This window comes from Variovorax sp. V213 (assembly GCF_041154455.1).
Taxonomy (GTDB): Bacteria; Pseudomonadota; Gammaproteobacteria; order Burkholderiales; family Burkholderiaceae_C; genus Variovorax.
Genome location: NZ_AP028665.1, coordinates 395,492 through 620,182 on the forward strand (window position 1 = coordinate 395,492; position 224,691 = coordinate 620,182).

The following is a 224,691-nucleotide window of genomic DNA, read 5'->3' on the forward strand; positions in this document are numbered from 1 at the left end:
GGTCCTCCTGCATGCGGCGCGCCACCTCGGCCTGCCATTGCGCGCGGCTCATGAACCTGGGAAAGCGCTTGGCGATGGCTTCGGCCCGGGCCAGGACCACCTCATCGGGTTGCGACAGGTCCACGGGCTCGCGCAGCGGCTGCTCGCAGTACCACGGCGTGTCCATGAACAGTTCCAGCCGGTTGCCTTCGGGATCGCGGCAATACACCGACACCGCATTGCCATGCGTGATCGCAAGCATGTCGTGCGCGCCCTCCTCCAGCAGCCGGTCGCGAAACTGGCGCAGCGTGCCGATGTCGGGCACGCGAAAGGAAATCTGGTTGACCACGTTGAAGCCCAGGTCCGCCGGACGGCCGGTGGCCAGCACCAGCTGGTGATGCTCGCGCGGGTCGCGGCTCAGGAACACCAGCTGCACCGCACCCAGGTCGCCCGCGTCGGTCTGCGTGAAACGCAACGCCTGCTTGTAGAAGCGCGCCATCCGCGGCAGGTCGGTCACGTAGAGGCCGATGTGGCTGAACTGCAGGGACGAGGGGGTGTCTTCAATCATTTCAGTGTCTCCTGAAGAGAAAGTCATCAGTCTCTTTGGTCTTTGTTCGATGAAATCGTATCTAGATTATCTTATTTTGACAATATCCATCGTTTTACTATCATTCAGGCATGTACAGACGGCACATATTCCCAACAGGAGACAAATCGATGAGAGTTCTGAACATGCCGGTGCGCCGATGGCTCGCCCTTGCCGCGATGGCTGTTGCGGCGACTGGCGCCGCAGCCCAGTCCGACTACCCTGCCAAGGCGGTGCGCATCATTGCCCCGTTCCCCGCCGGCAGCGGCCCCGATGCGAACGCCCGCGAAATCGCCGCCGAGCTCAGCAAGATCCTGGGCCAGACCTTCTTCGTGGAGAACCGCCCGGGCGCGTCGAACATCATTGGCACCGAGGTGGCCGCGAAGGCGCCTGCGGACGGCTACTCGCTGTACATCGGCACCACCAGTTCCCTCTCGGTCGTGCCGCACCTGTATTCGAAGCTGCCCTTCAACGCCGAAAAGGACTTCGCACCGGTCAGCCTGCTGGGCGTGCTGAACACCGGCCTGATCGCCACGCCGGGCGTCCAGGCGAAGGACGCCCGCGAACTCATCGCCGCGCTCAAGGTCAAGCCCGACTCGGTCGCGGTCGGGACGGCGGGCATCGGCAGCTACTCGCACCTGTCGGGCGTGTGGTTCAACAACGCCGCGGGCGTCAAGACCAACCTCGTGCCCTACAACAGCAGCAGTCCCTACACCGACCTGCTCGCAGGCCAGGTGCAGTTGATGTTCGACGGCCTTCCGGCCGCCGCAAGCCACGTCCGCGCAGGCAAGCTCAAGTTGCTGGCGATCACCGGCAAGGAACGGCATCCGAGCTTTCCCGATGTGCCCACCTTCGCCGAATCGGGGTTGGCCGATTACGCGCCGATCGCGTGGCAGGGCATCCTCGCGCCCGCCGGAACGCCCAAGGAGGTGCTGGAAAAACTGAGTGCCGCGATGCACAAGGCCTGCCAGTCGCCCGAGCTTGCGAAGAAGTGGCGCGACTACGGCGGCGAGCTGCGGTGCAACACGCCGGCGGAGTTCACGGCCTTCATCAACGCGGACCGTGCGATGTGGGGCAAGGTGATCCGCGAAGCCAAGGTCAGGCTGGACTGAGGGAAGATGGACGGCCGTGGCCAGGCCGGCCGAGCTGGCGGGTATTCTTGCGCCCTCGAATCTGCGACGGAGGCAGTGGCCATGTACACGGAACAAGGCGGCGAAGGTCCCGACCTGCTTCTCATGCTGCACGGCATGGGCGCGACGGGGGCGGTGTGGTCGCCCATGTGCGCCGAGGCCGGTGCTCGCTGGCACGGCCGCTGGCTCGTGCTCGACCTGCCCGGCCACGGCCGATCCGGCCGGCAGGACGCCTATGCCATCGGCCAATACGCCGCCAGCGTCGCACGCGCCGCGCTGCCGCACATCCAACCCGCGGGCCGGCTCGTGGTGCTCGGACATTCGCTGGGTGGGGTGATCGGCCTCGCGCTGGCCACGGGCTGGTTCGGGGTCACGCCGCACCGGGTGCTTGCAGCCGGCATCAAGATCGCGTGGAGCGATGAAGAGCTGCGCCGCATGGAGGCGCTGGCATCGCAGCCCGCCAAGAGGTTCTCCACCGAAGAAGAAGCGCGGGACCGATACCTGAAGGTCTCGGGTCTGGCCGGCATCGCCGATGCGGCGGCACCCGTCGTCGCGCGGGGCATTGCGCACGATGCCGATGGCTGGCGCCTTGCGATGGATCCTCGCGCCAACGGCGTGGGCAAGCCCCCGCTGGCCGAACTGATGGCTCTGGCGCGCTGCCCCGTGCACCTCGGCCGCGGAGGCCATGACGCGCTGGTGACCCTGGAGCAGACCCGCTCGCTCGATCGCGAGGCACGGGACCTGGGGGTGCATGGCCACAACGTGATGGTCGAGGCGCCCGGGCTGGTCTGGGACTGGGTGGCCTCGTTCACATGAGACGAGGCCACTGAGCGGCCGGCCTCAGGCCCTTCGAATCGGCACCACCCGTACTTCGGCGGCGCGCGCCCTCAACTGGCCGCACCCGCCGTCGACATCCTGGCCGGCCGAATGGCGCAGCTTCGTCAGGACGCCGCGCTCGTGCAGCGTGCGGGCGATCTGTTCGCAGCGCTCCCACGACGGGCGGCTGAACGCCACGCCGTCCACCGCGTTGAACGGGATCATGTTCAGCACGCCGTATTTGCCGGAGAGCAGCCTGACGATGCCTTCGATCTCCTCCGGCCCGTCGTTGATGCCTTCAAGCAGCGTCCACTGGTACTGAATGGGGTAGCCGGTGGCCCGCGCATAGCGCTCGCCTGCGGCGACCAGTTCCTCGGGCGTCATGTTCGGCGCGCGCGGAAGGAGATTCCTGCGCAGCTCGGCCTTGGTCGTGTGCAGCGAGAGCGCCAGCGCGGGCCTCACGCGGGCCTGGCTCAGCCGCTCGAACGCGCGCGGATCGCCCACGGTGGAGAACACCAGGTTCTTGTGGCCGATGTTGCCAACGGTGCCGAGCAGTTCGATCGCCTCGATCACGTTGTCCAGGTTGTGGGCCGGCTCACCCATGCCCATGAACACCACCTGCGCACCGGCCGGCGCATGCGCGCGAGAGCCACCTGGGCAATGATCTCGGCGCTCCCCACCTGGCGGAGCAAGCCGTCCCGGCCCGTCATGCAGAACTGGCAACCGACGGCGCACCCCACCTGTGAAGAGACGCACAGGCCGTCCCGAGGCAGCAACACGCTCTCCACGGTCTGGCCGTCTGCCAGGGCGACGAGCAGCCGCTCGGAACCATCGGCGCCAGGATGCACCGCATGGATGCGCGCGAGCCCCGCAAGCTCGGCCTCGATGGACGGCAGGGCCTCCAGCAGCGACGACGGAAAGAAGCTCGCCGGCAGCCGCCTGCCGCTGTTGCGCGGCAGCGCATGGGACCATAGGCGCAAGATCCGCTGCTCGTGGCTGGGGCCCGCGCCGGCTTCCCGGAGTCGTCGTTTCAGTTCGTGGATTCGCATGCGCTGCTTGGGGCAAAGGGGATCTTGGGCTTGGCGGAGGTGGCGTGAGGTGCCCTGCGCGTGACTGGGTACTATCGCCATGCTTCGGTCGAAGTTTCCGTGTCTGCGGCCGCCGGTTCCAGACCAGGACCCGCGCCCCGCTTTTGCGATTATCCCGCCACTTGGGGTGCGCAGGCCGCACGCCCCGACCGACGCTACAGGTCGGGCCGATCCATATTCGCTGAACCGCCATTCATGCCAGACGAACCCCTCACCCCGATCGGATTGGCCGACGCCACCCGAGCGGACACACGCTCGGAGACGCCCAAACCACGCTGGCCGTCCGTTGCGGCCACGTTCATGCTTCACGCGTGCATCTTGCTCTGCGTTGTCTTGCTGCCTCCCATCGTTTACGACGCCGTTCGAACTTCGACCTACCAAGGCATCGAGTGGCTGCATTTTTCAGGCGGTGTCACCTATCCCCTGTACGCCATCTACTGGATTTCGAAGCTCAAGAATTTTCGCGCCAGGTTCGTACTGCTTCATCTCACTGTCGTTCTGATGGTCGCAGTGGCCACGGCCTTCGCGAGCAACCGACACACCCCCATGTTCGTGGCGTTTGTGCCGACCGCGGCTTCCGCCCTTCCGCTTCTCGGTGCATTGGCCTCATGGCTGCACGGCAGCCGCAAGCTGGCTGTGACCTACCTTGTCGGGAGCTTGCTCGCACTCCTGATTGCCATACCCTCTTCCTTGCTGATCATCTACGGCATGGCGATGTCGTCCGTAGGCTCCATGCGCTATTAGGTCATCAAGAAAATCGATGAACTGAGCGAGAAACTTTTTGTTGGCGTTTGCGGGCGCGGATTCGCACAATCGGGCGCATCAGATCAAGGCGATGCATCGCAGGCCCGAACGAACATGTCTCGCATCCAGAACGTCGTCACCGCCTACCTTCGCGCGAAGGACCACAACCGGCCGCATCTCATGCGGCAGGCTTTCGCCCCCGATGCTCGTCTGGAGATGGTCGTCAATGCCGGGACCATCTCGTTCCCGCCATTGGCGCAAGGCATCGAAGCGATCACCGAAGTGCTGGTGCGCCAGTTCTCCCGCTCCTTCGAGAACGTGCACACGCTGTGCATCGGCGCGCCGCCCACGGAAGACTTGCCGCGGTACGGCTGCCAATGGCTGGTCGGCATGTCCGAGAAGGACAGCCGTGCCGTGCGCGTCGGCTGCGGGCGCTACGACTGGGTCTTCGAGTCCGCGCCCCCGCGGTTGGCAAGCCGGCTCACGATCACCATCGAACAGATGCTCAGCCTTGCGCCCGAACATCTGGCGCCCTTGATGGCTTGGATCTCGAACCTGTCCGCCCCCTGGTGCGCGGCGTCCGAACTGACGACAGGCGCACCCGCCATCGCGGAGCTTCAAACGGTCATTGACTACTTCGCCTGATATTCACGTCGTGCCCCCGGCCATCCTGGCGCGCCGGGCCAGTTCTTTCGCGCTGGGCGCGGCCTCCTCGCCGAGCGAGCCAAGCTGGATGTCTCCAGCTGGAACGTAGGTGCTCATCACGACGCCGGTCGTCGAAACCTTCGAGGCCACGAGCCGCAGTGCGCACGGCCTTGCCCCGTTTTCGAACAACCGTTTTCCATGGCCAAGAACCACGGGGTACGTCCACACGTTGTATTCGTCGATGAGCGATGCGGCCTGCAGCGTCTGGATCAGGTTGCCGCTGCCGATGATCTGAAGGTGGAGTCCGGGCTGATCCTTGAGCGCGGTGATGGCTGCAACGATGTCGCCGCCAAGCCATGAAGAATTGTTCCATTGCAATGACTTCGGGGTGCGGGACGCCACATGCTTCTTTGCCGCATTGAGCGTCCTTGCAATCGGATCATGCGCCGGCTGGTAGGGCCAATAGGCCTCGAAGATTTCGTAGGTTCTGCGGCCGAGCACGAGCTCCCGATCCTTGCCGTCGAAACCCGCCGCCGAAAGATCCATTCCTGCGCCTCCGAAAGCGAACAGCCAGCCACCCAAGCTGAAGTTTCCGGTGGGGTCTTCGGTCGGTCCGCCTGGTGCCTGCATGACACCATCCAGCGACGTGAACGTGGACGCGATGAGTTTCCTCATGTCACTCTCCCGAGAGTGCACGACGTTGTGCGCTTGTGCGCGGTTCTGGCCGATTGTCGTCATCGCATGCGAAGCGCGCCGGTCCCTCCACCGCCCACCCGCTGTCGCCGGCCGGATCGAGGTCGCGATGGCACCGCGTGAGCCCGTCGTCCAGGTCGAGGGTGACGCCGATGCGCCAATGGCCGCCGGCGCCGAGCTCCACCTGCAGCATGGCGAAGCCGCTGCCGGTGCCCACGGCCGCCGTCACCATGGTGGCGACGAAGGCCCCGGGCACGCGGCCGAGTTCGACCTGGCCATCGAGCCAGAACGCGTCGGGACGCGCATTGACGAAGATCCAGGGTGCATACAGGCCCGAGGACACGACCGAGATCACCTCCACCGGCCCGCCCGCCGCCTGCAGCCAGAGGCTCGACACGCTCGACATGTGCCGGTCGCCAGACAGCACCACCACGTGGCGCGCGCTGGTGTCGCGCAGCAGCTCGAGCAGCGCGCGCTGGGAGGCCGGGTACCCGCTCCAGTCGTCCAGCCCCAGGCGCTCGGCCGGGTCGCCGAAGACGGCGGCGCGCGGCATCGGGAACAGCGCCACCGGCGACACGATGAACTTGGGCACCGCGGCGGGCGCGGCCTCCAGCCACTTTTTCAGGTCGCCCAGGCCGGCCTCGGCGCGGATCGCTGCGTGGTCCAGGGGCGCGGCTTGCGCGTCCGTGCGCAGCGCCCGCCGCTGGCGCGTGCTGCGCGTGTCGAGCATGTAGAACGGAAAGCCGGCCGGCGCGATGCGGTAGTCGAAGGGACGCTGGTCGCGATGCGGGCCGATGCCCTTCACCAGCTTGTGCTGCTGCGCGAAGTAGCCGTCGAGCGCGGCGCGCACGGCCGGCGTTCCATAGGGGTCGGGGCCCGGCTCCCAGTCGTCCATCACCTCGTGATCGTCGAGCAGCGGATAGGTCGGCAGCGAGGCCATCACCTGCCGCAGCGCCTCCAGCCTGAAGCTGAGCGCATAGGCCTGGCCGACGTCGTCGCCGCCCGCCGGTACGAAGAGCCCCGCGGTCTGGTCGACATACACCTGGTCGCCGGCCAGCACCAGCAGCTGCGGCTTGTGCGGTGGCGCGAGCAGCTCGAGCCGCTGCGCGAGCCGCCGATACGACGCCTGTGCGGGCACCCGGTCGACCAGGCCCGGCACGTACTGGCAACTGGCGAGCGCGAAGCACAGCGAGGCCTGCGCGGGCTCGCCCTCGCGCTGCACGGCGCCGGTCCATGCCGGGTCGAGGCGCACCACGGCGCGCTCGCGCTGCGCGTCGGTGGCCGCGTCCAGCGTCCGCATCACCTGCGTGCGGATGGGCTCGATGGGTGCGTCCTGCGGCTCTGCGAACAGCCCGGGCGCCATCCGCGGGCCCAGCACGTCGATGGGGCCGCGCGCCATGGGCAGGTCGTCGTGCGCCGTCAGCACCGCGAAGCCCTGGTACTCGGCGAGCCGCTCGTCGAAGAGGTCGACCTCCACCGCCTCCTGCAGCAGCTTCTCGCGCGTGGTCGGGAGCGCCACCATCCACTCGAAGTCGAAGCACCACCGCCCGTCGCGGCGCCGCGCGGGCACGAAGACCACGGCGCGCGCCGACACATGCGCGGGCGGCGGACGCAGCGCCAGCCGGCAATGCAGCCGGCCCGCGTGGCCCGCCGCGCGGCTCGCATGGCCCAGCCACGGGCCGGTCCACGGCAGGCGGGCCACCCAGTCGGGCGGCACCGGCTCGCCGGGGCCGGGCTTCTTGTCGAAGGCCTCGAGGAACCGTACGATGTGCGGGAACACGTCGGTGCAGGCCTTCTCGCCGATCAGCGTGTCCTGGTGACCGTAGGCGCCGAGCACCAGCAGCTGGTGCGGCGTGCCTTCGCCGAGGAACAGGTCGCCCCCGGAAGGCTTCGACGGGTCCGGCAGCTCCGGTGGCTCCCGCGGCAGCCCGCCGTCCTTGCCGAACACGCGCTTGAGCAGCCAGAAGCTCTCGTACGAGCCGCGCCAGTCGAACACCGCGTTGCGTTGGCCATGCAGCATGAACACTGGAAAGCCGAAGCGCTGGCCGACCTGCTCGAAGCCGACCGCGTGGCCCTGCCCGCCGGCGTCGGTCAGCACCTCCTCGCGGGCGTAGTTGCCGACCTGGGCAAGGCCCCGCAGCTTCACGAAACCGTAGATCGAATCGAGCGCATCGAGCGTGTCCTTGCCGATGTTGTGCAGCCGCATGGTCTGGCCGAAGATGGCGTCGGCCCGGTGCCGCACGGCCGCAAAGCCCGGCGCCTTGCGCAGGCGCTCGGCCTCGCCGTCGTCGTCGGGATAGGGAAAGGTCGCCAGCAGGCCGTCGACGAGCAGGCGCTTCATGGTCGTGAGCGCGGGGCGCGTGTCGAACTCGTCGGTGCCGATGAACTGCTGCAGGTAGCCCGCCACATAGCCCCGGAAGCGGTTGAAGGCCGTGGCGCGCAGCAGCGGCCCTACCTGCGACAGCACCACCGCGCCGATGGACGCATGCAGCCCCGGCAGGCGCAGCACCGCCACGCTGAACATGGCGGCACCGATGCAGTGCGCCACCACGTCGACCTGTACCGGCGCCGCATCGTCGGGCGTCCCGTACGCTGCCTGCACGGTGCGCAAGGCATCCGGGATATCGGCCTCGGCCACCTCGTCGAACGACCAGTAGGCCCGCGGCAGGTGCGGAAAGCCGATGCTGGTGCGCAGGTCGAGCACCCAGACCTCGCGCCCGGCCTCGAGCAGGCTGTGCACCAGGTTGCCGGGAATGCTCTTGTGCGCGAAGGTGGAACCGCTCGCGCCATAGCCGTGGATCAGCATCACGGGCCGCGTGCCTGCGCGGCGCATCGGCGGGCGGTAGCGCGACAGCAGCCGCGGCGGCGCGCTGCCCGGGCCGGCCGCGGTGGCGAGCTCGACCGGCTCGGGCCGCACGCCGTGCACCTCGCCCGGCAGGCGCTCCCAGTCGTGCCGCGGCGAATCGGGCGGCGGCACGAAGTGCAGCAGGTGAACGTGCAGCACGATGCGCAGCACCCACAGCGCCAGTTCGGCCAGGTCCCCCAGCTGGTTGGGCATGTCCTGCTGGTGCTCGACGCGCAGCAGGGGTTGCAGCTGCTCGACGAAGTAGGAAGGGTCCAGCACCATCCGGCCCAGCGGCTTCGCCCCCTCGGGGCCGACGCGCTGCAGTTCGCCCTCGCTCAATTGCCGCCACGGGTTGCCGCCCTCGACGAAGGCGATGCGCTTGGTGAGCCGCAGCCGGTCGCCCACCTTCAGCGGCGGGTCGTGCTCGACCCGCTCCACCGTCCAGTCGTATTCGATGAGGCGCACCTGCCCGAGGTGGGAACACAGCGCCATCAGGTCGGCCATGGCGGCGCCTTCGAAGCTCACGCTCTCGTCGCCGTCGTCGCCGTCGTTGCCGCTCGGACCCGCCATGGACGCGCGCACAGACAGCAGCACCTGCGCCAGCGCCAGCAGCTTCTTGCGCGCCAGCGCGTGGCTGCGCAGGATGCGCTCGATGCTGTCGCTCTTCTCGCGCACCAGCATCGATGCGGTGCCGGCGCAATGCGCGACCGGCGCGTTGTCGCCCTTGCCGAAGCGCAGGACCACCACCGGCTGGGCCAGCGCGCGAGGCGTCGCGCGCAGGGCCGGCACGTCGATGGGCTCGAACTCCACCTCGGCACTCAGCGCGAAGGCCTGGCCGTCGATGTGCACGCGGCCCGTCATGCGCTCGCGCAACGAAACGCGCGTGGGTGCGGGCGCGCGGGGACGGGTCAGGTCGCGGCGCAACGGGCGCTGCGACGCCGGCGGCTGCGGCGAACCGGCCAGCGCCAGGCTCCAGTCCGCGGCCAGTACCGGCACTGCGCGCTCGGCCAGCGCGGCGATGGTGAGCGAAGGGTTGATGCCGAGCGACACCGGCACGATCGAGCCGTCGAGCACCGCCAGGCCCGGCAGCAGCGACGGCGTGGCCGCCGCGCGGTCGTAGACGCGGCCCCAGCTGTCGACCACGCCATACTCGCGCGAGTCGGCCATGCGGCAGCCGCCCAGCGGGTGCACCGTCAACACGGAGCCCACCGGATCCAGGCGGCCCTCCAGGCTGCGCAACGGTGGCAGCGGGTTCCACAGCGGGTTGGGCAGCACGCGCCCGCCAAGCCCGCCCGCGCCGTCGTGGGCCGCATGCAGCGCACGCATCTGCGCCGCGAACACCGGCAGGGCCGCGACCTTGTCCCACATGACGCGCACCTGCGCATCGGCCAGCACGGCATCGCTGCCGCCACAGCCGACCAGTTCGATGGTGCCGGCGGCGCCGTCGTCGCCCATCATTCCGTAGACCGGCGTGCGGCGCAGCATGTCGTCGTCCACGGCCAGCGGATCGCGCCCCTCGTCCGGCGCGTGGAGGTCGAGGTCCATCTGCGCGAGCGCCTGCAGGGCGTCGGTGGTGGTCACGACTTCGGCCAGCAGGCGGCGCAGCGGCGCGGGAATGGCGAACTCCTCGATCACCAGCGGGCGCTCGCCTTTTTTTGCGCAGGTGCGAAGCAGGCCGGTGATGGTCGGCCCGATGCCGCGCTGCGCCGGTGCGTCGCCTTCGGGTGCGCTGGACAGCGCTTCGTCGTTCTGCGCGGCCGCCACCGCGATCATGTCCGCGTTGGCCGAGAAGCCCTCGCCCAGCGCCTGCGAGATGGGCAGGCCCGCGGCCTCGGAGCGCTTGAGCAGCTCGGTGGAACCCAGCGTGCCGGCCGCCACCACCACCCGCCGCGCGCGCACCACGTAGGGCCGGGCGTTGTCGGTGCGTGCCTTGCGCCGATCGGTGAAGAAGAACTCGACCGCATAGCCGCGCCCTTCCGGCAAGGCCGCGATGCGGTACGCGGTGCCACCGGTGAAGAGGCGCGCGCCGCGTGCACGGGCCAGCGCCAGGTAGTTGGTGTCCAGCGATTTCTTGGCGCGGTGGTTGCAGCCGCTCACGCAGTCGCCGCAGCGCAGGCAGCGGTGCATCGCCACCTGGGCGGGCGTGCGCGTGCCGTCGGCAAAAGCGATGGCGACGTGGGCCTTGCCGCACGATGCCGCATGCAGGCGCGTACCGGCCTTCAGCAGGGAGTCGAGCTTGGAGACACTCTCGGGGATCTGCTCCAGCGCCAGCATGGCCTCGGCCTTGTCGTAGCCCTGCGCCAGCGCGGCAAGGTCGAGGCCCGCGGGCCACGCGCCGCCCTCGAAGGCGTCGGACGTGGCGCGCTCCATCACCGCCGCGTTGATGAGCGACCCGCCGCCCAGACCGTTGCCCAGCAGCGCGTTCACATCGCCGCCCAGGCGCAGGTCGAACAGCCCCGAGGCGTTGCCGCGCGCGGGCCTGCCGTCCTGCATGCTGAAGCGCACGTGCCCCGGCAGCTCGGCGAAGGTGGCCGGAAATTCACCCGGCAGGTATTCGCTGCCGCGCTCCAGCAGGTAGACCTTGATCGGCACCGCGCCGGGCGCGATGCCGGGCGCTGCGTCCACGGCCAGCGCGCCCGCCAGCCTTGCCGCCGCCACCGCGCCGCCGTAGCCGCTGCCGATGACCAGCACGTCGCAGTGCAGAGCGTCGGGCGGCGCCGCGAGGATCTCGCGTACCAGCACCTCGGCACCCTGCGAGAGCAGGCGGTCGCCCGGTGCATCGTCGTCGTGGCGGCGGCCTTCGTTCATGTTCGGCTCCTCGCGGGATGGGTGGCGGATTCAGGGACCTTCGATGGCCGCGGCCAGCGCGCGGCCGAGCCTCCGGTCGTCGACGGGCTTGCGCAGCAGCGGCAACGCCCGACGCCGCGCCGCCTCGACCACCGCCGGGTCGGTGTCGGCCGTGACCATGACGATGGGAAGCGCAGGGTGTGCCGGCTGTGCGCAGCGCTGCGCACGCAGGCGCTCGGCGGCATCGAAGCCCGAGATGCCGCCGCCGAGCCGGCAGTCGAGCACCACCGCATCGGTCTCGCCGACCTGACCCAGTGCCTCGTCGAGCGTGGCGGCGGACAGCACGCGGCAGCCCATCGCGCCCAGCGCGTTGAGGTAGGCGCCGCGCACCATCGGGTCGTCCTCCAGCACCAGCACGCAGCGCCCGGCCAGGCTCCACGGCGCGTCGGCGCCGTCACCCTCGGGCCCGTCGGCGCCGACGGGCGCGGCGCGCGGCAGCCGCAGCCGGAAGCAGGCGCCCGCGCCGAGGCTGGACTCGAGCTCGACCGGCACGCCCAGCAACTCGGCCATGCGCCGCACGATGCCCAGGCCCAGTCCATGCCCTGCGGCGGGTGCGGCGCCGGAGCCCGGCGCCTGGAGCTGCACCAGGTCCTCGAACACGAGCCGGTGGTTCTCGGGCGCAATGCCGGGGCCGCTGTCCTGCACCGTCAGCTCGACCTCGGCGTTCGATGCGTCCGATGCATCCCGCGCGCGGACCCGCACCTGGACCTGCCCGCCCGCGGGCGAGAACTTGATCGCGTTGTCCACGAGGTTGGCCAGCATGCGGCGCAGCAGGTCGGGGTCGGTGCGAACCTCCAGGCCCGGCGGGCAGTCCGTGCGCAGCGCGACCTGGCGCGCAGCCGCTGCGGCACCGAAGCTGGCCATCACGGCGGTCAGCAGCCGGTCGACCCGCACGCGCTGGGGCTGCGCCACCACCACGCCGGCGTCGAGTTTCGACACGTCGAGCAGGGCGTCGAGCATGGCACGCAGCTGCTCCAGGCTGCTGTCGACCACCTCGACGATCGCGCGCGCATCGGGCGCCATCGCCACGTGCCGCAATGCCCCCACGTTGAGCGCCATGGCCTGCAGGGGCTGGCGCAGGTCGTGGCTGGCACCGGCCAGGAAGCGGCTCTTGTCATTGTTGGCGCGCACCGCCTGGTCGCGGGCGATGGCCAGCTGCGCGCGCTCGAACTCCAGCGAGGTGGCCAGCGCCAGGTTCTCGGCGCGGATGCCGAACGACTCCTCGAAGGTCTGCAGGTTGCGCCGGGCAAAGCGCGTCTGCACGCCGAAGAACATCAGCACCAGCGCGGCCACGCCCCAGCCGAGCCAGCCGCCGGCCACCAGCCACATGGCGGCCGTGGGCACGAAGAGCAGCCCCGCGTAGGCCAGGAAGGCGGGCATCACGGTGGCGCTGGTGGACACGGCGCCCGCGCCCCACGACACCAGGATCATCGTGAGGACCGCGTCCAGCGTCGGGTCGAGCCGGGCCATGAACAGCGCCGCGGAGCCATTGCACGCGCCGATCAGCACGTTCCAGCGCACGGTGGCACGCAGCCGCGCTTCGATCGGGCGGGCGCGGTCGGCGGCCATGCGCGCGAGCGCGGCGGCGCGCCACTCGCGGCTGGCGATCACCGCCGCCAACCAGCCGAGCACCCAGGGCGCCGGAACGTCGCGCCAGACGATGGCCGCCACGACGGCGGCGGTGAGCAGGATCTGCCAGCGCAGCCCCCGGGCCTGTTCGGCGACCACCTGCAGGCGCCGTTCGTCCAGCTCGTCCAGCGCCGCCGGCATGCTCACGTGGCCTCGAGCGCCCAGGCCGCCTGCGCGTCGAAGACGCGGCACATGGCATCGGTGCGGTTGCGCGCGCCAAGCGCCCGGTAGACCATCGACAGGTGCACTTTCACGGTGCCCTCGGCAATCTGCAGCTGGCGCGCGATCAGCTTGACCGGCATGCCCCGGATCGCGAGCGCCAGCACCTGGCGCTGGCGCGGCGACAGCTCCACGCGCAGGAAGCCGGCAAGGTCTTCGCGCGGCAGCTCGTCGGGATCGCGCGCGCGGGTCACGTCGTCGGCCAGCACGAACTCGGCCGGCAGGTAGATGCGGTGGCGCAGCACCACGCGCAGGGCGGCCTCCATGTCCTCGAGCCGGTACGACTTGGGGATGAAGCCGGCCGCGCCGGCCTCGATGACCTCGCGCACGCGCTGGGGCGAGCTTTCTGCCGACTGCATGCACACGGGGGTGGCCTCGAAGTGCGCCTTCACGGCCTTGAGCGCGGCCACGCCGGAGAGCTGGGGCAGGTGGTAGTCGAGCAGCAGCAGGTCGACGCCGGTCGGGTCCAGCTGGCAGGCCTGCTCGGCGTCCCGCACGGCCTCGAAGTGGAAGGGGCGGCCGGGTTCGATCTCGGCGGCCATGCGCTCCAGCAGGAGGCGCGTGCCGTTCCAGACGATCTCGTGGTCATCGACCAGCAGAACCTTCATACAGGCCTCTCGTCTACGGTGACCTCCCCGTCCTGATTGCAGGTTAGCGCAAAGCATCCCAATAAGCGAGCGCACGCACCTACACCAAAGGCCTAGTCGGATGGCCACGCCACCCCTGCGCGGCGGGACTAGGCCGCCGCCCGAAACGCGCCCCGCCAGCGCCTAGGCGCTGCGTTCAATTGTTGCGGCGGGGCCCGCGCGGAAGACTGTCTGCATCGATCGCCACTTTGCATCCGATGCACCGAGGACCGCCATGAACACCCCAAAGTCTCTTGCCGCGTTGCGTGCCGCATGGGAACCCCTTGCGTGCCGGTTCTGCATCATGGCGCTCCACCACCTGGAGCTCGCGCGCTGGCTGTGCGCCGCGGCCATGGTCGCGGTCTCGCTGCTGGCGGGCTGCGCCGCATTGCCCGGCGACGTGCATCGCGTCGCGTCGCAGGCGCGCACCGACGTCGGGGACAGCGCCCTCGCGCGCATCGCCGCCGCGTCGCTGCCTGTCCCGGACGGCACGATGTCCGAGGCAGCCGGCATCTCCGGCGTGCGCCTGCTGCCGGGCGGCGACCAGGCCTTCGACGCGCGCATCGCACTCGCGCAGGCCGCGCGGCACACCGTCGACGCGCAGTACTACGTGGTGGCCGACGACAGCTCGGGGCGGCAATTCCTGCGCGAGCTGCGCGACGCGGCGCAGCGCGGCGTGCGCGTGCGCCTGCTGGTCGACGACCTGTACTCGGGCGGAGACGACGAGATGCTGGGTGGGCTGGCCGCCCACGCCAACGTGGAGGTGCGTGTCTTCAACCCGCTGCCGGTGCGCAGCGGCGGCCTGCGCACGCGCGTGCTGCTGTCGCTGCATGAACTCGGCCGCGTGAACCGCCGCATGCACAACAAGCTGTTCATTGCCGACAACAGCTTCGCCATCACCGGCGGGCGCAACATCGCCGACGAGTACTTCGGGCGCAGCAAGCCGGCGAACTTCATCGACATGGACGCGCTGCTGGCCGGCCCGGCGGTGCGCGCACTGTCGGCGAGCTTCGATGCCTTCTGGAACGGACCGCTGTCATACCCCTTCGAGGCCATCGCGGCCGGCGGCCACCCGGCGCCGGCCGCTGCGCGCGACCGCTTCGCCGCGCTGGCGCGCGGTCTCGGGCGTTTCATGCCTCCTGCCGACGAGCCCGATGCGCTGGGCCGCCGCCCCGTCGGCGCGCAGCTGGCGCAGGGGCGCATCGAGCTGGCGCCCGCGAAGGTGCGCGTGGTGGCGGACGCGGTGGTGCAAGGCCCCTCCGCGGGGGACGCGGGGGACGCCGGCGGGAGCGTCGAGGAAACCGCGGGGCCGCAAGGCCGCGAGGGCGCGGTCATGGCCGCGAACCTCGACCTTTTCCGGACCGCACGCTCCGAGGTGCTCGTCGTCTCGCCCTACTTCGTGCCCATGCCCCGCATGATCGAGGCGCTCGCCCATGCGAGCCGCGGGGGCGCGCGCGTGTCGGTGATGACCAATTCGCTCGCCACCACCGACGAGCCGCTGGTGCACTTTGGCTACGCGCGCTACCGCGGCGCGCTCCTGCAGATGGGCGCCGTGCTGTATGAGCTGATGCCGGCGAGCGAACCGCATCCGGCCTGGAGCGACACCGAAGGCGGCCGCGGCTCGCTCGGGCGCCTGCACGCCAAGCTCGCGGTGGTGGACCGGCGCTGGTTCTACGTGGGGTCGATGAACATGGACCGGCGCTCGGCGCACTGCAACACCGAACTGGGCCTGATCGTCGACAGCCCCGCGCTGGCCGGCGAGCTGGCGGACCTGATCCAGCGCGTGCGCATGCCCGCGAGCTTCACAGTGAGCGAGGCCGCGCGGCGCGGCGGCCTGCAATGGAGCTTCCTGCGCGACGGCCGCCGCTGGGTGCTGCACCGGGAGCCGGAATCGAACTGGGCCCAGCGGCTGCGCTGGTCGGTGCTGTCGCTGGTGGTGAACGAGGATTTCCTGTGATGCGGCCGTGCCCTGCCCTGCCCTTTCCGCCGGCGCGCCCTTCATCCATGCGCCAGCAGCATCTTCATGAACGTGATGCCATTGCGCTGCCCTTTGTCCTCGTCGCAGTTGTTGAAGATGATGTGCGTGTTGCGCACCTTGTAGGCCAGGCGCACCACCTGCGCCATGATCTCGCGCAGCTCATGGTCGGGATAGTCGTAGTCGAAGCGCTCGGCCGCCGAGGCCGCGCCCTTGATGTTGTAGGTGTCGACATTGCGCCCGTGCAGGCGCACCAACGCAAAGTCGGCGTTGGTGGTCTCCGCCAGCAGCGGCACGCTGTTGGCAAAGCCCTGCGGGCCGTCGACGACGGTGTGCACGGCGCCGAGATTGCGCAGGAACTCGATCGTGCCGGCGCGATGCGCTTCGTCCCACCATGACCGGTGCCGGAACTCGATGCTCACCGTGTGGCCGGCCATCTGCTCGGCGCAATGCGCCACATGCGCATGTCCCTCGCGGTTGCAGACGAGCCAGGGCGGAAACTGGAAGTGCACCAGCCCGAGCTTGCCCGCCTGCCTGAGCGGTGCGATGGCCTCGCGGAAGCGCCGCCACAACTCGACGCTGATCTCGGGCGGCATGCCGCGGTAGTAGAGGCTCTTGGAGTTGGTCGTGGCCAGGGCTTGCTGGATGTCCTTGTGCAGCACCTTGGGATCGGTCTGGTGGCCCGTGAACAGCCGGAAGGCCTTCACGTTGAAGGTGAAGGCCTCGGGGGTGCGCTCGGCCCACAGCGTTGCATTGGCCGGCGCCGGAATGCCATAGAAGCTCGAGTCGACTTCGACCAGCGGAAAGATCGACGCGTAGTAGCGCAGGCGCGCCTCGGCGGTCTTCACCTCCTTCGGGTAGAAGCGACCGCACGCGAGCAGCGTCTTGTCAGTCCATGAAGCCGTGCCGACCAGAATGCCCATAGGCGCAGGCTACCGGTTGGAGCCACTCGACCGCCGCCTCCGTGGGCGACATTGTGCGTAGGCGAGGATCGCGCCAAAGCTCGCGCGCGACCTCCTCCAGTTCCAGCGGATCGACGGTGTGCCACCGCTGCTGCAGCCGGTGCGCGCAAGCGGCGATCCAGAAGGGTGCAGGAATGGGGTCCATGCCCGGATGATACTGTATTTTTAAACAGTACTAATAAGGTTTTCAAAATATGTCGGGGAGGTCGCTGTCGGTACTAACATCCAAACGGTCGACGCGCGGTTCGGCACGAGGCTGCCGTCGACGATCTGCTCGCTCGTGCAAGGAGAGTCGCGATGGCAAGTCCCATGAATGTCAACAAGCTCCAGACGAAATCCCATGACGCACCGGATGAGGTTCGGGAGCCCGAAAAGACCCGGGTCGAAGTGGTCCGCCTCGAGGGGTACACGCTCGGACGCTTCAAACTCGAGCCCGGGTGGCGCTGGTCGAAGTGCATCAAGCCGGTTGTGGGCACGGACAGCTGCCAGGTGGCTCACGTCGGGTACGCGGTTTCCGGACGCATCACCGTGCAAATGAATGACGGCTCGAAGACCGTCATCGAGGAAGGCATGTCGTACACCATTCCACCCGGCCACGATGCGTGGGTCGAAGGCGACGACCGGTTCGTCGCCCTCGAGATGATGAGCGCAGAGGAATTCGCCAAGCCCAAGAGCTGACCAGGTGGGAGGCCAGGGGCAGATTTCTGCGGGATGGTCGAACGGGGATGCGGTCCGGCGGACTGATCACAATCGCCTGCAACGGCAGCGCTTCCTGCGGCCGCGAAACCGTTCGATTCTTCCTCCCTCAGCGATACATGTTTGCCCTGACCCGCCTGACGATCGACCGCGCCCGGAAAGAGCGCCTGCCCCAAGTCGCCGGAAGCCTGGCGTTCACGACCTTGCTGTCCATCGTGCCCCTGCTGGCCGTGAGCTTTGCGCTGCTCACGCGATTCCCGGTCTTCGCGCGGTTCAAGGATGCGCTTCAGGAGTTCTTGCTGAGCCGGCTGCTTCCGCCTGACATTGCACGCACGGTGCTGAAGTACCTGAACCAGTTCGCCGCCAACGCCAGCGGCCTGACCTGGGTCGGTTCGCTCTTTTTGCTGAGCGCAGCCATCGCGTTGCTGCTCACCGTGGAGAACGCACTGAACCAGATGTGGAAGGTGCGCAAGAATCGGCCGTTCCTCAAGAGGGTCGGCCTGTACCTGCTGATGCTGGCCGTCGGGCCACCCGTGCTGGGGCTGAGCCTGTGGGCCACGTCGTATCTGCTGGGCATTTCCATGGGCCTGATCGGGGCGCTGCCGCACGCGCTCGCATTCGTGCTCGACCTCGGGCCGCTGATGCTCGGCCTGGCCGTACTCACGAGCATGTTCTACCTCGTTCCGAACACCAAGGTGCGGCTGCGCGACGCCTTTGCGGGCGGCTTGATCGCCAGCGTGGCTTTCGAACTCGGCAAGCGCGGCTTCACCAACTACCTCGTGAAGGTGCCGACGTACAAGGCGCTGTACGGAGCGTTCGCGGCTCTCCCCATGTTCTTGCTCTGGGTCTACTTCTCGTGGCTGGTCACGCTGGTCGCGGCCATGATGACCGCCAACCTGGCGCTCACGCGCCGGCGCCCGGCCGGCAAGCCCGCCCGGGCCTAGCAGCCAGCCTTGGCTGGCGTGCCGACCGCCAGCGGGTAATCTCCGTCTCGATGAGCCCACCGCAACCCCGCCCCGCATCCGTCTGGCATCGCTTCTGGTCTCCGAGAAGTCTTCTTGAGCAGATTCCGCCGGAGGCGTCCGCGGACGAGGCCAAAGCCATCGAGCACAGAAACAACATCTGGCTCAGGACCTACATGGACATGTACATCCTGAGGTGGGGCGGGCTTTGGGCGGCTTCGTCGGCAGCAGCTGTTCTGATGACGGATGCGTCGCCTTTGCTGTTCGCACTCGCCCTGGTGTCGAACCTGGCGGCTCTTGCCGGCCTGGTGCTCATGATCCTGGCCTATCGCCGCGCGTCCAGGGCTGTTCAAGCGGACGCTCAAAAAGACCGGCACTGATAACTGGACGCCTGCGCGCGGTCACCGCCGATGTAGTGCGGGTAGCCGGGATGGCGGCACATGGGACGCGAGGCCTGCGCCGCAAACGGCGGCAGCGGCGCCTTGACAACCTGCACCAGGGCATTCGCGGGTGGGTCGCCAGCGTTCACCCATCGGTCCAGCGGATCCAGCAGGTCCACCATCGTCGGCACTGCCGGCCCGCCCGCGACCGCGCGCGAGTTGCCCGAATGCGTGGAGCCGGGCGAGACGTAAAGCCGCACCGACCTTTCGGCCGCCGCGGCGCCCAGTCGCGCCACGACGGCCTCGTGATATTGAATGCCCATGAGCGCACTCTGTGCGCGGTCCGCGGCGTTCTCGCGCAGGATCAGCTTGCCGCCGCGCGCGAAGAACGCCGACAGATCGGGGTTCGTGGCGTCCATCAGCGCCGAGGTTTTCTGCACCCGGTCGCGGAAATCCTCGGGCCGATAGCCGCGTACGTCATGGTTCCTGTCACGCGCAATCGCATAGCGGATCCAGTTGCTTCCATAGATCCACTGGGTGGCATTGCGCGCGGCGTCCGGCGGCGCGGCGGGTGCCGCGGTGCCGGAGACCCAACGCACCATGTTGAGGGCGGAGGGGCCGTCCAGGCTGTCCTCGTGGCCGTAGAGCCATGGCGGATACGCCGTGAGGCCGTTGGCGATGGGGAAGGGAAACACATAAGGCGAGTGGATGCCACGCATGAGACGCAGCTCGGCATCGGACAGGCAGTGCACGCCGGCGTCGCCACCACCGGGGCAGCGCAAGGGCTGCAGGTCCACGCGCGCCTGGCACCCCATGTAGTTGTTCACGACGCCATCGGCCAATCCATCGAGCGCGTCGCACGCGTCGGCGGTGGCTTTGGCAATGAGCGCGGTTTTTTCGGCCTGCAGCCAGTCCTCGTGCTGCGGTACCTGGTTGCGCACGAAGGCATGGAACAGGCCGGTCCAGTTGATCACGGGCACGACGCTCACGATGCCGTCGTAGTCGGCCGGAAAGCGCTGCGCCATCGTCAGCCCTTCGCGGCCCCCTTCGGAGCCGCCGAAGTAATACATGCGCTGCGGCTGGCGTGCGTAGTACGCGCGCATGATGTCCACGGCCGCGTCCTTCACCTTCTTGTAGGAAGCGAAAGCGAAGTTCTCGAGCATCTCGTCGTTCAGCGCGAAGGCGCCGGGCTCGCCGGCCGGAAACGCGGAGGCCTGATGGCCGGAGTCCTGGCCAAAGGTCGCATAGCCCCGCGCGATGGGGAGGGGATCGTCCGGCGCTGCGTCGCGCAGCGGCGTCAACCCGGTGACCAGCACCCCGTTGAAACCCCCGCCACCGTATTGCAGGGCCTTGCCGTTCCAGCGAGTCGGCAGGTTCAACTGGAAGTGGATGGCCTGGGCCGCGGGGTCGCGTGATGCGATGGTGCCGCTGACCTTGCAGAACTGCGGAAGGGCCGGCACGAACGCGCTGCCATTGACCGTCGCAGCGGAGGCCGGCGTGAGCACAGCCGAAGCGACCGAGGCCTTGCCGCTGGGCAATCCCATCGCGCCGGGCGCGATGACATGGCCTGCAAGGCTGGCGCAGGACGTTGCGAGCTGGTCGGCATTCGGGGCCGTGGTGCACGCCGACAAGGACAAGGCAAGCAGCGCGAAAGCGGTGCGGGGAATTGCGCGACAAGCGAAATGATTCATGGTGTCTCCAGACTCTTTTGATACCTCGGCCGGCCATGCCATGGACTCTGGTGCCGCCGTGCGGTTGAAGATTCTTACCGGCTTTCGATGCTGCGGCACGATCCACCGCCGGAAGCTCGCAATCACACATTTCCCGCTTTTCCAGGCACATGGTTCGGCATCAACCTGGCCGTGCGTTCTTTAGCATTGGCCCATCATCCGACCGACGCGAACAGGGCTTCACATGTCCAGGCTTCTTGTCCCATCCAACTTCGACAAACTCGGCGAGCCGCGTGAAGATCGCCCGCCGGCGGAACGCGTCATCGAGGGCGATGTCGTATGCCGCACCTCGGACATCGACATATCAACTGCCTTTTCGCGTTCAAGCCTGCCCGCGCCCTGCACGCACCGGTGGACGAAATGGCGCAGCACCTGACCGCGCTGCGCGCCGATCACCTGCCGGACGCGGTCAGGCAATCCGCCGCACTTGGATGGCCCTACCGGGAGGCCGACTGGCGCTTCGCCTTCGATCTCGGCAGCGGCTTCGCGGTGGAAGCTGATGGCCGCCTGGTGGGCACGGCGATGTGGTGGCCCTATGGCGAGACCCATGCCTCGGTGGGCATGATCATCGTCGACCCGGGCATGCAGGGGCGGGGCCTGGGGCGTGCCTTGATGGGAAAGCTGCTCCACGAGGCGCGCAGCCGCACGGTTTTCCTGAACGCCACCCAGGAAGGGCTCCCGCTCTACACGCAGCTCGGGTTCGTCGCCCGCGGACAGGTGTTCCAGCATCAGGCCATATGGCCCGCGGAAACCGTTCTAGCCAACGCACCGGCGGGCGTACGTCCCATGCAGGCAGCAGATGACCAGAGGGTGCGCCGGTTGGACCTGGCCGCCACGAAGATGGACCGGACAGCATTGCTGGATGCCTTGTTTGCAGCCGGGACGGCGATGGTCATCGATCGCGGCGCCGGTGTGTCGGCCTACGCCTGCGCGCGGGAATTTGGACATGGCGTGGTGATCGGTCCGGTGGTCGCCACGGGAGCAGATGGTGCTGCCGATGCGATGGACCTCATCGCCGCACTCGCCGACCGAGCCCGCGGCCGGTTCGTTCGCATCGACGTGACCGAGAGCAGTGGTCTGTCTGCGTGGCTGACCGAAACAGGGCTGCCCTGCGTCGGACATGCAGTGTCCATGGTGCGCGACATCCAGGCTCGCGCGATGGATGCCGATGCGGACGTGCGCCTGTTCGCCCTTTCCAACCAGTCGTTCGGCTGACTCGCCGGCTCGTTCCCCCAATGCATCCCCCGAGATGATGAAAGTTTGTTCATGAAACTGATGCCCTACTGGCTCGATACCTCGCCCAAATTCGCCGGTGGCCAGACCGAGGCGCCCAGCGGCGACGTCGATGTGGCGGTGGTGGGTGCGGGCTTTACCGGTTTGTCCGCGGCAATCGCACTGGCGAAGAAAGGCGCAAGCGTCGCAGTGTTCGACGCGGGAGCTGTGGGCCATGCCGCTTCCGGCCGCAACGGCGGCATGTGCAACAACGGCTTCGCGCAGGACTATTGCGCTTTGTCGAACAGACTCGGGCGAGAGCGCGCCAACATGCTCTATCGCGCTTTCGACGCGGGTGTTTGCAAAGTGGAGTCGCTGATCGCGGAAGAAGGCATCGACTGTGATTTCAAGCGTGTCGGCAAGCTCAAGCTCGCTGCCAAGCCAGAGCACTACGACAAGCTGGCCCGCTCGCAGGCACTGATGGAGAAGGAATGCGATCCCGATACCCATATGGTGACCCGGGCAGAACTGCGCAGCGAGATCGGGTCGGATCAGTATTTCGGTGGTCTGGTCTTCGGCAAGAGCGCAGGCATGCACGTGGGCCGCTATGGTCACGGCCTTGCCGTGGCGGCAGCGAAGCGCGGCGTGCGCATCTATGAGAACGCGCCGGTCGTCGGCCTCAAACGCCAGACCGGTTCGGTGCATCGAGTCGAAACACCCCATGGCAGCATCCGCGCCAAGCAGGTGCTGCTTGCGACCGGTACGTCGGCCGTGGGGCCATTGGCATGGTTCCGCCGTCGCATCGTGCCCGTGGGTGCATTCATCATCGTGACCGAACCGCTGTCGGTCGAAGTGCTCGATCGGCTGACGCCGAGGCGCCGAATGACGACGGACACGAAGAACTTCGTCAACTACTTCCGTGTGACGCCAGACAACCGCCTGCTGTTCGGTGGCCGCGCGCGTTTCGCGGCGACCAACCCCAAGTCGGACATCAAAAGCGGCGCCATCCTGCAACGATCACTCGTGGAAGTCTTCCCCGAGCTGAGAGATACCCGTATCGACTACTGCTGGGGCGGCATGGTCGACATGACGCGCGACCGCTTGCCGCGCGCCGGAGAGCGCAACGGCCTCTTCTATTCCATGGGCTACAGCGGGCACGGAACCCACATGTCGACCTACATGGGCGCGATCATGGCCGAGGTGCTGGATGGCCGCGCCGACCTGAACCCATGGCGGGATTTCGACTGGCCGGCGATCCCCGGCCATTTCGGCAAGCCATGGTTTCTTCCCATCGTCGGCGCTTACTACCGCTTTCAGGATCTGGTGCGCTGAGAGAAGGAACAGGTGGCAAGGACCGCTCCCGACCCCTCCCGGGATCGGAGCGGCGGGCCCTGGCCGCGTCCTGCCCTCCTCAGCCCGCCACGGCAGCCAGCGCCGCGTTGAACGTGGCGCTCGGCCGCATCACTGCATCGGTCTTGCGCACGTCCGGCAGGTAGTAGCCGCCGATGTCGGCCGGCTTGCCTTGCACGGCGGCGAGCTCGTCCACGACCTTCTGCTCGTTGGCGGCCAGGGCATCGGCGAGCGGCTTGAAGTGGGCAGCCAGTTCCTTGTCTTCGGTCTGCTCGGTCAGGGCCTGGGCCCAGTAGAGCGCCAGGTAGAAGTGGCTGCCGCGATTGTCGAGCTGGCCGGTCTTGGGCGAGGGGCCCTTGTTGTTGTCCAGCAGCGTGCCGGTGGCGGTGTCGAGTGCCTTGGCCAGCACCTTGGCCTTGGCGTTGTGGGTCTTGATGCCCAGATCCTCCAGGCTCACGGCCAGCGCGAGGAACTCGCCCAGCGAATCCCAGCGCAGGTGGTTCTCTTCCACCAGCTGCTGCACGTGCTTGGGTGCCGAGCCGCCGGCGCCCGTTTCGTACATGCCGCCGCCGGCCATCAGGGGGACGATGGACAGCATCTTGGCCGAGGTACCCAGCTCCATGATGGGGAACAGGTCGGTCAGGTAGTCGCGCAGGATGTTGCCGGTGGCGCTGATGGTGTCCAGTCCGCGGATCACGCGCTCCAGCGTGTAGCGCATGGCGCGCACCTGGCTCATGATCTGGATGTCCAGCCCGGTGGTGTCGTGCTCGTGCAGGTACATCTTGACCTTGGTGATGAGCTGCGCCTCATGCGGGCGGTAGGCGTCGAGCCAGAACACCACCGGCATGCCCGAGTTGCGCGCGCGGGTGACGGCGAGCTTGACCCAGTCGCGGATGGCGGCGTCCTTGACCTGGCACATGCGCCAGATGTCGCCCGCTTCCACGTTCTGGCTGAGCAGCACCTCGCCCGTGTCGAGATCGGTGATGTTGGCCACGCCGTCCTCGGGAATCTCGAAGGTCTTGTCGTGCGAGCCGTATTCCTCGGCCTGCTGCGCCATCAGGCCCACATTGGGCACGGTGCCCATGGTCTTGGGGTCGAAGGCGCCGTGCCACTTGCAGAAGTTGATGATCTCCTGGTAGATGCGGGCAAAGGTGCTCTCGGGCATCACGGCCTTCACGTCCTTCAGCCGGCCGTCGGCGCCGTACATCTTGCCGCCGTTGCGGATCATGGCGGGCATGGAGGCGTCCACGATCACGTCGTTGGGCGAGTGGAAGTTGGTGATGCCCTTGGCGGAATCCACCATCGCCAGCTCAGGGCGATGCTCGTGGCAGGCGTGCAGGTCGCGCCGGATCTCGTCCTGCGTGCTCTGGGGCAAGGTGGCGATCTTGTTGTACAGGTCGACCATGCCGTTGTTGACGTTCACGCCCAGCTCCTCGAACAGCTTGGCGTGCTTTTCGAAGGCCTCGCGGTAGAAGATCTTCACGCAGTGGCCGAACACGATCGGGTGCGACACCTTCATCATGGTGGCCTTCACATGCAGCGAGAACATCACGCCGGTCTTGTGCGCGTCCTGGATCTGCTGCTCGTAGAAATCGAGCAGGGCCTTCTTGCTCATGAACATGGAGTCGATCACCTCGCGCTCGAGCAGCGAAACCTTCGGCTTGAGCACGATGGCCTTGCCGCTCTTGGTGATCAGCTCCATCTTCACGTCGCGCGCCTTGTTCAGCGTCATCGACTTCTCGCCGTGATAGAAGTCGCCGTGGTGCATGTGCGAAACGTGCGAGCGCGACGCCTGGCTCCATTCGGCCATGCTGTGCGGGTTCTTGCGCGCGAATTCCTTCACTGCCTTGGGCGCGCGGCGATCGGAGTTGCCTTCCCGCAGCACCGGGTTCACCGCGCTGCCGATGCACTTGTTGTAGCGCGCGCGGATATTCTTCTCCTCGTCCGTCTTCGGGCTCTCGGGGTAGTCGGGGATCTTGTAGCCCTTGTCCTGCAGCTCCTTGATGGCGGCCTTCAGCTGGGCCACCGAGGCGCTGATGTTGGGCAGCTTGATGATGTTGGCTGTGGGCCGCAGCGTCAGCTTGCCCAGCTCGGCCAGGTTGTCCGGCATTTGCTGCGTTTCGGTCAGCGCCTCAGGAAACTGACCCAGGATGCGGGCGGCCACCGAGATGTCGCTGGTGGCGACGGCGATGCCCGCCGGCGCGGCGAATGCCTGGATGATGGGCAGCAGCGAGGCCGTGGCCAGGCGCGGTGCCTCGTCGGTGAGGGTGTAGATGATTTGGGAGTTTTCGGCGGTCATGGTGGCTTTCGGGCGGGCTGAACAACAACGCAATGTCACGAGATGGACGGCGGGCGAACGGGCGCAAACTCTAACAAAGTTGAGGCCCGGCGTGCACGGCGTGGGGACTTGGGCCGTGGATCGCAGCCGATGAGCGCGCCAATTTCCCCGATCCCACAACGATATTGCGCATCAAGAAACGCAGGCAATGGCCAGATGCGCCTGGCGCTCTGCGGGCAGCGTCCGCATCTGAGCGTCGGCCCGAACTGGGCCCGTAGCGGCGGCGGGATCTCGCTCACGCTGCGACGCGTTGCGTCCAGCGCAGCGACACCCAGGTGCCTTCGCCGCGGCGGCTCTCGATGCGAAGCCGCGCGCCGATCGCATCGGCCTGCTCACGCAGTCCCACGATTCCGTAGTGCCCTGCTGCGCCCGCGCTCGGCTCGAAGCCGATGCCGTCGTCGCCGATCTCCAATTCCACGTCGTCGTTCGCAACACGCTGCAGGCGGATCAGGAGTCGCCGCGCGCCCGCGTGGCGTTCGACGTTGCGCAGCACTTCCTCGCACATGTGGAACACGGTCTCCGCCGGCTCGGCCGCCAGGGCAGACAAAGCGGGTTCGATCTGGCAGTCGAGCTCGATGCCGGAGCGCTCGCTCAGGTTCCTGGCCAACTCGGCCAGCGCCGCACCCAGCCCGATGTCGCGCACCGGGTTGCTGCGCAGCTGGTCGATCGCGCGGCGTGCCTCGTCCAGCCCGTCGCGCGCCGCGCGCTCGGCCCGGACGAGCTCGTCCGGCAGCGCATCGGGCCGGCTGGATGCCAGGCGTTTGAGCACACGGATCTCGGTGAGCATCGCCATCATGGAATGCGCCAGCGTGTCGTGCAGCCCGCGCGCCAAGCGCAGGCGCTCGCGCACCACTGCGGCATCGCGCGACTCCTGCGCCAGCCGGCTGATCTCCTCGGTGCGCTGCCGCACGCGTTCGTCCAGCTCGGCATTGAGCCGGCGCAACTCGTCGCGTTCGCGCTGCAGCGTGTCCAGCAATCGGTCGAGCGCGCTGCCCAGCCGCGCGGCCTCGTCGGCACCTTGCGGAACCTCGATGCGCGTCGCGTTCCCGGCCAGCACTGCGTCGGCCGAATGGGCGATCACGCTCACGCGCCGCGTGAGGCGGCGCGCCATGATGATGCCGGCGACGGCGGCGGCCAGTCCCAGCAGGCTCAGCACGATCGAGATGCGCCATTCGATGGCGGTCGCGAAGGCCGCGACCGATTCGACCGGCTGGATCACCACGGCCTGCCAGCCGAGCCGGCGCAGCGTTCCGTCGCGGGCGTTGGGTGGAGACGCGATCAGGTAGGGCCGGTTGTCCAGGAGCCGCCTTGTCCGGATGCGCGTGGGCAGATCGGATCCGTCGTTCCCCAGGCCGGCGACGACGGGATCGAAGGGCGTCACCGGATCGCCGACATCCTGCCAGCGCTTCTCCAGAAGGGCACTCGGCCCGTGGCGCACGATGCCGTCGCGGTCGATCAGCAGCCATTCGCCCGGCGAGGCGCGGATCTCGGCCACCATCTTCTGCACCCAGCTCCAGCTCAGGTTCGCGGCGACGACGCCGATGATCGCCCCGTCGGCATTGCGCACCGGCGCGGTGAGCTTCAGGAAGCGTTCGCGCGGCGAGCGGCCTTCCTCGATCCATGCGGCGTCCAGGCCTTGCGAGATCCATGCGTGCTGATTGACGTTCTGGCCGACCACCTGCTCGTCGGTCGCTGCGACGATGAAGCCATCGGCATCGGTCACCGCCAGCCAGATCAGGTCTGGAACGCCGCGGCGTACCGCTTCGAGCGATCGCTTCAGGCGTGCGCCTTCGCTGTGCTGCACGTCCTCCGACAGCATGGATGCCACCACGCTGACCGCCTGCAGGCGCAGCAGCAGTGCGGTGTCGAGCTCGGCATTGACATGTTCGGCCGCGGCTTCCAGGCGCTGGCCGTGCTGCTCGAGCAGCGTCGCACGCACGAAGCCGCGCAGCCACAGGTTGGCCACGAGCGCCAGGCACAAGGTGAGCGCAATCAGCAGCCAGCCGATCGCGGCGGCCATGGAGCGCCGTGGATCGATGCGGCGTGCGAGGTTCATTGGCAGCGCATTCTCGCAAACGGCAGCCATGACTTTCGGCATGGGGAGTTCCCCTGAGCTCTCGGGGTTTGTCTCGATCCGCCGCGTGACTTCCGGCAGGCGCGCCGGCGGCGGTTTGCGGCAACAGTTGCACCCATCGCGATCCGTGCCCGCAGCGCGACCGATTCCCAACCCTGAACGTGCCGCGACGCGATCGGCGCGACAACGAAATGGAGACGAAGCGAATGAACCCCACTTCCCTGACCCAGACCGCATCCGGCGCGCCGCCGCGCTTGTTCGACAACCGCTGGCTGCAGCTGGCTGTCGGCATCGTCTGCATGATCGCCACTGCCAACATCCAGTACGCATGGACCTTGTTCGTGCCGGAAATCCAGGGCAAGTTCGGCTGGGAGCGCGCGTCGATCCAGATCGCCTTCACCATCTTCGTGCTGGTGCAGACCTGGCTCGCGCCGATCGAGGGCTATTTCATCGACAAGTTCGGACCGCGCCTCATCGTGGCCTTCGGCGCGCTGTTCATCGGCGCGGCCTGGGTCGTCAATTCGCAGGCGACGACGCTGATGGGCTTCTACATCGGCGCGGCCATCGGCGGCATCGGCGTGGGATCGATCTACGCCACCTGCATCAACAACGCGCTCAAATGGTTCCCCGACCGGCGCGGCCTGGCGGTGGGCCTGACGGCAGGCGGCTATGGCGCCGGCTCGGCCGCCACCATCCTGCCGATCGCCGCGATGATCGAATCCTCGGGCTTCCAGCAGGCCTTCCTGTTCTTCGGCCTGCTGCAGGGCACGCTGGCCTTCCTCGCGGCCTGGTTCCTGCGCGCGCCCAAGGGCGACGAAGTGCGTGCCTCGACCAAGGTCATGCAGAGCCGGCGCGACTACACGCTGGGCGAAGCGCTTCGCACGCCGCTGTTCTGGCTGATGATCGTGATGTTCTCCTGCGTCGTCACCGGCGGCATGATGGCCGTGGCCCAACTGGGCGTGATCGCACAGGACCTGGGCGTGAAGAACTTCAAGGTGGACCTGTACTTCGTCACCATGGCCGCACTGCCGCTGGCCCTGATGCTCGACCGCGTCATGAATGGCATCTCGCGCCCGCTGTTCGGCTGGGTGTCCGACCACATCGGCCGCGAGAAGACGATGGTGATCGCCTTCACGCTGGAAGGCCTGGGCATCATTGCGCTGGGCTACTTCGGCCACAACCCGTGGGCCTTCCTGATCCTGTCGGGCGTGGTCTTCCTGGCCTGGGGCGAGGTGTATTCGCTGTTCTCCGCACTGGCGGGCGACGCCTTCGGCACCAAGCACATCGGCAAGATCTATGGTGTGCTGTACTGCGCCAAGGGCGTTGGCGCGCTGTTCGTGCCGCTCGGCAACCTGATGATGGAGGCCACCGGCACCTGGTCGACCGTGCTCTACACGGTGGCGGGCCTGGACTTGTTCGCCGCGTTCCTGGCAATCGTCGCTCTGCGGCCGGTGCTGGCCAGGCACACGGCCGGCAACGCTGCCGCGTCGCATGCGCCTTCGCCAGCGCCTGAGCTCGCAATGCCTGGGCTCTCGCCCGCAGGCCGCACGGCCTGACCAGCGCCGCTGCCAAATCCAGCGCACCCGTGGAACCGGCTTTGCCGGGCCACGGGTGCGCCCCCTTGAGGGGGGAAGAGCTACACGAAGTGAGCGAGATCGGGGGTGGGACATGCCCCCGTGGAACCGGCTTTGCCGGGCCACCGGGTGCGCTCCCTTTGGGGGAGGCGCGGGGGGCGCTTCGGGGGTTACTTCTTCAACACCAGCACCGCCAGTTCGGTGCGGGTGTTCGCGTGAAGCTTTTGCATGATCCGGCTGACGTGGTTCTTCGCCGTTCCCTCGGCCACGTTGAGCGTCGTGGCGATCTGGCGATTGCCATAGCCCTTGGCGATCAGTTCGAGCACGGCGGCCTCGCGTTCGGTCAGCCGTTTGGTCGCATCGGGCTGCAATGGCTCGCCGGATGCGGCGGCCTGCGGCGGCGCGGTACGGACATCGGGCACCGGCGCAGGTTGCGGCTCCTGCGCGACGCGATCGGCCAGCAGCCGGAACTGGTCCATCACCTTGCGCGCGATCTGCGGCGTCAGCCGCGATTCGCCGCGATGCACCGCCCGGACGGTGTCCATCACCTCTTCTTCCGAAGCGTCCTTGAGCAGGTAGGCCTGCGCGCCGGCACGCACCGCGTCGAAGACCAGATCGTCGCGGTCGAAGGTGGTCAGCACCATCACGCGCGTGTGCGGCAAGGCGGCCGAGATCTCGCGCGTCGCGAGCACGCCGCCCTTGCGCGGCATGTGCAGATCCATCAGCACCACGTCGGGCAGCAGGCGGCGGGCCAACTCCACGGCTTCCACGCCGTCGGCCGCCTGGCCGACGACCTCGATGTCCGGCGCGGCGTCCAGCAGCATGGCCATGCCGCGGCGGATCAGCGCCTGGTCGTCGGCGATCAGCACGCGGATCCGCGGCGCGGCATGCGGGATGGGGAACGACGGTTCGGCAATGGTGCTCATGGCAAGGCCGATTGTGCTCCGAGGCGGCTCGAACGCAGCGACATCGGGACCCTCTCCGGCCCGACCAGGTAGTTGCCCGGCGTCACGCCAAAGCAGCGGCGAAACCATCTGGAGAAATGGGCTTGGTCCGCGAAACCGCATTGCGCCGCCACCTCGGCGGGCGAGTTGCCCTCGCGCAGCATGGCCTTGGCGCGGCCGATGCGCGCGAGCCGCGCATAGTGGGCCGGTGTCATGCCGACGGCCGAGCGGAACAGACGATGGAAGTGTTCGCGCGACACGCCCAATCGTTGAGCGAGCGAAGCGGGGGCCATGCGGCAGGCGTCCTCCGTCGCCAGGGCCTCGCAGACGGATTCGACGCGGGCGTCGCCCGGCAGGCGCTTGAGCGGCACGCGCTCTGTCCCGGTCTGCGAGCGCAGGATCTGTTCGAGAAGACTGGCGACTTCCGCCCCGTCTTTCGATTGCGCCGCCGCAGCCAATGCACGGGCTGCGCGTTCGTTCTTCCAGACCCGCTCACGCAGCACGCCGCGCTCGGCGGGTGGCCATGCAAGGCGCGCACCGACCCAGGCATGCGGCACATACAGCATCACCATCCGAAAGCCCTGCGCGCTGACACCCGCCGTGTGCAGCATGAACGGCGCCATCAGCACGAGGTCGCCGGCTTGCGCCACATGCCATTCACCGGCGCACGTGAACTCGCAGCGGCCCTCGAGAACGGCGCCCACGCTCCACTCGGCATGCCAGTGCAGCTCGAAGTGCGCCCTGGGATCGGACGCGAACATCGCCTCGACTTGCACGCCGTCTTCCATCGGCAGGCCGATCACGTGCGAGGGGGTGGAGAAGTTCATTCTCCGAAGGGTAGCGCCGTCGGCGCCCTCACGCGGCCAGCGCACCGCGAACCGTGATGCCCATCCAACCCGCGCTGGCCTGCGTCGCTTCCACCCGTCCGAGCAGTGAGAGTTCTTCCACCGGGTGTTCGTGAAACTGCAGCGTCGCCCTGCCCTGCGTCCAGCCCGATTCGACGCGGTCCACGATGTCGGCGCGCAGGTAGCGCGCAGCCGCGGGGATCCCGGGCTGGGTCAGGTCGGGCCAGCCCACCGCGCCGATCGTCGGCGCGCCGAGAAAGCCCAGGCGCCCGGTTGTCTCGCCGGTCAGCGTGACCGCGGCATCGACCAGCCGGCGCTCCTTCACGCTGAGGCTCGCACCGAGCCGGCTGCCTTCGGACAACGGCGCGGCCGCCGGGTGCACCAGGGGCAGGCTGCGGGTCAACCAGGTCTGCCCGATCTTCTTGGGCCAGCCCTGAAGCCAGCCGCGCAGCAATGAAATGTCCTGGTCGACGTAGATCAGGGGACAGTAAAAGCGCGCATCGGCGCCTTGCCTTGGCGCGATCTCGAGCACCACGATGGTCTCGCGGTACTGCGCATAGACGGGGTCGAGCAGTTCCTGCCCGTCGCTGCCGCAGGCCTGCCAGTCGGCGAAATGAACGCAGCCCTTGCCGGTGGGCACGCCAAGGTCAGGCGGCACCAGCGCCGCGCCAAGCGCGGCGTCGAAGGCGAATTCCACGTTGACGAGCCAGCCGGCGTAGTACCAGGGCGGTGCTTGCACAAGGGCGCTGCGGCCGGAGGAAGTGAAAGGCGGTGTGAAGGACGGCGGCATCGGTTTTGTGCGAGTTGGAGAAGTCAACGCCGCACGATAGGACCGCGAAGTCCGCCCGTCTTGTACGCCAGTGATCTGCACCCGCGACGGGGGGCGGGGCGGCACGCGCGGGCACCATTCCGAGAAGTGATCGCAAACTTACACAACAGGCTTAGATGCCGGCCACGCCACGCTGCAGCGCGAAATCCAGCAGCACCCGGTCGGTCGGCTCCTCCGGCCAGGTGTCTTGCGCCAGCCAGCGGTAGAAGGTGGTGGCGGCCACGCGGCTCGCCGGACCGTCCCGCCGCCAGGCGCGCGCGATGGGCGCTGCCATCTGCTCGAGCCGCTCGGCCTCGAAGCGTGTGCATACTTCGGCTTGCATGGGCTGGGGCATCTCGGCGAACACGGCGCGCGCCTGCCCCATGCGGTCGTTTTCCCAGAGCTCTCGGATGCGCCGCAGCCGGTCGGCCTCCGACAGCGCAGCCACAGGGGGCGCGAGCGCGGGCGGCTGCCCGTTGCCGCCGGACGCCGGCTCCATTGCGGTCACGCCGGCATAGCCCTTCTTCAGCGCGTCCTTGAAATAGGCGGCCGGCGACTTGAGCTCCGGCATGGCCGCGTTGCGCAGCCGCTGGTCCACGTGGTCCAGCGTGGCGCGGATCTGTCCTTCATCGGTCGTGGCATAGAGGTCTTGTGCTTCGTCCTGCTTGAGGCCCAGCGCAATCAGGCGCGCGACCAGCTCCAGGTCGAAGACATTCCGGTTCGATGCGCTGATGTCCCCCAGGCGCTGCTGGATCTTGGGAACGACCCTGAACTGGATCTCCTCGATCTTGCGGCCGCGCTTGTGCTCGATCAGCTCGAGCCCGAAGTCTTCGCACAGCGCGTCGATCTCGGCCAGCGCCTTGCTGATGACGTCGCGCTTGAGAAAGCGGTAGTCGACTTCCTTGATGTCGCTGCGGCCCGTCAGCACCGCGGCCCACCAGACGACGTCCTCGCGCATCGACAGGCGCCCGGGCGAGGTGAGATAGCGCGCGCCGATCTCGTACAGCACGGCGGCGGAATAGCTGCGCATCTGGCTGCTCATCTCGAGAAGCACGCGCGTGTACTGGTGCGGCTTGACCAGCCGCTCCTTGATCTCGTCCGGATAGCGCCAGGTCACCATGCAGGGCCGCCCCCTGCCCTGCTCCTCGATGGTGACGGTGCCGAGCAGCTGCGACGACACCCACCGCTTGAGGGAGCTGCTGCTGGTCGACCACTCGATGGTCGTGGCCTGCATGTCGCGCAGGTGCGATTTCAGCAGCTCGGTGTTGTTCGAATTGAAGCGGGCGTCGCCGATCAGTTCGCTGAGCGTCAGCTTGTAGACCGGCTCGTCCACGCCCTGGCGCTGCGAGTGGTAGAGCAGCGCGTTGTAGATGCGCCGCGAGAGCAGGGTGAGCCGCCCGCGCTTGGGGCGGATGGCGATGGCCTCGTTGGCCTTGGCCACGCTCTGTTCTTCGGCCGTGGGCGATTGCCGGGGCGGAGACCGTGACTGTGAATTTTCTTCCTCGACCATGGTCTGCAGCGGCAATAAAGTGGTTTCACATCATGCCTTTGCATTGTGATTCAGTCAATTCACATTAGGCGCATAACGGTGCCTTGGTATGTTTGCAGATAAACACTTGGGATATTGAAGAGTTGAGGATGCGTTTTCCTGTGGTGTGACAGGTACTTACGCCCGCGGCTGTGAGATCGGTTGGGATTGAATGTGAGATCGATTGGGGTTTGAAGTGAGCCTTGTTGGGAGACTGGCGCGGCTTTTGTGAGGTCGGATGGGTTCCAATGTGAGTGGATATGGGTTGCCGCCCTGTATGGAGCCTGCAATCAGGCGCAAAGCGCGCGATGAACCGGGCTTAGGGGGTGCTGGAGGCACTCCGGTCCGGGTTGTGGCCGCATCCGGTAGCGTGTTCGCTGGCCTCGGAGGTCGCGGTCCCCAATGCTCCTCACAATACTTGGCGGTGCTGAGGCGGGCTTGTCGGTAAAACTTGTCCATTCGACAGATTCTCATAGAATTGCCAGATTCCGTCGAATAAGGCCATACAAAATGTCAGTTCCCGTGCCGCCGGTCAGTGGAAACCTGGTTTCCACCGAGCTTCAGGTCCCACCCCGCCAAACCATCAACATGCAGAAGATCGCGGCGCTTGCCACGCGCGCCGGATCGATGGTGGAGCAGATCCGCGGCATGCTGCTGGCACCCGAGGCCCGCAAGATCCCGCCGACCTACTCCACCGCCCAGCTGGCCGCGCTCTGCGGCGTCGACAAGGCCCACGTCGCCTATCGCATCACCAAGGAGGATCTTCCGGCCGGCCGGCTGACGCCTTCGGGCGGCAAGCGAACCTTCGAGCTCGACGAACTGCGTCGCTGGACCAGGACCTACCGTGCGGAAAAGATGCGGCCGGCGGGCCGCAAGGCCATCACCATCGCTGTCGGCAACTTCAAGGGTGGCGTCGCCAAGACCACCACGGCCATGGTGTTGGCGCAGGGGCTGAGCCTCCGCGGCCACCGCGTGCTGGCCATCGACACCGATCCGCAGGGTTCGCTGACGACGCTGCACGGCCTGCTGCCCGAGGCCGAGGTCACCGAAGACATGACCATCGGGCCGCTGTGCGACGGCAGCGAGAACGACATCCGCTACGCGATCCGGTCTACCTACTGGGATGGGATCGACCTGGTCGCGGCCGCGCCCTTTCTCTTTTCCGCCGAGTTCGCCCTCCCCGCCCGCCAGATGCAACAACCTGGCGCCAAGTTCTGGGACGTGCTGAATGAGGGCCTGGAGTCGGTGCGGGACCTGTACGACGTGATCGTGATCGACACGCCCCCTTCCCTGTCGTACGTCACCATCAACGCGCTGTGGGCCGCGAACGGCATCGTCGTGCCGGTACCGCCATCGGGCCTCGACTTTGCGTCGTCCGCCCAGTTCTGGTCGCTGCTCGCCGATTTGGGCGGCAACCTCGACGGCCAGAGCAAGGACCGCGAAGGCAAGGCCTTCGACTTTCTCCACGTGCTGCTGAGCCGCGTGGACGCGGCCGATCCGGCCATGCCGGCCGTGCGGCAGTGGATCCAGGCGACCTACGGCGAGTACACGCTGCCGGTCGAAATCCCCAAGACGAGCGTGACCAGCAACAAGGCTGCCGAATTCGCCACGGTCTACGACGTGCAGAAATACGAAGGTGCCGCCAAGACCTACAAGCGGGCGGTCGACGCCTACGATTCGTTCGTCGAACTGGTCGAGCAATCGGTGATCGGCGCGTGGACTGCGCAAGGGAGGGCTCTGCAATGACCGTCGTGCCAACGCACGCCACCCAGCAGTCCGGTGGAAACCTGGTTTCCACGCCACCGTTCCTTCTGTATGTTCCGGCCACGCTGGAGATCCACGAAACCGTGGAAACCTGGTTTCCACGGCAGGTCGCCCAGCGCTCCGAATGCGGGGTGGCAATGCCGCAAGGTCCGCGCAAGGGCGCGTGCCGCGGGCACTGGAAATCCCGTTTCCCGACGTTGAGCACTGCGCACGCCGCGCCAAGGAGTGTCCATCATGGCTAGCACCCGCAAGCGGCTGGAGGCATTGACCGCCGGCCTGATGCTTCCCCAGGCCGCCAAGGAGCCGAGCGCCGCACCCGCCTCGGAGGCGGCGTCCGTGGTGCCGCCGTCGGCATCGAACGTCGTGGAAACCAGGTTTCCACCGGCCGTCGGCGGAAGCCTCGCACCCCGGACGGGCCCGGGCCAGATGATGGCTTTCCGCGGCCAGATTCAGCAGGTCGAAGGCGAGATGGCGGCGCTGCGCGAAAAGCTCAGCCAGTACGAAGGCTCGCTTCCGACGCGGAAGATCGACCCCAAGACGATCCGTCCGAGCCGCTGGGCCAACCGGCACGACGCTTCGTTCTCGAGCAGTGCCTTCGCCGGCCTCAAGGCGGACATCGAACACGCGGGCGGCAATGTCCAGCCGATCCTGGTGCGGCCGATCAAGGAAGAGCCTGGCCAGTTCGAAATTGTCTTCGGCCATCGCCGGCACCGCGCCGCGCTGGAACTCGGCATCCCGGTGCTGGCGTCCATCTGGGTCGACGAACTGGGCGATGCGGCGCTCTTCGCCGCGATGGATCGGGAGAATCGCGAACGTGCGGATCTGTCCAACTATGAGCAGGGCCTGATGTACCAGCGCGCGCTCGAGGAGCAACTGTTCCCGACCCAGCGCCAGCTCGCCGAGGCACTGGGCGTGAGCCACACCTGGGTGCGCAAGGCATTGATGGTCGCGCAGCTGCCGCCGGCGGTGGTGGAGTGCTTCCGCAGTCCGCTCGAGATCAGCTTCCGCCATGCCGAGCAGATCAATGCCGCCATGGAGAAGGATCGGCGCGGTGTCCTGAAACGCGTGGAGAGGCTGCGGGGCCACAGCCTTGCCCCCGCGATGGTGGTCGCGCGGCTGCTCGACGCGAAACCGGGATTCGAACGTTCGGAAAAGCTCGACATCGTTTCGGGAGGCCAGAAGCTCGGGACCCTGGTTCGCGCCAAGAGCGGCGAAATCACCATCACCCTCAGTCCTGAAGCTGCGACCGATGCCAGCCCCGAGGCGCTCGAGGCCGGCATTGCGGAGGCTCTGCGCAAGGCACGCACCTTGTGACTTGAGTCGCCCCGGCGGGGGCGGTACAGTGAATGTGAGAACGGTTGGGATTCTCGCGCCGGGCCCGACTCGGCAGATTTCGCTGCGCCGCATGCCGTGTGCGCAAGCCCCGGCGGGCAATCCGCACTGAAAAAGGAAGAGGGGCAGGGCAGGGCGCCTCCCCAAGCTTCATGAGGCCCGCATCGTTTTCCCGGTCCAGCTTCAAGCGCCTGCAGCGCCCTGCCTGCCGGGCACGTCGTTTGCGGGCACCTGGCCTGCACATTGGCCCCTTTCACCACAGGCCGTGGCCCCGAGCCCCAAGGCCGCACGGATTGCCGGCCTTCTTCCCAGCGCCGCGGCCGGCCCGGCATTGTGTGGCTGCCTGCCTGGAAGTGGCGCGGCACCTGCCGCCGGCAACCCTCTGTAAGAAGGCAAGAAACTCGACCGAGGCCGATGCGCGAACATGGCGGTCAGCGCCGCCATCGTCTCTCCCATCGCAACGGGCGGGCGCAACGCGGTGCACTGGACATCCGCCGCGAAGCCGATAAACTCCTTATGAATCAACAACTTAGACGCGACACCTTAAGGAAGTGCGTTCTTGCAACACAAAATGTGTATTGATGATTACTTCAGTTATCATCAAACAATTCATGACACAGACCACCGCTCCAGCGCCCGGCAAGCAGCCGTCCCACGCCATGTTCCGCCTCGCTGCGACGAGTCGGCCGATCCTCGCCTAGATCGGAAAGACATGGCTTCCGTCCCCACACCTTCCCAGTTGGCCCATATCGACGACGACGAACTCGCGAGGCTCGCAGTGAGCTGGCGCGCGCTCGCGGGCCGCGGCGACCGCGAAGCGTTCGGGATCGCGCATGCACTCGAGGTCGAGCAGCGCCGGCGCACGCGCGAGAGCCAGCTGCAGCAGCTGCCGCCAGAGGCCCCCCCGGAACCGCGGCCGTGGTGGAAGTTCTGGCAATCGACCGGCGACCGGAACCCGACATCGGCCTCATGAAGACCGGCACCGCGCGCAAGCTGCACCGGGGGCACTTTGCATTCATGCGGGCGCTGGCCCAGGGCCTGGACGAAAGGGCCAGCTGGGACCGCTACCTGCGGCTCGAAGGCGAACACACCGACCTTCGCACGGTGCGCCGCACCATCGCCTGGATCCGCGACGAGTTCGCGGCGGCGGCGCGGCGCGAGCGCAGGCCCGGCACCGCGCGCCTGATCCTGCTCGATCCGGACCGCTTTCCGGCGGCGCCGGCACTGCCGAGCCTTGCCGAATTCGCCGCGGCTCAGGGCCTCGAAGACTTCTCCGAGACCGAGCAGATCGAGGCTTACGAAGCAGCCTATCCGGCCATGGGCGGGGCAGGGCAGGGCGCTCGCCCCTCGCGTCGCGCCCAGGTGATCGAGCGCCAGCTCGAAGCATTGCGCTGGCTCGAGAACCTGGTCGCGCAGGATCCGCGGCCGGGCGACAGCGTATTGGCCTGGCTCAATCCTTCGGTGGCGGCGCGCCTCGAGCGCGCCGGTGTACCAACACTTTCCGCGCTGGTCGACCGTGTCAACGGCATCGGCGCACGCTGGTGGGCGCACGTGCCCGGCGTGGGTGAACTCAAGGCGGCGCGGATCCTCGACTGGCTGTGCGCAAACCAGCAGGCGCTCGGGTTGCGCATCGGTTCCCACGCCTTGAAGCCCAGGGCGCAGCTCGCGCCGCTGGCGCTGGCCGCAGTAGTGCCGACCGGAACCGCGCTCGTGCCCTACGAAAAGTTCGTCCTGCCTGCCGAACTCGACGGCAGCGCAGGCAGCAACCGCGCGCCTCGCGAACGCTGTCTTCTGATGGCCGCGAACGACCACGAAGCGATCGGCGCGTGGCTCAGCGCCAAGCGCCCGGGCGATGCGACCGGCGAGCTGTCGGCCACCCAGCGCTCATACCGCAAGGAAGCCGAGCGCCTGCTGCTGTGGGCCGTGCTGGAGCGGCGCAAGGCGCTGTCGTCGCTCACCGTCGAGGACGCCATCGACTACCGGGATTTCCTGCTCGATCCGCCCGGCCGCTGGTGCGGCGCGCGCCACCACCAACGCTGGTCGCCGCTGTGGCGGCCGATGGAAGGGCCGCTCGCGCAGTCGGGACTGCGCCAGGCGATCGCGATCCTGCGAAGCCTCTGCGCCTTCCTCGTGAACCAGAACTACCTGGTCGGCAATCCGTTCGCAACCCTTGCGCCGCCATCGAGCCTGCAGCAGCCGCTCGATTCGCGCCGCGCGCTGAGCTTTGCGCAGTGGGACCACGTCGACACGCTGCTCCAGGCGCATGCCGACACCGAAGCCCGGCGCCGCCTGCGCCGCGGCATGCGCTGGCTCTATGCGACCGGACTGCGGCTGGCCGAGATCACGGGCGCGAAATGCGAGGACCTCGAACAGGTCGAGGTCCGCACCGCCGACGGCGTGGCCGCGGCCGGCTGGCAACTGGCAGTGGCCGGCAAGGGCGGGCGCCGCCGGCAGGTGCCCGTGCCGTCCGCGCTCGTGGCCGAGCTGGAGGACGAGCTCGCGCGGCATGGCTTCGAGCGGCAGGTCGGCGCCGTGAGCAACCGCGGCATTCATGTGCTGGCGCGCTTCGACACCGAATCGCGGCGTCCGATGGCCTGGTCGGCCTCGGGCCTGTACCAGGCGATCAAGGCCTTTGTCGCGCAGGCCTCCGCGGGCCTGGAGGGCGCCGAAGCGCAGCAGCTGAAGAAAGCAAGCACTCACTGGCTGCGCCACTCGCATGGCGCCCATGCCCTGCGGGGCCGAAACGGCCAGGTGCCCGTGCCGATCCAGGTGGTGCAGAACAATCTCGGGCATGCCTCCGTGGGAACGACGGCCATCTACCTCACCACTGATCGCATGCCGACCCTGGCACCGGTGCGCACCGCCAGCTGAAGGCAGGCCCGCGGCTTCCGAACGCGCGTCGCACCGCATGCACTGGCGGGTGCGTCGAGCCATACCGAAACTCGCTAGCTGCTAGCGCGTTTGCATGCTCGCTCGCCGCCGCAGATCCGCGCAAGATGCACGGCATGCACACAGTGGTCTTCTGCACGCCGGTGCGCGGTATCCCGCCGCGCAACCCGCTCTTCTTCAACCAACTGGCGGATCGCCATGCCGGCTAGCACCATGGACAAGGACTGGCTCTGTTTCCATCCCGCCCCGACGAAGCCGCGCTTCACGCCGCCGCCCGGTGCCGTGGATGCGCACTGCCACGTGTTCGGGCCCGCCGCGCCGTTCCCGTTTGCGCCCGGGCGCAAGTACACGCCCTGCGACGCTTCGAAGGACCAGCTCTTTGCGCTGCGCGATCTGCTGGGCTTCGAGCGGAACGTGATCGTTCAGGCGACCTGCCATGGCAACGACAACCGCGCGTTGCTCGACGCGCTGGCGCATTCGAACGGACGCGCACGGGGCGTGGCCTCGGTGGCCCCGGAGGTCGGCGACGCCGAACTCCGACGGCTGCATGAAGCCGGCGTGCGCGGTGTGCGCTTCAACTTCCTCAAGCGCCTGGCCGACTTCACGCCGCGCGAGGTGCTGATGAGCATTGCGCAACGCATTGCCCCGCTGGGCTGGCACGTGGTCGTCTACTTCGAGGCGCAGGACCTGCCCGAACTGTGGGACTTCTTCACGCGGCTGCCGACCATCGTGGTGGTCGACCACATGGGGCGTCCCGATGTGGGCCAGCCGGTCGACGGGCCGCAGTTCGAGCGCTTCGTGCAGCTGCTGCGCGAGCATCCGAACATCTGGTCGAAGGTGAGCTGTCCCGAGCGCCTGTCGCTGTCCGGTCCGCCGACCTACGACGACGTGGTTCCCTTCGCGCGGCGCCTGGTCGAGACCTTCCCCGACCGCGTGCTGTGGGGCACCGACTGGCCGCATCCCAATCTCAAGACCCACATGCCCGACGACGGCACGCTGGTCGACATGATTCCGCGCATCGCGCCGACGGCGCGGCTGCAGCGCCAGTTGCTGGTGGACAACCCGATGCGCCTCTACTGGGCCTGAGACGGCCGCGGCGGTCGCATGGAACGACCGGCCAATGGCCGCGCCTGCGCGGGGGCGCGCAGCCCTAGACTACGCTTCATGGACCTCAAGCAGCTGGAGTACTTTGTCCGCGTGGCGGAGCTCGGCAGCTTCACGCGCGCATCGATCGTGATCGATGTCGCGCAGCCCGCGCTCAGCCGGCAGGTGCGCCAGCTCGAAGTGGAGCTGCGGCAGAACCTTCTCACGCGCAATGGCCGGGGCGTCACCGTCACCGATGCGGGCAAGCTGCTGCTGGAGCACGCCAGGGGCATCCTTCACCAGATCGAACGCGCGAAGGAAGACCTCGGCCGCATGCGTGGCGCACTCGCCGGCCGTGTCGCGGTGGGCCTGCCGCCCAGCATCGCGAAGCGCATCGCCGTGCCCCTGACCCGCGCCTTCCGCCAGCAGCTGCCCGATGCGCGCCTTTCCATCACCGAGGCGCTCTCGAGCGCCATGCAGGAGTCGGTGACTGCGGGCCGCCTCGACCTGGCGCTGCTCTACAACCCCGCACCGTCGGCCGACATCGACAGCGTGGTCATCCTCGAAGAAGACCTGTACCTGGTGGGCCCGGCGCAGCCCGGTGGCACGGCCGATGGCGAGGTCTCGCTGCGCGAGGTGGCGTCGCAACCGCTCGTGATTCCGACCAAGCCCAATTCGATCCGCATGCTGGTGGAGGCGGAGATGGCGAACATCGGATGCCGGCCGACGATCGCGATGGAGATCGACGGCGTGGCCGCGATCCTCGACCTCGTCATCGATGGCTTGGGGCTGGCCGTGCTGTCCTCGAATGCGGTGCTCACCGCGCCACGCCCGGAGGCCTTTGCGACCCGCCGGATCGCGAATCCGTCGCTGCGCAGCCGGCTGGCCCTGGCCGTCAGTTCCCAGCGGCCCGCCACGCTGACGCAGCAGGCCGTCCTGAAGCTGGTGCGCGAGGTGGTGAGCCAGACGATGAACGGGCAGGCGCCGCCCGCGTGAGCATGGGTCGCGGACCCCTCGAGGCTCACTGCTTCGGAATGCCGGCGAGGCGGATGACCTCCGACCAGCGCTGAATCTCGTTCTTCAAGAGTTCCGCCTGCTGTTGCGGCGTGCTGCCCTGCGCCTCCACGCCGATCTGGCGCAGCCGCTCCTTGACCTCGGGTGCGGCCAGCGCTGCGTTCACTTCCTTGTTGAGCCGTTCGACGACCGCCTGCGGCGTCTTCGCGGGCACCGCAAAGGCGTTCCACGACGCCACGTTGAACTTGGGCGCGCCGCTCTCGGCGACGGTCGGCGTCTCGGGCAGCGCGAACGAGCGCTTCGTGCCCATGACTGCGATCGGATGCAGCGACTTGCCGCTGATCTGCCCGAGGATGGGCGCGAGGATCTCGACGCCGGCGTCGATCTGTCCGCCGCGCAGGGCCGTGATCATGGCCGGGGAGCCGTTGAACGGGATCACCTGCGCGTCGATGCCGGTGCTGCGCTTGAGCAGCTCGGCCGCCAGGTGCTGCGTGCTGCCCACGTTGATCGTTCCGATGTTGACGGTGCCCGGATGCGCCTTCGCATGGGCCAGGAGCTCCTGCATGGTCTTGAACTTCGAGTTCGCCGCCGTCACGACGGCCAGGTCGAAATAGCCGATCGTCGAAACCGGCGCAAAGTCCTTCACGGTGTCGAACGGCAGGCGCTTGAAGAGGCCCACGCTCACGGCATTGCCGTTGGACATCAGCAGCACCGTGAGTCCGTCGGGCGGCGCCTTGGCCACGGTGTCGGCGGCGACCACGCCGCCCGCGCCGGGCTTGTTGTCCACGATGATGCTTTGCCCCATCGATTCCGACATCTTCTGCGCGACGACGCGCGCCGTGAGGTCGGCCACGCCGCCGGGCCCGAAGGGCACCACGAGGCGGATCGGCTTCGTGCTGGAGGGCTGCGCGTTCGCGCCCATGGCGATGGTGGCCGCGGCCAGCACGAGTGCCGACCGCCGCGAGATCTTGATGAGGGTGTTCATGGGGTTCTATTCACTGTGGAACAAGCTTGCACAAGGTTTCAGAAGCGGTGCCGCATGCCGAGCGCGAGGCTTCCCCGTCGCTCGTATCCGGTGAGCCGGTCCGAGAGGTAGACCGCGTAGAGGTCGGTGCGTTTGGAAAGATAGTGGTCATAGCCGAGCGCTGCCGTCGTGCGGCTCGAATCCGTGATGGGCATGTCCCTGCGCGTGTGCGCGACGGACGCCATGATGCGGCCGGCGCCCACGGGCATCGCCACGCCGAGCTGCGTGGTCCGGGTCGTGGTGCGGATGTCGGGCGTGTCGGTATGAAAGTGCTGGCCGTAGAGCTTCACCGCCTCGAAGTCGTACGAGAGGCCGGCCATCTGGGCCTTCTGGCTCGAGATCGGCGCCGCCAGGCCCGGACCCGCCTTGACCTGCTGGGCCGAGACCACCGCGGCGAACGGGCCCTTCGCATAGTTGACGGTCAGGTTGACGTTGCGCACGCCGCCGCGGTTGGCCACCTCGCCCAGCCCGTACGCCGCGGACACCCGAAACCCCGCCATGTCGGGCGATGCGTACTGGAGGGTGTTGTCCCAGACGCTGTCGCCCAGCACCGCGCGGTTGTAGCCCGTGCTCCAGACCTGCAGCATCACCGGGCTCAGGTTGGCCGATGCGAGAAACGGATTGAAGTTGCCGGTGGCCGCATAGAGCGCATTGGTCTGCCGGCCCGCGCTCACCAGGCCGTAGGCACCGCCGAGCCCGACATAGGCGTTGCGCGAGAAGGAGGGGTCGGCCGTCGTCCTGCCGAAGGTGCCGCTGTCGGCCTGGAAGAAACTCTCCAGCGCGAAGAACGATCGCAGGCCGCCGCCCAGGTCTTCGTTGCCCTGCACGCCCCAATAGGAGGTCGTCATGCCGCCGCTGTTCAATACCTTGGTACGGCCGGGCTGGTCGCTGCGGCGCAGCGAACCCACATACTCGTCGACGACACCATAGATGCTCACGCTGTCCACCGGCGGCGTTCCTTGCGCAAAGGCCGGAAGCGATCCGAGCGAAGCAGTCGTGAGGCCCGCCGCAAGGCAGGCGCGGGTGCGCATATCCATCTTCTTGTCTCCGTGTTTTTTGAAGCGCCGAAGGGTGTCTTTGGTCCTGACCCCTGGCGTGATGGACTATCGCCAGTGCGCGGGCGCGCCGCTATCCCGCCCGTCCACTTCGAGATATGTCGCGGCGGCATGGCTGGGCGAAGGCCGCCCGGGATGCGCGTCAGCGCGCCGGCCGCGCCACCCCTTGCAGGCTGCTTCGCAGCGCGAGCTTGCGCACGATGGTCGAGAACGCCCGCGTGGCCGCGGCATCGCGCGCCACCGGCGACCACAGCATGCCGGGGGTGCGCACAGGCGTCGGGCTTTCGAGCCGGACCACGACGAGGCCCGAGAGTGCCGTCACCACGTTCGCGGCCATGATGGACGCGAGCTGCGTCTTGGCGACCAGGTCCATCATCGGTGCGAGCGTGTTGATCTCGGCCACCACGTGCGGCTGCGCGCCGCAGGAACGGAAGCATTCGTCGAGCATCTGGCGCGTGGCGAAGCTCGCCGGCAGCAGCACCATCGGCAGCCGGTGCAGCTCCACCATGCGCACGCGCTTGCGGCGCGCGAGCGGATGCTTCTTCGCCACCACCAGCACCATCTCCTCGTTGTAGAGCGGCTCGAACTGCAGTGGCCCCGGCGCGGCCGGCCGGTAGGCGATGCCCAGGTCCAGCGTGCCCTGCTGCAGCCGCGCGGCGATCTGGTCGGCCGAGAGCTCCTCGACCACCACCTTCACGCGCGGGTGCTTGCCATGGAAGCTCGCGATGCAATCCGGAATGAAGCCCAGGTTGAAGGTGTGCGTGGAGCCGACGCGCAGCTCGCCCGCCACGTCCGAGCTCTCCTGTCGCAGTGCGCCCAGCCCAAGGTCGATCTCGTGCAGGGCCTTGGTGCAGTAGTGCAGGAACTCGTCGCCCGCCTCGGTCAGGCTCACGCGCTTGCCGACGCGGTCGAACAGCGCGATGCCGATCTCTTCCTCCAGCTGCTTGATCTGGTGCGACAGCGTCGACTGCGTCACATGCAGGCGCTCGGCCGCGCGCGTGAAGTTCAGCGAGCCCGACAGGGCAATGAAGTAGCGAAGGTGCCGGAGTTCCATGGCGTTCCTTGGGACCGATGATCGATGGCATCGATGCTAACGATGAAAAACAATCATTTTCCGCATCCGCGGGCGCCACCTACAGTTTCTCCAACCCCGAACAACAACCCCAGGAGACCTCCCCGGTGCAAAAAGTCCTCAGCGGCATCAAGGTGCTCGAACAAGGCACGTTCATCACCGGCCCGGCGGCGGGCATGTTCCTCGCGGACCTCGGCGCCGAGGTGGTCAAGATCGAGCAGCCCGGCGCGGGCGATCCGTTCCGTGCCTTTCGCGGCGGCCTCTACAGCCCGCACTTCCAGACCTACAACCGCAACAAGCGCAGCATCACGCTGAACCCGAAGCTGCCCGAAGACGCGGCGGTGTTCGACGAACTGGTCAAGGACGCCGACGTCTACATCCAGAATTTCCGCCCCGGTGCGGCGGAGCGGCTCGGTGCCGGCGAGGCCCGGCTGCGCGACCTCAATCCGCGGCTCGTGTATTGCGCGATCAGCGGCTTCGGCCAGACAGGCCCTGCAGCTGCCCGGCCGGCCTACGACACGGTCGCGCAGGCCGCGAGCGGCTTTCTCAAGCTGCTGGTGAACCCGGCCAACCCGCGCGTAGTGGGCCCGGCGCTCGCCGACGCCATGACGGGCTTCTACGCCGCCTACGGCGTGCTCGGCGCACTGGTCGAACGCGGCCGCACCGGCCAGGGCCGCGCGGTCGAGGTGTCGATGCTCGAAGCCATGTGCCACTTCAACCTCGACGCGTTCACGCACCTCTTTTCCGAGAGCGAGGTCATGGGTCCGTTCAGCCGCCCGAGCGTGTCGCAGTCCTATGTGCTGGAGTGCGCGGACGGGCTGTGGATTGCGCTGCACATGTCCTCGCCGGAGAAGTTCTGGCAGGGGCTCGCCAACGCGATCGAGCGGCCGCGGCTCTTCGCGGACCCGCGCTTTGCCTCGCGCGAAGCCCGCATCGCGCACCAGGAAGACCTGATCGCGCTGCTCGGCGGCCTGTTCCGCCAGCACAGCCGCGCCGCATGGTGCGCGCGCCTCGAGGCCGAGGACGTGCCGCATGCGCCGATGTACGACACCCGCGAGGCGATGGAAGACCCGCAGGCGCGGCACCTGCAGCTGCAGGTGAGCGCACCGCATCCCGAAGGCGGCGAGTGGCACACGATCCGTTCGCCCGTGAGCTTCGACGGCGAGCGCCCGCTGGAGGTCAGTGCGCCGCCGATGCTCGGCGCCGACAACGCGGCCATCGTCACGCCCATCCGAAAGCGCCTGGGGCAGCCGGCCACCGCATAGCCGGGCCGCCCGAAGCCTTGAACAAAAAGCAGGAGACAAGCAAGCCATGACCCCATCGAACGAAAGCGAGCTGACGCAGACCGTGCTGCAGAGCCTGGAGGGCGCGCGTGACGCACGCTTCGCCCAGGTCATGCAGTCGCTGATCACGCACCTGCATGCCTTCATCCGCGAGGTGGACCTGACGCCCGCGGAGTGGATGCAGGGCATCGAGTTCCTGACCGCCACCGGCCAGACCTGCACCGACAAGCGCCAGGAGTTCATCCTGCTGTCCGACACGCTGGGCGCGTCGATGATGGTGGTGATCCTCGACCAGCTGCGCGCCGCAGCGGGCAAGCGCGGCCGAGCGGGCGCCGAGGCCACGCAGGCCACCGAGATCACCGAAGCCACGCACGCGACGGTGCAGGGCCCCTTCTACTGGGAGGGCGCGCCCGACCTGCCGCTCGGCGCCGACGTGGCGCAGGGCGCGCGCGGCGAGCCGACCTTCTACAGCGGCCGCATCACCGACACCGAGGGCCGGCCGCTCGCGGGCGCGCTGCTCGACATCTGGTCCGGCGACGGCGAGGGCGTGTACGACATGCAGGTCGAAGGTGCCGCCATGGCGGCGCGCGGACGCATCCGCACCGACAGCGAGGGCCGCTACTGGTTCTGGTCGATCCGGCCGAGCTTCTATCCGATCCCGACCGACGGCCCGGTAGGACGCATGCTGGAAGCCATGGGCCGCCATCCGAACCGGCCCGGCCACATCCACATGATGGTCTCGGCGCCGGGCCACGTGCCCGTGACCACGCATCTCTTCGTGGCCGGCAGCCCGTACATCGAGTCCGACGCCGTGTTCGGCGTGCGTCCAAGGCTCATCGTCGATTTCGAATCGCATCCCGCGGGCCGCGCGCCCGACGGCCGGACGCTGCAGACGCCGTACTGGTCCGCGCACTACGACTTCCGCCTTGAACCCCGCATGCCTGAACGCCAGAAAGACGCCACATGAAAATCGGAAAGTCCACCGTCCCGAGCACCGCCATCTGCACCTCGGACGAACACACCATCGTCGTGCGCGGCCAAGACCTGTGCCAAGAGCTCATCGGCCACCTGTCCTTCACGGATTATTTCTTCCTGCTGCTCACCGGCCGCCGCCCCGATGCGGCCTGCAGCGTGGTGCTCGATGCCACGCTGGTCGCCATTGCCGAACACGGCCTCGTGCCGAGCGTGCAGGCCAGCCGCATGACCTTCGCGGCGGCGCCCGATGCGCTGCAGGGCGCGGTGGCGGCGGGGATCCTGGGCTGCGGCTCGGTCATCCTCGGTGCGTCTGAAACGGCCGGCCGCCTGTTCATGGACGTGGCGGCACGCGTCGACGCGGGTGCCGGGCTGCACGACGCGGCCACGGCGGCCATCACCGAGCTGAAAGCCGCGCGCGCGCCGATCCCGGGCTATGGCCATCCGCTGCACAAGTCGCGCGATCCCCGGGTCGAGCGCTTGATCGACGTGGCGGCGCAGGCGGGCGCCGACCTGCGCTACGTGCGCATCGCGCAGGCGCTGGAGGAGGTGATTCCGGACATTGTCGGCAAGGCGCTGCGCATGAATGTCTCGGCGGCGATTCCAGCGGTGCTGCTGGGCGTCGGGTTTCCTGTCGCGTCGCTGCGCGGCGTGCCCATCCTGGCGCGCACGGCGGGCCTGATCGCCCACCTGGGGGAAGAGGCTGAGACGCCGAGCGGCTTCGCGCTGTCCTACCAGGCCACGCGCGAGCTGCGATACGACGGCAGCGTGCCGGCGGGCTTCGGAGCGGCCTCATGAAGTGTCGCCCATGGCTGGCCGCCGCGGGCCTGGCCGCGGCAACGCTCTGGACGGCCGGCGCCTGGGCCCAGGCCGGCGACGGCCGTGCCATCAAGCTGGTCGTGCCGTTCGCGGCCGGCACCTCGACCGACATCGTGGCGCGCGTGCTGGCCGACGCGCTGGGGCGCCAGCTCTCGCAGCCAGTGATCGTCGACAACAAGCCTGGCGCGGGCGGCGCCATCGGCAGCGAGCTGGCCGCGCGCTCGGGCGCCGACGGACACACCGTACTGCTCGGCACCGTCGGCACGCATGCGATCAACGCCTCGCTCTACAAGCGGCTCCCCTACCAGCCGCAACGGGACTTCGTGCCGCTCGGATTCATCGGCGCCACGCCCACGCTGCTGGTGGTGTCGGCCGCGGCGCCATGGAAGAGCGTGGCCGACCTGCGGGGCGCCAGCGGCAAGTCGATGAGCTTTGCCTCCGCGGGCAACGGCACCTCGGGCCATCTGGCGGGCGAGACGCTGAACCTGCGGCTCGGCAAGGACTTCGTGCACGTGCCGTACCGCGACGGCGCGCAGGCACTCACCGAAGTGATGGCGGGCAACGTGCAGTTCATGTTCTATCACCCGGCCGCCGTGTTGCCGCAGATCCGCGCCGGCAAGCTGCGCGCGCTCGGCGTGTCGAGCGCGAAGCGGAGCCTGGCTGCACCCGAGGTTCCCACACTCGCGGAGCAGGGCATCGCCAACTTCGATCTCGTGGCCTGGTTCATGTTGTATGCACCGGTCGACATGCCCGCCGCGCAGCGCGATCGCCTGCGCGATGCCACGCAGGCGGTGCTCGTACAGGCGGCGGTGCGCGACAAGCTCGCGGCTCAGGGCATCGAACCGATGGCCATGACCGCGGCCGAGATGGCGGCGTTCGGCGCGGCCGAGATCGCGAAGTGGGGCGAGGCGGTGCGGCGCTCGGGCGCGCAGGTGGATTGAAGAGAAAGAGAAGAAGAGAAGAAGAGCCAAACGCCCGGCCATATCGGGCGGCAAGCGGAATGTTCAAAAAAACGGGCACAGCGTTGCCCAAGGAGACAAGAAATGCGTTCGACTACCCTCAAGAAAATGCTTGGCCTGGTGCTGGGCCTTGCGGCCGGGCTGGCATCGACCCTGTCGACTGCGCAGACGGCGGAATGGCCGAGCAAGCCCATCAGGATCGTGGTCGGGTTCGCGCCCGGCACGCCGCCCGACATCTTCGCGCGCATGTACGGCGACTACGCGAGCCGCAAGCTCGGTGTGCCGGTGCTCATCGACAACAAGCCCGGCACCGCGGGCAACCTCGCGTCCGACACGGTGGCCAAGGCGCCGGCCGACGGCTACACCTTTCTCTACAACCTCTCCACGGCGTTCACGATCAACCCGTACATCTACAGCAAGCTGCCGTTCGATCCGGACAAGGACCTGGTGCCCGTCGCCACGACGATGCGCCAGGGCCTCGTGCTGATCGCGAATGCGAAGTTCCCGGCCAAGACCATCAAGGACCTCGTGGCCGCGGCCAAGGAGAAGCCCGGCGTCTACTCGCATGCCTCCTACGGCGCGGGCAGCCCGTCGCAGCTGATCGTCGAGTCGCTTAAGGACGAGGTCGGCATCACCATGCTGCACGTGCCGTACCGCGCGAGCCCAATCGCCGACCTGGTGGGCGGACAGGTCGATACGCTGATGGAGCCCATCGCCACGGGCTATCCGCTCATCAGCAGCGGCCGCGTCCATGCGCTGGCCTATTCGGGGCCCACACGCCACCCCGCCCTGCCCGAAGTGCCCACGCTGTCCGAGGTGATGCCGGGCTTTTCGATGATGTCGTGGCACGGCATCTGGGCACCCGCGAACACGCCGGCCGCGGTGCTCGAACGGTTCAATGCGGTGTTCGTCGAGGCCAGCAAGGACCCCGACCTCGCCAAGCGCATCAAGGACCTCAACAGCGAGCCGCTCGGCGTGTCACGCACCGAAATGACCGCCATGGTGCGCCGCGATGCCGAGATCTACAGCCGTGTCGTGAAGGCCCGCAACATCCGCGTGGACTGACCGGGAAGCCCCCGGCGGATCGCCGCCTCCCCTCGAAGCATTGCGGTTAGCATATTCCGCTGCACAAGGGCGGGGTGCCAACCAATGCGGATATTGCTTGTAGAGGACGACAAGGTACTGGCGGACGCGCTCTCGCGTGCGCTGGTGCAGTCCGCCCACGCCGTGGACATCGTCTCCACCGGCGAAGAGGCCGACCATGCGCTCGCCCTCGGCATCTACGATCTCGCGATCCTCGACATCGGCTTGCCAAAGCTCAGCGGCCTGGACGTGCTGCGCCGGCTGCGTGCGCGCAAGTCCACCATGCCGGTGCTGATGCTGACTGCGTTCGACACGCTGCAGGACCGCGTGCGCGGGCTCGACCTGGGCGCCGACGACTACCTGGCCAAGCCCTTCGACCTGCCGGAGCTCGAAGCGCGCGTGCGTGCGCTGCTGCGCCGCAGTACCAACTCCACGCCGTTTCTGGAACACGGCCGGCTGCGCTTCGACACCGTGGGCCGGCGCGTGTTCTACGACAAGCGACCTCTGGATTTGTCGCCGCGCGAGCTCGCCGTGCTCGAGCTGCTGATGATGCGCGAGGGTCGCGTCGTGGGCAAAGAGCAGATGGTCAACCATCTCTACGGCTGGGGCGACGAGGTCGGCGAGAACGCGATCGAGGTCAACGTCTACCGGCTGCGCAAGAAGCTGGAGCCGCTCGGGTGCGAGATCCGCACGGTGCGCGGCATGGGCTACCTGATGGACCGCAGTGATGCGGAAACCTGAGCCGAGGCTGCGGCGCAAGCTGCTGGCCTGGTTGCTCGGACCGCTCGTGGTGCTGCTGGTGCTGGACACCGCGGCGGCCTACTGGAACTCGCTGCGTTTTTCCCACCTGGCCTACGACCGCGCGCTGTACGAGATCGGACGCGAGATCGTGCTGCACGTGAAGCTCGACGGCACCCGCCCGCGGCTCGATCTCTCCGAGGCCGCGAGCAACATCCTGCTGCTGGACCAGGAAGACCTGCTCTTCTACCGCGTCGTGGGCGAAGACGGCACGACGCTCGGCGGCGATGCGGAATTGCCGCCGCCACTGCGCGGCGCTGAGCCCGGCAAGCCGCGCGTCTACCGCGACACCATGCGCGGCGAACCGGTGCGGATGCTGGTGGCCTGGATGCCCGTCGGCGCCGACCCCGCGACGCCGAAGGTCCTGGTCCAGGTCGCCGAGACCCTGCACAAGCGCACGCGCCTCGCCTGGGAGATGGTGGCCAACGTGGTGGTGCCGCAGCTGCTGCTGATCGTGATGGCCACGGCCGTGGTCTGGTTCGGCGTCTCGCGCGGGCTCGAGCCGCTGCAGCGGCTGCGGCGCGCAGTGTCGGACCGCTCGCACCTGGACCTGAGCCCCATCGATACCCACGACGTTCCGGGCGAGGTGCGGCCGCTCGTCGACGAAGTCAACGAGCTGATGGCACGCCTCGGGCGGACCTTCGATTTCCAGAGCCGCTTCGTGGCCGACGCCGCCCATCAGCTGAAGACACCCGTCAGCGGCCTGAAGGCCCAGATCGAGCTGGCGCTCAGGGAGAACGACGCGGAGCGGGTGCGCCACTCGCTCGCTCAGCTGTACATCAGCGCCGACCGGCTCTCGCGCCTGGTGCGGCAGCTGCTCTCGCTGGCCCGCAACGAGCCCGGCGCGCTCGACGCCATGCAGCTCTCGCCGCTCGACCTGAATGCCTACGCGCTCGAGGTCAGCATGGACTGGGTGCCGCAGGCGCTCAAGCGCGGCATCGACCTGGGCTTCGAAGGCGTCGAGCATCCGTTGGTGATCAACGCCGACCGGGACCGGCTGCGCGAGCTGATCAACAACCTGATCGACAACGCGATCCGCTACAGCCAGGCGAGCGGCCGCGTGACCGTGCGGGTGAGCCGCAGCGACAACGACCAGTGCCGCCTGGCCATCAGCGATGACGGCCCGAGCGTGCCGGTGGAGGAGCGCGCGCGCATCTTCGAGCGCTTTCACCGCCTGCTCGGCACGCAGGAGGATGGCAGCGGCCTGGGCCTGGCCATCGTCAGCGAGATCGCCACGCTGCACGGCGCGCGCATCACGCTGGAGGAAGACATCGACGGCGTGGGCAACACCTTCAGCGTCTTCTTCCCGTTGCGGGCCGCCTGAGCGGCCGGCTGTAAGCTGGCTGACAGCTGGCAGACAAGTGGCTGACAGCCTACCGGCAGAAAGGTGACAGCGCAGGCCCGTAGCCTCGGACACGACGGAACCGACCTGGTTCCGCGTCCACTTCGAGGAGACACCATGTCGTTTTTGTCCAGTCCGGATTTCTGGATTGCCCTGTCGCAGATCATCCTGATCAACATCGTCCTGAGCGGCGACAACGCGGTCGTCATTGCGATGGCCTCCCGCTCGCTGCCGCCCGCGCAGCAGAAGAAAGCAATCCTGTTCGGGAGCATGGGCGCCATCGTGCTGCGCGTGGTGCTGACGTTCTTCGCGGTCTACCTGCTGACGCTGCCGTACCTCAAGCTGGTGGGCGCCGCGCTGCTGTTCTGGATCGGCGTTGGCCTGCTCAAGGGCGATGAAGGCGAAGAGAACCTGGACGGCCACTCGAGCCTGGCCGCGGCCATCAAGACCATCGTCGTCGCCGACCTGGTCATGAGCCTGGACAACGTCGTCGGTGTCGCCGCCGCCGCCAAGGGCAACGTGCCGCTGCTGGTGTTCGGCCTCGTGATCAGCATCCCGCTGATCATCTTCGGCAGCACCCTGATCCTGAAGCTGATGGACCGCTTCCCGATCATCATCACCCTCGGTGCCGGCCTGCTCGGCTGGGTGGCCGGCGAAATGGCGATGTCGGATCCGGCCATCGCCGGCTGGGCCGCCAACCAGCATGCGCTGCACAAGATCGTTCCCGCGCTCGGTGCCATTTCCGTGGTGGTCGTCGGCAAGTGGCTGACCAGCCGCCGGAAACAAGAGCCGGAGCAAGAGCCGGAACCCGCCAACCAGTCCGCCTGAAGGTGTCGGCGTGAGACGGCGCATTCTGGTCCCCATCGACCCGACCGAGCCGGCACGCACGCGCTCTGCCATCGAGCAGGTCGTGCGCATCTGCCGGCAGGAGCCGGTGGCAGTCCGGCTGCTGCGGGTGCAGCCCGTGGTCTCCGGCCACGTCGCGATGTTCTTCGACGCGCAGGAGCTGCGCGAGCTGCAGCAAAGCGCGGGCGCCGAGGAACTGCAGTTAGCACAGAACCTGCTCGCGATGGCGGGCGTGTCCTGCAACAGCACCGTGGTGGTCGGGCGCAGCGCCGAGACCATCGTTGCCGCAGCGCGCGACTTCGGCTGCGACCGCATCGTCTTCGGCCGCGAAGAGCCCAGCCTGGCCGGACGGATATTCGGCTCGCTGGCGCAGCAGGTGCGCCAGCTGCTGGGCGCGAGCGGCGACCTGCAGGTCATCGGCTCCTGATATCGGAACCGGCCTTGGCCGGTCTCGCATTCCGCCCGAATGCGCACAGTACTGAAAAAGGCGTCATCCAATCGATGGCGCTTTTTTTTTGCCCGCAGGCTTCTGGAGGGGACGCTGCGGAGCCCGTTGCTATCATCGAAAAATGCAGTTCCGAACCACTGCCGTGCCGGTGAAGGAAACCCCGTGCGGCTCAAGCTGAGAACGAAGACAGCGCTGCTGATCACCCTGCTCGTGCTCGCCCTGGTGGGTGCAACCGGCGGGTGGCAGTACCGGAGCGTATCCAGCGAGTACGTCGACCTGATGCGCGAGCAGCAGCAGGCACTGACCGACAGCGCCGCGGCCGATCTCGACTACAAGCTGGGCGTTCATCTGGCGGCCCTGTCGCGTGCAGCCCGCGAACTTGGCGAACGCGGCTTCGCCGATCCCGCGGCGCAGCAGCGTTTCCTTGCGGACAAGGACCTGCGCGCGATGTTCGACAACGCCGCGGTCGCGACGCTGGACGGCGCCATCGTCGCCATCAACCCACCCGCGGGGCGGCCGCCGAACGTGGCCGACCGCGACTACTTCAAGCGCGTGCGCGACCTGCGCCAGCCGGCCATCTCGGCGCCCTTGCTCACCAAGGGCAGCCAGAAGCCCGCCGTGGTCATGGCCGTGCCCGTCGAAGGACCGGACGGCCGCCTCATCGGCGTGCTGGGCGCGGCGCTGGACCTGCAGCGCGCCAACGTGCTCGGCGATCTGAGCCGCGCCACCGTCGGCCGCGGCGGCTACTACGAGATCGTCACGCGCGGCGAGTCGCCCCGGATCGTCATGCACCCCGACGCGAAGCTGCTGCTCAAGCCTGCCGACGCAGCCGCCGATGCCTTCGCCAGCAATCCGGAGCGCGACCTGGCAACGCGCGCCACCGTACGCAGCGCCGACTGGGATCTGCGCTTGATCGTGCCGGCGCGCGCGGCCTACGCGCCGCTGGAACAGGCGAGGCGAAACCTGCTGCTGCAGTTGCTCTGGCTGGGCCTGGGCTGCGCATTCCTGGTCTGGCTGGGCACGGCCTGGTTCATGCGTCCCCTGGAAGCGCTCAGCAAGGCGATCCGTACCCTGCGCCATTCACCGGACAGCCAGGTCAGGCTCGATGTCGTCGCCAACGACGAGCGCGGCGACCTGGCACGCGAGTTCGACGCGTTGATGGCCGAGCTGCGCGAGCAACGTCTGGAGGTGGCCGCGGTCACCGACGCGTCGCCCGTGGGATTGTTCCGTTGCGACAGCAGCGGCCGCATGACCTATGTGAACGACGAGTACCTGGCGATTCACGGGCTCGAGCGGGAGGACGCGGAAGAGGGCTGGCTCACGCTCGTGCGCGAGGAGATCCGTGAGAAGGTCCGCCAGGATTGGATTCGCATCGTCAGCGCGGACGCACCGCTGAACGCCACGCGCCGGCTTCACCGCAAGGACGGCACGCAGGTGCTGGTGGCATTGCGAAGCCGACCCGTGGTCGCAGGAGGCCGCGTGCTCGGACACGTGGGAACGGTGACTGACATCACCGAGCGCACGCGGGCCGAACGGGCCCTTCGGACGCTCACGGCCATTTTCGACATGACGACCGACTACATCATCCAGAACGATGCGAAGGGGCGGCTCATCTACATGAATCCGGCCGCGCGCCGCCGCACGGGTGTGGACCTCGATGCCCCGATAGAGACGCTCAAAGTGTCGGACTTCAATCCACCGCAAACGCTCGAGAGATTCCGGTCCGAGGTGGTGCCGACCGCGCTCGCCACCGGCGTGTGGGTGGGAGAGTCGATGGTGTGGGACACCCGGCGGCGCGAGTTCCCGGTCAGCCACATGGTGATCGCGCACCGCGACAAGCACGGCAAGGTGGAATACTTCTCCGGATTGATGCGCGACATCTCGGCGGCCAAGGCCGCGGAACAGGCACTGCGCGAGAGCGAGCACCGGTTGCGCATGGTGACGGACCACCTGCCGGCACTGATCTCCTATCTCGACGGCGACCTGCGATTCCGGTTCGTCAACAAGGCCTACCAGGACTGGTTCGGGGTCGAACCCCGGCAACTGATCGGCCGCAGCCTGCAGGAGTTCTACGGCGACGAGGCGTGGGCGCAGATGGAGCCGTACATCCGGGCGGCCCTGGGCGGGCGCCAGGTCACCTACGAGCGGCGGGTGATGGGGCCCGGCGGGCGTCGCGACATCCAGGCCACGCTGGTTCCGGAGCGCAACGAGCAGGGCGAGGTGATGGGCCTCTATACGCTGGACAGCGACATCACCGCGCATCACGAGGCGGAGGAGGCCCTGCAGGAAAGCGAGGCCCGCCTGCGCACGGTGGCCGACGCGCTGCCGATGCGCGTGGCCTACATCGATGCGGACGAGCGCTACCGCTTCAACAACCTGGCCTACGAGCGCGAATTCGGGCTCTCCCGGGACCAGATCCAGGGGCACACCGTGCAAGAGCTCCTGGGCGAGCCCGCCTACCAGAGCGTGAAGCCTCACATCCGCGCCGCATTGGCCGGCGAGGTCGTCACCTTCCAGAGCGAGGTCAGCCAGAGCGACAGCTACAACTGCTACGAGGCCCAGTACATCCCCCAGCCCGCGGCCAACACCGAAGCCATCGTCGGCTTCCACGCCGTGATCACCGACATCACGCGGCAAAAGCTCGAGGAGAAGCGCCTGGTGAACCTGGCGCAGATCGATCCGCTCACCGGTCTTGCCAATCGCGCGGGTTTCGAAGCGCGCCTGCGCGAGGCCATGGACCGCAGCCGCAGCGCAGGCGCCCTGATGGCGCTGATGTACCTGGACATCGATGGCTTCAAGCAGATCAACGACCAGTTCGGGCATCAGACCGGCGATGAGCTGCTCAAGGCGTTCTCGAGCAGGTTGTCGCAAGGCCTGCGCTCCGGCGATGTCCGCGCGCGCCTGGGCGGCGACGAGTTCACCGTGATCATGGAGGGGCTGCCCAACGCCGACATTGCGGCTTCCGCCGCCACCAAGCTCGTCATGGCCATGCAGGCGCCATTCGCCATCGAGCAGCAGTGGACGATCAGCGTCACCGCCAGCATCGGCCTGGCGTTCTACCAGGGCGGCAACGCGACGGCCGCCGCACTGGTCAAGCGGGCAGACGAGATGCTCTACAGCGCCAAGCGGGCGGGCCGCAACAACGTCCAGGCAGCGACGCTGCCGATCGAAGGCGACCCGTCCTAGTCTTTACAAGCGCGGCCGGCGGCCGGTAGAAATTTCATCGAAATTCGCTGCAGCCTTACCGGCCCTTCACATGGCGCCGGCAGGATGGAACTCCTGAAAACAACGACTCGAAGGAGTTGCAATGAAGAAGTTATCCCTTGCATTGGGCGCAGCCGCTCTGGTTTCATTGGCCGCGCTGAGCGCGCCTGCGCAAGCGCAGCCGCACCATGGAGACGGCGGCTACCGTCCTCACGTGGTCGTTGTTCCGCCGCCACCGCCGCGCCACGTCGTGCGGCATGGCTATGACCACCGCTATGACCGCTATGACCGCCGTGCCGACTATCGCCATGGCCACCGCTACGCACGCCGGGACAGCGACCGCGACGGCGTGCCCGACCGCTACGACCGCCGTCCCCACAATCCATATCGGCGTTGAGCGAGGGTCACCCGAAGAGGGGAGTTCGGTCCGCTTGCAGGAGCCAGCTTCGTCAAGATCTGAGGCACAGCTCTACGCTGCCACCGCGGCCGTCGATACGGCTCGGTGTGCACGGTCAAGGGCTTGTTGGACCGTCGCCTGGGGCCGCAGTAGCGGCGCTACGGTTCAAACCAAAACGACAACTGCTTGTGATGCTTGATCGCCAACAAATGAACGATCGGAGATTGGTCTGGCCGGCTGTCGTGCACGGAATACAGCACCAAGTAATCGTCCATCACGTACTCACGAACGTTTGGAGTCGGCTTATGCGATGCCAGTAGACGCTGCAGTCGCTCGAACACCATTTGCGCCTCTACCGATTCAGGCTGACGACTCATGAACGGCCGACCCATCCGCGGATGCCGCTCCAGATGCGTCAGCACTACGTCGGTGAGTTCGTCAAGCAATCGGTCATAGCCCTGGGGAAATTCGCTCTCGTCCCAGAAAGCTGCGATGCCTTCCAAATTGGCTGCGAAGTTCGCTGTGTAACGGATCTCCGCCAGTGGCTTGTTTTCGTCGCTCGCCATCGTCAGCGAGTGGTCCGATGGGCCTTCAATGCAGCCAGCCCTTCGCGTGCACTGGTCGACCGACCTGCCTCCACATCCGCCAGCCCCTTCTCGATTTCGCCGAGCAGCAGAAGATGAATGCTCGCGCGCTCCAGCCGGTGATAGTGATCAAGCCGCTTCGCGTCGATCATCGCCACGGCAGGCTCGCCGTTCTTCGTGATGATCTTCTCGGCGCCGTTTTGCACCTGCTCAACCAATTCGGACAGGTGCGTGCGTGCGCTCGAAAACGGGATGATGTCGCGGACTGCGATGGACATTGGCTTCTCCAGAGCACGAAATTTCGCTCTTAATTTTGTGCATTGTATGCTCTTCCTGGCGGAGCGGAGGACGGCTGGAATTTCTGAAGGAAGCGTTGCAGAGGCGGCGGAATCCTGCGAAACCATGGCCGGCGTACAGCCCTTCAGCGGGGCGCGTGGACGGCGAGCGCCGCACGCAACTGCTCGACCGCAACCACCGGCCCGCCCTGCAGCTGCCAGACATGCGCCATGCGGGCCGAGGCCGCATGGTGGTCGCGCACGACGTCCAGGTGGCTGCGCGTGCTCACCACTTCATTTCGCCCTTATTCACCTTGGCGCCGATGTCCAGCGCCACGCCAAGGCCCGCGTCCGGATAGGCCTGCTTCATGGCGCCGATGAGCGCGCCGCTGTTGGCCGCCTTCGGCAGCTCCTGCTCGTAGCGCGCGAGGTAGGCCTGGCTCCAGGCGATCTGCGATGCGTCCTGCCTGGCGCCAACGGCGCTGTGGCCCGGGATGACCCGGGTCGGCTGCAGGGCGGCCATGGTGCCGAGCTTCGTGGCCCAGTCGGCGCGCTCCTGCGGCGTCTGCGCATCGGCCGTCCAGAGATGCAGGCCGGCGTACACGTTCACGCCGCCGGCAATGGTCTTGAGCGAGGGGATCCACACGTAGCTGCGATGCGGCAGGCTGTCGTCGAGGCCGCGCACCTCGATCGACTGGCCTTCCAGCGCAATGGTGTTGCCCGCCAGCACCTCGGGCAGCGGCACGCTCCTGGGCGCGTTGGCGCCCATGCGCGGGCCCCACACCTGCAGCTTGGTGGCCAGCGTGGCCTGGATCTTCTTCAGCGTGGGCGCCGTGGTCACGACCTTGGCGTCGGGGAAGTACTGCTTGAGCACCTCGATGCCGAAGTAGTAGTCAGGATCGGCCTGGCTGATGAAGATGGTCTTGAGCGTCTTCTTGCTGTCGAGCACCATGGCCGCGATGCGCAGCGCGTCGGCGCGCGTGAAGCCGGTGTCCAGCAGCACGGCGTCGGTCTGCCCGGCCACCAGCACCGAGTTGACGTGGAAGCTGTTGGCGTCGGCGTTGTAGACCTGAAGGGTCAGCGGCGAGGCCGGCTGTGCCGACGCGTCGGTCGAGACGATGCCGAGCGACATGGCGGCCGGCAGCAGGGCAAGGGAAAAGAACTTGATCGTTTTCATGAGGGACTCCATCGAAGCCGAGAGGTTGCGGATGGGCCCATCGTATTGATTCGGTTATCGAAGATAAACTTCGATTCGATCAAATGATTGTCAACTGATTCGAGTCAATCCCATGGACCACCTCAGCGCCATCCGGACCTTCATCGAGATTGCCGACCAGGGGAGCCTGACCCGCGCGGCCGAAGTACTCGACCTTTCTCGCGCCATGGTCAGCCGCCATCTCGAAGGCCTGGAGCAGTGGCTCGGCGCGCGCCTGCTGCATCGCACGACCCGCCGCGTGAGCCTGAGCGATGCGGGGCAGGAGGCGCTGCCCCGGCTGCGCCAGATGCTCGAGCTGGCCTCGGACGTGCAGGCCGTCACCGGCGCGCGGCGCACGGAGCCCGCGGGCAAGCTGCGGCTCACCACCAGCCTGTCGTTCGCCCTCTCGAGCCTCACGCGTGCCATCGTGGAGTTTCAGGGCCGCTATCCGCGCATCGAGGTCGAACTGCTCACGGTGGACCGCGCGATCGATCTTGTCGATGAACGCATCGACCTCGCCATCCGCATCACCAACCGACTGGACGAAGGCGTGGTGGCGCGCCAGATCGCCACCTGCCACTCGGTGCTGTGCGCATCGCCCGCCTACCTGGAGCGGCGCGGCGTGCCCAAGCGGCCGGAGGATCTTGCGGCGCACGAATGCATCACCCACGCCTTCGGTAGCCGCGCCGAGTACCGGCTGCACAAGGCGGGCCGGCCGGTCAGCGTCGCGGTGAGGGGCGGACTCTCGAGCAACGAGACATCGGTGCTGCGCGAGGCCGCGCTGGCGGGCGCGGGCATCGCGATGCTGCCCACCTACTTCGTCGTGGGCGAGCTTGCGCGGGGCGCGCTGGTGCGCTTGCTGCCGGACCACGAGCCCGAAGTGCTCGGCATCCATGCCGTCATCCTGTCACGCCAGCATCAGCCGCGGCCGCTCAAGCTGCTGATCGATTTCCTGGCGGAGCACTTTGGCGGGGACCTAGCGCCCTGGGATCGGAAGCCATCGGCGCCCTCGCGTCGCAAGACGCGCATCGATACAAAGCGCCGGCCCTGAAAGGACATCGCGGCAAGTGTCGCACCTCAGGCAGCCAGCACCGTTTCGCCGAGGCGCCGCAGCGCCGCGACATATTCGCGGCGGAGGCGGTCGACCAGCGCGCCGGCCGGCATCACCTCGGTCACCGCCGCGATGCCTTGGCCGCAGCCCCAGATGTCTTTCCAGGGCTTCTTGCGGTCGCTTCCGAAATTCATCATGCGCACCTCGCCGTGCGGCAGCGCGTCGGGGTCGAGCCCCGCCGCCGCGATGGAGCCGCGCAGGTAGTTGCCGTGCACGCCCGTGAACAGGTTGGAATAGACGATGTCGCGGCTGCTGCTCTCGACGATCATCTTCTTGTAGGCGGCGTCGGCGTGTGCTTCCTCGGTGGCGATGAAGGCGGAGCCGATGTAGCCGAAGTCGGCGCCGGCCGCCAGCGCGGCGAGGAGCGCGTCGCCGGTGGCGATGGCGCCGCTCAGGGCGAGCGGTCCGCGGAACCAGCGGCGAATCTCGTGCACCAGCGCGAAGGGGCTGACGGTGCCGGCATGGCCGCCGGCGCCAGCGGCCACGGCCACCAGTCCGTCGGCGCCTTTCTCCACCGCCTTGCGCGCGAAGACGTCGTCGATCACGTCGTGGAGCACAACACCGCCCCACGCGTGCACGGCGTCGTTGATCTCGGGCCGCGCGCCTAGCGAGGTGATCACGATCGGTACCCTGTAGCGCTCGCAGGCCGCCATGTCCTGCTCGAGCCGGTCGTTGCTCCGGTGCACGATCTGGTTGATGGCGAACGGCGCCGAAGGTGCTTCGGGATGCCGGCGGTCGTGCGCCGCGAGTTCCTCGGTGATTTCGGCCAGCCAGTCGGTAAAGAGGGCGGCAGGCCGGGCATTGAGCGCCGGCATCGAGCCGACGATGCCGGCTTTGCACTGGGCGATGACCAGTTGCGGCGTGCTGATGATGAACAGCGGCGCGGCCACGACGGGGAGCCGCAGCTTGCGGAATGCTTGGTGCATGGGCATGGAGATCAGAAGATGGAAACGAATTCGCCGAGGCGGTTCCAGCGCTTGCCGTCGAACACGACCGGCTGGAGAGACTTGATGAGCCGGTAGTCGTCAGGGCTGCTGCTCACCACAACGCCGGGCAGGAACATGGGAAGCTGCACGGCCTTGATCGACGAGGCTTGCCGCAGCACGTTCTCGCGGGTGAGGTTGTCGCCTGAGGCGCGCAGGATGTCGACCATGAGCCGCGCGCTGGAGTACGCGTACACATGGGAGCCCAGGCGCAGGTCGGCTTCCGGCCGGTATTTCTTCATGAAGGCCAGCCACTCGCGGAACGCAGGATCGTTCTCCCACTGCGTGTCGTTGGGGTCCTTGGAATACGCGGTGGAGATCACGCCGACGGCCTTCTCCGGACCGGCCGGATTGAACACCGCGCCGATCAGCGCGGCGCCCTGGGCCAGGTAGTGCGTCGGCTTCCAGCCGGTGTCGTGAACCCGGCGCAGCGTCTGGATCGCCGCCTTGGCGGTGCTGAAGCTCACCAGCACGTCCGCACCCGCGCCGCGCAACTGCACGATCTGCGAATCCACCGTGGGGTCGCTCACTTCGTACGAAGCCTCTGCGACGATCATCGACTTGGCGCGCGCACCCAGCCCTTCCTTGAAGCCGCGCAGATAGTCGCGTCCGTAGTCGTCGTTCTGGTACAGGATGCCGATCTTCGCGTTGGGCTTTTGCTCCAGGATGTGCCGCGCGTAAACGCGCGCTTCGGACGCATAGTCCGGATAGAAGCTCATGCTCCAGGGATTGCGCTGCGGGTCGTTCCACTTCGAAGCGCCGGTCAGCAGCAGAAGGTGCGGAATCTTCTTGGCGTTCACATAGCGGTGCACTGCGGAATTGGTGGCAGTGCCGAACATGCCGTAGAGCAGCAGTACCTGATCCTGCTCCACCAGGCGCCGCACGCCCTCCACTGTTTTGGGCGGCGAGTATCCGTCGTCCAGGCTGATGAAGTTGAGCTTGCGGCCGTTCACGCCGCCTTGGTCGTTGACCATGCGGAAGTAGGCCGCCTGCGTCTTGCCGACCTCGCCATAGATCGACGCGGCGCCGCTGTACGCCATCGTCTGTCCGATGCGGATCTCGGTGTCCGACGCGCCCGGATCGTATTTCTTCTGCGCGGCAGCGCTGCCGCATGCCAATGCCAGCACGACTGTTGCCAGTCCCAGGGCCAATGTCTTCATGGCTTGCTCCTCGCAAGAAAGCGGTGTTTCAAATGACGGATGCCGCCGGCCGCACCCGTGGGCCAGAGCAGCACCAGCACGATCAGGATGGCGCCGTAGACGGCCCAGGGTGCGGACTTGGAGACCTGCTCCGCCACGCGCGGCACGAACTGGATGAACAGCGCGCCGTAGACCGCGCCCTGAAGCGACGACAAGCCGCCGACCACGGCACCGACCAGCAACGTGATCGACAGGAAGATCGAGAAGCTGTCGGGCGCAACAAACTGCACCACGATGGCCGACAGGGCGCCGCCGACGCTGGTGCACAGCGCCGATACGCCGAACGCCAGCGTCTTGATGCGTGCGTTGTCCACGCCCATGGCCTGTGCCGCAATCGGGTGGTCGCGCACGGCGACGATGTTCAGCCCGACGCTGCCGCGCAGCAGGTTGTGCACGGCGGCGAACAGCGCGGCCGCCACGGCCAGGCAGAAGAAGTAGAGCCACTGGTCCGCATCCAGCGGCAGGCCGAACGGCGCCTCGGGCTTCATCAGCACGATGCCCTGGGAGCCGCCGGTCCAAGTCTCCAGCCCTTTGTACTTCAGCAACTGCGGCGTCGCCACGCCCAGCGCGAAAGTCGCCAAGGCCAGGTAGACCCCATCGAGCTTGAGGGCCGGCCTGCCGAACAGCCAGCCGAGCGTTCCACCCAGCAGCGCGGCGGCCGGCAGTGTCGCCCAGTAGGGCCAACCGGCATGCTCCATCAACACCGCGGCTGTATAGGCGCCCAGCGCGAAGAACGCGCCGTGACCGAGCGAGATCTGACCGTTGAATCCCGTGAGCAGGTTCAGGCCGAGCAGGGCCACCGCATACGTGATCACGAGGGTGGCCTCGAACACCGCATAACTCGGCAGCGCAAACGGCAGGGCGCAGGCGATCGCGACAAGAAGGACGACAGTAAACAGGTGGCGCTGCATGTCAGACCCTCACCACGACGGCTTTGCCGAACAGGCCGTTCGGCCGGGCCACCAGCACCGCGATGATCAGCACCAGGGCGACGGTGAGCTTGAGTTCGGCACCCACCACGTAGGTGCCGACCAGGTTTTCGAGCACGCCGACAATGAACCCGCCGACGACGGCGCCCGGTGCGCTGCCGATGCCGCCGAGCACCGCCGCGGCGAAGGCATACACCAGCACGCCCGACATCATGTGGACGTCGAGGAAGACGACCGGGGCGATCATCATCCCGGCGACGGCGCCGATGGCGCCGGCGAGCCCCCAGCCGAGTGCCAGCATACGATCGACGCGTACCCCGACAAGTCGGCTCGACACCGGGTTCTCCGCGGTCGCGCGCATCTGCAGCCCGAGTGGCGAATAGCGAAAGAACAGGTACACCACCAGGAGCATGGCGAGCGTCATGCCCACCGCGCCGAGCTGATGGGCGGAGACGAGTCCGCCGGCCGCGCCGGCTTGCGGAAACGGGCTGGGAAAAGATCGGATCGCATAGCCGAACAGCCAGCCGGCAATGCTGTGCAAGATGACCAGCAGTGCGACGAACACCACCACGATCGACAGCACCGGTGCATGGCGCAGCCGCCGGATCAGCACGGCTTCGATCGCGACGCCCAGGGCGAACGCGATCGCGACCGTGGCGGCAAAGGCCGCCCAGTAGGGCCATCCGGCCTCGATCAGGAGCGACGCGATGAAGGTGCAGAACATCGCCATCTCGCCCTGCGCGAAGTTCACGTGGTGGGTGCTGCGGTACACCATCACCAGCGCCAGTGCCAGGCTGGCGTAGATCCCGCCGGTCGCCAGGCCCGCCGCGAGCTGCGGCAGCAATGTGTTCATGCGATGTCTCCTCCCAGGTAGGCCGCGTGCACGGCCTCGTGGTTGCGCACGGCCGCCGCCGGCCCATGCAGGACGATGCGGCCGGTTTCGAGCAGGTAGGCTGTGTCGGCCAGGTCCAGCGCGAGGCCGGCGTTCTGTTCGACCAGCAGGATCGCGACGCGCTGTTCGTCGCGAACGCGCCGCATGATGCGGAAGATGTCTTGCACCACGTTCGGCGCGAGGCCGAACGACGGTTCATCCATCAGCAGCAGCCGGGGCCGCAGCATCAGGGCGCGCGCGATGGCGAGCATCTGCTGCTCGCCGCCGGACAGCGTGCCCGCCTGCTGGTGGCGGCGCTCCTTCAGCCGGGGGAAATACTCGTAGAGGCGCTCGAAGTCCTCGCGCACGCCGGCCTTGTCGGTCCGCGTGCATGCGCCCATGCGCAGGTTCTCCTCCGTGCTGAGGCCCGCGAACGTGCCGCGTCCATCCGGCACGTGGGCGACGCCCAGGCGCACGATGTCTTCCGTGGCGAAGGTCTCGATGCGCTGGCCGCCGAACATGACCTGACCCTGCCGTCGCACCAGGCCGCACAGGGCGCGCAGCGTTGTTGTCTTGCCGGCACCGTTGGCGCCGAGCAGCGCGGTCACGCCCGCGGCAGGCACCTGCAGGTCGATGCCGAAGAGCACGCGGCTGTTGCCATAGCTGGCCTCCAGCGCTCGCACGTCGAGCAGGACGTCGCTCATTGCACGATCCTCTGTTCCGCCGGCTCGCCCAGGTAGGCTTTCAACAGCTCGGGATCGCGCCGCACTTCGGCCGGTGGGCCCTCGGCTAGCTTGCGTCCGAAGTTCAGTGCCACGATGTTGTCCGACAAAGCCATCACGAGTCCCATGTGGTGTTCCACGAGCAGCACCGTCAGCGCGAAGCGCCGGCGCAGCATGCGGATCAGGACGGCGAGCTCGTCGACCTCCTGGTGGTTGAGGCCGCACGCCGGTTCGTCCAGCAGCAGCAGGCTCGGCGACGAGGCCAGTGCCCGCGCAAGCTCCACGCGCTTCTGCGTGCCGAAAGGCAATTCGCCGGCGGGCACGTCGGCCACCTTGCCGAGGTGCAGCAGCTCGATCAGCTCGTCGACGCGCGCCGCCTGAGCCAGTTCTTCGCGGGCGACCGCAGGCAGGCGCAGCGCATGCGCAAGCCAACCGGTGCCGCGGCGGCAGGTGGTGCCGACCGCGATGTTCTGCCGCACCGTCAACGTCCTGAACAGCGCAAGGTTCTGGAAGGTGCGCCCGATGCCCAGGCCCGCCATCCGGTGCTGCGGCAGCGCACCGAGCGCCTGCCCCGCGAAACGGATCTCGCCCGAATGGTTTGCGTACAGGCGCGACAGGCAATTGAACAGAGTGGTCTTGCCCGCGCCGTTGGGCCCGATCAGCCCGCAGATCTCACCGGTCGCGACATCGAAGGACACGTGGTCCAGGGCCACCACGCCGCCGAAGCGCACCGTGACGTCCCGCACCTCGAGCAACGGTTTGGGCTGCCGCCGGCCGCCGGAGATGCCGTAGATGCCGTACTTCATCGGTTCGCCTTCATCCACGGACCTGCGCGCGCAGCACGTTCTTGAGCACCTTGCCGGCACCCGACAGCGGCAGCTCGGGCACGAAGCTGAAGGCGCGCGGGCACTTGTAGCCGGCCAGCCGTTGGCGGCACCACTCGCGCAGCACCTCGCCCTCGATCGGGGCTGAGCCTTGCCGCAGTACCAATACCGCGTGCACGGCCTCGCCCCAGCGGACGTCGGGCACGCCGACCACCGCCGCATGAGCCACTGCCGGGTGGCCGCGCAGCACGGTCTCGACCTCGCCGCCGTACACGTTCTCGCCACCGCTGATGATCATGTCCTTGAGGCGATCGACGATGAAGAGATGGCCGCTTTCATCCATGCGGCCGGCGTCGCCCGTGCGCAGCCATCCGTTGCGGAACACGGCTTGCGTCGCCTCCGGCTGGCGCCAGTAGCCGCGCATCACCATGGGTCCGCGCAGCACCACCTCGCCCACGTCACCGCGCGGCAGCTCGCGGCCTTCTTCGTCGGCGACGAGGATCTCGGCGCCCAGGCCGGCGCGGCCCACGGAATGGACCAGCCCGCTCTCGCGAGGCCCTGCGCGGTGGTTGGCCGGCGGGTTCATGCACACGGCGCCCGCGGTCTCCGTCATGCCGTAGGCCTGAAAGAATTCGGCCTGCGGCAACGCATCCAATGCGCGGGCCAGCAGGTCCGGCGGCATGGGCGCCGCGCCGAAGGCGACCCGCGTGAGGCCCTGCACCCGCTCACGGCGGAACTCGGGCGCGTCGAGCAGCGACTGCAGCATCGTCGGTACCGCGACGATGTCGCTCACGGCGTGGCGCTCGATTGCGTCCAGCACGCGATCGGGCTGGAAACGGGCCAGCGTGTTGCAAGTGCCGCCCACGACGATCTGCCCGAGCAGCCGGCCCAGGCCGGCGACGTGGAACAGCGGCGCGACGAGCAGCGCCACCGAGTCCGGCGAATTCGGCAATTCCGCCCCGCGCGCGACCGAGGCAGCCCAGAAGTTGGCGTGCGACAGCATCACCCCCTTGGCGCGGCCGGTCGTACCGCCGGTGTAGAGGATGGCGGCGAGCGCGTCGCCGCCCGTGCGCGTATCGGGTAGCTCCGCGCATCCGCGCGCTTGCGCCGCGAAGGCGTCCAGCGTGAGCACCTGCGTCGCGCCCTGCGGCACGAGATGCATGAGCGATTCGTCGGCCAGCATCAGTGCCGCGGCGCTGTCGGAGAGCGCATCGGCCAGTTCGTGCGCGCTCCAGCGAATGTTGAGCGGGCAGGCGACGGCCCCGAGCCACCAGCAGGCCAGGAGCGCCTGGACCAAGCGATCGTCGTTGGGCGCGAGCAGTGCGACGCGGTCGCCCGCGCCAACGCCGTGGCCCGACAGCGCGGCCGCCTGCCGCGCCGTGCTTTGCAGCAGCTCGGCGAAAGCCAGGCGCCGCGGAGCGCCGTCTCCGAGATGGACCAATGCGTCCTTGCCGGGGTGGCGCTGGAGCGAGCGGTGCAATCCTTGGGTGAGGTACATGGGGGTCGGGTTTCAGAAGATGCCTGCAGCTTCGCGCCGAACCGCACGCACGAATATCGGAAAGGTGCAGGCCGGAGGATTGCGTGCAGGAACTGCGGTTTCCCCCATTGCCCATTCCTGCCATCGGTCCGAGAGTGCGGCCATGCGCGTTCCCTCCCTGCCTTCCCGGATCGAATATGCCGGCCATCGCATTGCCGGCTTGCGCCTGGCGGACTCCCGTGACGTCGACCAGTCCAACGAACTTTCCGCCCGCCTGTTCGGCTCTGCACGCATGCGCCGGCTGCGCGCCGGTGGTGCGTTCCATTTCACGCACGACCACGTGCCCTTCGGTGCGGTGTCTTTCGACCGCATGAGCTGGGGTGCCCATACCGCGCTCGTGCCCAAGGCCGAAGCGCTGCCGGGCTATTACCTCGTCAACTTGCCCATTCGCGGCACGGCGCGGGTGCGGCAGGATTCGCACGTGCAGCCGCTGGCGCACGGCATGTGCGGCGTGTTCAGCCCCTTGCGCAGCTTCGAGATCGAGGCTTACGAGGGATTCGACCACCTCCTGGTGCGCATCGATGCCGCGTTCCTTGCGCGTGCATGGCAGGGGATTTCGGGCCGGCCGCTCACTGCGCCCCTGTTCTTCGACCCCGCCATGCCGGATTCACCGACGCTCGCGGCCAGCTGGATGTCCTTGGTGACCTTGGGCGAGAGCGTGGCAAGACTGCCCTTGGGCACCGCGGCGCGCGAGTATGCGCAATCGGCCTTGTCCGCCAGCGTGGCTTCGGTGCTGCTGACGCAGCACCCCCACAACCATCGCTTTCTGCTGGAGTCCGACGCCAAGGCGGCTGCGCCCCGCGTGGTCCATCTGGCCGAGGAATTCATGCTGCAGCGGTTGCGTGAACCGGTGACGGCGGAAGAGGTCAGCACTGCCTGCGGCGTGTCGCGCCGCTCGCTGTTTGCCGCATTTCAGGCGCATCACGCCACAGGCCCAATTGCATGGCTGCGGCAGCGCCGTTTGGAAGCCGCACGCGCGTTGCTCGAGAAGCCCGCGCGCGGCGACTTGCGCGTGGCGGACGTGGCCCTGGAGCTGGGCTTCTTCCATGTGGGCGAATTCGCGGCGGCCTACGGACGCGCTTTCGGCGAATCGCCGTCCGTCACATTGCGGCGGGCCCGCCTGGGCTAGCGCAATCGCGGCGCGAAGCCGGTTGAGACACCGCGCCGGCCAAAGATGCTCGACCATCGGCCCATGCCATCGCTTCGAAGCATCGCCGTGACCGTTATCGAAGACAAGGAGGGCGCCTACCGTTGGGGCCTTGTCGAACTCGAAGACGAGCCCGAACCGGAGCCAGAGCCCGAAGAAGACTAGAAGAAAAGCGGCGCGGCCTTCGGGTTTGGTTTCGGGCTGCCGAAGATCGGCTAACTCAGCAAGACACGGGCACCCGCGCGACAGCGATATCTACCGGCGACCGCCCTCAACTGCCTTTGGCTTTGCGCCCGCGCGAGCTCGGCTTGAGCGGCACGCTTTTTCCGTATTCGTTCCACCAGGCCGTGAGCGCCTCCATCGTCGGACCGAGCGCGCGCGCCTTTGTCGTGATCTCGTATTCGACGCGCGGCGGGACTTCCGCGAACACCGTGCGCGACACCAGGCCGTCCTTCTCGAGTTCGCGAAGTTGCGCCGTCAGCATGTGCTGGGTGATGGCGGGAATTGCCTTTCTCAGCTCGCCGAAGCGGTAGATGCGCTGATTCAGCAGCCACATGATTTCAAGCTTCCATTTGCCCGACAGCAGTGCGAATGCGCGGCGCATTTCCTCATGCATGTTGATCTGGCTGTCGCCACTGGTCTGATTTTTCATACTAAGCGTCGTTTTTTCATCCTACTTGCTGGATTTCATCTTAGACGACATCCTTACTGCATCTCAACGCAATCCACGCGCCCAGCAAGAACCCATGACTCAAAACTACCCCTACTGGGTCAGCACGACGCTGCTGTCCCTGCTCTACCTGGCTTCCGCCGTCACCTACATCGCCAAGAGGGACTGGGTCCGCCAGGCCCTCGCCGACCTGGGCTATCCCGCCTACCTGGTGCCGATCCTCACCGCCGTGAAGTTCCTGGCCGTTGCCGCCATCCTGTCGCGCGCGAGCGTGGCTCTGAGCGACCTGGCCTATGCGGGCATGTTCTTTCATCTGCTGCTTTCCGCGTCGGCGCACATCGGCGTTCGCAAGCCCGGCGGGGCGCTGCCGGCGGCGGTGGGCCTCGTGCTGCTCGTCGCCTCGTTCGTGACGCAGAACACCGCCCGCGACATTCCGTCGCCCTACGTGCGGGCCGCAGCGGACCACCGTGTATCCCTCAACCCATGGAAATCATCATGACTCGACTCAATGGAAAAGTGGCTGTTGTCACCGGCGCCGGCCGCGGCATCGGCCGCGCCACCGCAAAGCTGTTTGCAGCGGAAGGCGCGAAGGTCGCCGTAGTTTCACGCACCGCCGAAAACGTCGATCGCGTCGTCGCCGACATTCGGGCTGCCGGCGGTATTGCGCTCGGCGTGGTCTGCGACATCGCCGATCCCGGTCAGATCAAGGCGTCGGTCGACAAGGTGGTGGCCGCTTACGGGCGGATCGACATCCTCGTCAACAATGCCTTCGATCCGACGTCGGTCTCGTCGTCCATCATCGATCTGCCGATCGAGCAATTGCAGCGCAATTTCGAGATGGGCCCGATCGCCTACCTGCGGATGATGCAGGCCTGCCATCCCCACCTCAAGGCCAGCGGCGAGGGGCGCGTCATCAACTTCGCATCGCTGGCCGGCGTCCTCGGCATGGCGGGCTATGGCCCCTACAACATGGCGAAGGAAGCGGTGCGCGCACTGACCCGGTCCGCCGCGCGCGAGTGGGGCGCCGACAGGATCACCGTCAACAACCTGCTGCCGGTGGCGAACACCTGGGGCGGGGCCGACGCTCCCGCGCCTGCCAACGCACTCGTGCGCCATGGATCGCCGCAGGAAGATATCGCGCCGGTCGCCCTGTTCCTCGCCAGCAAGGATGCGCAGTTCCTGACGGGCTACAGCCTGACGCCTGACGGCGGCATGATCATCGACAGCGCACGCTGAGCCGCAAGGAAGGACGCGCGAGGAAGAGAGCACGCGGACCCCGGGGGAATTGGATGTCCACGCAAAATCGATTGCGCACTTCGCTGGATTTCTTGCCTGATCCTATGGCGCCGGTCGTGTTTTGTAGATGGAGATTGGCCCGCGAGTTAGAGTCTTCGGCGGAGGCTCCAAGCAACATGGCACCCAGACACCCCGATGCGGCAGCGCAGTGCAGATCGCTGCAGGAAGCGATGGCGCACGTCATCGGCGCACGGACCCCGGAGCCGGGCGACTTCGCGACCCCCATCCCCGGCCTCGGCTTCTTCCGGCGCGAATCCCCCGCGCCGCCTGCCGCGTGCATGGTCGAGCCGAGCATCGTGCTCGTTGCCCAAGGCGCCAAGCAGATGTGGATCGGCGGCGAGGCCTACCCCTACGACACCTCGCAATTCCTCATCACCTCGTTGAACCTGCCCGCCAATTCGGAGGTGAGGGTGGCAAGCCCAAAGCAGCCTTGCCTCGGGCTGGTCTTGAAGCTCGACATCCGCGTGCTGGCCGAACTGATCGCGCAGGGCAACTTTCCGTCGCGTGGCGATCGCTCGGTCGGGGCGAGTGTGGGAATCGGTACGGCAACGCCCGCCCTGTTGGCGCCGATCGGGCGCCTGCTGGCGCTGTTGGACGAGCCCGAAGCCATCCCGGTTCTCGCACCGATGATCCATCGGGAGATTCACTACCGGCTTCTTGGCAGCGATCAGGCGGCCAAGCTGCGGCAGATCGCCTCCGTGGACGGGCAGGGCCACCGGATTGCAAGAGCGATCGACTGGCTGACGTTGAACTATGCCCTGCCGCTTCGTGTCGATGAGCTCGCGGACCGCGTGCAGATGAGCACGCCCACGTTCCATCACCACTTTCGACAGCTCACGGCCATGAGCCCGCTGCAGTACCAGAAGTGGCTGCGATTGAACGAATCGAAGCGATTGATGCTGAACGAGCACCTGGATGCGGCAAGTGCGGCCTTCAGGGTCGGCTACGAAAGTCCCTCGCAGTTCAGCCGCGAATACAGCCGATTGTTCGGAGCCCCTCCCAAGCGGGACATCGAGGTGTTGCGCGGGGCAGCCAAGGGCGTCGAGGCGCGCAAGCAGGGGCTGGCGGATCCGGCGTGAGAACTTAGGTCCGCAGGACGTTGCGACCTCATAGGATCAGGCAAGAAAAGCAGCGAATTGCTCTACCAATCGCCGCGCAGCTTGAGAAGAATGGTGGCCAGGGCGCCCGCCTCCCGGCGGGGCTTGCCCGCACGGCTTGCCCGAACTTCGAACCACAGGAGCTGACATGGACAGTCCCACGACGACCCCCTTGATCTCGCGACGCGGCGCCCTCATCGTCGGCGCCGCCACCGCCGCGGCGGTTTCGTCTTCCGCGCCCGCCGCGGTGGCGCAGGCTGCGCCTTCGGCATCGGCGGCACCCCGTGCAAAGCTGTCGCTGAACGTCAACGGCCAGGTCCGTTCGCTCGAACTCGACACGCGAACGACCTTGCTCGATGCGCTGCGTGAACACCTGCACCTGACCGGCACCAAGAAGGGCTGCGACCACGGCCAGTGCGGCGCCTGCACGGTCATTGCCGACGGAAGGCGGATCAATTCCTGCCTGACGCTCGCCGTCATGCATGACGGCGGGCAGATCACCACCGTCGAAGGACTGGGCACGCCGCAGAACATGCACCCGATGCAGGCCGCCTTCGTCAAGCATGACGGCTACCAGTGCGGCTACTGCACGCCCGGCCAGATCTGCTCGGCGGTGGCCGTGCTCGACGAGATCAAGCGCGGGGTCCCGAGCCACGTGAGCACGGATCTCACCGCGCGTCCTCTGCTGTCGGCCGAAGAGCTGCGCGAGCGCATGAGCGGCAACATCTGCCGCTGCGGCGCCTACTCCAACATCGTCGATGCCATCACCGAAGTGGCCGGGAGCAGAGCATGAAGCCGTTTACCTATGAGCGCGCGCATTCCCCGGCGCAGGCCGCGGCGGCCGTCGCGCGCAGCCGCGGTGCCAAGTTCATCGCCGGCGGCACCAACCTGCTGGACCTGATGAAGCTGCAGATCGAGGCGCCGACGCACCTGGTCGACGTGAACGGTCTTGCCCTCGACAAGATCGAACCGACGCCCGAAGGCGGCCTGCGCATCGGCGCCCTGGTGCGCAACACCGACCTGGCCGCCGACGATCGCGTGCGCCGCGACTACGGCGTGCTGTCCCGCGCGCTGCTGGCCGGCGCCTCGGGCCAGCTGCGCAACAAGGCCACGACGGCGGGCAACCTGTTGCAGCGCACGCGCTGCCCCTACTTCTATGACACCGACCAGCCGTGCAACAAGCGCCAGCCCGGGAGCGGCTGCAGCGCCATCGGCGGCGTCACCCGCCAGCACGCGGTGGTGGGCGCGAGCAAGGCCTGCATCGCGACGCATCCGAGCGACATGGCGGTGGCGATGCGCGTGCTCGACGCGGCGGTCGAGACGGTGCGCCCCGATGGCCGCACGCGCGTGATCCCGATTGCCGATTTCCATCGCCTGCCGGGCGACACCCCGCACATCGAAACGGCGCTTGAGCGGGACGAACTGATCACCAGCGTGACGCTGCCGAAGCCCATCGGCGGCACGCAGATCTACCGCAAGGTCCGAGACCGCGCCTCCTACGCCTTCGCGCTCGTTTCCGTCGCGGCGATCGTGCAGCGCGATGGGACGGGCCGCGTGGCACTGGGTGGCGTGGCGCACAAGCCATGGCGCCTCGAGGCTGCAGAGGCGGCAATGCCGCAGGGCGCCAGGGCCGTGACCGCGCAGTTGCTGGCCGGCGCACAGCCGACCCACGAGAACGCATTCAAGTTGCCCCTGGCCGAGCGCGCGCTGGCCGCGGCCCTGGTGCAAGCGAGGAGCTGACCATGAAATTCGACACGCCTGCCACGACCAATCCCATCGACCAGCTCAAAATCATCGGCAAGCCGACGGACCGGATCGACGGACCCGCGAAGACCACGGGCTCTGCGCGCTACGCCTATGAACGCAACACCGAGGTACCCAACGCCGCCTACGGCTATGTGGTGGGCGCCGGCATCGCGAAGGGCCGCATCGCCTCGATGGACCTGGGTGCCGCGCGCGCGGCACCGGGCGTCCTGGCCATCGTCACGGCGCGCAACGCCGGCAAGCTGGGCAAGGGCGACTTCAATACCGCCAAGCTCCTGGGCGGGCCCGAGATCGACCACTACCACCAGGCGGTCGCGCTCGTCGTGGCCAACAGCTTCGAACAGGCGCGTGCCGCGGCGCAGCTGGTGCGCATCGAGTACACGCGCGCACCGGGGCGCTTCGACCTGAGCGCGGAAATGGGTGCGGCGAAGATGCCTGCATCCAGCCCGTTCTCGGGCGAGCCGGAAACGAAAACAGGAGATTTCCCCGGCGCGTTCGCCGCGGCCGCCGTGCAGCTCGATGCGAGCTACACGACGCCCGACGAGTCGCACGCCATGATGGAGCCGCACGCTTCCATCGCGCAATGGAAGGGCGACAAGCTCACCCTCTGGACATCGAACCAGATGATCGCCTGGGGCGTCGGCGACGTGGCCAAGACGCTGGGCATCCCCAAGGCGAACGTCCGCCTGGTCTCGCCCTTCATCGGCGGCGGCTTTGGCGGCAAGCTGTTCGTGCGGGCGGACGCGGTGCTTGCCGCGCTGGGCGCGCGGGCGGCAAAACGACCCGTGAAAGTGGCGCTGCAGCGGCCCTTGATGATGAACAACACCACGCATCGGCCGGCGACGATCCAGCGCATCCGCATCGGCGCCGCGAGGGACGGCAAGATCGCTGCCATCGCCCACGAAGGCTGGTCCGGCGACCTGCCGGGCGGACAGGCGGAGACGGCGGTCAACCAGACCCGGCTGCTGTACGCCGGTGCCAACCGCCTGACCACCACGCGGCTGGCCGTGCTGGACCTGCCCGAGGGCAATGCGATGCGCGCGCCCGGCGAGGCGCCGGGCCTGATGGCGCTGGAGATCGCCATGGACGAGATGGCGGAGAAGCTGGGGCTCGACCCGATCGAGTTTCGCGTGCTCAACGACACGCAGGTCGATCCCGAGAAGCCGGAGCGCCCCTATTCCCAGCGCAAGTTGATCGAATGCCTGCGCACGGGGGCCGAGCGCTTCGGCTGGAGCAAGCGCAACGCGGCACCGGCACAGCAGCGCGATGGACGCTGGCTCGTGGGGATGGGCGTTGCCGCTGCATTCCGCAACAACCTCTTGACGAAGTCGGCCGCGCGCGTGCGCCTGGACAACCGGGGCATGGTCACTGTGGAAACCGACATGACCGATATCGGGACCGGGTCGTACACCATCATTGCGCAGACCGCTGCCGAAACCATGGGGCTGCCGCTCGACAGGGTGCTCGTGCGCCTGGGCGATTCGGCGTATCCCGTTTCGGCCGGCTCGGGCGGGCAGTGGGGCGCCAACAATTCGACCTCGGGCGTCTTTGCGGCGTGCATGAAGCTGCGCGAGGCCGTGGCCAGCAAGCTGGGCTTCGCCGCGGCCGAGGCGGAGTTCTCGGACGGCATGGTGCGCGCCGGCGAGCGCGTGGTGCCGCTCGCGCAAGCGGCGGGCGCGAACGGCCTGGTGGCCGAGGACGGCATCGAGTACGGCGACCTCGACAAGAAGTACCAGCAGTCCACCTTCGGCGCGCACTTCGTGGAGGTCGGCGTCGACGCCGCCACCGGCGAGATCCGCGTGCGGCGCATGCTTGCGGTGTGCGCCGCCGGCCGCATCCTGAATCCCAAGTCGGCCCGCAGCCAGGTGATCGGCGCCATGACGATGGGTGTCGGCGGGGCGCTGATGGAAGAGCTGGCGCTCGACAAGCGGCATGGCTTCTTCGTCAACCACGACCTGGCGGGCTACGAGGTGCCGGTGCACGCCGACATCCCGCACCAGGACGTGATCTTCCTGGACGAGACGGACCCGATCTCTTCGCCGATGAAGGCCAAGGGTGTGGGCGAGCTCGGCATGTGCGGCGTCGCGGCCGCGGTGGCCAACGCCGTCTACAACGCGACCGGCGTTCGGGTGCGCAACTATCCGATCACGCTCGACAAGCTGCTCGATCGCCTGCCGCCGGTGGTGTAAGTCACCGTACCCTGCGCCGCCATCAAGCGTGCGATGCAGAAGGCAGCTGCGGCTGGCCGGTTCGGCGGCGGGTCCTCGCGATCAGGGCCGCGCCGGCAAGGCAAAGGGCCGCGAGCACGGCCAGCGCCGCACTGGCGCCGCGGCCAAAGGCGGCCGCATCCACGCTTGAAAGTGCCGGGCCGCCGCCGTTTCCAAGAATCATGCGTTGCGCGCCCGAAGGAAGCCCCGCCATCGCCACGCTCAGCGTCAGCGCGGTTCCCACCATGATGCCGGTGTTCTGCAGCGTCGACCGGACGCCGTTGGCAATGCCCCGGCGCTGGGGCACCACGCTCTGGAGGATCGATGCGTTGTTCGGCGTCACGAAACTCCCGATGCCCAGGCCCAGCACCCAGAGGCACAGCGCCAGCTGCACGGCACCGATCGTGGGCTGCAGCAGCGCCGCCAGCAGCGCCAATGCGCAGGCCGCGAGCAGCATGCCGCCCACGCAGATGGATTCGGGCCTGAAGCGCCGAAGCAGGATGCCCGCCACCGGTGCGGCCATCAGCATGCCGAATGCGACCGGTGCGATGCGCAGGCCCGCCTGCGAGGGTTGCAGGCCCGCGCAAGCCTGGAGATACAAGGCCACGAGCAGCAGGGGCGCGGCCTGCGTCATCGACAGGAGCAGGATGCCCGCGTAGGCGGTCCGGCGACCCGGGTCCCGGAACAGAGACGGGTCGACCAACGGACTGGCCGCGCGCATCTGGATGCCGGAGAAAAGCCCGATGGCGCAAAGCCCCGCGAGCATGAACGTCCACACCGGCGTGCTCGTCCATCCGCGGCTGCCCGCCATCGAGAGTGCATAGGTTACGCATCCGATGCCGACAAGGGAAAGCGCCGCGCCCGCCAGGTCGAAGCGCTCGGGCGGGGCGGCCGCACTTCGGGGCAGGACCTTCCATGCCCACGCCAGCACGCCAAGCCCGATGGGCACGTTGAGCATGAAGAGCGCGCGCCAGCCCCACCACGACACGACGAAGCCGCCCGCCAGCGGACCCACGACCTGGGCCAGGGCCGCGACCATGGCGAGTACGCCGAGTGCCAGCCCCATCTTGCGGCGGCCGAACGCATCGCTCACCAATGCGCTGGCGTTGGCCATGACACCGGCCGCGCCGATGGCCTGGCCTGTGCGGCTCGCGAGCATCAGCTCCGCAGTGGGTGCCAGGGCGCATGCCGCGCAGGCGATCACGAAAAGCCCCAGTCCCGCGAGGAACAGTTGGCGCCGTCCCCAGAGATCGGCCAAGCGCCCAAAGCTCAGGATGCAGACGGTGCTGACCAGCATGTAGGACAGCAGGATCCAGCTCGCCTGCGTGGGCGACGCATGCAGGCTCCGCGCCACGGCAGGCAGCGCGACATTGAGTGCGCTGAGATTGAGGAAACACAGCAGCGCGCCCAGGCTGGCGGCGACGAGCACCGCCCAGCCCACCCTGTCTGCGTCATCGGTCATCGATTTCAGTCTTCGCTCTTGAACCCCGATGCCTGGACGATGGGGCGCCAGTACACCCGATCCTCGGCCATGATGCGCTTCAGTTCCGCGCCCGGGAGCCCGGTCGGCTCGAGGCCCATGCGATCGACTTGTCCGCGCACTTGCGGATTGCGCATTGCGGCAAGAAGGGCCGTCTCCAGCTTCGCGACCACCTCCTTCGGCGTCCCCGCCGGCACGAATGCGGCATAGGCGGCATTGGCGCGGTCGAAGGCGTCATAGCCCGACTCCTTGATCGTCGGAACGTCGGGCAGCCAACTCAAGCGCTTGGTGCCTGCGACGCCCAGGATCCGCAACTTGCCCGCGCGGTGGAGTTCGAGCTGGCTGGCCAGCGCGTCGGTGCCCATCGGCACATGGTTTCCGATGATGTCTGTCGCGAGCGGCGCACCCCCTTTGTAAGTGACCGGCGTGAGCGGTACACCGACGGCCTTGGACAACTGCAGCACGCTGAAGTGCAGCCCGCCTCCGAGGTTGGTCAGTCCCACGCTTGCGTTGGCAGGATTCTTCTTGATCCAGGCCACGTACTCGGGAATCGTCTTGAACGGCTGATCTGCGCCGGCGGAAACGACGCAGGGCACATTCGCCAGGTGCGCGACAGGTATGAAATCCTTGTCGACGTCATAGTTCAGCCGCGCATAGGTCATCGGAAAGAGGACGAAAGGCGGTGTGGCGCCGATCAGGATCGTGCGGCCATCGGGCCGTGCGGTCTTGACGGCCTCGATGGAAATCCGGGTCGAGGCGCCGGGCCGGCTCTCCACCAGCACGGGCTCCTTGAGCGTGGTGCGCAAATCCTCGGCCAGCGAGCGCGCCAGGTTGTCGAGGGCGCCACCCGGCGGAACGCCGATGATCAGCCGGATGGGCGCGTTGTTGTCGGCATGCGCGGCGGCGCCGATCAAGGCGATCGACGCACCGAGGAAAAGTGTCTTGAGGAACGAGGCCATGGTGGGAGTACCTTCAAAGTTGAGATGGAAGGGAAGGGGCGAACTCAGAAGGCGAGGGCGGGCAGCGCGTGAGCGGGCCGGTGCGTGGCTTCGAAAGACGCCGCGGCCTGCAGCAGCTCCAGATCCTCGCGAAAGCGGCCGACCAGCTGCATGCCGATGGGCAGGCCATCACGGCCTGCGCCGCACGGCAGGCTGATGGCGGGGTGGCCCGTGAGGTTGAAGGGCATCGTCCACGGAAACCAGTTCGGCCGCACCTCGGCATACGCTTCGCCATCGATCTCGATGCTGCCGAACAGGTCCTGGTCGATCGGCAGGGCGGTGCGCGAGAGGGTGGGCGTGAAGATGAAGTCGTGGGTCTCCAACTGGGCCTGGATCTTGCGAAAGAGCGCGGTCCTGGCAAACATGGCCTGCTGGAAGGCGACCCCGTCGACGTGCTCCGCGAGCGCGAGCTGCTGCAGCAGCGACGGGCTCAACTCGCTGGCATGTGCTTCGGCCAGCGGCGCGAAGCGGCCGCGCCAGCTGGTGTGGTTGATGACCCGCCACACCGGCTCCACGTCATAGCCCTCACCCGACATCTCTTCGAGTTGCGCGCCCATCGAACGCAGCGTGGCAAGCGCGGCTTCGAAGGCTGCGGCAACGTCGGCGGAGATCGGTCGCCCCTCGAGCCTCGCGGAATACAGAATCCGCTTTCCGCGAAGATCGCCGGCGGGCTGCAGCGCGTCGAAGTAGCGCTGCGCCGGCACGCCCAGCGACCACGGGTCGGACCCATGGGCACCCGTCATGGCCTGCAGCATGAGCGCCGTGTCGGCCACGTTGCGCGTGGTGGGCGTCACGTAGGTGTAGTTGCCGAAGGCATCCTGTACCTGGCTGTGGGGCACCACGCCCAGGCTCTGCTTCAAGCCGACGACGCCGTTGCATGCGGCGGGAATGCGCGTCGAGCCGCCGCCGTCGGTGGCGATGGCCAGGGGCGCGACACCGGCCGCGATGGACGAGGCCGCACCGCCGCTCGAGCCGCCACTGGTGCGCGTTGCATCCCATGCGTTGCGCGTGTTTCCGAAGAGTGGCGCATCGGTCAGGCACTTGGCGCCAAATTCGGACGTGGTCGTCTTGCCGATCAGGATGCCGCCCGCCTCGCGCATGCGCGCCACGGCCACCGCGTCCTGCGTGGGCACGTGGTCGCGATGCAGCACCGAGCCGTAGGTCGTCCTCACGTTCGCCGTGTCGACGATGTCTTTTACCGTGAAGGGCAGTCCGTGCAGCAGGCCGAACGCCTCGCCCTTCATCAGCGCGGCTTCGGCGGCCCTGGCCTCTGCCATCGCCTGTTCGTGGCAAAGCGTGATGAAGCAGTTCAGGTGCGGCTGGACCGCGTCGGCGCGGCGCAGTACTTCTTCGACGATCTCCACCGGCGAGAGCTTCCGCTGGGCGACGAGGGTGCGCATCGCCGCGGCGGACATCTCGCAGATTTCGGATGGCGGAAGACGAGGAAAGTTTTTCATGGTGCAAATGATTGATGCGCTACAACATCGAGTCCAATACTGTTTTCTCGAAAAGGCATATGCACAGCGTATGGCAGCACCAGACTTCAGAACGCTCCGCTACTTCGTGGCTGTCGCCGAGGAACGCAGCGTCGGCAAGGCGGCGCGCCGGCTCAACATGGCCCAGCCGCCGCTGTCGGTTCACATCAAGAATCTGGAGGCGGCGGTGGGCACGCCGCTGTTTCGCAGGGCGGCGCGCGGCATGGAAATCACCGACGCCGGCAATGCGCTCTTCCAGCGTGCGAAGGAAGCGCTGCTGCTTGCCAATGAAGGATTCGACGCCGCGCGCGCCATCGGCTCGGGCAGCCGGGGACGGCTCACGGTCGGCACCATGGTCGTGCTTTCCTACCTGGTGCTGCCGCGCCTGGAGAACGCGCTGCGCGCGAAGCTGCCGGACGTGGAGATCCAGTACCTGGAGCTCAATGCCGCCAACAACGTCTCGGCCATCACCGATTCGCAAGTGTCCGTGGCCATCTGCATTCCGCCCATCGCCCATGCAGGCATCGCGGTCGAGCGCATCGGCACCCAGCCCTTGATGCTGGCCGTGCGCGCGGATTCGCCCTTGGCCCGGATGGCCAGCATTCCACTGGCGCGGCTGTCAGGCATGCCCCTCATCGGGCTCCCCGTGCCCGATGGCGACGTCGACAAATCCATCATCGCTTCGATGCTCAGGCGGCACGATGTGAGCATGCCGATCGCGCAGCGCGTGGAAACCATGGTGTCGGCGCTGGCGCTCGTGCTGGCGGGCAGGGGCGTGGCCATCTTGCCCGCCTGCGCGCGCATCGGCCGGCCGCCGGGCGTGGTGTTCAGGCCCTTGCGCAACGTCGACGCAAAGATGGACATCGCCGCCTGCTGGCGCAGCGACTGGCAGAGCCCCTTGATCGAGCCGTTCCTGGCGTGTGCGCGGGCGTCCCTGCGGCAGGCGGCCTAACCGACAGGGCGTGCGCTCATCGCTGCAGCAAGCCGTTCGACGGCAGCGTCTCGTCCAGCAGCTTGCGCGCCGTCTCGATGCCGGCCACCGGCAGCAGTTTCGGATCGAGCAGGCCCACCTGCACCAGCACGCTGGCCTGGTCCCAGTAGATGTGCTCGTGGTAGAGCTTGTCGCCGCGGAACTTGACCACCGCCAGCAACGGAATTTCCACCCGCTTTCCGGTCGGAGGAACGCCCGGCAGCATCCACGGAATTTCCGTGGTGTGCGTGAAGCAGAACAGCATCTCGTCGACCACTTGCGTGGCGCCGACGGTGCGCGAGACCGGCACCAGGGAGGTATCGGGCGGATTGCTGTTGACGAAGTGATTCGTGTAGAAGTGGTGCAGCGCCTTGTAGCCCACGCCGCCGGTCATGGTCGGAATGTGGTTGACATAGGGTTCGGGCACCATCGTTTGCATGGTGTCGTCGACATTGCGCGTGCCGAACTCGTATTCGCAGTGCTTGTCCCAGAGCGCGGCCAGGTCGTGGTGCGGGCCGATGGCCGACTTGAGCGCGGCGATGCTGCGCTCGTGGGCCATGAGCGCCGAAGGGCGGTGGTAGTGCTCGCCGCCCGTCCGTGCAAAGGCATGGTCGACACCCGGGTACACATGCACCTCGACGTTCGGCCGGCCGCGCAGCGTCTGCACGATGCGTTCGCGCGCCTCGGGCGGGCAGAAGCCGTCGAGCTCGGCCAGATGCAGGGCGAGCCGGCAGCGGATGTTGTCGGCCTCGTCCAGCGCCGCATCGATGCCCACGCCGTAGTAGCCGACGGCGACGTCCGCATCGGTGCGGCACGCCGCCAGGTAGGCCAGCTTGCCGCCCAGGCAGAAACCGAGCACGCCGACTTTGGCGTCCCGGACTTCGGGCCGCTGGCGCAACGCGTTGATGGACGCCTGGATGTCTTCCATGCCTCGTGCCTCGTCAAAGCCCTGGTACAGCGCGAATGCGCGCTGCCAGTCGTCCGGCGAGTAGCCGAGTTCGACGTCGGGCTGCTGGCGCCAGAACAGGTCGGGCACCAGCACCACGTAGCCTTCCTCGGCGTAGTAGTCGGCCACCTCGCGCATCGTTGCGTTCACGCCGAAGATCTCCTGCGCGAGCACCAGGCCCGGGCCGCTGCCCGAGCGCGGCACGGCAAGGTAGCCGCTGAAACTGCCGCTGCCGTCGGTGGCCGGGATGCGGATTCGGGGCGTGGCGCCGGGTGCTTTTTCCTGCATGTGAAGTGCTCCGTTCGAGGGTTGTATGGTGCGGGCCACGCGCTCATTGCGCACACTCCGGGTGCCGCGTCGTGACTTGGTAGTAGCCCGAATGAAAGACCAGCGGCTCGCCGTCGAAGCGGTCGTAGCGCTCGACCTCGCCGATGAAGATCAGATGGTCGCCGCCATCGTACTGCTTCACGTTGCGGCAGACGAACCGGGCGATGGCGCCATCCAGCAGCGGCACGCCGCCCGTGCCATCGCAGCATTCCACGCCGCAGAACTTGTCCGCCTGCGGTGTGGAGAACTGCCGCGACAGGTGATGCTGGTGCGCCGCGAGCACGTTGATCGCGAAATGGCTGGCGCCGGTGAAGTCGGCCACGCTCGGTGCCTGCCGGGCCAGGCTCCACAGCACCAGCGGCGGATCCAGCGAGACCGACGAGAACGAATTGGCGGTCATGCCCACGCGGCGCCCGTCGATGGAACGGGTGGTGATGACGGTCACGCCGGTGGTGAACTGTCCGAGCGCCTTGCGGAAGTCGCGCCGGTCGAAGCGGTCGCAGGCCGCCTCGCGCGCCCGGGTTTCCAGGAAGCGGTCTGCCTCGGCGGCATCGAACCACCACGGTGCGAAAACGCGCGGGTCATCGAAGCCGTTGGCGATGGTGCTCGCCACCGCGGGTACGTGGGTGGCGCTTTGCAGCAGCTTGTGCAGGTGCGGCTTTGGCGGCGCGAGCAGGCTGTGGGTCCAGGAGGTGGCCCAGCGGGCATAGCCTTCCCAGTAGCGGTCGAAGGTCTCCTGCATCCACGCCGCGTCGAACGGTGCATCGCCGTGTTCGAGGATCCGTTTCAGGTAGATGTCGGCGCACTTGGCTGCATTGTTGGCGCCCTGGCCGGTGATCGGGTCGTTGAGCACCACCGCGTCCGCCAGGCCCAGCACATGGCGCCCCGAAGGCAGCGTGGCCACCGGCTTGCGCACCGTGGGCGCGAAGCGGCCCGCGAGGACACCGTTGTCGTCGGTCAGTTCGATGTCCGTGCAGCGCTCGGCTTCCCAGGGCAGGAAGGTGTCGAGGATCCGCTTGCTGCGCGCGAGATGCTCCTGCGGCGTCTTCACGTCCGCCCAGCAATCCATCGGGCCGCCCGGCACACCCTCGAACACCATGATCTCGCAAGGCCCCGTCGTGGTCAGCGCCGGGAACACGAAGTATTCGCCCACGCCCGGAATCAGGTTGAAGCACACGCGCGCATGGGGCAGGGCGGGCTTCATTCCCTTCACATAGGTGAGCGCCAACGCGCGCTGGGGCTGGTCGAATGGCGAGCGCCCGGTGTCGCGCTCGAACAGTTGCGAAATCTCGCCCTTGCCACTGGCGACGACGACGAGATCGTGCGCCGCGGCGCAGGCTTCGAGCGCGTCGAGCCCGACGTCCTGCAGCACCAGCCGACCGCCGCGCTTCTCGAACTCGGCCATCCAGGCTGGGATCTTGAGGCGCTGGTCGACCGACCGCGCGGGCCCGTCGAGCTTCGCGCTCCACTCGATGGACTTGCCGCCTTCCGGGTTGCGCACCGCGATGCCGATGCCTTCCACGGCGGGGCATTCGTCCGCCCACCAGTCCAGTTCCAGCTCGCGCTCGGTCTGCAGTGCGGTCTCGAACATGCACTGGCTGGACATCACCGGCCCTTCGAAGATCTCCTTCGCCGTGCGGTTCGAAAAAACCGTCACCTCGTACCCCGCGCGCTGCAGGCCGAGCGCGAGCTGCATGCCGGACTGTCCGGCGCCGACGATGGCCACGCGTTGCGTCATGCGTTCACTCCGGGCTACGCGACGGCCGCGCAGGTTTCGATGTAGCGGTCCGCTTCCGCGGCATCCGCGAACCACGGGAAGAAAGTGCGCGGATCGTCGAAGCCGTTGGCGAAGGCGCTGGCCAGCGGCGGCATGGCGCCGGCGCTGCCGAGCAGCTTGAGCACATGGGGCGGCGGTGGCGCCAGCAGCATGTTGGTCCACTGCGTGACCCATTGCGCATAGCCGAACCAGTAGCGGTCGAAGGTCTGCTGCATCCACGCCGCATCGGCCGCGCCGTTGCCGCGCGCGAGGATGCTCTTCAGATAGGTGTCGGCGCACTTGGCTGCATTGTTGGAGCCCTGGCCGGTGATCGGATCGTTGAGCACCACCACATCGGCCAGCCCCAGGACGCGGCGCCCCGAGGGCAACGTGGCGACCGGCTTGCGCACCGTCGGCGCGAAGCGGCCCGCGAGGATGCCGTTGTCGTCGGTCAGCTCGATGTCCGTACAGCGCTCTGCTTCCCATGGGGTGAAGGTGCCCAGAATCCATTGGCTGCGCGCGAGATGCTCCTGCGGCGTCTTCACGTCCGCCCAGCAATCCATCGGGCCGCCCGGCACACCCTCGAACACCATGATCTCGCAAGGCCCGGTCGTGGTCAGCGCCGGGAACACGAAATATTCGCCCACGCCCGGAATGAGGTTGAAAGACACCGCGGAGAAAGGCTCGCGTGGCGCCATGCCCTTCACATAGGTCAGTGCCAATGCGCGCTGCGGCTTGTCGAAGCTGGATTTGTGGGCGTCGCGCTCGAAGAGCTTCGAGATCTCGCCCTTGCCGCTGGCAACCAGCGTGAGGTCGTGGCTTTGGGTGCAGGCCTCGAGTTCGTCGATGCCCACGTCCTTGAAGACGAGTTCGCCGCCCTTCTTCTGGAACAGGTCCATCCAGGCCGGAATCTTCACGCGCTGGTCGACCGACTGCGCGCTCGAATTCAGCCGCGCGGTCCAATCGATGGCCCTGGCGCCCTTTTGCTCGGGGTGCGGCACGGCCAGCCCGATGCCGTCCACTGTGGGGCAGTCCTGCGCCCAGAGGTCCAGGCCCAGGTCGCGCTCGATCTGCAGCGAGGTGTGGAACATGCACTGGCTGGACATGACCTTGCCGCGACGGATGTCCTCGCCCGTGCGGTTGCTGAACATCGTGACCTCGTAGCCTGCGGCGAGCAGTCCGAGACCCAGTTGCAGGCCCGACTGGCCCGCGCCGACGATGGCGATACGCTTCATTGCTTGCTCCTTGATGCTCCGTTCGGAGCTAGTCCATCAACTTGGGAATGGCGGGCACGGCCTGCTCGGGCCCCATGGCGGCATAGCCGCCGTCCACCGCGTAATCGGAACCGGTCACGAAGCTCGCATGGTCCGAGCACAGGAACAGCACCACCTGCGCCACCTCGTCCGGATCGCCGACGCGGCCGAGCAGATGGAAGGGCGCGGCCACGCGATCGGTCTTGGCGCGGTCGCCGCCGCTGAGGCGGTCCATCACGGCCGACCATGTCCAGCCTGGCGACACGCTGTTCACGCGGATGCGGTCCGGCGCCAGGTCCATCGCCATGCTGCGGGTGAGCTGCGCCATGGCGGCCTTGCTCACCGGATAGAGCCAGCGCCCCGTCTGCGCCACGCGCGAGGAGATGCTCGTGAAATTGACCACCGCCCCGCCGCCCGCCGCCACCATGTGCGGGTGCACCGCCTGCAGCATGGCCACGGCGCTCGCCACGTTCACGTTGAACGAAGCAAGCCAGTCGGCGCGCGGCGACTTGAAGCCGTCGTCCAGGTAGGAGCACGCCAGGTTGACGAGAAAGTGCACGTCGCCGTGCCGCGTGGCCGCCTGCGCCACGCATGCCTGCACCTGCGCGTCGTCGGTGATGTCGGTGCGCACGAAGTGCACGCCGGCGCCGAGCGAATCCGCCAGCGCCTGGCCGTTGGCGGCGTCGATGTCGGCAATGACGACCTTCACGCCGGCCGCGTGCATCGCGCGCACCACGCCGGCGCCTATCAGCGTGGAGCCACCGGTGACGATGGCGCTCCTGCCTTCGAGTCCCTTGAACATGACGCTTGCTCTCCTCGGTTGATCGGGCAGGCCGGGTCGGCCTGTGGAGCGAACGTTATGAGGGAGCACGCCTTCGGCGAATCCCGCAAACGCAAGGCCGTGTCCCTGGCGCGCAGGTTTTTGTCGAGGGCTGGTCCGAATTGTGGCCGGGGATGGTTTTTGCTAGGGTGCCTTGGCCCCATGGAAACCGCCACGACTCCACCGCTGCCGCTGCAGCGTTACCGGCTTTTCGAGAGCCACGACATGGACGAGGCCCGCGAAAGCGTGGCGCGCGTGTTCTGCCCGCACGGGCTGGTCATGCTGCGGCCCCGCACCGAGCTCGATGCCTGCCATCACAGCGCGCGCCTCCATCGAGACGTGAGCCTCAACTATGTGCAGTACGGCCCCGGCGTGCAGATCGACCCCGGATACCTGCAGGATTTCTTCCTGTTGCAAATTCCGTTGCGCGGCGGTGCCGAGATCCGCTGCGGCGCGCAGCATGTGGACGCGACGCCTCGCCTTGCCTCGCTGCCTTCACCGACCGAGCCGCTGTCGATGCGCTGGGCCGACGACAGCCCGCACCTGATCGTGCGGCTGGCGCGCTCCGCGCTGCTCTCCCGGCTCGAAGCCTTGCTCCAGGCGCCCGTCAGGCAGCCGCTGGTGTTCGACCTCGGGGTGCCGCTCGACAACCCCGCCCTCGCGCCGATGGTGCACTTCATCGACTATCTGCGGCTCACGCTCGACGCCGGCACCGCACTGCAGGCCGGCAGTCGCCTGGCCGAGCATGCCGAGGAGTACCTGATGGCCAGCCTCTTGATGTCGGCGGGGCACAACCACTCGCGCGCCCTGGCCGGCGACGCCCAGCGCAGCCTGCTGCCGCGCGTGGTCCGCAGGGCACAGGAATACATGGCGGCGCATGTCGAGCAACCCTTGTCGCTGGCCGACGTGTGCCGCGAAGCCGGTTGCAGCGCGCGTGCGCTACAGCTGGCGTTTCGCCAGCATGCGGGCCTGGGCCCGATGGAATTCCTGCGCGAGCTGCGCCTGGACAAGGTGCGCGCCGAGTTGCGGGTGCCGGGCCATGGCGGCGTGCGCGACGTTGCGCAAAAATATGGCTTTCTTCACATGGGCCACTTTGCGGCGCAGTACCGAACCCGCTTTGGCGAGCGGCCCTCGGAAACCCGAGCGCTGCGAGCCTTCTGACACATGGCCGTTGCAGGTCTGATTGAAAACGCGAGCCCGCGCGAGCCCGCATGAGTGCGAGCCCTGCCACTCAGGACCCCGATCTGCTGCGCCGGCTGCTGCGCGCCAAGGACTGGATGGACGCCGCATCGCACGAGGAGTGGCCCGTCGGGCGGCTGGCGCAGGTGAGCGGCGTGTCCGAGGCTCACTTTGCACGGTCGTTCAAGCAGGCCTTTGGCATCCCGCCGCACCGCTACCTGCTCACGCGGCGCATCGAGCGCGCGATGGCGCTGCTGCGCGAAACCGACCTGCCCATCACCGACATCGCCTTCGACACCGGCTGGGCGAGCCTGGGCACCTTCGGGCGCACCTTCCGCGACATCACCGGCAACAGCCCGAGCGCGGTCCGCTCGCACGGGAAGCTGGCGGCGCACGAGATCGGCCGCGTGCCCGTCTGCATCGCCAACGCCGCGCGCCGGCCCGACCTCACGACCGCAGTTTCGGAGAAGCGGCGCCAGGCGGCAGACGGTACAAACGGGCTCGAACAACAGGAGAGTCCATGAAAGAGGGCATTGAAGTCGTCGGTTTGTATGTGCGCGATCAAGACGAGGCGCTGGCGTTTTATGTGGAGAAGCTCGGTTTCCGCGTCCATACGGACGTGAAGAACGGCGACTATCGCTGGCTCACGGTGCAGCACCCGGAGCAGCCGTCGTTCCAGCTCGGCCTTTTCACGCCCGGGCCGCCGGTGCTCGACGCGGCGACGGCGCAGGCGCTGCGCGCCCTCGTGGCCAAGGGCGCGATGCCGCCGCTCGTGCTGACGGTGGCCGATTGCCGCGCTGCCTACGAGCGCATGCTTGCCGCGGGGGTGGAGTTCACGCAGGAGCCGGTGGACCGCTTCGGTACCGTGGACGCCGGCTTTCGCGATCCGTCGGGAAACGGCTGGAAGATGATCCAGGGGCGCGGCTGAGGAGATCGCCTTGAACTGGAACAACAACTGGGTCCGGCAGACCCACCGCTGGCTGTCCATGGCCTTCACGCTCACCGTGCTCGCCAACTTCGCCGTCCGCGCCTGGGGAGAGCCGCCCCCTTGGGTCACCTATTCGCCGTTGCTGCCGCTCTTCTTGCTGCTGTTCAGCGGCTTGTACTTGTTCGCGCTGCCGTATGTCGGCCGGCGTTGATCCACCGGGACATGCACGTCCCATGTCTTCGGAGGACTCACGGCTTGGGCGCACACCACCGCAATCACCCGGCGGCTGCGTCGCACCAGTTCGCCGCCCCTGACAACATCGAACCAGATTTCATGCCACCGCGCCTTCAGGGGCACGGCACATCTGGGAACGAGTACTTTCAGGTTCGGGTCGCCGGCCTCCCATTCGCTGCCCGGATGCGTCGAGTTCTCCTGCACCATGAACCGGCGGGCTTCCTCCCGGATCTCATACAAGCCATGCACCGCATCGTTGGAACGCATGTCCTCGATGCCCGAAGAAGAAAAGCAATGTGTGGCCCAGATGAGCAGCCAGAAGGGCAGGAGGTGGCGATGGATGTGCATGAAGTTCGGAGCAGAGGGTAGCTGGAGGCGCCCACATAAGCCCTTCGGAATGTATTCCGCTCGGTTGTTTAGGGCTCCTCTACTTCATGGCTTCTGCGACGGCCGCGGTGTCGTAGTACTCCATGAATTCGACGATCTTTCCGTCACGAAAACGCAAGACGTCCACCTTTGGGGAATGCACCTTTTTCCCGGTCTGCCGGTGCTCCCATTCGCAACTACCAAGCATCACCACGCGGTCGCCTTGGGCGACGAACTCGTCCGCTGAGTAATTGAGCAGCTTCCACTGTTCGCCCATCCGTTCGAAGTAGCGCTGGACTTCGCCCTTGGAAGAGCATTCTTCCGTGAACTCAGCACCTGCTGCGCCAGCGCCCAGCGAGCGCCAACGTACGTCGTCAGAAATCAAACTCATCCAGTACTGCGCACTCGTGGCTTTGGAACCGTTCCAGAGGGCGTAACCCTCGCGCAGAACTTGTACATTGGCTTCTTGTTCGGTCATGCGTGTCTCCTTGGAGTAGCTTTCAGAGAACTATCCCACGGCGATTTGGCGAGTCGCGCATGGTCGCCTCATGATGCTCCACGCAGATTGCGCCATCAACTCTTATCCCTGTCTCTCTGGCGAAGCCCGTTCTTGTCCGACTGACGCCGTTCGGAGCACGGACGCGTTGCGGAGCTCTCACCCTGCCTGTGGTCGCCAAGCGATGACGCCCTGCGTCCGCGCCCGCACTTCAGGGGATGCGAGGCAGGTTGCGACGGCCTCGTATCCGGGAGCGCCTGGGTGGGGGGCGACTCGAATGGGTGGGCTGTGATTGGCGGGGCAGAGGATGATCGACTCGTCAGTTCCTACGGCGGCCAAGTCCAGGATCACACGTGAGCGCGTGAGTAGGAAGAGTGGGCGAGCATGAGACCCACGACGGCGCAGATGAGTGATGACAGCCTGCTGCGTGGCATGGTCCAGGCCCTGCTCGACCATGTCGACGATCAGGATAGCCGGGCCTTCGGCTTCCAGTGCCGCCATCAAAGCGATCAATGCATCGGAACCCGTCGCGCCATCGTCAATCAGCCATGCCATTGCTTGAGCGAGCCGTGACTTCAGGGCCGGGTTGCCATCCATCCGCGCCGCCGTGTCAACGTTGTCCGACCGTTCCAGCCCCAAGAATGCAGCGCCCGGCAGAATTTCGGCCAAGCGCAAGGCCAGACGGGTCTTGCCGCTGCCCAGCGGGCCGACGATGTAGTTCAGCGGCCGCATGTCGTGCAACTCGAACAGTTCACCACCCCACGGCCAGGGAAGTTCGAATTCGATGCTGAATCCCGCAGCTGGTTCCAGCAGGCGTGTCAGCTCGCCGACCGTCGGCGTCTGTCCCCGGGCGAGATCGGCTCGGACACCACGGATCTTCTCAACAGTGTCCACAAGCTGACGCACGCGACCTTCGAGTGTTGTTTGATGCGCAGCCAAAGCAGTTTCCAGTCCCTCGGCGTCGCCTTCCAGCACGCACGCAACTTGAGCAAGGCTGAGGCCAAGCTCGCGCAAAGCCACGATCTCTGCACCACGGGCCATTTCTTGGGGACCGTAGGATCGCCAACCGATGGCGTTCCGAGTTGGGGTCAACAAACCGCGCTGCTCATAAAGGCGCAGGGCCTTGGTGGAGACGCCGAGCCGCTTGGCTGCCTCAGAAGGATTCAGGAATGGGGCGGAAGAGCTCAAAGATCACCTCATGATTTGACCGATACTGCCTTTATCAAGGCGGCCGCAGGGGCCAGGTCAAGCAAATTTTGAGTTTGTTCTCATTCGACCCGAGAGCGGGGGCTGAGCATGCCCTTTGCCACCCTTCGACCTGATCACGATCCATTCATGGTCGGAATAGGGGACGACTAGAGACAACTGCGGCGTCGGATATCGCGATCACAAGGAGACAGCCCCATCCACCTGCGTCTGGATGACCGCAAGGGCGTCGGACGGATTCGGCGAGCGAGAGATGGAACGTCCGATGACGATGTGACTCGCTCCCCAACGTATCGCGTCGAACGGCGTAGCCACTCTTGCCTGGTCATTCGCCGCATCGGTTTGCAGCTGCGTGCCCGGGGTAACGATGAGCATTTCAGGCGGAAGGAGGTCGCGAAGCAGCCGCGCCTCCTGGGCTGAGGCGACCACGCCATGGCAGCCGGCCGCAGCGGCCAGCTTGGCCAGTCGTACGACCTGCTCTGGGACCGTCGCGTCCAAGCCCAATTCCCTGAGATCATCATCTCGCAGGCTCGTGATCACCGTCAGCGCCAGCACATTCAATTGGGGGTATGCGCGAGCAGCCTCCACTGCGGCACGCAGCACCGCAGAGCCTCCGGATGCATGAACGGTGACCATCGAAGCCCCCAAGGCACCTGCTACCCGCACTGCAGCGGCCACCGACGTGGGTATCTCGTGAAGCTTCAGGTCGAGAAAGACTTCCTTGCCGTCCGAAATCAGCTTTTGCACCACGGCCGGGCCGGCCGCAGTCAACAGCTGAAGGCCGATCTTGTAGAACCGCGCCGACGGTCCGAGTTGCGCCACCAGTTCGAATGCCCCACTGGCCGAGTCGAAGTCGAGAGACACGATGATGTTGTTCTTCTGTGTCATCGCGGTGCAAGGTGAAAGGGTTGTTTGGAGGATCGGTGCTGGCTGCATCGGGCCGTGCGACAGCGCGCCGCTCTTGCTTTGCTAGCGGAGATGCTGACCGACCTTCTGCTGAAGCAGCGCGATGAGCTCGGGCTGCATGAACTCATAGCGATCAGGAACATCGAGGCACACGATCCTTTTTCCTTGCAGCGACGCCGCGAACCGCTGCTTGAGCTTTGTCCGGTGCTGCTTTTCCATCACGAAGATCAGGTCGGCCCATTCCACCTGTTCGGCGCTCAGTACGCAGTCTGCGTCGGGCGCGAGGCCGGCAGAATCCGTCTCGATGCCCGGCCCTGCGAACACGCTCTCGGCGGTGGGGCTGCGAAGCCTGTTCCTGCTGCAGATAAAGAGCACGCGGCGCATCGGTGGTGTCGGGATCGGATGGTGGGGCTGGATTCTGGCAGACGCCCGACGGAGGTTCTCCTCACGCCTGCTCGCCGGCCAGCTCAGTCCACCTGGGCCTCGGGGAGCTTTGCGATCACCTTGATCTCGAAGTCGAAGCCATAGAGCCACGTCACGCCGACGCCAGTCAGCGTCGGGTGCGGCGCGTTGCCCCAAAACTCCGGCACCAGCTTCCAGATTTTCTCGAACTTCGATTCGGGATCGACGATGAAGACGGTCACGTCGATCACGTCGTCGAACGTGCAGCCTGCGGCCGCAAGGACCTCGTTCAGATTGCCGAACGCGAGCCGCACCTGCGTTTCCAGGTCGGGCTCGGGCGAACCGTCCTCGCGGCTGCCGACCTGCCCCGAGACGAACAGGAAGCCATTGGACCGGATCGCCGGCGAATAGCGATTTCTTTCATAGAGCGCTTGGCGCCCCGGCGGAAAAACGACGTCACGTAGAGCCATGGATGGACCTTCTCGAAGGGGTCGAAGCCGACCCTGTGGTTGCGATGGAGGGACTCTAGGCATTCGGGCCTCGCGGATAAACGGCCAAAGCCAATAATCACTGTTTGCAGATACCAAACAAACTGCGAGGCACCAGGAGCAGAGATGGACCGTTTCGATGCGATGCAGGCATTTGCCCGCGTGGTGGAAGCAGGCAGCTTCACCAAGGCGGCCGAGACACTTCACATGAGCAAGACCAGCGTGACGCAACTGGTGCAGCAGCTGGAAGCGCGGCTGCGCGTCAAGCTGCTCAACCGCACCACGCGCAAGGTCAACGTCACGGCCGACGGCGCGGCCTACTACGAGCGCGTGGTGCGCCTGCTGGGCGACATGGACGATGCCGAGACCAGCCTGTCTGATGCGTCGGCATCGCCGAGAGGGCGGCTGCGGGTGGATGTGCCCAGTCCGCTCGCGCGCCTGATCCTGGTGCCGGCCTTGCCGGCATTCCACGCGCGCTACCCCGACATCCAGTTCGACATGGGCGTGAGCGATCGCATGGTGGACCTGATCGGCGAGAACGTGGACTGCGTGGTGCGCGGCGGCGAGCTCGCCGATCAGTCGCTGATGGCGCGCCACGTGGGCGACCTGCAGCTGGGGGTTTACGCGGCGCCAAGCTATCTTGAACGCGCCGGCTTGCCCTCGCACCCGCGGGAGCTCGAAAACTCGCACCACCGCGTCGTGGGCTTCCACTGGCCGCGCACCGGCAAGGTCTTACCGTACACCCTGCGCCGCCAGGGCGGCGAGAGCATCCAGGTGCAAGGCCGCTATGTGCTGGCGGTCGACGACGGCAATGCCTACCTCGCAGCCGGCCTGGCGGGCCTGGGCGTCCTCTGGCTGCCAGACTACATGTCCGATGCGCACGTGGCGCGCGGCGAGCTGGTGCCGCTGTTCGAAGGCTGGCACCTCGATCCGATGCCCATCTACGTGGCGTTTCCGCCGAACCGGCATGTCAGCGCCAAGCTGCGCGTGTTCATCGATTGGGTCGCGGCGCTGATGGCGCAACATGCGCCTGTCCAGCGCCCGGCGACGCAGAGGTGAAGAGGACCTGACCTCTACGGTTCGGAACGCTGACCGCGGTCAGTACACGTCGCGGCGGTAGCGTCCTTGCGCAATCAGCGCGTCGAGCCCGGCAGCGCCCAGCACTTCGCTCAATGCCGCATCCACGCCGGGCGCCAGGCCTTCGCGGCTGCCGCAGACATAGACCAGTGCGCCATCGGCGATCCAGCGGCGGAGCTCGTCGGCCGCTTCGCGCAAGCAGTGCTGCACGTACCTGCGCTCGGGCTGGTCGCGCGAGTAGACGAGGTCGGCGCGCGCCAGCATGCCGAGCGCCTGCCACCGCGCGGTGTCCGCGGCGCAGAAGGCATCGTGCGCGGCCTGGCGTTCGCCGTATACCAGCCAGTTGCGCGCGTGGCCCCGCCGCACCCGTTCTCGCAGGTGCGAGCGCAGCCCGGCATATCCGGAGCCGTTGCCGATGAAGATGCAGGGCAAGTCCTCGTCCGCCAGCGCGAAGGCCGGATTCGCGACAAGCCGCATCTGGATCGCATCGCCGATCTGCGCGCCGGCGGTCAGCCAGCCGGAGGCGAGACCCAGCCCACCTTCATGCCGCATCTGGCGCACCAGCAGCTGCACACAGTCGTCTGCCGGCATCGAGGCCACCGAATAGCTGCGCGGCGCTGGCCGCGGGTGCGCATCGGCGGCGGCTGGCGCGCCCTGCAACAGCACCTCGACCAGCGCACCCGGCTGCCACGCCGGCGCGCCCGCGCGATGCAGCTCGATCTCGAACAGCGGATGGCCCAGGCTGCCCGGATTGAGCAATTGGCGGCGCACCAGCCGCCAGGATTCGAAGGCCCGCTCGGCCGGCGAGGCCGCATGCGACGGCCACGCGGCGCGCACATCGAAGGCCTCGGCGATCGAGCGCTGCCAGCGACCGATGGCTTCGGGATTGCCGTTGTCGACCTCGACCATCGGGAACAGTGCCTGCGCGCCCTGGTTGCGCAGGTCGCGGTCGAGCTTGCGGCCGAAGCCGCAGAAGGTGGCGTAGTGCCAGTCGCCGAGTGCGAGCATGCCGTAGTGAATGTGCTGCAACTGCGAACCCGCCTGCTGCGCGAACTTGCGCGCGAAGGCGCGTGCGCTGTCGGGCGGCTCGCCGTCGCCGGAGGTGCTGACGACCCACAGCACCTTGCGGAAATGCAGCAGCGCATCGACGCTGAGTTCGGCCAGGGTCTTGACCACGATGCCGAGGCCTGCGGATTGCAGCGCGGCCGCGGTCTGCAGGGCAACGCGTTCGGCATGGCCGGTCTGCGTGGCGAAGGCGATCAGCACCTGCTCCGGGCCCTGCCCAGCGCTGCCGCGGGCAAGGTCGAGCTGCGCGCGCTCGGCGCGCAGTGCCTTGCGGGTTCGGCGGCGGCCGAGGTACAGCATCCAGCCGGTGATGGCGAACAGCGCCAGGCCCAGGCTGGCAAGCATCATCAGGATGCGGCCCGGAAGGCCCCAGTAGGTGCCCATGTGCAGCGGATAGATGCTGTTCACCAGGCGGCCGGCCATGGGCTTGTCGGCATAGCGCTCGTGCTGCGTCGCCTCGCCCGTGGCCGCCTGCAGATAGAGCCGGTTGCGCGCGCGCTCGTGCTCGGGTGCCGCGCGCAGGTAGGTGGCTTCGACCTGCGAGGCATTGCGCGTGGGCAGGCGCAGGGTGACCTGGCTCCAGTCCCCCAGGGTCGTCTGCTGGAAGGAGCGCCACACGCGCTGCAGGTCGAGCCGGGCCGGTGCGCCACCGGCGGCTGCGTCGGCGGGCCGGGCGCCCTGCATGCGCTGCATGCGAACGGCGCGGCCTTCTCCGGCCGCATCGTCGATCACGGTGCGCACCGCGTCGAAGCCCCAGTAGAGCCCGGTGAAGCCGGAGACCAGGTAGGCGAGCAGGGCGATGGTCCCGGCGACAGCGTGCAGGTTCCACAGGAAGGCGCGGCCGCTGAGCGCAAAGTCGAGCCGCAGCCAGCTGCGCCACGCGAGCGGCTTTCGCGGCCAGCGCAGGTACAGGCCCGACAGTGCGAGCACCAGCAGTCCTGCGGCCAGGGTGCCCGTCACGGGCTTGCCGGTGTCGCGCGGCATGAGCAGCCAGCGATGCAGGCTTTCGACGAACTCGAAGAACGCTTCGGCGCGCGGCTCCGGCAGCAGGCCAGCGGTGTAAGGATCGATCAGGCGCGTCTCCCCGCGCCGCTCGCCGGGCGGCGGCGCGAAGTTCACGCGCACCGGACGGCCTGCCTCGGCGAACAGCGTCAGCGTTGCCACGCGCCGCCCCGGCTGCGCGGCCTGTAGCCGGTCCAGCAGCTCGGCCGGGGCCAGTGGCTGGGCGTCGGCCGCATGCGGCAGGCGATGAAGGGCCGGATCGATCAGGTCGGTGATTTCGGCGCGAAAGGAAAGGACCGCGCCGCTCAGTCCGATGACCAGCAGCACCGATCCCGCCGTGATGCCGATGAACCAGTGGATCTGGAACCAGGCGCGTCGCCAAAGAGCCATGCTTCGCCCGTCCTCAGAGATCGATCTTGACCGTTGCCTTGATGGTGCGCGGAACGCCCACCGCCAGCCGCGTGCCCGCCGCCGACCAGTAGCGCTTGTCGCCGAGGTTGTCGACGTTGATCTGCCACAGCGTGCGCTTGCCGAAGAGCTGCGTCACGTAGCGCGCGCCGGCCGCGAAGATCGTGTAGCCGCCGATGAAGCCTTGATTCAGGTCGTCGATCGGCCGCTTGCCGGTGTAGTAGGCGCCGCCGTTGACCGACAGGCCCGGCACCGCCGCGATGTCGTAGGAGAAGAAGGCGCTGGCCGTGTGCCGGGCGGTGTTCTCCGGCATCTTGCCGTTGTACTGGGCGTTGATGCCGCGGAACTCGGCATCCAGCGTCTGCGCCGAGAGCTGCCAGGCCAGCTGCCGCGCCAACTTGCCCTGCGCCGAGAGTTCCAGGCCGCGATAGCGCTGGCGGCCGTCGGCCACGAAGGTGTTGGCGCTGTTGGTGTAGGCGCCCGGGCGTTCGATGTCGAACAGCGCGGTCGACAGCAGCGTGCCCGAGCCGGTGAGCCAACGCAGCCCGGCTTCCTTCTGCTTGCTCACGCCAGGCGGCATGCGGTTGTTCTGGTTCGCGGTGCCGGCGGGCGCGACTTCGCCTTCCTCGACGCCTTCGGCATAGGAGACATAGGCCATGAGGTCGGGCGTGAACTTGTAGCTCAACGCGGCCAGCGGCGTGGTCTTCTTCACGTCGTAATCGATTTTCGGCAACGTCGAGCTGGCGAACTGCGTGCTTTCGAAGCGCGTATGGCGCACGCCCGCCACCAGCTGCCATGCCGGCGAGAAGCTGATGCGGTCGAGCGCGTACAGGCCCAGCTCCCGGCTGTCCTGCGCGCCCGTGGTGGGCTGCGTGGGCAGCGCGGTGAGCGGCAGGTAGCCGATGGCGCGCGGAAAGTACAGGTTCTGCGTCGTGGTGGCACCGCCGTAGTTGCGCTGGAAGATCGGATCCTGGCTCTTGTCGCTCTGCGCAGCGCCCAGCGTGAGCTCATGCTGCACGCCGCCGGTCGCGAAGGTTCCGAACAGCTCGGTGCGCAGCAGGTCGGAACTCTGCTCCAGGTGCTGCACGTTGCCGGTGATGCGGCCGGCGCCGGTGCGCGCGTCGTAGTTGCTGAAGGTCGCCAGGCGCCGGTCGCGCTGGGCCTCGGAGTGGCCGGCCTCCACCATCAACGCCCAGTTGTCGCTCAGGGAGTAGTCGGCCCGCAGCTGCGCGTTCTTGACCTCGGCCTCGAAGACGGCCCACGGCGGGCCGATGAGCTTGTGCGGATCGGGCAGCGCCGGTAGCGCGATCCGTCCGTTGACAGCCGCCAGGCGCGAGATGCCGGCCTGCTCGGTGATGCTCTTGCGGTAGTACTCCAGGTCGGCCTTGAGCGTGAGCCTGTTGTTGACGCGCCAGTCGAAAGCGGCCGACAGGAACTTGCGGTTGCCGTCCACGCCGTCGATGGTCGAGCCGAGCTGCCCGCCCGCCGCGTTGATGCGCAGGCCGTACTGGTTCTGATCACCGAACTGGCGGCCGAAGTCGACAAAGCCCTGCATCGTGCCCTGGTCGTCGAAGCTGGTGCCCACCGAAGTGACGGGCGTGCTGCCCGCGCGCTTGGTCACCAGGTTGATCACGCCGGCGGGCGAGGTGAAGCCGTAGTAGAGCGCCGAGGCACCCTTGAGCACCTCGACCCGCTCCTTGTTCTCCATCGGGATCTCGGACACGTTGGGAATCGCGAGCGAGCCGTTGAGCCGGTAGTTGGTGCGGTTTTCGACGGCAATCCCGCGGATCACGAGCTGGTCGAAGGTATCGCCGCCGTTCTGCTGGCGCGTGACGCCCGCCGTGTTGCGCAGCACGTCGTAGATACCGGCCGAGCCCTGCAGCTCGATGACCTCGCGCGTCACCGTGTTGACCGTGGCTGGCACCTCCATGATGCCGGCCCCGCGGAAGGTGCCGGCCTCGACGGTGTTGGCCACGAAGCCGCTGTCGCGGTCGGATCGGACGGTGACCGCGTCGAGCTCGCCGCCCGCGGCGACGGTGGAGGAAGCGGCCTGCGCGCAGGCCAGCTGGGCCGCCAACGCGAGCGGCAGAAAGACAAAGAGATTGCGCATGGAATCGCCCGTCGACGGGGCTTGATCCCGGCGACGACATCTGAAAGAGAGCTGGAGAGCGGCCGATTGTAAGACAAACGAATGAGAATTATTCGCATGACGGACCGTTTGCAGGCCGTTGTCGGCACGGTCGACGCCTGCCGCATCCGCGAAGCTCAGCCAGAGCCCGTAGCGCCCGCGCGCGCGCGGGCCGAACGCTCTCCGTACCTCGTCAGCGCCGCCGCTCGATCGCGCTCTCGCGGTAGTGGCGGGCTTTCTCCTCGTACATCGCGCGATCCGCGCGCTGCAGCGCCGCGTCGAGATGGTCGCCGGCATCGCAGGTCGCCACGCCGATCGCAAGGTTCAGCATCCGTCCGCTCTGCCCCGCATAGAACTGGTTGTTCAGCTCGAGCATGGAGGCGATGCGGTCGCGCATCGCCTCCGCCCCGCGCTCATCCGTCTTGGGCAGCACAACGGCAAACTCGTCGCCGCCGATGCGCGCGGGCCAGCCGGGCTCGTCGACCGCCTTGCTCAGCACCTCGCCCACGCGCCGCAGCAGCGCATCGCCGGCGGCATGTCCTTCCTCGTCATTGACGGGCTTCAGGCCGTTCATGTCGATCACCAGCACCGACACCGGCCAGGGGCCCTTGCGCGACAGCCGGTTCAGTTCTTCCGAGAAGAAGGCGCGTTGCGAAGCTGCGTCAGCACGTCGTGCTTGCCCAGGTACTCGAGATAGGCCTCGGCCTTCTTCCTGGCCGTGATGTCGATCAGCGACACCAGCACGAGGTCCCAGGTGGCGAGCCGGTCTTCGAGCACGGCAAACTGCATGTGGATGTTCAGCAGGTCGCCCGTCAGTGCGTAGTTGACGACCTCGCGCTGCTGCAGCATCTTGCCGTTCCATAGGTCCAGCAGCTGCTCGGCAAAGGAGTCGTGCATCTCGTCGCGAAAGATGCCGGAGAGGTTGTCCAGCAGCTCGCTCTTGTCGGCTGCGCCGAACATGCGCAGCGTCTCGCGGTTGACGTCGATCACGCGGATCTCCCGCATGCATCGCGTGATGAACTCGGGGTGCACCTTGATGAAGGTCGTGAAGTCGCTGATGCCCCGCTTGCGGATGTCGTCGAGCAGGATCTTGACCCCGCTGAAGTCTTCCACCCACAGCGACACGGGAGAGCGCTCGAACAGCTCGCGCGCGTAGCGCTCGCTCTCCAGGCGCAGCCGCTCGGCCCGCACGCGCTCGGTGATGTCGTCGAGCGACACCAGCACGCGATCCCATGACGCCTCGTGGCCGGGCAGCACCTGCACGCGCACGTGCACATCGAGCCTGCGGCCGTCCAGCGCATAGTTGACTGTCTGGTTGTCGAAGCAGAGTTTTCCGCGCCAGAGCTGGTCCAGCTCGTAGATCACGGGCGCGGTCATGTCGTCGCGAAAGATGCTGTCGAGCCGCGACAGCAGGTCGGCCTGGCTTTGCGCACCGAAGAGGGTGAGCGTGCTCTGGTTGACGCTCAGCACCCGCAGCTGCGCCATGCATTCGCGCACATGCCGCGGCTCGGCATTCAGGTGGGCCACCAGGTCCACCACACCGGCGCTGCGCCACGAATCGAACAGCTGGCGCAGCCCGCTGTAGTCTTCGAGCCAGAGCGACATCGGCGCAAACTCGAACATCGATTCGTAGTCGGTCGTGGACGGCATGGATTTCTTCCTTTGCGCGAGGGGGTCGTGTCCGCAATGATGCACCCTCGGCGGACCGCGGCAATGCGCTGCCCATGCCTTTCAACGCCTTCTGGCGCGGTGCCGTGGCGGTGGCGTACCGCCGCGCGGATTCAGCTTGTGAAGTAGAGGCCGCTGTACACGGGCACGCAATGCTCGGGAAACCCGGGCAGGTCGATCGAGCGCTCGGGCACCTGCCACTGCTCCCGCAGCGTGTAGCCCAGCGCCTCGACTTCCTTGACGAAGCGGCGGCGGTTGTAGACGTGCATCGGCGCGAAGCAGCCGGCGCCGATGTTCTGCGTCGTCACGTAGTCCTCGCCGCCATAGAGCGGAACCTTGTTCAGGAGAATGTGCCGGGGGCGCTGCCCGCACTGCTGGAGCAGTTGCGCGGGGCGCGCATTGTCGAGATAGTGCAGGGCGCCGGCAGAGATCCAGATGTCGTTGCCGGGCAGGGCCTGCGCCAGGTCTTCGGCAAAGCTCAATGCGCCGGCCCCGGCATCCGGCTTGCTGGCCATTTCTCGGCCGATGGCAGCGATCGCGGGCACTTCGACCACGCGCCAGGACAGATCCTTCGGCATCTCGAAATAGCGGCGGTAGGCATAGAAGTGGACGCCCACCGAGCCGCCGATGTCCAGCACCTTGGTGGCGCCATCGCGGAATGCGCGTTCGAGCCACCACATCACCGGATAGTCGTAGGCAAAGATCTTCTTCGTGCGGACGTCCACGTATTCGGCCGCCAGTGCGGCGTGGTCGAACTCAGGACTGGGGGGCAGCGAACTCCGCGCCTCGGCAAAGCTTTTGAACAGGCCGAAGCAACCGGCGAAACCGGCCTCGGAAAAAAACCGCCGGCGCCGCCAACGCTGCAGCGCCGGCCGGGCGACCGGCCCCTCCAGGATCTGCCTGACGATTTGCGGAGCACCGGTGTAAGCCATGTTTACCTCCATCCTCTTGACGATCGCCGCCTGCCGCGGTTCTGAGGTGCGGTGGGCTGATTCGAAGAATGGCCGGCAATGATCTTCCCCATGATCTGCCGCTCCGCGTGGAAGCGAACGCATTGCCAGCCCGGAATGCCGCCAGCATACGACAAAAGTATTAAATGTGTTTACTTTCTTGCGATGAAGTCGGGATGGCGCGCGCAGATTTCCGGCAGCGAACTCAGCGTGCCGGAGAGGTGTTCGCGCAGCGCCTTCTGTGCCGCGGCGCCGTCGCCCTTGGCAATGGCGCGCACGATGGCGCGGTGGTCGCGCAGGATCGCCTCGGTCTTGCCGGCCGTGGGCAGGTGCAGGCGCCGCAGGCGGTCCACATGGCCCGAGACGCGGCTCACCAGGTCCCAGAGGCTTGGCACATTCGCGGCTTCGTACATCAGGTGATGAAACTTGCGGTCGGCACCGACGAACTCGCCGTACTGCCGCGCCGCCGCCAGCGTGGCCTGCAGCGCGACCTGTGCTTCGAGCTGCGCGACCAACCCGGGCGGGGCCTCCTCGGCCAGCTGGTGCACGATCTCGAGCTCGATGGAGCGGCGCAGAAAGTGCGCCTGCCGCGCCGCGTCGATGTCGATGCGGCTGACCAGGGTGGCGTGCTGGGGAAACACGTCCACCAGGCCTTCCTCGCTGAGGCGCAGCAAGGCCTCGCGCACCGGCGTCTGGCTCACGCCGAAGCGGTCGGCCAGCTCTTGCCGCACCAGCACCGTGCCGGGCACGAGGTCGAGGGAGAGGATGGCATCGCGCAGTTTTTCGAGCACCTGCGGTGCGGCCAGGCGGGTGCGGTCGAGTCGGATCCGGGGGAGGGCAGTCATTCGCTGGAATTCTCGCTTTGACGTAGTGATATATTAGTGTTTTAATGTAGTTGATCCCACCCGAAGACTTGTTTCTTCAGCCCTCGATGCCACGCTCCTACGACACCCTGCGCAGCGCCCGCTGGTTCGCGCCCGACGACTTCCGCTCCTTCGGCCACCGCTCGCGGGTGATGCAGATGGGCTACGCGCCACCGACTGGGTGGGCAAGCCCATCATCGCCATCGTCAACACGTGGAGCGACGCCAACCAGTGCCATTCGCACTTCAAGCAGCGCGTCGACGACGTCAAGCGCGGCATCTTCCAGGCGGGCGGCTTTCCGCTCGAACTGCCGGCCATCTCGCTGTCCGAGAGCATGGTCAAGCCGACCACCATGCTCTACCGCAACTTCCTGGCGATGGAAACCGAGGAGCTGCTGCGCAGCCATCCGGTGGACGGCGCGGTGCTGATGGGCGGCTGCGACAAGACCACGCCGGGCCTCACGATGGGCGCGCTGAGCATGGGCCTGCCGTTCATCTACCTGCCGGCCGGGCCGATGCTGCGCGGCAACTGGCGGGGAAAGGTGCTCGGCTCGGGCTCGGACGCCTTCAAGTACTGGGACCAGCGCCGCGCCGGCCAGCTCAGCGACCAGGCCTGGCAGGAGATGGAGGCCGGCATTGCGCGCAGCCATGGCACCTGCATGACCATGGGCACCGCGGCCACCATGATGGGCATTGCCGAGGCCGTGGGCTTCACGCTGTCGGGCGCCTCGAGCATTCCCGCGGCCGACGCCAACCACGTGCGCATGAGCGCCGAATGCGGCCGCCGCATCGTCGAGATGGTGTGGGACGACCTGACGCCGGCGAAGATGCTCACGCGCGACAACTTCGAGAACGGCATCGCCTGCGCCATGGCGATGGGATGCAGCACCAACGCGATCGTGCACCTGATCGCCATGTCGCGCCGCGCCGGCCATCCGGTCACGCTGGACGACTTCGATGCCGCGAGCCGCCGCGTGCCGGTCGTCGCCAACATCCGGCCGAGCGGCGACACCTACCTGATGGAAGACTTCTTCTATGCGGGCGGCCTGCCCGCGATGCTGGAGCGCATCCGCGGCCACCTGAAGACCGAGGCGCGCACGGTCAATGGCCGCACCATCGGGCAGAACATCGGGGGCGCGGAAGTCTTCAACGACGACGTGATCCGCCCGCTCGACAACCCCATCTATGCCGAAGGCGCGCTGGCCGTGCTGCGCGGCAACCTCGCACCCGACGGCGTGGTGATCAAGCCCAGCGCCTGCGCGCCGCATCTGCTGCAGCACACCGGGCGCGCGCTGGTGTTCGACGACTATCCCAGCCTGAAAGAAGCGGTGGACGACCCCTCGCTCGACGTGACCGGCGACGACATCCTGGTGCTGCGCAATGCCGGGCCGCGCGGCGCCGGCATGCCCGAGTGGGGCATGCTGCCGATCCCGACCAAGCTGCTGAAGCAGGGCGTGAAGGACATGCTGCGCCTGTCGGACGCGCGCATGAGCGGCACCAGCTACGGCGGCTGCCTGCTGCACTGCTCGCCCGAGTCGGCCGTCGGCGGGCCGCTGGCACTGGTCCGCACAGGCGACCGCATCCGCGTCGATGTGCCGCAGCGGCTCATTCACCTGGAAGTGAGCGACCAAGAACTGGCGCGCCGCAAGGCCGCGTGGACGCCGCCCGCGCCGCGCTACGAGCGCGGCTACGGCTGGATGTTCGGCCGCCACATCCTGCAGGCCAACGAGGGCTGCGACTTCGACTTTCTCGAAACCGAATTCGGCCGGCCGGTGCCCGAGCCGGACATCTTCTGAAGACCATTTGTTCGAACGAACGATCCAACCCACGGAGACCCATGTGAATCCCCAGACCCGCGAGAAGCTGATGAAAGTCAGCACCGCCACGCTGTGCACGGCGCTGTTCAAGCGCGGACTGCGCAACCAGTTCATCCAGAACGTGCACCCGCTCAACCCCGCGCTGCCCAACATGGTGGGCGAGGCCTTCACGCTGCGCTACATGCCCGCGCGAGAGGACCTGAACCCCATCACCGTGTTCAACGACCGCAACCATCCGCAGCGCCAGGCCGTGGAGCAGTGCCCCGTGGGCGCGGTGCTGCTGATGGACAGCCGCAAGGACGCCCGCGCCGCATCGGCCGGCGGCATCCTGGTGAGCCGTCTCATGAAGCGCGGCGCGGCCGGCGTGGTCACCGACGGCGGCTTTCGCGACAGCCCCGACATCGCCAAGCTCGGCTTTCCGGCGTACCACCAGCGCCCGAGCGCGCCGACCAACCTGACCTTGCACCAGGCCATCGACATCAACGTGCCCATCGGCTGCGGCGACGTGGCCGTATGGCCGGGCGACGTGGTGGTGGGCGACGCCGAGGGCGTCATCGTGATTCCGGCGGACATTGCCGACGAGATCGCGGCCGAGGCCACCGAGATGACCGTGTTCGAAGACTTCGTGCAGGAGAAGGTGCTCGAAGGCCGCTCCATCCTCGGCCTCTATCCCCCGACCGAAGAGCAGAGCCGCACCGAGTTCGCCGCCTGGCGGCAGGCCCACGGCCGCTGAGAGCCCGCCTTTACCCGACACCGACAAAGAGAGACAACACCATGCCCTTCATCCAGCGCGCCGCGCGGCTGCTGTTCGCCGCATCCGCCTTCGCACTTGCACCCGCCGTGGCGCTGGCACAGGCCGAATGGCCCGCCGCCAAGACCATCACCTACGTCGTGCCCTTCACGGCCGGCGGCTCGACCGACATCGTCGGCCGCATCCTGGCCAACAAGCTGCAGGAGAGTCTTCACCAGTCGGTGGTGGTGGACAACAAGCCCGGGCAGGCCGGCGGCATCGGCGCCGCCTACGTCGCCAAGGCCGCGCCCGACGGCTACACGCTGTTCGGCGGCACCATCAGCACGCACGCCATCAATGCCAGCCTCTACAAGAAGCTGCCCTACGACCCGATGAAGGACTTCGAGCCCGTGTCGCTGGTCGGGCGGCTGCCCAACGTGCTGATCGTCAACAGCCAGCTCGGCGTGAACTCGGTGGCCGAGCTGATCGCGCTGCTGAAGAAGGACGAATCCAAGCGCACCTTCGCTTCGTCAGGTGCCGGCACCTCGACGCACCTGGCGGGCGAAATGTTCGCCGACATGATCGGCGTGAAGCTCACGCACGTGCCGTACAAGGGCACGCCGCCCGCCATGACCGATGTCGCCTCGGGCCTGGTGCCCTTCATGTTCGACCAGGTGACCGCCGCGCTGCCGCTGGTCAAGAGCGGCAAGCTGAAGCTGCTGGCCGTCACCACCGGCAAGCGCATTGCGCTGGTGCCCGAGTTGCCGACCATGATCGAATCCGGCGTGCCCGGTTTCGAGATGTCGTCATGGCAGGCGGTCTATGCGCCCAAGGGTACGCCCAAGCCCATCATCCAGCGCCTGAATGCCGAGATCGTGAAAGCCCTCAAGCAGCCCGACGTGCAGGCCAAGCTCTCCGGCCAGCTGGCCATGGACATCGCCGCCAGCACGCCCGAGGAACTGCGCGACCACATGGCCCGCGAGATTCCGCGCTGGGCCGAGCTGGTGAAGAAGTCGGGCGCGACCGCGGATTGACGGGGCGTTGCCGGTCTTCTAGCCGTTCAGTACGAGAGACCCCTGCGGATATTGCGCGCACATGAATTCGACGAACGCCCGAACCTTTGGCGCGGGAAGTCGCCTCGATGTGTGCAGGACCCAGAGCGCGGCCTCCACGCCCGACACCACGCCCCACTGAACCAGCTCTCCGCGCGTCAACTGGTTCCACGCGATGGACTGCGGTATCAGGGCGGCGCCGGCGCCAGCGACCGCAGCGTCGCGAATCATCAGGAACGAGGAAAGCCTGAGCCTGGGGATCGGCTCCACGACCAGGCGTCCATCGTCGAGCGTCCAATTGCCGGTTTGGAAGTTTGTTGAGACGATGCCCGGAACCGGGCTGACCTTGCCCTTGCCTGGCTTTGGCACGGGCACGGAGGGCGCGGCCACGACCACGAGCCGGTCCTTGGCGAAGCACCGGCCCACAAGGCTGCTGTCCGGGGCTGGATTGATCCGGATCGCGGCATCGAACTGCTCCTCGACGAGGTCGACCAGGCGATCGTCCGCCACCACCTCGCACGTGACCTCGGGGTAAGCCGCGCAGAACCCGGCGCAGATGCGGCCCATCGCCAGCTGCGAGAACAGCACCGGGGAAGCGACACGCAAACGCCCGCGCGGAACCGACAAGCCCTCGCGCGCGGAAGTCATCGCATCAGCCACCTCGTGCATGGGCCCTTCGGTGCGATCCATCAGCATCTGGCCGGCTTCCGTGAGCTTGAGCCCGCGGGCGCTGCGCTCGATGAGCCGCACGCCGAGCTGCTCTTCCAGCTCTGCAATGCGCCGGGACAGGGTCGCCTTCGATCTCCCGCTCGCGCGGCTTGCCTTTCCGAGGCCGCCATGGGTTGCGACCAGTGCGAAGTCATTCAATGCGTTCAGGTCCATGTGTTCCGTATTTGAAACGATGTGTCTTAATTTTTGCATCTTCGTTTTACTGATGCAACGGCCTATCTTCTCCTCATCGCAACTTCGACAAGAGGAATTGAAATGACCACCACGCAACGCGCCGTGCTGATCCGCGCCTATGGCGGTGTGGCCGCCGCCGAGGTCGCGCAGATCGCAAGGCCCGCAGCCGGACGGGGCCAGGTCCTGGTCCGCGTTCGGGCCGCCGGTGTGAACGGCATCGACTGGAAAGTCCGCGAAGGCTTCGTCCGGGAGGCTTTCCCGCTTCAACTGCCCGCCGTGCTGGGGATCGAGCTTGCGGGTGTCGTCGAGGCACTCGGCCCCGGCGCCTCGCGCTTTCGCGTGGGCGATCGCGTCATGGGGCCGCTCGGCGGGCTGGGTGCCTATGCCGACTTCGTGGCAGTCGACGAGGCCAACCTGGTGCGCACGCCGCAAGGCCTGGACGATGTGCACGCGGCCGCCGTGCCTGTAGCGGCCGTGGCAGGCTGGCACAGCTTGCACCACGCGGGTCCGATCGCCGCAGGTCAGCGAATCCTGATTCACGGCGCAGCGGGAGGCCTGGGCGGCTATGCGGTGCAGTACGCCAAGCGGGCAGGCGCCGTGGTCTTCGCCACGGCGTCGACCGCGCACGTCGAGTACGTGCGCAGCCTGGGCGCGGACCACGTGATCGACTACCGGACCGAACGCTTCGAATCGGTCGCGCGGGACATCGACCTGGTGCTCGACTACGTCGGCGGCGAAGTGCTCGATCGCTCGTGGCAGGTGCTGACGAAGGACGGTGCGATCGTCGGCACGTCCTCGCCCGACATCCTTGCCCGCACGCCCCCCGGCCGTCGCGGACTGTGGTTCATGAACAAGCCGGACGCAGCCCTGCTGGAACGGCTGGCGGAGGAGATCGCCCAAGGCACGCTGATCTCGAAGCTCGGCGAAGTCGTGGGTTTCGACGACATCCCCGCGGCCATCGAACGCAATCGCACAGACCCTCGCATCGGCAAGGTCGTCGCGGACTTCTCGCGCTGATCGATCTCGCTACCCCTTTGCCCCCCTTCAACCCGTTTTCCCTCAACCACCTGGAGATTTCCATGAGCATTCTCGTCACCGGTGCCACCGGCACCATCGGTTCCCTCGTCGTCCAAGGCCTGGCCAGCGCCGGCGCCGAAGTCAGCGCCTTCGTTCGCACCCCCGGAAAGCAAAGTTTTCCGGCCGGCGTCAAGGAGGTCGTCGGCGACCTGACCGACGTGCCCTCATTGCGCGCGGCACTGTCGTCGGTGCGCACGCTGTTCCTGCTGAACGCCGTCACGCCCGACGAAGTGACCCAAGCCCTTGTCGCGCTGAACCTGGCGCGCGAGGCTGGCATCGAGCGCATCGTCTATCTGTCGGTCATCCATGCGGACAAGTTCACCGATGTGCCGCATTTCACGGGCAAGCACACGGTCGAGCGAATGATCGAGAGCCTCGACATCCCGGCGACCATCCTTCGGCCGGCCTACTTCATGCAGAACGAGCGCATGGTGCAGCAGGTGATCCAGGGCTACGGCGTCTACCCGATGCCGATCGGTTCCACGGGCGTGGCGATGATCGATGCGCGAGACATCGCCGACACCGCCGTCGCCGAACTGTTGCGCCGCGACCGCGCGTCCGCGCCGTCACCGCGCGTGACGCTGGAGCTGGTCGGGCCCGAGCCGCTGACCGGAGTGTCGGTGGCCAGGATCTGGAGTGCCGCGCTCGGCCGCGAAGTGGCTTACGGCGGAGACGACGTGGCGGCCTTCGAAACACAGATGGCCGCGTTGGGACCGTCCTGGCTGGCCTACGACATGCGCCTGATGATGGCCGGGATTCAGAAGTTCGGCATGCACGGTGCGGACGGCGCAGCGGATCGCCTGCAGGCCATGCTCGGGCGTCCTCTGCGCACGTACAGCGACTTCGTCAAGGAGGCCGTTGCCGCGTCGTAGGCGGCGCGGGGCTCCATCGCCGCCGCCATCCGCCTCGACAGGGTCGAGCGTCGGAGGAACTCTATCTGCACTCGCTGGGCGCGGCGGAGATCATCGACCTTTGTATACGGCCAGAAACGCATCGGAAGACACCTGATCGGCCAAGGCTCTCAATTTCGCAGCCGAGTCGGGACCTAGCACGGCCTCCACCCGGTCGTTGGCTGCGGCCCAGTGCACCACGGCTTCTGAAAGCCGGGTCTTGCCCAGCGGGGTGAGAACGCCGTGCTTGGTCCGCCGGTCCTTGGCGTCCTGACGCAATTCGACCATGCCATCACGCACCAGCGGCCGCAGCGCATGGGTGAGGGCCGAAAGCTGGATCGCGAGCCGGCTCGCCAGATCCTGCAGCGTGGGTCCTTGTTGATCAGGACCCGTGAGCTTGTGTATTTCTGCCATGAGCCCGAGCTGCGTGGCCTTGAGGTCCAGCGGCGCCAGCGCTTCGTCGTACAGCTGGCCGAGCCGGCGGGCCGCAAGGCGCAGTGCCGTGTTCGTGCAGACGCGTCCGCCCAGGATGTCCTGCTCATGCTCGGCCAGCCCGTCAAGGCTGTTTTTCGCATCGGCAGGATTGGTGGTGATTCCCATGATTCGAAAATGGTTGAGTGCCGCACTATCGGCAAGCGGCGTTTGATCAAACCTACATTTGAGCCCTCAACTTTTTTAGTTGAGCCCTCAATTTTATTCGAAAGCCGTCAATGACAATTCCCAGCTCCAAGAAAGTCGCCCTTGTCACCGGGGCTTCCTCCGGCATCGGCGCCGTCTATGCGGATCGCCTCGCGGCGCGCGGATACGACCTGATTCTGGTCGCCCGGCGCGCCGACCGCCTGGAAGCGCTTTGCGCGCAGGTCTCGAAGGCGCACGGTATCAAAGCCGAAGCGATCGTGGCCGATCTGACCCAGGACGAGGACCTGGCGCGGATCGAGACGATTCTGTCCACCAACGCCGACGTGCGCGTCCTGGTGAACAACGCCGGCATCGCGCGGCTCGGACCGGTGGCCCAGAGGTCCGCAGGCGACGCGCTGTCCCAGATCGCGCTCAACATCACGGCACTGACGCGCCTGACCCAAGCGGTCGTGCCGGCCTTCATCGCGCGAAAAGAGGGGGTGATCATCAACATCGCTTCCGTGCTGGCCATCCATTCGCTGCCCATCAGCGCCGTCTACAGCGGCACCAAGGCCTTCGTGCTGCAGTACAGCCGAGGCCTGCAGGAAGAGCTGGTCGGCACCGGCGTGAAGGTCCAGCTGGTCCTGCCGGCCTCGACAGCCACCGAGATCTGGGATCTGTCGGGCGTTCCGCTGGCTGCCCTCAACAAGGACGCCTTGATGACGACCGAGCACATGGTCGATGCGGCGCTTGCGGGATGGGACCAGGGCGAAGCGATCACGTGGCCCTCGGTCGCCGATGCGGCGCTGTGGGGAAAGTACGAGGCAGCCCGCTCCGAACTTTTCGCGGCCACCCAGGTTGGAACGCCGGCCCCGCGCTACCGGATCGGCTGAGCCTGCCAGGCCGAGGCCACGCCATCACTTTTCTCTCTTTTTCCATCCGATTTTTTCAGGACAGCCCATGCTTTTCGACGCCTTCTCCCTGCGCGCCATTCCGCTCAAGAACCGTGCCGTGATGTCGCCGCTCACCCGCAGCCGCGCGGTGGACAACAACACGCCCAACAGCCTGATGGCCACGTACTACGCGCAGCGCGCGAGCGCCGGCCTCATCATCACGGAAGGCACCTCGCCGTCGCCCAACGGCCTCGGCTACGCCCGGATTCCCGGGCTGTTCAACGACGCCCAGGTGCAAGGCTGGAAGCTGGTGACCGACGCAGTCCATGCCAAGGGCGGCAAGATCGTGGTGCAGCTCATGCACACCGGCCGCGTGACCCACCAGGCCAACCTGCCGGCCGGCGCCGAAGTGCTCAGCGCTTCAGCGGAAACCTGCCCGGGCCAGATGTGGACCGACACGCAAGGCAGCCAGCCGCACACGCCGCCGCGCGCCATGACCGAGGCCGACATCCAGGCCGCGGTCGGCGAGTATGCGACTGCCGCGCGCCTGGCCATCGAAGCCGGCTTCGACGGCATCGAACTGCACGCGGCCAACGGCTACCTGCTCGAGCAATTCCTGAACGCCAACATCAACCGCCGCACCGATGGCTACGGCGGCACGGCCGAAGGGCGCAACCGGCTGGTGCTCGAGGTCGCCCGTGCGGCGGCGAAGGAGATCGGCGCGGAGCGCGTGGGCATCCGCCTGTCGCCGCACGGCGTGTTCAACGGCGCCGGCGCCTTCGAAGGCGTGGACGAACAGTACCTCGCGCTGGTGAAGGAGCTCTCCGCGCTCGGCCTCATGTACGTTCACGTGCTGGACCATTCGGCAATTGGGGCTCCACCGGTTCCGGCGAAGCTGAAGGTCGACCTGAGGACGGCGTTCGACGGCCCCTTCATCCTCGCCGGCGGTCTCGACAAGGCCAGCGCACAAACGGCGCTGCGCGAAGGCCGCGCGGACCTGGCGGCCATGGGCAGGGCTTTCCTCGCCAACCCCGACCTCGTCGACCGCATGCGTCAGGACGCGCCGTTGAACGCGCCCGTCCCGGACACGTTCTACACGCCCGGTGCCAAGGGCTACACCGACTATCCGGCGCTTGCCGCTTGAGCGCCGAAGCGCGCCCCGAGGAGGCTCAGAGCCCGCCCTGGCAGAGGTACTTGGTGTGCATGTAGTCGTCGAGCCCGTGCACCGAGCCTTCGCGGCCGTAGCCTGATTCCTTCACGCCGCCAAAGGGCGCCGCCTCGGCGGCCAGGGCGCCTTCATTGATGCCGACGATGCCCGATTCGAGCGCGTCCGCCACGCGCCAGATGCGGCGCACGTCGGTCGAATAGAAATAGGCGGCCAGGCCGAAGGGCGTGTCGTTGGCAGCCGCGATCACCTCAGCTTCGGTGTCGAAGCGCGTCACCGGCACCACGGGTCCGAAAGTTTCTTCGCAGCTGCATTCCATGGTCGCATCGGCGTTCACCAGCACTGTCGGTGCGTAGTAGTTGGGCCCGTCGCAGCGCGCGGAGCGCAGCCGTTCGCCGCCCACCACGACGCGTGCGCCCCGTGCCACGGCGTCGCGCACATGGCGTTCGATCTTGTCGACCGCGCGCGCATTGATCATCGGGCCGATCTGCGAATCGGGTTCGGTGGCAGGGCCGACCTTGAGCGCCCCCACCCGTGCCGCGAGCTTGTCGACGAAGGCGTCGTGCACCCTGGCCTGCACGAACACGCGGTTCGGGCACACGCAGGTCTGGCCGCCGTTGCGGAACTTGGCGGCCATCAGGCCTTCGACGGCGGCGTCGATGTCCGCATCCTCGAACACGATGAAGGGCGCATTGCCGCCCAGCTCGAGCGACAGCTTCTTGAGCGTGTCGGCCGAGGCCCGCGCCAAGTGCTTGCCGACCGGCGTGGAGCCGGTGAAGCTGATCTTGCGCACCCGCGCGTCGGCCAGCCACACGTCGACCACTTCGGGCGTGCGCTCGCGCGAGGCGGTCACGATGTTGAGCACGCCCGCCGGCACGCCGGCTTCCTGGGCCAGCTTCACGAGCGCGAGCGAAGTCAGCGGCGTGTCCTCGGCCGGTTTGCAGACCACGGTGCAGCCCGCGGCCAGCGCAGGCGCGATCTTGCGCGCGATCATCGCGGCCGGAAAGTTCCACGGCGTGATCGCGGCGACCACGCCGACCGGCTCCTTCACCGCCAGCATGCGGCGGCCCGTGACGGGCGCGGGAATCACGTCGCCGTTGGCGCGCGTGGCTTCTTCGCCGAACCACTCGACGTAGCTCGCCGCGTAGGCCACTTCGCCGCGGCCTTCGGCCAGCGGCTTGCCCTGTTCGCGCGAGATAAGGCGGCCCAGGTCTTCCTGGTGCGCCAGCATGAGGTCGTTCCAGCGCTTGAGGATCTGCGCGCGCTGCTTGGCCGGCACGGCGCGCCAGGCGGGGAAGGCGGCGTGAGCGGCAGCGACCGCGGCGCGCGCGTCGGCGGCCGTGCCGTCGGGCACGCTCGCGAAGACGCCATCGGTGGCGGGGTCGGTCACGTCGAGGCGGCGGCCGTCGCTGGCGTCGCGCCATTCGGCGCCGATGAGCTGGCGGCCGGGCAGCAGGTCCTGGCGTTCAAGGGTCAGTGTCATGTTTGAAAGCGTCTTGAATGAATTTGGAGGTCAGGCGGCGGCGACGCGTTCGGCAATCGCCATTCCAAGCTCGGTGGTCGAAGCCGTGCCGCCCAGGTCGCGCGTGCGCGGCCCATCGCGCAGCACCGCCTCGATCGCGCCGAGGATGGCATCGTGCGCCGCGCGGCCCGCGCCCTGTCCCTGCGTGAGGAAGTCCAGCATCAGCGCGCCCGACCAGATCATGGCGATCGGGTTGGCGATGTTCTGGCCGTAGATGTCGGGCGCCGAGCCGTGCACCGGCTCGAACAGCGACGGAAACTTGCGGTCGGGGTTCAGGTTGGCCGAAGGCGCGAGGCCGATGGTGCCGGTGGTGGCCGGCCCCAGGTCGGAGAGGATGTCGCCGAACAGGTTGCTCGCCACCACCACGTCGAAGCGCGTGGGCTGCAGCACGAAGCGCGCGGACAGGATGTCGATGTGCTGCTTGTCGACCTTCACCTCGGGGTAGTCGCGGCCGATGGCGTCGGCGCGGCCGTCCCACCACGGCATGCTGATCGCGATGCCGTTGCTCTTGGTGGCCACCGTGAGGTGCTTGCGCGCGCGGCTGTTCGCCAGTTCGTACGCGTAGCGCAGCACGCGGTCGGTGCCGTGGCGCGAGAAGACCGATTCCTGGATCACGATCTCGCGCTCGGTGCCCTCGTACATCACGCCGCCGAGCGAGGTGTATTCGCCTTCGGTGTTCTCGCGCACCACCAGGTAGTCGATGTCGCCCGGCTTGCGGCCGGCCAGCGGGCAGGGCACGCCTTCGAACAGCCGCACCGGGCGCAGGTTGATGTACTGGTCGAACTCGCGGCGAAACTTGAGCAGCGAGCCCCAGAGCGAGACATGGTCGGGCACGGTCTCGGGCCAGCCGACAGCACCGAAGTAGAGTGCGTCGACGCCGCGCAGCTGTTCCTTCCAGTCGTCCGGCATCATCTGGCCATGCTCGGCGTAGTAGTCGCAGCTGGCCCAGTCGATGGTGCGGCAGTCGAGCTCGAAGCCGAAGCGTTCCGCGGCGGCCAGCACCACGCGCAGTCCCTCGGGCATCACTTCCTTGCCGATGCCGTCGCCGGCAATCAGCGCAATCCGGAATGTGGGGATCATGCGTGTATCTCCCTGGTGGAGTGGGCTGCTGTCGCGGCCGCGCGGTCCATGTCGTCGAGCCAGCCGCGGCGCAGCTCGGGCACCGAGCGGGCGAGCAGCTGGTAGTAGGGGTGGTGCGGCCCGCGGTCGTAGTCGGCCCGCGCCACCTGCGAGAGCTTGCGCCCGTGCTGCATCACCACGATCTCGTCGCACACCGAGCGCACCGTGTGCAGGTCGTGGCTGATGAAGAGGTAAGACACGCCGAGCTCGCGCCGCAGCTCGGCCATGAGGTCGAGCACCGCAGCGGCCACCACGGTGTCGAGCGCCGAGGTCACCTCGTCGCACAGGATCAGGTCGGGCTCGGCCGCCAGCGCACGCGCCAGGTTGACGCGCTGCTTCTGCCCGCCCGAGAGCCCGCCCGGCAAGCGGTCGGCCACCGTGCGCGGCAGCTTCACCAGGTCGAGCAGCTCGAAGATGCGTTGCTTGAGCGGCTCGCCGCGCAAGCCCTTGTAGAACTGCAGCGGCCGCGCCAGGATGCGCCAGATGGTCTGCGACGGGTTCAAGGCCGTGTCGGCCATCTGGAACACGATCTGGATGCGGCGCAGCTCGTCGGGGCTGCGCTGCTGCAGCGTGGGCTTGAGTTCGTGCCCGTCGAACATGACGCTGCCGTGGCAGGGCTTGAGCAGGCCCGCAACGGCCCGCGCCAGCGTGGTCTTGCCCGAGCCCGATTCGCCGATCACGCCGATGGCCTGGCCGCGGTAGAGCTTCAGGTTGATGTCCTCGAGGATCAGCTTGGCCGGCTGGCCCTTGGCGTCCACCGGGCCGTAGCCGCACGAAAGCTCATTCACGTGAAGCAGCAGCGCGGAATCGCCCGAGGCCTGGCCCGAGGCGCGCACCGCCGGCCGCGCGGCCGCCAGCAGGCACTTGGTGTAGTCGTCCACCGGGGCCGAGAGGATCTGCTCGGTCGCGTTCAGCTCGCTCATCTTGCCGTTGCGCAGCACCAGGATGTGGTCGGCCATCTGCGCCACCACGGCCAGGTCGTGGCTCACATACACGGCGGTGGCACGGCGCTCGCGCACCACGCGGCGGAAGGCGCGCAGCACCTCGATCTGCGTGGTCACGTCCAGCGCGGTGGTCGGCTCGTCGAGGATCACGAGGTCGGGGTCGCCGATCAGTGCCATCGCCGCCATCAGCCGCTGCAGCTGGCCGCCGGAGACCTGGTGCGGATAGCGCGAGCCGATGTTGTCGGGATCGGGCAGCGCCAGTTCGCGAAACAGCTGCACCGCCTTCGCCTCGGCCTCGGCCCGTTTGCACAGGCCGTGGATGACGGTGGGTTCGACCACCTGGTCCATGATCGTGCGGGAGGGATTGAAGGAGGCGGCCGCGCTCTGCGCGATGTAGGAGACCGTGCGGCCGCGCAGCGAGCGCTGCCGCGCCGCATCGAGTGCCAGCACGTCGGTGTCGCCGATCTGCACCTTGCCCGCCGAGATGCGGCAGCCGCTGCGCGCATAGCCCATCAGCGCCAGCGCGGTGGTCGTCTTGCCGGAACCGGATTCGCCGATCAGCGCCAGCACTTCGCCGGGCTGCACGGAAAAGCTCAAGTCATCGACCAGCGTGATGTCGCCGGCCACGATGCGGAGCCCCTGGACAGTGAGTGGTGCGCCCATCAACGGACTCCTCGTTCGCGCGCGGCACGGCCGGGCAGGTTGTCGATGACGAGATTGACCGCGATGGTCAGGCTCGCGATGGCCAGCGCCGGCACGATCACCGAGGCGCCGCCCATGGCCAGCGCACCGATGTTTTCGCGCACCAGCGAGCCCCAGTCGGCCGCGGGCGGCTGGATGCCGAGCCCGAGGAAGCTCAGGCTCGCCAGCAGCAGCACGACGTAGACGAAGCGCAGCCCCAGGTCGGCCAGCATCGGGCCCAGGATGTTGGGCAGGATCTCTCGCAGCATGATGTAGAGCGTGCCTTCGCCGCGCGTGCGCGCCACGGTAACGTAGTCGAGTGCGTTGATGTTGACGGCCAGCGAGCGTGCCATGCGGTAGGCGCCCGGCACGTAGATGATGGCCGCCGTGACCACCAGCATCGGCACCGAGGTGCCGAAGCCCGCCACCATGATGAGCGCGAACATCTTGCTCGGGATTGCCGTGAGTGTGTCCAGGCCGCGGCTGAGCACCGCGTCGATCCAGCGGCCGCTGGCGGCGGCCAGGAGCGCCAGCACGGTGCCGGTTCCGCTGGCCAGCAGCGTGGCCAGCAGAGCGACGCCGATCGTGTAGCGCGCCCCCTCGATGATGAGTGCCAGCATGTCGCGGCCGAGGTAGTCGGTGCCCAGCCAGTGCGTCGCGCTGATCGGGGCGAAGACGTTCGAGGTGCCCGCGGCCGCCGTGCCGTGCGACAGCAGCCACGGCCCGAGCAGCGCCGCAAGCAGCCAGAACAGCAGCACCGCGAGGCCGAGCAGGCCGGATGGGCCGAACCCCCCGAGCCACGGCAGCGGGCCGCCTCGGCGTTCTTGCGGCACTGGCGCCAGGGAAGCCGTGGCGCTCACGACCGTTGAAGATGTGGACGTTTCCATGAGCTTCCTTCAGCGGTGCCGCAGCCGCGGATTGGCGAGAATGCCGAAGATGTCGGCCGTCGTCACCAGGATCAGGTAGGCGCAGCAGAAGATCATGGCGCAGGTCTGCACCAGCGGCATGTCGCGCTGCGAGACGCCGTCCACCATCAGCTTGGCGATGCCCGGATAGTTGAAGATGGTCTCGACGATGATCACACCGCCCAGCAGGTATGACAGGCTCAGTGCCACCGCATTGGCGATCGGCCCCACCGCATTGGGCAGTGCGTGCGCCAGCACCATGCGCATCGGCGAGGCGCCCTTGAGCCGCACCATTTCGATATACGGCGCCTCGAGCTGGTCGATCACCGCGGCGCGCGTCATGCGCATCATCTGGGCGACGATCACGCAGCACAGCACCAGCACCGGCATCGCGAAGGCGCGCAGCAGCTGGCCCAGCGACTCGATGTCGTTGACAAAGGAGAGCGCAGGCAGCCAGCGCAGCTGGACCGCGAACACCAGCACCGCCAGCGTCGCGACCAGGAACTCCGGCACCGACACCACGCCGACCGCTGTCGTCGAGGCGGCGCGGTCGAACCACGAGCCGCGCCACACCGCCGAAGCGATGCCGAGCGCGAGTGCGATCGGCACCGAGAACAGCGCCGTGACGGCGGCCAGCAGAAGCGAATTGGGCAGGCGGCTGGCGACCAGCTCCGACACCGGCATCTGCGTGGTCGCGGAGCGGCCGAGGTCGCCCTTGAGCATGCCGAGCAGCCACTTCGCGTAGCGTTCGGGCGCCGGCACGTCCAGTCCCATCTGCGCGCGCAGTGCCGCCACCGCCTCGGGCGTGGCGTCCTGGCCGAGTTGCTCCTGCGCGGCATCGCCGGGCAGCACAGCGGTGATCGAGAACACGATCACCGAGACCGCCAGCAGCGACAGAAGCGCCAGCGCGATGCGCTGGGCCAGAAGCTTCAGGATCACATGGTTCATGTCGGTGCTCCGTGTACCGAGACGAGCGGCTGAGGGCGCGTCACGCCTCCAGCCATACGTTCTCGGCGAAGTTGTAGCCCATGAGGCCGCCCAGCGGGATGGGCGACAGGCCCTTGAGCTTGGAGGTGTGGCCGTCGATGCTCGCGAGGAACAGCGGGATGCCGATGCCTGCCTCCTGGTGGATCATGGTCTGCATGTCGGCATACATCTGCTTGCGCTTGGCCAGGTCGGTCTCGGCGCGCGAAGCCAGCAGCAGCTGGTCGAACTTGTCGCTCTTCCAGCGCGACTCGTTCCACGCCGCACCCGACTGGAAGAACTGCGTCAGCAGCACGTCGGCGCTCGGGCGCGGATTGACGTTGCCGAAGCCCACATGGCTGTTGAGCCAGTGGTTGGACCAGTAGCCGTCGGCCGGCATGCGCTTGATGTCGATCTCCAGTCCCGCGCGCTGCGCCGTCTGCTGCAGCAGCAGCGCCATCTCCACCGAGTAGAGCGCCGCGGGCGAAGCCACCATCGGCACCTTGCCGGTGATACCGGACTTCTGCAGGTGGAACTTCGCCTTGTCGAGGTCGAAGGGACGCTGCGGCAGGTCCTTGAAGTAGAAACGGTTCGTCGGATCGATCGGCTGGTCGTTGGCGACCACGGCGTAGTCGAGTGCGATGGTCTTCTTCATCTGCTCGCGGTCGAACAGGTGCTTCATGCCGAGCACGAAGTCCGGGTTGGCACCGGGGCCCACGTCCTTGCGCATCACGAGGTCGGAGTACTGGCCCGACTGGGTGACGAAGATGCCGAAGCCGGGGGTTCCCTTCACGCGCTCGACCGAGCGCGGGTTGACCGAGCCGACCAGGTCCATGCCGCCCGACAGCAGCGCGTTGACGCGCGCACTCTCGTCGCCGATGCCCACGAACTCGATCTCGTCGAGGTAGGGCTTGCCGGGCTTCCAGTAGGCGTCGTTGCGCACCATCAGCGAGCGCACGCCGGGCTTGAATTCCTTGAGCTTGTAGGGGCCGGTGCCGATGCCGGCGTTGAAGTCGGTCGTGCCTTCCTTGACGATCTGGAAGTGGAAGGTGCCCAGGATCACCGGCAGGTCGGCGTTCGGCGCGCTGAGCACGAAGGTCACTTCGTTGGCGCCGGTGGCTTTGACGCTCTCGATCTGGTCGGCGAGCACCTTGGCCTTGGAAGCGGTGGCGGGATCCTTGTGGCGCATGACCGAGAACACGACGTCGGCCGGCGCGAGCGCCTTGCCGTCATGGAAGGTCACGCCCTTGCGCAGCGTGAAGACCCAGGTCTTGGCGTCCTTGGTGGTGAACGATTCGGCCAGTGCGGGCTGCGGCGTGAGGCTGCCGTCCAGCGTGGTCAGGCCGTTGTAGATCATGTTGCAGCGCGAGTAGTCGGTCTGGTTCGACTGCTTGGCCGGATCGAGCGTGTCGGTGGCGGCCGCCGTGGCGCCTGCCACCCGGAGGCGTCCGCCCTTTCGGGGCGTCTGCGCATGGGCGGATACCGCCATGCCGGCGAGGCTGCCGGCCAGGGTGGCCTGCATGCCACCGGCCATCAGCATCGCCAGGATGTCGCGCCTGGAGGCGCCTCGTTTCAGCGAATCCATCACGCGAAGGCTTTCGCCGGGACCGACGAGGTTTTCGAACCTCTTGTTGCTGCTGTCGCTCATGGTGGGGTACTCCTGTGGGGCCGATGACTGAGGGTTGAAGAACAAACAAACACGGAACGAAAACGATGGACTCGCGCGGCGCTCAGGCCAGCTTGTCCTTGAGCGAGTAGTAAAGCCCGATCGCCGGCAGGAACCAGGGCGGGCCGAAGTGACCGGGGATGGCGGGCCAGTCGCGGCCCAGCCAGGGGTTGGCGCCGGCGTCGCCGTTCATCACGGCGGCCATGCGCTCGCCCATGTGAACCGACATCTGCGTGCCGTGGCCGCTGTAGCCCATGGCGTAGTAGAGGCCGTCGCGCTCGCCGGCGTGGGGCAGGCGGTCTTGCGTCATGTCGACCAGTCCGCCCCAGCAGTAGTCCAGCCGCACGGCGCCGAGTTGCGGGAAGGTCTCGGCCAGTCCGGCGCGCAGGATCTCGCCGCTCGCGGCATCGGCCTGCGGGCTGGAAACCGAGAAGCGCGCGCGGCCGCCGAACACCAGCCGGTGGTCGGCCGTGAGCCGGAAGTAGTGATGGATGTTCGCGACCGTGGTGTAGGTACGCCGGGCCGCGAGCAGCGCCTGCGCGCGCTCCGCGCCCAGCGGCTCGGTCACGACGATGAAACTGCCGATCGGCACGATGCGCCGGCGCAGCCAGCCGAAGCTGCCGTAGCCGCCGTGCCGCGTGGCACCGGTGGCCAGCAGCACCTGCTGCGCGGTGACGGTGCCGCCGGCGGTGTGCAGCCGGTGCGCATGGCTCTGGCCCACGCGTTCGATGCGGTTGACCATGGTGCCGGTGTGGATCTGCGCGCCGTGGCGCTGCGCGGCTTCGGCCAGGCCCTGGGCGAAGCGGCCCATGTGCATCTGGCCGCTGCGCCTGTAGAGCAGGCCGCCATGGAAGCGTTCGCTCTGCACCTCGCTGCGAACCTGCGCCGCATCGAGGATCTCGACGTCGGTGTCCACGCCATCGGCGACCAGGCGCTGCGCGCTGCGTTCGAGCGCGGCCATCTGGTTGGCGCGCGTGGCGAGCTTGAGCTTGCCATGGCGCATGAAGTCGCAGTCGATGGCCTCGTCGCGCACCAGCCGCGCCACGGTGTCCACCGCATCGTCGTAGGCGCGGTACCAGGCGCGCGCCTTGTCGATGCCGACCTTGGCCGCCACGTCGGCATAGTCCACGGCCAGCCCGTTGTTGACGTGCCCGCCGTTGCGGCCCGAGGCCTCGGCCGCCACGCGGGTGCCGGCTTCCAGCACCGCCACGCGGGCGCCACGCCGGGCCAACGCCCGCGCCGCCGACAGGCCCGTGAAGCCGCCGCCCACGATCGCGACGTCGACCTGCGCCGGCAGCGCATGCGCCGCCGGGGAGAAGGCCGGTGCGGAATCGGTCCAGTAGGAGTCGAGCTTCATGGCGTGGTGCGGGTCAACGTACGAAGAAGATCAGAGGCCGACGACGCCGGGCAGGCCGCCGATGTCCTGGATCTCGGTGTAGCGGTAGGCCGGGTTGCCCGGGCCGTGGCCGCGATTGACGAACACCTTGTTGACGATGCCGATGTCGTCCGCCGACATCAGGTCGTAGCGAAGGCTGGACGACACGTGCAGCACGTCTTCGGGGTTGCAGCCCAGCGAGTCGAGCATGTATTCGAAGGCCTGCAGGCGCGGCTTGTAGGCCTGGGCCTGCTGCGCGGTGTAGACACGGTGGAACGGCGCGCCGAGCATGGCCACGTTCTTCTGGATCTGGTCGTCCGAGGCGTTCGACAGGATGACCAGCGGGATTTCCTTGGCCACCTTGGCGAGGCCCTCGGCCACGTCGTCGTGCGGGCCCCAGGTGGGCACGGCGTCGTAGTACTTCTGGCCGTCGCTGTCGAAGTACTGGATCTTCCACTTCTTGCACAGGCGACGCACCGCGTTCTTCAGCACCACCTCGTAGGGCTGCCAGGCGCCCAGCACCTCGTCGAAGCGGTAAGCGGTGAAGTCGGCGACGAACTGCTCCATCTGCTCGGGCCGGATGCGATCGGCAAAGAGGTCGAGGGTCAGTTCCTTCATGCGGAACCGGGTGAGGGTGCCGTAGCAGTCGAAGGTCACGTACTTGGGACGAAAAGTCATGGTCTCTGTTCCTGTTTAGAAGGTGGCAAATGCGACAAGCTCATTACGAAGTCATTACGAAGCGATTGCAGCACGCCCTCGCTCGAGGTATGTAGGGAAAAACGGTGCTTGCCGAAGCGAAGCTGCGGTTTGCGGGGGTGGCGACGGCATGCCGTGCGGTGTGCCCAGCGGGTGTGCGGCCATGCACCTCGGTGCGTCGCCGCAAAGTTGCTGGGCACGCTTTTGAAGCGCGAATCGGCGTCGAGCGCCTGACGTCCCCGGTCCTTGCCGGTGGACGTTTCGCGGATCGAAGGCTTGCATGGCGGTGGGTCATAGGAAGTGGCCGTCGATCCTAGGCAGGATGCCTCAGCATTTGTGTGCGTATGCGGACACGCCGCAGCAGCGAATTGCGAAACCGGGCCGCGCGGCAACCGAAGCTTGCAAGTTGCAAATGTGGCTGAATTCGGTCTGGTGCAGCGCCGCAATGTCGTCCAAGATGGATGCGCCATTCCTTCGCAACAGAGAGTTTTCCCCATGCCCGAACCCACTTTGAACGCACCCGCCATGGATGGCGTGGTGCTCAGACCGATGACGGCCGCCGACCTTCCGCATGCGCATGCGCTGTCCGCCGAACTGCGCTGGCCGCATCGCCCCGCAGACTGGGAACAGATGTTCGCGCATGCCGACGGCATCGCGGCCGAGCGCGACGGCGAGCTCATCGCCACCGGCCTGCGCTGGCTCTGGGGCAAGAGCCACGCCACCATCGGCCTGGTGATCGTCTCGCCCGCCTGCCAGGGCCGCCGCATCGGCCACCGGCTCATGAGTGCGCTGCTCGACGGGCTCGAGGATCGCACGGTGCTGCTGCATGCCACTTCGGAAGGGCGGGGACTCTACGAGCGGCTGGGGTTCGTGCGCACCGGCGAGATGCGCCAGCACCAGGGCATCGCGCTGCCGGCGCCGCTGGTCGCGCTGCAGCCCGGCTGGCGCCTGCGGCCCGCCGGCCTCAACGAACTGCCCGCGCTGCAGGCGCTCGACGCGGCGGCGCGAGGCATGCCGCGCGATGCACTCATTGCCGAGCTGCTGCAAAGCGCCGATGCCTGCGTGGTGCTCGACCACGACAACGCGCCGAAGGGCTTCGCCATGCTGCGGCGCTTCGGCCGCGGCCATTCCATCGGGCCCGTGGTTGCGCCCGATGCCGAGGGCGCGAAGGCGCTGATCGCGCATCTTGCGGGCCTGAACGCCGGCAACTTCACGCGCATCGACATCGACTTCGACAGCGGCCTGGCCGAATGGCTCGAGAGCATCGGCCTGCTGCGCGTGGACGCGCCGACGACGATGGTGCGCGGTGAGCCGCTTGCGGTGCCGGCGCAAGGGCCGGCGCTGTTCGCGATCGTGACGCAGGCCGTGGGTTGAAGGGGCAGTCCGTGGGAGCCTTCACCTTTCTCTACAAGTCCGACCCCGTGCGCGGGCGCCAGTGGGCCGAGGTGTTCGGCCGCCGCCGGCCCGACATCGACTTTCGCATCTGGCCCGACGTCGGCGACGCGGCGCAGGTGCGCTTTCTCGCCGCGTGGGAGCCGCCGGAGGACATCGCCGAGCGCTTCCCGAATCTCGAGGTGCTGTTCTCCTCGGGCGCCGGCGTGGACCAGTTCGACTTTGCGGCGCTGCCACCCGAATTGCCCGTGGTGCGCATGGTCGAGCCCGGCATCGTGCGCGGCATGGTCGAGTACGCGACGCACGCGGTGCTCGGCCTGCATCGGGACATGCCGCAGTACCGGCGCCAGCAGCAGGAGGGACAGTGGAAGCCGCTGCCCGTGCGGCCCGCCAGCGAGCGGCGCGTGGGCGTGCTGGGGCTGGGCTCGCTCGGCCAGGCGGTGCTGGCTCAGCTGGTCTCACTGGGCTTCGACTGCGCGGGATGGAGCCGCTCGCAGCATGAAGTCGTTGGTGTGCAGTGCCATGCGGGCGCCGACGAGCTGCCTGCCTTTCTTGCGCGCACCGACATCCTCGTGTGCCTGCTGCCGCTCACCGATTCGACGCGCGGCTTTCTCGATGCGAAGCTGTTCTCGATGCTGCCCAAGGGCGCGGGGCTGGTGCACGTGGGCCGCGGGCCGCACCTGGTGGAGCGCGACTTTCTGGATGCGCTCGCCAGCGGGCAGATCGGCGATGCGGTGCTCGACGTGACCGACCCCGAACCGCTGCCGCCCACGCATGCCTTCTGGCGCCATCCGCGGATCGAACTCACGCCGCACATCGCGAGCATGACGCAGCCGCTGAGCGCCGCCGAAGCCTTGCTCGACAACCTGCGCCGCTTCGAAGCCGGCGAGCCGATGGTCGGGCTTGTGGATCGCACGCGAGGCTATTGAATTGCTCTGGCTGCGGCGGGGAAGGGCGGCCCCGAGGGTATGATCCCGGCCCTCCGACCCCCGCCATGTTCCTGCGCCGCGTACTGACCCGACTCCTGCTGCTGGCCGTGTTCTTCAACACGGTCATCGGCATGCCTGCGCACGAAGCCGTGCACCTGAAGGCCGAGGCCGCGGTGGCCGCGCTGTCGGTTCCGCAGGCGAACGACGATGCCGATGCCGCGGAGCATGACCAGGAAGCCGATGGCGCGTGTGCGTGGTGCCTGGCCTACGCGCATCTGGGTACGGCGCTGAGCTCGCCACCGGCGGCGCATGCGCCGCCGGTGCACGCGGGTCTTCCACGGCCGCAAGCACTGCTGGCCTTCGTCCCCAGCCCGGGCCATTGGCCTTTCGCCTCGCGCGACCCGCCTCGCCCCGTCGCCTGAACGCCGCCGTTGCGGCGGCAACTTCGCTCGCCCTGCAGTCCCGTCGCCCGGCGTGAAGTCACGCGCCACGGGCGGCGCGTGTCCGGCCCTTGCCGGGCTCGCCGCTGCGCCCCTCGTTTTGACTTGCCGAGTCTCCTTCCATGATTTCCATTCGACGCCCGGGGCCCAGCGCGCCCCTTCCTCTGGCCTTCGCGGTCGCGGCCCTGTTCGCCGGCCCTGCGGTCGCCCAGTCTTCCGGTGCCGGCCCTGAGGCCGCCCAGCTGTCCACCGTCGAAGTGGTCGGCCGAACCGAGTCTGGCGCCTATCACGCCGACGAAGCCGCCGGCGCGAAGACCGATTTGCCGCTGCGCGAGCTGCCCCAATCGGTACGCGTCGTCTCGCGCCAGGCCATCGACGACTTGGGCGCGACCAGGCTCGACGACGTGCTCGACTACGTGGGCGGCGTCTCGCGCCAGAACAATTTCGGCGGACTCTGGGACAACTTCGCCATCCGCGGCCTGCCCGGCAACGAGAACACCGGCATGGCCACGCTGCTGAATGGCTTTTCCTCCAACCGCGGCTTCAATGCCCCGCGCGATCTGGCAGGCGTCGAACGCATCGAATTCCTCAAGGGAACGGCGGCCGCTCTCTACGGCAGCAGCGAGCCGGGCGGAACGCTCAATATCGTGTCCAAGCGGCCGCTCTGGAAAGCAGCCCATTCCGTCGAAGGCTATCTGGGCAGCCACGGCCTCAAGCGTGGTGCGTTCGACAGCACCGGGCCGATCGGCGAGAACTTCGCTTACCGGCTCAACGTCGCCGTGGAAGACCGCGAGAGCTTCCGCGACCATGTGAGCGCCCGGCGAGAAGTGATCGCTCCGGCTTTCACGTGGAAGCTTGGCCGCGACACCGTGCTGGAGTATTCGGGGGAATTCTTGCGGCACGCCACCCCGCTGGACCGCGGCGTGGTCGCGGTCGGCAACCGTCTGGGCGCCATCCCGCGCAGCCGCTTCCTCGGCGAGCCCGCGGATGGCGACGTGACGGTGGAGAACCAGACCCACCAATTCATCCTGTCGCACGAATGGAACTCCGCGTGGCGCAGTCGGCTGGGCCTGTCCTACCGCAACACTTCGCTGAACGGGTTCTCGACCGAAGCGAGCGCGCTGGGCGCCAACAACGCGACACTCACACGCCAGCGGCGCTTCCGCGACTTCGACTCGAACGACATTGCATTGCAGGCCGAGCTGCAAGGCACCATCCGGACTGGTGCCGTCGAACACGAACTTCTGTTCGGCCTGGAGAGCTTCCGCTTCAGCATGGACTCCATCATGCTGCGCGCCAACCCGACGGCCGCACGGCCCTATGCGATCGACATCTACAACCCGGTCTACGGCCAGTTGCAACCGGTTCCGGGCCGCAACACCGACACCCTCGAACACCAGCGCAACACCGCGTTCTACATGCAGGACGCCATCAAGCTCGCGCCCGAATGGCGCCTGGTTGCCGGTGTGCGCGTGGACAACTACCGCCAGTCGCTCGAGAACCGCATCGCCGGCACCACGGCGCGCCAGGATCCGTCATCGACCTCGCCGCGCATTGGCCTGAGCTGGCTGCCGACGCCGCAATGGACCTTCTACGCGAACGCCGGCCGCTCCTTCCGTCCCAACGTCGGCTCGGACGTTGCCGCCCAGGGCTTCGAACCGGAAACCGGACGCGCGCTCGAACTTGGCGCCAAGTGGGAAAGCACGGACCGGCGCATGGGCGCGACCGCCGCGCTGTTCGACATCCGCAAGCGCAACGTGCTGACGTCCGACCCGGTCAACGCCGGCTACTCGACCGCCGCTGGCGAGATCCTCAGCCGCGGTTTCGAATTCGATTTTGCCGGCCAGCTCACCACGAACTGGCGCCTCAACGCCAGCCTGGTGCTCAACGACGTGGAGATCACGAAGGACAACACGCTGGCAATCGGCGGCCGCCTGCTGAACGTTCCCAGGGCCAACGGCAGCGTGCTCGCGGTCTACGAGAACGCCTTCGCCAACGGGCAGCGCTACGGCATCGGCGGGGGCGTCACGCATGTGGGCAAGCGCCTGGGCCAGGCCCGCACGCAGGCCGACGCCAAAGCCGCAACGCCGTCTTTCGAGCTGCCGAGCTACACCACCGCCAAGCTGGTCGCCTACTGGCGCATCAACTCCGCGCTGCGCGTGACGCTGGACGTCGACAACCTGTTCGATTCCACCTACTACGCCAGCTCCTACAGCCGCCTCTGGGTCACGCCGGGTACGGCGCGCACCATCACCGTCGGCTTGCAAGCCAAGTTCTGAGCGCGGGCGAAAGCAGTCATGAATTTGACCAACCTTCCATCGGCGCGCGCCACGGCCGCGCCTCATCCTGCCCTCGAAGCCGCCGGCGTGGTCGCCGGCTACGGCGGGCACACCATCCTGAACGGGCTGGACCTCAGGGTCGAAGCCGGTGAAATCTACGCGCTGCTGGGCGCCAACGGCGCCGGCAAGACCACCACGCTGAGCCTGTTCCTGGGCTTCGTGCAGCCCGCGCGTGGTCGCGTGCGTGTGAACGGCACCGACCCTGTGGCCGACCCGACGTCCGCACGGCGCCAGCTCGCATACATCCCCGAGAACGTGGCGCTCTACGAGCACCTGAGCGCGCGCGAGAACGTGTCCTACCTGCTCGATCTCGCGGGCCAGCCCGCCAATGCGCAGGCGATCGACGAGGCCCTCGCATCCGCTGGCCTGGACGCTGCGGCGCACGGGCGGCGCGTTGCGGGGTTTTCCAAAGGCATGCGCCAGAAAGTGTCGATCGCGCTGGCGCTGGCACGCAAGGTGCCGGCGCTGCTGCTCGACGAACCCACCTCCGGCCTCGACCCGCTGGCCACGGCCGAGTTCAACAGCCTGCTGGAACTGCTGCGTGCGCAGGGGGTGGCCATCCTCATGGTCACGCACGACCTGCTCAGCGCCGCCGACGTCGCCGATCGCATCGGCTTCATCGACGGCGGGCGGCTGGTCGAGGAAGTCGCAGCGTCGGGCCCGGAGCGCTTCGACGTACGCGCATTGCACCGGCGCTACGCAGGCCAGGAGGCGCACCGATGAGCGCGGTACTGCGCATCGCGCGCGAGGAATGGCGCCTGCTGCAGCGCGACCGCATCGCCGTGCTCGGGTTGACGCTGCTGCTGCTGTTGTCGGCCGCGGCTGCATTCACGGCCTGGGAACAGCGCCGCACCACGGACGCCGAGCGCGCGGGCCACCAGGCACGGGTGGACCACGAGTTCGAGGGCCAGCCCGACCGGCACCCGCACCGCATGGTGCACTACGGTCACTTCGTGTTCCGGCCGCTGAATCCGCTGGCGGCTTTCGATTCCGGAGTGGATGCCTATACGGGCCACACGCTCTTCCTCGAAGGCCATCGGCAGAACAGCGCCAATTTTGGCGACGTACGGCAGTCGTCGCTGCTGCTGCGCTTCGGCCAGCTCACGCCGGCATTCGTGCTGCAGGTGCTGGCACCACTGCTGCTCGTCTTCGTGGGCCATGCGGTCCTGGCGCGCGAGCGCGAGTCGGGCACGTTGCGCATCCTGTTGGCCCAGGGTGTTCGAGCGCGAGAAATCGTGGCGGGAAAGCTGCTGGCCCTGAGCGGCGTGGCCGCGTTGCTGATGCTGCCGGCGCTGCTGGCGCTGACCTGGATCGGTGTCGCAACACAGGCACCCGCCAGCCTGGCAATCGCGCTGGCGGCGGGCTACGGGTTGTGGCTGCTGATCTGGGCCGTCGGCATCATCGGCCTGTCGGCATGGTTCGTGCGCGGGCGCGACGCGCTGGTGGCATTGCTGGCGGTCTGGGCCGTCAGTGTCGTGCTCGTGCCGCGCCTGGCGCCCGAACTCGTGGCCTCGACGCTCGCCCTGCCCATGCGCTTCGAGACCGACATGGCGGTGGCGCGCGACCTGGCGGCACTCGGCGACAGCCACGACCCCGACGACCCTTACTTCGCCGGCTTCAGGAAGCAGGTGCTCGCGCAGTACGGCGTCTCGAAAGTGGAAGACCTTCCCGTCAACTACAAGGGCCTGCTGGGCATGGAGGGCGAGCGGCTGACCAGTGCGCTCTTCGAGCGCTATGCCAACGCCAGCTTCGAGCGACAGGACGCTCAGTTGCGCCGGATCGACCGCTTTGCACTGTTGAGCCCGGTGATCGCATTGCGCCGTTTCTCGATGGCGGCCGCAGGCACCGACCTGCAGAACTACCGTCGCTTCGTCGAGCAGGCCGAGCACCATCGCTATCGACTGGTGCAGGAACTCAACCGGCTGCAGGCCGAAAAGCTCAGCTACGCCGGCGACCGTTCCAGCCGCGACAGCCGCATCAGCCAAGCACACTGGCACGATTTTGCCGACTTTCACTACGAAGCCGCGCGGCCCAGCGAGGCCCTGCGTCAGGCGGCGCCGGCCGCGGGTGCGCTGCTGCTTTGGCTGGCCGCGCTCGCCGGCCTGTTGGCGCCGGCCACGCGCCGTCTGGGGAGGATCGCGCGATGAGCTGGCTTGCCCACGAATGGCGCCTGCTGGTGCGGTCGCGACTGGTTCTGGTTGCGCTGGCATTGCTGTCGGTACTGACGGCCCTGGCTGTGCTGTCGGGCACGCGCGAGCTTGCGCGCCAGCAGCAGGCGATTGCGCGCCTGGCCGAGCTGCAGCAGCACGATCTGGCGGCGCAAGCGCGCAAGTACACCCACGGCGGTGATGCCGGCTCCGCCGCCTACTACACCTTCCACGGCACCTGGGATGCTCCGTCTCCCACAGCCTTCCTCGCGCTCGGGCTGCGCGATGCCGCACCCTACGTGTTGCGCGTGCGCGCACTGGCGCTGCAGGCTCAACTGCACGAGGGCGAGAGTTTCAATCCCGAGCTGGCGGTGGCCGGACGCTTCGACTTCGCTTTCGTGCTGGTGTACCTGTCGCCGCTGTTTCTGATCGCCTTGTTGTACGACCTGGTTTCGGGCGAGCGGCGCTCGGGCCGGCTGGGTACGCTCCTGGCCATGCCGGGCGCCGGCCGCCGCCTGTGGCTTCGTCGTGCCGGCCTGCGCGCGGCGCTGGTTTTCACCTGCCTCGTGCTGCCAGTGCTGGCCGGCGGCCTCTGCAGCGGCACCCCGATGACGGCCCTGACCACCGCGCTGCTGGTCACGGCGGCGTACCTGGCGGTCTGGAGCGGGGTGGTGCTGATCGTGGCAACGCGAAGCGGAAGTTCTGCCGCCAACGCAACGGCACTCATGGGCTGCTGGGCGGTGCTGACCCTCGTCCTGCCCACCATCGCCAACGCCGTGCTTGCGCGCGCGGTGCCTGTCCACCAGGGCGTGGAGCTGATGCTGGCGCAGCGCCAGGCCGTGCACGGCGCGTGGGATCTGCCACCAGAGGCCACGATGGAGAAGTTCTTCCGCGCGCACCCCGAATGGAAGCACACCGCGCCACTGCCTTCGGGCTTTCACTGGAAGTGGTACTACGCCTTTCAGCAGCTTGGCGATGAGAGCGTCGCGCCGCAGGTGGCGGCTTACCGCGAAGGCTTGCTCGCGCGCCAGCGCTGGACCGCACGCCTGGGTTGGCTGCTGCCGGGCGTCGGCGCGCAAGCCGCGCTGCATCGCCAAGCCGATACCGATCTGCAGGCGCAGCTCGCATACCAGGACCGCATCGCAGAATTCCATGCGCGGTTGCGGACCTACTACTACCCGTACTTGTTCAACGACGTGCGCTTCGGATTCCGCGACTTCGTCGCCCAGCCGCGCTTCAGCCCGACGGCCAGGTCCGCGCAAACACCTGCGGGTCAGTTGCTGGGGCTCGGGCTGATTGGCATATTGGCCCTGGCGCTGGGTGTGGCCGCCACCGGGCGGGTGCGGCCGGTGTGAAGGCGCCCATGACCAATGCACGACGGCAGGATCTGCTGTAGCGACCCGCACAACCGCAGTCTGCTTTGTGCAAGGCCCTCAAAGCAGCACCCGTGCGAGGGGCATGCGGCCTAAGCTTTTGGACATCCAAAGGCCCGACCTCAGCCCACCATGACGCACCCCACCGCATTGCCGCACCTTGCCACGCTCGACGCGATCGACCGTGCCCACCTCATTCATCCCGTCTCGCCCTGGCGCACGCACGAGCAGCGCGGCCCCACCGTGCTGGCCTCGGCCCGCGGTGCTTGGCTGACGGATGCGAACGGCCACGAGCTGCTCGACGCCTTCGCGGGCCTCTGGTGCGTGAACGTGGGCTACGGCCAGGAGAGCGTGGTGCAGGCCGCGGCCGACCAGATGCGGCGGCTGCCCTACGCCACCGGCTACTTTCATTTCAGCAGCGAGCCGGCCATCCGCCTCGCGGAAAAGCTGGTGCAGATCACGCCCGCATCGCTGACCCGCGTCTACATGACGCTCGGCGGCTCGGAAGCGGTCGACGCCGCCGTGCGCTTCATCGTGCAGTACTACAACGCGATCGGCAAACCGTCGAAGAAGCAGTTCATCGCGCTGGAGCGCGGCTACCACGGCTCCTCGTCGACCGGCGCGGGCCTCACGGCTCTGCCCGCTTTCCACCGCGGCTTCGATTTGCCGCTGCCCACGCAGCACTACATCCCGTCGCCCAACCCGTACCGCCACCCGGAAGGTGCCGATCCGCAGGCGCTGATCGCCGCGTCGGTGGCCTCGCTGCGCGCCAAGGTGGCCGAGCTCGGCGCCGACAACGTGGCCGCTTTCTTCTGCGAGCCGATCCAGGGCTCGGGCGGCGTCATCGTGCCGCCCAAGGGCTGGCTCAAGGCGATGCGCGATGCGGCGCGCGAGCTCGACATCCTTTTCGTCGTGGACGAGGTCATCACCGGCTTCGGCCGCACCGGCCCCATGTTCGCCTGCGAGGCCGAAGGCGTGGAACCCGACCTGATGACCATGGCCAAGGGCCTGACCTCGGGCTACGTGCCGATGGGCGCGACGATGCTCTCGGAGAAGGTCTATGCCGGCATCGCCGACGGCGCGCCCGCGGGCGTCTCGGTCGGCCACGGCGCGACCTACTCGGCGCACCCGGTGAGCGCCGCGGTCGCGCTCGAGGTGCTGCGCCTCTACGAAGAGGGTGGGGTGCTCGCCAACGGCCAGCGCGGCGCGGCCCATTTCGCGGCGGGGCTCGATGCGCTGCGCGCGCATCCGCTGGTGGGCGATTCGCGCCATCGCGGCCTGTTGGGCGCGCTGGAGCTGGTGAGCGACAAGCAAAGCAAGCGCGGCTTCGATGCGGCGCTCGGCCTGTCGGACCGCATCTTTGCCGCGGGCTACCGCAACGGGCTGGTGTTCCGCGCCTTCGGCGACAACATCCTCGGCTTTGCGCCGGCGCTCACCTTCACCGAGGACGAGTTCGCGCAGATGTTCGCGCGCCTGAAGAAAATACTCGACGAGGTGCTGGACGCCGCGGACGTGCGCGCGGCGCTGGCCGCCTGAGCGGGAAAGCACTGTTCCGGAGTTCCGCCGGCGAAGCAGAATCGGACTCTCTCCGTCACTCAGGACCGCCATGTCTGAAGCCTTCAAGATCGACCGACTCGACCTGCGTATCCTGGCGCAGCTGCAGCAGAACGGGCGCATGACCAACGTCGACCTCGCGGATGCGGTCGGCCTTTCGCCCAGCCCCTGCCTCATCCGCGTGAAGCGGCTCGAACAGGCGGGCTACATCGCCGGCTACGGCGCGCACCTGCGGCTCGAGAAGCTCGGCGACACGCTCACCGTGTTCACCGAGGTCACGCTGCAAGACCATCACCGCGAAGACTTCGTGCGTTTCGAGGCCGCGATCCGCGAGGTGGACGAGGTGCTCGAATGCCATCTGGTGAGCGGCGGCTACGACTACCTGCTGCGCTTTCTGACGCGCGGCGTGAACCACTACCAGGAAGTGATCGAGGAGCTGCTCGAACGCAACATCGGCATCTCGAAGTACTTCAGCTACATCGTCATCAAGTCGCCGTTCATCAAGACGCATTGCCCGATCGAACGGCTGTTTCCCCACCCGCGCTGACCGGCGCTTTCGCGTGCCCATGCCCGAACCCACGTCCAACTCCTCTCGCCCGCCCGCGCGCTTCGTGCGGCTTGCGGAAACCGACCGGCCTGCGCTGGCCTTCCAGGTCGACGGTCAGGCGGCCACCGCGCTGGCCGGCGACACGCTGCTGGTGGCGTTGCTGAGCCAGGGCCGCCGGGTGCGCGACAGTGAGTTCGGCGACGGTGCGCGAGCCGGCTTCTGCCTGATGGGCGCCTGCCAGGACTGTTGGGTGTGGGCTGCGTCCGGCGAGCGGTTGCGCGCCTGCTCGACGACGGTGGAGGCGGGCATGTCGGTGCTCACGCGCCCGCCCGCGGGCCAGTGGCCCGTGACGCCCGACCTGAAGCAGTTGCTGGCCCGTCGAGCCGCGGAGACTGGCGCATGAGCGGCGCCTCCGGCGGCGCGCCGCGCGTGGTCGTGGTGGGTGCCGGGCCCGCGGGCGTGCGCGCCGCGCAGGCGCTGGTGCAGGCGGGCCTGCGGCCCGTCGTGATCGACGAAGGCCGTCGCGACGGCGGCCAGATCTACCGCCGCCAGCCCGAAGGATTCAAGCGCCCTTATGCCAAGCTCTACGGCACCGAGGCCGACAAGGCACGGGCGCTGCACCGCGACTTCGATGCGCTTCGCGACCAGGTCGACTACCGAGGCGACGCGCTGGCCTGGAACCTCAGCGAAGGCGCGCTGCACGTCGTGCGCGGCGGCGAGCCGCAGGTGCTGCCGTTCGATGCGCTGATCGTGTGCTCCGGGGCGACCGACCGGCTGATGCCCGTGCCGGGTTGGCACCGCGCCGGCTGCTACAGCCTGGGTGCCTCGCAGATCGCGCTGAAGGCACAGGCCTGTGCCATCGGTGCGCGCACCGTCTTTCTCGGCAGCGGGCCGCTGCTGTACCTGGTCGCATCGCAGTATGTGCAGGCTGGCGCGCAGGTGATGGCCGTGCTCGACACATCGCCTTCGTCCAAGAGCTGGCGTGCCATGGCCGGGTTGCTTGCGCGGCCGCAGCTGGCGCTGCGCGGGCTGGCGCTGATTCGCGGCCTGCGCCGCGCCGGCGTGAAGGTGCTGCAGGGCGTGACGCCGCTGCGCATCGACGGCGACGACAGCGCGGGCGTGCAGGCCGTGGCCGTGCGCGACGCCCAGGGGCAGGAGAAGCGCTTCGAGTGCGATGCGGTCGGCCTCGGCTGGCATTTGCGCGCGGAGACGCAGCTGGCCGACCTGGCGCGCTGCGAGTTCGACTTCGAACCGGTGAGCCGGCAGTGGCTGCCGCGCATCGATGCCGATGGACGCAGCAGCACGCGCGGCGTGTACCTGGCGGGCGACGGTGCCTGCATCCTCGGCGCCGACGGCGCGGAGGCTGCCGGCCGTCTCGCCGCGCTCGCGGCATTGGCCGACCTGGGCCACGCCGAGGGGCGGGCGCTCTACGACGCGGAAGCCAGCGCGCTGCGGCGCACGCTGGCGCAGATGAACCGCTTCCGCGAAGGCCTGGCGCGCGCCTTTCCATGGCCGCATGCGCAGGCTGCCGCGCTGCCTGACGATGCGGTGGTGTGCCGCTGCGAGACCGTCACCGCCGGCGAACTGCGGCGCTGCGTCAACGAAATGGACAGCCACGAGGTCAACCGCGCCAAGGCCTTCAGCCGTGTGGGGATGGGCCGCTGCCAGGGCCGCTTCTGCGGCCATGCCTCGGCCGAGATCGTGGCGCAGGCCAGCGGCGTGCCCATTGAACTGGTGGGCCGCCTTCGTTCGCAGGCACCGGTCAAGCCGCTCGCCATGAGCACGCGCGAGGTGCAGGCATGAGTGAGAAGACCAGCGACACCGACGTGCTGATCCTCGGTGGCGGCCTCATGGGCACCACCGCCGCTTTCTTCCTGCGCCAGCAGCACGGCCTGTCGGTCACGCTGCTCGAGCGCGAACTGGTGGGGCGCCAGGCCAGCGGCACCAACTTCGGCAACGTGCGCCGCCAGGGCCGCGTGCTGGCGCAGATGCCGCTCGCCAACCGTGCGCGCGCCGTCTGGGGCCGGGTGAAGGAGCTGCTGGGCGAAGACCTTGAATTCGTGCCCTACGGGCACCTGCGCGTCTGCTACACCGAGCAGCAGGCCGCCGTGCTCGAGCAGCACGCCAAGGACGTGAAGCCACTGGGGCTCGACCTCGAACTCTTCAACGCCGATCAGCTGCGCAAGCGCTGGGGCATCTTCGCGCCCGAGGTGGTGAGCGGTTCGCTCTCGCCGAATGACGGCCATGCCAATCCGCGCCTGGCCGGCCCGGCCTTTGCGAGGGCGGCGCGGCGCGCCGGCGCCAACATCGTCGAGCATGCCGAGGTGATGCATGTCGAGCGCGCCGGCGCGGGCTTCATCGCCCACACCGCCGACGGCAGGCGCTTTCGTGGGCAGCAACTGCTGGTGGCCTGCGGCGCCTGGTCGAACCGCATGGCCGAACAGTTCGGCGAGGCCGTGCCGATGGAAGCGCGCGGTCCGCAGATGGGCGTGACCGAGCCGCTGCCCTATGCCATCGGTCCGTCGATCGGTTTGTCTTCGCCGGTCGAACATGAGGGCCTGTACTTTCGCCAGATCGCGCGCGGCAACATTGTCTTTGGCGGCGGGCTCAAGGGCCCGGCGCATGCTGAGCAGATCCGCGCCTACGTGAAGCCTGACAACGTGCTGCGGCAGCTGCGCGAACTGCGCCGCTTCGTGCCGGCCTTCGAGCATGTGCAGCTGATTCGCGTCTGGAGCGGCATCGAGGGCTACACCGCCGATTGGCAGCCCGTGATGGGACCGAGCGCGCGCGTGCCGGGTCTGCACTATGCTTTCGGCTTCAACGGCGAAGGCTTTGCGATCAGCCCCGGTGTGGGCGAGACGATGGCGGAGCTGATCGCGACCGGACGCACTTTGACGCCGATCGAGAGTTTTTCGATCGGCCGCTTCGCATCCGAGTTGACGAAGCAGGCGGCCTGAAGCGCGCAGGTTCTCGCGGCGCTCTCACGGCCGAAAGTTTCTGCGCGCGGCTACAGTTCGGCCAGAACCAACTCTTCTGGAGCAGGTATGCAAATCCGCAGCGCGACCGCTTCCGATGCCGAGGCGGTTCATCGCCTCCTTTCGACCTACGGATGGGCGCACCGGATCGGTAGCGTCGAGCGACTCGGCCAGCTCATCTCGGCGTCGCAGCAGGCGGTGATTGCGGTGGCAGATGGCGAGATCGTCGGCTTTGCGCGCGCCATCGGCGATGGCATCTCCAACGGATACCTGTCCATGGTCGTGGTCGCCGAGCCCTTTCGTCGGCGAGGCATCGGGCAGGCACTCGTCGAACACATCGCAGGGTCGAGCCCGGATGTCACGTGGGTGCTGCGGGCGGAAAGACCGGGTGCCGCCGAGTTCTTCGCCAAGCTGGGCTTCCGAACCTCGCCGGTGGCGATGGAGCGCCCACGGTCGCGGCCGTCCGCGGATTGAAGCGGCAGGCAAAAGGCAAAGGCAGAATGCGGCAGATCGCCCCGTGTCGATCTTCGGCGGGCTCGTTCGTCGTGTCAGTTGAGGGTCATCCTCTGCACTTCAGGAGAACACCACCATGGCTACCAACACTGTCCGCCTGCACCGCGTGCTGCGCGCTCCGCCGGAGCGGGTCTACCGTGCCTTCGTCGAACCCGGCGCGTTCGAGCGCTGGCTGCCGCCCTTCGGATTCACCGGCAAAGTCCACAGCATGGAGCCCGTGGTCGGCGGTGCCTGGCGCATGTCCTTCACCGCCTTTGGTACCGGCCACAGCCACTCGTTCGGCGGGAAGTACCTGGAACTCGTTCCCGGCCAGCGCATTGCATACGACGCGGCGTTCGACGACCCGAACCTGTCGGGCACCATGAAGACCACCGTGACGCTGACCGCGGTGTCCTGCGGCACCGACATGTCCGTCGTGCAGGAAGGCATTCCCGACGTGATTCCTGTGGAGATGTGCTACCTGGGCTGGCAGGAGTCGCTTGTGGCGCTGGCCCAGCTGGTCGAGCCGAATATTCCGGGTTGAGCGGCAGCGCACAGCCAACGCCGTGGCTTCCGGTATCGGCGAAGTACCCGCCAAAGTTCGGCCGACACATCGACGTTCAGAACGTCGCCGACCCGGATGAAGGCATGAGCGATCGGGGTGGCCGCGGCGCGCGGTCCGTGCGAACATCCGCGCCCATGAGCGACATTCATTTCGGTATCGACCGCTTTTCGCACTTTCAAGGCGTGCTGCGCCTGGCGGGCCATGCCTTCTCGCGCAGCGCCGAGGTGCAGGCCATCGAATTGCTTCTGGGCGACGGGCAGGTGGCGGTCCTCGCGCGCATCCGGCTGCCGAGCGTGGACCTGGCAGGGCGCCACGGCCGGGTCGCGGTGGCCTGCCGCTTCGACGAGGCGCTGGTGGTGGGCGAGGACATTGCGCCGTTGCTGTCCGCGCGCCTGCGCATCCGTCTGAGCGACGGGCGCGAGCACGTGGTTGACGCACCCGGCTCGCTCGGGCGCGAGAACCGGGTCGAGGCCCTGTTCGATCGCTTCAAGTCGATGGTGTGCACGCGGCCGCCCGGGCATCTGCTGGAGGTGGGCTCGCGTGCGCGAATGGGCGTGACGCGGCGCGATTGGCTGCCGGAGGGTTGGCACTACACGGGAATGGACGTGGTACCGGGGCCGAACGTGGACGTGGTGGGCGACATCCACCTGGCCAGCAGCTTCCTGCCGGCCGAAGGCTTCGACGCGGTGATGTCGCACGTGGTGTTCGAGCACCTGATGATGCCCTGGAAGGCGGCGGTCGAGATCAACCGCGTGATGCGCACCGGCGGCGTCGGCGCGATCCTCGCGCCGCAGACCTGGAGCCTGCACGAGGAGCCGTGCGACTACTTCCGCTTTTCGCGCCATGCGTGGCAGGCGCTCTTCAATGCCGCCACAGGTTTCGAGATCATCGAAGCGCAGCACGACATGCCGGCCTACATCGTCGCGCAGCACCTGATGGCGGAGACGGCCTTTCGCGAACTGCCGGGCATGCTGAGCTCGGGCGTGCTCTTTCGCAAGACCGGGCCCAGTACGGTCGACTGGCCGGTGGATCCGCGCCAGATCAGCGACGACCGCTACCCGGTGGTCTGAGCCGCGACGCTGCGCCGCGCGAGGATCGACAGCGCGGGCCCGGCCGGGTGGTCGGGCTCGTCATTGGCGATGCGCAGGTCGTCGAAGCCGAGCGTGGCCAGCACCTGCAGCAGCGCGTCGCGTTCCATCCAGGCCGGTGCGTGCACGAGCCCGCCGCAGAAGATCGGGTCCTGCTGCTGCCCCGGGCCGTAGGGCAGGCGCCGGTGGTAGCGCACGGTGCGGCCGCGCCAGGCGATGTTCTCCACGCCGGCGATCAGGTCGCGGCGGGCGTCGCCCTGCGGCATTGCGGCGTCGTCGATCACGTGTGTCCAAAGAAACAGGGTGTCCGTGCGCTCGGCCAGCGCCTGCAGCAGCTGGAGCGGATTGGCCATGTGGTAGAGCACGCCGCTCGCGACGATGAGAGGCCAGCGGCGCTCATCGGTCGCGAAGAAGCCCATGAAGTCGCCCAGCACGAACGAGGCGTCCCGCAAGCCGCACAGTTCCTTGACGATCAGGCACTTGAGAAAGGCCTGCCTGTTGGCCTCGATCGCAAGCACCGAGCGTGCGCCAGCCTGCAGCAGCGCTGCGGTGTGTGCGGCCTCCAGCGGGCCCAGCTCCAGCACGTCGCGACCCTGCAGCCCGCCGAGCGATTCGGCCAGCCAGCGCATGCGCACGTCGTCCCAGAGGTCGCTGCGCGTGCCGGCGCTCAGGCCGAGCGCAGGCGGCAGGCTGCCGACCCAGCTGCCTCGCATCAGGTCCAGCGCGTTCTGCGGGTGAGGCGAGCGCAGTTCGTAGGCGGCCTGTTCGGGCGCGCCGCCGTCATGCTCGATGTTCTCGCGCATCGCCTGTTGTGCCAGGGCCAGCCGGTCCAGGCCGCTGCCGTGCGCCCCGCGCTGCAGCACCATCAGGAACTCGCAACCCAGGCAGTCATGGAAGAAGGTCTCGCCCAGCGAGATCAGGCCGAGCTCGCGCAGCTCCTGCATGATCAACCGGAAGCTGGAGGCCGTGAACACCCAGGCATGGCAATCGCGGTAGGTGGCAGGGTCGGCGCCCAGCGCGTTGTCGTAGCCCGCATGCGCCACGCCGGGCATGCCGAAGGGGCCCGGCGAGCCTGGCCCCCACACGGCTGCGCCGCCGCGCGTGGCGCTGTAGGCCGCCTGGTCGTAGAGCGCGCCTACGTTGTGCCGGCGGCGTCCGTCGACGAAGGCCTGCAGCACCTGGCCGGTGGTCGAGACCGGGCGGAAGTAGTCGAAGGTGTAGCGGCGATCGGGGATCAGCAGGTACAGGCGGCCGGTGTCCGACAGCGCGCGCTCGCAGCGCTGCAGGAAATGGATTGGATCGGTCAGGTGCTCGAACACGTGGCTGGCAACGATGTGCGCGAAGCGCTCGCCGGGCGGCAGCAGCACATCGAGCTCGGCGCCGTCGTCGATGGCGTCCACCTCCTCGATCATCGCGACGTCCACGTTCGGATCGTCCGCGTACTTGCGCCGCAGCTCGTCCGCGCTTGCGTGGTCGACCACCGACACGTTGAAGCCGGCGGACTTGCGCAGGATGGGCGAGTAAGAGGCCCCGAACTCGAGGGCCCGTTCACCGGGCGCGATGTGGGAACGGATGTGGTCGCGGAAGTTCATGGGTGAAGCACGGCTGTGCGCGGGGCATTTCAAGATGTATAAGACCCGCAGTGTGGCCCAGAAGGGCCGGCTTTGACTAACCGGTGTGCGGAGACCTCATGCGATTGATCCATTCCCTCCTGTCCTTCGCGCGTCGCCGCACCGTCCAGATGGTTCTTGGCTGTTACACCGTGGGTTCGAAGCTGCTGCAGCAGCCGGCCGTGCGCCGCGAGCGCCGGCCGCGCTTCGAATCCGACAAGGTCGTGGTGCCGCCGCACGGCGAGGTGTATGCGATCGTGGTCAAGTACGCCGGCCATGGCGAATCGGCCAACCTGCATGTGCTGCTGGACGCACTGCGGCGCGCCAAGGTGAACACGGTGCTCGTGTGCAACGGCGAGGTGCCCGCGGAAGAGCTGGGCGCGCTCTCGCAGCGGGTCCACCGGGTGATGGTCCGGCGCAACGTGGGGCGCGACTTTGGCGCTTACCGCGCCGCCACGCTGAGCCTGCTGTCGCAGGGCGTGAAGCCGGAACGCATGCTGTACTTCAACGACAGCCTGCTCTACATCGAGGGCACCGAGCTGGACCGCCTGGTGGCCGAGTTCATCTTCAGCGAGTTCGATGTGGTCGGCCTGGGCGAGAACCAGTACCAGCATCACGTCGGCTCTTTTGCGCTGTCAGTGAGCGGCGCCGCATTCGTGCATCCAGAGTTCCGCCGGTTCTGGCAGGACTACACGCCCTACGACTTGCGCAAGCACACGATTCATGCCGGCGAATTGGGCTTGACTGCCATGCTCAAGAGGCTGGCCTGCTCGATCGACGTGATCTACGACGCGACGCGGCTCGCCCGCAAGCTGCGCGATATGCCCCTGCACGAAGTGGTGGACGCCACGCGATGGCTGCCGTACGGCTTTCGCCGGCATGTGCTGATGACCGTGCTGGGCCAGTCCTTCAGTGCGCGCGAACTGATCCTCAACGCCGACGTGCCGAGCGGTGGCGTTGCCGCAAGCGACGCGGCGATGGCCGCTCCGGGGCCCGCCGGCACGCCGACGCTCGGTGCATTGCGCAGCTTGCGCGAAGCGGACGGACGCGTCGCCTTGCTGAGCCGGGATGCGCCCGCGCACGCGGCGCCGAAGACGAGCGAAGCGCACGCCATGGCACAAAGCGCGCAGCGGCTGTCGCGCCAGCTGCTGATCGATCACATCCTGGAGCACGTGACCAACGGCAGCCAGCTGCATTTCGGCTTCGGCCTCTTCTATCGCCTGCTGGGCTGCCCGGTGGTCAAGCGCGACCTGTTCTCGCGCGGGCTGTATCGCGAGCACGACTGCGCGGACATCCTGGACAACGTGCCCGCACCGACCCGCCAGCGCCTGCTGCGGGACCTCATCAACCGGGGCCGCCTCGACATGCAGTTGGGCTTCTGGCGCGGGCTGCTCTTTCGCAACGGCATGCTCTGAGCCCGCGCAGCGGTCCTCGAAGCCGCAACCGGTCGCCGCAAAAAAAGCTACATCGCCATCACGACGAAGACCTTGCGCAGGGTCTCGTGCACGTGCCACTCGCCGGTGGTGTTGGCCGGAAAGAACAGCGTGTCGCCGGCTCGGATCCGAAGCGGTTCGCCGCCGGTCGGCGTGAAGCTGCAGGCGCCCGTGAGGATGTGCATGACCTCGGCGTTGGGCAGCTGGCGCTCGAAGCGGCCGGGCTCGCACTCCCAGATGCCGCTGTCGTTGCCGCCGGCACCCGCCAGCTCGACGTCGATGCCGCGCAGTTGGCAGGGCGGCTGGCTCAGCGGGCGCGCGGGCGTGCCCTGGTCTTGCAGGCCGCCGATGGTGGCGGACTGCTGCAGAACGGTGATGCTCATGGTCAGCGCCCTGCCTCGACGGCGTCGGCCAGCTCGGTCAACGTGTGGAAGTGGTAGTCGGGTTCGGTGCGCTTCGACTCGATGGTGCCGCCCGATCCCTTCTGCGCATGGCGACGCTCGATCCAGCAGGTGGTGATGCCCAGTTGCTTGGAGATGCCGATGTCGTGGTACTGGCTTTGCGCCACGTGCAGGTTGTCGGCCTGTTTGTAGCCCCATGCGCCCTCGAAGCGGCCGCGCGCATAGGCGAAGTAGCGCGCGTCGGGTTTCTCGCACAGCGCGTCGTCGCAGCTCAGGAGCATGTCGAAGGGCGAGCCCAGGGTCTTGTCGAAATGGGCCAGCGCCCAGTGCTGGGCGTTGGTCATCGTTACCAGCTTGAAGCGCTTGTGCAGCCGCTGGAGCGCTTCCACCGAGTCCGGAAACGCGGGCCACTGCGCCACCGAATCGCGCAGGCCTTTTGCCAGCGCATCGGTGTCTGGCAGGCCCAGTGCGGGTGAGATGGCGTGCCAGCAGCGCTCCAGGTCATCGGGGTACCAGCCCGCGTTGCCGTCGGCGCGGGCGGCCCGGTAGGCGGCCAGAAAGTCGTCGTCGCTCACGGCGGCATCGGGCACCGCCGAGCGCAGGTAGGCGAGCATGCCGCCTTCGAAATCGATAAGCGTTCCGACCACGTCGAAGGTGAGGACCTTGAAATCTTGCAGGGACATACGAGAGAAGCTCCAGTGGAAAGGGGAGGAAGGCGCCGCCGCGGCGACAGGCGAGGGGTGCCGTGCGCTACAAGCATAGGAGCCATCGTGTTCCCGTTCACATCGAATTGGGCTCGCGATCCAGCACAGGATTTCGCAGTCATGCCGATGTCAGCATCTTCTTCGGCGCGACGCCTTCGCGGCGCGGCACTGCCTGGAGCATGAACGGAGGGGTGTGCACTGTCCCTTTTCGTGACAGGTGCTCACCGCGGCACACGCCCCTGTTGCAGTCTGGCGCAAAAAGCCGACCCGTTTCGTGCGCCAGATCGGGCCAATGGTGTTCGAGCCCAGGTGGCACGGCGCGTGCAATGCAGCACCCCAGGAGACCGCGCAGCATCCGGTTTGCGCGGTCGCCTTCCACCCCTACCCAACGGAGACGAGAACACCATGCAATACGCCAGCCCCAACACCCCCGGCGCGAAGATCGAGTTCAAGCCGGCCTACGACAACTTCATCAACGGCAAGTTCGTGCCGCCGGTGAAGGGCCAGTACTTCGATGTGATCACGCCAATCACCGGCCAGCCCTACACCCGCGCGGCCCGCTCGGGCGCGGAAGACATCGAGCTTGCCCTCGACGCGGCCCACGCGGCCAAGGGCCAATGGGGCCGCACCTCGCCGGCCGAGCGCGCCGGCGTGCTGCTGAAGATCGCGGACCGCCTGGAGCAGAACCTCGAGCTGCTTGCCTACGCGGAAACCGTGGACAACGGCAAGCCGATCCGCGAGACGCTCAATGCCGACATTCCGCTGACCATCGACCACTTCCGCTATTTCGCCGGCTGCCTGCGCGCGCAGGAGGGCGCGCTGAGCGAGATCGACGAGAACACCATCGCCTATCACTTCCATGAACCGCTGGGCGTGGTGGGGCTGATCATCCCGTGGAACTTCCCGATCCTGATGGCCGCGTGGAAGCTCGCGCCCGCCATTGCCGCGGGCAACTGCGTGGTGCTCAAGCCGGCCGAATCGACGCCCGTGAGCATCATGGTGATGGCCGAACTGCTGGCCGACCTGCTGCCGCCCGGCGTGCTCAACATCGTCAACGGCTACGGCCGCGAAGCCGGCATGGCGCTGGCGGGCAGCAAGCGCATCGCGAAGATCGCATTCACGGGCTCCACGGCCACGGGCCGGGTCATCGCGCAGGCCGCGGCCGGCAACCTCATTCCTGCCACGCTGGAGCTGGGCGGCAAGAGCCCCAACATCTTCTTCGAGGACATCGCCGATGCGGACGACGACTTCTTCGACAAGGCCATCGAAGGCCTGGTGCTGTTCGCCTTCAACCAGGGCGAGGTCTGCACCTGCCCGTCGCGCGCGTTGATCCAGGAGTCGATCTACGACAAGTTCATGGCGCGCGCGCTGGAGCGCATCAAGGCCATCAAGCAGGGCCACCCGCTGGACACCGACACCATGATGGGCGCCCAGGCGTCGGCCATGCAGATGGACAAGATCATGAGTTACCTTGCGCTGGGCAGGGAAGAGGGCGCGCAGTGCCTGACCGGCGGCGGCCGCGCGCAGCTCGGCGGCGAGCTGGCCGGCGGCTACTACATCCAGCCCACGCTGTTCAAGGGCCACAACAAGATGCGCATCTTCCAGGAAGAAATCTTCGGCCCGGTGCTCGCCATCGCCACCTTCAAGACCGAAGCCGAGGCACTGGAGATTGCCAACGACACGCCCTACGGCCTGGGCGCCGGCGTGTGGACGCGCGACGGAAGCACGGCCTACCGCATGGGCCGCGCGATCCAGGCCGGCCGCGTGTGGACCAACTGCTACCACGCCTATCCGGCGCATGCCACGTTCGGGGGCTACAAGGAGTCGGGCATCGGCCGCGAAACCCACAAGATGATGCTCGACCACTACCAGCAGACCAAGAACCTGCTCGTGAGCTATTCGCCGAAGAAGCTCGGGTTCTTCTGAGCGCGCAGCGGCCACGCGCGCATCCGGCGCGCGGCTTGCTGCACGAGGAACGCCGCTACTTGCCGGCGGCGGCGTGCGGCTTGCGCAAGGAACTGGAGGCGTTCACGCCGGCATCCTCGTCGACGCCGACCGCGAGCCGGTCCACCAGCTCACCGCCGAGCCAGGCCGTGACCAGCGCGATGGCCGCACCCGCGAAGGCCCAGACCATCTGGCTTGGCACCGGGGCGTAGTCCCGGTCACGCAGCAAGAAGCTCGAGGCGAAGAGAAGCAGCACCACCACGTTGCCGGCTCCGTGCATGGCGCCGATGCGCTTGGCGCGCGTTCCCGCCGGAATGCTCAGCCAGTCGAGGGTGCCGAAGGGCGCAGCGAGAACACCGCCCACCAGGCCGGCCGCGATCATCCAATAAGACACGGCCGCCATGACCTGGCTCCTGCCCGCCAGGTAGATGAGGTCGAAGACCACTGCGGTGGCCAGCAGCCCCAGCGGAAAGACCACCAGCATCTGGTGCACCGAGTGGCCGAGGAAACGAACTCTTGCATGCATGGGATTACCTCCGTTGCCTGACTGAGTCCTCATCTGAGCCACAACCGCCGACAGCCCGCGCGGGCCGGGGCCGCCAGTGCGGGTCGGTACTTTCCTACTAGTTGTGGCGCTGGATGCCGACTGGATAGACCCACAGCGTAGACGGATGCCCCGCCTTGTCTACAATCCGACCCATGCACCGGGTTCGCCTTTTCGTCCTTTGGATCATGATGTTTGCCGTGCCTTTCCAGGCCTACGCGGCGGCAGCCATGGTCTTTTGCGGACCGGGCCATGAGCGTGCGGTGGCCGCGGCGTCGGTCGGGCCGGCGGTGCACGGCGATGGACATGCGGACCATCGTCACCACGAAGCGGCTGCGCAAGATGCCAGGCAGCCCGCGCACGACAACGCCGACACAACCGCCCATGCAGCGCCCGATGCCATGCACAAGTGCGGCACCTGCGGCGCCTGCCATGCCACTGCCCTCACCAGCACGCTGGAACTCGCGGTGTTCCAGGGCCTTCCCCGCGCCGACCTGACCGAGCCCGCCAGCACGGTGGCCACGGTCCCGCCGCGCCTTCTCGACAAACCTCCTCGCGCCTGAAGCGTTCGTGCGCCTGCGTGCGGCCCGGTCACGGGCTGCAGCGAGCGCGCATGCATCGCCTGCGTCATGCCTGCCCCGGGGGCAGCTTCGACGCACCCGTTCATGAACTCGCGAGGACGCCATGTTCCATTCATCGCCAGCCGGTTGGCTGGTTCTACTTTCCGCTTTCGGGGCGCTCTCTGCCGCGGCGCAACCCGCGCCCACCGTCCCGGACTACAAGTCCGCGCTGGAGGGTTACCGGCCCTTTGCCGACGTAAAGCCGATCCCGTGGAAGGAGGCCAACGAGACGGTCTACCGCCGCGGCGGCTGGCAGGCCTACGCCAAGGAGGCCGCCGAGAGCACTCCGCCCGCGGCCGAGCCGCCCAAGGGCGCACCCGCTGAACCTCAGGCGCAGCCAGGCCATGCGATGCCGATGCCCGCGGCCAAGGAGAAGCCATGAAGCGCGCCTTGCGCCTTTCGGCCGTTGCCGTGGCGGCCGCCTTCCTGGCCGGCTGCGCCTCGGTGGGCATCGACGACGCGCTGCAGGACACGAACACCCAGGCCCAGCAGTTCACCGGCGGCAAGCTCGAACTCAGCCGCACGCAGGAACAGCGGGACCGCCGCGCGGCGCTGACGCAGGAGCTGCTGTCCGGGCCGCTCTCGCAGAGCGACGCGGTGCAGCTCGCGCTGGCCAACAGCCCGGCCGTGCAGGCGCTGGTCGCCCAGAGCTGGGGCGACATGGCCGCGGCCGACCAGACGGGGCGGCTGCCCAATCCGGTCTTCACCTTCGAGCGGATGCGTCTGAACAGCGAGCTCGAGATCGGGCGGCTGCTGTCCTTCGGCCTCGTCGACCTCATCCTGCTGCCGCAGCGCCTGTCCATTTCGCGCAGCCAGTCCGCCCAGGCCAAGGTGCAGCTCACCGGCGCCGTGGTCGACCAGGTCACGCAGGTGAGGCAGGCTTGGGTCCGCGCCGTCGCCACGCAGCAGATGCTGCAGTACGCGGAGCAGGTCAACCGCTCGGCGCAGGCCAGCGCGGAACTCGCGCGGCGCATGCAGCAGATCGGCAACTTCAGCAAGCTGCAGCGCGCGCGCCAGCAGGTCTTCTATGCCGACGCGACTACGCAGCTGGCGTCGGCGCGGCACGCCGCCACCGCCGCGCGCGAGGAGCTGGTGCGCGCACTCGGCCTCGACGATGCGCAGGCCGTCCAACTGACCCTGCCGCAGCGGCTGCCCGACCTGCCGAAAGCGCCGCGCGAAGCCCGGGAAGTGGCCGCCACTGCGACCGAGCAGCGCCTGGACGTGCAGCTCGCGCGCGCGCAGCTGGACGTGGCGGGCAAGTCGCAGGGCATCAACCTGCTGTCGACCTTCATCGACGTGGAGGTGGGCGGCCGGCGCGACACGGTGTTCGACAACGCCGAGGGCACGAAGAGCACGCGGCGCGGCTTCGAGCTCGGCATGCGGCTGCCGCTGTTCGACTGGGGCTCGGCGCGGCGCGATGCATTGAACGCGCAATCGCTGGCCGCGGCCAACCGCTACGACGCCACGGTGCGCGGCGCTTCGTCGCAGCTGCGCGAGGGCTATTCAGCCTACCGCACGGCCTACGACATTGCGCGGCACTACCGTGACGAGATCGTGCCGCTGCGCCAGGCCATGGCCGACGAGAACGTGCTTCGCTACAACGGCATGCTGATCGGCGTCTTCGAGCTGCTGGCCGAGGCGCGCGACCAGATTTCGAGCGTGACCAACGCCATCAATGCCCAGCAGCAGTTCTGGCTGGCCGACGCCGCGCTGGCGGCCTCGGTGATCGGAAAGCCCACGGCCATGGGCGCATCCACCGCCAGCGTGGGGGGCGAAGCCGCCTCCGCCAGTGCGGCCCACTGAGTGCAGAACGTGCGCTCACCAACGATTCGAACGACATGACCAACAGACGCAATTTTCTGAGCGGCGCGGGTGCCATCACCGGCGCCATCGCCGCCGCGAGCGTGACCAAGGTGGCGATGGCCGCCTTGCCCGAGCCCGTGCTCCAGACCAAGCCCGACACCATGCCGCCGCTCATGCCAACCGGCGGGCGGCCGTACAACCCCGTGGTCACGCTCAACGGCTGGACCCTGCCCTGGCGCATGAACAACGGCGTGAAGGAGTTCCACCTCGTGGCCGAGCCCGTGGTGCGCGAAATGGCTCCCGGCTTCAAGGCCAACCTCTGGGGCTACAACGGCCAGTCGCCCGGCCCGACCATCGAGGTGGTGGAAGGTGACCGGGTGCGGATCTTCGTGACCAACAAGCTGCCCGAGCACACCAGCGTGCACTGGCATGGGCAGCGCCTGCCCAACGGCATGGACGGGGTCACGGGTCTCACGCAGCCGCCGATCCGTCCCGGCAAGACCTTCGTCTACGAGTTCGTCGCGCGCCGGCCCGGCACCTTCATGTACCACCCGCATGCGGACGAGATGACGCAGATGGCCATGGGGATGATGGGCTTCTGGGTGACGCACCCGAAGGCCGAGCATCCGCTGATCGAGAAAGTCGACCGCGACTTCGTATTCCTGCTCAACGCCTACGACGTGGAACCCGGCAGCGCCACGCCCAAGATCATGACGATGCTGGACTTCAACCTCTGGTCCTGGAACAGCCGGATCTTTCCCGGCATCGATTCGCTCAACGTCAGGCAGGGCGACAAGGTGCGCATCCGCATCGGCAACCTGACGATGACGAACCACCCGATGCACCTGCACGGGCACGAATTCCTCGTCACGGGCACCGACGGGGGACCGACGCCCAGGAGCACGCGCCAGTACGAGGTGACCACCGACGTGGCGGTCGGCCAGATGCGCCAGATCGAGTTCCTGGCCGACGAGGAAGGCGACTGGGCCTTTCATTGCCACAAGAGCCATCACACGATGAACGCGATGGGCCACGACGTGCCCACGCTGATCGGCCTGGACCACAAGGACATGGTCAAGCAGATCACGAACCTGGTGCCCGACTACATGGTGATGGGCGAGCGCGGCATGGCCGACATGGGCGAGATGGAAATGCCCATTCCCGACAACACCGCGCGAATGATGACCGGCGAAGGACCGTTCGGCTCGGTCGAGATGGGCGGCATGTTCAGCGTGGTGAAGGTGCGCAAGCACCAGAAGGCAGGGGACTATTCGAACCCCGGCTGGTTCAGGCATCCCAAGGGCACCGTGGCCTACGAGCTCGACGGCCCGCCGCCCGAAACCGCGCGCCAGCGCGAAGCCGGCGAGGCCGCCATGCCGACGCAGAACATGCCCGCAAAGAACATCGAAGTCCAGGTTCGCAAGCCCGGCAGCGGCCACTCCGGCCATTGATTTTTCATCCCCTCTTTCTTCCAACCTCCGACCCTCAGAAGGAAACCATGAAACACACCCTCCGCAACACCGCCTTCGCCGCGCTCCTCGCCCTTGCGGCCGCCGCCGCCTCTGCCACCGGCAATCACGCCGGCGGCCATGGCGACGGCGACGAGGCCATCGGCCAACCCGGCGTGGCCGCCAAGGCCACGCGAACCATCCACGTCGACATGACCGACGGCATGCGCTTCACGCCCGCCGACATCCGCGTGAAGCAGGGCGAGACCGTTCGCTTCGTCGTCAAGAACTCGGGACAGCTGAAGCACGAGCTCGTGCTCGGCACAGAGAAGGAACTCAAGGAGCACTACGAAGCCATGAAGAAGAACCCCGAGATGGAACACGCCGACCCGAACATGGTGACCCTGGCCGCCGGCAAGAGCGGCGAGATCGTGTGGCAGTTCACCAAGGCCGGCAAGGTCGATTTCGCATGCCTGCAGCCGGGCCACTACGACGCCGGCATGAAGGGCGCCGTGACGGTCGCCAAGACCGCGGCCAAGTAAACCCAACAGACTTCCAGGAGATACACACCATGTCGAGGATTCGCATTTCACTCATGGCGGCCATGGCCGCATTGACCTTCGCAGGCGCAGCCCATGCGCAGGCGCCCAAGCCCGATGCGCCCGGCACCGCGGAGGCCGCAGCCCCGGAACTCACCGACGGCGAGATCCGCAAAGTCGACAAGGACAACAAGAAGCTCACGATCAAGCACGGCCCGTTGAAGAGCCTGGACATGCCGGGCATGACCATGGTCTTTGCGGTCAGCGACGAGAGCGTGCTCGACAAGTTCCAGGCCGGAGACAAGGTGCGATTCGATGCCGGAAAGATGGGCGGCAAGATCGTCGTCACGCGCATCGAACCCGCGCGCTGAGCTTCGGCAGCCGCGCCCGGCAGATGCCGATGAGTCGAGGGCAGGGCGATTGGCGGCCCGTCCCTTGATCCTGCGCAAGCCCGCGCGCACCGGGCGCCGTCAAGATGGGCCATCGGCACAACAGATCCTGAAGGCACTCGATCATGGGCAACGACTTCACCTTCCCATTGGCACTTTGCAAGGCGCAGTGGAGCATCGGGCTGCACGCCCTGGCAATGCTCGAGACCTGCGGCGCGCAGAGCCTGGCGCTCGGAGCGCAGTTGCTGGAGGACGCCAGCGCCAGCCGCCGCGCCGATGCCGACGCGGCATCGCGCGCGGCGGATTGGCGGGCACTGGGAGTGCTGCCGGCGAGCATGTTCTGGCGTGCCGTGGCGGACTGTGTACCGCCTCTCGCGCACGCGCCGGATCGTCGCGATGACGCGATCGTTCAGGCCGTTCGCACGACCAGCACCGAGCCGCCGCGGCAGGCGGTGGTCCGCGATGCCTTGCGCACGCTGGATGATGTGCTGAACGGGCCGCCCGTGGTGAGCGTGAAGAAGCACGCGAGCGTGCGTGCGCGCTCGCACGCGTGAACGCATTGGGGAACGCGTAGCGCTCCGAGCAGACGCGTCTTCGGGGGAAGGCCGCTTCGCACACGAAATCCTCCCGCCGTGAAGAATTGCGGGACCTCACGTTATTTGGCGTCCCGTTGGGTTGTCGCCAACTACGGCCATGAACGGGATGAGCTGCTGGGCTCTGACTCGCTGTATTTCAAGTTGTCCGGCGGCATCCTCTGCGGCTACCGCGGGCGCTTCAAGGACAAGGTGCCGTTCAACGTCGGGGGTTTCTCGCCGGCCATCATTCCGGCCATCGGCTGGCGCCTGACGCCCAGGGACGCGATCCAGGCCGCGGTTCTTGGCAAGGCGGGGGTGACCTTCTCCTACAACCGCCGCTTCTGACGGACCGGTGCCCGACCGGGCATCGCACGCTACCCCGCCAATGCGCGCATCTCGGCAATGAGATCGGCCTTGCCTTCGAAGCCGATGCCCGGCAGCGGCGGCAGCGTGACGTAGCCGTTCTGCACCTTCACGCCATCAGGGAAGCCGCCATAAGGCTGGAACAGGTCGGGGTAGCTCTCGTTGCCGCCGAGGCCCAGGCCCGCGGCAATGGCGAGCGACATCTGGTGGCCGCCGTGCGGGATGCAGCGCGAGGGCGACCAGCCGTTGGCCTTCAGCATGTCGAGCGTGCGCAGGTACTCGACGAGGCCATAGCTCAATGCGCAGTCGAACTGCAGCCAGTCGCGGTCGGGCCTCATGCCGCCGTGGCGGATGAGGTTGCGCGCGTCCTGCATCGAGAACAGGTTCTCGCCCGTGGCCATGGGGCCGGCGTACATCTCGCCGAGCTTCGCCTGAAGTTCGTAGTCGAGCGGGTCGCCGGCTTCCTCGTACCAGAAGAGCGGGTACTGCGACAGCGCGCGGCCGTAGTCGATGGCGGTGGGCAGGTCGAAGCGGCCGTTGGCGTCCACGGCCAGCTGCTGGCCGGGGCCGAGGATCTTGAGCACCGACTCGATGCGTTCGCAGTCTTGCGCGAGCGTGGCGCCGCCGATCTTCATCTTCACGACCGAGTAGCCGCGCTCGAGATAGCTGGTCATCTCGCGCTGCAGGCCTTCGAGGCCCTTGCCGGGGTAGTAGTAGCCGCCCGCGGCATAAACGAAAACGCGCGGATCGGGCGTACCGCTGCCGTAGCGTTCGGCCAGCAGCTGGTACAGCGGCTTGCCGGCGATCTTGGCGACCGCGTCCCACACGGCCATGTCGATGGTGCCCACGGCCACCGAGCGCTCGCCGTGGCCGCCAGGCTTCTCGTTGATCATCATGCGGGCCCAGATCTTGTGCGGATCGAGGTTGTCGCCGGTCTCGTCGACGAGCGAGGCCGGCTCGGCCTCGAGCAGGCGCGGCAGGAAGCGCTCGCGGATCAGGCCGCCCTGGCCGTAGCGGCCGTTGGAGTTGAAGCCGTAGCCCACCACCGGCCGGCCATCGCGGATCACGTCCGTGACCACCGCCACGAGGCTCAGGGTCATCTTCGAGAAATCGATGTAGGCGTTGCGGATGTCCGACTTGATGGGGCGCGTGGACTCGAGGACGTTGACGATTTTCATGGTCTGTTGCGTAAGAAGAAAACGAAGAGAGCTCAGCGGTGCAGCGACGCACCGCCGCAGATGGCGATGTCCTGGCCCGTGATGGCCGCGGCCGGCGGGGAAAGAAGAAAGGCGACGAGCGCGGCGATCTCCGCGGGCTCGATCAGCCGACCGATGGGCGGCAGCCGTGGCGCGCTGCCTGCGCGCGCCGGGTCCTGCAGCATCGCGGTCTGCGTCGCGCCGGGCGACACGACGTTGATGGTCACGCCGCTTGCGGCCACCTCGGCCGCCCAGCTGCGCGCGAGCGCGATCAGCGCCGCCTTGGTCGCGGCATACTGCCCGCGGCCCGGCAGGCCTTGCGCCACGCGGCTGCCGATGAACACCACGCGGCCGCGGCCGCGCGCGGCCATCGTGGGCACGAGCGCATCGGCCAGCCGTGTGGCGGCGTCCACATGCAGGCGCCACATCAGTTCGCCGCCCGCATGGTCGAGCTGGCCGAGCGGGCCCACGCGCAGCACGCCGGCCGCGTGCACCAGCGCGTCGGCGTTTTGCAGCGCGGCCACCGCACGCGCGATGGCGCCGGCATCCGACAGGTCGATGGCCGCATGCGCGAAACCTGCGTGCGACAGCGTGGGCGCCGCAAGGTCGAGCCCGCTCACGCGCCAGCCCTGCTCCAGCAGATGCGACGCAATGGCGCGGCCGATGCCGCTGCTGCTGCCCGTCACGACGGCGAGCGGGGCGCTTTCATTCGACACGGATGTTGCCCTCGACGATGATCTTCTTCGAGCGCTCCATGTCGGCCTGCTGGAACCGGGCGAAATCGTCGACGCTGCCCGGCGTCAGCAGCAGCCCCTGTGCGTTCAGCGTTTCGCGCATGTCTGTGCCCAGCGCCTTGTTCACTTCGGCATTGAGCCGCTGCGTGATCGCGGGCGGCAGCTTGGCCGGGCCCCACAGGCCGTACCAGCTGTAGAACTCGTAGCCCGGAATGCTTTCGGCTACCGTGGGCACATTCGGCAGGCTGGTGGCGCGGGCGGCCGAGGTGACGGCGACGACGCGCAGCATGCCGCTCTTGTGGTACTGCAGCGACCCCAGGATCGGATCGATGAAGCCGTCGATCTGGCCGCCGATCAGGTCCTGGAAAGCCGGCGCCGTACCCTTGTACGGCACGATCAGGTAGTCGAGCCCGCCCGCGCGCTTGAGCAGTTCCGTCGACAGGTGCCCCGCCGAGCCGATCGACCCGACCGCGAAGGTCATCTTGCCGGGGTTCGCCCTGGCGTAGGCGATGAGCGACTTGACGTCGGTGATCGGCAGGTTCTTGTTGATGGCCACCGACAGCGGCGCCTTGGCGACGAGCGCCACCGGCGTGAAGTCCCTGACGACCTCGTAGGGCACCGACTTCATCGTCATGGGCGCGGTGGTGAAGGTCGAGGCGTTGAACAGCAGCGTGTAGCCGTCGGCGGGTGCCTTCGACACCACGTCGGCGCCGATCACGCCGTTGCCGCCGGGCCGGTTCTCGACGATGAAGGGTTGGCCCGTCTGGTCGCCGAGCTTCTGCGCGAGCAGGCGGCCGACCGTGTCGAGCGTGCCGCCCGGCGGAAACGGGATCACCACGCGCACCGGCCGGCTGGGCCAGGGCTGCGTCTGCGCGATGCCCGAAGACGCCGCGGCAAGCGCGAGGGCCGCGATCGTGGCGCGCAAAAAATGGTTGCGTTGCATGTCTCTTGTCTCCTTCTGGTTTTTCGGACGGGGCACCGGCGGCGCCGGGCCGGGCGCCTGTGGTTCTCTCAGCGCTTCGACAGGCCGGCCTGCGCGACGGCGGCGCGCAGCGCGTCCATCTCGCGCGCATTCGGCGCTTCGGTCGGCGGGCGCACCGTGGCGTTGGCGAGCACGCCAGCCAGGTACATGCCGCCCTTCATGCGCGCATGCGCCTCGCCTGTGGGTTCGCCGCCGCCATACACGGCGTCCTTCAGCGGCGTGATGAGGGCCTGCACCGCCATCGCCTTCTTCAGGTCGCCGGCCTTGACCGCGTTCCACAGGTCGATGATCAGTTGCGGAATGAAGGTGGCAAAGCCGACCAGCGCACCGTCCACGCCCTGCACCATCGAGGCCAGCAGATACTCGTCGTGGCAGGTGAGTATGGCCTTGGACGCGTCGGCCTCGCGGATCGCCTGGATGTCGCGGGCGTACTTGTTCATGTCGCGCTGCCCGACCTTGAAGGCCTGCAGGTAGGGCAGGCGAGCCAGCTCGGCCAGCAGCTGCGACGAATACGAAGCGCGGGTCCAGGCCGGGTAGACGTGGCAAACCAGGTCGAGCTCCGGCGCGGCGCGGTGAATGGCCTCGAAATACTGCAGCGCGTGGCCCGGCGTGAAGCCGAAGCGCAGCCAGTGGTGCGGCGGCATCACGTCGAGCGCCGCTGCGCCGGCCACCTGTGCGGCCCGCGCGTGCTCGGCGGCTTCGGCCAGGCCTTCGCACACGATCGACGAGATCACCGGCATGCGGCCGCGCAGCTCGTCGGCCACGATGCGGGTCACCTCGGCCCGCTCGGCCGGGGTGAGCGAGAACACCTCGCCGGTGTGGCCGTTGGTCATGACCGCCACCACGCCGTCGTGGCCCGCGAGCCACGAGGCGAGCTTGCGCAGCGCCGGCTCGTCGATGCGGTAGTCGGTCGTGAAGGGGCAGGAAATGGCGGGAATGATCCCGCGATAATTCGCGATGGAAGGCATGTCGTGTCTCCGTTGTGGTTCAAGATGCAGGAATGCGTGCATCTTTGGCCGGCGGGGCATGCACCGTCCAATACTCGAATCGCATACAACTATTCAACAGCTCGCGCAGCGCATGGGCCCCGGCAACCGACCCCTCGATCTCGAATGGCTGGAAGACTTCCTGGCCCTGGCCGAGAGCGGCAATTTCTCGCGCGCGGCGCAGGCGCGCTCCATCGCGCAGCCGGCGTTCAGCCGGCACATCCGCGCGCTCGAGGAATGGGTGGGCGTCGATCTGTTCGATCGCAGCGCCCACCCGGCGGCGCTGACCGCGGCGGGCAAGCGTTTCCAGCCGCTGCTGCAGGAGGTGCTGGCCGCCCTGGAGGCCGCCCGCATCAAGGCACGCGCCGCGCACGACATGGCCGCCGCGAGCCTGAGCTTTGCCGCCACGCACGTGCTGTCGCTGACCTTCTTTCCGCGCTGGCTGGGCAGCGTGGAGGCGCGGCTGAGCCTGGGGCCGATCCAGACCATCTCCGACAGCTCGCAAGCCTGCGAAGACCTGATGCTGCAGCGACGCGTGCAGTTCGTGCTGTGCCACGGCCATGCCGGCGCGCCGGGCCGGCTCGACGAAGCGCAATATCCCATGCAGCGCCTGAGCGAGGACGTGCTGCTGCCCGTGGCGGCGCCGGATGCGAGCGGTGCGCCGCTGCATGCGCTGGGCGGGGACAAGGCGCCTTCGGTGCTGGCGTACAGCGAGGCGTCCGGCCTCGGCCGGATCATGCGGGCGATCCAGGACAGCGAGTTCGGCAAGGACTTCGCGCCCTCGCTGCCGGTGGTCTTCACGGCCCACCATGCCGTGCTGCTGCGCACCATGGCGCTCGAAGGGCGCGGCCTGGCGTGGCTGCCCATGAGCCTGGTCTCGGACGACCTGCGCTGCGGCGCGCTGGTGGATGCCGGCGCGGGCGGCTGGCGCGTGCCGGTGGACATCCGGCTGTACCGGCAGGCGGCGCACATGGCGCCCGTGGCCGAGGCGCTGTGGCAGCTGGTGGGCAACGGCGCGGACGCCAGCCAGGCGGCTCGCGAGGGCTGAGCGGTCAGCGCCGCGGATGCTGCGCCGCGTTCCCGGCGTACCAGGCTTCCAGGATCAGGGTCTCGATGTCGTGCACTTGGCGGCCGACTGCGGCGGCCACGCTTTCGCGGTAGGGCGGCATGTTCGTACATTCCAGCACGATATTCTCGACGGCGGGCGATGCTTCGATCAAACGCACGGCTGCGTCGATGACGTTGCGCTGTGCTTCGGCAAGGTCGAGCACGGTGTCGTTGTTCAGAATGCGGCGATGAAATTCGCAGCCCGGGCGCACGCCCGCGAGGGGCGTTCCCGCGGGCACGCCGGCCGCTTGCAGAATCTGCGGGGTCAGCGATGCGGCATCGAAAGTGACGATGCCCGGGTTTGCATGGCGCCGCACCTGCAGCAGGCTCGAGGTCAGCACCGGCACCGGAACCGCCTTCGAAAGCTCGTCCTGGTAGGCGGCCAGGAAGCCGCAGCTGGTGGTGATCATCGACGCACCGTCTGCAACCAGTCGCACCGCGGCGTCGACGAAGGGCTGGATCAGGCGCGGATCGGCCTCCTCGACGATGCGCCTGGGCGAAGCGCCTTCCACGGTCAGGAAGCGTACGGGGATGCCTGCCCTTGCATAGGTGTCCGGATTGCCGACGTCGCCTGGCGGCCGCGGAAAGCGCGTGTCGAGCATCAACACGCCGAGGAAGCCTGGTGCCGCAGCGGTCATGGGGCGGGCCCGGGAACTGTGGAGATCGCGCTTCGGCGGTCGATTTTCCGGCTCAGCACGATGGACGTCTGCGTCTGGTTGATGCCGTCGAGCTGGCCGAGTTGGTCCAGCAGGATGTCCAGCTTTTCGGGCGTCTCGCAGCGCAGGAAGAGCATGTAGTCGAACTGGCCGCTCACTGCCGAAAGTTCCTCCACTTCCGGCACGCGTTCGAGCGCCCGGATCACGGCTGGAGCACTCTTCGCATTGACGCTGATGCCGCAGATCGCGCGCACTGCGGCATGTTCCAGCTTCTGTCCGAGCCGCACGCCGTATCCCGCAACCACGCCGTCGCGTTCGAGCCGGGCAATGCGTGCGACGACGGTGGTGCGTGCGATCTTGAGCTTTCGCGCCAGGTTGGCGGCGGGCTCCCTGGCATTTGCCTGCAGCAGGCTCAACAGGTGGCGGTCGAGGTCATCCAGTCTTCCATCCATCGCACTGCCTCATAAGATTGATTGATTGGAGCCGAATGCTACGGCAGTGCGCGCACGGAGGGTCATGCGACCCAGCCACGACCATCGTGAAGAGAGACTTCGACCCGCGCGTCCTGCACCGCGTCGACGCAATGCAGGTTGACGTTGACCTGTTCGGGGGCCGATCGCGGATGGCAATGCGTATGAATGCCGCACGTCTTGCAAAAGAGATGGTGTGCGCGCCCCGTGCCGAACTGGTAGCTCGACAGCCGCCCTGCGCCCGAGAGCAGGCGGAAGTGTTTCGCCGGCACGCGGTGGTGCAGTGCCGCCTTGCGCACGCAATAGCTGCAGTTGCAGCTCACGCCCTTCAACGACGCCAGCAAGAATTCGAAGCGCACCGCGCCGCAATGGCACCACCCTTGCTGCCATGCGTGGGCTCCTACTGTCGGATGCTCGCCGGCCACTATGTGATGGCCGGCTCTGGCGTGCCTGCGGATGCCTTGAAGCGGCCCAGGAAGGCGCGCGTCGATTCCTGCTGCGGGTTGTCGATGACGATGCTCGGCGGACCGGCTTCCGCAACGACGCCGTCGCGCATGAAGATCACCTGGTCCGCTACCTCGCGCGCAAAGCCGATTTCGTGGGTGACGAGGATCATGGTCATGCCTTCCTTTGCCAGGCCCTTGATGACGGTCAGCACCTCACCGACCAGTTCGGGGTCCAGTGCCGACGTAGCCTCGTCGAAAAGCATGACGTTGGGTTTCATCGCCAGCGCGCGTGCGATCGCCACGCGCTGCTTCTGCCCGCCCGAAAGCTTGTCGGGGTAGTAGTCGGCGCGCTCGAGCAGCCCGACCTTTTGCAGCAGCGCCCTGGCTGCGGCTGCCGCCTCTGCCTTCGGCGTCTTGAGCACGGTGACAGGGCCTTCCATGACGTTCTGCAGCGCAGTCATGTGCGGAAACAGGTTGAAGTGCTGAAACACCATCCCGGTGGAGGCGCGAAACTTCGCGAGCTTGCGTTCGTTCGGCAGCGCCGTTTCCTTGCCGCTGAACTGAATCGTCTGTTCACCGACAGCGATGCGTCCGCCGTCCGGAATCGTCAACAGGTTGATGCAGCGAAGCAGGGTGGATTTGCCGGAACCCGAGGGCCCGATCATGGCGACCACCTGGCCGCGTTCGATCTTCAGCGAGATGTCCTTGAGCACGACGTGGGCGCCGAAGGACTTTCGGAGTCCAGTGATTTCGATCACGGCTTGGGTCATGTCAGGCTTCTTTCGCCACGCCGTATTCCATGCGCTTGGCCCAGATCGTGACGGGCAGGAGCACGGCGAAATAGGCAATCGCAATGAACGTATAGAGCTCGAGCGGGCGGTAGGTGTCGTGCGCGATGACCTGGCCCTGATAGAGCAGGTCCGGCACGGCCAGCACCGAGAGCAGCGAGGTGTTCTTCAGCTGCATGATGGATTGGTTCATCAGGGGCGGCACCATCTTCTTGAACGCCTGCGGAAGCACGATGCGGCGAAGCAGTTGCAGGCGCGTCATGCCGAGGGCCTTGCCCGCTTCGGTCTGGCCCGAGTCGATGGAGATGATCCCGCCGCGCACGATCTCGGAATAGAACGCGCCGCCATAGAGCGTCAGGCAGAGGGTGGCCGCGGCCGTTGCCGAGAGTTCAAGGCCGGTGAGCACGGGCAGTGCGTAATAGAACCAGACGAGCTGCACCAGAACCGGCGTGCACCGGAACACCTCGATATAGGCCCGCAGCGGCGCGGTGATGTACGGGTTGTTGGAGAGCCGTCCCAGCCCCGTCACCAGGCCCACCAGCAGCCCGAGCACCACGCAGACCACCGTGAAGAGCAGTGTGTAGAGCAAGCCGCTGATGAGGAGCGACCGGTACTTCCACAGCACGCCGAAGTCCCAGTCGTAGCCGGCGGATGCGGCGCTTCCGCCCGCGAAGTGCTTGACCAGGGCCCAGGCGCCGGCGAGCGCGAGAACGACCATCAGGGCGATGCCCAGTCGAGATCGCGACTTGGGCGACTCCCGCGTTTCAACGTATTCCATGGGAGGCTCCGCCTCAGAACTTGATTTCGGGCGGGAATGCGCTGGCGGGAACGCCGGCGAGTTTTTCCATGTTCTTCAGGATCACGCTTCGGACCTCGCCCTTGGCGCGAACTTCGCCCAGCCAGGTGTTGACCGCCGTCTGCATCGCTGGATCGGTTTCCTTGCGCAGCCCGATGCTCACGGGCGCGGTGTAGACCGGTGTCGGGATCTGCATCACCCCGACGTTGGCGCGCTTGGCCAGCAGCGGCTGCGCCAGCAGGATCACCAGGATCTGGCAGTCGGCGCGGCCGGCTTGCAGCGCGAGCGTTGCGGACCCCGAGTTTTCGAGGCGCTGCACTTCTGCCTTCGGAAGAATGCGCGTGGCCAGTTGGTCATGGCTCGAGCCTACGTCAACCACGATCTTGTTTTCCGGCGCGTTCAGCTGCTCCCAGGTCTTGGTCGGGAACCCCTTCTTGCACACGGCGGTGTAGGTGTTGTCGAACAGGGTGTCGGAGAAGTTCACAACCTCCTTGCGCGCCGGCGTCGGCGCCATGCCGAACATCGCGTCAATCTTGTTCGATTGGAGGTCGAGCACCGCGTTTCCCCAGGTCGTTTCCACGTACTCGACCTTTGCACCGAACTTCTTGGCCAGGCTTTCGGAGAAATCAGGGCCGAAGCCCTCCCACTTGCCCGAAACGAGATCCTTGTTGAAGTAGGGAATCGCGCCGGCAATCGCGCCGACCCGCAGGACCTTGGTCCGTTGAACGCGGGCCATCGAACTTTCCGGCTCCTGTGCAGCGGTGAGGGTCAGGGTGCATGCGCTCGTCAGTGCGAGGAGGATGCGAAGGAACGCTCGTTTTTCAATCATAGGTATCTCCAAGCAAAAAGCTCGCCATCAAACAATTGGAAAGAAGGCCTCAGCCCGCGACTGAAGTCTAGAAGTCATGATAGTCACGAGCAATGTGACAGTTCGTCAGGATGACGGGAAGTTCTCGTCATACCGTCACTCCGGGCAGGCAAAACGTCCATTTTTGATCGAAAACCCATGAATGTCCCCGACCCGCACCATGAGCAGGCTCCAGGTTCCAGACCGATGCACTCCCGTGTCGAGTCGACGCGAAGGCACTGACGTCTTTCAGCCGAGAAACCGGGAAGGCCGGAACGGCGCAGGATCGAACGCGCAGGTCTCACCGGCCATCATCGATCCAAGGAGCGCGGCCGTCCCCGGGCCGGCGTTGAAGCCGATGTGTTGATGGCCGAACGCGAGCCACAGGCCTGGGCGGCCGGGGCATTCGCCGATGATAGGACGGCTGTCCGGCAGCGTGGGCCGGCTGCCGAGCCAGGCCTCTTTTCCAAGCCGGCCTTCGAGCGGAAACGCTTCGCGCGCCGCCTGTTCGGCCAGATCCAATTGCGCGAGGTTTGGAGGTGCAGCGCGATCGGCCAGCTGCACGCCGGTGGACAAGCGCAGGCCTTGCTCCATCGGCGACAGCACGTAGCCCCCGCCCGTGTCGTAGACCGGGCGCGCGAGCGAGGCACCGCTGGCGGCCCGATAGTGCATGTGGTAGCCGCGCTCGAACGCCATCGGCACCGCGAGGCCCAGCGACTTCTTCGCGAACTCCCGGGTCCAGGGGCCCAGTGCGAGCACCACGCGCGATGCCTCGTGAACCGTGCCGGCGTCCTCGGTCACTTGCCAGGCCTCGCTGGTGTTCGAACGGCGAAGCGCGCCGATTGAAGCCTGTCGGATACGGCCGCCGCGGGCAGTGAAAAGCCGTGCATATGCCTCGACCACCTGGCCCGGACTGTCCACCGACCAGGTGTCGCGAATCCAGAGTGCGCGGGGGAACAGCGGCTTCAGATGCGGTTCGAGTTCCGCAAGCTCCCGCGCATCGAGAACCTGCGTTGCGATGTCGAACTTCTCGAAGGTGTCCCGGGAGAGCCGGCTGCCGAGAAATCCTGCCTCGCTGCGGTAGAGAAAGAGCCATCCGGTCGTGCGCAGGCGATGCGCCGCACCCGCTTCGGTCAGCAGCCGTTGGTGCTCCCTCGTCGAAAGCCGGATCAGCGCGTCGAGCGCCGCAGTCGTTTCATTAAAGACCGAGGTGCGCGTGTTCGACAAGAACTTCAACGCCCACGTCAGGTTCTTCGTGAGGAAAAGCGGGTCGTAGCGAAAGCTCGCGGACCTGTTCTTCAGCAGCTTGGGAAGCGTCGACCACAACGCGGGATGGTTGAAAGGCATGAGCGAGCTGCGGGCAATCACCCCGGCGTTGCCGTAGGAGGTCTCGCGGCCCGGCCCGGTCCTGTCGAAGATGGTCACGTCGAAACCCCGTCGCTGGAGTTCGAGGGCACACGAAACGCCGACGATTCCGGCGCCCAGCACGGCAACAGTGTTCTTCATCCAGGCCAATCAGTTCATTCACCGAAAAGTCTATCGTGAACCGTTGGCATCGAGAGCTACAGGTAGGCCACGTCTTCCGGAGCCAGCGCCAACGGGTCGAGGTTCTTCCTGGCCAGCCAGGAGTAGACGGGCGGCACCCGGTCCGCCAGCGATTCGATGTGGATGTCCATGAGGCAGGGGCCGTCGTAGCCGAAGGCTTCGTCCAGCGCCTGGATCAGTTCACCGGGCGTGGTGACCGTCCAGGCCTTGATGTCGAAAGCCTCGGCGATGGCCTGGCCTCGCGGCGGCAGAAAGTCCACGCCGAAACACGCGTCGTGGCCCTTGAGCCGATGCAGCCCCTTGATCCAGCCGAAGCAGCCGTTGTTGAACAGCATCAGCAGTGCCGGCACCTTCTTGCGGACCAGCGTCTCGAGCTCGCCGACGGCCATGTTGAATGAGCCGTCGCCGAACATCCCGATCGGCCGGCGTGTCTTGTCGGCATACCAGGCGCCGACCACCGCGGGAATCGCGGAGCCCAGGCCGCCGAATGCGCGCGGAATCACGAACCGCGTGCGGCGGTCGCCGATGCGAAGAAAGCGCGTCATGTACGGCGTGGGCGTGCCGGCATCGGAAAGAATGTGCACGGCCTTGCCGTATTGCGCGAGCCGGTTGTTGAATTCGCGCACGACGCGCTCGGGCCGCAGCGGCACGTCGTCCAGCGAGAGCACGCTTTCGGCATGGTCCCAGAAGTTCGCGCGGTAGGCGTTGAGGTGGTCGACCCAGGGCGTGTGCTTCGAGGCGTCGAAATCAACAGGCGCTTCCTTCAGGATCTGCGTCAGGACCAGCTGCGCATCCGCCGCGATCGAGAGCAGGTTCTCGTAGTTGTTCGCGAGGCGCTCGGGGTTGATGTCGATCTGGACGACGCGCTTGTTGAGGGTCGACTTGGGGAAGGTCCACCCGACCGTGACGACGGAGCCCATGCGCGAACCGACGAAGATCACCAGGTCCGATTCCTCGATGGCGCGGTTGGCATGGGGATGAAAGCCGTTGTCGCCGATGACGCCGATGGCCAGTCGATGGTCGTCGGGCAGGGCGCCCTGACCCGTGATCGTGTTGACCACGGGCACGTTGAGCGCCGCGGCCACGTCGGTGAGTGCGCTGCCGGCACAGGAGCGGTTCACGCCGCCGCCGGCGACGAACAGCGGCCTCGAGGCATTCTGGAGCAGAGCAAAGAGCTCGCCCACCTTGCCCGGCGCGGGCGCCATGGGGTAGGCAGGGAAGGTCTTGCATTCAGGCTCGGCGTGCAGCGAGATCGTGTCGGGGTCGATGTCCGCCAGCAGCATGTCCTCCGGAATTTGCAGGTGCACTGCGCCGGGCGTGCCGGAGCAGGCCACGCGAAACGCGCGGCGAATGATCTCGGGCAGCTTCTCGGGTGACTTCACCTGCACCGACATCTTTGTGACGGGTTCGAAGAGCCTGGCGCAGTCGAGTTCAGTGATCATGCCGCGGCCTTCGCCGGGCAACGGGAGGTCGATGGTCAGCAGGATGACCGGCACCGAAGAAGCGTTCGATTCCGCGAGCGGTGGCAGCGAGTACATCGCACCGGCGCCGGAGGGGCATTCGAAGATGCCGGGCTTGTCGGTCAGCCGCGCATAGGCGTCGGCCATGTAGCCCGCGGAGCGTTCGTCGCGGGCCATGACATGTTCGATGTCGCCCTGGCGGCGTTGAAGTGCTTCGTAGAAGGGCACGTTGGTGTCGCCGGGAACACCGAAGAGAACGTCGACGCCGTAGTTGATCAACATCTGCACGAGCACGTCTGCACCACGCATGGCAAAACTCCAGTCCGGGATTGAAAAGAAAAGGGCGGCCGCCGGTGCGCGGGGAGCGGCGCTCCCCGGCGAGCCGGATGCGCGAAGCGCTCAGGCTTCGGCGAATTCTTTGTGCGCGGGGCTCGGCGCGCTCACGCCGAGCCCCTTGTAGTAGTGGCCCACGCGCGTCGCGAGAAACGCCTCGAGCGGTGCCTGCTCCTGCCCGACGAATCCGGCCCGCGGCAGCTTGCCCTTCAGCAGCAGCTCGAGCACGCCGACCACGCCAGCGGCCGTGGTGAGCTCAATAGCGGTGCGCTCCTTGCCGCGAAGCGTGGCGCCGAAGACCCGGCCCACGCGGGTTTCCTGCTCGAAGCGGCCCTCGCGCAGGCCCGAGGCCGAAGCGAACACGATCACCACGTCCTCGCGGCTGTGCGGCACCGCGTGCTCGAGCACCTGGCGCAGCAGGTCGCGGCGCTCGATCAGGCGCAGGTCGTGCAGCAGGAAGTTCATCGCATCGCGATGGCCCGGATAGCGAATGGTCTTGTAGTCGAGATTGCGCACCTTGCCGCGCAGCGTCTCGCACAGGGTGCCCAGGCCGCCCGAGGTATTGAAGGCCTCGAAGGCTTCCGCGTCGAGCGTGAAGGTCTCGTGGCCTTCGAGCGGCTGCACGGAAACGAGCTGGCCGTTCACGATGGCGTCGCACGCGTTGCAATATTCGTTGATGACGCCGTCGATGCTCCAGGTGAAGTTGTAGCGAAGGCTGTTGGTGGCATTGCGCGTCAGCGCGCCGACGCGAAGGCGCAGGTCGTACAGCTCGTCGAAGTGTCCCGCCAGGTGGCCGCCGAGCATCCCGATCACGCCGGGCGCGAGGCCGCTTTGCGGCATCAGCACCGAGGTGGCTTCGCCAGACAGCTGGCGGATGGCGTGGGTCGCGGCCACATCCTCGGTGAGGTCGAAGTAATGCACGCCCAACCTGGCGGCCTGCGTGGCGACCCGCGCGGCCAGGAAGAAAGGCAATGCGTTGATGACCACGGTGTGCGATGCCAGTTCGCTGGCGAGCGCGGCGTCGTCTTCGACGTTCAACGTGATTCGCCGGACCAGCGGATCGCTGGACGGCTTGCCCGCAAGTTGGTCGGCCAGCGTCACGGGCACACGGTGGTATTCGGCCACCATGTCGGCCACTGTGCTGCCCACTTTTCCTGCGCCCAGAACCAGGACGTTCCTGAGTTGTAGCTGCTTCGACATTTTGTTTCTCCAAGGAGCAGACTGGCTCCGTGAAGAAAATGTAGAAGCAATGGCTGGCAGCTGCCAGAGAGCAGAACGTCGAAAGCGCTGGCCGTCTCGCCGCTTCGACCAACTCCGGTGACGATTCGAAGTGCCGCCCTGGTCGAACTTCGAATCAAGAACGCGGCGGCACGCTGTTCATTCGCGTTGGGCCCGGAACGCGGCTTCCCCGGCGTCCGACACCTCGACCCACTTCTGGTCGGGTGCTGCTTCCGCGGCGTAGTTGTCGTGCCAGTTCCACCACTTGTAGGTCGGTGTCTGGGGGTAGCCCTCGGGCGAGTCTTCCCAGACCTCCTGCCGGCCCAGCGGCGTGATGTCGAGGTAATTCCAGGTGTTCCCCATCTGCTCGTCGCCGCGGTTGTTGGTGAAGTAAGTGCGGAACACGCGATCGCCATCGCGGAAGAACACGTTGGTGCCGTGCCACTCGTCGACGCCGAAGTCGGCGTCGAAACTGTCGGTGAGGGTGAACCACGGGATCTCCCAGCCCATGCGTGACTTGAGCCGAGCGATGTCCCTCTGCGGCGCACGCGAGACGAAGACGAGGGTGGTGTCGCGCGCGTTCAAGTGGGCGACGTGGGCAACCTGGTCGGCCACCATCGAGCAGCCCCGGCAGGCGTGGTCGGGCCAGCCGAACACGCCGGGCTCGAAGAAGGCGCGGTAGACGATCAACTGGCGCCGGCCGCCGAACAGATCCGGCAGGCTGGCCTTGCCCGCGGGTCCTTCGAATGCATACGCTTCTTCCACCGCCGTCCAAGGCATTCGCCGGCGCTCGGCGGCCAACGCGTCGCCTGCGCGGGTGTGGGCCTTTTCCTTCACGAGAAGTTGTTTGCGCGCGGCCTCCCACGCCTGGGGCGATACCACGGGGGGTGTCTGCATGGCGGGCTGCCCGCCTTTGGCTCCGTTCTGGATTGAGGTACTCATCGCTCAAATCTCCTGGTTCGGCGAACTCCTGCGCCTCATGGCCGAAGCGCGATTCATCCGCCGCTTGTTGGTGATCGCTCGTTATCGAGCCGGGAGAGACAGTTTGGCGCCGCAAGTCGAAGGCTGGGAGTAACAAGTGTGGCGGGATTGCAGAGGAGCCGCCGGCGCAGCCACGGCGCGGCATGGCGCGCCTGCCTCCGTCTGGCGACAATCGGCTGGCTATGAAAACCACCTCCTATGGCGTGCTCTTCTTCAACGAGCAAGGCCAGCTCCTGCTGGCGCACGCGACTGGCCAGCAGCACTGGGACATCCCGAAGGGCGGGGCGGAAGCGGGCGAATCCGCATGCGAGGCGGCCATCCGCGAAGTCAGGGAGGAGACGGGCATCGAGCTGACCGCGGATTCGATGGAGGAGCTCGGCCGCATGGCGTACTCGGCGCGCAAGGACCTGCACCTGTTCCGCGTCGTCCTGCACACGCGCGACTGCGACATTGCGGCCTGCAAGTGCACGAGCTTCTTTCCTCACCACGCCTCGGGCGTGATGACGCCCGAAGTGGACCGGTTCCGGTGGGTGGATATCGCAGACATACCGGCCTTCGCCGCGAAGTCGATGACGGCACTGCTTCGGAAGCTGCCGGGTTTCGAGGCGATGCCGCCTGAGAAATCCGGGTGAAGACGGCCGTCGCTGGCACCGCGGGAGCGGCGCGGCACGCTCTGCTACGATCCGGTCCACGGGAAAACAGCCTCCCGTTCTGCAAAGTCAGACGGTGTTCCGTCCAAGTGCTGGTGACTCATGATGGAGCTATTCATGGACACCGCCTTGCCTGACGCACCTCCTGCGCTTTCTGCGCGTCTGCAGCCTGTTTCCTTCACCCAAGTTCTTCGCCTCTGGCGCCATCTCGGCGTCGGCAGGCCGGATTCCTCGAAGGAAGCGCCATGAGTGCCACTCCCTTGTTCCGACCGGGCATCGTTCTGGCGCGCCTGCTGCCCCCGGGGGTCGACCCTGGCGCCTTGCCCTTGCTTGCCGCACGGGGGCTGCGCGCCTTCGGGGACGGGTACATGGCGGTGCTGCTGCCGGCCTACCTGCTGTCGATCGGCCTGGGCACGCTGGAGGTGGGCCTCGTCAGCACGGCGACGATGCTGGGTTCGGCACTTGCCACCCTCGCGGTGGGCGCGTGGGGGTATCGCTTCGCGGGCGGACGGTTGCTGCGCGGCGCCGCCTTGCTGATGGCGGCGACGGGCCTGGGCTTTGCGGGCCTGTCGTCATTCTGGCCGTTGCTGGTCGTCGCGCTGGTCGGCACGCTCAATCCCAGTTCTGGCGACGTCAGTGTGTTTCTTCCCCTCGAGCATGCCCGCCTGGCCGCGGCGGCACAGGGTCATGCCCGCACGGCACTGTTTGCGCGCTACAGCCTGTTGGGTGCGTTGTGCGCGGCGTTGGGCGCGCTGGCCGCCGCCGTGCCGGACTGGCTGGTTCGGCACAGCGAGTTCGCGAGGATCGACGCGCTGCGCGGGATGTTCGCGATCTACGCGGCCATTGGGCTCGCTGTCTTCTGGCTCTACCGGCATCTGCCCGCAGATGCCGGCGCCAACAGCGCGCAGAGCGCGCCTGTCGCACCGGCACCTCTTGGGCCATCGCGCCGCGTCGTGGTGCGATTGGCGGCACTCTTCAGCGTCGACGCGTTTGCCGGCGGACTGGCGGTCAACGCGCTGATGTCGCTGTGGCTGCTGGAGCGATTCGGACTCTCGCTGACGCAGGCTGGCGTGTTCTTCTTCTGGACCGGCTTGCTCGGTGCCGCGTCGCAGCTTGCCGCGCCTGTGGTCGCCCGACGCATCGGCTTGCTCAACACCATGGTCTTCACCCACTTGCCGGCCAACGTCTGTCTGGTGCTGGCGGCGCTGGTACCCAGCTTGCCCGTCGCGCTCGGCCTGTTGATGGTTCGCAGTGCGCTGTCGTCGATGGATGTGCCCACGCGAACGGCCTATGTGATGGCGGTCGTGACGCCGGCGGAACGCAGCGCCGCGGCGAGCTTCACCGCCGTGCCACGCAGCCTGGCCGCGGCCATCAGCCCCACGATCAGCGGCGCGCTGTTCGCGGCCGGGTGGATCTCGTTGCCGCTCATCGCCTGCGGGCTGCTCAAGATTTCCTACGACCTTGCACTCTGGCGGGCCATGCGGCGCGATCGGGTCGACGGCGAGTGAAGAGAGGAGGGCTTGCAGTGCCGCGCGCAACGATGTAGAACGATGGCATTAAGGACCAGATTCGCAAGCATTTCGAATAGATAGGTCGCTGGTCCAGAAGGAGATGAAGCATGTTGGCAGCCGAATGCGCGTGGGCCATCCTGCGCGCCGAGCACGCTCGCACCCGGGAGTTGTTGGCTCGGCTCACTACTGCGATGAAGGCGGAGCAGGATGAAGCGTGCGTCCGGCGACGGGCGACAACTGCGATCAGAGTCATCGAACGGCTCGAGGCCTTTGAAGAAGCAACGCATCGCCCCAAGGGCGTCGTCATGCTGGACATGCTGCGCGGACGGTCGAGCGAAGCTGACGAGCTTCTCGAGCAACTCGGTTCGGAAAGCGCATGCTGCAGCGATCTCCTCTCGCAAGCCAAGGCCGCCTTGAAGCTTGCCGAGGCCGGCGACATGAACGCAGCTGTAAAGGCCGAGGCTTTGCTGCAGCAGCACCGGCAGCTCATGTACGTGCATCTGGACAAGGAGGACACGCTTTTGCATTCGCAAACGGCGCTGCTGCTCACGGCAGAAGAATGGGTCGCCGTGGTCTCGTCCATTTCGAAGGAGGTAGGCGCTGCGAGAGAACGCGAACGTCGGCGACCACAACTTCACAGGCAAGCCTCGAAGCTTGCGTCGTGAGGAAGACCACCCGGTTGAGCAGGGTTCACGTCGTCCCCTTCGAAGACTGTCTCGCGCCGATCCTGCCGCCTTGCCGAAGACTTCAGGTTGCCGGGGGGCGCATGTTCTCCAGCAGGATGGTGCGCAGCGCGCGTTTGCCGCGCGCGTTCTGGGTTCGGTAGGCTTGGCGCGCCAGCTCGACGAAGCGCTCCTCCCCCGGATCGGGCAGGGATTCGGCACTTTGAACCGCATCGAGCCAGAGTGAAGGCTTGCCGCAACGAGTCTCGATCTGCCGCGCCAGTTTGTCCGAGATCACGCGACCCTTCTTGATCTGGCTCCACATGCTGGCCGAGATCTGCAGCTTCTCCGCAAACTTGGCGGCCAGGCCGATCGGCTCCGCCCCATTGGATGCATGCTCCGCCACAAAGTCGCCGAAGAGGAGGAGGACGTTGCTTCGGCGGACGGTTGGGAGTGACATGCTTCGGAATGCGTGCCGCAGGCACTGTGATCAACGGCCGCGATACAACGCGGCCGTGGTGAGAAAAAAACACGACGCCTCAAAAAGATGTTGCGCGGTGGAGTAAACCCAGTTTACATTACATCCATCGACGAAATTGCTTCGTCCCCGTTTCATCCGCAACCGACTTCGATTCATCGAGAACTCGCCACCCACTGGAACCATCGTGAAAGCAAACCTGACCTCACTGAACATTCGACCCGCATCGGGCCGGGCGTTCGTGCGCGTCTCGTTCTGTGGTGGTCACAGCCTGACGACAGCCGAGATGCATTCGCAGCTGAACTCCCTTTCCGCGATCCCGGCCAGCTTGTGGCTTGGACAGCAGTACGAGGATCAGCCGCACCCGGGTGGAGGTAGCGCGTAAGCGCAACCCTCCCAAGCTCTCTCACCAGAGGCCCGGATTCCGAAATGGATCCGGGCCTTTTTGTTTTTCTCACCTCACGTTGCGGATCTCGATCCGCACCCAACCGCGATTGGCGCTCACTGGTGCCGGCCGCCACAGCAGTGATCGTGCTGCCGTGAACTCACCCGCGCCAGCGGCGCCGGTGGGTGATCCTTAAAAATTTGCCGCGAGTCGCGCCCCTCACTGGTGGGGCCAGCGACTCGCAAAAACTTGCAGCCGTAGCTCAGTCAGGTAGAGCGCAACGTCGCCAACGTTGAGGCCGAGGGATCGAAGCCCTCCTGCTGCTCCATTTCGGGTGTGCCTTTGCAGCACCTCCAGAGGCCAACCGCGTCGGCGGCCTGGAGGGATGTGCACGGTCTGGACCCAACCATGTGCAGCGATGTCGACGTGAGCGCGCAAGCGCTCGAATCGCGTGAAGACACAACCGAAATGGAAACACCCCCGATGGCGGAATTGGTAGACGCACCGGATTCAGAATCCGGCGACGAAAGTCATGCAAGTTCGAGGCTTGCTTGGGGGACCACCAGCTTCTTGAGTGCCTAGTTCAACTGGCAGAACACCGGTCTCCAAAACCGACGGTTGAAGGTTCGACTCCTTCGGTGCTCGCCATCATTTCAAGCCCTTGTAGCTCAGAGGCCAGAGCAGTTCCCCTGTAAGGAAATGGTCGTCCGTTCGAATCGAGACCTTGGGCGCCACACTGTACTTTTCACTTTCTTGTCCCGTTCGACTTCGGGTGAGGTCAGCAGGTTTTCACCCTGCGCAGATGGGTTCGACCCCCATACGGGATACCACTTCTTCGCGCGGTAGGGGAGCCTGGTCGTCTTCGCGAGCTTCATGCGCTCGAGATCGCAAGTTCAAATCTTGCCCGCGCAACCATCGTTTTCTTCCAACTCTAGGTTGGTACGAATGCAATGCACATAGGCCGTTCGCCAAGCTGGACTAAGGCACCTGACTTTGACTCAGGCAATCGGTCGTTCGAATCGACCACGGTCTACCAGTAAATTGAGAGTACTTCCGTGTTTGGCGCAGTCTGGTAGCGCATCTGGTTTGGGACCAGAGGGTCGCAGGTTCGAACCCTGCAACACGGACCAACATAAGAGCGAGACAGGGCGATGCAGATCGTTCTCTCGTGGAAACCGGCCTCAAAGATTGGGAGGCGCCGGAACTCGTAACCGGAGATTTTGAAGGATCGTTGGCCGAGTGGTCCAAGGCGGCGGCTTGCTAAGCCGTGGTTACGTAAGGTGGCCCGCTGGTTCGAATCCAGCACGATCCGCCAGTTTCCCTGGAGATGTAGCTCAACTGGGAGAGCACCTGCCTTGCAAGCAGGCGGTTGACGACTCGATGCCGTTCATCACCACCATCTTTTTTGATCCGTTAACTCAGTGGCCAGAGTGCCTCCCTGTCTAGGAGGAAGCAAGGGTTCAACTCCCTTACGGATCGCCATACTTTGCAGTCCAAGCTAACCCGGTGGAAGCGCCTGTTTGAAGCACAGGAGGGCGAGGCTCGACACCTCGGGACTGCACCTGTACCTATGTGAACCTGGAAGGTCGCACCGCATCCTCCAATCTCATCAACCATTTTCCCTCCCGCGTTAGCTCAACTGGATCAGAGCACTGGCCTACGAAGCCGGGGGTTGCACGTTCGAATCGTGTGCGCGGGGCCATACACCTGGAGTGCGAGCAGCATGGGTGACTGCACTGGACTGTAAATCCGGCGTCTTTGGCATACGGGGTTCGAAGCCCTGGCACTCCACCATGACATGCATGCCTAAGGCCGAGCGGTTAGGCGGCGCCCTTCCAAGGCGTTCAGGCGGGCTCAACTCCCGCGGCCTGCTCCACTCCCTGCGTCGTGCCGAATGGCTGGTACGCATCGTTCCAGTTTCAACGAGGTAGCCAAGCGGTCGAAGGCGCCGGTTTGCAAGTCCGGTGAGCATTGCTCCACATGGGTCCGAATCCCATCCTCGTTTCCATCACGCAACCTGCCCTGCTAGCTCAAATGGACAGAGCCGCCGCCTTCTAAGCGGCAGGTGGGCCTTCGACTGGTCCGCGGGGCGCCATCCTTGTGCCGGCGGCGCGGCGTGCGTCACTGAAACATTTCGCCGGGATCCAGAGATCACCTGGCATCGCCCTGCTCGTTCGATTGGAGGACACCCATGCGACTCACCACCAGCCACCGCCGGCCGGCGAACCGCAATGCGGTGCCTGCCTCCAAGCCCCGCAACCCTGTTGTGCAGGCTGTCATGCATGGCCTCGGCACGATGACCGGGCAGCGCTACCGAGACGCCGAGCGCGCACGTGAACGCTTCGAGCAGCTCGACTTCGATCAGCGCGTGCGCGAGATCGGCGAGTGGTAGGCGGCGGCAGCGCGCCGTCTCCAACATCGACTTTTTTCCTCGATAGCTCAGATGGTAGAAGCGCCGCACTGTTAATGCGGATGTCCCTGGTTCGAGCCCAGGTCGAGGAGCCACACACCCTTTCAGCCGCATAGCTCAGTGGTAGAGCACCGTCTTGATAAGGCGGGGGCCGATGGATCGTTCCCATCTGTGGCTACCAGTTTCATGGCGGCCGTAGTTCAAGGATAGAACCGTGGGTTGTGATCCCGCTGATTCGGGTTTGAGTCCCGGCAGTCGCCCCATTCTTCTCATCCTGTCGCCGCGTGGCGGAATCGGCAGACGCGGTTGCTTCAAAAGCATCTGCCCGAAAGGGCGTGTCCGTTCGAGCCGGACCGCGGCGACCATCAGGTTCATTCGGTGCAGTAGCCAAGACACAGGAAATCCCGAAACGCTCGGCCATGAAAGGAGGCCGTCCATCATGAAACCCCAAGTTCTTCAGCTCGACATCCAGGGAACGCCGCAGGCCTGGATCTCGCTCGAGCAGGCTGCATCGCACTACGCCACAGGCGCCGTCGTCTGGGAAGACGGCTCAGGTCCGCTGGCGACGATGCGCGGGGGATTCAATGTGGCGCGAGGCGTGGCGTCGCGACTGGAGATTTCGCCGATCATCGCCCTCAAGGGCTGTGCGAAGGTGAACCTGTTCGATCACACGCCAGCCTTCAACCGCCGCAAGCTCTTCGTGCGCGATCGCTTCACCTGCGCCTACTGCGCGCAGCATTTCCGAGAGCAGGACCTTACGTGCGAGCACATCCTGCCCGAGAGCAGAGGTGGAGGCTGGGACTGGATGAACCTGGTGTCGGCTTGCCGCGCGTGCAACTCGGAGAAGGCAGACCGCCTGCCCGAGGAAGCCGGCATGAAGCTGATCTACCTGCCGTATGTGCCGAGCCGCTGGGAAGACTTCTTGCTGGAAGGCCGGAACGTGCGTGCCGACGTGCACGAGTGGCTCGCCAGCCGGCTGCCGAAGGGCTCGAGGCTCAACTGAAAAGGGCGCTCCGTGAGGGGCGCCCTTTTTTGCGTCGGTGCTGTGCGGAACAGGGGCGGGCGTGCTTGCGGAGTTTCTTCGCCACGGCGTTCCGCGAAGCGCGAACACGCCGCCTACGGCGGCCCGATCTGGACGAAGTCGCTGACCGACTCGAAGTTGTCGGCGGCCCATGCGCGCAGCGATTCAAGCGCCTCGGCTTCCGATGGCCCGAACGTCTGGTGGTGCTCCAGCGGCGTGGAATTGACCTCGTCCGGCGCGCGCGGCGCTCGGCGGTGGGGCATCCAGTACAAGGTCGCGGTGTAGCAGACGAGGTCCTCGGCGACTTGGACCAGGCCTGTTTGGTGGCCAATCTTCAGTTCATAGTAGGGCACGATGGACCTGCGTCGGTGGTTGAAATGTTAACTTTCGACTGTACGCGAGTAACCCCGTCAGAGGTCGGCCAGTGGCGGAAATGAGGCATTCGGGACTTCCCCAACCGGGTGAATGTGAGCAGGGTTGCAGAATGCCTCTGGTGGTTGCAAAATGGAACCTCTAAGGATTCTCGTATGAGCCAGGCCGTCAAGATTTCGGATATTGAAATGAAGGCGCTGCGAGACGCAGCGCGATTGAACAGCCGGTCGATCTCCGGCCAAGCCGAGCATTGGCTTCGCATCGGGCGGGCCATGGAACGCGATCCGGAGGTCGGTTATTCCCGGGTCGAGCTGGCCCTGCGCGGCCTCGAGCCGCTGTCGCTCGATGCGCTCGCCGAAGCCGAACAGGACGACTTCATCCAGGCCCTGGCCGACGCACCCGCTACTGCCGCTGAAGAAGACTTCTGGCGGGACCGCCGGCGCCGCGGCGTGGGTGTCGGGCTCGATGAGAAGGATCGATTGGTGTACGGCACACCCGCGGTGAAGCGTTGAGCGCCGCGTGAGCCGCCCGACGATGATCATGCTTGCCGGGCCGAATGGCGCCGGCAAGTCGACCTTCTATGAAATCGTCATACGTCCGCGAATCAAGGCGCTGTTCATCAATGCCGATCTGATCCAGCGCGAGGAACTCGGCGATCCGTCGATGGCCGCGGCCTACCGGGCGGCCGCCATCGCGGAGAGCCGCCGCAGGCAGGCGCTGGAGAAGGGCATCAGCTTCGTCTCCGAATCCACGTTCTCTCACGAGTCGAAGCTGGCGCTGATCCGCGATGCCCAGGCCGCGGGGTTTCGGGTCGTGGTCTATCACATCAACGTGCGCCGCGTGGAGCTTTCGGTCAGCCGGGTTGGGCAACGGGTGGAAGAGGGCGGACACGACGTGCCCGAAGACAAGATCAGGGAGCGGTTCGAGCGCAACCAGCCGCTGATCCGCGAAGCCGTGCTGCTGGCCGACCATGCTTTCGTGTACGACAACTCCGGGCTCAACATGCCGGCGCGGCGCCTCATCGCCTTCACCAAGGGCCAGCTGATCGCCGCCTCTGAAGACCTGCCGGATTGGGCCAGGGCGCTCTATGGCCCGGAGCTCCGGCTGGCTTGAGGCGACCTTCGCGTGCGCCCTCGGCCTACGCGGATCTTCGTTGCCGGCTGCGCAGGTTTGGCAAGAAGGTAGCCGAAGCTCGCAACACTCCAACCGCCCGACGAAAGGTCTTCCCATGAGCGCCAACGAGCCATCTCTCTCCGGACCCATTGCCGATGAACTGACGCCGCTGGAAATTTCCAAGGCGATGCTCGAGAGCGAAGAAGATCCGAACACCGCGCGGCCGCTCACGCCGCTGGGGCAGGCCGCTTCGGGCCTGGCGCCAAGACGCGCCCGCTCGTCATGGGCGCTTGCCCTGCGCAGCCCTGCGACCGCGTGGTGCGCCATCGCGGGGGTCGGCCTGATCGCGGCGTTGGTCTATGTGGCGCGAGAGCCTCGCCGGTCCCGGCGGGCGGGTTGACCGGCCTGGGGTAGCTCTCATTCTTGCTCGCTGGTCTCTTCAGGTGCATATTCCCCGATTCGGTTGCGGGGCCGGCGGCCGAAAGTCTCCCCATGCATCGGCCGCGCGGGAGAAAGCCATGCGCAAGACCATCGTCCAAACCGCGGAGGCCCCTTCCGCCGTCGGTCCGTACTCGCAGGGTGTGCTTCTCGACGGGTGGCTCTGGACGTCGGGCCAGGTGGCGCTCGATCCGGCGACCGGCGGGCTCGCGGGTGCGGATGCGGCCGCACAGGCCGACCGCGCGCTCAAGAACATCGAAGCGATTCTGCGGGCGGGAGGCTCGGGCCTCGACCGGGTGGTTCGCGCGACGGTCTACCTGACGAACATGGACGATTTCGCGTCCGTGAACTCGGTCTATGCGCGCTACTTTCCCAGCGCATTTCCCGCGCGGGCGTGCGTCGAGGTGTCACGCCTGCCCCTGGGGGCATTGGTGGAGATCGACGTGATTGCCAGGGCGACCGGTTCGCCTGAATGAAAAGCCGCAACAGGCCCCTTTTCCTCCTTGGCGGGCGGTCGAGGGGCTGGGGCGATCAGTCCCTGTCTTCGCGATAGTGGCGATAGTGCTCGCGGCGTTCCCACTCGCGGCGGCGCCATTCGCGGCGCTCCGCGCGACGTTCTTCCCAGCTCGGCCCCGGCTCGTAATAGACCGGTGCCGGTGCAACGTATGCAGGCGGCTGGTAGCGCACTGGCGGGGCTGGCTGGTAGTAGACGGGGGCCGGCGGCGAATACACGGGCGCGGGTTCATAGTAGACCGGCGCCGGCTCGCTGCTCACCACCACGCCCGGCACGGATACGCCAACCGACCAGCTCGTGCCGGCGCTGGCCGAGGCCACCGCGAAAAGAGCGCCGGCGGCCAACGCGCCAGAGAGGGCCAGCTTGAGGCCAGTTCGAGTCAAAATCATCGCATCTCCTGAAGATCTGGGAACAGTCCCGATGTACTTCCAACGCCTGGCCTCGCCGGGTCGCGCACATCGCAACGGTGAAGAAGGTTCCAAGATGTCACGAGAAACAGGGCATCCGGGCTGCGGATGACCGATCATGCGTCCAGCAGGGAAGCAAAAGAAATGGCAGCCCAACGTCCGGCGACCATCGACGAATACATCCGCGCGGCGCCGCGCGAGGGCCAGCCGCACCTGCGCCGGCTGTACGCGCTGCTCAAGGGCATTGCGCCCGAAGCCCAGGAGGCGATCAAGTGGGGCACCCCGTTCTTCGTGGAGCCGCGCTTCCTGTTCGCTTTTTCCGCGCACAAGGCACACCTCAACTTCACGCCCACAGCGGCGGGGCTGGAGCCTTTCGGCAAGGAACTGGAAGCGCACAAGACCACGAAGGGCATGCTTCAGGTTCCCTATGACCAGCCGCTGCCCGAAGATCTCATTCGCAAGATTGCCGAGCACCGGGTGCGGGCGCTGCGTGCGCGCGAAGACGACGCCTTCTGGTGACGCCACTGCGGCGGCAGCGCCTCCTCAGGACCTCGACTTCTTCGCAGATTTGGTGGACTTGGCCGCACTGTTGAGCGCGATCGCCTCGCGCACGAGCGCCTTGAAGGCGGACTCGTCGATTTTTTCGCCTTCATGGATGTCGATGGCGCGGCGCATGTTTCCGTCGAGGCTCGAATTGAAGAGACGGGCGGGGTCTTCCAGGGACGCGCCCTTGGCGAAGGTCAGCTTCACCTTGTCCTTGTAGGATTCGCCGGTACAGATGATGCCGTCGTGCGACCAGACCGGCGTGCCCATCCACTTCCATTCCTCGACGACTTCAGGGTCTGCGTCCTTGATGAGCTTGCGCATCCTGCCGAGGGTTTCGCCGCGCCAGCCGCCAAGATCGGCAATTCTTTGAGAGATGAGCTCCGATGCCGGCTGGCTTGGGCTCGCATCCGTTTTTTTCATGTTCTGATCCTGGAAGTTCTGCGGCCCAATTTCGACGTTGAAGATCCGCTGGCCGTCCGAATCTGCGGAATTTAACCGACCCCACATGACACGCTTTCTTCATTCCGCCGACTGGCAGATCGGCCGCCAGTTCGCAAGCTTCGATCCCGAGCATGCGCCGATCCTGGCCGAGGCGCGCATCACGGTGGTCGAGCGCCTCGCCGCGCTGGCCACCGAGCACCGGGTGGACGCCGTACTCGTCGCTGGCGACGTCTTCGACGTGCAGACCGTTTCGGAGCGCACGCTGCGGAGGCTCTTCAATGCGCTGTCGGGCTACGCGGGGCCCTGGCTCATGATTCCCGGCAACCACGACGCCGCCCTTGCCGAAAGCGTGTGGACGCGCGCGCAGCGGCTGGGCCTGGTGCCGCCGAACGTCCATGCGCTGCTGGTGCCCGAAGTACGCATGTTCCAGGCGCAGGGCTTTGCCGTGCTGCCCGCGCCGCTCGCGCAGCGCCACACCTACAACGACCTCACGGCGTGGTTCGACGCGGCCGAAACGCCCGCGGGCATGCTGCGCATCGGCCTGGCGCACGGCAGCGTGCAGGGCCTGCTCGCGGAGGACATCGACTCGGCGAACCCTATCGCGCCCGACCGTGCATCGACCGCGCGGCTCGACTACCTTGCGCTCGGCGACTGGCACGGCTGCAAACGCATCGATGCGCGCACCTGGTACGCCGGCACGCCGGAGCCGGACCGCTTCAAGGACAACGGATCGGGCCAGGCGCTGCTGGTGGACATCGCCGCACCGGGCGCCGAGCCGCAGGTGACCCCCCTTGCAGTCGCCCGCTTCCGATGGCGATCGATCGACGCGGCGCTGCAGGTTGCCAGCGATGGCTACGCGTTGATCGCCCGGCTGGACCCACTGGATTCGCACGACGTGGCCGCCCTGCGCGTGCAGGGCCAGGTCGACGTCGCAGGACTGCAGTGCCTGCAGGCGGCCATCGGGCGTGCGGAGGCGCGGGCCCGCCATCTGCAAGTCGATCTGTCGGCGCTGCGGCTCGTGCCCACCGACGAAGACATTGCCGGCCTGCAGGCCGATGGCTACCTGGGCGAGGTGGTGCAGGAACTGCGCGACGCGCAGGCCGGCCCCGATTCGCCCGAGGCGCGGATGGCCCAGGACGCACTGGCGCTGCTGGCGGCCGAATTGGCGCAGCGCTCACCGGCCGCATCCGCCGTGGCCTCCAAGGAGGGCGCCTAAGCCATGAAGCTGCAGATCACCCGCCTGCGCGTCGAGCAGCTGCGGCGCTTTCGCGCACCGCTCGAACTGGGTGGCTTCGAGCCCGGGCTCAACATCCTGGCCGCGGCCAACGAGGCCGGCAAGAGCACGCTGGTGCGCGCCATCCGCGCGGCCTTCTTCGAACGCCACCGCTCCACGGCCGTGGAAGACCTGCGGCCCTGGGGCGAGGGCAGCGGCGCGGCACCGCTGGTCGAACTCGATTTTCTGATCGACGGGCAGGGCCACCGGCTCGTCAAGAGCTTTCTCGGCAAGAAGCGCTGCACCCTTGCGGCCGGTGCGCGCTCCTTCGACGGCACCGACGCCGAGGACCACCTGGCCCAGCTGTTCGGCTTCTCGTTCGCCGGCAAGGGCGCGAGCAAGCCGGAGAACTGGGGCATCCCGGGCTTGCTGTGGGTGGAGCAGGGGCGCGGCCACGAGCTGGACGTCAGCCATGCGCGCGATCATCTGCATGACGCCCTTCGCGACCCGGGCGGCGATTCGGCCGCGGCACTGGCGGCGAGCGGCGGCGACGCGATTCTCGACAGCCTGCGCGCGCAGCGCGACGAACTCCTGACCTCGACCGGTAAGCCACGCGCCGCCTATGCCGAGGCCATAGCGCACATGGCCGCGCTGGAGGCGGAGCTCGGCGCCATCGATGCGCAAGTCGCCGCCTACCGCCAGCAGGTGGACCAGCTCGCGCAGATGCGCCAGCAGCACCAGGCCGACGAGATGGCCAGGCCCTGGGAAGCACTGCGCGAGCAGTTGTTGGCGGCCCAGCACCGCAACGATGCGCTGCAGGCGGGCCAGGAGCAGCTGCGCAACGACCGCGCGCGCCTGCGCCAGCTGCAGGAAACCCGGGAGCTGCTCGCGAAGGAACTGGCCGGCCTCGCGCAGCAGCAGACCGAAGCGCAAACGCGCGAGCGTGCCTGCGAAGAGACGGCGAAGCAGCTGCAGGACGGCGACGCCGCCGTGGCCCACGCGCGCCAGTACGCGGTTGAAGCCCAGCGCCGGGTCGACAGCGCCCGCGACGGCTGGCGCGCGGCGAGCCAGGAGGCCCAGCGCCGCCATCTGCAGCTGCTGCTGCAGCAGGCGCAGGCCGATGCAGCACGCAGTGCCGAAAGCCTGGCGCGCGCGGAGGAAGCCCATGCGCGACTGGCGGGCCTGCAAGCAACCGCTGCGGCGGCGCCGAAGATCCGCTTTGCCGACGTCGAGCAGTTGCAAAAGCTCGAGCGTGCAGAGCACGATGCCGATCTGCGCCGGCAGGCCGTGGCCACGCGGCTGCAGTTCGTGCTGCCGGAAGGCCAGGCCCTGGAACTGCAAGCGCGCAACGAGATGCACGACCTGCGCGGGCAGGGCGAACGGCTCATCGATGCGCCCGCCACGCTGCACCTGCCGGGCGGCGGCCGGCTGGTCATCACGCCGGGCGGCGACGACCTCGTGGCGCTCGCGCGTGCGCACGCCGATGCGCGCGACGCCATGCGCGCGGCGCTGCAGGCCGCTGGCGTGGACGACATCGCGCAGGCCCGATCGCGCCTCGGCGCCTCGGCCGATCTCGATGCGCAGATCAAGCTCGCGCAGCAGGCCCTGGGCATCGTCGCACCACGCGGATTGGAAGCGCTGCGCGGCGAGCTTGCGCAAGCCCAATCGCGCATCGCCACCGCGCGGGCGGCTTTCGAACGCCTGCCCGCGGCAACGGCCGGACTCGCCCTGTCGATCGAGGAAGCCGAGGCCGCACAGCAAGCCGCCGTGGCGGCCGAGCAGGCGGCCCAGAAGACGCTCGCTGAAGCGCAGCGTCGGCAATCCGCGGCGCAAGAGGCTAGCGCATCGGCCCGGCGCGAACTCGCGGCAGCGCAGGCGGCGCTCGCGGACCCGGGCCGGCAGCAGCGCCATGCCCAGGCCAGCCAGCAATGGCTGGCCGCGGGCGCCGAGGCCGAGGCGCTGAACGATCGCATCGACCAGACGAACGCCGACGTACAGGCCGCGCGGCCCGACATCGTGCTGCAGGACATCGACCGGCTGCAGCGCAGCATCGAGCAGGTCACGCGCGGCCATCAGCAGCGCCGCGACCAGTTGCTGCTGCTCGAAAACACGCTGCAGCTGTCCGGCGCGCAGGGCCTGGAGGAGCAGCGGGAGGCCGTGGCCGGACAGCTCGTGCAGGCACGGCGCCGGCACGCCGAGTTGCAGCGCCGCGCCGATGCGCTCGCGCTGCTGTGCCACAAGCTCGAGCAAAAGCGCCAGGCCACGCTGACCCGGCTGCAGGCGCCCCTGCAAACGCGCATGCAGCACTACCTGCCTCTGCTGATGCCCGGCGCGACCGTGCAGATGGACGCGGGGCTCGCGCCCGCCATGCTGACGCGCCTCGGCGCCGGTGGCGCTGCGGAAAGCGGCCAGTTGCACGAGTTAAGCTTCGGCGCGCGCGAGCAACTGCGGCTCATCAGCCGCTTCGCCTATGCCGACCTGCTGCAGGAGGCGGGCCGTCCGACGCTGCTGATCCTCGACGACGCGCTGGTCCACAGCGACGCTCCCCGGCTGGCGCAGATGAAGCGCGCGCTGTTCGATGCCGCGCAGCGGCACCAGGTGCTCCTGTTCACCTGCCATCCGGAGCACTGGCGCGACATGGGGGTCGCACTGCGGCCGCTGGCCTGACGGGGCTTGACAGGCGCTGCCAGTGCGGCGCCCGGCGCGTTTCACGCGCGGCCGACACATAACCGGCGAAGCGCGCCTCTTTTCGCGAGCGCCAAAAAGTGGCATGTTGTTCCCTCGTTCCGAGGAGCTCCAGATGGCCACTGCACGTTCTATCGCTTCGCTGTCGCTCGGCTTCGGCCTGGTTTCGATCCCGGTTCGCCTCTACTCGGCCACCGAGGGTTCGGCGACGGTGCATTTCAACCTGCTGTCCAAGGAGGGCGAGCGGGTCAAGCAGCAGTACGTTTCCGCCAGCGACCCCCAGAAGGTGGTTCCGCGCGCCGAGATGGTGAAGGGCTACGAATTCGAAAAAGACAAGTTCGTGATCTTCAAGCCCGAAGAGCTCAAGGCCCTGGAGGAAGGCGCGAGCCACCTCATCGACATCGTCGCCTTCATTCCGGCCGATGCGGTCGATCCGATCTACTACGACAAGCCGTACTTCCTCGCGCCCGACAAGCGCGGCGGCAAACCGTACAACCTGCTCAAGAAGGCCATGCTCGAAAGCGGCCGCTGCGCGCTCGCCAAATGGGCCTGGAAGGCGAAGCAGTACGTGGTCCAGGTGCGCGCCCAGGAGGAGGGATTGATTCTTCAGCAGCTGCTGTATGCGGACGAGGTGCGTTCGCTGCAGGACCTGGAGATCGAGCAGCTGGAGCCGAGCGCGTCGGAACTCAAGCTCGCGCTGCAGCTGATCGACCAGATCTCCGAGGAAAGCTACGACCCGACGATGTTCGAGGACGAGGAGAAGAAGCGCATCCTCGCCGCCATCGACGCGAAGATCGCGGGCGAGGAAATCGTGGCGACGGAGCATCCGGAGGATGCGGCCAGCGGGCAGGTGATCGATCTGGCCGAAATGCTCAAGGCCAGCCTTGCGCGCCATTCGACCTCGGGCCCGAAGGCGCGCCCGGCGGCGGCGAAAAGCAGCGCCAGCCCGCCGGCGGTCACGCCCTTGCGCAGTGTCTCGAGCAAGGCCAAGCGCGCGCCCAAGGCGCCCGAAAAGGCGGCTCCTGCCCCTTCACGCGCGCGCATGAAGAAGTGAAAGCCTCGACCGAATTCTCGTCGCCCTACACCCTGCGCGGCGTGGTCCAGCTGCTGGGCCTCACGCGGCATGCCGTGAGCAAGCTCATCGAGCTTGGCTTCGTCGCGCCGGTCAAGACGCCGGCGGGAACCTGGCGGTTCTCGTTCCAGGACGTGGTTCTTCTGCGTTCCGCCCATGAGCTGCGCGCCGCGCGCATCCCGACGCGGCAGATTCTGCGGTCCCTGCGGCAGCTGAAGGCCACGCTGCCCGCACAGATGCCGCTGGCCGGCATCCGCATCAAGGCCGAGGGCGACCGGGTGACCGTGCGCTCGGCCCATGCCCACTGGGAGCCGGACACCGGCCAGCTGCTGCTGGACCTGAGCGTCGAGCCCGGCACGGGCTCGGTGAGTTTCCTGTTCTCCCAACAGGGCCGGGCCCCCGACACCGCCGACCTCGACGCGCTCTTTGCACAGGCCGAGGCGCTGGAGTCCGCGGCGCCCCAGGCGGCCGAAGCCACCTACCGGCAGATCCTGAAGGAGGAGCCCGGCTACGCCCATGCCTACCTCAACCTGGGCTTCATGCTCTGCGAAGCCGGCCGGTGCGACGAAGCCGCGGACCTGTACGACGTGGGCGTCCGGCACTGCGGCGACGACCCTCTGATGCACTACAACCACGCGGTGGCGTTGGAGGGGGCCGGCCGCATCCAGGACGCGCTGGCCAGCTACGAGAAGGCCTTGCAGCTGCAGCCCGACCTGGCCGATGCCCACCAGAACGCCGCGCTGCTGTACGCCGAGCTGGGGCACAAGCAGCTCGCGATCCGGCATTTCAGCGCGTTCCGGCGTCTTCAGAGCAGGACGTAGTCGCCAGGTGGCTTCTTCCTACGAGCGATGCCGCTGCTTCGCGCTAGGGTCGCCCATCCGACTCACCGCAAGGAGCTGAATCTTGGCCACCGCCAGCAGAACCCTCTGGAAAGGCGCGATCACTTTCGGGCTGGTGCACATTCCGGTGGGCCTGCACACCGCGAGCACCGAGCAGGGCGTCGATTTCGACTGGCTCGACAAGCGCAGCATGGACCCCGTGGGCTATAAGCGCATCAACAAGAGGACCGGCAAGGAGATCGATAAGGACGACATCGTGAAGGGGTTCGAGTACGAAGACGGCAAGTACGTCGTCATCTCGCCCGACGAGATCGAGGCCATCTACCCGCGCACGACGCAGACCATCGAGATCCAGCGCTTCATCGACGCCCACGAGATTCCGTTCGTCTATCTCGAGCGGCCGTATTACGTCGCGCCGATCAACAAGGGGCAGAAGGTCTATGCGCTGCTGCGCGAGGTCCTGGCCAAGACCGGCAAGGTGGGCCTGGCCAAGGTCGTGGTTTCCACCAAGCAGCACCTGGCCGTCCTGGTGCCGGCCGGCGAGGTGCTCGTGCTCAACCTGCTTCGCTGGGGCGACGAGGTGAAATCGCTCGCGGGGCTGGACCTGCCCGCGGCCGGGGTCAAGGGAGCCAAGGTGACGGCCTCGGAGATGAAGATGGCCGAGCAACTCGTGAAGGACATGAGCGGGAAGTGGGACCCCGACGAGTTCAAGGACGAGTTCAAGCACGCGGTCATGAAGGTCGTCCAGAAGAAGGTCAAGGCCGGCGATACCGAAACGGTGATCGAACCCGAAGAAGAAGCGCCGGCCCAGGGCGCCGAGATCATCGATCTGACGGAGCTTCTGAAGCGCAGCCTCAAGGGCGGCAAGGCCGCCAAGTCGGCCGGCACGCCGGCGAAGAAGACGGCGGGTGCCAAGCCCGGCGCCAGCGCAAAAACCGGTGCCGCCGCGAAGAAGGCCACGCGCAAGAAGGCACCCGGCCCTCGCCGCAAGGCGGCCTAGGCTGCCGGGCAGGCCCTATTCGCCGCCAGCCTGCGTGGCTTCGGTCAGCGCCACCGATACGCATTCCAGCGCGATGGCCAGCTGCGTGAGCGTCGGCAATCCGAAGCCCAGCCGAAACACCAGCGGCTCGTCCCCGAACCACGGACCGGGTGCAACACGCGTGCTGTATTTGGCCAGCGTCGAGTAGAAGCGTTCGACGGCCGCAGCATTGAAGACGTCGCGCTTGAGCCGCACGCAGCACAGCGCCCCGGCATCGGGGCGCACCCATTCGATGTGGTCGGGATGGCGCGACACCCATTGCTCGGTGAACTGCAGGTTCTGCGCGAGGAGCTTGCGCCTCTCGCCGATGATCCGGTCGCGCTGCCTGAACACGGCCAGCGCAAGCGCCTCGTCGACCGGCGAGCACGAGATCACCGTGCTGAACTTTGCCGTGACCAGGGCCTGGCGCAGCGCCGCGTCGCGCGTGATGGCCCAGCCAATGCGCAAGCCCGCCGAGCCGTGGCATTTGGACAGCGAGGACACCGAGATGACCTTGCGCCCCAGGCACGCGGCGCTGGGTGCCGCGGCATCGTCGCCATAGGCCGCCTCGCGGTAGGTCTCGTCGACCAGCAGCCAGGCCTCGGGCGCATGCTCGGCCAGCATCGCCGCGATTTCGCGCAAGGTCTGCGCAGGAATCGCGACACCCGACGGGTTTTGCGGCGAGGCCAGGCTCACTACTTTGGTCTTTGGCGACAGCAGCTGGCGCAGCGCGTCCGGGTCGACCCGATAACCCGTGTCGAAGCCGAGCGGGAGCGCGCGCGTCACGGCGCCGACGGCAGCCAGCGCGTTGCGCGCGAGCGGGAACACCGGCTCGGCCACGATGGCTTCATCGCCCGCCTGGCACAGCGTGAAGGCGATGAGAAAAAGCGCGTGCATGCCGCCGACCGTGACCACGACGTCATCCGCGTCGACGCCATGGTCGTTCGCGATCTCCTGCCGAAGCTCCAGCTTGCCCGCCGCCGTGCCGTAGTCGAGCGAAAAGTCGGCGTCGCCGCCGAACGCCGTGTCGATCAATTCCGCCAGCCGCACGCTCGGGCCCACGCTCTCCGCGAGATCGAAGCGGGGCGCCTTGCTGACCAGGGAGATGATCTCGTTGTCCGGAAACCGTGCCATGTGCTGCTGCTTGATTCGTTGCTGCCGATGCACTCATCTTGCAGATTCTCGGCCCGCGATAACAGCCACAATTTCCTGAAATTGAGTGCAGTACAGTTGCGTGCAGCGTCGTCCATGCAAAGAGGAGTCATCCGTGTCGCAGCAGCCACTCCGGTTCCGTTATGAAGAAGTCGCCGATTTCGTCGCCGGCCTGGCCGGCCGCGGCGCGCTTCAGCCCGGGGCGCGGGCACCATCGCTGCGCGAGATCAGCACGCAGCAGCGCACCAGCCTCAGTACCGCGGTGCAAGCCTACCGCCTGCTCGAAGACCGCGGCATTCTCGAGGTGCGGCCGCAGTCGGGCTACTACGTTGCCAAGGCGCCGCCCGCCTTGCCCGTGCCCACGACCACGCGGCATTCGGTCCGGCCCGCCAAGGTGGAGCTGTCGGGTCTCATGCTGAGCCTTCTGGAGCACGCTTCGGACGAAGCCCTGGTGCCGCTCGGCTGCGCCATTCCCAACCAGCGCCTGCTGTCTTCATCCAAGCTCGACCTCGTTCTTGCGCGTACGGCGCGCGTGAAGGGCGGGCAGTGCAACACCTACTCGCCGCCGCGCGGAGAGATGTCGCTGCGCCTGGAGATCGCGCGGCGCGCACTGCGTTTCGGGCAGGCGCTGTCGCCGGACGACATTGCCATCACCTGCGGCTGTACCGAGGCGCTGGCGCTGGCACTCGACGCCGTCACGGAGCCGGGCGACGCGGTCGCGATCGAGTCGCCCACCTACTTCGGGCTGCTGCAGGTTCTGCGAGCGAAGAATCTCAAGGTGGTCGAACTGCCGACCGATCCCATCACCGGCGTGGATGTCGATGCGCTGCGCGATGTGGTGGCCTCGGGCAAGGTACGCGCCTGCGTGCTGGCGTCGAGCTTCAGCAATCCGCTCGGCTGCACCATTCCCGAAGAGAACAAGCGCACCATACTGCGCCTGCTCGCCAAGCACCGCGTGCCGCTGATCGAGGACGACGTGTATGGCGACGTCCATTTCGGCGAGGAGCGTCCCCTGCCTTTCAGCGCGCTCGACACGCACGACAACGTCATCTACTGCGGCTCGTTCTCCAAGACGCTCGCGCCCGGCTACCGCATCGGCTGGATCGTGACCGGCCGGCACATGGCGCGGGTGCTCGAGACCAAGTTCGCCACGAGTCTTGCGACACCGGTGCTGACGCAGTTGGCGCTCGCCACCTTCCTGTCGACCGGCGACTACGACCGCCACCTGCGCCGCATCCGGCGCGAGTTTGCCGACACGCTGGGCCGCATGACGCGTGTGATCGAGCAGGCTTTTCCGCCGGAAACGAAGGTGTCGAGGCCGGCAGGAAACTTCGTGCTGTGGGTCGAGCTGCCCGAGCCGGCGGACACGCGGGCGCTGTTTGCCCAGGCGCTGGACAAGGGCATCTGCTTCGCGCCTGGCGTCGTGTTCTCGGCGAGCGGAAAGTACGCCCACTGCCTTCGGCTGAGCGGCGGCCATGGTTGGGATGCGCGCATCGAGAAGGGCCTGCGCAAGCTCGGCGCCATGGCCTGCAGGGCGTTCGCCGGCCACAATCGCGAACCATGATTTCAGTCCATCTTGACGGCCAGCGCTTTCAGGTTCGTGCCGCCGCCATCATCCTCCATGCGGGCCACGTGCTCGTGCACCGGGCTCCGGGCGATACGTACTGGGCCTTGCCCGGCGGCCGGGTCGAAGTGGGCGAAGAGGCATCGGCCACCATCGTCCGGGAGATGAGGGAAGAACTTGGCGAAGAGGTCGGGTGCGGACCGCTTCTTCACATCGCGGAGAATTTTTTCGACCTGGCGGGCAGGCGGAACCATGAGATCGGGTTCTACTTTCTCGTCTCGCTGGGCGAGGATTCGCAGCATCTGGACAAGACGCGAAGCTACCGGGGAATCGAAAACCACCTGGAGCTGGAGTTCCGCTGGTTCCCCGTCGCGGAGCTTCCGTTCATCAATCTGCGGCCCACGTTTTTACCGGCCTCCCTGGCGGCCGATCCGATGGTCTTCTCGCACGCCGTGCAGCGCGAGTACCACTGACCACCGGCGTTCGCGACTGCATGCATGGCTCTGCGAGGACAAAGCCTCGCCGCCCTTCATGAGAGGGGCCAGCGCCGGAGGTGCCATTTCGCCTTCATCCAGATCCGCCATGCAAGGTATATGGCCATGACGACTCCCTTTTCTGCCGTTGCGTGGGATGAAGCTCACCTGCGCATCTCGACCAGGTACGCGCGAACGGCATCGGCCGAATTGCCGACGACTCTCACCGCGTCTCGCAGCTGCGTCTCCGAACACTTCAGCGCCTCGGTCCATGAACGCACTTCGTGCGGCTCGTCAATGGCGATCAGCTTGCGATCCAGTCCTGTCTTCTTCGGGTTGTCGGGCATTTTTTTCTCCTGTGGTCGCGGCGGCACAATGCCTCCGGCACTTCAGGTTGAGCGCTGCGAAGGGGCCGCGCCATGCCGGTTTGACGCGTCTTGGTGACGGTGACTCTCCTACGCTGCGCCCGGCATCGGTGCACGGGTGCCCCGGCTAGGGCGCCCCGAGGTTCTCCGGGCCATAACCCCGGAGAAAGGTTTGCAGCGCGCGCCGCGTCGCTTCTCGCAGGTCCCTTCGAGACGAGGGGCCCTGGATGCCAAGAAGACAGGGTGTGACCGTCTCCGAATCCAGCAGCGCCAGCAGGTGACGGGCCGCCACCATGGCATCGGTGCTGCGAAGCCGTCCCTTGTGCATCTGCAGCTCCAGGAATCCTGCCAACTGGGTCAATCCCTTCTTGGGGCCGGTCTCGAAGAAGAGCCGACCGATATCGCTGCGGCCCGATTCCGCAATCACGGCCCGGCGCGCCTGGATGGCTTCTTGTGAGCACGCCCCCGCCAGGACCTTCTCGCCGAAGCCCTGCAGCACGCGTTCCAGGTCTTCGTCGTCGCCGTGCTGCTCCAGCGCCGTGAAGATCGGCTCGAAATAGTTCTTGGCCGTGCCGTGGATCACGGCGACGAACAACTCCTCCTTGGAGCTGAAGTAGCCATACAGCGTGGCGCGCGAACCGCCCAGTCGGGCGGCGATTTCCACCATGGAAGCGCCTTCGAACCCCAGTTCCCGAAAGACCTCCGCCGCCACCTGGACGATCGCGTCGCGCTTGGCTTCTGTTCTGACTCGCATCGGGTCTCCTGCTTATTTCTATACATGACTGCTCATTATTGATTGACATCTCCTGGAAGTCAAAATACATTCCTATACATCACTGTCTATTTAAACGCGGACCGACCTTCAGCCGTCGTTCGGTCATCTTCCAGGAACCCTGTCATGCGTCCCTCTCTCACCTATGGCCTGACCTTTGCCTCGGCCCTCGTGTCCACCTGCCTGCTCGTCGCCTGCGGCAAGCCGCCGGGCGGTCCGCCTCCGGCGCCCGGCACGCCCGAGGTGGGCGTGGTCACGGTGCAGCCCCAGCGCGTGGCACTGAGCACCGAACTGCCCGGGCGCACCGTGCCGTTCCTGATCGCCGATGTGCGGCCCCAGGTCAACGGCATCGTGAAAGCGCGCAAGTTCCGCGAGGGCAGCGACGTGAAGGCCGGCGAGCCCCTGTACCAGATCGATCCCGCCACCTACAAGGCGACCTACGACAGCAACGTGGCCGCGCTGGCCAAGGCGGAAGCCAGCCTCAAGACGACCCGGCTCAAGGCCGAGCGCTACAAGGAGCTGGTGGCCATCCAGGCCGTGAGCCAGCAGGACTACGACGACGCTGCCGCCTCGCTCGGACAGGGCGAGGCCGACGTCGCATCGGCCAGGGCGAATGTCGAGACCAGCCGCATCAACCTGGCGTATGCCCGCGTGGATGCGCCGATCTCCGGCCGCATCGGCAAGTCGAGCGTCACGCCGGGCGCACTGGTCACTGCGAGCCAGGCCAGTGCGCTTGCGACCATCCAGCAGCTCGACCCGATCTATGTCGACGTGACGCAGCCCAGCGCGGCGCTGCTGCGGCTGAAGCAGGCGATGGCGCGCGGCGAGCTGCAGAAGGCCGGCGCCAACACCGCCAAGGTGAAGCTGCTGCTCGAGGACGGCAGCGCCTATCCGATGGAGGGCAAGCTCGAGTTCTCGGACGTGACAGTCGACCAGAACACCGGCGCCATCACGCTGCGCGCCGTGTTCCCGAACCCGAACGCCGACCTGCTGCCCGGCATGTACGTGCGCGCGGTGCTGCAGGAAGGCGTGAAGGAGCAGGGCCTGCTCGTGCCGCAACAGGCGGTCTCCCGCGGCAGCACGGGCAAGCCGACCGCCTATGTGGTGGGCAAGGACAACAAGCTGCAGCTGCGCGCCCTGGAGACCGAACGCGCCGTGGGCGACCAGTGGCTGGTGAGCAGCGGCCTCCAGGCCGGCGAGCAGTTGGTGGTCGATGGCCAGCAGCGCGCCGCCCCCGGCGTCGAGGTGAAGGTGGTGGCATGGAAAGCGAAGCCGGCTGGCGCTTCGGCCGCCGACGCGCCCAAGGGCACAGCCCACTGAACGGCGAAAGACTTCCATGGCACGCTTTTTCATCGACCGCCCGGTGTTCGCCTGGGTCCTCGCCATCATCGTGATGCTGGCGGGGGTGCTCTCGATCTTCACGCTTCCGATCGCCCAGTACCCGAGCATCGCGCCGCCCGCGGTCGCGGTCACCGCCAACTACCCGGGCGCTTCCGCCAAGACACTGGAGGACACCGTGACCCAGGTCATCGAGCAGAAGATGAAGGGGCTCGACCGGCTGAGCTACATGGCCTCGACCAGCGAGTCGTCGGGCTCGGTCACCATCACGCTGACCTTCGAGAACGGCACCGATCCCGACACCGCCCAGGTGCAGGTGCAGAACAAGCTGTCGCTGGCCACGCCGCTGCTGCCGCAAGAAGTGCAGCAGCAGGGCGTCACCGTCACCAAGTCGGCCACCAACTTCCTGAACGTGCTGGCCTTCACCTCGGAAGACGGCCGCATGAACGGCTCCGACCTGTCCGACTACGTGGCCGCCAACGTGCAGGACGCGATCAGCCGGGTCGAAGGCGTGGGCGACACCACGCTGTTCGGCTCGCAGTACGCCATGCGCGTGTGGCTCGACCCCGACAAGCTTGCCAACTTCAACCTCACGCCGATCGACGTGAAGACCGCCATCCAGGCGCAGAACGCGCAGGTCTCCTCCGGCCAGCTCGGCGGGCTGCCCGCGACCGGCAACCAGCAGATCAACGCCACCATCACCTCGCAGACGCGGCTGAAGACCGCAGGGGAGTTCGAGGGCATCCTGCTTCGCACACAGACCGACGGCTCGCAGGTGCGCCTGCGCGACGTGGCCCGCATCGAGCTGGGCAGCGAGTCCTACGGCACGGTTGGCCGCTACAACGGCAAGCCCGCCGCGGGCCTCGCGATCAAGCTTGCGGCCGGCGCCAATGCGCTCGACACGGTGAAGGCGATCGATGCCCGCGTGGCCGAGCTCGAGAAGTTCTTCCCGCCGGGCATGAAGGTGCAAAAGCCCTACGACACCACGCCGTTCGTGCGCATCTCCATCGAGGAGGTCGTGCGCACGCTCATCGAAGCGGTGGTGCTGGTGTTCCTGGTGATGTATCTCTTCCTGCAGAACTTCCGCGCCACGCTGATCCCGACCATTGCGGTGCCGGTGGTGCTGCTGGGCACCTTCGGCGTGCTCGCGGCCTTCGGCTTCACGATCAACACGCTGACCATGTTCGCCATGGTGCTGGCCATCGGCCTCCTGGTGGACGACGCCATCGTGGTGGTCGAGAACGTCGAGCGGCTGATGACGCAGGAGGGGCTTTCGCCGAAGGAAGCCACGCGCAAGTCGATGGGCCAGATCACCGGCGCCCTCGTCGGCGTGGCCCTGGTGCTGGCGGCGGTGTTCGTGCCGATGGCCTTCTTCAGCGGCTCCACCGGCGTGATCTACCGGCAGTTCTCGATCACGATCGTCTCGGCCATGACGCTCTCGGTGCTGGTGGCGCTGGTGCTCACGCCGGCCCTGTGCGCGACGCTGCTCAAGCCGGTTGCCAAGGGCCATGCAATGGCGACCACCGGCTTCTTCGGCTGGTTCAACCGCAATTTCGACCGCGGCAACCGCCGCTACCAGGGCGTGGTGCGCCACATGCTGGGCAAGGGCTGGCGCTACATGTTCGTCTATGCGGTGCTGCTGGCGGCCGTGGTCTTCGGTTTCATGAAGCTGCCGGTGGGCTTTCTGCCGGACGAGGACCAGGGCACGATGTTCGTGTTGATCCAGCTGCCGCCCGGCGCCACCAGCGCGCGCACCGACGAGGTGATCCATCGGGTCGAGCATCACTTCCTGGAGGACCAGAAGGAGGCGGTCTCCGGCGTGTTCGCGGTGTCGGGCTTCAGCTTCGCGGGCAGCGGCCAGAACACGGGCTTCGCCTTCGTCAAGCTCAAGCCCTGGGACGAGCGCCCGGGCGAGGCACTGAGCGTGACCGGCGTCGCGGCCAAGGCCGGCGCGTTCTTCGCGACCATTCGCGATGCGAAGGTGTTCGCCTTCGCGCCGCCCGCGGTGGCGGAGCTGGGCAATGCCACCGGCTTCGACCTGATGCTGCAGGATCGGGCCAACCTGGGCCATGCCGCGCTGATGCAGGCGCGCAACCAGCTGCTGGGTGAACTGTCGAATGACAAGCGCCTGGTGGCCGTGCGGCCCAACGGCATGGAGGACACACCCGAGTTCCGCCTGGAGATCGATCCGCACAAGGCCGGAGCGCTCGGCCTTTCGATGGCCGACATCAACAACACCTTCTCCGCCGCGTGGGGCAGCAGCTATGTCAACGACTTCATCGACAAGGGCCGCGTGAAGAAGGTGATGCTGCAGGCCGATGCGCAATACCGCATGCTGCCGGAGGACATCGACCGCTGGTACGTGCGCAACAGCGCCGGCACCATGGTGCCCTTCACCTCGTTTGCCAAGGCGGGGTGGACTTCCGGCTCGCCGCGGCTGGAGCGCTACAACGGCGTGCCGTCGATGGAGATCCTGGGCATGGCCATGCCGGGTTCCGCGTCGAGCGGGGAAGCGCTCGCCATCGTGGAAGCGGCGGTTGCCAAGCTGCCGCCGGGCATCGGCTACGAATGGACCGGCCTGTCGCGCCAGGAGAAGGCGTCGAGCGGACAGACCGGCCTGCTGTATGCGCTGTCGATCCTGATCGTGTTCCTCTGCCTGGCCGCGCTCTACGAGAGCTGGGCCATCCCGTTCTCCGTGATCATGGTGGTGCCGCTGGGCGTGTTCGGCGCGCTGCTCGGCGCGATGCTGACCTGGAAGATGAACGACGTGTACTTTCAGGTGGGACTTCTCACCACGATCGGCCTGGCGTCGAAGAACGCCATCCTGATCGTCGAGTTCGCGAAGGAGCTGTACGAAGGAGGCCTGAGCCTTGTGGAGTCGGCGCTGCAAGCGGTCCGCATGCGCCTGCGCCCCATCCTGATGACCTCGCTGGCCTTCATTCTGGGCGTGCTGCCGCTGGTGCTGGGCAGCGGCGCGGGCGCCGGTGCGCAGCACGCGTTGGGCACGGCGGTGATCGGCGGCATGCTGTCCGGCACCATCCTGGCCATATTCTTCGTGCCGCTGTTCTTTGTTCTCGTGCTTGGAATGTTCAAGCGCAAGCCCGCCGAGCCGGCTTCCGCCGCATCTCACGCCCATGCGGCCGCGGCCGCTTCGGAAGGTCTCTGACATGTACCGCTTCACATCGACATCCGTGGCGCTCGCGGCGCTGCTGCTCACCGGGTGCAGCCTGATGCCCGCCTACCAGCGGCCGATGGCGCCGGTGCCGCAGGCATTTGCCGGGGACACCGCGGCAGCCGCTGCCGTGCCGGTCGCCGGGATCGGCTGGCGCGACGTGTTCACCGACCCCGCGTTGCAGCGTGTGATCGAGACGGCGCTGGCCAACAACCGCGACCTGCGCGTGGCCGCGCTGAATATCGAGAAGGCGCGCGCCCAGTACCGCGTGCAGGATGCGGCGCTGTTCCCCGCCGTCAACGCCAGCGCTGGCGGCAACGGCAGCCGCACGCCGGCGGACCTGTCGGCCAGCGGCAGTGCGCAGGTTTCGCACAGCTACAGCGCGTCGCTCGGTTTCAGCGCCTACGAGATCGATCTGTTCGGCCGTGTACGCAGCCTCAATGCGCAGGCGCTGGAGCAGTTCTTCTCCACCACCGAGGCGCGCCGCAGCACGCAGATCAGCCTGGTGGCCGAGGTGGCGACGGCCTACCTCACGATGGCCGCCGACCAGGACCGGCTCCGGCTCGCGCAGGACACGCTCGCGAGCCAGGGCCGCACCTACCGGCTCAACCAGCGCAGCTTCGAACTGGGCGCGGCCTCGGCCCTGACGCTGCGCCAGGCGCAGACGAGCGTCGACACCGCGCGCGTCGACGTCGAGCGCTACACCGCGCAGGTCGCGCAGGACCGCAATGCATTGGTGCTGCTGGCCGGCGCCGACCTGCCGGCCGAGCTGCTGCCCCAGGCCTTGCCCGCGGGAGAGGCGGCCGCGGCCAGTCCGCTGGCGACCATTCCGCCGGGCCTGCCTTCGGATCTGCTGCAACGCCGGCCCGACATCCTGCAGGCCGAGCGCGATCTGAGGGCGGCCAACGCCAACATCGGTGCGGCACGCGCGGCGTTCTATCCGCGCATCAGCCTCACGGCGTCCGCCGGCAGCTCCAGCGCAAGCCTGTCGAACATGTTCACGGGCGGCTCGCGCAGCTGGAGTTTTGCGCCGCAGATTTCATTGCCGATCTTCGACGGCGGTGCGAATCGGGCCAATCTCGACATCGCGCGCACGGACCGCGACATCTACGTGGCGCAGTACGAGAAAGCCATCCAGACGGCCTTTCGCGAGGTGTCTGACGCGCTCGCGCAGCGCAGCACGCTGGGCCGGCAGCTCGACGCCCAGCAGTCGCTGGTGGACGCCACGGCGGAGAGCTACCGGTTGTCGGACGCGCGCTTCAAGCGCGGCGTCGACAGCTACCTGAGCGTGCTCGACGCGCAGCGCTCGCTCTACACCGCGCAGCAGAACCTCATCGGCACCCGGCTGTCGCGCTTCACGAACCTGGTGACCTTCTACAAGACCCTGGGCGGCGGCTGGAACGAGACCACATCTTCGGGCGCCGAATAGGGGAAGCGGGGCGACAGTTGCGCGCGCAGCCACCCGGCCAGGTCGCCCATGACCTGAGAGCCCAGCGGCGATAGGGCGGTGAAGTGAATGCAGGCGTGAATGGCGCCGGGGTAGTGGCGGTGCTCGGTCGGCACGCCGGCCTCGGCGATGCGCTGCGCCAGCGCATGGCCTTCGTCGCGCAGCGGGTCGTGGCCCATGGTGGCGAGCCAGGTGGGGGGCAGCGTGGCCAGTGCCTGCGAGTGCAGCAAGGCGAAATCGGCGTGCCGCGCCAACTCCTGGCGCCCGCCAAGGTAGCAATCGATGAACCACTGCATGACGCCGTTGGTGAGGAACTTGCCCTCGCCGTTCTCGAGCATCGAAGGGCTCGGCTCGCTGTAGTGCTGGGCGACCGGATAGATGAGGCCCAGCGCGCGCGGGGCATGCGGCGCAGCGGCGCCGGCTGCACGCAGCGCCGCCACGGCGGCGAGTTGCGCGCCCGCGCTGTCGCCGGCCAGCGCGATGCGCGACGGATCGGCGCCGAGTGCGTGCGCGTGCGCGGCCACCCAGCGCAGCGCACAGGCCACGTCGTCCACCGCCGCCGGAAAAGGATGTTCGGGCGCCAACCGGTAGTCGACCGCCACCACCACGGCCGCCACGTGGTGGCACAAGGTGCGGCACACCTTATCGTGGGTTTCGAGGTCGCCGATCACGAAGCCGCCACCGTGCACGTAGAGCAGCAAGGGAAGCGGCCCCTGGGCGCCGGGCTGGTAGATGCGCAGCGTCAGCGGGCTGCCGGGTCCGTCGATGACACGGTCATTCGCCGATGCGATGGCCGGCGCCGGCAGGCCCAGGCCGGCGGCCAGGTCGCGGTAGACCTGCCGCGCCACCGGCGGCGGCAGCGACTCCAGCGGCGGATTGCCTTGGGCGGCGGCCTGCGCCAGAAAGCCGGCCAGCGCCGGGTCCAGGGGCGCGGTGTCGAGCATGGTGGGAATGGGTGTGTGGCTCATGGCGGCTCAGATGTAGGTCGATGCGAGTCCGCCGTCGACGGGGATGTTGGCGCCGCTGATCCAGCGTGCCTGGTCGCTGCACAGCCACGCGATCACCGGCGCGATCTCGTCGGCGAAGCCGGGTCGCAGCATGCGGTGCGCATCGGCCTCGACCCGCTCCTGGCCGAGCATGCTCACGAAGTCGCCCAGGATCGGCGTGAACACCGGCCCCGGCGCGACGCTGTTCATGCGCACGCCGCGATCCAGAAACCATGTTTGCGACTGCGTGGCGCTCCAGACGATCAGCGCTTCCTTGAAGTACTGGTAGCAGCTCTCCTGCGGCACGGGGTGGTCGCGCAGCCAATGGGCGCCGGCCTCGAAGCCTTGCGCGGCGGCCAGGGCCTTGTGCAGCGCCACTCGCTGCGGCCACTCGGCGCCGAGGATGGAGGCCACGTTGACGATGGAACCGCCACGCGGGATGCGCGGCAGCGCCTGCTCCGTCAGGTGGCGCAGCCCCAGGTAGTTGACCTCGGCGACCAGCTTGACGGGCGCCGTGCCGGGCACACCGGCGATGTTGCACAGCGCATCGAAGCGCTCGGGCAATTGCGCCACGGCCGCATCGATGGCGGCGGCGGAACTCAAGTCGGCCTTGACGAAGCCGTCGAGCGTGAGGCTCGGGTCGTTGCGGTCCACGCCGATGACGCGGGCGCCGGCGAAGCGCGCGATGCGCACCACCTCGGCGCCGATGCCCGACGACACGCCGGTGACGACGATGGTTTTTCCTTGAAGCTGCATGAAATGTCTCCTCGTGGGTTCGGTCGATAACAAGAACTCAGAATGGATAGGCATGCGGCGCCTGCTTGATGGTCAGCCACTGCCACTGGGTGTATTCCTCCCAGTCGGCCGGGCCGCCCACGCTGCTGCCGTTGCCGGCGATGCCGGGTCCGCCGAAGGGGTTGACGCACTCGTCGTTGACGGTCTGGTCGTTGATGTGGACCATGCCGGAGTTCAGCTGCGCGGCCATTGCCATGGCCCGTCCGATCGAAGGCGAGATCACCGCCGACGCCAGGCTGCCCTGGTGGTTGTTGGCCAGGGCCACGGCCTCGTCGTCGGTGCTGAAGGTGATGATGTTGGCGACCGGGCCGAACACTTCTTCGTCGTACACGCGCATGCCGGCCTTCACGCCCGCCAGCACCGTGGGCTTGTAGAAGAGGCCCTCGCTGCTGCCGCCGGCCAGCAGCTGCGCGCCGGCCGCAATGCTGTCCTGCACGATGGCGTGCACGCGGTCGCGCTGCTTGGCGTCGATCAGCGGCCCCAGGGCCACCTGGCCGCTGGCGCCGTCGCCCACCGGCAGGTGCTGGGCCTTCGCGACCAGGCGCTGCGTGAAGGCGGCGGCGATGCGCTCGTGCACGATGATGCGGTTGGTCGCCATGCAGATCTGCCCCTGGTGCAGCCAGGCGCCCCAGGCCGCATTGCTGGCCGCGATGTCGAGGTCGGCGTCTTCCAGGACGATCAGCGAGTTGGCGCCGCCCAGCTCCAGCGTGACCTTCTTCAGATGGCGACCCGCCAGCTCGCCGATGCGCCGGCCGACGGCGGGCGAGCCGGTGAAGGCGATCATCGGCACCTGCGCATCGGTCACCAGGGCTTCACCGGCGGCGGCGTCGCCGGGCAGCACCTGCAGCAGGCCGGCGGGCAGGCCTGCCACTTCGAACACGCGGGCGATCATGAAGCCGCCGCTCACCGGCGTGCGCGAGTCGGGCTTGACCACCACGCCGTTGCCCGCCGCAAGGGCCGGTGCCACGGTGCGAAGGGTGAGGATGAGCGGAAAGTTGAAGGGCGAGATCACGCCCACCACGCCACGCGGCACGCGCCGCGCCAGGCTGGTGGTGCCGCTCGCGCTCGGCAGGACCTGGCCCTGCGCCTGCAGGGGCATGGCCGCCGCCAGGTGGCACAGGGTGATGGCCTCGCGCACCTCGTGCTGTCCCTTGGGCAGGATGGCGCCCGTCTCCCGGGCCACATACAGCGCCAGCTCGTCGAAGTGCTGCTCGAACAAGGCCGCGGCCCGCAGGAACACCGCGGCCTTTTCGCGCGGCGCCACCTGCGCCCAGCTTTTCTGCGCTTGCGCCGCGGCGGCCGTGGCCAGCGCCACGTCCTGCGCGTCGGCAATGCCGACGGCCGCCATCACCTGGCCCGTGGCCGGTTCGACGACGTGGCGCACACCGCCTGCGGACGCGACCCATCCGCCGTTGAACACCTTGCCGGCCCAGGCCGCCGCGTCCAGGAACGCCAGCTTCTGCGAAACACCCATGACTCACCCCTTGCGAAAAAGTTGATCGACGGGCCGCGGGTGCAAATGCCCCGCGGCACGGCCTTCTTTTCGCAACGGACGTACCAGCGGTGCCGTGGCGGGGTGCTTCGGCGCCGCTGCGCGAGGCGGTTTTCATTCGGGAGTTAGGGGAATTCCCGGAGTTGTAATAGTTATTGTGAATAACTGGTTTACCCTGATTCTGGCTTTCATCAAATGCTCAAGAATCGGCCGCCCGTTTCACCAAACGATGAACCCGAAATTGACCAAAGCCATTGCCTCACCGGTGCCCGGGCGGATCTCCCTGGCCGAGGTGGCGCGCGCCATGAGCCGCTTCGACGCCTCGCACGTGGGAAGCGAAGAGCACCCGACCATTGCCGACATCAGCGAATGCCTGTTCTTTTCGCCCGGTGACGGCCGCATCTGGCTGCAGGACCAGCGCATGGTGCTGTTGCATACCGAGGCGCTGGGGTCCCTGCGACGCGAGCTGATCGACAGCCTGGGCCAGGAGAAGGCCCGGGGCCTGTTCACGCGCGCGGGCTATGTCAGTGGTGCGCGCGACGCGCAGCTGGTGCGCAAGCATTGGCCCGAGGCCGAGCCGGCTGCGGCCGCCATGGCCGGCACCCGCCTGCATGCGCTGGAAGGGCTGGTGAAGGTCGAGTTGGTGCACGCGCGCTATGACCCCGAGACCTCGGACTACGAAGGCGAATTCATCTGGCACCACTCGGTCGAAGACGACGAGCACATCGCGGCCTACGGCATCGGCGGCTCGCCGGCCTGCTGGATGCAGGTGGGCTATGCCACCGGCTACGTCAGCACGCTGTTCGGGCGGCTGGTGGTGTTCCGCGAAGTTGCCTGCCGCTCGATGGGCGAGAGCCATTGCCGCGTGATCGGAAAATCCGCCGAGCGCTGGGATGACGTGGAAGAAGACATGCGCTACCTGCGCGCGCGCGACTTCGTCGGCGTTTCCGTTGGCGTGTCGCCCTACGGCGTCGCGGCGCCGCGGGCTGCCGAGTTGCCCACGCCGCCACGCAAGAGCGACGCGATGGTGGGTGCGTCATCGGCTTTCAACGCGGCCTGCCACCTGCTGCATCGCGTGGCGCCGACCACGGCCACCGTGCTTTTTACCGGTGAGTCCGGCGTCGGCAAGGAAAAGTTCGCGAGCATGCTGCACAGCATCAGCCCGCGGCGCGACAAGCCCTTCGTCGCCGTGAACTGCGCGGCCATTCCGGAGACGCTGATCGAGTCGGAGCTGTTCGGCGTGGAGCGCGGCGCCTACACCGGCGCCGGTGCGGCGCGGCCGGGCCGCTTCGAGCGCGCCCATGGCGGCACGCTGTTCCTGGACGAGATCGGCACGCTGAGCTACGCGGCCCAGGGCAAGCTGCTGCGCACATTGCAGGAGGGCGAAGTCGAGCGCGTGGGCAGCACGCGCAGCGTTCAGGTCGACACGCGCGTCATCGCGGCCACCAACGTCGATCTGCGCCAGGCCGTGCGCGAGGGCAGGTTTCGCGACGACCTGTTCTTTCGGCTGAACGTCTTTCCCATTCACCTGCCGCCGCTGCGCGAGCGGCGCGACGACGTGCCGCTCTTGATGAGCCATTTCCTGCATCACTACGGCCGCAAGCACGGCCGGCAGGTTGCCGGCTTCACGCAAGCCGCCGTCAAGGCGCTTCTGAACTACGACTACCCCGGCAACATCCGCGAACTGCAAAACCTCATCGAGCGCGCCGTGATCGTGGCGCCCGAAGGCAGCCTGCTCGAAGTGCACCACCTGTTCACGAGCGGTGAGACGCTGGACAAGAACGTGCTGTCGGTACGGCCGGATGGCCACCTGGCGGGGGCTGGGTCTGTCGGCGCCTTGCCCCGGCAGGCCACGCCCGCAAGCCAAGCCGCGGCGGACCGCGCCGGCCCCGGTTCCTTGGGGCAGGTGGAAGAGACGCTGATCCGCCGTGCGCTGGAGCAATGCGGCGGAAACCTCTCGGCGGCTGCGCGTGTGCTGGGCATCACGCGACCCCAGCTGGCCTATCGGGTGCGCAAGCGCGGGCTCGTGGTGAAGTCAGGGCCGGGTTGAGGGACGAAGCATGAACGGTCGCAGGTAAACCAACCTCGCTGGATTGACTCTCAGGGTTTGCCCTGATCGCCGGTCCGGCGATTCGGACGGGCTCCTTGCTCCGCATCCGGATCGTCGGCGGCGCGTCCGCTTCATGCCCATCTCATCTTTCATGAAATCAACGACTTAGCGTGCCTTGCACGCCGCGCGACGCGTGGCACATCGATTGCTGTGTACCAAGGCCGGCCGCATCGCCCGATGCGGCTTTCGGCCACGACACAGGAGACAAACCGATGAGCACCATGGGTGACCTTGACCCCACGGAAACTGGCGAGTGGATCGATGCGCTCGGCGCGGTTCAACAACACCGCGGCAGCGAACGTACGAACTTTCTGTTGAATCGCCTGGTCGACCAGGGCCGCCGCGACGGGGTGTACGTGCCCCGTTCGCTGAACACGGCGTACAAGAACACCATCCCGCCCGAGCAGGAAGAAAAGTCCCCCGGCAACCGCGAGATCGAGCACCGCCTGCGCTCGATCATCCGCTGGAACGCGATGGCGATCATCCTGCGCGCCAACAAGGACTCGTCGGAGCTCGGCGGCCACATCGCGAGCTTCCAGTCGGCGGCCACGCTCTACGACATCGGCTTCGGCCACTTCTGGCACGCGGCCACCGACACGCACGGCGGCGACCTGCTGTTCATCCAGGGCCACAGCTCGCCCGGCATCTATGCGCGCGCTTTTCTCGAAGGCCGCCTGAGCGAGCAGCAACTGCTCAACTACCGCCAGGAGTCCGAGGGCGGCGGCATCCCGTCGTACCCGCACCCGTGGCTCATGCCCGACTTCTGGCAGTTCCCCACGGTGTCGATGGGGCTCGGCCCGCTGATGGCGATCTACCAGGCGCGCTTTCTCAAGTACCTGCATGGCCGGGGTCTCGCAGACACGGCACCGCGCAAGGTCTGGGCCTTCATGGGCGACGGCGAAATGGACGAGCCCGAATCGCTCGGCGCCATCTCGCTCGCGGGCCGCGAGAGCCTGGACAACCTCGTGTTCGTCATCAACTGCAACCTGCAGCGCCTCGACGGCCCGGTGCGCGGCAACGGCAAGATCGTGCAGGAACTGGAGAGCGTGTTCCGCGGGGCAGGCTGGAACGTCATCAAGGTGCTCTGGGGCAGCGGCTGGGACAAGCTGCTCGCCAAGGACAAGAGCGGCAAGCTGCTGCAGCGCATGGAGGAGTGCGTGGACGGCGAGTACCAGGACTTCAAGAGCAAGAGCGGCGCCTACGTGCGCGAGCATTTCTTCGGCAAGTACGACGAGACCAAGGCGCTGGTCGCCGACATGAGCGACGACGAGATCTGGGGCCTCACGCGCGGCGGTCACGACCCCGAGAAGGTGTTCGCCGCGTATGCCGCGGCCGTCAAGCACAAGGGCCAGCCCACGCTGATCCTGCCCAAGACGGTCAAGGGCTACGGCATGGGCGAATCGGGCGAAGGCCAGATGATCGCGCACCAGGCCAAGAAGATGACGCAGGACGCGCTGCGCGGCTTTCGCGACCGCTTCCAGATCCCGGTGTCCGACGAAGAACTGCCCAACGTGCCCTTCATCCAGCTGGCCGAAGACAGCCCCGAGATGAAGTACCTGCGCGAGCGCCGCGCCGCGCTCGGCGGCTACCTGCCGCAGCGCCGCCGCAAGTCGACCGCGCTCGAGATTCCGCCGCTGGCCACCTTCGAGCGCCTGCTCAAGGACACTGGCGAGCGCGAGATCTCCACCACCATGGCCTTCGTGCAGATGCTCGGCACGCTGGTGCGGGACAAGGCCATCGGCAAGCACGTGGTGCCCATCGTGCCCGACGAGTCGCGCACCTTCGGCATGGAAGGCATGTTCCGCCAGCTGGGCATCTGGTCCTCGCTCGGCCAGCTCTACAAGCCGCAGGACGCCGACCAGCTCATGTACTACCGCGAGTCGAAGGACGGCCAGGTGCTGCAGGAAGGCATCAACGAGGGCGGCGCGATGTCCAGCTGGATCGTCGCGGCCACCTCGTACAGCACGAACAACGTGCCGATGATCCCGTTCTACATCTACTACTCGATGTTCGGCCTGCAGCGCGTGGGCGACCTGGCCTGGCTGGCCGGCGACATGCGGGCGCGCGGCTTCCTGCTCGGCGGCACCGCGGGGCGCACCACGCTCAACGGCGAAGGCCTGCAGCACGAGGACGGCCACAGCCACATCCTGGCCGGCACCATTCCGAACTGCGTTTCGTACGACCCGACCTTCGCCTACGAGGTGGTCGCCATCGTGCGCGACGGCATGCGCCGCATGTACGCCGAGCAGGAGGACGTGTATTACTACATCACCCTCATGAACGAGAACTACCCGCACCCCGGCATGCCCGAGGGCAGCGAGGCGGGCATTCTCAAGGGGCTGTACCAACTGAGCGACGGCGGCAAGGCGCCGAAGAAGGGTCACCGCGTGCAGCTCATGGGCAGCGGCACCATCCTGCGCGAGGTGATGTTCGCGGCCGAACTGCTGAAGGCCGACTTCGGCATCGCCGCCGACGTGTGGAGCGCCACCAGCTACAACGAGTTGCGCCGCGACGGCATGGCCGCCGAGCGCTGGAGCCGGCTGCACCCCACCGAGCCGGCGCGCAAGAGCCATGTCGAGCAATGTCTCGAAGGCCACGACGGCCCGGTCATCGCGGCCACCGACTACATGCGCAACTACGCCGACCAGGTGCGCGAGTACGTGCACGCCTCGGGCCGGCGCTACACCGTGCTGGGCACCGACGGCTTCGGCCGCAGCGACTACCGCAAGAAGCTGCGCCGCTTCTTCGAGGTCGACCGCTGGCACGTGGCCGTGGCCGCGCTCAAGGCGCTGGCCGACGACGGCGTGATCAGGCACGCCGTGGTGGCCGAGGCCATCGCGAAGTACGGGCTCGATGCCGAGCGCGCAGCCCCCTGGACCGTCTGAGGCAAGGCAGCAGAACATGAGCAACGCAATCGACATCAAGGTGCCGGACATCGGCGATTTCAGCGACGTGCCGGTCATCGAAATCTTCGTGAAGCCCGGCGACACGGTGAAGGCCGAAGACCCGCTGGTCTCGCTCGAATCGGACAAGGCGACGATGGAAGTGCCCGCGCCGCGCGGCGGGGTGGTCGAGTCCATCGCCGTGAAGCTGGGCGACAAGGTCAGCGAAGGCAGCGTCATCATGACCTTCAAGGCGGAGGGCGGCTCGGCCGCTCCCGCGCCCGCCGAGGCGGCCAAGCCCAGCGTGAGCGCCGCGCCTTCCGCCACCAGCGCACCGGCCGGGGTGGCCGAAGTGCGCGTGCCCGACATCGGCGACTTCAAGGACGTGCCGGTCATCGAGATCTTCGTGAAGGTCGGTGACACGGTGAAGGCCGAGGACCCGATCGTCTCGCTCGAATCCGACAAGGCGACGATGGACGTGCCCGCGCCGCTCTCGGGCGTGGTGACGGCCATCGGCATCAAGATCGGAGACAAGGTCAGCGAGGGGTCTGTGATCCTGTCGCTGGCGACCGGTGATGCGCCTGCCGCCAACGCTGCTGCACCCGCACCGGCGGCACCTGCCGCTGCGGCGCCCACGCAAGCCGCGGCATCGGCGGGCGGCACCATCGACGAAGCCGCCTTCGCGCTCGCCTACGCCGGCCCCGCCGTGCGCAAGCTCGCCCGCGAACTCGGCGTCGACCTCGGCAAGCTCAAGGGCACCGGGGACCACGGCCGCATCGTGCGCGCCGACGTCGAGGCCTTCGCGAAGGGCGGGGGTGCATCTGCCGCGCCGGCCGCCGGCAAGGCTGGTGCAGCGCCAGCTGGCGGCGGTGTCGGCGGCATCGACCTCTTGCCCTGGCCCAAGGTCGACTTCGCCAAGTTCGGTCCGACCGAGCGCAAGGAACTGTCACGCATCAAGAAGATCAGCGCCGCCAACCTGCACCGCAACTGGGTCGTCATTCCGCACGTGACGACGCACGACGAGGCCGACATCACCGACCTCGAGCAGTTCCGCGTGCAGATGAACAAGGAGCTGGAAAAGTCGGGCGTCAAGATCAGCATGCTGCCCTTCATGATGAAGGCGGCCGTGGCGGCGCTGAAGAAGTTCCCGGAGTTCAACGCCAGCCTCGACGGCGACGCCCTGGTGCTCAAGAACTACTGGCACATCGGCTTCGCGGCCGACACGCCCAACGGGCTCATGGTGCCGGTGATCCGCGACGTCGACAAGAAGACGGTGCCCGACATTGCCAAGGAGATGGGCGAGCTCGCCAAGCTCGCGCGCGACGGCAAGCTCAAGCCCGACCAGATGTCGGGCGGCACCTTCACCATCAGCTCGCTGGGCGGCATCGGCGGCATCTACTTCACGCCGATCATCAATGCGCCCGAGGTCGCCATCATGGGCGTGTGCAAGAGCTACTGGAAGCAGCACTCCAGCGACGGCAAGACCTACACCTCGCGCCTCACGCTGCCGCTGTCCCTCTCATGGGACCACCGCGTGATCGACGGCGCCGCCGCCGCGCGCTTCAACGTCTATTTCGCCAACGTGCTCGCCGACCTGCGGCGCGTGCTGTTCTGAAGGAAGCTCCCAATGGCACACATGGTGGAAGTCAAGGTCCCCGACATCGGCGAATTCAAGGATGTCGCGGTCATCGAACTGCTGGTCAAGCCCGGCGAGGTCATCGCGGTCGATACCGGGCTGATCATGGTGGAGTCCGACAAGGCCTCGATGGAGATTCCGTCGAGCCATGCGGGCACCGTGAAGGAGCTGAAGATCGCGCTCGGCGACAAGGTCAGCGAAGGCTCGGTGATCCTGGTGATCGAAACGTCGCCCGCCGCGCCCGCTGCGGCGCCGGCCCCTGCGCCCGCACCGGCAGCTGCTGCCGCACCCGCTGCCGCGGCTCCCGCGCCCGTGGCAGGCAGCTACACCGGCAAGGCCGACATCGAGTGCGAAGTGCTCGTGCTCGGCGCCGGCCCCGGCGGCTACTCGGCCGCGTTCCGCAGCGCGGACCTCGGCATGAAGACCGTGCTGGTCGAACGCTACGCCACCCTCGGCGGCGTGTGCCTCAACGTGGGCTGCATCCCCTCGAAGGCACTGCTGCACACGGCCGGCGTGATGGACGAGGTGAAGCTGCTCGCCAAGCACGGCATCAAGTACGCCGCGCCCGAAGTCGACATCGACGCGCTGCGCGGCTTCAAGGACGGCGTCATCAAGAAGCTCACCGGCGGCCTGGCCGGCATGGCGAAGGCGCGCAAGGTCGAGGTCGTCACCGGCGTGGGCAGCTTCCTGGATGCCTATCACCTCGAGGTGGCGGGCGAGGGCGGCACGAAGAAGGTGGTGAAGTTCGCCAAGGCCATCATCGCCGCGGGCTCGCAGGCCGTGAAGCTGCCCTTCATGCCCGAGGACGAACGCGTCGTCGACTCCACCGGCGCGCTGCTGCTCAAGGGCATCCCCAAGCGCATGCTGGTGATCGGCGGCGGCATCATCGGCCTGGAAATGGCCACGGTGTATTCGACGCTGGGCACGCGCATCGACGTGGTCGAAATGCTCGACGGCCTGATGCAGGGGGCCGACCGCGACCTCGTCAAGGTGTGGGAGAAGTTCAACGCGCCACGCTTCGACAACGTCATGCTCAAGACCAAGACCGTCGGTGCCAAGGCCACCAAGGCCGGCATCGAGGTCAGCTTCGAAGGCGAGAAGGCGCCTTCGGCTCCGCAGGTCTACGACTTGGTGCTGGTGGCCGTGGGCCGCAGCCCCAACGGCAAGAAGATCGCGGCCGACAAGGCCAGCGTGGCCGTCACCGACCGCGGCTTCATCAATGTCGACAAGCAGATGCGCACCAACGTACCGCACATCTTCGCCATCGGCGACATCGTGGGCCAGCCCATGCTGGCGCACAAGGCGGTGCACGAGGCACACGTGGCGGCCGAGGCGGCGCACGGCGAGGCGTCGTTCTTCGATGCGCGGCAGATTCCCTCCGTGGCCTATACCGATCCCGAGGTGGCCTGGGCCGGAAAGACGGAAGAGCAGTGCAAGGCCGAGGGCCTGAAGATCGGCAAGGCCGTGTTCCCGTGGGCCGCATCGGGCCGGGCCATCGCCAATGGGCGCGACGAGGGGTTCACCAAGCTGCTGTTCGACGAGGCCACGCACCGCATCGTCGGCGGCGGCATCGTCGGCACGCATGCGGGCGACCTGATCAGCGAGGTGTGCCTGGCCATCGAGATGGGCTGCGAGCCCGCCGACATCGGCAAGACCATCCACCCGCATCCGACGCTTGGCGAATCGATCGGCATGGCGGCCGAGGTGTTCGAAGGGCATTGCACCGACCTGCCCCCGGTGAAGAAGAAGTAGGCCGCCGCCATGCCGCTCGCACTGGCTTTCGAGGCCCTGGGATCGGGACCTCCGGTGGTGATCCTGCACGGCCTGTTCGGCGCGGGCCGCAACTGGACGCAGGTTGCACAGGCGCTGGCTCCGGACCACCGCGTCTACCTGCCCGACGCCCGCAACCATGGCGCCTCGCCTTGGGCCGAATCGATGTCGTACGTGGAGATGGCGGGGGACGTGCTCGCGCTGATCGAGCGGGAGCAATTGCAGCGCCCCTTAGTGATCGGTCACAGCATGGGGGGCAAGACCGTGATGGCGCTGGCGCTCTCGCACCCGGAGGCCATCGGCGGCATCGCCGTGATCGACATCGCCCCCGAGAGCTACGCCGACCAGTTCTCGTCCTACGTATCGGCCATGCGCAGTCTCGAGATGGCGAGCGCCACCAGCCGCCGCGAAATCCAACAGGCGCTGGCCGGCAGCCTCGGCGCCGACGCCCCAGTCGACTTCCTGATGCAGAACCTGCGCCGGCAGAACGACCGCTTCGACTGGCGGCTGAATCTGCTCGCCACCGGTCTGTGCATGCGCGAGCTTTGCGGATTTCCCGAATCGCTGCGCGAAGCGCGTTACGACGGCCCCGCGCTCTTCATCCATGGCGCGGAGTCCGGCTACGTGCGGCCTTCGTCGCTCCCCGGCATCCGCGCGCTGTTCCCGCACGCGGGGACCGAGCGCATCGCCGACGCCGGGCACTGGGTGCACGCCGACCAACCCGCGGCGCTGCTGAGCGGGCTGCGCGGCTGGCTGGCCGATGCCGGCGCGGCCACCCCTTACTGAAAATTCCACGGAGACACCATGTCCGACGAAAAACTGCGCGAAGCCGCCCTCGACTACCACCGCTTCCCCACGCCCGGCAAGATCTCGGTGAACCCGACCAAGCCGATGGCCACGCAGCGCGACCTCGCGCTCGCGTACTCGCCCGGTGTGGCCGAAGCCTGCATGGAGATCGTGCGCGACCCGGCCGAGGCCATGAACCTCACTTCGCGCGCCAACCTCGTGGCCGTGATCACCAACGGCACCGCGGTGCTTGGGCTGGGCAACATCGGCGCGCTGGCCGGCAAGCCGGTGATGGAAGGCAAGGCCTGCCTGTTCAAGAAGTTCGCGGGCATCGACGTGTTCGACATCGAGCTCGACGAGAACGACCCCGACGCGCTGATCGACACCATCGCGCGCATGGAGCCCACCTTCGGCGGCATCAACCTGGAGGACATCAAGGCGCCCGAGTGCTTCTACATCGAGAAGAAGCTGCGCGAGCGCATGAAGATCCCGGTCTTCCACGACGACCAGCACGGCACCGCCATCGTCGCGGCCGCCGCCATCCTCAATGCGCTGCGCCATGTGAAGAAGGACATCCGCGAGGTGAAGCTGGTGGCCTCGGGCGCCGGCGCGGCGGCGCTGGCCTGCCTCGACCTGATCGTGAGCCTGGGCCTGCCGATGCACAGCATCTTCGTGTCCGACAGTGCGGGCGTGGTCTACACCGGCCGCAAGGAGCAGATGGACCCGAACAAGGCCCGCTACGCGCAGGACACTTCGGCGCGCAAGCTGGCCGACGTGATCGCCGGCGCCGACATCTTCCTCGGCCTCTCGGCCGGCGGCGTGCTCAAGCCCGAGATGGTGAAGGAGATGGCGCGCGACCCGATCATCCTTGCCATGGCCAACCCGACACCGGAGATCCTGCCGGAAGACGCGCTGGCCGTGCGCCCCGATGCCATCCTCGGCACCGGCCGGTCGGACTATCCGAACCAGGTCAACAACGTCCTGTGCTTTCCGTTCATCTTCCGCGGCGCGCTCGACGTGGGCGCGACCACCATCAACGAAGAGATGAAGCTCGCCGCGGTGCGCGCCATCGCCGAGCTCGCGCATGCCGAGATCCCCGAGGTGGTGGCGCAGGCCTACGGCGCGGTCGGCCTGCGCTTCGGCCGCGACTACCTGATCCCCAAGCCTTTCGACCCGCGCCTGATCGAGGCGGTTGCGCCCGCGGTGGCGCAGGCCGCGGTCGACAGTGGCGTGGCGACGCGGCCCATCGCCGACATGAAGGCCTACCGCCAGCGCCTGTCGCAGTTCGTCTACCAGTCGGGCAGCAGCATGCAGCCGCTGTTCGCCGCGGCCAAGCAGGCGCCCAAGCGCGTGGTCTACGCCGAGGGAGAGGACGAGCGCGTGCTGCGCGCCGCGCAGGTGGTGGTCGACGAAGGCCTGGCGCGCCCGCTGCTGCTGGGCCGCCCCGAGGTGATTGCCGAGCGCATCGCGCAGTACGGCTTGCGCCTCACGCTGGGCACCGATTGCGAGGCCGTCGACCTGCTCGACCCTGCCGTGTACGGCGACGCAGCCGAGGCCTACTACCAGCTCAAGCGCCGCGACGGGGTCTCGCGCCTCGTGGCCCAGACCGAGATGCGCAGCCGCGGCACGTTGCTCGCAGCCATGCTGGTGCGCCAGGGCCGCGCCGACGCCATGCTGTGCGGCACGCTCGGCGGCTACGGCGATCACCTGCGCCATGTGCGCGACGTGATCGGCCTGCGCCCGGGCACGAAGACCCTGGCCGCCATGCAGATGCTGATGCTGCCGGGGCGCCAGCTCTTCATCTGCGACACGCACGTCAACCGCGATCCCGATGCCGCGCAGATCGCCGAGATCGCGCTGCTCGCGGCCGAAGAAGTGCGCCGCTTCGGCGTGACGCCGAGCGTGGCGCTGCTGTCGCACTCGAACTTCGGTGGCTCCGACGCGGCCTCGGCCGTGAAGATGCGCGAGGCGCTCGCACTCATCAAGGCGGCCGATCCGCAGCTGGCGGTGGAAGGCGAGATGCGCGGCGACGCGGCGCTGTCGAAGACCATCCTCGACCACGAGTTTCCGGACTCGGCGCTGGAGACGGAGGCCAACGTGCTCATCATGCCCAACGTCGATGCGGCCAACATCTCGTACAACCTGCTGCGCGTGGCGGCCGGCAGCGGCATCACGGTGGGCGGCATCCTGCTGGGCGCGGCGCGCTCGGTGCACATCCTCACGCCATCGTCCACGGTGCGACGCATCGTCAACATGACGGCCCTGGCGGTGGTCGATGCCAACTCGCACCGCAACGCAGCCTGACGACGGCACGGCCATGAACCGGCCCAAGCCCGGCAGGTGCATGCCGCCGGCGTCTGAAATTTTCTAGGAGATATCCGTGGACCACCAAGTCGTACCCAAGCCCTTTTACAAATCCCTCTATTTCCAGGTCATCACGGCCATCGTGCTCGGGGTGCTGCTGGGGCATTTCTATCCCGACACCGGCGCATCGATGAAGCCGCTGGGCGACGGCTTCATCAAGCTCATCAAGATGATCATCGCGCCGATCATCTTCTGCACGGTGGTGGTCGGCATCGCGGGCATGGAAGACATGAAGAAGGTCGGCAAGACCGGCGGCCTGGCGCTGCTGTACTTCGAGATCGTGAGCAGCATCGCGCTGGTGGTGGGCCTGGTGATCATCAACATCGTGCGGCCCGGCGCCGGCATGAACGTCGACGTGAGCCAGCTCGACGCCAAGAGCATCGCCGCCTACACCGGTCCGGGCAAGATGCAGAGCACCACCGACTTCCTGCTCAACGTGATCCCGAGCACGGTGGTCGACGCCTTCGCCAAGGGCGAGATCCTGCAGGTGCTGCTGATCGCCGTGATGTTCGGCTTTGCGCTGCACAAGTTCGGCGGCCGCGGCACGCTGGTGTTCGACGTGATCGAAAAAGGCTCGCACGTGCTCTTCGTGATCGTGGGCTACATCATGAAGGTCGCGCCCATCGGCGCCTTCGGCGCGATGGCCTTCACCATCGGCAAGTACGGCGTGAGCTCGCTGCTGCAGCTCGGCCAGCTGATGGCCACCTTCTACGCCACCTGCCTGTTCTTCATCTTCGTGGTGCTGGGGCTCATTGCGCGCTTCCATGGCTTCAGCATCTGGAAGTTCATCAAGTACATCAAGGAAGAACTGCTGATCGTGCTGGGCACCTCGTCGAGCGAATCGGTGCTGCCGCGCATGATGGCCAAGCTGGAGAACCTGGGCGCGAAGAAGTCGGTGGTCGGCCTGGTGGTGCCCACGGGCTATTCGTTCAACCTCGACGGCACGTCCATCTACCTGACGATGGCGGCCGTGTTCATCGCGCAGGCGACCAACACCGACATGACGCTCACCCAGCAGCTCACGCTGCTGGCCGTGCTGCTCCTGACCTCGAAGGGTGCCGCAGGCGTGACCGGCAGCGGCTTCATCGTGCTGGCGGCCACCCTCTCGGCCGTGGGGCACGTGCCGGTGGCCGGCCTCGCGCTCATCCTCGGCATCGACCGATTCATGTCGGAAGCCCGCGCGCTGACCAACCTGATCGGCAACGGCGTGGCCACGGTCGTGGTCGCCAAGTGGACCAACGACCTGGACACCGTCCGCATGAAGCGCATCCTGGACAACGAGACGGCGGCCGAGGCCGACGCGCCCGAGGCGGTGCTGGACAAGGTCGAGACCCACATGCCCGTGGCCCAGCCCCGCTGAAGCACCTCATGCCTGTACGGAGCAGCCAATCATGAACAGCGCCGTGCAGAAGCACCGCGTCGTCATCGTGGGCGGCGGGGCCGGCGGCCTCGAGCTGGCTACGCGCCTGGGCGACACGCTGGGCAAGCGGGGCCGTGCGGACATCACGCTGATCGACAAGAACCGCACGCATGTCTGGAAGCCCAAGCTGCACGAGATCGCCGCGAGCAGCATGGACCTGAGCGCGCACGAAGTGGACTACCTCGCGCAGGCGCACTGGCACCGCTTCCGGTTCCGGCTCGGAGAACTCACCGGCATCGACCGCGAGCGGCGCGAGGTGCAGGTGGCGCCCTACATGGACGACGAGGGCCGGCTGGTCACGCCGGCGCGCGCCTTCGGCTACGACACGCTGGTGATTGCCGTCGGCAGCCTCAGCAACGACTTCGGCACGCCCGGCGTGCGCGAGCATGCGCTGCGGCTCGAATCGAAGGCGGACGCGCAGCGCTTCCACCAGCGCATGGTCAATGCCTGCATCCGCGCGCACGCGCAGACCACACCGCTGCGCCCCGAGCAGCTGCACGTGGCCATCATCGGCGCGGGCGCCACGGGCGTGGAGCTGGCGGCCGAGCTGCACCGCACCACGCGCGAAGTGGTCGCCTACGGGCTGGATCGCGTGGACGCCGAGAAGGACATCCAGGTCAGCGTGATCGAAGCCGCCGACCGCGTACTGCCCGCGCTGCCCCCGCGCATGTCGGCCGCGACCGAGGCGCTGCTGCTCAAGCTGGGCGTGGACGTGCACACCTCTGCCAAGGTGGCCGAGGTGCTGCCCGAGGGCGTGCGCCTGGCCGATGGCCGCGTGCTGCCGGCCGAGCTGGTGGTGTGGGCCGCGGGGGTGAAGGCGGCCGATTTCATGAAGGACATCGCGGGGCTGGAAACCAACCGCAGCAACCAGCTCGCGGTGCTGCCGACGTTGCAGACCACGCGCGACGCCGACGTCTTCGCCATTGGCGACTGTGCCGCCTGCGACTGGCCCGAGGCCAACGGTGGCAAGGGCGGGCTGGTGCCGCCGCGCGCGCAGGCGGCGCACCAGCAGGCCTCGCATGTCGCGGCGCAGATTCGCCGGCGCATGGGCGGAAAGGCGCTCGAGCCCTACCGCTACCGCGATTTCGGCTCGCTGGTATCGCTCGGCGAGTTCAGCACCGTCGGCAACATGATGGGTGGCCTGATCGGCGGGAACCTGATGATCGAAGGGCTGTTCGCCCGGCTCATGTACGTGTCGCTCTACAAGATGCACGAGCTGGCGCTGCACGGCGTCGTCAAGGTCTCGCTCGACACGCTCGCGCGCCTCATCACGCGGCGCACCGAACCCCACGTCAAGCTGCATTGAGCAGTTCAATGCAATGACTCGACCTTCTTTCGCATCAACCTCAAGGAGACTCTCATGTCAGACGATATCGTGATCGTGGCCGCGCAACGCACAGCGGTCGGCAAGTTCGGCGGCGCACTCGCCGGCACGGCCGCACCCGAGCTGGGCGCGCATGTGGTGAAGGGCCTGCTCGAGAAGGCCGGCGTGCCGGGCGATGCGGTGTCCGAGGTGATCATGGGCCAGGTGCTCGCGGCCGGCGCGGGGCAGAACCCGGCGCGCCAGACGGTCATCAAGGCGGGCCTGCCGATCGGCGTGCCGGGCCTCACCATCAACAAGGTCTGCGGCTCGGGCCTGAAGGCCGTGATGCTGGCGGCGCAAGCCGTGAAGTGCGGCGACGCCGAGATCGTGGTGGCCGGCGGCCAGGAGAACATGAGCGCCGCGCCGCACGTGCTGCCCAACTCGCGCAACGGCCAGCGCATGGGCGACTGGAAGCTGGCCGACACCATGATCGTGGACGGCCTGTGGGACGTCTACAACCAGTACCACATGGGCACCACGGCCGAGAACGTGGCAAAGAAGTACGGCATCACGCGCGAGATGCAGGACGCACTCGCGCTCGCCTCGCAGCAGAAGGCCGCGGCCGCGCAGGACGCGGGGCGCTTCAACGACGAGATTCTTCCGTTCAGCATCGCGCAGAAGAAGGGCGACCCCATCGTCTTCGCAGCCGACGAGTTCGTGAACCGCAAGACCAATGCCGACGCACTGGCCGGCCTGCGCCCCGCGTTCGACAAGACGGGCTCGGTGACGGCGGGCAATGCCTCGGGCCTGAACGATGGCGCGGCCGCGGTTCTGGTGATGTCGGCCTCGCGCGCCGCGGCGCTCGGCCTGCAGCCGCTGGCGGTGATCCGCGCCTATGCGAGCGCGGGCCTCGACCCGTCGCTCATGGGCATGGGCCCGGTGCCCGCCTCGCAGCTGGCACTGAAGAAGGCCGGCTGGAAGGCGCAGGACCTCGACCTGATGGAAATCAACGAAGCCTTCGCGGCGCAGGCCTGCGCGGTCAACCGCGAGATGGATTGGGACACGAGCCGCATCAACGTGAACGGCGGTGCCATTGCCATCGGCCACCCCATCGGCGCCTCGGGCTGCCGCGTGCTGGTGACGCTGCTGCACGAGATGCGCCGCCGCGGCGCCAACAAGGGCCTGGCCTCGCTGTGCATCGGCGGCGGCATGGGCGTGGCCCTGGCTGTCGAACGGGCTTGACGCCCACCCCCGAAGCGCCTTCGGCGCCTCCCCCTCAAGGGGGCGCCACCAGCGGCCCGGCAAAGCCGGTTCCGCGGTGGCCCTCGACGAGATCCAACGAAGTTTCAACAAGGAGCACTGAATGAACAAGCAACGCGTGGTACTGGTGACGGGCGGCATGGGCGGCCTGGGCGAGACGATCTCCACCAAGATGGTCGATGCGGGCTACAAGCTCGCGGTGACCTATTCGCCGGGCAACAAGTCGCATGCGGAGTGGGTCGCGCAGATGGCGTCGCGCGGCTACCAGATCCTGGCCGTGCCCTGCGACGTGGCCGACTACGACTCCTGCGCACAAGCCGTGCGCCAGGTCGAGGAAGCCCTCGGCCCGGTCGACGTGCTGGTCAACAACGCCGGCATCACGCGCGACATGACCTTCAAGAAGATGGACCAGATCAACTGGAACGCCGTGCTGCGCACCAACCTCGACAGCCTGTTCAACATGAGCAAGCAGGTGGCCGACGGGATGGTGGACCGGGGCTGGGGCCGCATCATCAACGTGTCGTCGGTGAACGGCTCGAAGGGCGCGTTCGGCCAGACCAACTACTCGGCTGCCAAGGCCGGCGTGCACGGCTTCACCAAGGCGCTGGCGCTCGAGGTGGCAAAGAAGGGCGTGACGGTCAACACCATCTCGCCCGGCTACATCGGCACCAAGATGGTCACGGCCATTCCGAAGGAAGTTCTCGACAGCAAGATCCTGCCGCACATCCCCGTGGGGCGCCTGGGCAAGCCCGAAGAAGTGGCAGGCCTGATCATCTACCTGGCCTCGGAAGAGGCGGCGTTCGTGACCGGCGCCAACATTGCGATCAACGGCGGCCAGCACATGCAATGAACGGACGGCCATGATCCTCAAAAACGGCATCGATCAGGTCGCACTGATCAACAAGTTCACCGACGCCTCCGCCAAGCAGGGCGAAGCCATCCGCAAGGCCGTGCACGAGGCCACGCTCAAGGCGCTGCAGGGCCGCGAGCTCACGCTCGCGAACATCCGGCAGGTGCTGGGCACGGTCACCAAGGCAGCCTCGACCGGCGTCGAGGGAAGCAAGCTGCCCGCGCCCGACGTGGAGGCCCTGCTGGCCAAGGCCTTCGCCGGCATGGATGGCGCGCTGGAACAGGCGGTGCTGGCCAACCAGCGTGCGCTGCAGCAGCTGGTCGACCAGGGGGTGAGCCTGCGCGAGACGCAGCTCAAGAAGGCACTCGCCGACATCGAGAAGATGGAAGACACGCTGTTTGCCAGCGTGCGCAAGGCGGCGCCGGCCGACGGCCCCTGGAGCGCCGTGTTCCAGGCGGCGCAGGGCAAGGGCACGGGCACCGGCGCGCGCGCCACCGCGGCGCTCGAACAGCTCATGGAAGACACGCACAGGAACCTGCGCGACGGCCGTGCGCTGAGCCTGCGCGCCTCGCAGGCGATGCTCGACAGCTACGCAACGCTGGTGAGCGGCGTGCTGATCGGCATGTCCGAAGCCCTGAAGCAGGGCGGGGCGGCGAAGCGATGACCTGGGCCGGCGGCGGCCGCGCCGCCACCGGCCTGAAAGGAGCCCGATGGACGCCCTGATCCTCGCCCGCATGCAGTTCGCGGCCAACATCACCTTTCGCATCCTGTTTTCCACGATCAGCATCGCGCTGGGCGTGGTGAGCGGCATCACCATGAACTTCCAGTTCGGCACCACGCTGTCGGCCTTCTGGATTCTTGCGCTCAACTCGTGGATGCAGACGCCCGCGGGCCATGAGATCGTGGACGGCGAGTTCCACGTGGCGAGCTGGTTGGAGGTGATCTTCAATCCCTCGTTCCCGTCCCGTTTCGCGCACATGCTGCTGGCCTCGGCGCTGACCTGCGCGTTCCTGCTGACCGGCCTGTCGGCCTGGCAGGTGATCGGCCAGCTCACGATCTGGCAGGCGGCCAGCAGCGCGCCGGCGCTCAAGGTGATCCTGGTCGGCGTGTGCATCTCGGTGCCGGCCATCGTGGGCTACTCCGTGTTCTCGTATCGGGTCTTCCGCGGCAAGACCGGCGAACTGCGCTATGCCTGAGCAGACACTGGGCCTGGCTGAAACCGCCCCTGACACCCGGCACCGGGCAGCCACTGATGCGGCCTTCGCGGCCTTGTGCAATAACGGGTTCATGATTTCACGGGAGCCGACCGGGCGCTTCGACTTGCCTTCTCACGCCCATGGGCGGTGGCGCAGCCTGCCGCGCTGGTTCGGTGCGCTGGCGCTGGTGGCACTGGCCGCCATCGCCGGCCATCACTTCGCCATGCAGAACGGCCTGGCGCGGCTGCGCGAGGCGGCCGACCACCGGCTCGACATGCTGGCGACCGGGCTCGACGCCGACCTGGCCCGCTTCGAGTATCTGCCGGCGCTGCTGGAGATGACCCCGATCGTCCCGGCGCTGCTGCGCGCGCCGTCGGATGGGTCGCTGCGCGATGCGGTCAACCGCTATCTCGATGGCGTCAACGCCGCCGCCGGTGCGGAGATGCTCTACGTGCTCGACGCCGCAGGCACTTCGCTGGCGGCTTCCGACTGGGACCGGGCCGGCACCACCGTCGGCCAGGACCTGTCGTTCCGGCCCTATGTGATCGATGCGCTGGGCCAGGGCAAGGGACGCTTCTACGGCGTCGGCATCACATCCCGCAAGCCCGGCTACTACCTCTCGTATGCCCTGCGCCGCGACCAGCCCGTGCGCGGCGTGGTGGCCGTCAAGGTCAATCTCGAGGAGTCCGAGCGCGCCTGGCGCATGCTGCCGGGCAACGTGGCGCTGATCGACCAGCGCGGCGTGGTGATCCTCGCCACCCGCGAAGACCTGAAGTTCCGGCCGGTACTGCCCCTGGACGCCTCGCAGCGGGCCGAAGTGCTGCGCTCGCGTCCCTATGGCGAGGCCGGCCTGCAGCCGCTGCAATGGACGCTGAAGGAAGCACTGGCGCGCGACGTGCAGGTCGTCTCGCTGGAAGGCGTGGACCAGCTCGCCTCGAAGCGCTCGCTGCGCGGTGCGCCGTGGCAGCTGATGGCGCTCGACGACCTGGCGCCGGTGCGCGTGGGCGCGCGCAATGCGGCCATCACCGCGAGCCTGGCGATGGCGGTGCTGCTGCTGCTCGCCGTCACGCTGTGGCAGCGCCGCCGGGCCGTGCGGCAGAAGCTGGCCAACCAGGCCGCGCTGCAGGCGGCGCACGACTCCCTCGAATCGACCGTGGCGGCGCGCACCGCGCAGCTGCGCGCCGCGCAGGGCGAACTGGTGCATGCCGGAAAGATGGCGGCGCTGGGCCAGATGTCGGCCGGTGTGGTGCACGAGCTGAACCAGCCGCTCACGGCGATGCGCACTCTCTCCGAAAGCGCCGCCATCCTGCTCGACAAGAGCCGCTTCGACGACGTGCGAGGCAACCTGCAGCGCATTCGCGGCATGGTCGACCGCCTGGCACGCCTGACCTCGCAGCTCAAGACCTTCGCGCACAAGAGCGAGCTGCCGCTCGCGCCGGTGCCGATGGCGCAGGCCGTGGCCGACGCGCAGGCCATCGTCGCCGAAGCCTCGAAGAAAAACGGCGTCGCCATCGAGGTCGACGTGCAGCCCGCCACCGTGAGCGTCATGGCCGAGGAGGCCGCGCTGGGCAGCGTGCTCGTCAACCTGATGCGCAACGCCATCGACGCCATGCAGGCATCGCCGCGGCGCACGCTGCGCCTGGAGGTTCGGCCGCAGGACGGCCGCGTGATCCTGCGCGTGAGCGACACCGGTCCCGGCATTCCGCCCGACATCCTGCCGCACCTGTTCGAGCCCTTCGTCACCAGCAAGCCGGCGGGCACCGGGCTGGGCCTGGGCCTCGTGATCTCGGCACAATTGGTGCGAGCCATGGACGGCACGCTGCGCGCCGCCAACCGGGCGGAGGGCGGCGCCTGCTTCGTCGCCGACCTGCCGGCCGCCGTCCAGACCATCCTTATTTCCACCCCCACAGGAGTGATCAACAAGTGAGTGAAGCCCCTGCCATCCGGGTGCTGCTGGTCGAGGACGACGAAGACGTCCGCCTCAGCACGACCCAGGTGCTGACCCTGGCCGGTTTCGAGGTCGAAGCCTTCGCGAGCGCCGAACGCGCGCGCGCCCACATCAGCTTTGGCGTGCCGGCCATCGTGGTCTGCGACGTGCGCCTGCCGGGCCTGAGCGGTACCGAATGGCTGCTCGAACTCCACAACACCGATGCCGAGCTGCCTGTGATCCTGGTCACCGGCCACGGCCATATCGCCATGGCGGTGCAGGCCATGCGCGAGGGCGCCTACGACTTCATCGAGAAGCCTTTCAGCTCCGAGCGGCTGGTGGCCATCGTGCGCCACGCCATCGAGCGCCGGCAGCTCACGCTGCAGGTGCGCGCGCTGCGTGACGCGCTGGAAAACTGGCACGGCATCCAGGCAGTGCTGATCGGCCGCTCCGCGCAGATGCAGCAGGTGCGCCGCACCGTGATGACCTTGGCCGAGACCTCGGCCGACGTGCTGATCTATGGCGAAACCGGGACCGGCAAGGAACTCGTCGCCCGCTGCCTGCACGAGCACGGCGAGCGCCGCCGCCAGCACTTCGTGCCGCTCAACTGCGGCGGCCTGCCCGAGGCCCTGGCCGAGAGCGAGTTGTTCGGCCACGAGGCCGGCGCCTTCACCAGTGCCAACCGCGTGCGCGTGGGCAAGTTCGAATACGCCAACGGCGGCACGCTTTTTCTCGACGAGATCGAGAGCATGCCGATGGCGGTGCAGATCAAGCTGCTGCGTGCACTGCAGGAGCGCTCCATCGAGCGAATCGGCTCCAACAAGGCCATTCCCTTCGACTGCCGCGTGGTGGCCGCGAGCAAGGACGACCTGAAGGACATGAGCGACCGCCAGAAGTTCAGGGCCGACCTGTACTACCGGCTCGGCGTCGCCTTCATCGAGCTGCCGCCGCTGCGCGAACGGCGCGAGGACATCCCCCTGCTGTTCGAGCATTTCACGCTGCTGGCGGCCGCGCGCTACGAGCGCGCCGCCCCGATCCCGAGCAGTGCGCAGGTCGCCGACCTGATGGCCTATGCCTGGCCGGGCAACGTGCGCGAGTTGCGCAACGTGGCCGACCGCTTCGTGCTCGGCCTCTTGGGCGAGCGCCTGACGCAGGTGCGCGGCAACGGCGATGACACGCCCGCCCTGCCGCGCGGACTGCCGCAGCAAGTGGAGTCCTTCGAGCGGGCGGTGATCGTCGAGACGCTGCGCAAGCACCAGGGCGACCAGCCGGCCACCGCCAGCGCGCTGTCGATTGCGCGGCAGACGCTGCACGACAAGCTGCGCAAGCTCGGCATCGCGGCGGACGAGTTCAAGTCCTAGGGATTGGGCGCTGCCAGCCCGCCGGCGCCAGGCCGGCAGCGCAATCCGCTTGCATCGGCACGGCCAATCCCGTACGCTGGCCCAACGTCCACGCGCAGTACCCGAGCCCTTGCGGGCCGCCGGGCGGGCCTTGCGGACGCCAAGGAGACCATGCCATGCCAAGCCGATCGAACGGCCTCGCGGCCGAAATGGAAGCGGTGCGAACGCTGGCGCTCGTCGGCGCCGCTGCAGCCGGCAAGAGCTCCCTTGCCGAGGCCTTGCTGCACAAGGCGGGCGCGATCGCAGCGTGCGGCAGCATCGAGCGCGGCAGCACCGTCAGCGACTACGACCCGCTCGAGCGCCGCATGCAGCACTCGCTCAACGCATCGGTGATGCACCTCACGCATGCCGGCACGCGCATCCACTTCATCGACACGCCCGGCGGCCCCGACTTCCTCGGCCAGAGCTTGCCCGCGCTGGAGGCGGTCGAAACGGCGGCGGTGGTCATCAATGCCGCCACCGGCATCGAGCCGATGACGGTGCGCATGATGGAGTACGCGGCCTCGCGCCACCTTGCCCGCATGATCATCGTCAACAAGATCGACGCGCAGGGCGTCTCGCTGGCAGGCCTGCTGGCCGACATCCAGGCCGCCTTCGGCCGCGAATGCCTGCCCCTGAACCTGCCCGACAGGGTCGGCAAGCGGGTGTTGGACTGCTTCTTCAACCGCTTCGGGCAGTCCGACTTCGGCCCCGTCGAAGCGGCGCACCGCGCGCTGGTCGAGCAGGTGGTCGAGGTCGACCCGGCCTTCGTCGACCGCTACCTCGAGGAGGGCGACGTGGATCCGGCCGAGCTGCACGCGCCGCTGGAGCAGGCGCTGCGCGAAGGCCACCTGATCCCGGTGTGCTTCGTCTCGTCGCGCAGCGGCGCCGGGGTGGCCGAGCTGCTGGACGTGATCGTCAAGCTCCTGCCCGACCCGACCGAGGGCAACCCGCCGAACTTCATCGTTGGCGAGGGTGCGGAGGCCAAGCCCATGGAGGCCACGCCCGACCCGTCGCTGCACGTGCTGGCGCACGTGTTCAAGGTCACGGTCGACCCCTACGTCGGCAAGCTCGGCATCTTCCGTGTGCACCAGGGCACGGTCACGCCCGACAGCCTTCTTTACGTCGGCGACGGCCGCAAGCCGTTCAAGGTGGGGCATCTGTTCATGCTCCAGGGCAAAGACCATGTGGAGGTCTCGCGTGCGATACCGGGCGACATCGTGGCAGTGGCCAAGGTCGATGAAATTCATTTCGACGCCGTGCTGCACGACGCGGCAGAAGACAACCACATCCATCTTGCGCCACTGGCGTTCCCGGTGCCGGTGCACGGCCTGGCCGTGGAGCCCAAGCGGCATGGCGACGAGCAGCGCGCCTGGGAGATTCTCGGCAAGCTCGCGGCCGAGGACCCGTGCCTGCGCATCGAACATGCTGCCGCGACCAACGAGACGGTGCTCTACGGGCTCGGCGAACTTCACTTGCGCATCGTGCTCGAGCGCCTGCGCGAGGTGTACCGCTTCGAGGTCCTGACCCGGCCGCCGCGCATTGCCTACCGGGAGACAGTGAGCGCGCCGGCCGCGGGGCATCACCGGCACAAGAAACAGACCGGCGGCGCCGGCCAGTTCGCCGAAGTCTTCCTGCGCATCGAGCCGCTCGCGCGCGGTGCCGGCTTTCAATTTGCCGACGAAGTCAGGGGCGGGGCGATTCCGGGCCAGTTCATTCCCGCAGTCGAAAAAGGTGTGCGCGAAGTGCTGGCGTGCGGCGCGATTGCGGGCTATCCCGTGGTCGATGTGCGCGTGGTGGTGCACGATGGCAAGCACCACAGCGTCGACAGCAAAGACATCGCCTTTGCGACCGCAGGACGCAAGGCCTTCATGGCCGCGATCCGCGAGGCCCGGCCGGTCGTGCTCGAGCCGATCGTGCAGATCGAGATCGCCGTGCCCGAACATTCGGTGGGCGACGTCACGAACGATTTGTCGTCGCGGCGCGGCCTGGTCACCGGCACGTCGCCCATGGGAGCCGGCACCGTGGTCGTCGGCGGGCAGGTGCCCGAGGCCGAACTGGCCAACTACCAGTCGCGGCTCAATGCGATGACCAGCGGCCAGGGCCGCTACACCCTCGCGTTGTCGCACTACGAAGCCGTGCCGCCGGCCGTGCAGCAGACGCTGATGGGGCAGTATCGGGTGCGGGAGGAGGATTAAGGCAGGCTCAGGCCAGGTTCACGACACACTCGAGGTCGTCGGCGCTCTTGGAGAAGTGCCGATGTTCGTGGACGCTTGATCCTAGTGATAGTCATCTTCGCGCTGGTGACGGATCGCAGCGACCGCGACCTCTCGTTCGCTGATGATTCGAAACAGGGCCACATATCCCGAAGCCCCGAAAGGAATGACCAACTCGCGCTCGAGCCGGTCCGCGTCAGCAATCCGGCAAGTGAACGGATTGGTTTCCAGGATTCGGAATTCGCTTCGGATAGCCGCTAGCGCGCGACTCGGCAGATCGAAGTCTCCGTGCTGCAGAGCGGATTCGACGAGAAAGTCTTCAAGACGCAAGAGATCTTCAAGGGCCTCACGCGTCAGGGTGACCGCATAAGTCACGAACGGGCGGTTCTGCCGCGTTTTTCTTGCGCCAACTCTGAAATGCGCGCGTCGAGACGCCCTTGCATCGCGTCGAATGCGTCTTTGGCAGAGTAGTACTCGCCGCTCTGCTTCGCACGCTTCAATGAATCGCGCCCACGCGCAAGGAACTCTTGCTGGGACTTGCGTCGCTGCGCGGCCTGCACGGCCGCGTTTTCTACGAACTGCGACAAAGTTTCGCCTTGGCGCAGCACGCTCTCGATTTCATCGCGCACGGATGGCTCGACGCGTACGGGGGGCAACTGGGCGGTTTTCATGCAAGCGATTGTAGAGCAATTGCTATGCGCCGCCAAGGCACGCGTCCTGGCCACCGTGGCCCAGCCTTCCGCCGAGCGCATCGTCGACGTTGCGATGAAAACGCAGCACCTCGTGCTCCAGCCGGCCGAGATGGAAGTGCGTGTTGGCGCCGCTGGAAAGACCCCGCTGGATCGCCACCGCGGTGGCGATGTCCTCTTTCTGGAAGACGGTCTGCTCGATGAGCTGGAAGGTCTTTTCCCAATGGGCGGTCCAATCGTCGCCGGTGCGATCCGGCGGAATCAGCATCGTGTGCACCCAGCGGACCTGATCCGGCGCCGGCGAAAACATGCCGATCAGGCTCACGTAGTCGGGGTGCCAGATGAGAAAGGTGTTCGGGAACACGAGCTGCGTCGGCGTGGCGAGCTTGCACAGTGCGTCGCGGCCCTGTGGCGGCTCGAAGGCCTCGAAGGCCGCGCGCCGCGCCACCAGCGAGTCCTGGTGCGGCCCGGCATGCAGGTTGACCGTGTACGCGTCGGCAAAGAAGGGATAGATCGTGTCGCGGTGCAGCACGCGGATGTGATAGCCCTCCAGGAAGGCGTCGACCGTCAGCTTCCAGTTGGCCTGGTACACCTGGTCGACCTTGCGGAACACGGTCATCCGGGGCAGGCCCATCCAGTCCATATGCGCGCCCAGCCCTTGCAGGAAGGCCTCGGCCGAAAACGCCGCGCCGGGGCTCCGCTTGACGACGACCAGCCCGCTGGCCTCGTCGCAGGGCAGTTCGACCAGGTCCAGCGTGGCGGGGTCAATGCCGTCGAAGGTCTGTGCATGTAGGCGATGGCGCAGCTGCCCATCGAGTTCGTAGGTCCAGGCATGGTAGGGACAGACCAGGGCTTTGCAGGCCTTGGCTTTGGCGGGCTCGGAGCCGGAACCGGCGATCAACGCCATGCCGCGGTGCCGGCAGACGTTGAGGAAAGCGCGGACGCGGCCGTCGGCCGCCCGGGTCAGGACGATGGGGACGCCGAGCGCGTCGAAGGGCAGGGCCGATCCGGTCGGAATCTCCGAGCTGTGGGCCGCAACGATGGGCCACTGGCCGAACAGCGCCCCCTGCTCCTGCTGCCAATGCGAAGGGTCCGTGTAGTGGCTGACAGGGACGGTTCCGGACTGCTCCCCCTCCTCACGCGTTTGGGTGCGCCGGGCCTGGTCGAGACGGTGGACCAGGTCGGCCAGCGTCGCCGGCATCGGTGCAGGGGTTGGATTGATCATCGGGATCGCTTCGCATCGTGGTGAGCCACGGAACAGCGCTCAGCTTATGTTGAATGCGTGCCGGACATGTTCAGCTTTCATGGGAGGTTGCCGCCAGGTGGCTTGCGCAACGAAATCCGGCATATCGACGTGAGGGGTGTTCAGCTTTTCCCGGCCCGCACGGGCCAGCTTGCACCCGGCGTGGCGAACCCCGAAGATGAGCCCCTTCCTCTCTGTTGGAGCCCTCCATCGCCCACGCATGAATTCGATCGTCAGACCTCGCCGCAAGCCGATGCAGTCGCGCGCCTGGATGACCAGTTGCGCCATCCAGGATGCCTTCGTCATGCTGCTGGCCGATCGGGGCTACGAGAAGATCTCGATGCGCGAGATCGCGGGCCTCGCAGGCGTCGGCCTGGGCACCCTCTATCTGTACTTTCCCGGCAAGGAGTCGATTGCCGCGGTCACCATCCGCCGCTGGATGCGCAAGCAGGCCGCGATCCTGGCGCAGGCATCCAAGGCGCCGGGTCCGCGCACGGTCGAGGTGGCGATCCGGGCCATGGTGCAAGCGTATGTGCGAGGCCTGCTCGGGGAGGTCGACGAATGGCGGGCGTTGCTTTACCTCGAGCGCCGCATCTCGTCGCCCGCCAGCTACCGCGAGATCTACCGCGAATTCGTCGACCTGTTCCGTGCTGCCTTCATGGCGTCCTCCGACTGGCCGGTCGGGGTCGACCCGTTGCGCACCGCGTTCAATGCGTTCTCGATGGTCAATGCCGTCGTCGGGCAGGCGCTGCTGGTGCAGGACGTCTGCCCGGACGCGGGAGAACTGGCGAGCGACGTGGAGTGCGCGGTTGTCGGCTACATCCGGTCCGTACAGGCGCAGGCGCGTCGAACCGGCGCCATGGAGACATGCGGGCCGGCCCCGGCATGACGGCGCTGCTGCGGGATTTCACCAAGGCCCTACGGCCACAGGGGCGGCGCATACTTGCTGCAGCGCCGCTCGTCGGCCCCTCCGGGGTTCCGGGCGACTGTCAGGAGGCACGCCTTGCAGCGAACCGACATAGCCAACCCGGCCTATTTCCACAAGGTCGTCGATTGCCAGTACGCCTGTCCGGCGCACACCCCCGTTCCTGAATACATCCGCATGATCGCGCAGCGCCGCTACAGCGACGCCTACATGATCAACTGGGTCTCCAACGTCTTTCCCGGCATCCTGGGGCGCACCTGCGACCGGCCTTGCGAGCCGGCCTGCCGGCGCGGGCGGGTCGAACAAAGCAATGCGAAGGATCCGGAGCCGGTGGCGATCTGCCGGCTCAAGCGCGTGGCGGCCGACATGAAGGACGACGTGCGCGCGCGCATGCCCGAGCTCGCGCCCAGGAACGGCAAGCGCGTCGCCTGCGTCGGCGCGGGACCCGCCTCGCTCACCGTCGCGCGCGACCTGGCGCCGCTGGGCTACGAAGTGACCGTGTTCGACGGCGATGCCAAGGCCGGCGGCTTCATCCGCACCCAGATCCCGCGCTTTCGGCTGCCGGAATCGGTGATCGACGAGGAGACGGGCTACATCCTGGATCTGGGCGTCGAATTCCGCGGCGGCGAGCGCATCGACTCGATGAAGGCGCTGATGGCCGAGGGGTGGGATGCGATCTTCGTGGGCTGCGGCGCGCCGCGCGGGCGCGACCTGGACCTTCCCGGCCGCCAGGAAGCGGCGGCCAGCATCCACATCGGCATCGATTGGCTCAATTCCGTCTCGTTCGGCCACGTCACGCGCATCGGCCAGCGCGTGATCGTGCTGGGCGGCGGGAACACCGCGATGGACTGCTGCCGATCGGCCCGCCGGCTGGGCGGCACCGACGTGAAGGTCATCGTGCGCAGCGGCTTCGAGGAAATGAAGGCGTCGCCCTGGGAGAAGGAAGACGCCCAGCACGAAGGCATTCCGATCATCAACTTCCATGTGCCCAAGGCCTTCGTCCACGAGGAGGGCAGGCTGGTGGGCATGCGCTTCGAGATCGTCCAGGCCGCATACGACGACCAGGGCCGCCGCACGCTGGTGCCCACCGGCGCGCCGGACGCCTGCTTCGAATGCGACGAGGTGCTGGTCGCGGTGGGCCAGGAAAACGCCTTTCCGTGGATCGAGCGCGATTGCGGCCTCGGCTTCGACAAATGGGGCCTTCCGGAGCTCGACAAGAACACCTTCCAGTCGACGGTGCCGAACGTGTTCTTTGGCGGCGACGCGGCCTTCGGCCCCAAGAACATCATCACGGCCGTGGCCCACGGCCACGAGGCCGCGGTGTCCATCGACAAGCTGCTGCGTGCCGAGCCGGTCTATGTTCGCCCCCCGCCCATGACCAATCTGGTGTCGCAGAAGATGGGCATTCACGAGTGGAGCTACGACAACGACACCTCCAACGACCTGCGCTACAAGGTGCCGTGGGCCAAGGCCGAGGCAGCGCTGGCCAGCATCCGCGTGGAGGTGGAACTGGGATTCGACGCCGCCACCGCCTTCAAGGAGGCCGAACGCTGCCTGAATTGCGACGTGCAGACCGTGTTCAACGAGACCGCCTGCATCGAGTGCGATGCCTGCGTGGACATCTGCCCCATGGACTGCATCAGCTTCACCGCCAACGGCCCGGAAGCCGAGCTGCGGACCCGGCTCAAGGCGCCGGCACTCAACCTGGCGCAGGACCTGTACGTGTCCGGCGGGCTCAAGACGGGCCGCGTGATGGTCAAGGACGAGGACGTCTGCCTGCACTGCGGCCTGTGCGCCGAGCGCTGTCCCACGGGGGCGTGGGACATGCAGAAGTTTTTGCTGAAAATGACGCCTGCGGGGCAGGGGGTGGCGCAATGAGCGCCGTGCGGCCGCCCGAGGGCGCAAAAGCCCCCTCGGCGGGCAGCGAGGCACACGAAGTGACGAGCGTGGGGCTCATCCCGCAGATCGAAGCGGTCAACGATTTCGTCATCAAGTTCGCCAACGTCAACGGCTCGGGCTCGGCCTCGGCCAACGAGCTGTTCGCCAAGGCCATCCTGCGCATGGGCGTGCCGGTGAGTCCGCGCAACATCTTCCCAAGCAATATCCAGGGCCTGCCGACCTGGTACGAGGTGCGCGTGACCGAAGAAGGCCACCTGGGGCGGCGCGGCGGCACCGACATGATGGTGGCGATGAACCCGCAGACCTGGGACGCCGACCTGGCCGAGCTGGAGCCGGGCGGCTATCTCTTCTACGACAGCACGCGGCCGCTGCCGCCGTCGAAATTCCGCAGCGACATCCGCGTCATCGGCATGCCGCTCACCGAGATCTGCAACGCCGTCTACCAGGACCCGCGCCAGCGCCAGCTGTTCAAGAACATCGTCTATGTGGGCGCTCTGGCCATCCTGCTCGGCATCGAGCCGGAAGTGGTCGAAGAGCTGTTCGGTGAACAGTACAAGGGCAAGGAAAAACTGCTGGCCTCCAACGTGCAGGCACTGCACCTGGGCTGCGACTTCGCGCGCGAGAACCTGCGCGAACCCCTGGGGCTCCAGGTGCGGCGTGCCGACCGGGTGGGCGACCGGATCTTCGTGGACGGCAACAGCGCCGCGGCGTTGGGCTGCGTGTATGGCGGCGCGACGGTCGCGGCCTGGTATCCGATCACGCCGTCGTCCTCGGTGGCCGAGGCCTTTCAGAAGTACTGCGCCAAATTCCGGGTCGACCCGGCCACCGGCCAGCAACGATTCGCCATCGTGCAGGCGGAAGACGAGCTCGCCTCGATCGGCATGGTGGTCGGCGCCGGCTGGAACGGCGCGCGGGCCTTCACCGCGACCTCGGGGCCGGGCATTTCGCTGATGGCCGAGTTCATCGGCCTGGCCTACTTTGCCGAGATTCCCGTCACGCTCATCAACGTGCAGCGCGGCGGCCCTTCCACCGGCATGCCGACGCGCACGCAGCAGGCCGACATCCTGTCCTGCGCCTACGCCTCGCACGGCGACACCAAGCACGTGCTGCTGTTTCCCGAGGATCCGCACGAGTGCTTCGAGCACGCGGCGGCCGCGCTGGACCTGGCCGACCGGCTGCAAACGCCGGTGTTCCTGATGACGGACCTGGACATCGGCATGAACCAGCGCCTGTGCGCGCCCTTTGCCTGGGACGACAGCAAGGCCTACGACCGCGGCAAGGTCATGAGCGCCCAAGAACTCGAGGCGGGCCGCGACTTCGGCCGCTACAAGGACGTGGACGGCGACGGCATCCCCTGGCGCACGCTGCCGGGCACGCATCCGACCAAGGGCAGCTACTTCACCCGCGGCACGACACGCGACGCCTACGCCCGCTATTCGGAGCGCGGGCCGGACTACATCTACAACATGGAGCGGCTGCTGAAGAAGTTCGCGACGGCTGCCACGCTGGTGCCGCAACCGGTGCAGCGCCCGGCCGCCCGAAAGACCGAGCTGGGCGTGATCTATTTCGGTTCGACCAGCCCGGCCATGCACGAGGCGCTGCAAGCGCTGGAAGAACGCGGTATCCACCTCGATGCGCTGCGGCTGCGCGCCTTTCCCTTCCCGGACAGCGTGGTGCAGTTCCTGGCGCAGCACGCGCAGGTGTTCGTGGTCGAGCAGAACCGCGACGCCCAGATGCGCAGCCTGCTGGTCAACGAGCTGGACATCGATCCCGCGCGGCTGGTCCGGGTGCTGCATTTCGACGGCACGCCCATCACGGCGCGCTTCATCGTCCGGTCCATCGACACGCACCTGCAGGCGCAAGCATCCGGCGCCGCCGAGCCGAAGGAGCCTGCATGACCTACCTCGCCAAGCCCCGGCTGCATCACCCCACGCTGGCCACCAACAAGGTCGGCTACACGCGGCGCGACTACGAGGGCAAGATCTCCACGCTGTGCGCCGGCTGCGGGCACGACTCGATCTCCGCCGCCATCATCGAGGCCTGCTGGGAGCTGGACATCGAACCGCATCGCGTGGCCAAGCTCTCGGGCATCGGCTGCAGCTCGAAGACGCCGGATTATTTTCTGGGCGCGTCGCACGGCTTCAACACCGTGCACGGCCGCATGCCCAGCGTGCTGACCGGCGCCAACCTGGCCAACCGCGACCTGCTGTACCTGGGCGTCTCGGGCGACGGGGATTCGGCTTCCATCGGCCTGGGCCAGTTCGCCCACGCCATGCGGCGCGGCGTGCGCATGGCCTACATCGTGGAGAACAACGGGGTCTACGGCCTGACCAAGGGCCAGTTCTCCGCCACCGCCGACCAGGGCTCGAAGAGCAAGAAGGGCGTCGTCAACACCGACAGCCCCGTGGACCTCGTGGCCATGGCGCTGCAGCTGGGTGCCAGCTATGTGGGTCGGGGCTTTTCTGGTAACAAGGCGCAATTGGTGCCGCTCATCAAAGGGGCGATCAGCCATGGCGGGGCCGCCTTCATCGACGTGATCAGCCCCTGCGTCGCCTTCAACAACCACCCCGGCAGTACCAAGAGTTACGACTACGTGCGCGAGCACAACGAGGCGGTGAGCCGCATCGACTTCATCAGCGGGCGAGAGGAGATCGCCGTCGACATCGAGCCGGGCGAAGTGATGGACGTACGCCAGCACGACGGCACGCTGCTGCGCCTGCGCAGCCTGCATCCCGACTACAACCCCGGCGATCGCTACGCCGCCATGGCCTACATGCAACGGCACCAGGAGATGGGCGAGGTGGTGACCGGCCTGCTCTTCGTCGACCCGCTGGCCACCGACCTGCACACGGCGCTCAACACCTGCGACCGGCCGCTCAATGCGCTGGGGCCCGCCGAGCTGTGCCCGGGTGCCCAGGCCCTGGAACGGCTCAACGCCTCCTTGCGCTGAGCGGCGGCTCGCTGCAACATTCACATCCTTCTCTTTTGGAGGGCGCACCATGGCCGAGCGCACCGTTTTCCAATCCATCTCGCGCAAGCATGTGACCAGCCTGGGCCCGCAGGCCAGTGCGCGCGACGCCGCATGTGTGATGACGCGCGCGAATTGCGGCAGCGTGCTCATCATGGAGCTGCCCGACATCCTGCTGGGCATCCTGACCGAGCGCGACCTGATGACCCGCGTGCTGGCCCGGGGGCTCGACGCCGATCGCACCGCGGTGCGTGAAGTCATGACGCCCAACCCCATCTGCGTGCCGCCCGAAACGCTGGTGTCCGACGCCGTGGTGCTCATGCTCGAACGGGGCTTCCGCCATCTGCCATTG

General features: G+C 67.4%; 201 protein-coding genes, 19 tRNA genes and 4 pseudogenes (2 of these 224 only partly in view). 135 read left to right on the forward strand and 89 right to left on the reverse strand.

Features of this window, described 5'->3' with window-relative positions; all coding sequences use genetic code 11:
• Positions 1 to 547 carry the 5' portion of a VOC family protein gene (locus ACAM55_RS26955; RefSeq protein WP_369657325.1) on the reverse strand. Its footprint begins 11 nt before the window's first position, so the window shows 547 of its 558 coding nt (coding positions 1-547); its start codon is at positions 545 to 547; its stop codon lies beyond the left edge, outside the window.
• A 149-nt stretch (positions 548 to 696) separates the two neighbouring features.
• Between ACAM55_RS26955 and ACAM55_RS26960 the strand changes: the two genes are divergently transcribed.
• Both ACAM55_RS26960 and ACAM55_RS26965 read left to right on the forward strand, forming a co-directional pair.
• The gene (locus ACAM55_RS26960) at positions 697 to 1,677 is read left to right on the forward strand and encodes a Bug family tripartite tricarboxylate transporter substrate binding protein (RefSeq protein ID WP_369657326.1); all 981 of its coding nucleotides are present in this window, start codon (positions 697 to 699) and stop codon (positions 1,675 to 1,677) included.
• Positions 1,678 to 1,758: 81 nt separating this feature from the next.
• Positions 1,759 to 2,511 carry an alpha/beta fold hydrolase gene (locus tag ACAM55_RS26965; RefSeq protein ID WP_369657327.1) on the forward strand — a complete coding sequence of 251 codons (753 nt, stop codon included), beginning with the start codon at positions 1,759 to 1,761 and terminating at the stop codon, positions 2,509 to 2,511.
• Between the two features lie 24 nt (positions 2,512 to 2,535).
• Here ACAM55_RS26965 and ACAM55_RS26970 read toward each other — a convergent pair.
• Positions 2,536 to 3,560: pseudogene (locus ACAM55_RS26970) on the reverse strand (RNA methyltransferase).
• Positions 3,561 to 3,794: 234 nt separating this feature from the next.
• On the opposite strand from ACAM55_RS26970, the gene ACAM55_RS26975 reads away from it, so the two are divergent.
• Positions 3,795 to 4,343 (forward strand): hypothetical protein, encoded by a 549-nt coding sequence (locus ACAM55_RS26975; RefSeq protein WP_369657328.1) that lies wholly within the window; start codon positions 3,795 to 3,797, stop codon positions 4,341 to 4,343.
• Positions 4,344 to 4,457: 114 nt separating this feature from the next.
• Positions 4,458 to 4,988: a nuclear transport factor 2 family protein gene (locus ACAM55_RS26980; RefSeq protein WP_369657329.1), complete on the forward strand. Its 531-nt coding sequence runs from the start codon at positions 4,458 to 4,460 to the stop codon at positions 4,986 to 4,988.
• Positions 4,989 to 4,991: 3 nt separating this feature from the next.
• Here ACAM55_RS26980 and ACAM55_RS26985 read toward each other — a convergent pair whose 3' ends face one another.
• From ACAM55_RS26985 to ACAM55_RS27000, 4 genes are read right to left on the reverse strand one after another with little or no spacing between them, the layout of a single operon-like run.
• A complete protein-coding gene (locus ACAM55_RS26985) occupies positions 4,992 to 5,663 on the reverse strand; it encodes a dihydrofolate reductase family protein (protein ID WP_369657484.1) in 672 nt (223 codons plus the stop codon).
• 1 nt (position 5,664) lies between these two features.
• Positions 5,665 to 11,334 (reverse strand): alkaline phosphatase D family protein, encoded by a 5,670-nt coding sequence (locus ACAM55_RS26990; protein ID WP_369657330.1) that lies wholly within the window; start codon positions 11,332 to 11,334, stop codon positions 5,665 to 5,667.
• 30 nt (positions 11,335 to 11,364) lie between these two features.
• Positions 11,365 to 13,143, reverse strand: a complete 1,779-nt coding sequence (locus ACAM55_RS26995; protein WP_369657485.1) for an ATP-binding protein — start codon at positions 13,141 to 13,143, stop codon at positions 11,365 to 11,367.
• Between the two features lie 2 nt (positions 13,144 to 13,145).
• Positions 13,146 to 13,829 (reverse strand): response regulator, encoded by a 684-nt coding sequence (locus tag ACAM55_RS27000; RefSeq protein ID WP_369657331.1) that lies wholly within the window; start codon positions 13,827 to 13,829, stop codon positions 13,146 to 13,148.
• A 253-nt stretch (positions 13,830 to 14,082) separates the two neighbouring features.
• Between ACAM55_RS27000 and ACAM55_RS27005 the strand changes: the two genes are divergently transcribed.
• Positions 14,083 to 15,804 carry a phosphatidylserine/phosphatidylglycerophosphate/cardiolipin synthase family protein gene (locus ACAM55_RS27005; protein WP_369657332.1) on the forward strand — a complete coding sequence of 574 codons (1,722 nt, stop codon included), beginning with the start codon at positions 14,083 to 14,085 and terminating at the stop codon, positions 15,802 to 15,804.
• Positions 15,805 to 15,845: 41 nt separating this feature from the next.
• Here ACAM55_RS27005 and ACAM55_RS27010 read toward each other — a convergent pair whose 3' ends face one another.
• Together ACAM55_RS27010 and ACAM55_RS27015 are read right to left on the reverse strand one after the other, a co-directional pair.
• Positions 15,846 to 16,745 carry a DUF72 domain-containing protein gene (locus tag ACAM55_RS27010; RefSeq protein ID WP_369657333.1) on the reverse strand — a complete coding sequence of 300 codons (900 nt, stop codon included), beginning with the start codon at positions 16,743 to 16,745 and terminating at the stop codon, positions 15,846 to 15,848.
• Positions 16,711 to 16,929: a hypothetical protein gene (locus tag ACAM55_RS27015; RefSeq protein WP_369657334.1), complete on the reverse strand. Its 219-nt coding sequence runs from the start codon at positions 16,927 to 16,929 to the stop codon at positions 16,711 to 16,713. The genes ACAM55_RS27010 and ACAM55_RS27015 overlap by 35 nt, the downstream gene beginning before the upstream one ends.
• 152 nt (positions 16,930 to 17,081) lie before the next feature.
• Here ACAM55_RS27015 and ACAM55_RS27020 point away from each other — a divergent pair, with 152 nt between their 5' ends.
• From ACAM55_RS27020 to ACAM55_RS27030, 3 genes are all read left to right on the forward strand, one after another.
• A complete protein-coding gene (locus tag ACAM55_RS27020; RefSeq protein ID WP_369657335.1) occupies positions 17,082 to 17,462 on the forward strand; it encodes a cupin domain-containing protein in 381 nt (126 codons plus the stop codon).
• A gap of 137 nt (positions 17,463 to 17,599) precedes the next feature.
• A complete protein-coding gene (locus ACAM55_RS27025; RefSeq protein ID WP_369657336.1) occupies positions 17,600 to 18,424 on the forward strand; it encodes a YihY family inner membrane protein in 825 nt (274 codons plus the stop codon).
• Between the two features lie 50 nt (positions 18,425 to 18,474).
• Complete coding sequence (locus ACAM55_RS27030) at positions 18,475 to 18,822, forward strand: hypothetical protein (protein ID WP_369657337.1); 348 nt, start codon at positions 18,475 to 18,477, stop codon at positions 18,820 to 18,822.
• Here the strand turns inward: ACAM55_RS27030 and ACAM55_RS27035 are convergent.
• Positions 18,804 to 20,513 carry a tannase/feruloyl esterase family alpha/beta hydrolase gene (locus tag ACAM55_RS27035; protein ID WP_369657338.1) on the reverse strand — a complete coding sequence of 570 codons (1,710 nt, stop codon included), beginning with the start codon at positions 20,511 to 20,513 and terminating at the stop codon, positions 18,804 to 18,806. The two genes, ACAM55_RS27030 and ACAM55_RS27035, sit on opposite strands and share 19 nt — an antisense overlap.
• A 318-nt stretch (positions 20,514 to 20,831) precedes the next feature.
• On the opposite strand from ACAM55_RS27035, the gene ACAM55_RS27040 reads away from it, so the two are divergent.
• Positions 20,832 to 21,767 (forward strand): GNAT family N-acetyltransferase, encoded by a 936-nt coding sequence (locus ACAM55_RS27040; protein WP_369657339.1) that lies wholly within the window; start codon positions 20,832 to 20,834, stop codon positions 21,765 to 21,767.
• 51 nt (positions 21,768 to 21,818) lie between these two features.
• Positions 21,819 to 23,096, forward strand: a complete 1,278-nt coding sequence (locus ACAM55_RS27045; protein ID WP_369657340.1) for an NAD(P)/FAD-dependent oxidoreductase — start codon at positions 21,819 to 21,821, stop codon at positions 23,094 to 23,096.
• A gap of 79 nt (positions 23,097 to 23,175) precedes the next feature.
• On the opposite strand, the gene ACAM55_RS27050 is transcribed toward ACAM55_RS27045, so the two are convergent.
• Both ACAM55_RS27050 and ACAM55_RS27055 read right to left on the reverse strand, forming a co-directional pair.
• Positions 23,176 to 25,413 (reverse strand): NADP-dependent isocitrate dehydrogenase, encoded by a 2,238-nt coding sequence (locus ACAM55_RS27050; protein WP_369657341.1) that lies wholly within the window; start codon positions 25,411 to 25,413, stop codon positions 23,176 to 23,178.
• A gap of 274 nt (positions 25,414 to 25,687) precedes the next feature.
• Positions 25,688 to 27,550 carry a histidine kinase gene (locus tag ACAM55_RS27055; RefSeq protein ID WP_369657342.1) on the reverse strand — a complete coding sequence of 621 codons (1,863 nt, stop codon included), beginning with the start codon at positions 27,548 to 27,550 and terminating at the stop codon, positions 25,688 to 25,690.
• Positions 27,551 to 27,732: 182 nt separating this feature from the next.
• Between ACAM55_RS27055 and oxlT the strand changes: the two genes are divergently transcribed.
• Positions 27,733 to 29,082 (forward strand): oxalate/formate MFS antiporter, encoded by a 1,350-nt coding sequence (oxlT, locus tag ACAM55_RS27060; protein ID WP_369657343.1) that lies wholly within the window; start codon positions 27,733 to 27,735, stop codon positions 29,080 to 29,082.
• Positions 29,083 to 29,270: 188 nt separating this feature from the next.
• Here oxlT and ACAM55_RS27065 read toward each other — a convergent pair whose 3' ends face one another.
• The 4 genes from ACAM55_RS27065 to ACAM55_RS27080 all read right to left on the reverse strand — a co-directional run bounded on the left by ACAM55_RS27065 (position 29,271) and on the right by ACAM55_RS27080 (position 33,138).
• Positions 29,271 to 30,026: a response regulator gene (locus tag ACAM55_RS27065; protein ID WP_369657344.1), complete on the reverse strand. Its 756-nt coding sequence runs from the start codon at positions 30,024 to 30,026 to the stop codon at positions 29,271 to 29,273.
• Complete coding sequence (locus ACAM55_RS27070) at positions 30,023 to 30,871, reverse strand: AraC family transcriptional regulator (RefSeq protein ID WP_369657345.1); 849 nt, start codon at positions 30,869 to 30,871, stop codon at positions 30,023 to 30,025. Before ACAM55_RS27070 ends, ACAM55_RS27065 begins: the two co-directional genes overlap by 4 nt.
• A 28-nt stretch (positions 30,872 to 30,899) precedes the next feature.
• Positions 30,900 to 31,679: an acetoacetate decarboxylase family protein gene (locus tag ACAM55_RS27075; protein ID WP_369657346.1), complete on the reverse strand. Its 780-nt coding sequence runs from the start codon at positions 31,677 to 31,679 to the stop codon at positions 30,900 to 30,902.
• Positions 31,680 to 31,830: 151 nt separating this feature from the next.
• Entirely contained in the window at positions 31,831 to 33,138 is a 1,308-nt protein-coding gene (locus ACAM55_RS27080; protein ID WP_369657347.1) for a RepB family plasmid replication initiator protein, read from the reverse strand.
• Between the two features lie 675 nt (positions 33,139 to 33,813).
• Here ACAM55_RS27080 and ACAM55_RS27085 point away from each other — a divergent pair.
• From ACAM55_RS27085 to ACAM55_RS27115, 7 genes are all read left to right on the forward strand, one after another.
• Positions 33,814 to 34,971 carry an AAA family ATPase gene (locus ACAM55_RS27085; protein ID WP_369657348.1) on the forward strand — a complete coding sequence of 386 codons (1,158 nt, stop codon included), beginning with the start codon at positions 33,814 to 33,816 and terminating at the stop codon, positions 34,969 to 34,971.
• The gene (locus ACAM55_RS27090) at positions 34,968 to 35,231 is read left to right on the forward strand and encodes a hypothetical protein (RefSeq protein WP_369657349.1); all 264 of its coding nucleotides are present in this window, start codon (positions 34,968 to 34,970) and stop codon (positions 35,229 to 35,231) included. Before ACAM55_RS27085 ends, ACAM55_RS27090 begins: the two co-directional genes overlap by 4 nt.
• Positions 35,224 to 36,303: a ParB/RepB/Spo0J family partition protein gene (locus tag ACAM55_RS27095; RefSeq protein WP_369657350.1), complete on the forward strand. Its 1,080-nt coding sequence runs from the start codon at positions 35,224 to 35,226 to the stop codon at positions 36,301 to 36,303. The genes ACAM55_RS27090 and ACAM55_RS27095 overlap by 8 nt, the downstream gene beginning before the upstream one ends.
• A gap of 730 nt (positions 36,304 to 37,033) precedes the next feature.
• Entirely contained in the window at positions 37,034 to 37,294 is a 261-nt protein-coding gene (locus tag ACAM55_RS27100) for a hypothetical protein (RefSeq protein ID WP_093013465.1), read from the forward strand.
• Entirely contained in the window at positions 37,291 to 39,192 is a 1,902-nt protein-coding gene (locus ACAM55_RS27105; RefSeq protein WP_369657351.1) for a phage integrase family protein, read from the forward strand. The genes ACAM55_RS27100 and ACAM55_RS27105 overlap by 4 nt, the downstream gene beginning before the upstream one ends.
• A gap of 216 nt (positions 39,193 to 39,408) precedes the next feature.
• Positions 39,409 to 40,296 carry an amidohydrolase family protein gene (locus ACAM55_RS27110; RefSeq protein WP_369657352.1) on the forward strand — a complete coding sequence of 296 codons (888 nt, stop codon included), beginning with the start codon at positions 39,409 to 39,411 and terminating at the stop codon, positions 40,294 to 40,296.
• Between the two features lie 78 nt (positions 40,297 to 40,374).
• On the forward strand, positions 40,375 to 41,289 hold the full coding sequence (locus tag ACAM55_RS27115; RefSeq protein ID WP_369657353.1) for a LysR substrate-binding domain-containing protein: 915 nt from the start codon (positions 40,375 to 40,377) through the stop codon (positions 41,287 to 41,289).
• A 25-nt stretch (positions 41,290 to 41,314) separates the two neighbouring features.
• Here the strand turns inward: ACAM55_RS27115 and ACAM55_RS27120 are convergent, their stop codons facing one another.
• The 3 genes from ACAM55_RS27120 to ACAM55_RS27130 all read right to left on the reverse strand — a co-directional run bounded on the left by ACAM55_RS27120 (position 41,315) and on the right by ACAM55_RS27130 (position 44,440).
• Positions 41,315 to 42,292: a Bug family tripartite tricarboxylate transporter substrate binding protein gene (locus ACAM55_RS27120; RefSeq protein ID WP_369657354.1), complete on the reverse strand. Its 978-nt coding sequence runs from the start codon at positions 42,290 to 42,292 to the stop codon at positions 41,315 to 41,317.
• Positions 42,293 to 42,330: 38 nt separating this feature from the next.
• Positions 42,331 to 43,368 (reverse strand): porin, encoded by a 1,038-nt coding sequence (locus ACAM55_RS27125; RefSeq protein ID WP_369657355.1) that lies wholly within the window; start codon positions 43,366 to 43,368, stop codon positions 42,331 to 42,333.
• A gap of 160 nt (positions 43,369 to 43,528) precedes the next feature.
• Positions 43,529 to 44,440, reverse strand: coding sequence for a LysR substrate-binding domain-containing protein (locus tag ACAM55_RS27130; RefSeq protein WP_307639708.1), 912 nt, complete (start codon positions 44,438 to 44,440; stop codon positions 43,529 to 43,531).
• Positions 44,441 to 44,565: 125 nt separating this feature from the next.
• On the opposite strand from ACAM55_RS27130, the gene ACAM55_RS27135 reads away from it, so the two are divergent.
• The 11 genes from ACAM55_RS27135 (at position 44,566) to ACAM55_RS27185 (ending at position 56,609) form a co-directional block, all read left to right on the forward strand.
• The gene (locus ACAM55_RS27135; RefSeq protein ID WP_307639707.1) at positions 44,566 to 45,723 is read left to right on the forward strand and encodes a CaiB/BaiF CoA-transferase family protein; all 1,158 of its coding nucleotides are present in this window, start codon (positions 44,566 to 44,568) and stop codon (positions 45,721 to 45,723) included.
• 46 nt (positions 45,724 to 45,769) lie between these two features.
• A complete protein-coding gene (locus tag ACAM55_RS27140) occupies positions 45,770 to 46,708 on the forward strand; it encodes a dioxygenase (RefSeq protein WP_369657356.1) in 939 nt (312 codons plus the stop codon).
• Positions 46,705 to 47,511 (forward strand): citryl-CoA lyase, encoded by an 807-nt coding sequence (locus ACAM55_RS27145; RefSeq protein WP_307573708.1) that lies wholly within the window; start codon positions 46,705 to 46,707, stop codon positions 47,509 to 47,511. The genes ACAM55_RS27140 and ACAM55_RS27145 overlap by 4 nt, the downstream gene beginning before the upstream one ends.
• Positions 47,508 to 48,473, forward strand: a complete 966-nt coding sequence (locus tag ACAM55_RS27150; protein WP_369657357.1) for a Bug family tripartite tricarboxylate transporter substrate binding protein — start codon at positions 47,508 to 47,510, stop codon at positions 48,471 to 48,473. The genes ACAM55_RS27145 and ACAM55_RS27150 overlap by 4 nt, the downstream gene beginning before the upstream one ends.
• A 102-nt stretch (positions 48,474 to 48,575) precedes the next feature.
• Positions 48,576 to 49,556: a Bug family tripartite tricarboxylate transporter substrate binding protein gene (locus ACAM55_RS27155; RefSeq protein ID WP_369657358.1), complete on the forward strand. Its 981-nt coding sequence runs from the start codon at positions 48,576 to 48,578 to the stop codon at positions 49,554 to 49,556.
• Positions 49,557 to 49,640: 84 nt separating this feature from the next.
• Entirely contained in the window at positions 49,641 to 50,315 is a 675-nt protein-coding gene (locus ACAM55_RS27160; RefSeq protein WP_093013387.1) for a response regulator transcription factor, read from the forward strand.
• Entirely contained in the window at positions 50,302 to 51,696 is a 1,395-nt protein-coding gene (locus tag ACAM55_RS27165) for a sensor histidine kinase (RefSeq protein WP_369657359.1), read from the forward strand. Before ACAM55_RS27160 ends, ACAM55_RS27165 begins: the two co-directional genes overlap by 14 nt.
• 135 nt (positions 51,697 to 51,831) lie before the next feature.
• On the forward strand, positions 51,832 to 52,542 hold the full coding sequence (locus ACAM55_RS27170) for a TerC family protein (RefSeq protein WP_369657360.1): 711 nt from the start codon (positions 51,832 to 51,834) through the stop codon (positions 52,540 to 52,542).
• 10 nt (positions 52,543 to 52,552) lie between these two features.
• Positions 52,553 to 52,987 carry a universal stress protein gene (locus ACAM55_RS27175; protein ID WP_369657361.1) on the forward strand — a complete coding sequence of 145 codons (435 nt, stop codon included), beginning with the start codon at positions 52,553 to 52,555 and terminating at the stop codon, positions 52,985 to 52,987.
• A 183-nt stretch (positions 52,988 to 53,170) separates the two neighbouring features.
• Positions 53,171 to 56,194 carry a PAS domain-containing protein gene (locus ACAM55_RS27180; RefSeq protein WP_369657362.1) on the forward strand — a complete coding sequence of 1,008 codons (3,024 nt, stop codon included), beginning with the start codon at positions 53,171 to 53,173 and terminating at the stop codon, positions 56,192 to 56,194.
• Positions 56,195 to 56,315: 121 nt separating this feature from the next.
• On the forward strand, positions 56,316 to 56,609 hold the full coding sequence (locus ACAM55_RS27185) for a hypothetical protein (RefSeq protein ID WP_369657363.1): 294 nt from the start codon (positions 56,316 to 56,318) through the stop codon (positions 56,607 to 56,609).
• A gap of 158 nt (positions 56,610 to 56,767) precedes the next feature.
• Here ACAM55_RS27185 and ACAM55_RS27190 read toward each other — a convergent pair whose 3' ends face one another.
• The 4 genes from ACAM55_RS27190 to ACAM55_RS27205 form a co-directional block, all read right to left on the reverse strand.
• Positions 56,768 to 57,175, reverse strand: coding sequence for a type II toxin-antitoxin system RelE/ParE family toxin (locus ACAM55_RS27190; protein ID WP_369657364.1), 408 nt, complete (start codon positions 57,173 to 57,175; stop codon positions 56,768 to 56,770).
• 2 nt (positions 57,176 to 57,177) lie between these two features.
• Positions 57,178 to 57,471: a type II toxin-antitoxin system Phd/YefM family antitoxin gene (locus ACAM55_RS27195; RefSeq protein WP_369657365.1), complete on the reverse strand. Its 294-nt coding sequence runs from the start codon at positions 57,469 to 57,471 to the stop codon at positions 57,178 to 57,180.
• Between the two features lie 143 nt (positions 57,472 to 57,614).
• Positions 57,615 to 57,758 carry a hypothetical protein gene (locus ACAM55_RS27200; protein WP_369657366.1) on the reverse strand — a complete coding sequence of 48 codons (144 nt, stop codon included), beginning with the start codon at positions 57,756 to 57,758 and terminating at the stop codon, positions 57,615 to 57,617.
• On the reverse strand, positions 57,755 to 58,645 hold the full coding sequence (locus tag ACAM55_RS27205) for an MBL fold metallo-hydrolase (RefSeq protein WP_369657367.1): 891 nt from the start codon (positions 58,643 to 58,645) through the stop codon (positions 57,755 to 57,757). Before ACAM55_RS27205 ends, ACAM55_RS27200 begins: the two co-directional genes overlap by 4 nt.
• A gap of 112 nt (positions 58,646 to 58,757) precedes the next feature.
• On the opposite strand from ACAM55_RS27205, the gene ACAM55_RS27210 reads away from it, so the two are divergent.
• A complete protein-coding gene (locus ACAM55_RS27210; protein ID WP_369657368.1) occupies positions 58,758 to 59,714 on the forward strand; it encodes a LysR family transcriptional regulator in 957 nt (318 codons plus the stop codon).
• A 26-nt stretch (positions 59,715 to 59,740) separates the two neighbouring features.
• Here the strand turns inward: ACAM55_RS27210 and ACAM55_RS27215 are convergent, their stop codons facing one another.
• Genes ACAM55_RS27215 through ACAM55_RS27245 form a run of 7 tightly spaced genes read right to left on the reverse strand, consistent with a single transcriptional unit; the run spans position 59,741 to position 66,800 of the window.
• On the reverse strand, positions 59,741 to 60,700 hold the full coding sequence (locus ACAM55_RS27215) for an NAD(P)H-dependent flavin oxidoreductase (RefSeq protein WP_369657369.1): 960 nt from the start codon (positions 60,698 to 60,700) through the stop codon (positions 59,741 to 59,743).
• An 11-nt stretch (positions 60,701 to 60,711) separates the two neighbouring features.
• Complete coding sequence (locus ACAM55_RS27220; protein ID WP_369657370.1) at positions 60,712 to 61,917, reverse strand: ABC transporter substrate-binding protein; 1,206 nt, start codon at positions 61,915 to 61,917, stop codon at positions 60,712 to 60,714.
• The gene (locus ACAM55_RS27225) at positions 61,914 to 62,867 is read right to left on the reverse strand and encodes a branched-chain amino acid ABC transporter permease (RefSeq protein ID WP_369657371.1); all 954 of its coding nucleotides are present in this window, start codon (positions 62,865 to 62,867) and stop codon (positions 61,914 to 61,916) included. The genes ACAM55_RS27220 and ACAM55_RS27225 overlap by 4 nt, the downstream gene beginning before the upstream one ends.
• 1 nt (position 62,868) lies before the next feature.
• Complete coding sequence (locus tag ACAM55_RS27230) at positions 62,869 to 63,738, reverse strand: branched-chain amino acid ABC transporter permease (RefSeq protein ID WP_369657372.1); 870 nt, start codon at positions 63,736 to 63,738, stop codon at positions 62,869 to 62,871.
• The gene (locus ACAM55_RS27235; RefSeq protein ID WP_369657373.1) at positions 63,735 to 64,460 is read right to left on the reverse strand and encodes an ABC transporter ATP-binding protein; all 726 of its coding nucleotides are present in this window, start codon (positions 64,458 to 64,460) and stop codon (positions 63,735 to 63,737) included. Before ACAM55_RS27235 ends, ACAM55_RS27230 begins: the two co-directional genes overlap by 4 nt.
• Positions 64,457 to 65,284 carry an ABC transporter ATP-binding protein gene (locus ACAM55_RS27240; RefSeq protein WP_369657374.1) on the reverse strand — a complete coding sequence of 276 codons (828 nt, stop codon included), beginning with the start codon at positions 65,282 to 65,284 and terminating at the stop codon, positions 64,457 to 64,459. Before ACAM55_RS27240 ends, ACAM55_RS27235 begins: the two co-directional genes overlap by 4 nt.
• Positions 65,285 to 65,294: 10 nt before the next feature.
• Entirely contained in the window at positions 65,295 to 66,800 is a 1,506-nt protein-coding gene (locus ACAM55_RS27245) for an AMP-binding protein (protein ID WP_369657375.1), read from the reverse strand.
• 142 nt (positions 66,801 to 66,942) lie between these two features.
• On the opposite strand from ACAM55_RS27245, the gene ACAM55_RS27250 reads away from it, so the two are divergent.
• Positions 66,943 to 67,968 carry an AraC family transcriptional regulator gene (locus ACAM55_RS27250; protein ID WP_369657376.1) on the forward strand — a complete coding sequence of 342 codons (1,026 nt, stop codon included), beginning with the start codon at positions 66,943 to 66,945 and terminating at the stop codon, positions 67,966 to 67,968.
• 289 nt (positions 67,969 to 68,257) lie between these two features.
• Here ACAM55_RS27250 and ACAM55_RS27255 read toward each other — a convergent pair whose 3' ends face one another.
• Positions 68,258 to 68,638, reverse strand: coding sequence for a winged helix-turn-helix transcriptional regulator (locus tag ACAM55_RS27255; protein ID WP_369657377.1), 381 nt, complete (start codon positions 68,636 to 68,638; stop codon positions 68,258 to 68,260).
• A 94-nt stretch (positions 68,639 to 68,732) separates the two neighbouring features.
• Here ACAM55_RS27255 and ACAM55_RS27260 point away from each other — a divergent pair, with 94 nt between their 5' ends.
• The 6 genes from ACAM55_RS27260 to paoC all read left to right on the forward strand — a co-directional run bounded on the left by ACAM55_RS27260 (position 68,733) and on the right by paoC (position 75,002).
• Positions 68,733 to 69,155, forward strand: a complete 423-nt coding sequence (locus tag ACAM55_RS27260; RefSeq protein WP_369657378.1) for a DoxX family protein — start codon at positions 68,733 to 68,735, stop codon at positions 69,153 to 69,155.
• Entirely contained in the window at positions 69,152 to 69,892 is a 741-nt protein-coding gene (locus tag ACAM55_RS27265; RefSeq protein WP_369657379.1) for an SDR family NAD(P)-dependent oxidoreductase, read from the forward strand. Before ACAM55_RS27260 ends, ACAM55_RS27265 begins: the two co-directional genes overlap by 4 nt.
• A gap of 176 nt (positions 69,893 to 70,068) precedes the next feature.
• Positions 70,069 to 71,031, forward strand: coding sequence for an AraC family transcriptional regulator N-terminal domain-containing protein (locus ACAM55_RS27270; protein ID WP_369657486.1), 963 nt, complete (start codon positions 70,069 to 70,071; stop codon positions 71,029 to 71,031).
• A gap of 166 nt (positions 71,032 to 71,197) precedes the next feature.
• Positions 71,198 to 71,842: an aldehyde dehydrogenase iron-sulfur subunit PaoA gene (gene paoA / locus ACAM55_RS27275; protein ID WP_369657380.1), complete on the forward strand. Its 645-nt coding sequence runs from the start codon at positions 71,198 to 71,200 to the stop codon at positions 71,840 to 71,842.
• Entirely contained in the window at positions 71,839 to 72,789 is a 951-nt protein-coding gene (locus tag ACAM55_RS27280) for a xanthine dehydrogenase family protein subunit M (protein ID WP_369657381.1), read from the forward strand. The genes paoA and ACAM55_RS27280 overlap by 4 nt, the downstream gene beginning before the upstream one ends.
• 2 nt (positions 72,790 to 72,791) lie before the next feature.
• Positions 72,792 to 75,002: an aldehyde oxidoreductase molybdenum-binding subunit PaoC gene (paoC, locus tag ACAM55_RS27285; RefSeq protein ID WP_369657382.1), complete on the forward strand. Its 2,211-nt coding sequence runs from the start codon at positions 72,792 to 72,794 to the stop codon at positions 75,000 to 75,002.
• 22 nt (positions 75,003 to 75,024) lie between these two features.
• On the opposite strand, the gene ACAM55_RS27290 is transcribed toward paoC, so the two are convergent.
• The 3 genes from ACAM55_RS27290 to ACAM55_RS27300 are packed head-to-tail and all read right to left on the reverse strand — an operon-like array spanning position 75,025 to position 78,913.
• Positions 75,025 to 76,482 carry an MFS transporter gene (locus ACAM55_RS27290; RefSeq protein ID WP_369657383.1) on the reverse strand — a complete coding sequence of 486 codons (1,458 nt, stop codon included), beginning with the start codon at positions 76,480 to 76,482 and terminating at the stop codon, positions 75,025 to 75,027.
• Between the two features lie 5 nt (positions 76,483 to 76,487).
• Entirely contained in the window at positions 76,488 to 77,459 is a 972-nt protein-coding gene (locus ACAM55_RS27295) for a tripartite tricarboxylate transporter substrate-binding protein (RefSeq protein WP_369657384.1), read from the reverse strand.
• 44 nt (positions 77,460 to 77,503) lie between these two features.
• Positions 77,504 to 78,913: an amidase gene (locus ACAM55_RS27300; protein ID WP_369657385.1), complete on the reverse strand. Its 1,410-nt coding sequence runs from the start codon at positions 78,911 to 78,913 to the stop codon at positions 77,504 to 77,506.
• 112 nt (positions 78,914 to 79,025) lie between these two features.
• On the opposite strand from ACAM55_RS27300, the gene ACAM55_RS27305 reads away from it, so the two are divergent.
• Positions 79,026 to 79,925 (forward strand): LysR family transcriptional regulator, encoded by a 900-nt coding sequence (locus ACAM55_RS27305; RefSeq protein WP_369657386.1) that lies wholly within the window; start codon positions 79,026 to 79,028, stop codon positions 79,923 to 79,925.
• A 16-nt stretch (positions 79,926 to 79,941) separates the two neighbouring features.
• Here the strand turns inward: ACAM55_RS27305 and ACAM55_RS27310 are convergent, their stop codons facing one another.
• From ACAM55_RS27310 to ACAM55_RS27325, 4 genes are read right to left on the reverse strand one after another with little or no spacing between them, the layout of a single operon-like run.
• Positions 79,942 to 81,177, reverse strand: coding sequence for a dienelactone hydrolase family protein (locus tag ACAM55_RS27310; protein ID WP_369657387.1), 1,236 nt, complete (start codon positions 81,175 to 81,177; stop codon positions 79,942 to 79,944).
• 43 nt (positions 81,178 to 81,220) lie between these two features.
• The gene (locus ACAM55_RS27315; protein WP_369657388.1) at positions 81,221 to 82,954 is read right to left on the reverse strand and encodes a styrene monooxygenase/indole monooxygenase family protein; all 1,734 of its coding nucleotides are present in this window, start codon (positions 82,952 to 82,954) and stop codon (positions 81,221 to 81,223) included.
• Between the two features lie 14 nt (positions 82,955 to 82,968).
• Positions 82,969 to 84,207, reverse strand: coding sequence for a styrene monooxygenase/indole monooxygenase family protein (locus ACAM55_RS27320; RefSeq protein WP_369657389.1), 1,239 nt, complete (start codon positions 84,205 to 84,207; stop codon positions 82,969 to 82,971).
• Between the two features lie 28 nt (positions 84,208 to 84,235).
• A complete protein-coding gene (locus tag ACAM55_RS27325) occupies positions 84,236 to 85,027 on the reverse strand; it encodes an SDR family oxidoreductase (RefSeq protein WP_369657390.1) in 792 nt (263 codons plus the stop codon).
• Positions 85,028 to 85,207: 180 nt separating this feature from the next.
• On the opposite strand from ACAM55_RS27325, the gene ACAM55_RS27330 reads away from it, so the two are divergent.
• Genes ACAM55_RS27330 through ACAM55_RS27345 form a run of 4 tightly spaced genes read left to right on the forward strand, consistent with a single transcriptional unit; the run spans position 85,208 to position 87,363 of the window.
• On the forward strand, positions 85,208 to 86,206 hold the full coding sequence (locus ACAM55_RS27330; protein WP_369657391.1) for an AraC family transcriptional regulator: 999 nt from the start codon (positions 85,208 to 85,210) through the stop codon (positions 86,204 to 86,206).
• Positions 86,207 to 86,256: 50 nt separating this feature from the next.
• Positions 86,257 to 86,748 (forward strand): helix-turn-helix transcriptional regulator, encoded by a 492-nt coding sequence (locus tag ACAM55_RS27335; RefSeq protein WP_369657392.1) that lies wholly within the window; start codon positions 86,257 to 86,259, stop codon positions 86,746 to 86,748.
• Positions 86,745 to 87,152, forward strand: coding sequence for a VOC family protein (locus tag ACAM55_RS27340; RefSeq protein WP_369657393.1), 408 nt, complete (start codon positions 86,745 to 86,747; stop codon positions 87,150 to 87,152). The genes ACAM55_RS27335 and ACAM55_RS27340 overlap by 4 nt, the downstream gene beginning before the upstream one ends.
• 10 nt (positions 87,153 to 87,162) lie before the next feature.
• Complete coding sequence (locus tag ACAM55_RS27345; RefSeq protein WP_369657394.1) at positions 87,163 to 87,363, forward strand: hypothetical protein; 201 nt, start codon at positions 87,163 to 87,165, stop codon at positions 87,361 to 87,363.
• On the opposite strand, the gene ACAM55_RS27350 is transcribed toward ACAM55_RS27345, so the two are convergent.
• The 6 genes from ACAM55_RS27350 to ACAM55_RS27375 form a co-directional block, all read right to left on the reverse strand.
• Positions 87,282 to 87,653: a hypothetical protein gene (locus ACAM55_RS27350; RefSeq protein WP_369657395.1), complete on the reverse strand. Its 372-nt coding sequence runs from the start codon at positions 87,651 to 87,653 to the stop codon at positions 87,282 to 87,284. The genes ACAM55_RS27345 and ACAM55_RS27350 overlap by 82 nt on opposite strands.
• Before the next feature lie 160 nt (positions 87,654 to 87,813).
• Positions 87,814 to 88,230 (reverse strand): nuclear transport factor 2 family protein, encoded by a 417-nt coding sequence (locus tag ACAM55_RS27355; RefSeq protein WP_369657396.1) that lies wholly within the window; start codon positions 88,228 to 88,230, stop codon positions 87,814 to 87,816.
• Between the two features lie 177 nt (positions 88,231 to 88,407).
• The gene (locus ACAM55_RS27360; RefSeq protein ID WP_369657397.1) at positions 88,408 to 89,436 is read right to left on the reverse strand and encodes a MerR family transcriptional regulator; all 1,029 of its coding nucleotides are present in this window, start codon (positions 89,434 to 89,436) and stop codon (positions 88,408 to 88,410) included.
• A gap of 198 nt (positions 89,437 to 89,634) precedes the next feature.
• The gene (gene pyrF / locus ACAM55_RS27365; RefSeq protein ID WP_369657398.1) at positions 89,635 to 90,342 is read right to left on the reverse strand and encodes an orotidine-5'-phosphate decarboxylase; all 708 of its coding nucleotides are present in this window, start codon (positions 90,340 to 90,342) and stop codon (positions 89,635 to 89,637) included.
• An 81-nt stretch (positions 90,343 to 90,423) separates the two neighbouring features.
• Positions 90,424 to 90,744, reverse strand: coding sequence for a low molecular weight protein tyrosine phosphatase family protein (locus tag ACAM55_RS27370; protein ID WP_369657399.1), 321 nt, complete (start codon positions 90,742 to 90,744; stop codon positions 90,424 to 90,426).
• Positions 90,745 to 90,827: 83 nt separating this feature from the next.
• Entirely contained in the window at positions 90,828 to 91,232 is a 405-nt protein-coding gene (locus tag ACAM55_RS27375; RefSeq protein ID WP_369657400.1) for a RidA family protein, read from the reverse strand.
• Positions 91,233 to 91,376: 144 nt separating this feature from the next.
• Here ACAM55_RS27375 and ACAM55_RS27380 point away from each other — a divergent pair, with 144 nt between their 5' ends.
• On the forward strand, positions 91,377 to 92,309 hold the full coding sequence (locus ACAM55_RS27380; protein ID WP_369657401.1) for a LysR substrate-binding domain-containing protein: 933 nt from the start codon (positions 91,377 to 91,379) through the stop codon (positions 92,307 to 92,309).
• Between the two features lie 39 nt (positions 92,310 to 92,348).
• On the opposite strand, the gene ACAM55_RS27385 is transcribed toward ACAM55_RS27380, so the two are convergent.
• From ACAM55_RS27385 to ACAM55_RS27405, 5 genes and pseudogenes are all read right to left on the reverse strand, one after another.
• Positions 92,349 to 94,784, reverse strand: coding sequence for a PepSY domain-containing protein (locus tag ACAM55_RS27385; protein WP_369657402.1), 2,436 nt, complete (start codon positions 94,782 to 94,784; stop codon positions 92,349 to 92,351).
• A 13-nt stretch (positions 94,785 to 94,797) separates the two neighbouring features.
• On the reverse strand, positions 94,798 to 96,912 hold the full coding sequence (locus tag ACAM55_RS27390) for a TonB-dependent siderophore receptor (RefSeq protein ID WP_369657403.1): 2,115 nt from the start codon (positions 96,910 to 96,912) through the stop codon (positions 94,798 to 94,800).
• A 211-nt stretch (positions 96,913 to 97,123) separates the two neighbouring features.
• A pseudogene (locus tag ACAM55_RS27395) lies at positions 97,124 to 98,580 on the reverse strand (diguanylate cyclase).
• A 131-nt stretch (positions 98,581 to 98,711) separates the two neighbouring features.
• Positions 98,712 to 99,653, reverse strand: coding sequence for a methyltransferase, TIGR04325 family (locus ACAM55_RS27400; RefSeq protein WP_369657404.1), 942 nt, complete (start codon positions 99,651 to 99,653; stop codon positions 98,712 to 98,714).
• A gap of 47 nt (positions 99,654 to 99,700) precedes the next feature.
• A complete protein-coding gene (locus tag ACAM55_RS27405; RefSeq protein ID WP_369657405.1) occupies positions 99,701 to 100,393 on the reverse strand; it encodes a GntR family transcriptional regulator in 693 nt (230 codons plus the stop codon).
• An 86-nt stretch (positions 100,394 to 100,479) separates the two neighbouring features.
• On the opposite strand from ACAM55_RS27405, the pseudogene araD reads away from it, so the two are divergent.
• From araD to ACAM55_RS27420, 3 genes and pseudogenes are all read left to right on the forward strand, one after another.
• A pseudogene (gene araD, locus ACAM55_RS27410) lies at positions 100,480 to 102,206 on the forward strand (L-arabinonate dehydratase).
• Positions 102,207 to 102,249: 43 nt separating this feature from the next.
• Positions 102,250 to 102,960, forward strand: coding sequence for a ribonuclease activity regulator RraA (locus ACAM55_RS27415; protein ID WP_369657406.1), 711 nt, complete (start codon positions 102,250 to 102,252; stop codon positions 102,958 to 102,960).
• Positions 102,961 to 103,001: 41 nt separating this feature from the next.
• Entirely contained in the window at positions 103,002 to 103,991 is a 990-nt protein-coding gene (locus tag ACAM55_RS27420; protein WP_369657407.1) for a Bug family tripartite tricarboxylate transporter substrate binding protein, read from the forward strand.
• Between the two features lie 18 nt (positions 103,992 to 104,009).
• Here ACAM55_RS27420 and ACAM55_RS27425 read toward each other — a convergent pair whose 3' ends face one another.
• Entirely contained in the window at positions 104,010 to 104,891 is an 882-nt protein-coding gene (locus ACAM55_RS27425) for a LysR family transcriptional regulator (protein WP_369657408.1), read from the reverse strand.
• Positions 104,892 to 104,993: 102 nt separating this feature from the next.
• Between ACAM55_RS27425 and ACAM55_RS27430 the strand changes: the two genes are divergently transcribed.
• A complete protein-coding gene (locus ACAM55_RS27430) occupies positions 104,994 to 105,929 on the forward strand; it encodes an NADP-dependent oxidoreductase (RefSeq protein WP_369657409.1) in 936 nt (311 codons plus the stop codon).
• A gap of 62 nt (positions 105,930 to 105,991) precedes the next feature.
• Positions 105,992 to 106,861 carry an NmrA/HSCARG family protein gene (locus ACAM55_RS27435; protein ID WP_369657410.1) on the forward strand — a complete coding sequence of 290 codons (870 nt, stop codon included), beginning with the start codon at positions 105,992 to 105,994 and terminating at the stop codon, positions 106,859 to 106,861.
• Between the two features lie 90 nt (positions 106,862 to 106,951).
• On the opposite strand, the gene ACAM55_RS27440 is transcribed toward ACAM55_RS27435, so the two are convergent.
• Entirely contained in the window at positions 106,952 to 107,479 is a 528-nt protein-coding gene (locus ACAM55_RS27440) for a MarR family winged helix-turn-helix transcriptional regulator (protein WP_369657411.1), read from the reverse strand.
• A gap of 110 nt (positions 107,480 to 107,589) precedes the next feature.
• Between ACAM55_RS27440 and ACAM55_RS27445 the strand changes: the two genes are divergently transcribed.
• Both ACAM55_RS27445 and ACAM55_RS27450 read left to right on the forward strand, forming a co-directional pair.
• Positions 107,590 to 108,390 carry an SDR family NAD(P)-dependent oxidoreductase gene (locus ACAM55_RS27445; RefSeq protein WP_369657412.1) on the forward strand — a complete coding sequence of 267 codons (801 nt, stop codon included), beginning with the start codon at positions 107,590 to 107,592 and terminating at the stop codon, positions 108,388 to 108,390.
• A 67-nt stretch (positions 108,391 to 108,457) separates the two neighbouring features.
• Entirely contained in the window at positions 108,458 to 109,534 is a 1,077-nt protein-coding gene (locus tag ACAM55_RS27450) for an alkene reductase (RefSeq protein WP_369657413.1), read from the forward strand.
• A gap of 25 nt (positions 109,535 to 109,559) precedes the next feature.
• Here the strand turns inward: ACAM55_RS27450 and ACAM55_RS27455 are convergent, their stop codons facing one another.
• From ACAM55_RS27455 to ACAM55_RS27490, 8 genes are all read right to left on the reverse strand, one after another.
• The gene (locus ACAM55_RS27455; protein WP_369657414.1) at positions 109,560 to 111,038 is read right to left on the reverse strand and encodes an NAD-dependent succinate-semialdehyde dehydrogenase; all 1,479 of its coding nucleotides are present in this window, start codon (positions 111,036 to 111,038) and stop codon (positions 109,560 to 109,562) included.
• A gap of 30 nt (positions 111,039 to 111,068) precedes the next feature.
• Positions 111,069 to 112,157: a tartrate dehydrogenase gene (locus ACAM55_RS27460; protein WP_369657415.1), complete on the reverse strand. Its 1,089-nt coding sequence runs from the start codon at positions 112,155 to 112,157 to the stop codon at positions 111,069 to 111,071.
• Positions 112,154 to 113,803 (reverse strand): ABC transporter ATP-binding protein, encoded by a 1,650-nt coding sequence (locus tag ACAM55_RS27465; protein ID WP_369657416.1) that lies wholly within the window; start codon positions 113,801 to 113,803, stop codon positions 112,154 to 112,156. The genes ACAM55_RS27460 and ACAM55_RS27465 overlap by 4 nt, the downstream gene beginning before the upstream one ends.
• Positions 113,803 to 114,708 (reverse strand): ABC transporter permease, encoded by a 906-nt coding sequence (locus tag ACAM55_RS27470; RefSeq protein ID WP_369657417.1) that lies wholly within the window; start codon positions 114,706 to 114,708, stop codon positions 113,803 to 113,805. Before ACAM55_RS27470 ends, ACAM55_RS27465 begins: the two co-directional genes overlap by 1 nt.
• Positions 114,709 to 114,717: 9 nt before the next feature.
• Positions 114,718 to 115,674 carry an ABC transporter permease gene (locus tag ACAM55_RS27475; protein ID WP_369657418.1) on the reverse strand — a complete coding sequence of 319 codons (957 nt, stop codon included), beginning with the start codon at positions 115,672 to 115,674 and terminating at the stop codon, positions 114,718 to 114,720.
• A 40-nt stretch (positions 115,675 to 115,714) separates the two neighbouring features.
• Positions 115,715 to 117,337 carry an ABC transporter substrate-binding protein gene (locus ACAM55_RS27480; RefSeq protein WP_369657419.1) on the reverse strand — a complete coding sequence of 541 codons (1,623 nt, stop codon included), beginning with the start codon at positions 117,335 to 117,337 and terminating at the stop codon, positions 115,715 to 115,717.
• Positions 117,338 to 117,419: 82 nt separating this feature from the next.
• Positions 117,420 to 118,712 (reverse strand): NAD(P)/FAD-dependent oxidoreductase, encoded by a 1,293-nt coding sequence (locus tag ACAM55_RS27485; protein WP_369657420.1) that lies wholly within the window; start codon positions 118,710 to 118,712, stop codon positions 117,420 to 117,422.
• 30 nt (positions 118,713 to 118,742) lie between these two features.
• Complete coding sequence (locus ACAM55_RS27490) at positions 118,743 to 119,408, reverse strand: haloacid dehalogenase type II (RefSeq protein WP_369657421.1); 666 nt, start codon at positions 119,406 to 119,408, stop codon at positions 118,743 to 118,745.
• A 513-nt stretch (positions 119,409 to 119,921) separates the two neighbouring features.
• Here ACAM55_RS27490 and ACAM55_RS27495 point away from each other — a divergent pair.
• From ACAM55_RS27495 to ACAM55_RS27565, 15 genes are all read left to right on the forward strand, one after another.
• Positions 119,922 to 120,800, forward strand: coding sequence for a GNAT family N-acetyltransferase (locus ACAM55_RS27495; protein ID WP_369657422.1), 879 nt, complete (start codon positions 119,922 to 119,924; stop codon positions 120,798 to 120,800).
• 11 nt (positions 120,801 to 120,811) lie between these two features.
• Complete coding sequence (locus ACAM55_RS27500; RefSeq protein ID WP_369657423.1) at positions 120,812 to 121,747, forward strand: 2-hydroxyacid dehydrogenase; 936 nt, start codon at positions 120,812 to 120,814, stop codon at positions 121,745 to 121,747.
• 65 nt (positions 121,748 to 121,812) lie between these two features.
• Complete coding sequence (locus ACAM55_RS27505; RefSeq protein ID WP_369657424.1) at positions 121,813 to 122,169, forward strand: hypothetical protein; 357 nt, start codon at positions 121,813 to 121,815, stop codon at positions 122,167 to 122,169.
• Positions 122,170 to 122,309: 140 nt separating this feature from the next.
• A complete protein-coding gene (locus tag ACAM55_RS27510) occupies positions 122,310 to 124,466 on the forward strand; it encodes a TonB-dependent siderophore receptor (protein WP_369657425.1) in 2,157 nt (718 codons plus the stop codon).
• An 18-nt stretch (positions 124,467 to 124,484) separates the two neighbouring features.
• Positions 124,485 to 125,249: an ABC transporter ATP-binding protein gene (locus ACAM55_RS27515; protein ID WP_369657426.1), complete on the forward strand. Its 765-nt coding sequence runs from the start codon at positions 124,485 to 124,487 to the stop codon at positions 125,247 to 125,249.
• A complete protein-coding gene (locus tag ACAM55_RS27520; protein WP_369657427.1) occupies positions 125,246 to 126,673 on the forward strand; it encodes an ABC transporter permease in 1,428 nt (475 codons plus the stop codon). The genes ACAM55_RS27515 and ACAM55_RS27520 overlap by 4 nt, the downstream gene beginning before the upstream one ends.
• A complete protein-coding gene (locus ACAM55_RS27525; protein WP_369657428.1) occupies positions 126,670 to 128,028 on the forward strand; it encodes an ABC transporter permease in 1,359 nt (452 codons plus the stop codon). The genes ACAM55_RS27520 and ACAM55_RS27525 overlap by 4 nt, the downstream gene beginning before the upstream one ends.
• A gap of 150 nt (positions 128,029 to 128,178) precedes the next feature.
• Entirely contained in the window at positions 128,179 to 129,582 is a 1,404-nt protein-coding gene (locus ACAM55_RS27530) for an aspartate aminotransferase family protein (RefSeq protein WP_369657429.1), read from the forward strand.
• Between the two features lie 70 nt (positions 129,583 to 129,652).
• Positions 129,653 to 130,147, forward strand: a complete 495-nt coding sequence (locus tag ACAM55_RS27535) for an Lrp/AsnC family transcriptional regulator (protein WP_015865681.1) — start codon at positions 129,653 to 129,655, stop codon at positions 130,145 to 130,147.
• 19 nt (positions 130,148 to 130,166) lie between these two features.
• Positions 130,167 to 130,550, forward strand: a complete 384-nt coding sequence (locus tag ACAM55_RS27540; RefSeq protein WP_369657430.1) for a (2Fe-2S)-binding protein — start codon at positions 130,167 to 130,169, stop codon at positions 130,548 to 130,550.
• A complete protein-coding gene (locus ACAM55_RS27545) occupies positions 130,547 to 131,950 on the forward strand; it encodes an FAD-dependent oxidoreductase (protein ID WP_369657431.1) in 1,404 nt (467 codons plus the stop codon). The genes ACAM55_RS27540 and ACAM55_RS27545 overlap by 4 nt, the downstream gene beginning before the upstream one ends.
• Positions 131,947 to 133,104: an NAD(P)/FAD-dependent oxidoreductase gene (locus ACAM55_RS27550; RefSeq protein ID WP_369657432.1), complete on the forward strand. Its 1,158-nt coding sequence runs from the start codon at positions 131,947 to 131,949 to the stop codon at positions 133,102 to 133,104. Before ACAM55_RS27545 ends, ACAM55_RS27550 begins: the two co-directional genes overlap by 4 nt.
• 87 nt (positions 133,105 to 133,191) lie before the next feature.
• Positions 133,192 to 133,596, forward strand: a complete 405-nt coding sequence (locus ACAM55_RS27555) for a GNAT family N-acetyltransferase (RefSeq protein ID WP_369657433.1) — start codon at positions 133,192 to 133,194, stop codon at positions 133,594 to 133,596.
• Between the two features lie 115 nt (positions 133,597 to 133,711).
• Positions 133,712 to 134,158: an SRPBCC family protein gene (locus ACAM55_RS27560; protein ID WP_369657434.1), complete on the forward strand. Its 447-nt coding sequence runs from the start codon at positions 133,712 to 133,714 to the stop codon at positions 134,156 to 134,158.
• Positions 134,159 to 134,313: 155 nt separating this feature from the next.
• The gene (locus ACAM55_RS27565) at positions 134,314 to 135,249 is read left to right on the forward strand and encodes a methyltransferase domain-containing protein (RefSeq protein ID WP_369657435.1); all 936 of its coding nucleotides are present in this window, start codon (positions 134,314 to 134,316) and stop codon (positions 135,247 to 135,249) included.
• On the opposite strand, the gene ACAM55_RS27570 is transcribed toward ACAM55_RS27565, so the two are convergent.
• Positions 135,234 to 136,859 (reverse strand): class I SAM-dependent methyltransferase, encoded by a 1,626-nt coding sequence (locus ACAM55_RS27570; protein ID WP_369657436.1) that lies wholly within the window; start codon positions 136,857 to 136,859, stop codon positions 135,234 to 135,236. The two genes, ACAM55_RS27565 and ACAM55_RS27570, sit on opposite strands and share 16 nt — an antisense overlap.
• Before the next feature lie 170 nt (positions 136,860 to 137,029).
• Here ACAM55_RS27570 and ACAM55_RS27575 point away from each other — a divergent pair, with 170 nt between their 5' ends.
• Positions 137,030 to 138,292: a hypothetical protein gene (locus tag ACAM55_RS27575; protein ID WP_369657437.1), complete on the forward strand. Its 1,263-nt coding sequence runs from the start codon at positions 137,030 to 137,032 to the stop codon at positions 138,290 to 138,292.
• 47 nt (positions 138,293 to 138,339) lie between these two features.
• Here ACAM55_RS27575 and ACAM55_RS27580 read toward each other — a convergent pair whose 3' ends face one another.
• The gene (locus ACAM55_RS27580) at positions 138,340 to 138,693 is read right to left on the reverse strand and encodes a cupin domain-containing protein (protein WP_369657438.1); all 354 of its coding nucleotides are present in this window, start codon (positions 138,691 to 138,693) and stop codon (positions 138,340 to 138,342) included.
• 2 nt (positions 138,694 to 138,695) lie between these two features.
• Positions 138,696 to 139,394, reverse strand: a complete 699-nt coding sequence (locus ACAM55_RS27585; protein ID WP_369657439.1) for an HAD-IA family hydrolase — start codon at positions 139,392 to 139,394, stop codon at positions 138,696 to 138,698.
• A 426-nt stretch (positions 139,395 to 139,820) separates the two neighbouring features.
• On the opposite strand from ACAM55_RS27585, the gene adh reads away from it, so the two are divergent.
• Complete coding sequence (gene adh, locus ACAM55_RS27590; RefSeq protein WP_369657440.1) at positions 139,821 to 141,341, forward strand: aldehyde dehydrogenase; 1,521 nt, start codon at positions 139,821 to 139,823, stop codon at positions 141,339 to 141,341.
• Positions 141,342 to 141,396: 55 nt separating this feature from the next.
• On the opposite strand, the gene ACAM55_RS27595 is transcribed toward adh, so the two are convergent.
• Positions 141,397 to 141,885, reverse strand: a complete 489-nt coding sequence (locus tag ACAM55_RS27595) for a DUF2231 domain-containing protein (RefSeq protein WP_369657441.1) — start codon at positions 141,883 to 141,885, stop codon at positions 141,397 to 141,399.
• A 173-nt stretch (positions 141,886 to 142,058) separates the two neighbouring features.
• Here ACAM55_RS27595 and ACAM55_RS27600 point away from each other — a divergent pair, with 173 nt between their 5' ends.
• The 8 genes from ACAM55_RS27600 to ACAM55_RS27635 all read left to right on the forward strand — a co-directional run bounded on the left by ACAM55_RS27600 (position 142,059) and on the right by ACAM55_RS27635 (position 147,622).
• Positions 142,059 to 142,466 carry a hypothetical protein gene (locus tag ACAM55_RS27600; protein ID WP_369657442.1) on the forward strand — a complete coding sequence of 136 codons (408 nt, stop codon included), beginning with the start codon at positions 142,059 to 142,061 and terminating at the stop codon, positions 142,464 to 142,466.
• Between the two features lie 121 nt (positions 142,467 to 142,587).
• Positions 142,588 to 142,905: a hypothetical protein gene (locus ACAM55_RS27605; RefSeq protein WP_369657443.1), complete on the forward strand. Its 318-nt coding sequence runs from the start codon at positions 142,588 to 142,590 to the stop codon at positions 142,903 to 142,905.
• A complete protein-coding gene (locus tag ACAM55_RS27610) occupies positions 142,902 to 144,326 on the forward strand; it encodes a TolC family protein (protein ID WP_369657444.1) in 1,425 nt (474 codons plus the stop codon). The genes ACAM55_RS27605 and ACAM55_RS27610 overlap by 4 nt, the downstream gene beginning before the upstream one ends.
• A 35-nt stretch (positions 144,327 to 144,361) precedes the next feature.
• The gene (locus ACAM55_RS27615; protein WP_369657445.1) at positions 144,362 to 145,777 is read left to right on the forward strand and encodes a multicopper oxidase family protein; all 1,416 of its coding nucleotides are present in this window, start codon (positions 144,362 to 144,364) and stop codon (positions 145,775 to 145,777) included.
• Positions 145,778 to 145,824: 47 nt separating this feature from the next.
• The gene (locus tag ACAM55_RS27620; protein ID WP_369657446.1) at positions 145,825 to 146,316 is read left to right on the forward strand and encodes a plastocyanin/azurin family copper-binding protein; all 492 of its coding nucleotides are present in this window, start codon (positions 145,825 to 145,827) and stop codon (positions 146,314 to 146,316) included.
• A 29-nt stretch (positions 146,317 to 146,345) separates the two neighbouring features.
• Positions 146,346 to 146,684, forward strand: coding sequence for a copper-binding protein (locus tag ACAM55_RS27625; RefSeq protein ID WP_369657447.1), 339 nt, complete (start codon positions 146,346 to 146,348; stop codon positions 146,682 to 146,684).
• 143 nt (positions 146,685 to 146,827) lie between these two features.
• Positions 146,828 to 147,256: a hypothetical protein gene (locus ACAM55_RS27630; protein WP_369657448.1), complete on the forward strand. Its 429-nt coding sequence runs from the start codon at positions 146,828 to 146,830 to the stop codon at positions 147,254 to 147,256.
• Positions 147,257 to 147,361: 105 nt separating this feature from the next.
• Complete coding sequence (locus ACAM55_RS27635; RefSeq protein ID WP_369657449.1) at positions 147,362 to 147,622, forward strand: hypothetical protein; 261 nt, start codon at positions 147,362 to 147,364, stop codon at positions 147,620 to 147,622.
• Positions 147,623 to 147,651: 29 nt separating this feature from the next.
• Here the strand turns inward: ACAM55_RS27635 and ACAM55_RS27640 are convergent, their stop codons facing one another.
• The 4 genes from ACAM55_RS27640 to ACAM55_RS27655 all read right to left on the reverse strand — a co-directional run bounded on the left by ACAM55_RS27640 (position 147,652) and on the right by ACAM55_RS27655 (position 151,520).
• Positions 147,652 to 148,818, reverse strand: coding sequence for a mandelate racemase/muconate lactonizing enzyme family protein (locus ACAM55_RS27640; protein WP_369657450.1), 1,167 nt, complete (start codon positions 148,816 to 148,818; stop codon positions 147,652 to 147,654).
• Positions 148,819 to 148,850: 32 nt separating this feature from the next.
• On the reverse strand, positions 148,851 to 149,552 hold the full coding sequence (locus ACAM55_RS27645; RefSeq protein ID WP_369657451.1) for an SDR family NAD(P)-dependent oxidoreductase: 702 nt from the start codon (positions 149,550 to 149,552) through the stop codon (positions 148,851 to 148,853).
• The gene (locus tag ACAM55_RS27650; RefSeq protein ID WP_369657452.1) at positions 149,542 to 150,513 is read right to left on the reverse strand and encodes a Bug family tripartite tricarboxylate transporter substrate binding protein; all 972 of its coding nucleotides are present in this window, start codon (positions 150,511 to 150,513) and stop codon (positions 149,542 to 149,544) included. The genes ACAM55_RS27645 and ACAM55_RS27650 overlap by 11 nt, the downstream gene beginning before the upstream one ends.
• 68 nt (positions 150,514 to 150,581) lie before the next feature.
• On the reverse strand, positions 150,582 to 151,520 hold the full coding sequence (locus ACAM55_RS27655; RefSeq protein ID WP_369657453.1) for a dihydrodipicolinate synthase family protein: 939 nt from the start codon (positions 151,518 to 151,520) through the stop codon (positions 150,582 to 150,584).
• 112 nt (positions 151,521 to 151,632) lie between these two features.
• On the opposite strand from ACAM55_RS27655, the gene ACAM55_RS27660 reads away from it, so the two are divergent.
• The gene (locus ACAM55_RS27660) at positions 151,633 to 152,586 is read left to right on the forward strand and encodes a LysR family transcriptional regulator (protein WP_369657454.1); all 954 of its coding nucleotides are present in this window, start codon (positions 151,633 to 151,635) and stop codon (positions 152,584 to 152,586) included.
• A gap of 4 nt (positions 152,587 to 152,590) precedes the next feature.
• Here the strand turns inward: ACAM55_RS27660 and ACAM55_RS27665 are convergent, their stop codons facing one another.
• The 10 genes from ACAM55_RS27665 to ACAM55_RS27710 form a co-directional block, all read right to left on the reverse strand.
• On the reverse strand, positions 152,591 to 153,283 hold the full coding sequence (locus tag ACAM55_RS27665) for an aspartate/glutamate racemase family protein (RefSeq protein ID WP_369657455.1): 693 nt from the start codon (positions 153,281 to 153,283) through the stop codon (positions 152,591 to 152,593).
• Positions 153,280 to 153,753: an Lrp/AsnC family transcriptional regulator gene (locus tag ACAM55_RS27670; RefSeq protein WP_369657456.1), complete on the reverse strand. Its 474-nt coding sequence runs from the start codon at positions 153,751 to 153,753 to the stop codon at positions 153,280 to 153,282. The genes ACAM55_RS27665 and ACAM55_RS27670 overlap by 4 nt, the downstream gene beginning before the upstream one ends.
• Before the next feature lie 62 nt (positions 153,754 to 153,815).
• Positions 153,816 to 154,130, reverse strand: coding sequence for a GFA family protein (locus ACAM55_RS27675; RefSeq protein ID WP_369657457.1), 315 nt, complete (start codon positions 154,128 to 154,130; stop codon positions 153,816 to 153,818).
• Positions 154,131 to 154,195: 65 nt separating this feature from the next.
• Positions 154,196 to 154,987 (reverse strand): amino acid ABC transporter ATP-binding protein, encoded by a 792-nt coding sequence (locus tag ACAM55_RS27680; RefSeq protein WP_369657458.1) that lies wholly within the window; start codon positions 154,985 to 154,987, stop codon positions 154,196 to 154,198.
• Position 154,988: 1 nt separating this feature from the next.
• A complete protein-coding gene (locus ACAM55_RS27685) occupies positions 154,989 to 155,783 on the reverse strand; it encodes an amino acid ABC transporter permease (RefSeq protein WP_369657459.1) in 795 nt (264 codons plus the stop codon).
• Positions 155,784 to 155,796: 13 nt separating this feature from the next.
• Positions 155,797 to 156,537 (reverse strand): transporter substrate-binding domain-containing protein, encoded by a 741-nt coding sequence (locus ACAM55_RS27690; RefSeq protein WP_369657460.1) that lies wholly within the window; start codon positions 156,535 to 156,537, stop codon positions 155,797 to 155,799.
• A gap of 360 nt (positions 156,538 to 156,897) precedes the next feature.
• A complete protein-coding gene (locus ACAM55_RS27695) occupies positions 156,898 to 158,154 on the reverse strand; it encodes an NAD(P)/FAD-dependent oxidoreductase (protein WP_369657461.1) in 1,257 nt (418 codons plus the stop codon).
• Positions 158,155 to 158,210: 56 nt separating this feature from the next.
• Entirely contained in the window at positions 158,211 to 159,962 is a 1,752-nt protein-coding gene (locus tag ACAM55_RS27700) for a thiamine pyrophosphate-binding protein (protein WP_369657462.1), read from the reverse strand.
• A gap of 90 nt (positions 159,963 to 160,052) precedes the next feature.
• Entirely contained in the window at positions 160,053 to 161,186 is a 1,134-nt protein-coding gene (locus ACAM55_RS27705) for a saccharopine dehydrogenase family protein (protein ID WP_369657463.1), read from the reverse strand.
• 177 nt (positions 161,187 to 161,363) lie between these two features.
• Entirely contained in the window at positions 161,364 to 162,146 is a 783-nt protein-coding gene (locus ACAM55_RS27710) for a DUF899 domain-containing protein (protein WP_369657464.1), read from the reverse strand.
• A 182-nt stretch (positions 162,147 to 162,328) separates the two neighbouring features.
• Here ACAM55_RS27710 and ACAM55_RS27715 point away from each other — a divergent pair, with 182 nt between their 5' ends.
• The 3 genes from ACAM55_RS27715 to ACAM55_RS27725 all read left to right on the forward strand — a co-directional run bounded on the left by ACAM55_RS27715 (position 162,329) and on the right by ACAM55_RS27725 (position 165,011).
• Entirely contained in the window at positions 162,329 to 162,817 is a 489-nt protein-coding gene (locus ACAM55_RS27715) for an NUDIX hydrolase (RefSeq protein WP_369657465.1), read from the forward strand.
• A gap of 263 nt (positions 162,818 to 163,080) precedes the next feature.
• Positions 163,081 to 164,343, forward strand: coding sequence for an MFS transporter (locus tag ACAM55_RS27720; RefSeq protein WP_369657466.1), 1,263 nt, complete (start codon positions 163,081 to 163,083; stop codon positions 164,341 to 164,343).
• A 110-nt stretch (positions 164,344 to 164,453) separates the two neighbouring features.
• Positions 164,454 to 165,011 carry a hemerythrin domain-containing protein gene (locus ACAM55_RS27725; RefSeq protein WP_369656491.1) on the forward strand — a complete coding sequence of 186 codons (558 nt, stop codon included), beginning with the start codon at positions 164,454 to 164,456 and terminating at the stop codon, positions 165,009 to 165,011.
• Between the two features lie 82 nt (positions 165,012 to 165,093).
• On the opposite strand, the gene ACAM55_RS27730 is transcribed toward ACAM55_RS27725, so the two are convergent.
• Entirely contained in the window at positions 165,094 to 165,468 is a 375-nt protein-coding gene (locus ACAM55_RS27730; protein ID WP_369656492.1) for a hypothetical protein, read from the reverse strand.
• A gap of 654 nt (positions 165,469 to 166,122) precedes the next feature.
• Between ACAM55_RS27730 and ACAM55_RS27735 the strand changes: the two genes are divergently transcribed.
• The 21 genes from ACAM55_RS27735 to ACAM55_RS27835 all read left to right on the forward strand — a co-directional run bounded on the left by ACAM55_RS27735 (position 166,123) and on the right by ACAM55_RS27835 (position 169,284).
• A tRNA-Gly gene (locus ACAM55_RS27735) sits at positions 166,123 to 166,199 on the forward strand.
• Between the two features lie 149 nt (positions 166,200 to 166,348).
• Positions 166,349 to 166,433, forward strand: a tRNA-Leu gene (locus tag ACAM55_RS27740).
• A gap of 10 nt (positions 166,434 to 166,443) precedes the next feature.
• Positions 166,444 to 166,519, forward strand: a tRNA-Trp gene (locus ACAM55_RS27745).
• A 9-nt stretch (positions 166,520 to 166,528) separates the two neighbouring features.
• Positions 166,529 to 166,605: transfer RNA gene (locus ACAM55_RS27750), tRNA-Thr, on the forward strand.
• A gap of 102 nt (positions 166,606 to 166,707) precedes the next feature.
• A tRNA-Met gene (locus ACAM55_RS27755) sits at positions 166,708 to 166,786 on the forward strand.
• 43 nt (positions 166,787 to 166,829) lie between these two features.
• Positions 166,830 to 166,907: transfer RNA gene (locus tag ACAM55_RS27760), tRNA-Gln, on the forward strand.
• Positions 166,908 to 166,924: 17 nt separating this feature from the next.
• A tRNA-Pro gene (locus ACAM55_RS27765) sits at positions 166,925 to 167,001 on the forward strand.
• 95 nt (positions 167,002 to 167,096) lie between these two features.
• Positions 167,097 to 167,186, forward strand: a tRNA-Ser gene (locus ACAM55_RS27770).
• Positions 167,187 to 167,194: 8 nt separating this feature from the next.
• Positions 167,195 to 167,270: transfer RNA gene (locus ACAM55_RS27775), tRNA-Ala, on the forward strand.
• 8 nt (positions 167,271 to 167,278) lie between these two features.
• A tRNA-Asp gene (locus ACAM55_RS27780) sits at positions 167,279 to 167,353 on the forward strand.
• A 142-nt stretch (positions 167,354 to 167,495) separates the two neighbouring features.
• A tRNA-Arg gene (locus ACAM55_RS27785) sits at positions 167,496 to 167,573 on the forward strand.
• A 7-nt stretch (positions 167,574 to 167,580) separates the two neighbouring features.
• Positions 167,581 to 167,665, forward strand: a tRNA-Tyr gene (locus tag ACAM55_RS27790).
• A 6-nt stretch (positions 167,666 to 167,671) separates the two neighbouring features.
• Positions 167,672 to 167,747 (forward strand) — tRNA-Gly (locus tag ACAM55_RS27795).
• A gap of 45 nt (positions 167,748 to 167,792) precedes the next feature.
• Positions 167,793 to 167,879: transfer RNA gene (locus tag ACAM55_RS27800), tRNA-Cys, on the forward strand.
• 11 nt (positions 167,880 to 167,890) lie between these two features.
• Positions 167,891 to 167,966 (forward strand) — tRNA-Arg (locus ACAM55_RS27805).
• A gap of 96 nt (positions 167,967 to 168,062) precedes the next feature.
• Positions 168,063 to 168,263 carry a short-chain dehydrogenase gene (locus ACAM55_RS27810; RefSeq protein ID WP_369656493.1) on the forward strand — a complete coding sequence of 67 codons (201 nt, stop codon included), beginning with the start codon at positions 168,063 to 168,065 and terminating at the stop codon, positions 168,261 to 168,263.
• A 36-nt stretch (positions 168,264 to 168,299) separates the two neighbouring features.
• A tRNA-Asn gene (locus tag ACAM55_RS27815) sits at positions 168,300 to 168,376 on the forward strand.
• 11 nt (positions 168,377 to 168,387) lie between these two features.
• A tRNA-Ile gene (locus tag ACAM55_RS27820) sits at positions 168,388 to 168,462 on the forward strand.
• A gap of 8 nt (positions 168,463 to 168,470) precedes the next feature.
• A tRNA-His gene (locus tag ACAM55_RS27825) sits at positions 168,471 to 168,544 on the forward strand.
• 15 nt (positions 168,545 to 168,559) lie between these two features.
• A tRNA-Leu gene (locus ACAM55_RS27830) sits at positions 168,560 to 168,646 on the forward strand.
• A 74-nt stretch (positions 168,647 to 168,720) separates the two neighbouring features.
• Positions 168,721 to 169,284: an HNH endonuclease gene (locus ACAM55_RS27835; RefSeq protein WP_369656494.1), complete on the forward strand. Its 564-nt coding sequence runs from the start codon at positions 168,721 to 168,723 to the stop codon at positions 169,282 to 169,284.
• A gap of 113 nt (positions 169,285 to 169,397) precedes the next feature.
• On the opposite strand, the gene ACAM55_RS27840 is transcribed toward ACAM55_RS27835, so the two are convergent.
• Complete coding sequence (locus ACAM55_RS27840) at positions 169,398 to 169,655, reverse strand: hypothetical protein (RefSeq protein ID WP_369656495.1); 258 nt, start codon at positions 169,653 to 169,655, stop codon at positions 169,398 to 169,400.
• Between the two features lie 174 nt (positions 169,656 to 169,829).
• Here ACAM55_RS27840 and ACAM55_RS27845 point away from each other — a divergent pair, with 174 nt between their 5' ends.
• The 4 genes from ACAM55_RS27845 (at position 169,830) to ACAM55_RS27860 (ending at position 171,701) form a co-directional block, all read left to right on the forward strand.
• A complete protein-coding gene (locus tag ACAM55_RS27845) occupies positions 169,830 to 170,186 on the forward strand; it encodes a hypothetical protein (RefSeq protein ID WP_369656496.1) in 357 nt (118 codons plus the stop codon).
• Positions 170,187 to 170,208: 22 nt separating this feature from the next.
• A complete protein-coding gene (locus ACAM55_RS27850) occupies positions 170,209 to 170,787 on the forward strand; it encodes a zeta toxin family protein (RefSeq protein ID WP_369656497.1) in 579 nt (192 codons plus the stop codon).
• Positions 170,788 to 170,902: 115 nt separating this feature from the next.
• Entirely contained in the window at positions 170,903 to 171,187 is a 285-nt protein-coding gene (locus tag ACAM55_RS27855; RefSeq protein ID WP_369656498.1) for a hypothetical protein, read from the forward strand.
• A gap of 118 nt (positions 171,188 to 171,305) precedes the next feature.
• Positions 171,306 to 171,701 (forward strand): Rid family detoxifying hydrolase, encoded by a 396-nt coding sequence (locus tag ACAM55_RS27860; RefSeq protein ID WP_369656499.1) that lies wholly within the window; start codon positions 171,306 to 171,308, stop codon positions 171,699 to 171,701.
• A gap of 55 nt (positions 171,702 to 171,756) precedes the next feature.
• Here ACAM55_RS27860 and ACAM55_RS27865 read toward each other — a convergent pair whose 3' ends face one another.
• On the reverse strand, positions 171,757 to 172,128 hold the full coding sequence (locus ACAM55_RS27865) for a hypothetical protein (protein ID WP_369656500.1): 372 nt from the start codon (positions 172,126 to 172,128) through the stop codon (positions 171,757 to 171,759).
• Positions 172,129 to 172,290: 162 nt separating this feature from the next.
• Here ACAM55_RS27865 and ACAM55_RS27870 point away from each other — a divergent pair, with 162 nt between their 5' ends.
• Entirely contained in the window at positions 172,291 to 172,665 is a 375-nt protein-coding gene (locus ACAM55_RS27870; protein WP_369656501.1) for an iron chaperone, read from the forward strand.
• 24 nt (positions 172,666 to 172,689) lie between these two features.
• On the opposite strand, the gene ACAM55_RS27875 is transcribed toward ACAM55_RS27870, so the two are convergent.
• Positions 172,690 to 173,112 (reverse strand): DUF1801 domain-containing protein, encoded by a 423-nt coding sequence (locus tag ACAM55_RS27875; RefSeq protein ID WP_369656502.1) that lies wholly within the window; start codon positions 173,110 to 173,112, stop codon positions 172,690 to 172,692.
• A gap of 85 nt (positions 173,113 to 173,197) precedes the next feature.
• Here ACAM55_RS27875 and ACAM55_RS27880 point away from each other — a divergent pair, with 85 nt between their 5' ends.
• The 5 genes from ACAM55_RS27880 (at position 173,198) to ACAM55_RS27900 (ending at position 179,942) form a co-directional block, all read left to right on the forward strand.
• Positions 173,198 to 174,349, forward strand: coding sequence for an exonuclease SbcCD subunit D (locus tag ACAM55_RS27880; RefSeq protein WP_369656503.1), 1,152 nt, complete (start codon positions 173,198 to 173,200; stop codon positions 174,347 to 174,349).
• 3 nt (positions 174,350 to 174,352) lie between these two features.
• Positions 174,353 to 177,013: a GTP-binding protein gene (locus ACAM55_RS27885; protein WP_369656504.1), complete on the forward strand. Its 2,661-nt coding sequence runs from the start codon at positions 174,353 to 174,355 to the stop codon at positions 177,011 to 177,013.
• Between the two features lie 133 nt (positions 177,014 to 177,146).
• Entirely contained in the window at positions 177,147 to 178,085 is a 939-nt protein-coding gene (locus ACAM55_RS27890) for a Ku protein (protein ID WP_369656505.1), read from the forward strand.
• Positions 178,082 to 178,924: a tetratricopeptide repeat protein gene (locus ACAM55_RS27895; protein WP_369656506.1), complete on the forward strand. Its 843-nt coding sequence runs from the start codon at positions 178,082 to 178,084 to the stop codon at positions 178,922 to 178,924. Before ACAM55_RS27890 ends, ACAM55_RS27895 begins: the two co-directional genes overlap by 4 nt.
• A gap of 82 nt (positions 178,925 to 179,006) precedes the next feature.
• A complete protein-coding gene (locus tag ACAM55_RS27900) occupies positions 179,007 to 179,942 on the forward strand; it encodes a Ku protein (protein WP_369656507.1) in 936 nt (311 codons plus the stop codon).
• A 15-nt stretch (positions 179,943 to 179,957) separates the two neighbouring features.
• Here the strand turns inward: ACAM55_RS27900 and ACAM55_RS27905 are convergent, their stop codons facing one another.
• The gene (locus ACAM55_RS27905; RefSeq protein ID WP_369656508.1) at positions 179,958 to 181,094 is read right to left on the reverse strand and encodes a pyridoxal phosphate-dependent aminotransferase; all 1,137 of its coding nucleotides are present in this window, start codon (positions 181,092 to 181,094) and stop codon (positions 179,958 to 179,960) included.
• A gap of 133 nt (positions 181,095 to 181,227) precedes the next feature.
• Here ACAM55_RS27905 and ACAM55_RS27910 point away from each other — a divergent pair, with 133 nt between their 5' ends.
• The gene (locus ACAM55_RS27910; RefSeq protein ID WP_369656509.1) at positions 181,228 to 182,676 is read left to right on the forward strand and encodes a PLP-dependent aminotransferase family protein; all 1,449 of its coding nucleotides are present in this window, start codon (positions 181,228 to 181,230) and stop codon (positions 182,674 to 182,676) included.
• Positions 182,673 to 183,149 (forward strand): NUDIX hydrolase, encoded by a 477-nt coding sequence (locus ACAM55_RS27915; RefSeq protein ID WP_369656510.1) that lies wholly within the window; start codon positions 182,673 to 182,675, stop codon positions 183,147 to 183,149. Before ACAM55_RS27910 ends, ACAM55_RS27915 begins: the two co-directional genes overlap by 4 nt.
• 164 nt (positions 183,150 to 183,313) lie before the next feature.
• On the opposite strand, the gene ACAM55_RS27920 is transcribed toward ACAM55_RS27915, so the two are convergent.
• Positions 183,314 to 183,496: a DUF3606 domain-containing protein gene (locus ACAM55_RS27920; RefSeq protein ID WP_369656511.1), complete on the reverse strand. Its 183-nt coding sequence runs from the start codon at positions 183,494 to 183,496 to the stop codon at positions 183,314 to 183,316.
• Positions 183,497 to 183,641: 145 nt separating this feature from the next.
• Positions 183,642 to 184,268: a TetR/AcrR family transcriptional regulator gene (locus ACAM55_RS27925; RefSeq protein WP_369656512.1), complete on the reverse strand. Its 627-nt coding sequence runs from the start codon at positions 184,266 to 184,268 to the stop codon at positions 183,642 to 183,644.
• Between the two features lie 144 nt (positions 184,269 to 184,412).
• Between ACAM55_RS27925 and ACAM55_RS27930 the strand changes: the two genes are divergently transcribed.
• Genes ACAM55_RS27930 through adeC form a run of 3 tightly spaced genes read left to right on the forward strand, consistent with a single transcriptional unit; the run spans position 184,413 to position 190,225 of the window.
• Positions 184,413 to 185,606: an efflux RND transporter periplasmic adaptor subunit gene (locus ACAM55_RS27930; protein WP_369656513.1), complete on the forward strand. Its 1,194-nt coding sequence runs from the start codon at positions 184,413 to 184,415 to the stop codon at positions 185,604 to 185,606.
• Between the two features lie 16 nt (positions 185,607 to 185,622).
• Positions 185,623 to 188,790: an efflux RND transporter permease subunit gene (locus ACAM55_RS27935; RefSeq protein WP_369656514.1), complete on the forward strand. Its 3,168-nt coding sequence runs from the start codon at positions 185,623 to 185,625 to the stop codon at positions 188,788 to 188,790.
• Between the two features lies 1 nt (position 188,791).
• Complete coding sequence (gene adeC, locus ACAM55_RS27940; protein WP_369656515.1) at positions 188,792 to 190,225, forward strand: AdeC/AdeK/OprM family multidrug efflux complex outer membrane factor; 1,434 nt, start codon at positions 188,792 to 188,794, stop codon at positions 190,223 to 190,225.
• Here the strand turns inward: adeC and ACAM55_RS27945 are convergent.
• From ACAM55_RS27945 to ACAM55_RS27955, 3 genes are read right to left on the reverse strand one after another with little or no spacing between them, the layout of a single operon-like run.
• Complete coding sequence (locus ACAM55_RS27945; protein ID WP_369656516.1) at positions 190,171 to 191,211, reverse strand: alpha/beta hydrolase; 1,041 nt, start codon at positions 191,209 to 191,211, stop codon at positions 190,171 to 190,173. The two genes, adeC and ACAM55_RS27945, sit on opposite strands and share 55 nt — an antisense overlap.
• 6 nt (positions 191,212 to 191,217) lie before the next feature.
• Positions 191,218 to 191,985 (reverse strand): coniferyl-alcohol dehydrogenase, encoded by a 768-nt coding sequence (locus ACAM55_RS27950; RefSeq protein WP_369656517.1) that lies wholly within the window; start codon positions 191,983 to 191,985, stop codon positions 191,218 to 191,220.
• A gap of 37 nt (positions 191,986 to 192,022) precedes the next feature.
• The gene (locus ACAM55_RS27955; RefSeq protein WP_369656518.1) at positions 192,023 to 193,498 is read right to left on the reverse strand and encodes a benzaldehyde dehydrogenase; all 1,476 of its coding nucleotides are present in this window, start codon (positions 193,496 to 193,498) and stop codon (positions 192,023 to 192,025) included.
• A 247-nt stretch (positions 193,499 to 193,745) separates the two neighbouring features.
• Here ACAM55_RS27955 and ACAM55_RS27960 point away from each other — a divergent pair, with 247 nt between their 5' ends.
• The 15 genes and pseudogenes from ACAM55_RS27960 (at position 193,746) to fusA (ending at position 216,597) form a co-directional block, all read left to right on the forward strand.
• On the forward strand, positions 193,746 to 195,566 hold the full coding sequence (locus ACAM55_RS27960) for a sigma 54-interacting transcriptional regulator (protein ID WP_369656519.1): 1,821 nt from the start codon (positions 193,746 to 193,748) through the stop codon (positions 195,564 to 195,566).
• A gap of 272 nt (positions 195,567 to 195,838) precedes the next feature.
• A complete protein-coding gene (gene aceE / locus ACAM55_RS27965; protein WP_369656520.1) occupies positions 195,839 to 198,511 on the forward strand; it encodes a pyruvate dehydrogenase (acetyl-transferring), homodimeric type in 2,673 nt (890 codons plus the stop codon).
• 16 nt (positions 198,512 to 198,527) lie between these two features.
• Entirely contained in the window at positions 198,528 to 200,123 is a 1,596-nt protein-coding gene (gene aceF / locus ACAM55_RS27970) for a dihydrolipoyllysine-residue acetyltransferase (RefSeq protein ID WP_369656521.1), read from the forward strand.
• Between the two features lie 12 nt (positions 200,124 to 200,135).
• Positions 200,136 to 201,896, forward strand: a complete 1,761-nt coding sequence (gene lpdA / locus ACAM55_RS27975; protein ID WP_369656522.1) for a dihydrolipoyl dehydrogenase — start codon at positions 200,136 to 200,138, stop codon at positions 201,894 to 201,896.
• Between the two features lie 9 nt (positions 201,897 to 201,905).
• The gene (locus ACAM55_RS27980; protein ID WP_369656523.1) at positions 201,906 to 202,700 is read left to right on the forward strand and encodes an alpha/beta fold hydrolase; all 795 of its coding nucleotides are present in this window, start codon (positions 201,906 to 201,908) and stop codon (positions 202,698 to 202,700) included.
• Positions 202,701 to 202,718: 18 nt separating this feature from the next.
• Positions 202,719 to 205,004 (forward strand): NADP-dependent malic enzyme, encoded by a 2,286-nt coding sequence (locus ACAM55_RS27985; protein ID WP_369656524.1) that lies wholly within the window; start codon positions 202,719 to 202,721, stop codon positions 205,002 to 205,004.
• Between the two features lie 76 nt (positions 205,005 to 205,080).
• Positions 205,081 to 206,424 (forward strand): dicarboxylate/amino acid:cation symporter, encoded by a 1,344-nt coding sequence (locus ACAM55_RS27990; RefSeq protein ID WP_369656525.1) that lies wholly within the window; start codon positions 205,081 to 205,083, stop codon positions 206,422 to 206,424.
• Positions 206,425 to 206,455: 31 nt separating this feature from the next.
• Positions 206,456 to 207,790 carry an NAD(P)/FAD-dependent oxidoreductase gene (locus ACAM55_RS27995; protein WP_369656526.1) on the forward strand — a complete coding sequence of 445 codons (1,335 nt, stop codon included), beginning with the start codon at positions 206,456 to 206,458 and terminating at the stop codon, positions 207,788 to 207,790.
• Between the two features lie 54 nt (positions 207,791 to 207,844).
• Complete coding sequence (locus tag ACAM55_RS28000; RefSeq protein ID WP_369656527.1) at positions 207,845 to 209,029, forward strand: acetyl-CoA C-acetyltransferase; 1,185 nt, start codon at positions 207,845 to 207,847, stop codon at positions 209,027 to 209,029.
• 121 nt (positions 209,030 to 209,150) lie between these two features.
• Positions 209,151 to 209,897, forward strand: coding sequence for an acetoacetyl-CoA reductase (gene phbB, locus ACAM55_RS28005; protein WP_369656528.1), 747 nt, complete (start codon positions 209,151 to 209,153; stop codon positions 209,895 to 209,897).
• 10 nt (positions 209,898 to 209,907) lie between these two features.
• Positions 209,908 to 210,561, forward strand: a complete 654-nt coding sequence (locus tag ACAM55_RS28010) for a DUF6781 family protein (RefSeq protein WP_369656529.1) — start codon at positions 209,908 to 209,910, stop codon at positions 210,559 to 210,561.
• Positions 210,562 to 210,607: 46 nt separating this feature from the next.
• A pseudogene (locus ACAM55_RS28015) lies at positions 210,608 to 211,015 on the forward strand (cytochrome ubiquinol oxidase subunit I); the annotation flags it as partial.
• Between the two features lie 169 nt (positions 211,016 to 211,184).
• Entirely contained in the window at positions 211,185 to 213,020 is a 1,836-nt protein-coding gene (locus tag ACAM55_RS28020; protein ID WP_369656530.1) for an ATP-binding protein, read from the forward strand.
• Positions 213,017 to 214,381, forward strand: coding sequence for a sigma-54-dependent transcriptional regulator (locus ACAM55_RS28025; protein WP_369656531.1), 1,365 nt, complete (start codon positions 213,017 to 213,019; stop codon positions 214,379 to 214,381). The genes ACAM55_RS28020 and ACAM55_RS28025 overlap by 4 nt, the downstream gene beginning before the upstream one ends.
• 155 nt (positions 214,382 to 214,536) lie before the next feature.
• On the forward strand, positions 214,537 to 216,597 hold the full coding sequence (gene fusA / locus ACAM55_RS28030) for an elongation factor G (RefSeq protein WP_369656532.1): 2,061 nt from the start codon (positions 214,537 to 214,539) through the stop codon (positions 216,595 to 216,597).
• 81 nt (positions 216,598 to 216,678) lie between these two features.
• Here fusA and ACAM55_RS28035 read toward each other — a convergent pair whose 3' ends face one another.
• The 3 genes from ACAM55_RS28035 to ACAM55_RS28045 are packed head-to-tail and all read right to left on the reverse strand — an operon-like array spanning position 216,679 to position 218,505.
• Positions 216,679 to 216,990, reverse strand: coding sequence for a type II toxin-antitoxin system RelE/ParE family toxin (locus ACAM55_RS28035; RefSeq protein WP_369656533.1), 312 nt, complete (start codon positions 216,988 to 216,990; stop codon positions 216,679 to 216,681).
• Entirely contained in the window at positions 216,987 to 217,286 is a 300-nt protein-coding gene (locus ACAM55_RS28040) for a YlcI/YnfO family protein (protein WP_369656534.1), read from the reverse strand. Before ACAM55_RS28040 ends, ACAM55_RS28035 begins: the two co-directional genes overlap by 4 nt.
• 22 nt (positions 217,287 to 217,308) lie before the next feature.
• Positions 217,309 to 218,505: an aromatic ring-hydroxylating dioxygenase subunit alpha gene (locus ACAM55_RS28045; RefSeq protein WP_369656535.1), complete on the reverse strand. Its 1,197-nt coding sequence runs from the start codon at positions 218,503 to 218,505 to the stop codon at positions 217,309 to 217,311.
• A gap of 262 nt (positions 218,506 to 218,767) precedes the next feature.
• On the opposite strand from ACAM55_RS28045, the gene ACAM55_RS28050 reads away from it, so the two are divergent.
• The 5 genes from ACAM55_RS28050 to ACAM55_RS28070 form a co-directional block, all read left to right on the forward strand.
• A complete protein-coding gene (locus tag ACAM55_RS28050) occupies positions 218,768 to 219,436 on the forward strand; it encodes a TetR/AcrR family transcriptional regulator (RefSeq protein WP_369656536.1) in 669 nt (222 codons plus the stop codon).
• 114 nt (positions 219,437 to 219,550) lie between these two features.
• Positions 219,551 to 221,350, forward strand: coding sequence for an FAD-dependent oxidoreductase (locus tag ACAM55_RS28055; RefSeq protein ID WP_369656537.1), 1,800 nt, complete (start codon positions 219,551 to 219,553; stop codon positions 221,348 to 221,350).
• Between the two features lie 77 nt (positions 221,351 to 221,427).
• Entirely contained in the window at positions 221,428 to 223,269 is a 1,842-nt protein-coding gene (locus ACAM55_RS28060) for a 2-oxoacid:acceptor oxidoreductase subunit alpha (protein ID WP_369657487.1), read from the forward strand.
• On the forward strand, positions 223,266 to 224,321 hold the full coding sequence (locus ACAM55_RS28065; protein ID WP_369656538.1) for a 2-oxoacid:ferredoxin oxidoreductase subunit beta: 1,056 nt from the start codon (positions 223,266 to 223,268) through the stop codon (positions 224,319 to 224,321). Before ACAM55_RS28060 ends, ACAM55_RS28065 begins: the two co-directional genes overlap by 4 nt.
• 49 nt (positions 224,322 to 224,370) lie before the next feature.
• Positions 224,371 to 224,691, forward strand: partial view of a CBS domain-containing protein gene (locus ACAM55_RS28070; protein WP_369656539.1) — the 5' portion only. 117 nt of this gene lie beyond the right edge of the window; only the first 321 of its 438 coding nucleotides appear in the window; the start codon lies at positions 224,371 to 224,373; the stop codon falls past the right edge of the window.

Coding starts and splice junctions, on each gene's coding strand:
- ACAM55_RS26960 (WP_369657326.1), top strand. CDS start 697: ATGAGAGTTCTGAACATGCCGGTGCGCCGATGGCTCGCCCTTGCCGCG.
- ACAM55_RS26965 (WP_369657327.1), top strand. CDS start 1,759: ATGTACACGGAACAAGGCGGCGAAGGTCCCGACCTGCTTCTCATGCTG.
- ACAM55_RS26975 (WP_369657328.1), top strand. CDS start 3,795: ATGCCAGACGAACCCCTCACCCCGATCGGATTGGCCGACGCCACCCGA.
- ACAM55_RS26980 (WP_369657329.1), top strand. CDS start 4,458: ATGTCTCGCATCCAGAACGTCGTCACCGCCTACCTTCGCGCGAAGGAC.
- ACAM55_RS26985 (WP_369657484.1), bottom strand. CDS start 5,663: ATGAGGAAACTCATCGCGTCCACGTTCACGTCGCTGGATGGTGTCATG.
- ACAM55_RS26990 (WP_369657330.1), bottom strand. CDS start 11,334: ATGAACGAAGGCCGCCGCCACGACGACGATGCACCGGGCGACCGCCTG.
- ACAM55_RS26995 (WP_369657485.1), bottom strand. CDS start 13,143: ATGCCGGCGGCGCTGGACGAGCTGGACGAACGGCGCCTGCAGGTGGTC.
- ACAM55_RS27000 (WP_369657331.1), bottom strand. CDS start 13,829: ATGAAGGTTCTGCTGGTCGATGACCACGAGATCGTCTGGAACGGCACG.
- ACAM55_RS27005 (WP_369657332.1), top strand. CDS start 14,083: ATGAACACCCCAAAGTCTCTTGCCGCGTTGCGTGCCGCATGGGAACCC.
- ACAM55_RS27010 (WP_369657333.1), bottom strand. CDS start 16,745: ATGGGCATTCTGGTCGGCACGGCTTCATGGACTGACAAGACGCTGCTC.
- ACAM55_RS27015 (WP_369657334.1), bottom strand. CDS start 16,929: ATGGACCCCATTCCTGCACCCTTCTGGATCGCCGCTTGCGCGCACCGG.
- ACAM55_RS27020 (WP_369657335.1), top strand. CDS start 17,082: ATGGCAAGTCCCATGAATGTCAACAAGCTCCAGACGAAATCCCATGAC.
- ACAM55_RS27025 (WP_369657336.1), top strand. CDS start 17,600: ATGTTTGCCCTGACCCGCCTGACGATCGACCGCGCCCGGAAAGAGCGC.
- ACAM55_RS27030 (WP_369657337.1), top strand. CDS start 18,475: ATGAGCCCACCGCAACCCCGCCCCGCATCCGTCTGGCATCGCTTCTGG.
- ACAM55_RS27035 (WP_369657338.1), bottom strand. CDS start 20,513: ATGAATCATTTCGCTTGTCGCGCAATTCCCCGCACCGCTTTCGCGCTG.
- ACAM55_RS27040 (WP_369657339.1), top strand. CDS start 20,832: ATGCCGCACCTCGGACATCGACATATCAACTGCCTTTTCGCGTTCAAG.
- ACAM55_RS27045 (WP_369657340.1), top strand. CDS start 21,819: ATGAAACTGATGCCCTACTGGCTCGATACCTCGCCCAAATTCGCCGGT.
- ACAM55_RS27050 (WP_369657341.1), bottom strand. CDS start 25,413: ATGACCGCCGAAAACTCCCAAATCATCTACACCCTCACCGACGAGGCA.
- ACAM55_RS27055 (WP_369657342.1), bottom strand. CDS start 27,550: ATGCCGAAAGTCATGGCTGCCGTTTGCGAGAATGCGCTGCCAATGAAC.
- oxlT (WP_369657343.1), top strand. CDS start 27,733: ATGAACCCCACTTCCCTGACCCAGACCGCATCCGGCGCGCCGCCGCGC.
- ACAM55_RS27065 (WP_369657344.1), bottom strand. CDS start 30,026: ATGAGCACCATTGCCGAACCGTCGTTCCCCATCCCGCATGCCGCGCCG.
- ACAM55_RS27070 (WP_369657345.1), bottom strand. CDS start 30,871: ATGAACTTCTCCACCCCCTCGCACGTGATCGGCCTGCCGATGGAAGAC.
- ACAM55_RS27075 (WP_369657346.1), bottom strand. CDS start 31,679: ATGCCGCCGTCCTTCACACCGCCTTTCACTTCCTCCGGCCGCAGCGCC.
- ACAM55_RS27085 (WP_369657348.1), top strand. CDS start 33,814: ATGCAGAAGATCGCGGCGCTTGCCACGCGCGCCGGATCGATGGTGGAG.
- ACAM55_RS27090 (WP_369657349.1), top strand. CDS start 34,968: ATGACCGTCGTGCCAACGCACGCCACCCAGCAGTCCGGTGGAAACCTG.
- ACAM55_RS27095 (WP_369657350.1), top strand. CDS start 35,224: ATGGCTAGCACCCGCAAGCGGCTGGAGGCATTGACCGCCGGCCTGATG.
- ACAM55_RS27100 (WP_093013465.1), top strand. CDS start 37,034: ATGGCTTCCGTCCCCACACCTTCCCAGTTGGCCCATATCGACGACGAC.
- ACAM55_RS27105 (WP_369657351.1), top strand. CDS start 37,291: ATGAAGACCGGCACCGCGCGCAAGCTGCACCGGGGGCACTTTGCATTC.
- ACAM55_RS27110 (WP_369657352.1), top strand. CDS start 39,409: ATGCCGGCTAGCACCATGGACAAGGACTGGCTCTGTTTCCATCCCGCC.
- ACAM55_RS27115 (WP_369657353.1), top strand. CDS start 40,375: ATGGACCTCAAGCAGCTGGAGTACTTTGTCCGCGTGGCGGAGCTCGGC.
- ACAM55_RS27120 (WP_369657354.1), bottom strand. CDS start 42,292: ATGAACACCCTCATCAAGATCTCGCGGCGGTCGGCACTCGTGCTGGCC.
- ACAM55_RS27125 (WP_369657355.1), bottom strand. CDS start 43,368: ATGGATATGCGCACCCGCGCCTGCCTTGCGGCGGGCCTCACGACTGCT.
- ACAM55_RS27130 (WP_307639708.1), bottom strand. CDS start 44,440: ATGGAACTCCGGCACCTTCGCTACTTCATTGCCCTGTCGGGCTCGCTG.
- ACAM55_RS27140 (WP_369657356.1), top strand. CDS start 45,770: ATGACCCCATCGAACGAAAGCGAGCTGACGCAGACCGTGCTGCAGAGC.
- ACAM55_RS27145 (WP_307573708.1), top strand. CDS start 46,705: ATGAAAATCGGAAAGTCCACCGTCCCGAGCACCGCCATCTGCACCTCG.
- ACAM55_RS27150 (WP_369657357.1), top strand. CDS start 47,508: ATGAAGTGTCGCCCATGGCTGGCCGCCGCGGGCCTGGCCGCGGCAACG.
- ACAM55_RS27155 (WP_369657358.1), top strand. CDS start 48,576: ATGCGTTCGACTACCCTCAAGAAAATGCTTGGCCTGGTGCTGGGCCTT.
- ACAM55_RS27160 (WP_093013387.1), top strand. CDS start 49,641: ATGCGGATATTGCTTGTAGAGGACGACAAGGTACTGGCGGACGCGCTC.
- ACAM55_RS27165 (WP_369657359.1), top strand. CDS start 50,302: ATGCGGAAACCTGAGCCGAGGCTGCGGCGCAAGCTGCTGGCCTGGTTG.
- ACAM55_RS27170 (WP_369657360.1), top strand. CDS start 51,832: ATGTCGTTTTTGTCCAGTCCGGATTTCTGGATTGCCCTGTCGCAGATC.
- ACAM55_RS27185 (WP_369657363.1), top strand. CDS start 56,316: ATGAAGAAGTTATCCCTTGCATTGGGCGCAGCCGCTCTGGTTTCATTG.
- ACAM55_RS27190 (WP_369657364.1), bottom strand. CDS start 57,175: ATGGCGAGCGACGAAAACAAGCCACTGGCGGAGATCCGTTACACAGCG.
- ACAM55_RS27195 (WP_369657365.1), bottom strand. CDS start 57,471: ATGTCCATCGCAGTCCGCGACATCATCCCGTTTTCGAGCGCACGCACG.
- ACAM55_RS27205 (WP_369657367.1), bottom strand. CDS start 58,645: ATGAAAACGATCAAGTTCTTTTCCCTTGCCCTGCTGCCGGCCGCCATG.
- ACAM55_RS27210 (WP_369657368.1), top strand. CDS start 58,758: ATGGACCACCTCAGCGCCATCCGGACCTTCATCGAGATTGCCGACCAG.
- ACAM55_RS27215 (WP_369657369.1), bottom strand. CDS start 60,700: ATGCACCAAGCATTCCGCAAGCTGCGGCTCCCCGTCGTGGCCGCGCCG.
- ACAM55_RS27220 (WP_369657370.1), bottom strand. CDS start 61,917: ATGAAGACATTGGCCCTGGGACTGGCAACAGTCGTGCTGGCATTGGCA.
- ACAM55_RS27225 (WP_369657371.1), bottom strand. CDS start 62,867: ATGCAGCGCCACCTGTTTACTGTCGTCCTTCTTGTCGCGATCGCCTGC.
- ACAM55_RS27230 (WP_369657372.1), bottom strand. CDS start 63,738: ATGAACACATTGCTGCCGCAGCTCGCGGCGGGCCTGGCGACCGGCGGG.
- ACAM55_RS27235 (WP_369657373.1), bottom strand. CDS start 64,460: ATGAGCGACGTCCTGCTCGACGTGCGAGCGCTGGAGGCCAGCTATGGC.
- ACAM55_RS27240 (WP_369657374.1), bottom strand. CDS start 65,284: ATGAAGTACGGCATCTACGGCATCTCCGGCGGCCGGCGGCAGCCCAAA.
- ACAM55_RS27245 (WP_369657375.1), bottom strand. CDS start 66,800: ATGTACCTCACCCAAGGATTGCACCGCTCGCTCCAGCGCCACCCCGGC.
- ACAM55_RS27250 (WP_369657376.1), top strand. CDS start 66,943: ATGCGCGTTCCCTCCCTGCCTTCCCGGATCGAATATGCCGGCCATCGC.
- ACAM55_RS27255 (WP_369657377.1), bottom strand. CDS start 68,638: ATGAAAAATCAGACCAGTGGCGACAGCCAGATCAACATGCATGAGGAA.
- ACAM55_RS27260 (WP_369657378.1), top strand. CDS start 68,733: ATGACTCAAAACTACCCCTACTGGGTCAGCACGACGCTGCTGTCCCTG.
- ACAM55_RS27265 (WP_369657379.1), top strand. CDS start 69,152: ATGACTCGACTCAATGGAAAAGTGGCTGTTGTCACCGGCGCCGGCCGC.
- ACAM55_RS27270 (WP_369657486.1), top strand. CDS start 70,069: ATGGCACCCAGACACCCCGATGCGGCAGCGCAGTGCAGATCGCTGCAG.
- paoA (WP_369657380.1), top strand. CDS start 71,198: ATGGACAGTCCCACGACGACCCCCTTGATCTCGCGACGCGGCGCCCTC.
- ACAM55_RS27280 (WP_369657381.1), top strand. CDS start 71,839: ATGAAGCCGTTTACCTATGAGCGCGCGCATTCCCCGGCGCAGGCCGCG.
- paoC (WP_369657382.1), top strand. CDS start 72,792: ATGAAATTCGACACGCCTGCCACGACCAATCCCATCGACCAGCTCAAA.
- ACAM55_RS27290 (WP_369657383.1), bottom strand. CDS start 76,482: ATGACCGATGACGCAGACAGGGTGGGCTGGGCGGTGCTCGTCGCCGCC.
- ACAM55_RS27295 (WP_369657384.1), bottom strand. CDS start 77,459: ATGGCCTCGTTCCTCAAGACACTTTTCCTCGGTGCGTCGATCGCCTTG.
- ACAM55_RS27300 (WP_369657385.1), bottom strand. CDS start 78,913: ATGTCCGCCGCGGCGATGCGCACCCTCGTCGCCCAGCGGAAGCTCTCG.
- ACAM55_RS27305 (WP_369657386.1), top strand. CDS start 79,026: ATGGCAGCACCAGACTTCAGAACGCTCCGCTACTTCGTGGCTGTCGCC.
- ACAM55_RS27310 (WP_369657387.1), bottom strand. CDS start 81,177: ATGCAGGAAAAAGCACCCGGCGCCACGCCCCGAATCCGCATCCCGGCC.
- ACAM55_RS27315 (WP_369657388.1), bottom strand. CDS start 82,954: ATGACGCAACGCGTGGCCATCGTCGGCGCCGGACAGTCCGGCATGCAG.
- ACAM55_RS27320 (WP_369657389.1), bottom strand. CDS start 84,207: ATGAAGCGTATCGCCATCGTCGGCGCGGGCCAGTCGGGCCTGCAACTG.
- ACAM55_RS27325 (WP_369657390.1), bottom strand. CDS start 85,027: ATGTTCAAGGGACTCGAAGGCAGGAGCGCCATCGTCACCGGTGGCTCC.
- ACAM55_RS27330 (WP_369657391.1), top strand. CDS start 85,208: ATGGAAACCGCCACGACTCCACCGCTGCCGCTGCAGCGTTACCGGCTT.
- ACAM55_RS27335 (WP_369657392.1), top strand. CDS start 86,257: ATGAGTGCGAGCCCTGCCACTCAGGACCCCGATCTGCTGCGCCGGCTG.
- ACAM55_RS27340 (WP_369657393.1), top strand. CDS start 86,745: ATGAAAGAGGGCATTGAAGTCGTCGGTTTGTATGTGCGCGATCAAGAC.
- ACAM55_RS27350 (WP_369657395.1), bottom strand. CDS start 87,653: ATGCGTTCCAACGATGCGGTGCATGGCTTGTATGAGATCCGGGAGGAA.
- ACAM55_RS27355 (WP_369657396.1), bottom strand. CDS start 88,230: ATGACCGAACAAGAAGCCAATGTACAAGTTCTGCGCGAGGGTTACGCC.
- pyrF (WP_369657398.1), bottom strand. CDS start 90,342: ATGACACAGAAGAACAACATCATCGTGTCTCTCGACTTCGACTCGGCC.
- ACAM55_RS27370 (WP_369657399.1), bottom strand. CDS start 90,744: ATGCGCCGCGTGCTCTTTATCTGCAGCAGGAACAGGCTTCGCAGCCCC.
- ACAM55_RS27375 (WP_369657400.1), bottom strand. CDS start 91,232: ATGGCTCTACGTGACGTCGTTTTTCCGCCGGGGCGCCAAGCGCTCTAT.
- ACAM55_RS27380 (WP_369657401.1), top strand. CDS start 91,377: ATGGACCGTTTCGATGCGATGCAGGCATTTGCCCGCGTGGTGGAAGCA.
- ACAM55_RS27385 (WP_369657402.1), bottom strand. CDS start 94,784: ATGGCTCTTTGGCGACGCGCCTGGTTCCAGATCCACTGGTTCATCGGC.
- ACAM55_RS27390 (WP_369657403.1), bottom strand. CDS start 96,912: ATGCGCAATCTCTTTGTCTTTCTGCCGCTCGCGTTGGCGGCCCAGCTG.
- ACAM55_RS27400 (WP_369657404.1), bottom strand. CDS start 99,653: ATGCGTTCGCTTCCACGCGGAGCGGCAGATCATGGGGAAGATCATTGC.
- ACAM55_RS27405 (WP_369657405.1), bottom strand. CDS start 100,393: ATGACTGCCCTCCCCCGGATCCGACTCGACCGCACCCGCCTGGCCGCA.
- ACAM55_RS27420 (WP_369657407.1), top strand. CDS start 103,002: ATGCCCTTCATCCAGCGCGCCGCGCGGCTGCTGTTCGCCGCATCCGCC.
- ACAM55_RS27425 (WP_369657408.1), bottom strand. CDS start 104,891: ATGGACCTGAACGCATTGAATGACTTCGCACTGGTCGCAACCCATGGC.
- ACAM55_RS27430 (WP_369657409.1), top strand. CDS start 104,994: ATGACCACCACGCAACGCGCCGTGCTGATCCGCGCCTATGGCGGTGTG.
- ACAM55_RS27435 (WP_369657410.1), top strand. CDS start 105,992: ATGAGCATTCTCGTCACCGGTGCCACCGGCACCATCGGTTCCCTCGTC.
- ACAM55_RS27440 (WP_369657411.1), bottom strand. CDS start 107,479: ATGGGAATCACCACCAATCCTGCCGATGCGAAAAACAGCCTTGACGGG.
- ACAM55_RS27445 (WP_369657412.1), top strand. CDS start 107,590: ATGACAATTCCCAGCTCCAAGAAAGTCGCCCTTGTCACCGGGGCTTCC.
- ACAM55_RS27450 (WP_369657413.1), top strand. CDS start 108,458: ATGCTTTTCGACGCCTTCTCCCTGCGCGCCATTCCGCTCAAGAACCGT.
- ACAM55_RS27455 (WP_369657414.1), bottom strand. CDS start 111,038: ATGACACTGACCCTTGAACGCCAGGACCTGCTGCCCGGCCGCCAGCTC.
- ACAM55_RS27460 (WP_369657415.1), bottom strand. CDS start 112,157: ATGATCCCCACATTCCGGATTGCGCTGATTGCCGGCGACGGCATCGGC.
- ACAM55_RS27465 (WP_369657416.1), bottom strand. CDS start 113,803: ATGGGCGCACCACTCACTGTCCAGGGGCTCCGCATCGTGGCCGGCGAC.
- ACAM55_RS27470 (WP_369657417.1), bottom strand. CDS start 114,708: ATGGAAACGTCCACATCTTCAACGGTCGTGAGCGCCACGGCTTCCCTG.
- ACAM55_RS27475 (WP_369657418.1), bottom strand. CDS start 115,674: ATGAACCATGTGATCCTGAAGCTTCTGGCCCAGCGCATCGCGCTGGCG.
- ACAM55_RS27480 (WP_369657419.1), bottom strand. CDS start 117,337: ATGAGCGACAGCAGCAACAAGAGGTTCGAAAACCTCGTCGGTCCCGGC.
- ACAM55_RS27485 (WP_369657420.1), bottom strand. CDS start 118,712: ATGAAGCTCGACTCCTACTGGACCGATTCCGCACCGGCCTTCTCCCCG.
- ACAM55_RS27490 (WP_369657421.1), bottom strand. CDS start 119,408: ATGACTTTTCGTCCCAAGTACGTGACCTTCGACTGCTACGGCACCCTC.
- ACAM55_RS27495 (WP_369657422.1), top strand. CDS start 119,922: ATGCCCGAACCCACTTTGAACGCACCCGCCATGGATGGCGTGGTGCTC.
- ACAM55_RS27505 (WP_369657424.1), top strand. CDS start 121,813: ATGTTCCTGCGCCGCGTACTGACCCGACTCCTGCTGCTGGCCGTGTTC.
- ACAM55_RS27510 (WP_369657425.1), top strand. CDS start 122,310: ATGATTTCCATTCGACGCCCGGGGCCCAGCGCGCCCCTTCCTCTGGCC.
- ACAM55_RS27515 (WP_369657426.1), top strand. CDS start 124,485: ATGAATTTGACCAACCTTCCATCGGCGCGCGCCACGGCCGCGCCTCAT.
- ACAM55_RS27520 (WP_369657427.1), top strand. CDS start 125,246: ATGAGCGCGGTACTGCGCATCGCGCGCGAGGAATGGCGCCTGCTGCAG.
- ACAM55_RS27525 (WP_369657428.1), top strand. CDS start 126,670: ATGAGCTGGCTTGCCCACGAATGGCGCCTGCTGGTGCGGTCGCGACTG.
- ACAM55_RS27530 (WP_369657429.1), top strand. CDS start 128,179: ATGACGCACCCCACCGCATTGCCGCACCTTGCCACGCTCGACGCGATC.
- ACAM55_RS27535 (WP_015865681.1), top strand. CDS start 129,653: ATGTCTGAAGCCTTCAAGATCGACCGACTCGACCTGCGTATCCTGGCG.
- ACAM55_RS27540 (WP_369657430.1), top strand. CDS start 130,167: ATGCCCGAACCCACGTCCAACTCCTCTCGCCCGCCCGCGCGCTTCGTG.
- ACAM55_RS27545 (WP_369657431.1), top strand. CDS start 130,547: ATGAGCGGCGCCTCCGGCGGCGCGCCGCGCGTGGTCGTGGTGGGTGCC.
- ACAM55_RS27550 (WP_369657432.1), top strand. CDS start 131,947: ATGAGTGAGAAGACCAGCGACACCGACGTGCTGATCCTCGGTGGCGGC.
- ACAM55_RS27555 (WP_369657433.1), top strand. CDS start 133,192: ATGCAAATCCGCAGCGCGACCGCTTCCGATGCCGAGGCGGTTCATCGC.
- ACAM55_RS27560 (WP_369657434.1), top strand. CDS start 133,712: ATGGCTACCAACACTGTCCGCCTGCACCGCGTGCTGCGCGCTCCGCCG.
- ACAM55_RS27565 (WP_369657435.1), top strand. CDS start 134,314: ATGAGCGACATTCATTTCGGTATCGACCGCTTTTCGCACTTTCAAGGC.
- ACAM55_RS27570 (WP_369657436.1), bottom strand. CDS start 136,859: ATGAACTTCCGCGACCACATCCGTTCCCACATCGCGCCCGGTGAACGG.
- ACAM55_RS27580 (WP_369657438.1), bottom strand. CDS start 138,693: ATGAGCATCACCGTTCTGCAGCAGTCCGCCACCATCGGCGGCCTGCAA.
- ACAM55_RS27585 (WP_369657439.1), bottom strand. CDS start 139,394: ATGTCCCTGCAAGATTTCAAGGTCCTCACCTTCGACGTGGTCGGAACG.
- adh (WP_369657440.1), top strand. CDS start 139,821: ATGCAATACGCCAGCCCCAACACCCCCGGCGCGAAGATCGAGTTCAAG.
- ACAM55_RS27595 (WP_369657441.1), bottom strand. CDS start 141,885: ATGCATGCAAGAGTTCGTTTCCTCGGCCACTCGGTGCACCAGATGCTG.
- ACAM55_RS27600 (WP_369657442.1), top strand. CDS start 142,059: ATGCACCGGGTTCGCCTTTTCGTCCTTTGGATCATGATGTTTGCCGTG.
- ACAM55_RS27605 (WP_369657443.1), top strand. CDS start 142,588: ATGTTCCATTCATCGCCAGCCGGTTGGCTGGTTCTACTTTCCGCTTTC.
- ACAM55_RS27610 (WP_369657444.1), top strand. CDS start 142,902: ATGAAGCGCGCCTTGCGCCTTTCGGCCGTTGCCGTGGCGGCCGCCTTC.
- ACAM55_RS27615 (WP_369657445.1), top strand. CDS start 144,362: ATGACCAACAGACGCAATTTTCTGAGCGGCGCGGGTGCCATCACCGGC.
- ACAM55_RS27620 (WP_369657446.1), top strand. CDS start 145,825: ATGAAACACACCCTCCGCAACACCGCCTTCGCCGCGCTCCTCGCCCTT.
- ACAM55_RS27625 (WP_369657447.1), top strand. CDS start 146,346: ATGTCGAGGATTCGCATTTCACTCATGGCGGCCATGGCCGCATTGACC.
- ACAM55_RS27630 (WP_369657448.1), top strand. CDS start 146,828: ATGGGCAACGACTTCACCTTCCCATTGGCACTTTGCAAGGCGCAGTGG.
- ACAM55_RS27640 (WP_369657450.1), bottom strand. CDS start 148,818: ATGAAAATCGTCAACGTCCTCGAGTCCACGCGCCCCATCAAGTCGGAC.
- ACAM55_RS27650 (WP_369657452.1), bottom strand. CDS start 150,513: ATGCAACGCAACCATTTTTTGCGCGCCACGATCGCGGCCCTCGCGCTT.
- ACAM55_RS27655 (WP_369657453.1), bottom strand. CDS start 151,520: ATGCCTTCCATCGCGAATTATCGCGGGATCATTCCCGCCATTTCCTGC.
- ACAM55_RS27660 (WP_369657454.1), top strand. CDS start 151,633: ATGGGCCCCGGCAACCGACCCCTCGATCTCGAATGGCTGGAAGACTTC.
- ACAM55_RS27665 (WP_369657455.1), bottom strand. CDS start 153,283: ATGACCGCTGCGGCACCAGGCTTCCTCGGCGTGTTGATGCTCGACACG.
- ACAM55_RS27670 (WP_369657456.1), bottom strand. CDS start 153,753: ATGGATGGAAGACTGGATGACCTCGACCGCCACCTGTTGAGCCTGCTG.
- ACAM55_RS27680 (WP_369657458.1), bottom strand. CDS start 154,987: ATGACCCAAGCCGTGATCGAAATCACTGGACTCCGAAAGTCCTTCGGC.
- ACAM55_RS27685 (WP_369657459.1), bottom strand. CDS start 155,783: ATGGAATACGTTGAAACGCGGGAGTCGCCCAAGTCGCGATCTCGACTG.
- ACAM55_RS27690 (WP_369657460.1), bottom strand. CDS start 156,537: ATGGCCCGCGTTCAACGGACCAAGGTCCTGCGGGTCGGCGCGATTGCC.
- ACAM55_RS27695 (WP_369657461.1), bottom strand. CDS start 158,154: ATGAAGAACACTGTTGCCGTGCTGGGCGCCGGAATCGTCGGCGTTTCG.
- ACAM55_RS27700 (WP_369657462.1), bottom strand. CDS start 159,962: ATGCGTGGTGCAGACGTGCTCGTGCAGATGTTGATCAACTACGGCGTC.
- ACAM55_RS27705 (WP_369657463.1), bottom strand. CDS start 161,186: ATGTCGAAGCAGCTACAACTCAGGAACGTCCTGGTTCTGGGCGCAGGA.
- ACAM55_RS27710 (WP_369657464.1), bottom strand. CDS start 162,146: ATGAGTACCTCAATCCAGAACGGAGCCAAAGGCGGGCAGCCCGCCATG.
- ACAM55_RS27715 (WP_369657465.1), top strand. CDS start 162,329: ATGGCGCGCCTGCCTCCGTCTGGCGACAATCGGCTGGCTATGAAAACC.
- ACAM55_RS27720 (WP_369657466.1), top strand. CDS start 163,081: ATGAGTGCCACTCCCTTGTTCCGACCGGGCATCGTTCTGGCGCGCCTG.
- ACAM55_RS27725 (WP_369656491.1), top strand. CDS start 164,454: ATGTTGGCAGCCGAATGCGCGTGGGCCATCCTGCGCGCCGAGCACGCT.
- ACAM55_RS27730 (WP_369656492.1), bottom strand. CDS start 165,468: ATGTCACTCCCAACCGTCCGCCGAAGCAACGTCCTCCTCCTCTTCGGC.
- ACAM55_RS27810 (WP_369656493.1), top strand. CDS start 168,063: ATGCGACTCACCACCAGCCACCGCCGGCCGGCGAACCGCAATGCGGTG.
- ACAM55_RS27835 (WP_369656494.1), top strand. CDS start 168,721: ATGAAACCCCAAGTTCTTCAGCTCGACATCCAGGGAACGCCGCAGGCC.
- ACAM55_RS27845 (WP_369656496.1), top strand. CDS start 169,830: ATGAGCCAGGCCGTCAAGATTTCGGATATTGAAATGAAGGCGCTGCGA.
- ACAM55_RS27850 (WP_369656497.1), top strand. CDS start 170,209: ATGATCATGCTTGCCGGGCCGAATGGCGCCGGCAAGTCGACCTTCTAT.
- ACAM55_RS27855 (WP_369656498.1), top strand. CDS start 170,903: ATGAGCGCCAACGAGCCATCTCTCTCCGGACCCATTGCCGATGAACTG.
- ACAM55_RS27860 (WP_369656499.1), top strand. CDS start 171,306: ATGCGCAAGACCATCGTCCAAACCGCGGAGGCCCCTTCCGCCGTCGGT.
- ACAM55_RS27865 (WP_369656500.1), bottom strand. CDS start 172,128: ATGATTTTGACTCGAACTGGCCTCAAGCTGGCCCTCTCTGGCGCGTTG.
- ACAM55_RS27870 (WP_369656501.1), top strand. CDS start 172,291: ATGGCAGCCCAACGTCCGGCGACCATCGACGAATACATCCGCGCGGCG.
- ACAM55_RS27875 (WP_369656502.1), bottom strand. CDS start 173,112: ATGAAAAAAACGGATGCGAGCCCAAGCCAGCCGGCATCGGAGCTCATC.
- ACAM55_RS27880 (WP_369656503.1), top strand. CDS start 173,198: ATGACACGCTTTCTTCATTCCGCCGACTGGCAGATCGGCCGCCAGTTC.
- ACAM55_RS27885 (WP_369656504.1), top strand. CDS start 174,353: ATGAAGCTGCAGATCACCCGCCTGCGCGTCGAGCAGCTGCGGCGCTTT.
- ACAM55_RS27890 (WP_369656505.1), top strand. CDS start 177,147: ATGGCCACTGCACGTTCTATCGCTTCGCTGTCGCTCGGCTTCGGCCTG.
- ACAM55_RS27905 (WP_369656508.1), bottom strand. CDS start 181,094: ATGGCACGGTTTCCGGACAACGAGATCATCTCCCTGGTCAGCAAGGCG.
- ACAM55_RS27915 (WP_369656510.1), top strand. CDS start 182,673: ATGATTTCAGTCCATCTTGACGGCCAGCGCTTTCAGGTTCGTGCCGCC.
- ACAM55_RS27920 (WP_369656511.1), bottom strand. CDS start 183,496: ATGCCCGACAACCCGAAGAAGACAGGACTGGATCGCAAGCTGATCGCC.
- ACAM55_RS27925 (WP_369656512.1), bottom strand. CDS start 184,268: ATGCGAGTCAGAACAGAAGCCAAGCGCGACGCGATCGTCCAGGTGGCG.
- ACAM55_RS27930 (WP_369656513.1), top strand. CDS start 184,413: ATGCGTCCCTCTCTCACCTATGGCCTGACCTTTGCCTCGGCCCTCGTG.
- ACAM55_RS27935 (WP_369656514.1), top strand. CDS start 185,623: ATGGCACGCTTTTTCATCGACCGCCCGGTGTTCGCCTGGGTCCTCGCC.
- adeC (WP_369656515.1), top strand. CDS start 188,792: ATGTACCGCTTCACATCGACATCCGTGGCGCTCGCGGCGCTGCTGCTC.
- ACAM55_RS27945 (WP_369656516.1), bottom strand. CDS start 191,211: ATGAGCCACACACCCATTCCCACCATGCTCGACACCGCGCCCCTGGAC.
- ACAM55_RS27950 (WP_369656517.1), bottom strand. CDS start 191,985: ATGCAGCTTCAAGGAAAAACCATCGTCGTCACCGGCGTGTCGTCGGGC.
- ACAM55_RS27955 (WP_369656518.1), bottom strand. CDS start 193,498: ATGGGTGTTTCGCAGAAGCTGGCGTTCCTGGACGCGGCGGCCTGGGCC.
- ACAM55_RS27960 (WP_369656519.1), top strand. CDS start 193,746: ATGAACCCGAAATTGACCAAAGCCATTGCCTCACCGGTGCCCGGGCGG.
- aceE (WP_369656520.1), top strand. CDS start 195,839: ATGAGCACCATGGGTGACCTTGACCCCACGGAAACTGGCGAGTGGATC.
- aceF (WP_369656521.1), top strand. CDS start 198,528: ATGAGCAACGCAATCGACATCAAGGTGCCGGACATCGGCGATTTCAGC.
- lpdA (WP_369656522.1), top strand. CDS start 200,136: ATGGCACACATGGTGGAAGTCAAGGTCCCCGACATCGGCGAATTCAAG.
- ACAM55_RS27980 (WP_369656523.1), top strand. CDS start 201,906: ATGCCGCTCGCACTGGCTTTCGAGGCCCTGGGATCGGGACCTCCGGTG.
- ACAM55_RS27985 (WP_369656524.1), top strand. CDS start 202,719: ATGTCCGACGAAAAACTGCGCGAAGCCGCCCTCGACTACCACCGCTTC.
- ACAM55_RS27995 (WP_369656526.1), top strand. CDS start 206,456: ATGAACAGCGCCGTGCAGAAGCACCGCGTCGTCATCGTGGGCGGCGGG.
- ACAM55_RS28000 (WP_369656527.1), top strand. CDS start 207,845: ATGTCAGACGATATCGTGATCGTGGCCGCGCAACGCACAGCGGTCGGC.
- phbB (WP_369656528.1), top strand. CDS start 209,151: ATGAACAAGCAACGCGTGGTACTGGTGACGGGCGGCATGGGCGGCCTG.
- ACAM55_RS28010 (WP_369656529.1), top strand. CDS start 209,908: ATGATCCTCAAAAACGGCATCGATCAGGTCGCACTGATCAACAAGTTC.
- ACAM55_RS28020 (WP_369656530.1), top strand. CDS start 211,185: ATGATTTCACGGGAGCCGACCGGGCGCTTCGACTTGCCTTCTCACGCC.
- fusA (WP_369656532.1), top strand. CDS start 214,537: ATGCCAAGCCGATCGAACGGCCTCGCGGCCGAAATGGAAGCGGTGCGA.
- ACAM55_RS28040 (WP_369656534.1), bottom strand. CDS start 217,286: ATGAAAACCGCCCAGTTGCCCCCCGTACGCGTCGAGCCATCCGTGCGC.
- ACAM55_RS28045 (WP_369656535.1), bottom strand. CDS start 218,505: ATGCCGGCGACGCTGGCCGACCTGGTCCACCGTCTCGACCAGGCCCGG.
- ACAM55_RS28050 (WP_369656536.1), top strand. CDS start 218,768: ATGAATTCGATCGTCAGACCTCGCCGCAAGCCGATGCAGTCGCGCGCC.
- ACAM55_RS28065 (WP_369656538.1), top strand. CDS start 223,266: ATGACCTACCTCGCCAAGCCCCGGCTGCATCACCCCACGCTGGCCACC.